Annotated in this window: 222 protein-coding genes (1 of these 222 only partly in view); 110 read left to right on the forward strand and 112 right to left on the reverse strand. The window is 62.9% G+C overall.

Features of this window, described 5'->3' with window-relative positions; translation table 11 throughout:
- On the reverse strand, nt 1-497 hold the start of the coding sequence (locus AT302_RS12640) for an asparaginase (RefSeq protein ID WP_058378752.1). It extends 514 nt beyond the left edge of the window; only the first 497 of its 1,011 coding nucleotides appear in the window; its start codon is at nt 495-497; its stop codon lies off the left edge, out of view.
- A gap of 127 nt (nt 498-624) precedes the next feature.
- Between AT302_RS12640 and AT302_RS12645 the strand changes: the two genes are divergently transcribed.
- Both AT302_RS12645 and AT302_RS12650 read left to right on the forward strand, forming a co-directional pair.
- Nucleotides 625-1,980, forward strand: coding sequence for an MFS transporter (locus tag AT302_RS12645; protein ID WP_058378753.1), 1,356 nt, complete (start codon nt 625-627; stop codon nt 1,978-1,980).
- A 193-nt stretch (nt 1,981-2,173) separates the two neighbouring features.
- On the forward strand, nt 2,174-2,431 hold the full coding sequence (locus tag AT302_RS12650; RefSeq protein ID WP_058378754.1) for a hypothetical protein: 258 nt from the start codon (nt 2,174-2,176) through the stop codon (nt 2,429-2,431).
- A gap of 23 nt (nt 2,432-2,454) precedes the next feature.
- Here AT302_RS12650 and AT302_RS12655 read toward each other — a convergent pair whose 3' ends face one another.
- On the reverse strand, nt 2,455-3,426 hold the full coding sequence (locus tag AT302_RS12655) for a LysR family transcriptional regulator (RefSeq protein WP_058378755.1): 972 nt from the start codon (nt 3,424-3,426) through the stop codon (nt 2,455-2,457).
- Between the two features lie 128 nt (nt 3,427-3,554).
- Between AT302_RS12655 and AT302_RS12660 the strand changes: the two genes are divergently transcribed.
- From AT302_RS12660 to AT302_RS12670, 3 genes are all read left to right on the forward strand, one after another.
- Nucleotides 3,555-4,301 carry an SDR family oxidoreductase gene (locus AT302_RS12660; protein WP_058378756.1) on the forward strand — a complete coding sequence of 249 codons (747 nt, stop codon included), beginning with the start codon at nt 3,555-3,557 and terminating at the stop codon, nt 4,299-4,301.
- Between the two features lie 261 nt (nt 4,302-4,562).
- On the forward strand, nt 4,563-4,844 hold the full coding sequence (locus AT302_RS12665; protein ID WP_058378757.1) for a hypothetical protein: 282 nt from the start codon (nt 4,563-4,565) through the stop codon (nt 4,842-4,844).
- 43 nt (nt 4,845-4,887) lie between these two features.
- On the forward strand, nt 4,888-5,076 hold the full coding sequence (locus AT302_RS12670; protein ID WP_058378758.1) for a hypothetical protein: 189 nt from the start codon (nt 4,888-4,890) through the stop codon (nt 5,074-5,076).
- A 117-nt stretch (nt 5,077-5,193) separates the two neighbouring features.
- Here AT302_RS12670 and AT302_RS27605 read toward each other — a convergent pair whose 3' ends face one another.
- The 18 genes from AT302_RS27605 to AT302_RS12750 form a co-directional block, all read right to left on the reverse strand.
- A complete protein-coding gene (locus tag AT302_RS27605) occupies nt 5,194-5,340 on the reverse strand; it encodes a hypothetical protein (RefSeq protein WP_157125779.1) in 147 nt (48 codons plus the stop codon).
- Between the two features lie 15 nt (nt 5,341-5,355).
- Nucleotides 5,356-5,514 carry a hypothetical protein gene (locus AT302_RS27865; RefSeq protein WP_167365763.1) on the reverse strand — a complete coding sequence of 53 codons (159 nt, stop codon included), beginning with the start codon at nt 5,512-5,514 and terminating at the stop codon, nt 5,356-5,358.
- A gap of 19 nt (nt 5,515-5,533) precedes the next feature.
- On the reverse strand, nt 5,534-5,905 hold the full coding sequence (locus tag AT302_RS12675; RefSeq protein WP_058378759.1) for a hypothetical protein: 372 nt from the start codon (nt 5,903-5,905) through the stop codon (nt 5,534-5,536).
- Between the two features lies 1 nt (nt 5,906).
- Nucleotides 5,907-6,359, reverse strand: a complete 453-nt coding sequence (locus AT302_RS12680) for a hypothetical protein (protein WP_157125780.1) — start codon at nt 6,357-6,359, stop codon at nt 5,907-5,909.
- The gene (locus AT302_RS28140; protein WP_237172145.1) at nt 6,352-6,984 is read right to left on the reverse strand and encodes a glycoside hydrolase family 24 protein; all 633 of its coding nucleotides are present in this window, start codon (nt 6,982-6,984) and stop codon (nt 6,352-6,354) included. Before AT302_RS28140 ends, AT302_RS12680 begins: the two co-directional genes overlap by 8 nt.
- Before the next feature lie 2 nt (nt 6,985-6,986).
- The gene (locus AT302_RS12690; RefSeq protein WP_058378761.1) at nt 6,987-7,724 is read right to left on the reverse strand and encodes a hypothetical protein; all 738 of its coding nucleotides are present in this window, start codon (nt 7,722-7,724) and stop codon (nt 6,987-6,989) included.
- A complete protein-coding gene (locus AT302_RS12695) occupies nt 7,721-8,215 on the reverse strand; it encodes a hypothetical protein (RefSeq protein ID WP_157125781.1) in 495 nt (164 codons plus the stop codon). Before AT302_RS12695 ends, AT302_RS12690 begins: the two co-directional genes overlap by 4 nt.
- Before the next feature lie 26 nt (nt 8,216-8,241).
- Nucleotides 8,242-8,658, reverse strand: coding sequence for a hypothetical protein (locus AT302_RS12700; RefSeq protein WP_058378763.1), 417 nt, complete (start codon nt 8,656-8,658; stop codon nt 8,242-8,244).
- Entirely contained in the window at nt 8,643-8,897 is a 255-nt protein-coding gene (locus AT302_RS12705) for a hypothetical protein (RefSeq protein WP_058378764.1), read from the reverse strand. The genes AT302_RS12700 and AT302_RS12705 overlap by 16 nt, the downstream gene beginning before the upstream one ends.
- Before the next feature lie 8 nt (nt 8,898-8,905).
- The gene (locus AT302_RS12710; RefSeq protein WP_058378765.1) at nt 8,906-9,250 is read right to left on the reverse strand and encodes a hypothetical protein; all 345 of its coding nucleotides are present in this window, start codon (nt 9,248-9,250) and stop codon (nt 8,906-8,908) included.
- Between the two features lie 15 nt (nt 9,251-9,265).
- Nucleotides 9,266-10,087: a major capsid protein P2 gene (locus tag AT302_RS12715; RefSeq protein ID WP_058378766.1), complete on the reverse strand. Its 822-nt coding sequence runs from the start codon at nt 10,085-10,087 to the stop codon at nt 9,266-9,268.
- Between the two features lie 10 nt (nt 10,088-10,097).
- Nucleotides 10,098-10,223: a hypothetical protein gene (locus AT302_RS28265; RefSeq protein ID WP_257786047.1), complete on the reverse strand. Its 126-nt coding sequence runs from the start codon at nt 10,221-10,223 to the stop codon at nt 10,098-10,100.
- 220 nt (nt 10,224-10,443) lie between these two features.
- Entirely contained in the window at nt 10,444-11,064 is a 621-nt protein-coding gene (locus tag AT302_RS12720; protein WP_058378767.1) for a hypothetical protein, read from the reverse strand.
- Nucleotides 11,061-11,534, reverse strand: a complete 474-nt coding sequence (locus AT302_RS12725) for a hypothetical protein (protein ID WP_058378768.1) — start codon at nt 11,532-11,534, stop codon at nt 11,061-11,063. The genes AT302_RS12720 and AT302_RS12725 overlap by 4 nt, the downstream gene beginning before the upstream one ends.
- Before the next feature lie 259 nt (nt 11,535-11,793).
- Nucleotides 11,794-12,066 (reverse strand): hypothetical protein, encoded by a 273-nt coding sequence (locus tag AT302_RS12735; RefSeq protein ID WP_058378770.1) that lies wholly within the window; start codon nt 12,064-12,066, stop codon nt 11,794-11,796.
- The gene (locus tag AT302_RS12740) at nt 12,059-12,244 is read right to left on the reverse strand and encodes a hypothetical protein (RefSeq protein ID WP_058378771.1); all 186 of its coding nucleotides are present in this window, start codon (nt 12,242-12,244) and stop codon (nt 12,059-12,061) included. Before AT302_RS12740 ends, AT302_RS12735 begins: the two co-directional genes overlap by 8 nt.
- A gap of 9 nt (nt 12,245-12,253) precedes the next feature.
- Complete coding sequence (locus tag AT302_RS12745; protein WP_058378772.1) at nt 12,254-14,065, reverse strand: replication endonuclease; 1,812 nt, start codon at nt 14,063-14,065, stop codon at nt 12,254-12,256.
- A complete protein-coding gene (locus AT302_RS12750; protein WP_058378773.1) occupies nt 14,065-14,280 on the reverse strand; it encodes a hypothetical protein in 216 nt (71 codons plus the stop codon). Before AT302_RS12750 ends, AT302_RS12745 begins: the two co-directional genes overlap by 1 nt.
- A 231-nt stretch (nt 14,281-14,511) precedes the next feature.
- On the opposite strand from AT302_RS12750, the gene AT302_RS12755 reads away from it, so the two are divergent.
- Nucleotides 14,512-14,841 carry a hypothetical protein gene (locus AT302_RS12755; protein ID WP_058378774.1) on the forward strand — a complete coding sequence of 110 codons (330 nt, stop codon included), beginning with the start codon at nt 14,512-14,514 and terminating at the stop codon, nt 14,839-14,841.
- A gap of 456 nt (nt 14,842-15,297) precedes the next feature.
- Nucleotides 15,298-16,149: a class I SAM-dependent methyltransferase gene (locus AT302_RS12765; RefSeq protein WP_058378776.1), complete on the forward strand. Its 852-nt coding sequence runs from the start codon at nt 15,298-15,300 to the stop codon at nt 16,147-16,149.
- 99 nt (nt 16,150-16,248) lie between these two features.
- On the opposite strand, the gene maiA is transcribed toward AT302_RS12765, so the two are convergent.
- Complete coding sequence (gene maiA / locus AT302_RS12770) at nt 16,249-16,902, reverse strand: maleylacetoacetate isomerase (protein ID WP_058378777.1); 654 nt, start codon at nt 16,900-16,902, stop codon at nt 16,249-16,251.
- A gap of 183 nt (nt 16,903-17,085) precedes the next feature.
- Between maiA and AT302_RS12775 the strand changes: the two genes are divergently transcribed.
- Both AT302_RS12775 and AT302_RS12780 read left to right on the forward strand, forming a co-directional pair.
- Nucleotides 17,086-17,523 (forward strand): MarR family winged helix-turn-helix transcriptional regulator, encoded by a 438-nt coding sequence (locus tag AT302_RS12775; protein ID WP_058378778.1) that lies wholly within the window; start codon nt 17,086-17,088, stop codon nt 17,521-17,523.
- A gap of 30 nt (nt 17,524-17,553) precedes the next feature.
- Nucleotides 17,554-19,152 (forward strand): DHA2 family efflux MFS transporter permease subunit, encoded by a 1,599-nt coding sequence (locus tag AT302_RS12780; protein ID WP_084656203.1) that lies wholly within the window; start codon nt 17,554-17,556, stop codon nt 19,150-19,152.
- A 42-nt stretch (nt 19,153-19,194) separates the two neighbouring features.
- Here AT302_RS12780 and AT302_RS12785 read toward each other — a convergent pair whose 3' ends face one another.
- Nucleotides 19,195-20,091, reverse strand: a complete 897-nt coding sequence (locus tag AT302_RS12785; RefSeq protein ID WP_058378779.1) for a LysR substrate-binding domain-containing protein — start codon at nt 20,089-20,091, stop codon at nt 19,195-19,197.
- 99 nt (nt 20,092-20,190) lie between these two features.
- Between AT302_RS12785 and argH the strand changes: the two genes are divergently transcribed.
- From argH to arsH, 5 genes are all read left to right on the forward strand, one after another.
- Entirely contained in the window at nt 20,191-21,720 is a 1,530-nt protein-coding gene (argH, locus tag AT302_RS12790; protein ID WP_058378780.1) for an argininosuccinate lyase, read from the forward strand.
- Between the two features lie 62 nt (nt 21,721-21,782).
- Entirely contained in the window at nt 21,783-22,118 is a 336-nt protein-coding gene (locus tag AT302_RS12795; protein WP_058378781.1) for an ArsR/SmtB family transcription factor, read from the forward strand.
- Nucleotides 22,115-23,185: an ACR3 family arsenite efflux transporter gene (arsB, locus tag AT302_RS12800; protein WP_058378782.1), complete on the forward strand. Its 1,071-nt coding sequence runs from the start codon at nt 22,115-22,117 to the stop codon at nt 23,183-23,185. The genes AT302_RS12795 and arsB overlap by 4 nt, the downstream gene beginning before the upstream one ends.
- A gap of 69 nt (nt 23,186-23,254) precedes the next feature.
- Entirely contained in the window at nt 23,255-23,677 is a 423-nt protein-coding gene (arsC, locus tag AT302_RS12805) for an arsenate reductase (glutaredoxin) (RefSeq protein ID WP_058378783.1), read from the forward strand.
- The gene (arsH, locus tag AT302_RS12810) at nt 23,674-24,405 is read left to right on the forward strand and encodes an arsenical resistance protein ArsH (RefSeq protein ID WP_058378784.1); all 732 of its coding nucleotides are present in this window, start codon (nt 23,674-23,676) and stop codon (nt 24,403-24,405) included. Before arsC ends, arsH begins: the two co-directional genes overlap by 4 nt.
- 81 nt (nt 24,406-24,486) lie before the next feature.
- On the opposite strand, the gene AT302_RS12815 is transcribed toward arsH, so the two are convergent.
- Complete coding sequence (locus AT302_RS12815) at nt 24,487-25,323, reverse strand: hypothetical protein (RefSeq protein WP_157125783.1); 837 nt, start codon at nt 25,321-25,323, stop codon at nt 24,487-24,489.
- Nucleotides 25,324-25,669: 346 nt separating this feature from the next.
- Between AT302_RS12815 and atzF the strand changes: the two genes are divergently transcribed.
- The 8 genes from atzF to AT302_RS12855 all read left to right on the forward strand — a co-directional run bounded on the left by atzF (nt 25,670) and on the right by AT302_RS12855 (nt 38,921).
- Nucleotides 25,670-27,493, forward strand: a complete 1,824-nt coding sequence (gene atzF, locus AT302_RS12820) for an allophanate hydrolase (protein ID WP_058378786.1) — start codon at nt 25,670-25,672, stop codon at nt 27,491-27,493.
- 14 nt (nt 27,494-27,507) lie between these two features.
- Complete coding sequence (gene uca / locus AT302_RS12825; protein WP_058378787.1) at nt 27,508-31,119, forward strand: urea carboxylase; 3,612 nt, start codon at nt 27,508-27,510, stop codon at nt 31,117-31,119.
- Between the two features lie 36 nt (nt 31,120-31,155).
- Nucleotides 31,156-31,878 carry a GntR family transcriptional regulator gene (locus AT302_RS12830; RefSeq protein WP_058378788.1) on the forward strand — a complete coding sequence of 241 codons (723 nt, stop codon included), beginning with the start codon at nt 31,156-31,158 and terminating at the stop codon, nt 31,876-31,878.
- Nucleotides 31,879-31,968: 90 nt separating this feature from the next.
- Nucleotides 31,969-32,346, forward strand: coding sequence for a hypothetical protein (locus AT302_RS12835; RefSeq protein ID WP_058378789.1), 378 nt, complete (start codon nt 31,969-31,971; stop codon nt 32,344-32,346).
- 98 nt (nt 32,347-32,444) lie between these two features.
- Nucleotides 32,445-33,767 (forward strand): TolC family protein, encoded by a 1,323-nt coding sequence (locus AT302_RS12840; RefSeq protein WP_058378790.1) that lies wholly within the window; start codon nt 32,445-32,447, stop codon nt 33,765-33,767.
- A gap of 11 nt (nt 33,768-33,778) precedes the next feature.
- A complete protein-coding gene (locus tag AT302_RS12845; RefSeq protein ID WP_058378791.1) occupies nt 33,779-35,329 on the forward strand; it encodes an efflux RND transporter periplasmic adaptor subunit in 1,551 nt (516 codons plus the stop codon).
- Nucleotides 35,326-38,541, forward strand: coding sequence for an efflux RND transporter permease subunit (locus tag AT302_RS12850; RefSeq protein ID WP_058378792.1), 3,216 nt, complete (start codon nt 35,326-35,328; stop codon nt 38,539-38,541). Before AT302_RS12845 ends, AT302_RS12850 begins: the two co-directional genes overlap by 4 nt.
- A complete protein-coding gene (locus tag AT302_RS12855) occupies nt 38,538-38,921 on the forward strand; it encodes a copper-binding protein (protein WP_058378793.1) in 384 nt (127 codons plus the stop codon). The genes AT302_RS12850 and AT302_RS12855 overlap by 4 nt, the downstream gene beginning before the upstream one ends.
- Nucleotides 38,922-38,999: 78 nt before the next feature.
- On the opposite strand, the gene epsC is transcribed toward AT302_RS12855, so the two are convergent.
- The 5 genes from epsC to AT302_RS12880 all read right to left on the reverse strand — a co-directional run bounded on the left by epsC (nt 39,000) and on the right by AT302_RS12880 (nt 43,974).
- On the reverse strand, nt 39,000-39,935 hold the full coding sequence (epsC, locus tag AT302_RS12860) for a serine O-acetyltransferase EpsC (protein WP_058378794.1): 936 nt from the start codon (nt 39,933-39,935) through the stop codon (nt 39,000-39,002).
- Nucleotides 39,936-40,028: 93 nt separating this feature from the next.
- The gene (locus AT302_RS12865) at nt 40,029-40,901 is read right to left on the reverse strand and encodes an ABC transporter permease (RefSeq protein WP_058380303.1); all 873 of its coding nucleotides are present in this window, start codon (nt 40,899-40,901) and stop codon (nt 40,029-40,031) included.
- 53 nt (nt 40,902-40,954) lie between these two features.
- Nucleotides 40,955-41,749 (reverse strand): ABC transporter ATP-binding protein, encoded by a 795-nt coding sequence (locus AT302_RS12870; RefSeq protein ID WP_058378795.1) that lies wholly within the window; start codon nt 41,747-41,749, stop codon nt 40,955-40,957.
- A gap of 1 nt (nt 41,750) precedes the next feature.
- Entirely contained in the window at nt 41,751-42,827 is a 1,077-nt protein-coding gene (locus AT302_RS12875; RefSeq protein WP_084656205.1) for an ABC transporter substrate-binding protein, read from the reverse strand.
- A 244-nt stretch (nt 42,828-43,071) separates the two neighbouring features.
- A complete protein-coding gene (locus AT302_RS12880; protein WP_058378796.1) occupies nt 43,072-43,974 on the reverse strand; it encodes a Crp/Fnr family transcriptional regulator in 903 nt (300 codons plus the stop codon).
- A gap of 169 nt (nt 43,975-44,143) precedes the next feature.
- Here AT302_RS12880 and AT302_RS12885 point away from each other — a divergent pair, with 169 nt between their 5' ends.
- From AT302_RS12885 to AT302_RS12895, 3 genes are read left to right on the forward strand one after another with little or no spacing between them, the layout of a single operon-like run.
- Nucleotides 44,144-45,802 carry an FAD-dependent oxidoreductase gene (locus AT302_RS12885; RefSeq protein ID WP_084656593.1) on the forward strand — a complete coding sequence of 553 codons (1,659 nt, stop codon included), beginning with the start codon at nt 44,144-44,146 and terminating at the stop codon, nt 45,800-45,802.
- Entirely contained in the window at nt 45,799-46,128 is a 330-nt protein-coding gene (locus AT302_RS12890; protein ID WP_058378797.1) for a 4Fe-4S dicluster domain-containing protein, read from the forward strand. The genes AT302_RS12885 and AT302_RS12890 overlap by 4 nt, the downstream gene beginning before the upstream one ends.
- Nucleotides 46,128-47,156, forward strand: a complete 1,029-nt coding sequence (locus tag AT302_RS12895) for an ABC transporter substrate-binding protein (protein ID WP_157125784.1) — start codon at nt 46,128-46,130, stop codon at nt 47,154-47,156. Before AT302_RS12890 ends, AT302_RS12895 begins: the two co-directional genes overlap by 1 nt.
- Nucleotides 47,157-47,184: 28 nt before the next feature.
- Here AT302_RS12895 and AT302_RS12900 read toward each other — a convergent pair whose 3' ends face one another.
- The 4 genes from AT302_RS12900 to AT302_RS12915 all read right to left on the reverse strand — a co-directional run bounded on the left by AT302_RS12900 (nt 47,185) and on the right by AT302_RS12915 (nt 50,746).
- On the reverse strand, nt 47,185-47,940 hold the full coding sequence (locus AT302_RS12900) for an anti-sigma factor (protein WP_058378798.1): 756 nt from the start codon (nt 47,938-47,940) through the stop codon (nt 47,185-47,187).
- Nucleotides 47,937-48,554: a sigma-70 family RNA polymerase sigma factor gene (locus AT302_RS12905; protein ID WP_058378799.1), complete on the reverse strand. Its 618-nt coding sequence runs from the start codon at nt 48,552-48,554 to the stop codon at nt 47,937-47,939. Before AT302_RS12905 ends, AT302_RS12900 begins: the two co-directional genes overlap by 4 nt.
- 189 nt (nt 48,555-48,743) lie before the next feature.
- Nucleotides 48,744-49,784, reverse strand: a complete 1,041-nt coding sequence (locus AT302_RS12910) for an alpha/beta fold hydrolase (RefSeq protein WP_058378800.1) — start codon at nt 49,782-49,784, stop codon at nt 48,744-48,746.
- Nucleotides 49,785-49,975: 191 nt separating this feature from the next.
- Complete coding sequence (locus AT302_RS12915; protein WP_058378801.1) at nt 49,976-50,746, reverse strand: alpha/beta fold hydrolase; 771 nt, start codon at nt 50,744-50,746, stop codon at nt 49,976-49,978.
- A 164-nt stretch (nt 50,747-50,910) separates the two neighbouring features.
- On the opposite strand from AT302_RS12915, the gene AT302_RS12920 reads away from it, so the two are divergent.
- The 3 genes from AT302_RS12920 to AT302_RS12930 all read left to right on the forward strand — a co-directional run bounded on the left by AT302_RS12920 (nt 50,911) and on the right by AT302_RS12930 (nt 54,499).
- A complete protein-coding gene (locus AT302_RS12920; protein ID WP_058378802.1) occupies nt 50,911-52,371 on the forward strand; it encodes an HD domain-containing phosphohydrolase in 1,461 nt (486 codons plus the stop codon).
- Nucleotides 52,372-52,452: 81 nt separating this feature from the next.
- Entirely contained in the window at nt 52,453-52,896 is a 444-nt protein-coding gene (locus AT302_RS12925) for a DUF2946 domain-containing protein (protein WP_084656206.1), read from the forward strand.
- Nucleotides 52,897-53,020: 124 nt separating this feature from the next.
- Nucleotides 53,021-54,499 (forward strand): PepSY-associated TM helix domain-containing protein, encoded by a 1,479-nt coding sequence (locus AT302_RS12930; protein WP_058378804.1) that lies wholly within the window; start codon nt 53,021-53,023, stop codon nt 54,497-54,499.
- A gap of 25 nt (nt 54,500-54,524) precedes the next feature.
- On the opposite strand, the gene AT302_RS12935 is transcribed toward AT302_RS12930, so the two are convergent.
- Nucleotides 54,525-55,721, reverse strand: a complete 1,197-nt coding sequence (locus tag AT302_RS12935) for a citrate synthase family protein (RefSeq protein ID WP_058378805.1) — start codon at nt 55,719-55,721, stop codon at nt 54,525-54,527.
- Nucleotides 55,722-55,996: 275 nt separating this feature from the next.
- Between AT302_RS12935 and AT302_RS12940 the strand changes: the two genes are divergently transcribed.
- The gene (locus tag AT302_RS12940) at nt 55,997-57,388 is read left to right on the forward strand and encodes a CoA transferase (protein WP_157125937.1); all 1,392 of its coding nucleotides are present in this window, start codon (nt 55,997-55,999) and stop codon (nt 57,386-57,388) included.
- Here AT302_RS12940 and AT302_RS12945 read toward each other — a convergent pair.
- Together AT302_RS12945 and AT302_RS12950 are read right to left on the reverse strand one after the other, a co-directional pair.
- A complete protein-coding gene (locus tag AT302_RS12945; RefSeq protein ID WP_058378806.1) occupies nt 57,385-59,169 on the reverse strand; it encodes a GGDEF domain-containing protein in 1,785 nt (594 codons plus the stop codon). The genes AT302_RS12940 and AT302_RS12945 overlap by 4 nt on opposite strands.
- A gap of 240 nt (nt 59,170-59,409) precedes the next feature.
- The gene (locus tag AT302_RS12950; protein WP_058378807.1) at nt 59,410-61,431 is read right to left on the reverse strand and encodes an NADPH-dependent 2,4-dienoyl-CoA reductase; all 2,022 of its coding nucleotides are present in this window, start codon (nt 61,429-61,431) and stop codon (nt 59,410-59,412) included.
- 174 nt (nt 61,432-61,605) lie between these two features.
- Between AT302_RS12950 and AT302_RS12955 the strand changes: the two genes are divergently transcribed.
- Nucleotides 61,606-62,166 carry a PadR family transcriptional regulator gene (locus tag AT302_RS12955; protein WP_058378808.1) on the forward strand — a complete coding sequence of 187 codons (561 nt, stop codon included), beginning with the start codon at nt 61,606-61,608 and terminating at the stop codon, nt 62,164-62,166.
- Here AT302_RS12955 and AT302_RS12960 read toward each other — a convergent pair.
- The 4 genes from AT302_RS12960 to AT302_RS12975 all read right to left on the reverse strand — a co-directional run bounded on the left by AT302_RS12960 (nt 62,153) and on the right by AT302_RS12975 (nt 65,642).
- Nucleotides 62,153-63,196: a nucleotidyl transferase AbiEii/AbiGii toxin family protein gene (locus AT302_RS12960; protein WP_058378809.1), complete on the reverse strand. Its 1,044-nt coding sequence runs from the start codon at nt 63,194-63,196 to the stop codon at nt 62,153-62,155. The genes AT302_RS12955 and AT302_RS12960 overlap by 14 nt on opposite strands.
- Complete coding sequence (locus AT302_RS12965) at nt 63,189-63,785, reverse strand: DUF6088 family protein (RefSeq protein ID WP_058378810.1); 597 nt, start codon at nt 63,783-63,785, stop codon at nt 63,189-63,191. Before AT302_RS12965 ends, AT302_RS12960 begins: the two co-directional genes overlap by 8 nt.
- A gap of 187 nt (nt 63,786-63,972) precedes the next feature.
- On the reverse strand, nt 63,973-65,244 hold the full coding sequence (locus tag AT302_RS12970) for a type II toxin-antitoxin system HipA family toxin (RefSeq protein WP_237172148.1): 1,272 nt from the start codon (nt 65,242-65,244) through the stop codon (nt 63,973-63,975).
- A gap of 23 nt (nt 65,245-65,267) precedes the next feature.
- Nucleotides 65,268-65,642: a helix-turn-helix domain-containing protein gene (locus AT302_RS12975; protein WP_237172149.1), complete on the reverse strand. Its 375-nt coding sequence runs from the start codon at nt 65,640-65,642 to the stop codon at nt 65,268-65,270.
- Between the two features lie 372 nt (nt 65,643-66,014).
- Here AT302_RS12975 and AT302_RS12980 point away from each other — a divergent pair, with 372 nt between their 5' ends.
- The 6 genes from AT302_RS12980 (at nt 66,015) to AT302_RS13005 (ending at nt 77,724) form a co-directional block, all read left to right on the forward strand.
- Nucleotides 66,015-66,998, forward strand: a complete 984-nt coding sequence (locus AT302_RS12980; protein WP_058380308.1) for a YVTN family beta-propeller repeat protein — start codon at nt 66,015-66,017, stop codon at nt 66,996-66,998.
- Between the two features lie 12 nt (nt 66,999-67,010).
- Entirely contained in the window at nt 67,011-68,015 is a 1,005-nt protein-coding gene (locus AT302_RS12985; protein ID WP_058378813.1) for a sterol desaturase family protein, read from the forward strand.
- A 345-nt stretch (nt 68,016-68,360) separates the two neighbouring features.
- On the forward strand, nt 68,361-69,692 hold the full coding sequence (locus AT302_RS12990; RefSeq protein ID WP_058378814.1) for an efflux RND transporter periplasmic adaptor subunit: 1,332 nt from the start codon (nt 68,361-68,363) through the stop codon (nt 69,690-69,692).
- A 45-nt stretch (nt 69,693-69,737) separates the two neighbouring features.
- Nucleotides 69,738-72,938, forward strand: coding sequence for an efflux RND transporter permease subunit (locus AT302_RS12995; protein ID WP_084656209.1), 3,201 nt, complete (start codon nt 69,738-69,740; stop codon nt 72,936-72,938).
- Nucleotides 72,935-76,222, forward strand: coding sequence for an efflux RND transporter permease subunit (locus AT302_RS13000; protein ID WP_058378815.1), 3,288 nt, complete (start codon nt 72,935-72,937; stop codon nt 76,220-76,222). The genes AT302_RS12995 and AT302_RS13000 overlap by 4 nt, the downstream gene beginning before the upstream one ends.
- Nucleotides 76,223-76,224: 2 nt before the next feature.
- The gene (locus AT302_RS13005; protein ID WP_407668838.1) at nt 76,225-77,724 is read left to right on the forward strand and encodes an efflux transporter outer membrane subunit; all 1,500 of its coding nucleotides are present in this window, start codon (nt 76,225-76,227) and stop codon (nt 77,722-77,724) included.
- Nucleotide 77,725: 1 nt separating this feature from the next.
- Here the strand turns inward: AT302_RS13005 and AT302_RS13010 are convergent, their stop codons facing one another.
- Complete coding sequence (locus AT302_RS13010; RefSeq protein ID WP_058378816.1) at nt 77,726-78,589, reverse strand: LysR substrate-binding domain-containing protein; 864 nt, start codon at nt 78,587-78,589, stop codon at nt 77,726-77,728.
- 187 nt (nt 78,590-78,776) lie between these two features.
- On the opposite strand from AT302_RS13010, the gene AT302_RS13015 reads away from it, so the two are divergent.
- The 3 genes from AT302_RS13015 (at nt 78,777) to AT302_RS13025 (ending at nt 82,953) form a co-directional block, all read left to right on the forward strand.
- Nucleotides 78,777-79,556, forward strand: coding sequence for a class I SAM-dependent methyltransferase (locus AT302_RS13015; RefSeq protein WP_058378817.1), 780 nt, complete (start codon nt 78,777-78,779; stop codon nt 79,554-79,556).
- A 116-nt stretch (nt 79,557-79,672) separates the two neighbouring features.
- Entirely contained in the window at nt 79,673-80,746 is a 1,074-nt protein-coding gene (locus AT302_RS13020; RefSeq protein WP_084656211.1) for an Lnb N-terminal periplasmic domain-containing protein, read from the forward strand.
- Nucleotides 80,743-82,953 (forward strand): esterase/lipase family protein, encoded by a 2,211-nt coding sequence (locus AT302_RS13025; protein WP_064675079.1) that lies wholly within the window; start codon nt 80,743-80,745, stop codon nt 82,951-82,953. The genes AT302_RS13020 and AT302_RS13025 overlap by 4 nt, the downstream gene beginning before the upstream one ends.
- A 28-nt stretch (nt 82,954-82,981) precedes the next feature.
- Here the strand turns inward: AT302_RS13025 and AT302_RS13030 are convergent, their stop codons facing one another.
- Nucleotides 82,982-83,572, reverse strand: a complete 591-nt coding sequence (locus AT302_RS13030) for a hypothetical protein (RefSeq protein WP_058378818.1) — start codon at nt 83,570-83,572, stop codon at nt 82,982-82,984.
- Between the two features lie 120 nt (nt 83,573-83,692).
- A complete protein-coding gene (locus AT302_RS13035) occupies nt 83,693-85,600 on the reverse strand; it encodes a sulfatase-like hydrolase/transferase (protein WP_084656212.1) in 1,908 nt (635 codons plus the stop codon).
- Nucleotides 85,601-85,853: 253 nt separating this feature from the next.
- Here AT302_RS13035 and AT302_RS13040 point away from each other — a divergent pair, with 253 nt between their 5' ends.
- Together AT302_RS13040 and metE are read left to right on the forward strand one after the other, a co-directional pair.
- Nucleotides 85,854-86,885, forward strand: coding sequence for a LysR family transcriptional regulator (locus tag AT302_RS13040; RefSeq protein ID WP_058378819.1), 1,032 nt, complete (start codon nt 85,854-85,856; stop codon nt 86,883-86,885).
- Between the two features lie 137 nt (nt 86,886-87,022).
- Nucleotides 87,023-89,311 (forward strand): 5-methyltetrahydropteroyltriglutamate--homocysteine S-methyltransferase, encoded by a 2,289-nt coding sequence (gene metE / locus AT302_RS13045; RefSeq protein ID WP_058378820.1) that lies wholly within the window; start codon nt 87,023-87,025, stop codon nt 89,309-89,311.
- An 88-nt stretch (nt 89,312-89,399) separates the two neighbouring features.
- On the opposite strand, the gene AT302_RS13050 is transcribed toward metE, so the two are convergent.
- Nucleotides 89,400-90,287: a hypothetical protein gene (locus AT302_RS13050; RefSeq protein ID WP_157125785.1), complete on the reverse strand. Its 888-nt coding sequence runs from the start codon at nt 90,285-90,287 to the stop codon at nt 89,400-89,402.
- Nucleotides 90,288-90,637: 350 nt separating this feature from the next.
- Between AT302_RS13050 and AT302_RS13055 the strand changes: the two genes are divergently transcribed.
- The 3 genes from AT302_RS13055 to AT302_RS13065 are packed head-to-tail and all read left to right on the forward strand — an operon-like array spanning nt 90,638 to nt 94,416.
- Entirely contained in the window at nt 90,638-91,297 is a 660-nt protein-coding gene (locus AT302_RS13055) for a response regulator transcription factor (RefSeq protein ID WP_058378822.1), read from the forward strand.
- Entirely contained in the window at nt 91,294-92,640 is a 1,347-nt protein-coding gene (locus AT302_RS13060) for a sensor histidine kinase (protein ID WP_084656213.1), read from the forward strand. Before AT302_RS13055 ends, AT302_RS13060 begins: the two co-directional genes overlap by 4 nt.
- A 42-nt stretch (nt 92,641-92,682) precedes the next feature.
- Nucleotides 92,683-94,416, forward strand: coding sequence for a glycosyltransferase family 39 protein (locus tag AT302_RS13065; RefSeq protein WP_058378824.1), 1,734 nt, complete (start codon nt 92,683-92,685; stop codon nt 94,414-94,416).
- A gap of 29 nt (nt 94,417-94,445) precedes the next feature.
- Here AT302_RS13065 and AT302_RS13070 read toward each other — a convergent pair whose 3' ends face one another.
- The 4 genes from AT302_RS13070 to AT302_RS13085 form a co-directional block, all read right to left on the reverse strand.
- A complete protein-coding gene (locus AT302_RS13070; protein WP_058378825.1) occupies nt 94,446-95,783 on the reverse strand; it encodes a type II toxin-antitoxin system HipA family toxin in 1,338 nt (445 codons plus the stop codon).
- Nucleotides 95,784-95,786: 3 nt separating this feature from the next.
- Entirely contained in the window at nt 95,787-96,035 is a 249-nt protein-coding gene (locus AT302_RS13075) for a helix-turn-helix domain-containing protein (protein ID WP_058378826.1), read from the reverse strand.
- A gap of 213 nt (nt 96,036-96,248) precedes the next feature.
- Nucleotides 96,249-97,076 (reverse strand): family 1 encapsulin nanocompartment shell protein, encoded by an 828-nt coding sequence (locus AT302_RS13080; protein WP_058378827.1) that lies wholly within the window; start codon nt 97,074-97,076, stop codon nt 96,249-96,251.
- The gene (locus AT302_RS13085; RefSeq protein ID WP_058378828.1) at nt 97,073-98,191 is read right to left on the reverse strand and encodes a Dyp-type peroxidase; all 1,119 of its coding nucleotides are present in this window, start codon (nt 98,189-98,191) and stop codon (nt 97,073-97,075) included. The genes AT302_RS13080 and AT302_RS13085 overlap by 4 nt, the downstream gene beginning before the upstream one ends.
- 413 nt (nt 98,192-98,604) lie before the next feature.
- On the opposite strand from AT302_RS13085, the gene AT302_RS13090 reads away from it, so the two are divergent.
- Genes AT302_RS13090 through AT302_RS13110 form a run of 5 tightly spaced genes read left to right on the forward strand, consistent with a single transcriptional unit; the run spans nt 98,605 to nt 106,797 of the window.
- A complete protein-coding gene (locus AT302_RS13090) occupies nt 98,605-101,760 on the forward strand; it encodes an efflux RND transporter permease subunit (RefSeq protein ID WP_058378829.1) in 3,156 nt (1,051 codons plus the stop codon).
- Nucleotides 101,761-101,773: 13 nt separating this feature from the next.
- On the forward strand, nt 101,774-103,063 hold the full coding sequence (locus tag AT302_RS13095) for an efflux RND transporter periplasmic adaptor subunit (protein WP_058378830.1): 1,290 nt from the start codon (nt 101,774-101,776) through the stop codon (nt 103,061-103,063).
- A 53-nt stretch (nt 103,064-103,116) separates the two neighbouring features.
- On the forward strand, nt 103,117-104,580 hold the full coding sequence (locus AT302_RS13100; RefSeq protein WP_058380312.1) for an efflux transporter outer membrane subunit: 1,464 nt from the start codon (nt 103,117-103,119) through the stop codon (nt 104,578-104,580).
- 9 nt (nt 104,581-104,589) lie between these two features.
- Entirely contained in the window at nt 104,590-105,264 is a 675-nt protein-coding gene (locus tag AT302_RS13105) for a heavy metal response regulator transcription factor (protein ID WP_058378831.1), read from the forward strand.
- 27 nt (nt 105,265-105,291) lie between these two features.
- Nucleotides 105,292-106,797 (forward strand): heavy metal sensor histidine kinase, encoded by a 1,506-nt coding sequence (locus AT302_RS13110; protein WP_084656214.1) that lies wholly within the window; start codon nt 105,292-105,294, stop codon nt 106,795-106,797.
- Here AT302_RS13110 and AT302_RS13115 read toward each other — a convergent pair.
- A complete protein-coding gene (locus tag AT302_RS13115) occupies nt 106,759-107,340 on the reverse strand; it encodes a hypothetical protein (protein ID WP_058378832.1) in 582 nt (193 codons plus the stop codon). The genes AT302_RS13110 and AT302_RS13115 overlap by 39 nt on opposite strands.
- A 103-nt stretch (nt 107,341-107,443) precedes the next feature.
- Nucleotides 107,444-108,061 (reverse strand): hypothetical protein, encoded by a 618-nt coding sequence (locus AT302_RS13120; protein WP_058378833.1) that lies wholly within the window; start codon nt 108,059-108,061, stop codon nt 107,444-107,446.
- A gap of 592 nt (nt 108,062-108,653) precedes the next feature.
- Between AT302_RS13120 and AT302_RS13125 the strand changes: the two genes are divergently transcribed.
- The 7 genes from AT302_RS13125 (at nt 108,654) to AT302_RS13150 (ending at nt 115,095) form a co-directional block, all read left to right on the forward strand.
- Nucleotides 108,654-109,583: a DUF2092 domain-containing protein gene (locus AT302_RS13125; RefSeq protein ID WP_058378834.1), complete on the forward strand. Its 930-nt coding sequence runs from the start codon at nt 108,654-108,656 to the stop codon at nt 109,581-109,583.
- Nucleotides 109,584-110,209: 626 nt separating this feature from the next.
- Nucleotides 110,210-110,395: a hypothetical protein gene (locus AT302_RS27610; RefSeq protein ID WP_150685537.1), complete on the forward strand. Its 186-nt coding sequence runs from the start codon at nt 110,210-110,212 to the stop codon at nt 110,393-110,395.
- Between the two features lie 183 nt (nt 110,396-110,578).
- Nucleotides 110,579-110,986, forward strand: a complete 408-nt coding sequence (gene arfB / locus AT302_RS13130) for an alternative ribosome rescue aminoacyl-tRNA hydrolase ArfB (protein ID WP_058378835.1) — start codon at nt 110,579-110,581, stop codon at nt 110,984-110,986.
- A 134-nt stretch (nt 110,987-111,120) separates the two neighbouring features.
- A complete protein-coding gene (locus tag AT302_RS13135; RefSeq protein ID WP_058378836.1) occupies nt 111,121-111,453 on the forward strand; it encodes a helix-turn-helix domain-containing protein in 333 nt (110 codons plus the stop codon).
- Entirely contained in the window at nt 111,450-112,745 is a 1,296-nt protein-coding gene (locus tag AT302_RS13140) for a type II toxin-antitoxin system HipA family toxin (protein ID WP_058378837.1), read from the forward strand. Before AT302_RS13135 ends, AT302_RS13140 begins: the two co-directional genes overlap by 4 nt.
- 115 nt (nt 112,746-112,860) lie before the next feature.
- Nucleotides 112,861-113,508, forward strand: a complete 648-nt coding sequence (locus tag AT302_RS13145; RefSeq protein ID WP_084656216.1) for a DUF2239 family protein — start codon at nt 112,861-112,863, stop codon at nt 113,506-113,508.
- 144 nt (nt 113,509-113,652) lie between these two features.
- A complete protein-coding gene (locus tag AT302_RS13150; protein WP_064675080.1) occupies nt 113,653-115,095 on the forward strand; it encodes an MATE family efflux transporter in 1,443 nt (480 codons plus the stop codon).
- Here the strand turns inward: AT302_RS13150 and AT302_RS13155 are convergent.
- The 8 genes from AT302_RS13155 to AT302_RS13185 form a co-directional block, all read right to left on the reverse strand.
- Entirely contained in the window at nt 114,993-116,207 is a 1,215-nt protein-coding gene (locus tag AT302_RS13155; RefSeq protein ID WP_058378838.1) for an MFS transporter, read from the reverse strand. The genes AT302_RS13150 and AT302_RS13155 overlap by 103 nt on opposite strands.
- Before the next feature lie 354 nt (nt 116,208-116,561).
- Nucleotides 116,562-116,717 carry a DUF3309 family protein gene (locus AT302_RS27290; RefSeq protein WP_084656217.1) on the reverse strand — a complete coding sequence of 52 codons (156 nt, stop codon included), beginning with the start codon at nt 116,715-116,717 and terminating at the stop codon, nt 116,562-116,564.
- Nucleotides 116,718-117,005: 288 nt separating this feature from the next.
- Nucleotides 117,006-117,437 (reverse strand): PRC-barrel domain-containing protein, encoded by a 432-nt coding sequence (locus AT302_RS13160; protein WP_058378839.1) that lies wholly within the window; start codon nt 117,435-117,437, stop codon nt 117,006-117,008.
- A 113-nt stretch (nt 117,438-117,550) separates the two neighbouring features.
- Nucleotides 117,551-117,913: a BON domain-containing protein gene (locus AT302_RS13165; protein WP_058378840.1), complete on the reverse strand. Its 363-nt coding sequence runs from the start codon at nt 117,911-117,913 to the stop codon at nt 117,551-117,553.
- Between the two features lie 155 nt (nt 117,914-118,068).
- Entirely contained in the window at nt 118,069-118,563 is a 495-nt protein-coding gene (locus AT302_RS13170; RefSeq protein WP_058378841.1) for a BON domain-containing protein, read from the reverse strand.
- 290 nt (nt 118,564-118,853) lie between these two features.
- Complete coding sequence (locus AT302_RS13175) at nt 118,854-120,380, reverse strand: GGDEF domain-containing protein (RefSeq protein ID WP_058378842.1); 1,527 nt, start codon at nt 120,378-120,380, stop codon at nt 118,854-118,856.
- A gap of 21 nt (nt 120,381-120,401) precedes the next feature.
- Entirely contained in the window at nt 120,402-121,940 is a 1,539-nt protein-coding gene (locus AT302_RS13180) for a DUF2252 domain-containing protein (protein ID WP_084656219.1), read from the reverse strand.
- Entirely contained in the window at nt 121,930-123,714 is a 1,785-nt protein-coding gene (locus AT302_RS13185; protein ID WP_058378843.1) for a mechanosensitive ion channel family protein, read from the reverse strand. Before AT302_RS13185 ends, AT302_RS13180 begins: the two co-directional genes overlap by 11 nt.
- Nucleotides 123,715-124,100: 386 nt before the next feature.
- Here AT302_RS13185 and AT302_RS13190 point away from each other — a divergent pair, with 386 nt between their 5' ends.
- On the forward strand, nt 124,101-126,212 hold the full coding sequence (locus AT302_RS13190) for a putative bifunctional diguanylate cyclase/phosphodiesterase (RefSeq protein WP_058378844.1): 2,112 nt from the start codon (nt 124,101-124,103) through the stop codon (nt 126,210-126,212).
- A 32-nt stretch (nt 126,213-126,244) separates the two neighbouring features.
- On the opposite strand, the gene AT302_RS13195 is transcribed toward AT302_RS13190, so the two are convergent.
- The 3 genes from AT302_RS13195 to AT302_RS13205 form a co-directional block, all read right to left on the reverse strand.
- Entirely contained in the window at nt 126,245-126,802 is a 558-nt protein-coding gene (locus AT302_RS13195; protein WP_058378845.1) for a winged helix-turn-helix transcriptional regulator, read from the reverse strand.
- 243 nt (nt 126,803-127,045) lie between these two features.
- Entirely contained in the window at nt 127,046-128,590 is a 1,545-nt protein-coding gene (locus AT302_RS13200) for a DHA2 family efflux MFS transporter permease subunit (RefSeq protein ID WP_058378846.1), read from the reverse strand.
- A 188-nt stretch (nt 128,591-128,778) separates the two neighbouring features.
- Nucleotides 128,779-129,936, reverse strand: a complete 1,158-nt coding sequence (locus tag AT302_RS13205) for an HlyD family secretion protein (RefSeq protein WP_058378847.1) — start codon at nt 129,934-129,936, stop codon at nt 128,779-128,781.
- Nucleotides 129,937-130,197: 261 nt separating this feature from the next.
- Between AT302_RS13205 and AT302_RS13210 the strand changes: the two genes are divergently transcribed.
- The gene (locus AT302_RS13210) at nt 130,198-131,679 is read left to right on the forward strand and encodes an efflux transporter outer membrane subunit (RefSeq protein WP_058380315.1); all 1,482 of its coding nucleotides are present in this window, start codon (nt 130,198-130,200) and stop codon (nt 131,677-131,679) included.
- An 80-nt stretch (nt 131,680-131,759) separates the two neighbouring features.
- Here the strand turns inward: AT302_RS13210 and AT302_RS13215 are convergent, their stop codons facing one another.
- A complete protein-coding gene (locus AT302_RS13215; RefSeq protein ID WP_058378848.1) occupies nt 131,760-132,803 on the reverse strand; it encodes a DNA-binding protein in 1,044 nt (347 codons plus the stop codon).
- 199 nt (nt 132,804-133,002) lie between these two features.
- On the opposite strand from AT302_RS13215, the gene AT302_RS13220 reads away from it, so the two are divergent.
- The 4 genes from AT302_RS13220 (at nt 133,003) to acuI (ending at nt 137,647) form a co-directional block, all read left to right on the forward strand.
- On the forward strand, nt 133,003-134,160 hold the full coding sequence (locus AT302_RS13220) for a site-specific integrase (protein WP_064675081.1): 1,158 nt from the start codon (nt 133,003-133,005) through the stop codon (nt 134,158-134,160).
- A gap of 192 nt (nt 134,161-134,352) precedes the next feature.
- Entirely contained in the window at nt 134,353-135,474 is a 1,122-nt protein-coding gene (locus AT302_RS13225; protein WP_058378850.1) for an NAD(P)H-dependent flavin oxidoreductase, read from the forward strand.
- 14 nt (nt 135,475-135,488) lie between these two features.
- Complete coding sequence (locus AT302_RS13230) at nt 135,489-136,592, forward strand: NAD(P)H-dependent flavin oxidoreductase (RefSeq protein ID WP_058378851.1); 1,104 nt, start codon at nt 135,489-135,491, stop codon at nt 136,590-136,592.
- Nucleotides 136,593-136,660: 68 nt separating this feature from the next.
- On the forward strand, nt 136,661-137,647 hold the full coding sequence (gene acuI / locus AT302_RS13235) for an acrylyl-CoA reductase (NADPH) (protein ID WP_058378852.1): 987 nt from the start codon (nt 136,661-136,663) through the stop codon (nt 137,645-137,647).
- Between the two features lie 90 nt (nt 137,648-137,737).
- Here acuI and AT302_RS13240 read toward each other — a convergent pair whose 3' ends face one another.
- The 8 genes from AT302_RS13240 to AT302_RS13275 all read right to left on the reverse strand — a co-directional run bounded on the left by AT302_RS13240 (nt 137,738) and on the right by AT302_RS13275 (nt 153,083).
- The gene (locus AT302_RS13240; protein ID WP_058378853.1) at nt 137,738-138,460 is read right to left on the reverse strand and encodes an ABC transporter ATP-binding protein; all 723 of its coding nucleotides are present in this window, start codon (nt 138,458-138,460) and stop codon (nt 137,738-137,740) included.
- Nucleotides 138,461-138,535: 75 nt separating this feature from the next.
- Complete coding sequence (locus AT302_RS13245) at nt 138,536-140,470, reverse strand: branched-chain amino acid ABC transporter ATP-binding protein/permease (protein WP_058380316.1); 1,935 nt, start codon at nt 140,468-140,470, stop codon at nt 138,536-138,538.
- A gap of 56 nt (nt 140,471-140,526) precedes the next feature.
- Nucleotides 140,527-141,405, reverse strand: coding sequence for a branched-chain amino acid ABC transporter permease (locus AT302_RS13250; protein WP_058378854.1), 879 nt, complete (start codon nt 141,403-141,405; stop codon nt 140,527-140,529).
- Nucleotides 141,406-141,632: 227 nt separating this feature from the next.
- Complete coding sequence (locus AT302_RS13255) at nt 141,633-142,859, reverse strand: ABC transporter substrate-binding protein (RefSeq protein ID WP_058378855.1); 1,227 nt, start codon at nt 142,857-142,859, stop codon at nt 141,633-141,635.
- A 520-nt stretch (nt 142,860-143,379) separates the two neighbouring features.
- Entirely contained in the window at nt 143,380-147,261 is a 3,882-nt protein-coding gene (locus AT302_RS13260) for a DNA translocase FtsK (RefSeq protein ID WP_237172150.1), read from the reverse strand.
- 265 nt (nt 147,262-147,526) lie between these two features.
- On the reverse strand, nt 147,527-148,549 hold the full coding sequence (locus tag AT302_RS13265) for a hypothetical protein (protein ID WP_058378856.1): 1,023 nt from the start codon (nt 148,547-148,549) through the stop codon (nt 147,527-147,529).
- 437 nt (nt 148,550-148,986) lie between these two features.
- Nucleotides 148,987-152,004, reverse strand: coding sequence for a putative bifunctional diguanylate cyclase/phosphodiesterase (locus AT302_RS13270; protein WP_058378857.1), 3,018 nt, complete (start codon nt 152,002-152,004; stop codon nt 148,987-148,989).
- 224 nt (nt 152,005-152,228) lie between these two features.
- Nucleotides 152,229-153,083, reverse strand: a complete 855-nt coding sequence (locus tag AT302_RS13275; RefSeq protein ID WP_058378858.1) for an N-acyl amino acid synthase FeeM domain-containing protein — start codon at nt 153,081-153,083, stop codon at nt 152,229-152,231.
- 345 nt (nt 153,084-153,428) lie between these two features.
- Between AT302_RS13275 and AT302_RS13280 the strand changes: the two genes are divergently transcribed.
- Together AT302_RS13280 and AT302_RS13285 are read left to right on the forward strand one after the other, a co-directional pair.
- Nucleotides 153,429-153,953, forward strand: a complete 525-nt coding sequence (locus AT302_RS13280) for a MarR family winged helix-turn-helix transcriptional regulator (RefSeq protein WP_058378859.1) — start codon at nt 153,429-153,431, stop codon at nt 153,951-153,953.
- Between the two features lie 236 nt (nt 153,954-154,189).
- On the forward strand, nt 154,190-155,665 hold the full coding sequence (locus tag AT302_RS13285) for an MDR family MFS transporter (protein ID WP_237172189.1): 1,476 nt from the start codon (nt 154,190-154,192) through the stop codon (nt 155,663-155,665).
- Nucleotides 155,666-155,709: 44 nt separating this feature from the next.
- Here AT302_RS13285 and AT302_RS13290 read toward each other — a convergent pair whose 3' ends face one another.
- Both AT302_RS13290 and AT302_RS13295 read right to left on the reverse strand, forming a co-directional pair.
- Nucleotides 155,710-156,285, reverse strand: a complete 576-nt coding sequence (locus AT302_RS13290; RefSeq protein WP_407668849.1) for a fasciclin domain-containing protein — start codon at nt 156,283-156,285, stop codon at nt 155,710-155,712.
- A gap of 133 nt (nt 156,286-156,418) precedes the next feature.
- Nucleotides 156,419-156,796: a hypothetical protein gene (locus AT302_RS13295; RefSeq protein WP_058378862.1), complete on the reverse strand. Its 378-nt coding sequence runs from the start codon at nt 156,794-156,796 to the stop codon at nt 156,419-156,421.
- Nucleotides 156,797-157,027: 231 nt separating this feature from the next.
- Between AT302_RS13295 and AT302_RS13305 the strand changes: the two genes are divergently transcribed.
- Together AT302_RS13305 and AT302_RS13310 are read left to right on the forward strand one after the other, a co-directional pair.
- Nucleotides 157,028-159,721 carry an autotransporter family protein gene (locus AT302_RS13305; protein ID WP_084656223.1) on the forward strand — a complete coding sequence of 898 codons (2,694 nt, stop codon included), beginning with the start codon at nt 157,028-157,030 and terminating at the stop codon, nt 159,719-159,721.
- 3 nt (nt 159,722-159,724) lie between these two features.
- A complete protein-coding gene (locus AT302_RS13310) occupies nt 159,725-160,123 on the forward strand; it encodes a nuclear transport factor 2 family protein (protein ID WP_058378865.1) in 399 nt (132 codons plus the stop codon).
- Between the two features lie 126 nt (nt 160,124-160,249).
- Here the strand turns inward: AT302_RS13310 and AT302_RS13315 are convergent, their stop codons facing one another.
- The 15 genes from AT302_RS13315 to AT302_RS13385 all read right to left on the reverse strand — a co-directional run bounded on the left by AT302_RS13315 (nt 160,250) and on the right by AT302_RS13385 (nt 169,449).
- Nucleotides 160,250-160,633, reverse strand: coding sequence for a Mor transcription activator family protein (locus AT302_RS13315; protein ID WP_058377617.1), 384 nt, complete (start codon nt 160,631-160,633; stop codon nt 160,250-160,252).
- Nucleotides 160,634-160,635: 2 nt separating this feature from the next.
- On the reverse strand, nt 160,636-161,214 hold the full coding sequence (locus tag AT302_RS13320) for a gp16 family protein (RefSeq protein ID WP_064675042.1): 579 nt from the start codon (nt 161,212-161,214) through the stop codon (nt 160,636-160,638).
- The gene (locus tag AT302_RS13325) at nt 161,211-161,918 is read right to left on the reverse strand and encodes a DUF2786 domain-containing protein (protein WP_058377616.1); all 708 of its coding nucleotides are present in this window, start codon (nt 161,916-161,918) and stop codon (nt 161,211-161,213) included. The genes AT302_RS13320 and AT302_RS13325 overlap by 4 nt, the downstream gene beginning before the upstream one ends.
- A 62-nt stretch (nt 161,919-161,980) precedes the next feature.
- Nucleotides 161,981-162,256, reverse strand: a complete 276-nt coding sequence (locus AT302_RS13330; protein ID WP_058377615.1) for an HU family DNA-binding protein — start codon at nt 162,254-162,256, stop codon at nt 161,981-161,983.
- A complete protein-coding gene (locus AT302_RS13335; protein ID WP_058377614.1) occupies nt 162,253-162,462 on the reverse strand; it encodes a hypothetical protein in 210 nt (69 codons plus the stop codon). The genes AT302_RS13330 and AT302_RS13335 overlap by 4 nt, the downstream gene beginning before the upstream one ends.
- Nucleotide 162,463: 1 nt before the next feature.
- Nucleotides 162,464-163,078, reverse strand: a complete 615-nt coding sequence (locus AT302_RS13340; RefSeq protein ID WP_058377613.1) for a DUF3164 family protein — start codon at nt 163,076-163,078, stop codon at nt 162,464-162,466.
- Nucleotides 163,079-163,546, reverse strand: coding sequence for a hypothetical protein (locus tag AT302_RS13345; protein ID WP_058377612.1), 468 nt, complete (start codon nt 163,544-163,546; stop codon nt 163,079-163,081).
- Entirely contained in the window at nt 163,539-164,021 is a 483-nt protein-coding gene (locus AT302_RS13350) for a hypothetical protein (RefSeq protein WP_058377611.1), read from the reverse strand. The genes AT302_RS13345 and AT302_RS13350 overlap by 8 nt, the downstream gene beginning before the upstream one ends.
- Complete coding sequence (locus tag AT302_RS13355; RefSeq protein ID WP_058377610.1) at nt 164,021-164,305, reverse strand: hypothetical protein; 285 nt, start codon at nt 164,303-164,305, stop codon at nt 164,021-164,023. The genes AT302_RS13350 and AT302_RS13355 overlap by 1 nt, the downstream gene beginning before the upstream one ends.
- The gene (locus tag AT302_RS27615) at nt 164,302-164,628 is read right to left on the reverse strand and encodes a hypothetical protein (protein ID WP_157125695.1); all 327 of its coding nucleotides are present in this window, start codon (nt 164,626-164,628) and stop codon (nt 164,302-164,304) included. Before AT302_RS27615 ends, AT302_RS13355 begins: the two co-directional genes overlap by 4 nt.
- 1 nt (nt 164,629) lies before the next feature.
- The gene (locus AT302_RS13365) at nt 164,630-165,919 is read right to left on the reverse strand and encodes an ExeA family protein (RefSeq protein WP_084656037.1); all 1,290 of its coding nucleotides are present in this window, start codon (nt 165,917-165,919) and stop codon (nt 164,630-164,632) included.
- On the reverse strand, nt 165,916-167,715 hold the full coding sequence (locus AT302_RS13370; protein ID WP_058377607.1) for a DDE-type integrase/transposase/recombinase: 1,800 nt from the start codon (nt 167,713-167,715) through the stop codon (nt 165,916-165,918). Before AT302_RS13370 ends, AT302_RS13365 begins: the two co-directional genes overlap by 4 nt.
- Before the next feature lie 3 nt (nt 167,716-167,718).
- On the reverse strand, nt 167,719-168,651 hold the full coding sequence (locus AT302_RS13375) for a hypothetical protein (RefSeq protein ID WP_058377606.1): 933 nt from the start codon (nt 168,649-168,651) through the stop codon (nt 167,719-167,721).
- Nucleotides 168,652-168,661: 10 nt separating this feature from the next.
- Nucleotides 168,662-168,970 carry a helix-turn-helix domain-containing protein gene (locus tag AT302_RS13380; RefSeq protein ID WP_058377605.1) on the reverse strand — a complete coding sequence of 103 codons (309 nt, stop codon included), beginning with the start codon at nt 168,968-168,970 and terminating at the stop codon, nt 168,662-168,664.
- A complete protein-coding gene (locus AT302_RS13385; RefSeq protein WP_058377604.1) occupies nt 168,967-169,449 on the reverse strand; it encodes a hypothetical protein in 483 nt (160 codons plus the stop codon). The genes AT302_RS13380 and AT302_RS13385 overlap by 4 nt, the downstream gene beginning before the upstream one ends.
- Here AT302_RS13385 and AT302_RS13390 point away from each other — a divergent pair.
- A complete protein-coding gene (locus tag AT302_RS13390) occupies nt 169,449-169,805 on the forward strand; it encodes a hypothetical protein (protein WP_157125694.1) in 357 nt (118 codons plus the stop codon). The genes AT302_RS13385 and AT302_RS13390 overlap by 1 nt on opposite strands.
- Before the next feature lie 32 nt (nt 169,806-169,837).
- On the opposite strand, the gene AT302_RS27295 is transcribed toward AT302_RS13390, so the two are convergent.
- Nucleotides 169,838-170,077: a DNA-binding protein gene (locus tag AT302_RS27295; protein WP_058377602.1), complete on the reverse strand. Its 240-nt coding sequence runs from the start codon at nt 170,075-170,077 to the stop codon at nt 169,838-169,840.
- A gap of 133 nt (nt 170,078-170,210) precedes the next feature.
- Between AT302_RS27295 and AT302_RS13400 the strand changes: the two genes are divergently transcribed.
- From AT302_RS13400 to AT302_RS13520, 26 genes are all read left to right on the forward strand, one after another.
- A complete protein-coding gene (locus AT302_RS13400; protein ID WP_058377601.1) occupies nt 170,211-170,660 on the forward strand; it encodes a helix-turn-helix transcriptional regulator in 450 nt (149 codons plus the stop codon).
- The gene (locus AT302_RS13405; protein ID WP_058377600.1) at nt 170,660-171,481 is read left to right on the forward strand and encodes a hypothetical protein; all 822 of its coding nucleotides are present in this window, start codon (nt 170,660-170,662) and stop codon (nt 171,479-171,481) included. The genes AT302_RS13400 and AT302_RS13405 overlap by 1 nt, the downstream gene beginning before the upstream one ends.
- Before the next feature lie 73 nt (nt 171,482-171,554).
- Nucleotides 171,555-171,887, forward strand: coding sequence for a hypothetical protein (locus tag AT302_RS13410; RefSeq protein ID WP_157125693.1), 333 nt, complete (start codon nt 171,555-171,557; stop codon nt 171,885-171,887).
- A 122-nt stretch (nt 171,888-172,009) separates the two neighbouring features.
- Nucleotides 172,010-172,753, forward strand: a complete 744-nt coding sequence (locus AT302_RS13415) for a hypothetical protein (protein WP_058377598.1) — start codon at nt 172,010-172,012, stop codon at nt 172,751-172,753.
- 157 nt (nt 172,754-172,910) lie between these two features.
- Nucleotides 172,911-173,258, forward strand: coding sequence for a putative holin (locus AT302_RS13420; RefSeq protein ID WP_058377597.1), 348 nt, complete (start codon nt 172,911-172,913; stop codon nt 173,256-173,258).
- A 1-nt stretch (nt 173,259) separates the two neighbouring features.
- On the forward strand, nt 173,260-173,985 hold the full coding sequence (locus AT302_RS13425; RefSeq protein ID WP_058377596.1) for a transglycosylase SLT domain-containing protein: 726 nt from the start codon (nt 173,260-173,262) through the stop codon (nt 173,983-173,985).
- The gene (locus tag AT302_RS27970; protein ID WP_218918960.1) at nt 173,982-174,389 is read left to right on the forward strand and encodes a hypothetical protein; all 408 of its coding nucleotides are present in this window, start codon (nt 173,982-173,984) and stop codon (nt 174,387-174,389) included. Before AT302_RS13425 ends, AT302_RS27970 begins: the two co-directional genes overlap by 4 nt.
- The gene (locus AT302_RS28475; RefSeq protein WP_456088861.1) at nt 174,316-174,495 is read left to right on the forward strand and encodes a hypothetical protein; all 180 of its coding nucleotides are present in this window, start codon (nt 174,316-174,318) and stop codon (nt 174,493-174,495) included. The genes AT302_RS27970 and AT302_RS28475 overlap by 74 nt, the downstream gene beginning before the upstream one ends.
- Before the next feature lie 28 nt (nt 174,496-174,523).
- On the forward strand, nt 174,524-174,868 hold the full coding sequence (locus AT302_RS13435) for a hypothetical protein (RefSeq protein ID WP_058377595.1): 345 nt from the start codon (nt 174,524-174,526) through the stop codon (nt 174,866-174,868).
- Nucleotides 174,861-175,172: a hypothetical protein gene (locus AT302_RS13440; protein WP_058378867.1), complete on the forward strand. Its 312-nt coding sequence runs from the start codon at nt 174,861-174,863 to the stop codon at nt 175,170-175,172. The genes AT302_RS13435 and AT302_RS13440 overlap by 8 nt, the downstream gene beginning before the upstream one ends.
- On the forward strand, nt 175,172-175,717 hold the full coding sequence (locus tag AT302_RS13445; protein ID WP_058378868.1) for a DUF3486 family protein: 546 nt from the start codon (nt 175,172-175,174) through the stop codon (nt 175,715-175,717). The genes AT302_RS13440 and AT302_RS13445 overlap by 1 nt, the downstream gene beginning before the upstream one ends.
- The gene (locus tag AT302_RS13450; protein WP_058378869.1) at nt 175,714-177,234 is read left to right on the forward strand and encodes a hypothetical protein; all 1,521 of its coding nucleotides are present in this window, start codon (nt 175,714-175,716) and stop codon (nt 177,232-177,234) included. Before AT302_RS13445 ends, AT302_RS13450 begins: the two co-directional genes overlap by 4 nt.
- Nucleotides 177,234-178,700 (forward strand): DUF935 domain-containing protein, encoded by a 1,467-nt coding sequence (locus AT302_RS13455; RefSeq protein ID WP_058378870.1) that lies wholly within the window; start codon nt 177,234-177,236, stop codon nt 178,698-178,700. Before AT302_RS13450 ends, AT302_RS13455 begins: the two co-directional genes overlap by 1 nt.
- Nucleotides 178,693-179,544 carry a phage head morphogenesis protein gene (locus AT302_RS13460; RefSeq protein WP_058378871.1) on the forward strand — a complete coding sequence of 284 codons (852 nt, stop codon included), beginning with the start codon at nt 178,693-178,695 and terminating at the stop codon, nt 179,542-179,544. The genes AT302_RS13455 and AT302_RS13460 overlap by 8 nt, the downstream gene beginning before the upstream one ends.
- A complete protein-coding gene (locus AT302_RS13465; RefSeq protein ID WP_058377593.1) occupies nt 179,541-180,059 on the forward strand; it encodes a phage virion morphogenesis protein in 519 nt (172 codons plus the stop codon). Before AT302_RS13460 ends, AT302_RS13465 begins: the two co-directional genes overlap by 4 nt.
- Nucleotides 180,060-180,249: 190 nt before the next feature.
- Nucleotides 180,250-181,431 carry a hypothetical protein gene (locus AT302_RS13470; RefSeq protein WP_058377592.1) on the forward strand — a complete coding sequence of 394 codons (1,182 nt, stop codon included), beginning with the start codon at nt 180,250-180,252 and terminating at the stop codon, nt 181,429-181,431.
- Between the two features lie 9 nt (nt 181,432-181,440).
- On the forward strand, nt 181,441-182,364 hold the full coding sequence (locus AT302_RS13475) for a major capsid protein (protein WP_058377591.1): 924 nt from the start codon (nt 181,441-181,443) through the stop codon (nt 182,362-182,364).
- 8 nt (nt 182,365-182,372) lie between these two features.
- On the forward strand, nt 182,373-182,702 hold the full coding sequence (locus AT302_RS13480; RefSeq protein ID WP_058378872.1) for a hypothetical protein: 330 nt from the start codon (nt 182,373-182,375) through the stop codon (nt 182,700-182,702).
- Entirely contained in the window at nt 182,699-183,031 is a 333-nt protein-coding gene (locus AT302_RS13485; RefSeq protein WP_058377589.1) for a DUF2190 family protein, read from the forward strand. The genes AT302_RS13480 and AT302_RS13485 overlap by 4 nt, the downstream gene beginning before the upstream one ends.
- 2 nt (nt 183,032-183,033) lie before the next feature.
- Nucleotides 183,034-183,330: an Acb2/Tad1 domain-containing protein gene (locus tag AT302_RS13490; protein ID WP_058377588.1), complete on the forward strand. Its 297-nt coding sequence runs from the start codon at nt 183,034-183,036 to the stop codon at nt 183,328-183,330.
- A 7-nt stretch (nt 183,331-183,337) separates the two neighbouring features.
- Nucleotides 183,338-183,784, forward strand: coding sequence for a gp436 family protein (locus tag AT302_RS13495; protein WP_058377587.1), 447 nt, complete (start codon nt 183,338-183,340; stop codon nt 183,782-183,784).
- Complete coding sequence (locus AT302_RS13500) at nt 183,784-184,248, forward strand: Gp37 family protein (RefSeq protein WP_058377586.1); 465 nt, start codon at nt 183,784-183,786, stop codon at nt 184,246-184,248. The genes AT302_RS13495 and AT302_RS13500 overlap by 1 nt, the downstream gene beginning before the upstream one ends.
- Nucleotides 184,245-184,469, forward strand: a complete 225-nt coding sequence (locus AT302_RS13505) for a hypothetical protein (protein WP_058377585.1) — start codon at nt 184,245-184,247, stop codon at nt 184,467-184,469. The genes AT302_RS13500 and AT302_RS13505 overlap by 4 nt, the downstream gene beginning before the upstream one ends.
- A gap of 3 nt (nt 184,470-184,472) precedes the next feature.
- Nucleotides 184,473-185,903 carry a phage tail sheath subtilisin-like domain-containing protein gene (locus AT302_RS13510; protein ID WP_058377584.1) on the forward strand — a complete coding sequence of 477 codons (1,431 nt, stop codon included), beginning with the start codon at nt 184,473-184,475 and terminating at the stop codon, nt 185,901-185,903.
- Nucleotides 185,904-185,905: 2 nt separating this feature from the next.
- Nucleotides 185,906-186,430: a phage major tail tube protein gene (locus AT302_RS13515; RefSeq protein ID WP_058377583.1), complete on the forward strand. Its 525-nt coding sequence runs from the start codon at nt 185,906-185,908 to the stop codon at nt 186,428-186,430.
- 172 nt (nt 186,431-186,602) lie between these two features.
- A complete protein-coding gene (locus AT302_RS13520; RefSeq protein WP_058377582.1) occupies nt 186,603-186,908 on the forward strand; it encodes a phage tail assembly protein in 306 nt (101 codons plus the stop codon).
- A gap of 59 nt (nt 186,909-186,967) precedes the next feature.
- Here AT302_RS13520 and AT302_RS13525 read toward each other — a convergent pair whose 3' ends face one another.
- Nucleotides 186,968-187,207, reverse strand: a complete 240-nt coding sequence (locus AT302_RS13525) for a hypothetical protein (protein ID WP_058377581.1) — start codon at nt 187,205-187,207, stop codon at nt 186,968-186,970.
- 28 nt (nt 187,208-187,235) lie between these two features.
- Here AT302_RS13525 and AT302_RS13530 point away from each other — a divergent pair, with 28 nt between their 5' ends.
- The 12 genes from AT302_RS13530 (at nt 187,236) to AT302_RS13585 (ending at nt 198,482) form a co-directional block, all read left to right on the forward strand.
- Nucleotides 187,236-189,731 carry a phage tail tape measure protein gene (locus AT302_RS13530; RefSeq protein WP_058377580.1) on the forward strand — a complete coding sequence of 832 codons (2,496 nt, stop codon included), beginning with the start codon at nt 187,236-187,238 and terminating at the stop codon, nt 189,729-189,731.
- Nucleotides 189,731-190,642 carry a phage tail protein gene (locus AT302_RS13535; protein WP_058377579.1) on the forward strand — a complete coding sequence of 304 codons (912 nt, stop codon included), beginning with the start codon at nt 189,731-189,733 and terminating at the stop codon, nt 190,640-190,642. Before AT302_RS13530 ends, AT302_RS13535 begins: the two co-directional genes overlap by 1 nt.
- A complete protein-coding gene (locus tag AT302_RS13540) occupies nt 190,642-190,848 on the forward strand; it encodes a tail protein X (RefSeq protein ID WP_058377578.1) in 207 nt (68 codons plus the stop codon). The genes AT302_RS13535 and AT302_RS13540 overlap by 1 nt, the downstream gene beginning before the upstream one ends.
- Entirely contained in the window at nt 190,845-192,029 is a 1,185-nt protein-coding gene (locus tag AT302_RS13545; protein ID WP_237172158.1) for a phage late control D family protein, read from the forward strand. The genes AT302_RS13540 and AT302_RS13545 overlap by 4 nt, the downstream gene beginning before the upstream one ends.
- Entirely contained in the window at nt 192,026-192,628 is a 603-nt protein-coding gene (locus AT302_RS13550; protein WP_058377576.1) for a phage baseplate assembly protein V, read from the forward strand. The genes AT302_RS13545 and AT302_RS13550 overlap by 4 nt, the downstream gene beginning before the upstream one ends.
- Nucleotides 192,629-192,691: 63 nt before the next feature.
- Complete coding sequence (locus AT302_RS13555; RefSeq protein ID WP_058377575.1) at nt 192,692-193,045, forward strand: GPW/gp25 family protein; 354 nt, start codon at nt 192,692-192,694, stop codon at nt 193,043-193,045.
- Nucleotides 193,042-194,148 carry a baseplate assembly protein gene (locus AT302_RS13560; protein WP_058377574.1) on the forward strand — a complete coding sequence of 369 codons (1,107 nt, stop codon included), beginning with the start codon at nt 193,042-193,044 and terminating at the stop codon, nt 194,146-194,148. The genes AT302_RS13555 and AT302_RS13560 overlap by 4 nt, the downstream gene beginning before the upstream one ends.
- On the forward strand, nt 194,141-194,776 hold the full coding sequence (locus tag AT302_RS13565; protein WP_058377573.1) for a phage tail protein I: 636 nt from the start codon (nt 194,141-194,143) through the stop codon (nt 194,774-194,776). Before AT302_RS13560 ends, AT302_RS13565 begins: the two co-directional genes overlap by 8 nt.
- Nucleotide 194,777: 1 nt before the next feature.
- Nucleotides 194,778-196,253 (forward strand): phage tail protein, encoded by a 1,476-nt coding sequence (locus AT302_RS13570; RefSeq protein ID WP_058377572.1) that lies wholly within the window; start codon nt 194,778-194,780, stop codon nt 196,251-196,253.
- Nucleotides 196,254-196,498: 245 nt separating this feature from the next.
- Nucleotides 196,499-196,867, forward strand: coding sequence for a hypothetical protein (locus AT302_RS13575; protein ID WP_058377571.1), 369 nt, complete (start codon nt 196,499-196,501; stop codon nt 196,865-196,867).
- Complete coding sequence (locus tag AT302_RS13580) at nt 196,864-197,541, forward strand: DUF7338 family protein (RefSeq protein WP_058377570.1); 678 nt, start codon at nt 196,864-196,866, stop codon at nt 197,539-197,541. Before AT302_RS13575 ends, AT302_RS13580 begins: the two co-directional genes overlap by 4 nt.
- A 149-nt stretch (nt 197,542-197,690) precedes the next feature.
- Nucleotides 197,691-198,482 (forward strand): DNA adenine methylase, encoded by a 792-nt coding sequence (locus AT302_RS13585; RefSeq protein WP_058380123.1) that lies wholly within the window; start codon nt 197,691-197,693, stop codon nt 198,480-198,482.
- Between the two features lie 192 nt (nt 198,483-198,674).
- Here the strand turns inward: AT302_RS13585 and AT302_RS13590 are convergent, their stop codons facing one another.
- Nucleotides 198,675-198,929: a hypothetical protein gene (locus AT302_RS13590; RefSeq protein WP_058378873.1), complete on the reverse strand. Its 255-nt coding sequence runs from the start codon at nt 198,927-198,929 to the stop codon at nt 198,675-198,677.
- Nucleotides 198,930-199,024: 95 nt separating this feature from the next.
- A complete protein-coding gene (locus AT302_RS13595; RefSeq protein WP_058378874.1) occupies nt 199,025-199,291 on the reverse strand; it encodes a hypothetical protein in 267 nt (88 codons plus the stop codon).
- Nucleotides 199,292-199,467: 176 nt separating this feature from the next.
- Between AT302_RS13595 and AT302_RS13600 the strand changes: the two genes are divergently transcribed.
- Nucleotides 199,468-199,659, forward strand: a complete 192-nt coding sequence (locus AT302_RS13600; RefSeq protein WP_058378875.1) for a hypothetical protein — start codon at nt 199,468-199,470, stop codon at nt 199,657-199,659.
- A 142-nt stretch (nt 199,660-199,801) separates the two neighbouring features.
- Here the strand turns inward: AT302_RS13600 and AT302_RS13605 are convergent, their stop codons facing one another.
- From AT302_RS13605 to AT302_RS13670, 15 genes are all read right to left on the reverse strand, one after another.
- A complete protein-coding gene (locus AT302_RS13605; protein WP_058378876.1) occupies nt 199,802-199,996 on the reverse strand; it encodes a hypothetical protein in 195 nt (64 codons plus the stop codon).
- A gap of 110 nt (nt 199,997-200,106) precedes the next feature.
- Nucleotides 200,107-200,229 carry a hypothetical protein gene (locus tag AT302_RS28270; RefSeq protein ID WP_257786041.1) on the reverse strand — a complete coding sequence of 41 codons (123 nt, stop codon included), beginning with the start codon at nt 200,227-200,229 and terminating at the stop codon, nt 200,107-200,109.
- A gap of 105 nt (nt 200,230-200,334) precedes the next feature.
- Nucleotides 200,335-200,616 carry a hypothetical protein gene (locus AT302_RS13610; protein WP_058378877.1) on the reverse strand — a complete coding sequence of 94 codons (282 nt, stop codon included), beginning with the start codon at nt 200,614-200,616 and terminating at the stop codon, nt 200,335-200,337.
- Between the two features lie 75 nt (nt 200,617-200,691).
- Nucleotides 200,692-200,904, reverse strand: a complete 213-nt coding sequence (locus AT302_RS13615) for a cold-shock protein (protein WP_058378878.1) — start codon at nt 200,902-200,904, stop codon at nt 200,692-200,694.
- A 188-nt stretch (nt 200,905-201,092) separates the two neighbouring features.
- Complete coding sequence (locus tag AT302_RS13620; RefSeq protein ID WP_058378879.1) at nt 201,093-202,319, reverse strand: GGDEF domain-containing protein; 1,227 nt, start codon at nt 202,317-202,319, stop codon at nt 201,093-201,095.
- 489 nt (nt 202,320-202,808) lie between these two features.
- The gene (locus AT302_RS13625; protein ID WP_058378880.1) at nt 202,809-203,648 is read right to left on the reverse strand and encodes an IclR family transcriptional regulator; all 840 of its coding nucleotides are present in this window, start codon (nt 203,646-203,648) and stop codon (nt 202,809-202,811) included.
- Between the two features lie 148 nt (nt 203,649-203,796).
- Nucleotides 203,797-205,434 (reverse strand): AMP-binding protein, encoded by a 1,638-nt coding sequence (locus AT302_RS13630; protein ID WP_084656224.1) that lies wholly within the window; start codon nt 205,432-205,434, stop codon nt 203,797-203,799.
- A 17-nt stretch (nt 205,435-205,451) separates the two neighbouring features.
- Nucleotides 205,452-207,206, reverse strand: coding sequence for an ABC transporter permease subunit (locus tag AT302_RS13635; RefSeq protein ID WP_058378882.1), 1,755 nt, complete (start codon nt 207,204-207,206; stop codon nt 205,452-205,454).
- Nucleotides 207,207-207,303: 97 nt separating this feature from the next.
- Nucleotides 207,304-208,377: an ABC transporter ATP-binding protein gene (locus tag AT302_RS13640; protein WP_058378883.1), complete on the reverse strand. Its 1,074-nt coding sequence runs from the start codon at nt 208,375-208,377 to the stop codon at nt 207,304-207,306.
- A gap of 90 nt (nt 208,378-208,467) precedes the next feature.
- Nucleotides 208,468-209,550, reverse strand: a complete 1,083-nt coding sequence (locus tag AT302_RS13645) for an ABC transporter substrate-binding protein (protein ID WP_058378884.1) — start codon at nt 209,548-209,550, stop codon at nt 208,468-208,470.
- 131 nt (nt 209,551-209,681) lie between these two features.
- Entirely contained in the window at nt 209,682-210,482 is an 801-nt protein-coding gene (locus AT302_RS13650; RefSeq protein WP_058378885.1) for an enoyl-CoA hydratase/isomerase family protein, read from the reverse strand.
- Between the two features lie 301 nt (nt 210,483-210,783).
- Nucleotides 210,784-211,209: a F0F1 ATP synthase subunit epsilon gene (locus tag AT302_RS13655; protein WP_058380317.1), complete on the reverse strand. Its 426-nt coding sequence runs from the start codon at nt 211,207-211,209 to the stop codon at nt 210,784-210,786.
- Nucleotides 211,210-211,314: 105 nt separating this feature from the next.
- Entirely contained in the window at nt 211,315-212,367 is a 1,053-nt protein-coding gene (locus tag AT302_RS13660) for an Ldh family oxidoreductase (protein ID WP_058378886.1), read from the reverse strand.
- 34 nt (nt 212,368-212,401) lie between these two features.
- Nucleotides 212,402-213,895 carry a DASS family sodium-coupled anion symporter gene (locus tag AT302_RS13665; protein WP_058378887.1) on the reverse strand — a complete coding sequence of 498 codons (1,494 nt, stop codon included), beginning with the start codon at nt 213,893-213,895 and terminating at the stop codon, nt 212,402-212,404.
- Nucleotides 213,896-214,226: 331 nt separating this feature from the next.
- A complete protein-coding gene (locus tag AT302_RS13670) occupies nt 214,227-214,745 on the reverse strand; it encodes a hypothetical protein (RefSeq protein WP_058378888.1) in 519 nt (172 codons plus the stop codon).
- A gap of 560 nt (nt 214,746-215,305) precedes the next feature.
- Between AT302_RS13670 and gor the strand changes: the two genes are divergently transcribed.
- Nucleotides 215,306-216,670, forward strand: coding sequence for a glutathione-disulfide reductase (gene gor, locus AT302_RS13675; RefSeq protein WP_058378889.1), 1,365 nt, complete (start codon nt 215,306-215,308; stop codon nt 216,668-216,670).
- Nucleotides 216,671-216,689: 19 nt separating this feature from the next.
- On the opposite strand, the gene AT302_RS13680 is transcribed toward gor, so the two are convergent.
- The 7 genes from AT302_RS13680 to AT302_RS13710 form a co-directional block, all read right to left on the reverse strand.
- On the reverse strand, nt 216,690-218,159 hold the full coding sequence (locus AT302_RS13680) for a sodium-dependent transporter (protein WP_237171924.1): 1,470 nt from the start codon (nt 218,157-218,159) through the stop codon (nt 216,690-216,692).
- A 281-nt stretch (nt 218,160-218,440) separates the two neighbouring features.
- The gene (locus AT302_RS13685; RefSeq protein ID WP_058378891.1) at nt 218,441-219,202 is read right to left on the reverse strand and encodes a phytanoyl-CoA dioxygenase family protein; all 762 of its coding nucleotides are present in this window, start codon (nt 219,200-219,202) and stop codon (nt 218,441-218,443) included.
- 117 nt (nt 219,203-219,319) lie between these two features.
- Nucleotides 219,320-219,691, reverse strand: a complete 372-nt coding sequence (locus tag AT302_RS13690) for a hypothetical protein (RefSeq protein WP_058378892.1) — start codon at nt 219,689-219,691, stop codon at nt 219,320-219,322.
- Between the two features lie 172 nt (nt 219,692-219,863).
- A complete protein-coding gene (locus AT302_RS13695; RefSeq protein ID WP_058378893.1) occupies nt 219,864-220,115 on the reverse strand; it encodes a hypothetical protein in 252 nt (83 codons plus the stop codon).
- 87 nt (nt 220,116-220,202) lie between these two features.
- Entirely contained in the window at nt 220,203-221,171 is a 969-nt protein-coding gene (gene fdhD, locus AT302_RS13700; RefSeq protein WP_084656225.1) for a formate dehydrogenase accessory sulfurtransferase FdhD, read from the reverse strand.
- 51 nt (nt 221,172-221,222) lie between these two features.
- Nucleotides 221,223-224,111 carry a formate dehydrogenase subunit alpha gene (gene fdhF, locus AT302_RS13705; RefSeq protein ID WP_157125787.1) on the reverse strand — a complete coding sequence of 963 codons (2,889 nt, stop codon included), beginning with the start codon at nt 224,109-224,111 and terminating at the stop codon, nt 221,223-221,225.
- 249 nt (nt 224,112-224,360) lie between these two features.
- Complete coding sequence (locus AT302_RS13710; protein WP_058378895.1) at nt 224,361-225,431, reverse strand: substrate-binding domain-containing protein; 1,071 nt, start codon at nt 225,429-225,431, stop codon at nt 224,361-224,363.
- A 423-nt stretch (nt 225,432-225,854) separates the two neighbouring features.
- On the opposite strand from AT302_RS13710, the gene AT302_RS13715 reads away from it, so the two are divergent.
- The 3 genes from AT302_RS13715 (at nt 225,855) to AT302_RS13725 (ending at nt 229,770) form a co-directional block, all read left to right on the forward strand.
- On the forward strand, nt 225,855-228,167 hold the full coding sequence (locus tag AT302_RS13715; RefSeq protein ID WP_058378896.1) for an FdhF/YdeP family oxidoreductase: 2,313 nt from the start codon (nt 225,855-225,857) through the stop codon (nt 228,165-228,167).
- The gene (locus AT302_RS13720) at nt 228,160-228,459 is read left to right on the forward strand and encodes a helix-turn-helix domain-containing protein (RefSeq protein ID WP_058378897.1); all 300 of its coding nucleotides are present in this window, start codon (nt 228,160-228,162) and stop codon (nt 228,457-228,459) included. Before AT302_RS13715 ends, AT302_RS13720 begins: the two co-directional genes overlap by 8 nt.
- A 291-nt stretch (nt 228,460-228,750) precedes the next feature.
- On the forward strand, nt 228,751-229,770 hold the full coding sequence (locus AT302_RS13725; RefSeq protein ID WP_058378898.1) for a fatty acid desaturase family protein: 1,020 nt from the start codon (nt 228,751-228,753) through the stop codon (nt 229,768-229,770).
- Nucleotides 229,771-229,773 lie beyond the last annotated feature (3 nt).

The following is a 229,773-nucleotide window of genomic DNA, read 5'->3' on the forward strand; positions in this document are numbered from 1 at the left end:
CCCTTGCTAACCCAACGCGCGTAGTGGGCGGTGTCGTTCATCAACACGAGTACGCCGCGACCCACGCTGTCGGGATGCGCCGCCGTGCGCACGGCGGCCAACAGATTCGCAGGACCGTCCGCGCCAGCGGCTTGCGGCGCGCGCATCGCCCCGGTCACGATCAGCGGCTGCGGCAACTTCCAGAACAAATCCAGCAGGAAAGCGGTTTCCTCAAGCGTATCGGTGCCTTGCGTGAGCACGACACCGCTGGCGCCGTCGGCGATCTGCTGCTCAGCCCAGGTGAGGGCGGCCATCAGGTCGCCATAACCCAGCGACGCGCTCGGTAGTTGGCGAAGTGATGTCGCCTTGATGGTCGCCACGTCGGACAGGCCGGGCACGGAGTTAGTCAGTTGCGCAGCGTCGAGCGTAGGAACGACGCCGCCGGCAGCGTCTGACGGCGTCATGCTGATCGTCCCGCCAAGGGAGGCGACGGCAACCACGGGAAGCGAGTTGGACATGGTGGAGGTGGGCAAGGTGGAGAGTTTATTGATTTCAGTTGAAGTGCATTGTGCATTATATATAATCGACAATCGTTTGCGAAGGGCATCGGGCGCTTCGCAGAGAAATCAACACCTAGGAGACGTCATGGAACCAACAACAGCAGGGCATCCCCCCGTCGCAGCGACGCGATATCGGTTCGCGATATTTGCGCTGATCGTGGTGATCGCCCTCGTGAACTACATCGACCGCGGCGCGATTTCGTACTCGGCGGCGCAAATCACGTCGGAATACGGATTTGATCGGGCGGGGTGGGGCGCCGTCCTTGGATATTTTGGCTACGGCTATATGTTCGGTGCGCTGTTCGGCGGGGCACTTGCCGATCGCGTCGGCGCCAAGACGGTGTGGGTGATCGCGGGCATCGCGTGGTCGGTGTTCGCCATCGCCATGATCTGGGCGGGCGACCTCGGGCTCGCCGTCTTTGGCGGCTCGGCACTGACCGGCTTCGCGGCGATCCGTGTGCTGTTCGGCTTCGCCGAAGGACCGGCGTACTCGATCATCAACAAGACGATGGCAGCGTGGGCGTCGCCGTCGGAGCGTGGTTTCGCGGTGTCCATCGGGCTGTTGAGCACGCCGCTCGGCGCGTTGCTCACGGCACCGGTCGCTGTCGGTTTGCTACTGCTCACCGATAGCTGGCGAACGATGTACGTCGTGCTCGGCCTGGCAGGTTTCGTGCTGATTGCCTTGTTCGCGCGCGTTTATACGAACCACCCGGAAGACAATCCGCGCGTGAACGCGGCCGAAGCCGCGCTGATTCGGGCAGGGCGCCCGGCGCAGAGTCCGTCGGCTGCCGCAGCGGCTAGCGATATGCCGTGGTGGAGCTTCTTCAAGAGCAAGACGTTGGTATTCAATTCGATCGGCTATTTCGCGTTCGTCTATGTGAACTTCATGCTGCTCACGTGGACGCCGAAGTACCTCGCCGACGAGTTTCACTTCACGCTGTCGTCGCTTTGGTACATCGGCATGATTCCGTGGACTGGCGCATGCGTGACGGTGCTGCTCGGCGGCCGCATTTCCGATTGGCTGTACCGCAAGACGGGCAAGCTGGTCATCGCACGTAGCTGGTTCGCGGCAGCGGCGCTGACGTGCACGACGTTGTGCTTCCTGATGGTGTCGCAGGCCACGAGCGTGTGGGCAGTGATTGCGTTGATGACACTGGGCAACGCGCTCAACGCGCTGCCGAACTCAGTGTATTGGGCGGTGGTGATCGACACGGCACCGACGCGCGTGGGGACGTTCAGCGGGTTGATGCACTTCATCGCGAACATCGCTGCCGTGCTCGCCCCGACACTGGCCGGCATTTTGTCGGCGAAGTACGGCTACTCGTCGATGTTTGTCGCGACCGCCGTGGCAACGGCAGTGGGCGTGTTTGCCATGCTGCAAGTGCGTCCGGGTGTTGGACCGAACAGCGGGCGGCAGGAGGGGAAGGCCGTATCGGCTTGATCGCACTCAATGGCTGAGGGGTCGGAGCAGACTGATCAGTTCGGACCGGCGAGCGGGGCTCGCCGGCAAAGTGGCATCACTGTGCCGACGCTTGAGCTGGTCTGCGAAGCTATCTTAATATTCGTCCCTTACGAGGTTAATGCGCACGGATAGCGTTCGCACCAGACCGGCGGGTTACACAGGAGAAATCACCATGCCAAAGCGGACCGATGAGCAAGTGCAAACCGAAATCGGCGCGTTGACGCAGTTGCAGCCCCAACTTCCTCAGCGCGCACGACAGGCGGTGGATGCTGCACTTCAGGTCCTGAGAGACAACCTGTCAAACGACGCGGTGTACGACAGATTTGAAGAGGGAACCGAGGAGTTTGAAGACGCGTTGACGGCGTGCATGTGGCGTGACGGCGTCTCCGGCTACCAAGCACTGTCGGCGCAGTACCGCGATCTGATTTAACGGGAATTGGTGCAATCGTCCTGTTATCGTCGGTGAAGCTTCTTACGTCCTTTTGCTTCTGCCGCGGTCAGTTCCTGAGCATCCAGGACATAGGTTGAAGCGTTGGCCAGTCGCTCTACGGTGAGGTCGATGAAGGCTCGGACGCGCGACGGCTGTGCCTCACGGCTTCCGTAATAGACGTAGACGTTCATGTGGTCGGTGACGTGGTGCGCGAGCAGTGGCACAAGACGTCCCGAACGAATCGGTGCCGCCGCCGACAGGCCCGACAGCAAACCGATCACGTGCCCCGACAGCACTGCTTGGGTTTCGAGTTCGGCGTCGTTGCTCGACAATGCAGGCGGCAGGTCCATGGAAATGACTTCGTCGCCGACCTTGAGAAGCCAGGGAAGCACGCGACCAGAGCCGGGATGCCGAAACACGCTGCATCGATGCGACGCCAGTTGTTCAATCGAGTTCGGTGCGCCGTGTGCCGCAATATAGGCCGGCGCCGCGCAAACGATCAGTTGCATCGCGAAAAGACGGCGAACGGCGACGCCGTCGTCTGGCGGATGGCCGATACGAAAGCCGACATCGGCGCGGTCTTCCACCCAGTTGCCGATACGGTCGTCGAGTTTCACGTCTGGCTCAACGTCAGGGTGACGGCGGCAGAACTCATCAATCAGCGGCCACAGCACCGGCAGGAACGAGTACTTCGGAGCGACGATCCGCAGCGGACCCGCGATCTCATCCTTCGCGGTGCGAACGCGATCAGCGGCACGCGTCAGCGCGGCTAGCGCGGGTTGGGCGGCCTCGAGGAATTGCTGCCCTTCGTGGGTGAGCGCCAGGCTACGCGTCGTGCGATGCAACAATCGCACGCCCAGCCGTTCTTCGAGGGCCACGAGCGCCTGACTCGCGGCCTGCGGACTCACACCTTGGGCCGCCGCCGCGCGCCGAATGCTGCCGAGTTCGATGGCCTTCATGAAGGTCTCGATTGCGCGAAGGTCGCTGATGGCCATGGGGATCTCCGAAATTGCGAGTCGACAGTATCAATTTCTACTTGCTACTGAGTCAATCAAAATCCCACTAATTAATTGATAATTGGCAACCTAAGCTCAGACCTCCACATCATCATCAGGAGAGTTTCATGAGCGAGAACATCAAGGACAAGGTCATCGTCATTACGGGGGCCAGCAGTGGTCTCGGCTTGGCAGCCGCACGCCTCTTGAGCGCGCAAGGTGCGCGAGTCGTGCTCGGCGCGCGGCGCATCGAACGCTTGCAGCAGCTGGCCGACGAGTTGAATCGCATGGAGACGCGGGCACTCGCGGTAGCGACCGATGTCACTGTGCCAGACGAGATGACGCACCTTGTCGACAGCGCGGTGCAGACCTTCGGGCGTATTGACGTGATGGTCAACAACGCCGGGCTCATGCCGCTTTCGGCACTCGAGCGGCTGAAGGTCGACGACTGGGACCGAACGGTCGACGTGAACCTCAAGGGAGTTCTGTACGGCATCGCTGCGGCCCTGCCGCACATGCAGCGCCAGATGTCCGGACATTTCATCAATGTATCGTCGGTGGCGGGCCACAAGGTCATGTTGAACGGCGCCGTTTATTCCGCGACCAAACATGCCGTGCGGGCTTTGTCCGAAGGCCTGCGGCAAGAGGTGAAGCCCTGGAACATTCGCACCACCATCGTGTCGCCTGGCGCGGTGGACACCGAACTCCCGGGCAGCATCACCGAACCGGACATGGCGCAAGGCATGCAGGGCTTCTATCAGGCGAATGCCATTCCGGCTGAGTCTTTCGCGCGTGCCGTCGCTTTCGCTATCAATCAGCCCGACGACATGGATGTTAATGAAATCGTGTTCCGGCCGACCCGTCAGGTCCCGTAAACGTAGAACAGCAGCGCGTTGTTATGCGATAGCGCTTGCAATGGACATTTGTGTCCGGTTACTTATATGCCGCCGCCGGATGGGTGGCTCCCGTCCAAAACACTATTTAACATAATGTACATTATGCGAATGGTCAGTGCTTGTAAGGATGTGAAAGAAACCCGGACAATGTGCCGGGTTTTTTCGCTTACACATCATAAAAAGAAAGAAATGAAATATCCGAACCAGCGATACGGGAATCCCGAGGCATTGCGACACTGGATGCTTCACTTCGGCGGCATCACGGGCACCGCCAAATACCTCAAACGCACCACACGCACACTGGCCAATTGGTTGAGCTACCGCGAGCGTATGCCTTGGTGGGTCCCCGAGATCCTCCGCCTCAAGGCATTCGAACACGCCGAGCAAATGCGCCATATGGGCATCCTCCGGCAGATGCGGCCGAATTTTGGGTTCGTGCCGATGGCGGCGCAGCACGCGGCGAACGATGACATTTACACGCCCATTCTGCAATTGGGGCTCTTCATGGCCGAAGCCCTATAATCGGCACCGGCGCCGCCCTGGCGCTCCACACACGAACGACGATATGAAAACAAAAATCGCAATCCTCGCCGCACTCGTACTATCCGCCTGCGGAACCGTGACCCAAGTCCCGCCGCAGTTCTACCGGGCGCAAGGCCAAGCCGACCAGCTCGCCATGTCAGATCGAACCGACGTGAAGTGCACCGTCTACGTCGCTGGCGAGCGCGCCGCAAACCTTGTGATGGTCCCCTGACGCAAAAAAAGGCCGGTTTCCCGGCCCTTTTTCACTTGCGTTTCTTGAAGCGCCCTTTCGAATCGCGCGGCGGCGTCTTGTGGTGCTTCTTGTGCTTGGTGTGTTTGCGTTTCGTCGTCATGACTGATCCTCCAAACCTAGTTTGCTTTCCATGCGCCACAGACGACGCTCAAGCCGCCAGAGATAACGCCCGATGCCGTACAGTGCAGGCAAGACCAGCACATTGACGGCCGACAGCGCGAACCCCGCAACCTCAAGCGTCATCCGGCCCCCCTTCCCTTATTGCGCCTTCTTTTCCGGCAGGAACACCGCCAGCGCCGACAGAATGCCCGCCACGGCTTGTGCCATGACGTTCACCTTGTCCGGGTTCGCACCCACTGCCACGGCCGCCGCTGCAATACCCGCCCACGTGGACGGCTCCCGAAGTCGTTGAATCACGTACATTTCTTTCCCCCGTTTAAGTACCACCGAACCACGCCGCACCGTCGGGCGGCAAACCTTTCGCCGCCGTCTGCCCGTAGGCGTTCGCGGCACTCGAAACTTGATGAGGCAACGCTACCCAATGGTCGAAGGCATTGCCGTTTGGATCAAACATGCCCAGCGGATCGAGAAGCCCGCCGAGCCAGTTGTTCACCTGCGTGAGCCCCAGACTGTCGTACGTCTGGACGCCCGTAGCTCGAGCGTCTTGCACGTAATTGAACGCGCCGCTGGTGAAGTTGTTCAGGGCCGACGTTGCCGCCGTTGTGGCACGCCTGCCGACGTAGACAACCGCAGCCACGGCAATACCCGCGACGGCCAGCTTGAATTTCATGTCGTCGGAAAGCGCCATATCAGCCGTAGTTCGCCGGGTTATCGAAGCCAGCAAGCAAATCGTTCGTCGGGTTCAACTGGTCGGGCAAGATGAACCGCGAATTTCCGCCCATGCTCCATTGATTCCAGTTGTACGGCACCAGCCAGCCAGCACCGGCCGCATAGTCGGCACTGATTTGCCCTTGCACCGCCGCCGTCGCGTTGTCCACTGCGCGGATGGTGTTGAATCCGTAGCTGCCACCGCTGTAGCCGCCTGTCTGCAACACGTCGCTCGAACCGGTTCCGAGCAATCCGCGCAGAATCGACCCCATCGGCATGCCACTTGCGCCGCTCGACTGAGCGTTGCCCACCGGGCGCGTTTGCACAGGTGCGGCCGTCGCTCGACGCGTCATCATGAAAGCCACCAACCCCACGGCGGCCAGCATCATGAAGTCTCCGCCACCGCCACCGCCGCCCACCACTGCCTTAGCCATAAACCACCCCGCCAGCGTTCTGATAGACCTGCTGCAAGGCGGACAGCGCGCGCTCCGGCTGGCCGTATCCGGCCCCCGGCAAACTCGCCCATACCTTGCGCACCTTTTGCACCGCGACCGCAAACCGGCCCGCATCAACGTCCGGCAGTGCGCCCCACTCTCGAATCAATTCGATTGCCCCCGCGTCTTGACTGGCGGGAGAGAAGTCCGGCAGGCTCAAGCGCGCTTTGAGCGAGTCCCACGTGCGCGCCAACATTTGATAAGCGCCCGCTGCGCTCGACGTAAGAGGCTTTCCCGCCACAGTCTTTGTTATGTACTGGCGCGGGTGATCCGCGTAGCCGTTGAATGTGCCACCACCAAACAACGTGTTATAGGTCGCGCCCTCGCTGTATCGGATCATCGCCAGAAAGGCGGCGCGGTTCGTCTGTGCCATATCCGTGTCCGTGCTTGTGTCGTCTGTCGGCGCGGCATCCAACAGGTATGCCGCATCGCTAAAAAATCCCATCGCCGTGTCCATCGCATCGGGTTCGATGGCCCCCGGCTCGTCTGCTCGCTGCTGCTCCCGCAGCCAGAAGTAGCCCCCCATCACCACCACAACGACGGCCGCGAACGTTGCGCGCTGCATCGTTACTGCTCGAAGAATTCGAACACGGCGCTCATGTCCTGCCCGATTGCACCGTTGATGGTCAGCCCGTTCCCCGGCGTAATTACGATTGGCTCGCGCAGGCTAAACACGAAATTCGCACCGGCTTGCAGCGCTCCACCACCCAACGACTGGCCGCCCACCAAGGCCGCCGATTGTTGCGTTCGCAGTTGCGCAGTGCTGCCAGCGGCGTTTATGTTTTTGGAGCCACCACCCCCGGCGCTCGTTGCGAGCGCCACGCTCGAAGGACGAATTTGCGCGTAGCCAACCGCAGCGGAATTCGCGTAAATTGTTTGCAGCACGACATTTTTCGCGTTGCCCGGAGGGTTCCATAACTGGACCTGCGAAAAATTCCCCGCGATCCCTGTCACCCCCGCCGCTCCGATAAACGTCGTGTTCGCCAAGCTCCGCGCGACACCGTTGTCGATGACGTTCACGTTGCCGAACATGCGGAAATTTCGGAATCCCGCGTCTGACAGAACGACAGTCCCCGATACCGGGCCGGTGCTGGCGTTGATAATCAGCCAGCTTTTGACGGGCGAACCTGCGTCGAACCCCTGCCCCAAGCGCAACGCCATGCCGCCCTGCTGCAAATCCGGGATGACCTTGATCGCACCGTTGGAGTCTGTGCAGTCAACAAAATCCAGAACCTGCGCGTTCGCGTCGATCATCATCGACGCGCCCGGTGCCTTCAAATTGAAGTCATACGACTGGATGTTCAAAGGATTTTCCCCTTCAACGCCGTTACCGCAACGATCCCGGCAATTACCAGTCCACCAGCCACGAGAAATTTTTGCCCGTTGCTGATTTCCTGCGCCGTGGAATACGCGCCCGCTACCGCCTGCGTCGCGGTCTGGTTCACTTCCTGCGCCGTCTTGGCGGTGTCCTTGGCAAAGTCGATGAGACCGCCAAGATTGTCAAAAAGCGATTTCGCGTTCGTCTTGAACAGATCCGCGTTAGTGTTGATCGCACCTTGTGCGAGGCCCACCGCCGATGTCATATCGTCGTGCGCGGTCTTGTTGGCCGTCGTCGCGAAGTCAAACGCCGCAGTGATTGCGCCAAGGTCACCGATATTCGCCACAACCTGATTGCTATTGCCGGACACGCCGATGCCGTGGTCGGTGACCACGCGTTTATCCTCGGCGCTGGTGCTGGCGCTCGACTCGCTCTCCGATCCACCATTCGCGGGAATCATCGGCAGGCCCAACCGCATCAACATGAGTTCTTGCGGGCGTCGAATCATAGTGTTTTCCGTAGCGTCACTGACGTGGTGCGATACCCCGCCGCGCGCAGTTTCTTGATGAGTCCCCGTCGCCGCGTTTCCATGCGCAGCGTCACGCATTCGTGACACTGGCGCTCGATCAACGGCAATACGTTCTCGACCAGATCGAACCCGGCGCGACCATGCGCCAACCGTACCGTGGCCACAATACCGCGAGCCTCCGAGTGGAAGCCAAGGACGTAGAACGCCACCGGCGTACCGTCGGCAGTCACGCGGAAGAAGTGGCCACCCTGTGCCACGTCCACCGCATCGACAACACCGTCGCTCGTGCTGGTTTTCTCTCGTGCCGCAGGCGCGTCGAACGCGTCAGCGATTTCCGCCAGCACAGCGGCCGTCATCGGCTCCGGCCGGCACTCGATTACCGTGCGCGCCATGCCATCACCATGATGACGAGCGCGACCAGCACGACCGGGTTTTGCAGCGTCGATTGCGCGGCGCTCGTGACGGTCGGCACGGCGCTCGCAGTCGAACCGCCGAGCGCCACCGTCCACCCCGAGTTGTTCATGCTCCCGTCGGTGATCGGGTTTGCCGACGACATTTTTGCGCCGCCGACCATGTTTCCCAACACGTTCGACGTTTGTTGCGCCGCGACCGCGAGCAAATACGGGTTCATGGTTCCGCTTACCCCTTATGTTCGGCAAACAGGAACAGCGCCCCCACGGCCAGCAGCAGCAACGTGCCGCCGCCAATCCCCGCACGGGCCACCGGCCCGTTGTAGCCGTACATCGTCCCCAACGGCTGCGTTACCACCATGGTGTTGGTCGGCTGCAATGCGTTGATGCTTGCCACGTCGATGGCGCGCATCAGCCCGTATTGGAGAATGTCCCCGACACGCTGGCCGAAAATGCCGTCGGTAACGCTGCTCGATTGCGGCGACACCGGGTTGCTGTAGTAGCTCCCCGGCTGCATGTTCATCGAGTCGTCAACCTGCACCAGATTGCCGTTCGAGTCGTAAGAAAATGACATCGCTGCCCCCTGCCTTTATGCGTTGTAGGGCGCGTCGAGCAGTTCGAGATACGCGTTGATCGTGTCACCCGCCGACAGGTACGCATTGAATTCGAGACTCTTTGCGTCCTGCGTGATGAGCATTGCCGACTGGTTGTTATCGACAATGAAGTCGACCGCGAAATGCCCCGCCTGCGGCACCTTCTTGTACTCGTTCTGCACGAAACGCCGGATGTGATCCGTCGTATCCATGACCACGATGCCGTTTTTCTTGACCTCGACGCGATTGATGTTGCCGTCGCCGTTGCCGACCCACGACGCACCCGCATAGAACAGGTGCACGCGCTTGATGAGCGCGCCCTGCGGGTTGAAGTTGATCATGAACTTGCCGCCGACCGTCGTACTCGTCGGGAAGTAAAGCAGCTTGTGCACGAGTGCACCGGCTTTACCTTGGCTGGCGGTCAGGAACGCGAACGCGTTGAGCGTCGGCGCAGTTGCGCCCGTGATCGTCACTTCGATGGAGACCTGATCCGGCAAGGCGGCCATGTCGTAACCGCCGATTTCCTTACCGTCGATCGACGGTGCGTCGCGCTCGGTAAAGTCGATGGTCAACTGATTGGGCGCGTCGTAAATGCCCTTGTACTTGTTGACGGTATCGAGCACCGCGCCGGTGCAGTTGTACGTCGTGCGCACGCCGATCTTGACCTTGATATCGGTAATCATGGCCTTGGTGAACGTCGTGCCGCCGAGATCCAGCACCACACGCGTGAGCGTGTTGTTCCACTTCGGGATGCGCAGCGTCGCGACACCGGTGGCCACGACGTTATTGAAGGGCGGGAGTTGTTGAACGATTGCCATTGCCGCGTCCTTACGAGTTGGTGTTGCCGTAAAGCGCGATGCCCACGAGTTGACTCGTGACCGGCAGTTGTCGCGCGATGAAGATGACCACCAGCACAAGTGCCGTTGTCTTGACTGCGTGTTTGATATCGCTCATACCGGCCGCCTTAGCTCAGCAGCGATTGCACGCTGGTGGGCAGGTACTTTTTGCCCTTGTTGATCAGCACCATGGCAACGGCGGTAATCAAAACCGTCTTGCCGATTTCCTTGATACTCATGTCGTTGCCCTCGCTCGACGTGTGAAATGGGATTTGCAGGTCGAACCCTAGGCAAGAAAACGGCCGCCGGGAAGTGGCGGCCGTTACGTTACGTTCGGCTCAAAACGTCAGCTTTCCGCTACGCACTTCGCCCGTACTCATGTTGCGCTCGATGTAAGCGAGGTTTTCCAACCCGCTGACTTGATCGACGGGCACGCGCAACGCGTTCGCCATGACCTTCACGTCGTTGTCGTAATTCAGGCGCCCGCAATGCACCAACGTGGCGTTGCCGATGAAGTCCTTGTCAATGTTGGCGGGGCGCTGTGCACCACCGAACAGCGTCAGCCCGTGGTGCCGCCCCTTGCGCGACAGGATCGACCAACCGTCCGGCGCGCGACTGGGTTCGGTTACGTCGCCGAGTTCGTCCACCACCACGCAGCAGTTTTCCGTTGCGTATGCGAGTTCGCAGAACAGGTCGAACTTTGCCCCGTATGTGCTAAATGCGTTTCCCGGCTGGTAGACGAGTGCCATGCCCTCCCCCGCTTCAACGGCACCCCGCACGGATGCCGTCAGTTCGCGCAGATCGGTGATCGGTCGGCCAAACGCCATGTATTCGTCCTGCGGGTCCCAAATCAGCAGCCGCGCGGGCGAACCGGTGCGCAACTGCTGCTTGATCCACGCCGATTTGCCCGACCCCGACGCCCCCATAACAGCGACGATGTTTGCTTTGTTGGTACTCATGCCGCGCGAAGCCTCCCGCCGTGGTCCTCAACCTTCGTCTGAGGCGCGGGCGGCCCGTGAGCCACGCGGCCGTTCTGTGCATCCATCTCAAGCGTGCGCGCCTTCTCCACCTCGGCGCGCCATTGCTTGTGCGCCGCAAACGTCATCGCTGCCAACGGCAACGCCGTCATGATCAACGTGAGTTCCGGTCCGCCGCGCACGCCGGACACGTCGATGCCGTACTTCTCTGCCACCGGCACGATGGCGGCGGCCAGTTGCTTGCACACGTCCGGCGTATAGATCGATGGCAGGTAGGGCAGGAGCGGCGACGCAACCGTAACGCCCAGAACGATCAGTTCTGCCAGTTCGTCCGCCGGGTTGATCGGCTCAGGCTCGCCCGGCAGCGGTGCCGCCGCCGCCGTCTCAATTTGCGACTCAAACGCGGCGGCCTTTCGTTCGAGCAGATCGAAAGCAATCACATCTCCGGCCATACGGCGAACCCTCCCCTGCCCTGTTCATTCGTTACGGGCGGCGCGGGCAACGCCTCCCCGTTCGTTACGTTACGTTCGTTGGCGGCGATAAACTGGTCTCGCATGAGTTCGTCTGCCTCATCACCCCGCGCGAACACCTGCACCCCGCAGGCGTTGCAGGTGATATGCACCCGCCCCGATTTCGTCATCACCCCCCACCTTGCCCGGTCGGTCTTGCAGATCGGGCACGTACAGGCGTTCCCCCCGGCCGCCGTCATGCTTACGTCGCTCCGCCGGTGTGGCCGAGTTCTGCCGCAATGGCGGCGATGGGAGCGGCCAGCGCGTCGACCTTCACGCCGAGTGCGGCCAATGCATCCTCCACGCCCTGCGCCGCAACGGTCGCAGGGTCAACCGGTGGCGGTGCCGTCTCAGCCTGCGCCGCAGCGGCGGCCAAATCGTTATGGATTTCCGCTAACAAGTTGGAGCCCGTGTCGTGCAAATGCGGTTGCAGTTCATCGAAGCGCGCCAGCAGCGCGCGGAGTGCTTCACTCATGATTACCTCGCTCGGGACTGGTTTGTGATGCAACTATCCGGCTGTCCCGTTGTGCCAGATGGTCGAGAATGTCGAGCAGCGCATCGAAGAACTTGCCGCCCTGCGCTCGGACGAGCGCGGGCAATGCCTTCGCTTCGCGGTGCACGTTTTCGAGCTTTTTTTGCGTAGTTGCGTCCATTTCTCCCCGCTATGTCGGCATCCATCCGGACGCCATTTCGTATGCTGAAATCCACTCATCATGCCTTTCACCATGCGGAAAGGCGGGCGCCTTACCGTCGGCGCCCCGCGTACAGTTATTGACACGAGTCCAAGCGCGGCCGATGGCCGCTTTCGAACCCTCGCGTGCGCGGCGCGACACGATTTCCCATGCGTGCCGGACGCTTCGGACCACGCATTGAATCGAGCGCTCGCGCATCACGATCCCGTCGCGGTAGGTCTCGACGCCGTTTGCGCGAACGCCACGCACGACGGCCGGCATGGCGTCGCCGTAACGGCCGGTGCGTTCGTCGTGTTCTTTGAAAAGTTGGATTTGCAGGGCATCGCGCGGCACGCCTACGCCGCCCTGCGCCTTGATGTAATTCGCCCATGACACGGACGCCTTGCCGTCACCCTCAACGGCCGCCGTCTTGTTCACGGCCAGATGCGCCCGCACGAGCGAATCGGGGGCGTCGTCCGGCAGGGCATCAACGCGACGCAGTTCGCGCCACACGCCGACCGGCGGGCCGCCGACCTGCTGAAACTGACGGATGCCCCACGTAGCCGCCCACGCCTCGACGCGGGCCGATGATTCGAGCGCCGGATTGCCGTACAGGTCATCGCCCACGGCATAACCGTCAATGTTCTTGCTGACGTACTTGGCGATGTAGCCAGCCGCCGTGCCCTTGTTCCAATCGATGGGCTCAAAGTCCGCACGGTGGCGCTTTGCGCCAAACTCGCCGGGGGAGTCCTTGAGCGCGTACCGGCGCACCGTCGCGCACACGCGCGGCAGGGCCGCACGTGCCGCCTGCCCCGGCCATTGCGCTTTGAAGAACACGAGGACGTGCCAATGGGGCGTACCGTCGTGATTCGGTTCAGCGATACGGAACCCGTACCAGTCCACGCCCTGCCGGTCTAGCTTGGCGCGCAAGCGGCTCCACATCTGGGATAGGTGCGCTTGCGCATCGCGCGGCGTGGTGCCGTCGTATCGTGGATTCAGCGATACGCCGCCCGCTTTGTGTTTGCGCCACTTGTGCATGCGGCTGGGGCACGTCACGGTGAAGAACAGGCCGACGTGCCCCAAGTCGCGCGCGATGCGCTCGAATCCGGAGATGCGCGTCATCAGTTCGGCGCGGCGGATCGACTTGTTGGCGACACTGCGCGCGGCCAGCGCGGCAAGCGTGAATTCGTCGCCGTCTTCGTTGCGCGCGATCGTGCCTTCGAGCATGTCGGCGTTGCGCTTGCGCTGCTGCCCCCGGCGCTCGAGACTTTCGTTCGAGACATACACATCGCGGCGCACGTTCACGTAGCCGAGTTCGATCGCCGCCGACTCAACGGCCTTGGCATGCATGCGCCGCAGCGCCCGACGCCACCACAGCGGGTCACTCATGCGCGCAATCGCGCCAGCGTCACGCACGCCGCGAATCTCACCGGTGCGCGGGTTGATCGCCTCCCCCGCCGGGGGCTGGCAGTGGTTCGCCAGAACTACGCGCTCCATCGCCATACGCAAGTGCTTCGGCTCATGCCACACGGACGCCAGCGACATGCATTCTGTCGCCAGCAGTGCCGCGCGCTCGCATACCTGCGCGTCCTGCGCCGCCAGCGGCAAGCGCACAGCGGCCAGCCGGTCGGTGATCGTGAGCAGTGCGAGATTCGCCGCGGCGCGCGCCGGGGCAGTGTCGGAAACGTCGCCGCGCCGGTCATCAAGCCAACGCGTGATAACGCGCCGCTGCCAGCGCGGCGGCAGGCCCGCCACCCGGGCGGCGGACCAATCGGCGTCGGTGGACAGGCGCGCGTACGGCATCAGGCGGCGGTGCGGACGTGACGGCGCGGCGCGCGCGCTCGCATCATGCGATAGATCGCAGCGAGCGCGGCATCAGCCAGTTCACGCGTGCGCTGGCCCGACACGTCAGGAAACTGCGCGGGGCGATGCGCGCCGCACGTGTTGTCGTTGACGCTACCCGGCAGGTAGTCCACGTCTTCGCTGTAGCGGGAAATTTGTAACGTTGTATTACGCATTGCCGAATCCCCTTACGCATTCCAATCCCTGCTATTCGACCGGATAAAACCGCGCACCGCCTTGCTCGGTGGCCTCCTCGCGCCTGCGGGATTGGATTGATTTGACAGGCTGGCGGTGCGCGCAATGCGAATATATGTCACGGGATCTTGACGCGTCAAGAGTTCGTGACGTTGCGGCCTGTTGACGTTCCGACTATCCTTCGCAGTGGATTGATTCAAAAGGGGTTTGGAATGAAAACTACCGTCGAATTTCTCGACGCCGTGAAAGCGCGGCGCGATTTGCCGTCCGATTACGCAGCGGCAAAGGTTCTCGGCGTCACCCGTGCTGCGGTGAGCCGCTATCGTTTGGGACAGGGATTTTTTGAGGACATCGTGGCGCTGCGCGTCGCGGAGATCCTTGAAGTGGACCCGATTACCGTTATCGCCGCCGTGAACTACGAACGTGCGCGAAACGAATCTGATCGCCGCACGTGGTCTGATTTTCTGGAAAAGATTTCCAAGGGTTTTCGCACGCTGGTGCTACCCGCTAACGCGCGCGGAGTCTTGTTCTCCGCCGCGTAGTACCAGCTAAAGTTAGCACTGACCTTTTGTACATTATGCGAATAATAAATACGTGTTTGAAGTGCTGACTCAACGCCCGCTCTGCTAGATTCCATTGAAACGAGAATCCAAATAATCACGGGGATTGGGCATGCGAGCTATAGAGGGGATTTTTTACATCGTATGCGTTGTTGGTCTGGCGTACATCTATCGACGCCAACAGCAACGACGAAGATTCGGTTTGTACATTCCCGTCCTGTCCGAGCGCGACGCAAGAAAGGAAAAACTGAAGGTCTGTCTCTACCTAGGCTCGCTCGCGGCCTTGCTGATTTCCCTGTACATCTTCTGAGCCCCCGTCATCGAGGCTTGAGCGACAAAACCCGCAAGAATTTGCCGCTCACACAGGCCCTCGCACTAATTTCGGTAAACTGTCGGTTTCCAGGACGCCTCGCGTCCCGCAGCTTACTTAGTCCGCACATGTCGAATACCCACGAAATCCGCCCCGGTCAGTCCATCGAGCTGCTCAAGGAACTCCATATCCTGACGCGTGACGGCAAGATGAATCAGGACAGCCGGCGCAAGCTCAAGCAGGTCTACCACCTGTTCCAGTTCATCGAACCCCTGCTGCAAGAAGTCAAAACCGAAAAAGGCCGCGTGACGCTCGCTGACCACGGCGCCGGCAAGTCGTACCTCGGCTTCATCCTCTACGACCTGTTCTTCAAAGCGCTCGCCGACGACTCGCACATCTACGGCATCGAAACCCGTGAGGAACTTGTCACGACCTCGCAAGCCCTGGCCGCACGGCTGGGCTTCTCGGGAATGTCGTTCCTCAACCTGTCAGTCGCTGATTCGATCACGTCACCCGCGCTGCCGTCGACCATCGACGTCGTTACCGCGCTGCACGCCTGCAATACCGCCACCGACGACGCCATCCGTTTCGCGCTGGCCAAGCAGGCACGCCACATCGTGCTCGTGCCGTGCTGTCAGGCCGAAGTCGCCGGTGTGCTGCGCAAGCACAAAGGCAAGCAACTGGCGGGCAACGCACTGACCGAAATCTGGCGCCACCCGCTGCATACGCGCGAGTTCGGCAGCCAGATCACCAATGTGCTGCGCTGCCTGCAACTGGAAGCCCATGGCTACCACGTCACGGTGACCGAATTGGTCGGCTGGGAACACTCGATGAAGAACGAGCTGATCATCGCCCAATACAAGAACCTGCCGCGCCGCCGTCCCGCCGAACGCCTCGAAGAAGTCCTCGCGTCGCTGGGTCTGGAAGAACTGCGCGAACGCTTCTCCACCGCACCGGCACCGGTGGCGCAGCTGGCATAGCAGCAATCCCCCCGACATAGCCAAAGTCATCAGCAATGGCCGCCGCGCAAAGGCGCGATGGCCGATAGGGGGCGGTGTCCCCTCAGGCACGCCCTGCCCTCAATTCCCCCGCCGCCGGTAGCCCGCTTGCTCGAACGGATGCGCCTGTGCAAACGCGGGCAGCTTGAAACACTGCTTCCCTAACGCAGACACCTTCGGAAACGCGACGAGGTCCATGTCGTACACATGGGCCAACGCGATCTGACTGGCGATGCCAATATCCGCGAGCGTCGGTGCGGTGCCCAGTGCAAACGGTTCTGCGGGACGTTGGCTCAATAGCCGCTCGTACGTCGCCAGCCCTTCCCTCACCCAGTGCCGGCACCACGCCTCAATGGCCGCGCCGTCAGCCCCAAACGTCTGCCCGAGATGCTTGCGAACACGCGGCACCGTCAACGGATGCGAGTCCGCAATCGACACGGACGCCAGTGCCCGCGCATACGCCCGGTCCTTCAAATCTTCCGGCAGCAATCGCGGCTCGGGGTACGCCTCATCGAGATACTCCATGATCGCCATCGACTGAAACACTCGATGGCCGTCATGGACCAACGTGGGCACCACGTGCTCCGCGTTGACCGCAGCGTACTCGGCGTCAAACTGACGCCCCGACAGAATGTCGACTTCAATTTCTTCAAACGGCAGGTGCTTGAGCGCAAGCGCCACCCGAACGCGGAACGCCGCATTCGATCGCCAAAAACCGTAGAGCTGGATTGTCATCAGATCGGTCCTCTTTCATTTTTTTATACGATTGCAATTGCAACTGACAGCATCATGCCACCCCACAATTGCAGTTGCAACTCACCAGATTCGACAGGATCGAAGCATCGCTTGGCGGACGCTTGACTTTACCTGACTTATCAAATACTGTTCAGGCAATTAAAATCTGAGTCCGGGTCTGGCGTGAATCACTACGACCGCAACAACTTCCAACTGACGCAGAGCGTTGGCTTCTACCTGAGCAAGGCCCGCAACCTGTTGGCCGCAGAAATGGATCAGGCACTGAAGCCTCTCGACCTCACCGGGCCGCAAATGGGCATCCTGCGCACATTGGGGGTTGGCGAGATCACCACTCCACTTGAAATGAGCAAGATGCTCGCGATGGATTCCGGCTCGACCACGCGGATGCTGGACAAGCTCGAAGCCAAAGGTCTCATCTCCCGCCATCGCAGTACCGAGGACCGCCGCGTCGTCAAATTGGCACTGACCCCTGCCGGAAAACGCGTCGACGACCAAATTCCCGATATTGCACCGCACGTCCTGAATCACCGGCTGAAGGACTTCTCCGCCGAAGAGTTCAAGCAGTTTCTCAACTTGCTCAAAAAATTCGTGGGCGACTGACCCACGTGTTTTTTTCGGAATTTATCTGACATGTCAGACATTGATAAGACAATAAGCTCCCATTCAGAACCGGCGCCAACGCCGCGCAAGCCCGCCGAACTGCCACCCCTCAAAGGCGGCAAGCTGGCCCTCGCCAGTTTCGCGGTGGCGTTAGCAACGTTCATGAACGTGCTGGATTCCTCGATCGCCAACGTGGCCATTCCGACCATCTCCGGAAATCTTGGGGTCTCGGTGGATGAAGGCACCTGGGTCATCACGCTGTTCGCGGCGGCCAACGCGGTGTCCATTCCGCTGACTGGCTGGTTGACACAGCGGGTCGGTCAGGTACGGCTGTTCGTGATCTCGATTCTGCTTTTCGTCTTGTCGTCGTGGCTGTGCGGCATTGCGCCGAACCTGCCGACATTGCTTGCCGCACGTGTACTGCAAGGGGCCGTCGCCGGTCCGATGACACCGCTCTCGCAAGCGATCCTGCTCGGCTCCTATCCAAAGCAGAAAAGCTCGACGGCGCTGGCGCTCTGGGCCATGACCGCCACTGTCGGCCCCATCGCAGGTCCAGCCCTCGGCGGCTGGATGACCGACAACTACTCGTGGTCGTGGATCTTCTATATCAACATCCCCGTCGGCCTGTTTGCCGCCGCCGTGACGTGGATGATCTACCGCGATCGTGAGTCCGAGCGCCGCAAGCTGCCGATCGACGTGGTCGGCTTGTCGTTGCTGGTGATGTGGGTCGCGGCGTTGCAGATCATGCTCGATAAGGGCAAGGATCTCGACTGGTTCCACTCGACAACCGTCGTGGTGCTCGGACTAGTCGCAGTGATCGGGTTCGCATTCTTCATCATCTGGGAATTCACCGATGCCCACCCGATTGTCGATTTGCGGCTGTTCAAAGGCCGCAACTTCCTCGCTGGCACGGTGGCCATTTCCGTGGCGTACGGCATCTTTTTCGCGAATCTGGTCGTGTTGCCGCAGTGGATGCAGCAGTACCTCGGCTATCCCGCCCTGCAAGCGGGTCTCGCCACCGCGCCGCTCGGGATCTTCGCCGTCCTGCTCACGCCAATGCTCGGACGCATCATCCCGAAAACCGACCTGCGCATACTCGCCACGCTGGCCTTCGTGGGCTTTGCCGGCGTGTTCTTTATGCGTGCGCAATTCACCACGGGTATCGACATGCGCTCGCTGGTGTTGCCCACGCTGTTGCAGGGCATACCGACCGCCCTATTCTTCGTCCCGCTGACAGCCATTCTCCTGTCCGGGCTTCCCCCTGAGAAGATCCCGGCGGCGGCTGGCCTGTCGAACTTTGTCCGCACGTTCTGCGGCGCGATGAGTACCTCGCTGACAGCCACCGCATGGAGCGACCGCACCATCCTCCACCATGCCCGCCTCACCGAACAGATCGTTGTCGGCAGTCCATCGGTTCAGTCATCCATCAACACCTTACAGACCGTGAACGGGTTCTCGTACGCGCAGGCGCTGGCATTCATCGAGAACAGCCTGAATCTTCAGGCGGTCATGCTGGGACTGGATGATATTTTCTGGATTTCCGGCGTGATCTTCGTACTGATCATTCCCCTGATCTGGTTCACGAAGCCCGACAGGAACGCCGCAAGTGGTCCGGTGGCCGCGCATTGAAAACCCACCGCCTCTGGTGTCGAGCGCCGTCGGCCCGCGCGCTCATTCGCCGACGTACAGGCCAAGACACTCGCGAACGGTCTCACTGAAGGCATCAGCCAGTGGGTCCGGCACCGCCCGAAGCGCGCGCAGTTCGGCAAACGTGAACTCGATCGCCGGCTGAAACGGCCGAACGATACAACCGCACTGTTTCGCGACCTCGGCGGTGAACGGGTCGATGATGGCAACACCGAGGCCCTTGGCCACCATCGCGCTCACGGCAATCGACCAACTGGCCTCAACTTCTGTCTGCCGGCGGATGTTCTCCGACTTGAACAGACTGTCGACGGCAAGCCGTGTCGTGTTGCCCGAGGCGAAGGAAATAAAAGGCTCGTTTTCGAGGTCGCGCGCCGTCACGACGCGCTTTCTCGCCAGTCGATGACGCGGTGGCAGCAGGCAAACGCAATTCACGCGCCACGGCGTGCCGGCTCTCACCTTGTCGCGCTCGACCGGCGTCATCGAATAGCCGATATCGAACAACCCCGACGCCACCAGATTGGTCACTTCGCTCGAATTGTAGATTTCCAGCGACACGCCGACCTTAGGATGCTGCTGCCGGAACCGGGCAATCGCCGACTGCAACAAATCACTCGACAGTGCCGACATCGCCACGACGCGCAACTGCCCCTGATGCTGCTGCCGAATACGCTCGGCGGTCTGGGAGACCTGGTCGAGCCCCACGAATACCCGCTCGACCTGCGTGTACAGCGCTGTCGCGGCGGCCGTCGGCACCAGCCCGCCTTTTCGCCGGGAAAACAGCGCGAAGCCGACCTCTTCCTCGAACTCCCGCATGATCTTGCTCACAGCGGACTGTGTCACGAACAGCAGTTTCGCGGCCTCGGTCATGCTCCGGCCGAGCATGACGGCGCGAAAGGCCTCGATCTGTTTAAGCGTCATCATGGTATGAGTTTTCCGACTTTTCGAAGTCATTAATGTAACTTGACCGCATATGTCGCAACCAGCGTTAATGAGGTTGTGAACATCAACCAAGGAGCCGACATGGAATCGCTCGTCAGCGGCCTGTTACACGAACCGCTTTCCCAAGAAGTCCAGAACGCCATCTTTCTTCCGTGGATCGAGGGCGCCTTTGGCCCCATGCTGCCGCACCTGCGCCGGATCAACGAAGCACACGTCGTCATGCTGGCCGACACGGGTCTGCTGAGCGCAGACCATGCGGCAGCCCTGCTTGACGTGGTCGAGGCGCTGGCAAAGGAAGGTCCGGACGCTTTCACGCTGGATAGCTCGCTCGAAGACGTCTATTTCAACTACGAGGCGCAAGTCATCCAACGACTCGGGCAGGACGTAGGCGGACGTCTTCACATGGCCCGCAGCCGCAACGACCTTCAGTCCACGCTGGACCGCATGCGCGCCCGGCAAAGCGCTCGGGATCTGATGGGAGGCACGCTAGCGCTTCGCCGCGCCCTGATCGAGCGCGCCAAGACGTATGCCGATTGCGTGATGCCGGGCTACACCCATATGCAGCACGCGCAGCCGATCACCTACGGCTTCTATCTTCTCGGTATCGAAAACGGTTTGCAGCGCGACTTCACGAGAGGTGCGCAGGCCTACGCGCACCTGAATCAGTGTCCGTTAGGGGCAGGTGCCATGGCGGGTACAACGTTTGCGATCGATCGCGAACTGACTGCGGCGCTGCTCGGCTTCTCGGGCCCGATGCCGCACGCACTGGATGCCGTCGCCAGCAAGGACGCCATTCTGGAATTGCTCACAGCAGCGCTGTTCGTCTCGACGACCTTCGGGCGCATGGCGCAGGACTTCTACACCATGTCGACGTTCGAGTTCGGCACGCTGACGTTGCCCGATTCTCTGGCCATCACGTCGAGCATCATGCCGCAGAAGAAGAATCAGGCCGTTCTCGAGTTCGTGAAGGGGCGCCAGGCCCACTTGCTCGGCGCGATGGTGACGGCTTTCGGTGCGTTCCGCGCCGCGCCTTACTCCCACGTGCTCGACGCAAATGCCGACAGCCTGCATTGGGTCTGGCAAGCTCTCGACGAGCTCAATGGGCTGATGCCTGTCGTGCGTCAGATCGTCGAGCGCGCCGAACCCAACGTTGAACGCATGCTGGCCCTCGCGGGCGCAAACTTCGCGACGGCGACCGATCTTGCCGACCACCTCGTGCAATCCGCAGGACTCTCGTTCAAGGAGGCCCATCACATCACCGGCCGCGTAGTCCGGCTTGCCTTGGAAGCGCAGGTGCCGATCCGCGAGATCGGTCCCGAGCTGGTGTCGCGTGCGGCGCTGGAAGCGAGCGGCCGAGACCTTACGCTGACGGGCGACGAAATTTCCGACGCACTCGACCCGCGCAAGGCCGTGGCGCGCCGCTGTCACGGCGGCGGCCCGTCCGCACACGACATGGCGGAACTGCTTCTCCAGTCTGAGACGCGCCTCGCCGAAGACGAGGCCGCGCTGAAACGGCTCGTCGAGGCGCAACAGTCCGCCGACAGGACGCTTGATGACCGTGTGGACAAACTGCGGCAACGCGCCGGAACATCCGGCACCGCGAGTCGATAAGCCATCGCAAGCCGCCCAATCTCTCGCTTGAGATATTTCCATGTTTCGACTATATTCGAAACATGGAAACCAATAACGCCCTCGAAGCGCTGGCTGCGCTTGCTCATTCCGTCCGTCTATCGGTCTTCCGCTTGCTGGTGCAGGCGGGACCTGACGGCTTGCCCGCTGGCCGTATCGCCGAGTTGATGGACATGCCGGCGTCGTCGCTGTCCTTCCATCTCAAGGAACTGCACCGCGCCGAACTGCTAGCTAGCCGTCAAGACGGCCGCTCCATCATCTACATGGCTCGCTTCGAGACCATGAACGACCTGCTTGGCTATCTCACGGAAAACTGCTGTGGCGGTGTCCCGTGCCTGCCCGATACGGCTTGCACCGTCCCGATGAAGCCCAAGTCATGAGCACCACGCCGACATCCGCATCGCAAGCCTCGACGGCCTCGTCCAGTGCCATCGGTTTCTTCGAGCGCTATCTGACCGCGTGGGTCGCGCTGTGCATCGTCGCCGGCATTCTGCTGGGGCAATGGCTGCCGGGCATTTTCCGCGCAGTCGGCGCCATGGAAGTCGCGCAAGTCAATCTGCCGGTGGGCGTACTCATCTGGGTGATGATCATCCCGATGCTGATCAAGATCGACTTCAGCGCGATGGGGCAAGTGACCGGTCATTGGCGTGGCATCGGCGTCACGCTGTTCGTGAATTGGTTCGTCAAACCGTTCTCGATGGCGCTTTTGGGCTGGATCTTCGTACGTCATCTGTTTGCCGCGTGGCTGCCGTCCGATCAGATCGACAGCTACATCGCGGGTCTCATTTTGCTGGCCGCCGCGCCCTGCACCGCCATGGTCTTCGTCTGGTCGCAGCTTTGCAAAGGTGATCCGTACTTCACGCTGTCGCAGGTGGCGCTCAACGACGCGATCATGATCGTCGCCTTCGCCCCGGTGGTGGCGCTGCTCCTCGGGCTGTCATCGATCACCGTCCCGTGGGACACCTTGATGACCTCGGTCGGGTTGTACATCGTCATCCCCGTGGTGATCGCGCAGGTCCTGCGAAAGGCGCTGCTTGCCCGTGGCGAAGCGACGTATCAACGCGTCGTCAGCGCCTTGGGGCCGTACTCGATCACGGCACTGCTTGCCACGCTCGTGCTGTTGTTCGGCTTTCAGGGCAACGCCATCGTCCAGCAACCGCTGATCATCCTGCTGCTGGCGATCCCGATTCTCGTGCAGGTGCTGCTCAATTCCGGGCTGGCGTACTGGCTCAACCGCAAGCTGGGTGTGGCGCACTGTGTCGCGGGACCGTCCGCGTTGATCGGCGCGAGCAATTTCTTTGAGCTGGCCGTTGCTACGGCAATCAGTCTCTTCGGTTTTCAGTCAGGGGCGGCACTCGCCACGGTTGTCGGCGTGTTGATCGAAGTGCCCGTCATGCTCCTCGTGGTCACCGTCGTCAATCGCTCGCAACGCTGGTACGAAACGTAATAAGTCCATGCAATAAGTCCACGCAATAAGTCTGCGCAGCAAGGCGAAGCAAAGCACTAAGGAAACGTCATGTCCGTCACCATCTTTCACAATCCCGCGTGCGGCACGTCGCGCAACACGCTGGCCATGATTCGCAACGCGGGTATCGAGCCCGTGATCATCGAATACCTGAACACGCCACCCGACCGAAGCACCCTGCAAACCATGATTCGCGACGCAGGGCTCACCGTGCGCGAGGCCATTCGCGAGAAAGGCACGCCGTACGACGAGTTGGGTCTTGCTGACCCGTCGCTGAGCGATGACCAGTTGCTCGACGCCATGCTCGCGCACCCGGTCCTGATCAATCGCCCGTTCGTCATGACGGACTTGGGCACGCGACTCTGCCGCCCGTCCGAGCGCGTGCTCGAAATCCTGCCGTCGCCGCAACAAGGCGCGTTTACCAAAGAAGACGGTGAAGCCGTCATCGACGCCCAAGGCCGACGCATTCAATGAACATCGATATGCCCAACATCAACCACCCGGCCCTCGATGTGCCGGACCTTCGCAAGCTCGAACCCGCCAACGTCAGCGCTCATCCGCCTCGCATTCTTTTGCTCTACGGTTCGCTGCGCGAGACGTCTTACAGCCGTTTGCTGGTACAAGAAGCCGAACGCATCCTTCAGCACTTCGGGGCTGAGACCCGCATCTTCGATCCTCACGGGTTGCCGATGACAGACAGCGTCTCGGCCGATCATCCGAAGGTGGTCGAACTGCGAAAGCTCTCTGAGTGGTCGGAAGGTCAGGTGTGGTGCAGTCCGGAACGGCACGGCACCCTGAGCGCCGTCTTCAAGAATCAGATCGACTGGCTGCCGCTGGAAATGGGCGGTATCCGCCCGACGCAGGGCCGCACGCTCGCCGTGATGCAGGTCTGCGGCGGCTCGCAGTCGTTCAATTCGGTCAATGCGCTGCGTGTGCTCGGGCGCTGGATGCGCATGGTGACGATTCCGAACCAGTCGTCGGTGGCGAAGGCGTATCAGGAATTCGATGCGAATGGCCGCATGAAGCCGTCGCCCTATTACGACCGGGTTGTCGACGTCATGGAGGAGTTGTACAAGTTCACGCTGCTGGTACGCGACCGCTCCGACTACCTGACGGACCGATACAGCGAGCGCAAGGAGGCCGCACCGGCCACAGCAACGGCACTCGCCACGGCAGCCATGAGCCACGAGCAGGATAAATAAGCGCTGCACCATCAAAGAGAAAGCCAACGTGGCTGCCCACGTTGGCTTTCGTACTTCATCCGGTCGTCATCGCCGCCGCCACTATTTCCCGCAGACCTTCATATCAGCGGGCTTGCCTTGGCTCATGCAGCTTTTGGTCTCCGTTCCGCCTTTGTAGCTGACCGAGAGACCGTCGGGCGTGCCGTTGGCATCGGCATGATCGACGGCAATCAATGTCGTGCCGATGTAGAACGCCTTTTCAAGGCGCGGACCGCGCGCCGTCTTCACGGGCCGCTTCAGGAAGACTCTCGAACCGTCGCCCGTCACGAGAATGGTCGCGCTATTCATGAAGTCGCCCACCGGCGCTTCGGCACTACTGGCGACCGCCGTCGTCGGGATGGCGGTCCCGCCGCCGTCTTTCGAACCCTCGACCGATTTACGCAACTCCAGCCGATGCACCAGCTTGCCGTCTGCGATCTCTGCGACGATGCGCCCGGTCTGCTGAGAACTCCCGCGATAACTCGGCCCCCACGACTCGCGTACCGCTTCGTAGACCAACTCGACCTGCCCGTCCAGCTTGCCAGCTTTGCAGTTCGCCGATACCGGACGAACAACCACGTTGGTGTAGCGATGACCGTAACCCGTCGGGCCGTCGCCTGCCGAATAATCTGAGGTCCCCGTCAGCGACGTCAGTTGGGCCGCAGGTACCTGACAAGGCCAATCGCCTGACTTGGCGGTGTCGACGTAGAAGAACACGTTCTGCGCATCCGCATAAAGTTGGTACTGGGCGTCGGCTTCCCGCAACAACCGCGTTTGCGCCGCGTCCTTCACCGTTGGCAATTGCAACGGCTCGGCCTGCGCGCCAACGCTTGCCAACAGCAAGCCGGCAGCGAAAGCACTCAACACCTGTCTTGCCACATCGCGTTGTTGTACTGGCATCTCACACTCCCTGTGAATTGACATACACGACCTACGAGTTGCGGCCCTGCGTCCGGTTTGGTTTTCCGCCGTCTCCGCGCGATTCACCGAACCTGAGCACACATTACGGAACCGCAGTCACTCACGCAATACTCGCTTTCAAGGTAGTCGGTCTGGCTTTGGTGCAATACGGCTCGTTCGAGGTGCGCGCGCGTGCCCATGGTGCCCACGCGCACCAACACGAACAGAAACCGCCCGGCGACAGCGCACCAACTTCGCCCGCAAAACCGCCAAAGCCTTTACCGGCAAGCCTTGGCACGCTTCTTGTTAATACAAATGCAAACTTGTACACAAGAAGGAGTACCAAATGCGTGGATGGACCATCGGCGAGTGGCTTGAGGCGTATCACGGCGGGGCAACCCCGGAAGCGCTGCTCAATACGTTGCGTCAGACGCTGCTCTCACCAGACCCCGCATGGATCTCCGTGGTGTCGGAAAAAGCACTCGCCGCGCAACTCTCCCGCCTTGCCGACCGGTTAGCCGCTGCGGGTGGAGACCACGACAAGCTGCCGCTCTACGGCGTGCCGTTTGCCGCCAAGGACAACATCGACGCGCTCGGCTTCGACACGACGGCCGGCTGTCCGGCCTTTGCCTACACCCCGGATCGCGACGCGACGGTCATCGCGCGACTGGTCGACGCGGGCGCCATCGTCATCGGCAAGACCAACCTCGATCAGTTCGCCACCGGTCTCGTCGGCGTGCGCTCGCCGTATGGCATTCCGTCCAACGCGTTCGATGCCGACTACATCAGCGGCGGCTCAAGTTCAGGGTCCGCATCGGTAGTCGCGCGGGGTCTGGTCCCGTTCTCCCTCGGCACCGACACGGCAGGCTCTGGCCGCGTGCCGGCAGGGTTGAACAATATCGTCGGCCTCAAGCCCACGCGCGGTGCACTTAGCAACACGGGGGTAGTGCCCGCCTGCCGTACGCTCGACTGCGTGTCTGTTTTTGCGACGACGGTTGGCGATGCCACGCGGGTGTATGACGTCGCCGCTGCGCTCGATGTCACCGATGGCCTGTCACGTGAAGCGCCATCGGCGGCCTTGGGGTGGCGCGTGCCCGACGCGCCGCGGTTTGCCATTCCACAGCAGCCCGAATTCTTTGGCGACGCGTTGGCAGAACAAGCCTTCCGCGACGCCGTTGCCGCCATGCAGGCGCACGGCGCCACCTGTGTGCCGATCGACTTCTCGCTGTTCGACGAGGTCGCGGCATTGCTTTACGACGGCGCTTGGATCGCCGAACGATATGCCGCTGTGCGGGACTTCGCACAGTCGAACGAGGCCGACATTCATCCGGTGGTGCGCGACATCATCTTCAAGGCGACGCAGTTTTCCGCCGCCGATGCGTTCGACGGCGTCTATCGTCTTGCCGAACTCAAGCGGCGCGCCGACGCCCTCCTCGCGCAGTTCGACGCCCTGCTCGTGCCCACGGCCCCCACGCATTACCGAATCGCCGAGCTGCTTGACGACCCCGTTCGCCTGAACAGCAATCAGGGCAAGTACACCAACTTCGTCAATCTGCTCGATTGGAGCGCCATCTCGGTGCCCGCGAGCCTGCGAAGCGACGGCCTGCCATTCGGTATCACGCTGATCGCCGATGCCTGGCGCGAACGTGCGCTCGCCGCCTACGCCGCCAAGTGGCACCACCGCACCGAGTTGCCGCGCGGCGCGACCGGTCTGCCGCTGCCGAAGGACGCCTCGCTCCCCGCACGTGCCGAGGGTGCGGCAACCATTCGCGTGGCCGTCGTCGGCGCGCATCTGCGCGGCATGCCACTCAACCACGAGCTGACCTCGCGCAACGCTCGCTTCGTCGAAGCCACCACGACCAGCGCTAACTACCGGCTTTACGCGCTTGCCAACACGTCGCCGCCCAAGCCCGGGCTCGCCCGCGCGGACAGCGGCGCCCCGATTCGCGTCGAGTTGTGGGATGTCCCCGCCGACGCGTTCGGCACGTTTGTCGCAGGCATTCCGGCACCGCTGGGTATCGGCACGCTGGAACTCCTCGACGGGCGACGCGTGAAGGGATTCATCTGCGAGCCGTTTGCGCTCCGCGAAGCGAAAGACATCACCGAATTCGGCGGCTGGGCCGACTACCTGCAAGCGATGCGCAACATCGCCGCCGCGACCGCGCACTGACCCCGGAGCCCGCCATGTTTCATACCGTTCTGATCGCCAACCGTGGCGAGATCGCGTGTCGCATCGCCCGAACGCTGGCGCGCATGGGCATTCGCAGCGTGGCCGTCTATTCCGATGCCGACCGCAACAGCCTTCATGTCGGTGCTGCCGACATCGCCATACCACTCGGTGGTAACACGGCAGCTGAGAGCTATCTGCGCACCGACCTGATCCTTGCCGCCGCAAAGGCGAGCGGCGCGCAGGCCATCATCCCCGGTTACGGATTTCTCTCGGAGAACGCCGAATTTGCCGCCGAGTGCGAAGCACAAGGCATCGCATTCGTCGGGCCGACGCCCACACAGATGTCCCAGTTCGGTCTGAAGCACGCCGCCCGAGCGTTGGCAGAACAAGCTGGCGTGCCGCTGACGCCGGGATCAGGCCTGCTGGACGACATCGATGCCGCGCACGCAGCGGCCGAAGCTATCGGCTATCCCGTCATGCTCAAGAGCACCGCCGGGGGCGGCGGCATCGGTCTCACACGTTGCAACGACGCGGCGGAACTGACGGCAGCCTTCGCATCGGTGCAACGTCTGGGGCAATCGTTCTTCGCTAACGCGGGCGTTTTTGTCGAGCGCTTTGTCGACCGGGCCCGCCACGTGGAAGTGCAGATCTTCGGCGACGGGCAAGGTAACGTCATCACGCTAGGCGAGCGCGACTGCTCGTTGCAGCGGCGTAACCAGAAAGTCGTCGAAGAAACGCCCGCACCGAATCTGCCCGCCGAGGTACGAGCGCAGTTGCTGGCCGCTGCGCGCCGACTCGGTCAATCGGTCGATTACCGATCCGCTGGCACGGTGGAGTTCATATACGACGCTGAACAGGCGCAGTTCTACTTCCTCGAAGTCAACACACGGCTTCAGGTGGAACACGCGATTACTGAGGCCTTCACCGGCATCGATCTGGTGGAATGGATGATCCGGACGGCGGCCGGTGAGCCGCCATCGCTGACGCAGGACATCACCGGGCGTGGCGCCGCCATCGAAGTGCGCGTCTACGCCGAGAATCCACTGAAAAACTTCGCACCGAGTCCCGGCGTATTGACCGAAGCCGTCTTCCCGACGGACGTTCGCGTCGATGCATGGGTGTCGACCGGCACGGAAGTCTCGGCCCATTACGACCCGATGATCGCCAAGATCATCGCGTATGGCGACGACAGACCGGCCGCCATCGCCAACCTGCAACAGGCGTTGTCGCAAACGCGCCTCGGCGGCATCGCGACCAACCTTGATTACCTTCGCGCCGTCGTCGCCTCCGAGACCTTCTGCACCGGCCATGTTTCGACGCGCGCACTCGACACGTTTGCCTACGCGCCGAACGCCATCGAAGTCGTCGAACCGGGCACCTACACCACCGTGCAGGACTATCCGGGACGCGTCGGCTACTGGGACATCGGCGTGCCGCCGTCCGGCCCGATGGACGACTGGGCGTTTCGCGTGGGCAACACCATCGTGGGCAACGTGGCGCAGGCCGCGGGCATTGAGGCGACCGTCGTCGGCCCGACGCTGCGCTTCTGGCAAGACACTGTCATCGCGCTGACCGGCGCACCGACCGACGCCACGCTGGACGGCGAAACTGTCGCGTTCTGGACGCCGATTGCGGTCAAGTCGGGACAAACGCTGCGCATGGGCAAGGCACTCAGTGGCTGCCGAACTTATCTGGCCGTGCGCAACGGGCTCGACGTGCCGGTCTATCTGGGCAGCCGTGCCACGTTTGCGCTGGGGCAATTCGGTGGCCACGGCGGGCGTACCTTGCGTCCCTCCGACATCCTGCCGATTGCCGACCCAACGGCCCCGGCGACCACCGATCTCGCACCCCGGCATGCACCGGTTGCGCTTCCGCAAGCGTTGGTGCCGGTCTACGGCAAGACGTGGGACATCGGTGTGCTTTACGGCCCTCATGGCGCGCCGGACTTCTTTACACCCGCGTCGATCGCCGCCTTCTTCGAAGCCGAATGGGAAGTGCACTACAACTCGAACCGGCTGGGTATCCGGCTCAATGGCCCGTCACCCGAGTGGGCGCGTGCAGACGGCGGTGAAGCGGGCCTTCATCCGTCGAACATCCACGATTGCGAGTACGCCGTCGGCAGCATCAATTTCACGGGCGATATGCCGGTGATCCTTACCCGTGACGGCCCCAGCCTCGGCGGCTTCGTTTGCCCCGTCACCATCGCGAAAGCTGAGTTGTGGAAGGTCGGGCAGGTCAAACCGGGCGACAAGATACGCTTTCGACCGATGTCGTTTGACGACGCACTCGCGCTCGAACGCGCCCAAGACGCACTGCTCGAACACGGCTTCGACATGGCAGACACCGAGTCCGGCCTGCCCCCAAGCTTCACGTCACCGGGCACGTCGCCGATCCTGCATGAGACGGCCGCCCACGGCGAGCGCCCGAAGACCGTGATCCGCCAAGCCGGTGACAAGCACGTGCTCGTGGAATTCGGCGAGAACGTGCTCGACCTCAACCTGCGCTTTCGTATTCACGCGCTCATGACCTCGCTGCACGGGCAGGCGCATGACGGCATTCTCGAACTGTCGCCCGGCGTACGCTCGCTGCAAATTCGCTACGACAGCCGGGTGATCGATCAACGGGCGCTGGTACGTGTCGTCGCCGCGACCGATGACAGCCTGAGCGACATCCGGACGATGCGCGTACCCAGCCGCGTCGTGTACCTGCCGATGGCCTATGAAGATGCCGCCACGCTCGACGCCGTTGCCCGCTACCGGCAATCGGTGCGCGATACCGCACCGTGGCTGCCGAGCAATACCGAGTTCATTCGCCGCATCAACGGGCTCGCAACGCCAGACGACGTGCGCAACACTGTGTTCGAAGCCAGCTACATGGTGCTGGGGCTGGGCGACGTCTATCTCGGCGCCCCGTGTGCCGTGCCGGTCGACCCGCGCCATCGCCTGATGACGTCGAAATACAACCCTGCGCGCACCTACACCGCAGAAGGCACCGTGGGCATCGGAGGCGTGTACATGTGCATCTACGGGATGGATTCGCCGGGGGGTTATCAACTCATCGGCCGCACACTGCCGATATGGAACAAGTTTCTCAAGAACGACGTGTTCATTGACGGCAAGCCGTGGTTACTGCGCTTCTTCGATCAGGTGCGCTTCTATCCGGTCACGGAAGCCGAACTCGACACGCTTCGTCAGGACTTTCGCGAGGGCCGTCAAGGCGTGCGTATCGAAGACGAGACCTTCGATCTGGGCGAGTACAACGCGTTTCTCGAGCGCATCGCGCCCGAGTTGGCAACCTTCAAAGCTGCACAAAAGACCGCCTTCGACGCCGAGGTGCAGCGCTGGAACCAAGAATCGGCCCACGCACCCAAGTCCGCCGAACGTGGCGACCCGGCTGCCGAGATTCGCATCGACGGCTCGGTGGTCGCGGCCGATATCAGCGGCAGCGTGTGGAAGCTGGTCGCGCAACCGGGCGAGCGAGTGAGCGCAGGCGATCCGCTGCTGATTCTGGAGGCAATGAAAATGGAGTTTCATATTGCAGCGCCTCGCGACGGCATCGTCGACACGTTCCACTGCCGGCCCGGCATGATGATTCACGCGGGCGATCCGCTCGTCTCGCTTAGCTGATCTTTTTTTGCGGCCCCTTCACTACCTGCAATTGCCATGAACGAAAACAATGCCCTTCTGCCGGAAAAGCAAGGTCCGGCGAGCAGTGCCCACTCGATTGCGGCACAGGTCTATGCGTCGCTCAAAGCCGACATCTTCGACTTTCGCCTGCTGCCCGGCGACCGCTTCAGTGAAGGCGACGTCGCCACCCGCATGCAAATCAGCCGCACGCCTGTGCGGCAGGCGCTGTTCTGGTTGCAGCGCGAAGGGTACGTCGATGTCCATTTCAAAAGCGGGTGGCAGGTCCGCGCATTCGATTTCAAGTATTTCGAAGACCTGTACGAGATTCGCATCGTGATGGAGTCTTCCGCCATCGCCCGCATCATCGAAGGCGCGATGGTGCCGTCGCTTGCGGCCTTGCGCGCGATCTGGTGCGTCGCGCCGGAGCAGCGCGAGGCCGACCCGGCAACGGTGGCTTCGCTCGACGAAGCCTTTCACGCCGGACTGGTGGCGGCGACGGGCAACATCGAGATGTCGCGCATGCATCAGGACGTCACCGAGCGCATTCGCATCATCCGCCGCCTCGACTTCACGAAAGTGCCGCGCATTGCCGCAACCTACGAGGAGCACGCCGCCATTCTCGACGCCATTCAGGACGGCAACGTCGCGCTGGCGCAATCACGGATCAAGGCGCACATCGCCGAGAGTCAGGCGGAGGTGAAGCGCATCACGCTGTACATGCTGCAATCGGCCCGGCAGCGATATGCGGCTGATGAGTGAACGATTCAACCACGCGATGAGGCAGCGGCAACACACCGTGACCACCGAAATGCCCGACAACGCAGATAACGGACTGCTATACTCCGCACGATGAAATTCCTGCGGATTTGCTGCCTCTTTCTGCTTTGCGCCGTGCTGCCCATCAGTGGGCTGGCGGCCAGCGGCTTGACCGGCGCTTGTCCGATGCAGATGTCGCCGTCGGCGGACGATGGCGCCACGGTCGACATGGCCGCCATGGCAGCGGATATGGCCGGCTGCGATTCCATGAAAGCCCCCGACGGCGTCAAGCTCAAAGCGCCGTTCTGCAAAGCCACCACCCAGTGCCAACTGGGCAGCCTGTATCACCCGGTCGACCTGCCGTCGGCCACCCGCCCCTTCGGCCCCATGACAGCCGTCACGTTCGCCTACGCCGACACCCTCAGCGTGCGCGCCCCCGACGGCCCGTGGCGCCCGCCCACATCGCTCTGACCCCAGCTAGTTGTTAATCAAGGCTCGTCGCGCAGGCGGCGAAGTTGCTCCATACGGAGCGCGAATCCCTATGGGGTTCGTCGATTCGGGGTTCTACCATGCATCCGATTCCCGGTGCGTCCATTCGCTGGCGCACCCGAACGCACTCGTGCGTTCTCTTCATCACGCTCGCTCTCGTTGGCGCTAGTGCACCTAGTGCATTCGCACAAGAGAACAGCGCGACACAATCCGTCCCCTTCACGCTTGAAGCCGCGCTTCAGTCGGCGGTAACACGCTCTGCCAGCATGCAAGCGGCGCAGGCGTCCGTCCGGTCTAGTGCCGAGGCCGCGGTGAAAGCCGGGCAACTGCCTGACCCGATGCTCAAAGCGGGCATCGACAACTTGCCCATCAACGGCGACCAGCGCTTTACCGTCGGGCAGGACTTCATGACGATGCGCCGTATCGGCATCGAACAGGAGTGGGTCTCGTCGGAGAAACGGCAACTGCGCACCGCGCTGGGCAACCGCAGAGTCGACCGCGAGCGCGCGGCGTATCTCGCGCAAGTGGCCAATGTCCGGCAGCAGACCGCGACGGCGTGGCTCAATGCCGCGTATGCCAAACGGGCCCTCACGTTGCAGCAGGCGCTGGTCATGCACATGACCCACGAACTCGGTGCGACGCGGGCGTCGTATCGCGGGGCCAAGGCCTCAGCCGCCGACGTGGCGCAAGCGCAGGTGATGCTCGGTCAGGCGCAGGATCAACGCCTCAAGGCCCAGCAAACGCTCCAGTCCACCCTCATCGCCCTGTCTCGCTGGACAACCGCTACGGTCGGCGATGTGGTTGGCGACCCGCCTGCCACCGACTCGGTGGTGCCGTCGTTACCGCCGGAGCAGTTGGATCGGGTGCAACCCGCGCTGATTTCGGCCGAAGCCGATATCGCCGCCGCTGACGCTGATACCTCGGTCGCACGCAGCGACCGCACACCGAACTGGAGCTGGGAGCTCGCCTACCAGCAACGCGGCAGCCAGTACTCGAACATGGTGTCGGTCGGCGTGAGCATTCCTCTGCCCATCCACCGGGGCAGCCGTCAGGACCGCGATGTGGCGGAAAAGGCCGAGTTGGGCACTCGTGCGCGGCTGGTGTACGAGGACACGCAACGACAAGTGCAAGCCGACATCCACAACCTCGCCACTCTCATCGAGAACGGCCACCAGCGTCTGACCAATCTGAACGGCACGCTGCTGCCTGCCGCCGATCAGCGCGTGCAGTTAGCCACCGCTGCCTATCAGGCGGGCAACGGCGCACTGACCGACATCTTCGCGGCCAAGCGGGCGCAGTTGGAAGCGCAGTTGCAGGCGCTGGACGTACAGCGCGACACCTCGCTGGCATGGGCACAACTCGAATATCAAGTGGTCCCGCCCAGCATGGCGGCGGACCAATGAGGGAGACGAACATGAACAAAAAACCTCTGGTCATCGGTATTGCCGGATTATTTGCGGCCGCTGCGCTGCTCGGTGCGGGCTATGTTGCAGGCAAGCGCGAAGCGGCGCCGATGTCGACATCGCCGTCGGCAACCACAACGGCTGACGGCAAGGCCGACGCCGCGCCGACCGGCACCGCCGCGCGCAAGGTGCTGTACTGGCACGATCCGATGCAGCCGAATCAGCACTTCGACAAGCCCGGCAAATCGCCCTTCATGGACATGCAACTGGTGCCGGTCTATGCCGACGAAGCGGCCTCGAACGGCATCAAGATCAATGCTGATCTACAGCAGAATCTGGGCATCCGCTACGCGACGGTCCGTCGGCAGGCGGTCAGCGAAAGCTTCGAGGCGGTGGGCAGTACTCAATTCGACGAGTCGCAGGCGGACGTCGTCCAGTCGCGCGTGACCGGCTACATCGACCGCCTGTATGCGAGTGCGCCGATGCAACGGGTGAAGCAAGGCGCGCCGATTGCGTCGCTGTACGTGCCGGACTGGTTGCCGCCGCAAGAGGAGTACCTCGCGCTCAAACGCAGCCACATGGATGACGGCATGCTCGCCGCCGCGCGCGCCCGCATGCGCGCTTTGTCCATTCCCGATGGATTGATTTCGGCGTTGGATCGGACCGGCACGGTGCAAACGCACGTTGTGTTGCCGGCCCCGCGTGCCGGGGTGCTGACCGAGTTGAACGTGCGCAACGGGGCGATGGTCACGCCGGGGCAGACGCTGGCGAAAGTCGCCGGCCTCGCAAAGCTCTGGGTCATCGTCGACATTCCCGAGGCGATGGCCGCCCGCGTGCAGCCGGGCATGACCATCGACGCCACGTTGGCCACCGACGCGTCACAACACATCACCGGCCGGATTCGCGAAATTCTGCCGGGCATCAACCCGAACAGCCGCACACTGGCCGCCCGCCTTGAACTCGACAACGCCGATGGCAAGCTCACGCCCGGCATGTGGCTCCGCGTTCGCATCGTGGGCCAAGCGGTGGCCCCGCGCTTGCTCGTGCCTTCCAAGGCGATCATCGCCACCGGCAAACGCACGGTCGTCATCGTCCAGAACGGCGACGGCCGTCTGCAACCGGTCAACGTCACGGTCGGCGGCGACTTCGGCAACGACACAGAGATCCTGAGCGGACTGAGCGACGGCCAGCGCGTCGTGGCGTCGGGTCAATTCCTCATCGACTCGGAGGCCAGCCTGAAATCGGTGTTGCCTATCGCGGACGCCGTGTCGCCAACGGCACCCGACAAGCCCGCCAGCGCACCGGCGGCTGCCGGGTCGAGTGCATCGCCGACGTACGAAACGACGGGCAAGGTCGAATCGGTCACCCCCGAGGGAATCACGTTTTCGCATCAACCCGTACCGGCGCTCGGCTGGCCCGCGATGACGATGTCGTTCGGCAAATCGTCGCCCACGGCCTTTGCCGACGTGAAACCGGGCCAGACGCTGCACTTCGTGTTCCGGCAAACGGACGACGGCTACCAACTGACGAAGGTCGAGCCTGTCGGCGGAGGCCAGCGATGATTGCGCGCATCATTCATTGGTCGATTCACAACCGCTTTCTCGTGTTGCTGGCGACCCTACTCGTCGCGGCGTGGGGCGTGTATTCGCTTGCGCGAACGCCGCTCGATGCCCTCCCCGATCTGTCGGACACGCAGGTCATCATCAAGGCGTCGTATCCGGGCAAGGCACCGCAGGTCATCGAAGATCAGGTGACCTACCCGCTGACGACAACGTTGCTCGGCGTGCCGGGTGCCAAGACGATTCGCGCGTATTCGTCGTTCGGCGATGCCTTCATCTACGTGCTCTTCGACGACAAGACCGACCAGTACTGGGCGCGCTCGCGCGTGCTCGAGTACCTCAATCAGGTGCAAAGCCGCTTGCCGCAAGGCGCGACCGTAGCTCTTGGACCGGATGCCACGGGCGTGGGCTGGGTCTACGAGTACGCGCTCGTCGACCGCACCGGCAAACATGACTTGGGACAGTTGCGCGCGCTCAACGACTGGTTCATCAAGTTCGAGCTGAAGTCGGTGCCGGACGTTGCCGAGGTGGCGTCGCTTGGCGGGATGGTCCGGCAGTATCAGGTCGTCCTCGATCCGGACAAGCTGCGCGCCTACGGCATCACGCACAGTGCCGTGATCGACGCGTTGACGAAGGCCAATCAGGCCTCGGGCGGCTCGGTGGTGGAAATGGCCGAATCGGAATACATGGTCCGCTCCACCGGCTATCTTCAAACGCTCGACGATTTCCGCCACATCCCGCTGCGCAGCGACGACGCAGGCACGCCGGTACTGCTCGGCGATGTGGCACGCATCCAGATCGGCCCCGAAATGCGGCGTGGCATCGCTGAATTGAACGGCGAAGGTGAAGTTGCCGGCGGGGTCATCGTCATGCGCTCGGGCAAGAACGCGTTGACGACGATCGATGGCGTCAAGGCCCGGCTGGCTGACCTGAAGAAGTCGCTGCCGCCGGGTGTCGAGGTAGTCACGACGTACGACCGGTCGCAACTGATCGAGCGCGCGGTCGACAACCTCAAAGACAAGCTGATCGAAGAGTTCATCATCGTCGGGCTGGTCTGCGCGGTCTTTCTGTTCCATTTGCGCAGCGCGTTCGTTGCCATCTTGTCATTGCCGCTGGGCGTGCTGGCCGCCTTCATCGTCATGCGCTATCAGGGCGTGAACGCCAACCTGATGTCGTTGGGCGGTATCGCCATCGCCATTGGCGCGATGATCGACGCGGCCATCGTCATGATCGAGAACGCGCACAAGCATCTGGAAGCGTTCGAGCATGCGCACCCCGCCACGCCCCTCACCGGGGCGAAGCGATGGCAGTTGATCGCCGATTCGGCCGCCGAAGTCGGGCCAGCGTTGTTCTTCTCGCTGCTGATCATCACGCTGTCGTTCATCCCGGTGTTCTCACTCGAAGGACAGGAAGGCAAGCTGTTCTCGCCGCTCGCGTTCACCAAGACCTACACGATCGCAGCGGCGGCCGGGCTGTCGGTAACGCTCGTACCGGTGCTGATGGGCTACCTGATTCGCGGGCGCATTCCGCACGAGGCGTCCAATCCCATCAATCGGGTCTTGATCCGGCTCTACCGGCCATTGCTGGAGCGAACCCTGCGGCGTCCGTGGGTCACCATCGGCATCGCCGTCGTGGCGCTGATGCTGACGGCGATCCCTATTTCGCGGCTGGGCGGTGAGTTTCTGCCGCCGCTCGACGAAGGCGACTTGCTCTACATGCCGACCGCGTTGCCGGGCATTTCGGCAGCCAAAGCTACGGAATTGCTCCAGCAGACGGACCGCCTGATCAAGACTGTGCCGGAAGTTGCGACCGTCTTTGGCAAATCGGGGCGCGCGGATACAGCCACGGACCCGGCGCCGCTGGAAATGTTCGAGACCACGATTCAGTTCAAGCCGCGCAGCGAATGGCGGCCGGGCATGACGCCGGAGAAGCTGGTCGATGAACTGGACCGCACGGTCAAGGTGCCGGGGTTATCGAACGTCTGGGTGCCGCCCATCCGGAACCGGCTCGACATGCTGTCTACCGGCATCAAGACCCCCGTGGGCGTGAAGATCTCAGGGCCCGATCTCACGCAGATCGACAAGATCGCCACGCAAGTCGAGGCGGCGGTGAAGCCGGTGCCGGGTGTGACGTCGGCGCTTGCAGAGCGTCTGAACGGTGGCCGCTACATCGATGTGGACGTCAACCGGCAGGCGGCAGCCCGCTACAACCTGTCGGTGGCAGACGTGCAGTCGGTCGTGTCGTCAGCGATTGGCGGCGAGAACGTCGGCGAAGTGATCGCGGGCCGGGAGCGGTTTCCCATCAACGTGCGGTATCCCCGGGAAGTTCGCGATTCGCTTGAGTCGCTGCGGCAGTTGCCGGTCGTCACCGACCGGGGCGCGCAGATCCGGCTGGCCGATGTGGCCGATATCAAGCTCACCGACGGGCCGCCCATGATCCGCAGCGAAAATGCCCGGCTGGCCGGCTACGTCTACGTGGACATTCGGGACACCGATCTTCAGACGGCGGTCAAGGCCATGCAGCACGCGGTGGCACAGAAGGTCGTGCTGCCGCCGGGCTATTCCATCGCGTGGTCGGGTCAGTTCGAATATCTGGAACGTGCCGCCACGACACTGCGCACGGTGATTCCGATCACACTCGCAGTCATCTTTATCCTCCTGTTCCTCACATTCAACTCGGCGGCAGACGCCGCCCTGCTGATGTCGACGGTGCCCTTCGCACTGGTCGGCGGCTTCTGGCTCATCTGGATGCTGGGTCACGCCGTGTCGGTCGCCACGTCGGTCGGCTTCATCGCGCTGGCCGGTGTCGCGGCGGAATTCGGCGTCGTGATGCTGCTGTATCTGAAGGGCGCCCTCAACCGCCGGTTGGCCCTCGGCGAACCGTTGAGCGAAGCCATGCTCAGTGACGCCATTCGCGAAGGCGCCGTGCTGCGGGTGCGTCCGAAAGCCATGACGGTGGCCGTCGTGCTCGCCGGTCTTGTACCGATCATGGTCGGACATGGCACCGGTTCGGAAGTCATGCAGCGCATTGCCGCGCCGATGGTCGGCGGCATGGTCACGGCACCGTTGCTCTCAATGTTCGTTATCCCCGCCGCCTGGTTCTTACTCCAGCGTCGCCGCTTGCGACAAGCGCAGCGCGCTGGCCCCGATGCAACACCCCCGGTTGTTTCCTCTGGCACAGAAGTGCCTTCCATTACCTCTGGAGAAATGCAATGAAGATGACGTCAATGACGATGCTGGCGATGACAGTGCTTGCCGCGAGTTCGACCGCCGCCTTTGCGGCAGGCGATATGGGCAACATGAGCAACATGGGCAATATGAACGGCATGGCCATGTCGCCGTCGGCGCAAGGCACCAAGCCCGCCGCCGCAGGACAGCTCACGGATGCCGTGGTGCGCAAAACGGACACCGCCACGGGGATGGTCACCATCAAGCACGGGCCGCTGGAGAACGTCGGCATGCCGGCGATGACGATGGCGTTCAAGACCCGCGATGCCGCCATGGCCGCGCAGGTACATGAGGGCGACAAGGTCAAGGTGCGCGTGGAGAACGTGAACGGCACCATGACCATCGTCAGGATGGAAAAGCAGAACTAAGGCGATGAACCCGGGGCGACGTGCTGCAACGGTGCGCCGTCGCCCGGTTCCATCGATTGATGCGCTACAAGGAACGAATCAAAGCCGGTCGTTCTCGTCCCGCGACGACGCGCCAGCTTCGCTGCGCGACTTGGCCTGCGTGATGTTGCTGTACGACGGCACGTCTTGCGTGAGCCAGACGTTCCCGCCAATGACCGAACCCTGACCGATGGTGACGCGACCGAGAATCGTCGCGCCCGCGTAGATGACGACGTTGTCTTCCACAATCGGATGGCGCGCGAGGCCCTTGCGCGGATTGCCGTCGTCGTCCGCCGGGAAGCGTTTGGCGCCGAGCGTCACCGCCTGATACACCCGTACGCGCTGGCCCAGAATGGCCGTCTCGCCAATCACCACACCCGTGCCGTGATCGATGAAGAAACCCGCACCGATCTGTGCGCCGGGATGAATATCGATGCCTGTTTCCGAGTGCGCCTGTTCGGCAATGATGCGGGCGAGCAGCGGCAGCTCGAGCCGGTACAGTTCATGCGCGAGACGATGGTGAATCATCGCGTGAATGCCCGGATAGCACAGCAGCACCTCATCCACGCTGCCTGCTGCCGGGTCGCCCTGATAGGCCGCCAGCACGTCGCAATCGAGCAGTTCGCGAATCTGCGGCAGGCGCCGTGCAAACTCCTGAACCGCCACGTGGGCGCGCTCTTCCACCAGCGTCGCGTCGATGTCGGTGTCGTGCCGGTCTTTGTATCGCCACTCAAGCCGCACCTGTTCCGCCAAGCCGTTCAGTGCACTGGCAAGCGCATGGCCGACGTAGTAGTTTTCGCCCTGCTGGTGGAGTTCGAGCGGGCCGAGCCGCATCGGAAACAGTACGCCCTTGAGCAACCCGACAACGTCGGCGAGTCGCTCGCGTGACGGCAGGTCGCGCCCGCCGGGTTCGAGAAAACGCCGTTGCCGTTCGCGCCAGCGAACGCGCGCGGCGTGCAATGAGGTAACGACGTCGTCAATATCAAACGCTGCCACGAGTGATGCTCCTGCTTTTGAAATTGCCTCGGCGGCAATGAAATGTCGAAATGAGGCGCGTGCCGCTACCGGTCGCTAGGCCTGGCGTTCGCTTCACGCCGTCTGCATGCCCCAGCGCCGCACGGTCACGCGCGCCAGCGTGTCGAAGACCAGATGCTCGACGATGAGCCCGATCACGATCACCGTCAGCAAACCGGCAAACACGCGATCGGTATAAAGCTCGTTGCGGTTCTGGTAGATGTACCACCCCAGCCCGCCGCCGCCCGTATTCGCACCGAACACCAGTTCTGCGGCGATCAACGTGCGCCACGCAAACGCCCAGCCGACCCGCAGCCCCGACAGTACCGAAGGCAGTGCCGCCGGGGTGAGAATCCACGCCACCTGCCGCAATCCGGAGAGTCCGTAGTTGCGCCCGATCATGCGCAGCGTCGGCGAAACCGCCTCAAAACCGGTGTAGATGCTCAACGCCAGCGGCCATAGTACCGCGTGTACGAGAACGAAGAGCAAGCTGCCCGTGCCCAGCCCGAACCACAGCAGTGCCAACGGTAGCAACGCGATGGAGGGCAACGGGTTGAACATGCCGGTCAGTAGCGCCAGCAGATCCCGCCCGGTTGCACTGGCCATCGCGAGCGACGTCAGCGCGAAGGCACAGAGCACCCCCAGCGCGTAGCCACGCAGCAACACCCACAGCGACGCGGCGGTACGGCTCAGTAACTCGCCGCTGACCCATCCGTCCCACCAAGCACGGGCCGTGGCGCCCGCCCCCGGCAGGAGCAGATCGTTATCGACCAGGCGTGCTGCGACTTCCCACAGCACGATCAGCACGATGCCAATGGCAAGCTTGCGCCAGACGGTGACGGGGATCGCCCATCGGTTCGGCTGAGTATCGACGGATACGTTTGACTCGGCTTCGGCCTCGACGACCTCTGCGCGCGTGGTGGCACGGCGCGGCGTACGCGGATAAATGCGCTCCTGACGCTGCGCAGGCCGCAGCCGGACGACTTCGGACGGCAACTGGCTCACAACGCCTCCTTGCCGTATTGGCGCGGCACCGGCTCATCCTCGCCGAACAACAGATCATGAATGCGGGTTGCGGCTCGCTGAAACGCGGGTGTACCCACGTCGTCGAGCGAGAACGCACCTGCATCGAGTTCTGCACGCAGACGGCCGGGCTGGGCGTCGAGCAAGACAATGCGGTTGCCCACAATCAGGGCCTCTTCAATGGAATGGGTCACGAAGATGAGCGTCACACGCGTGTCGTCCCACAGTCGCAGAAGCTCCTCCTGCATACGGGAGCGGGTCAGCGCATCGAGCGCGGCGAACGGCTCGTCCATGAGCAGCACACGCGGGCGCACCGCGAGCGCGCGGGCAATCGCCACACGCTGCTTCATGCCGCCAGACAGCGTGTGCGGAAAGGCGTTGGCATAGCGCGAGAGTCCGACCTTATCCAAAGTCTCCAACGCTCGCTCACGCGCTTCCTGCCGGGAAAGCCTCAACGCCGCACGCAACGGAAACATGACGTTCTGCACAACCGTCTTCCACGGCGCTAGTTGATCGAACTCCTGAAACACGACCATGCGATCGATGCCGGGCTTGTCGATGCGTTGCCCATCGAGCCGAATCTCGCCACGCGTCGGGTTCACAAACCCGGCAATGGTCTTGAGCAAGGTCGATTTGCCGCAGCCGGACGGCCCGAGCAGCACGAAGCGATCGCCGTCATGAACATCGAACGACACCTCGCTCACCGCCTGTACACGCCGCCCATGGCTGCGAAACTCGATATCGAGGCCGCTGACCTCCAGCACCACCGCCATCTCAGCTCCCCTGCCCCAGCGCGGGTTCTGCGAAGAAGTAGTCGCGCCACGACACCGGTTTGTGGCGCACGGCACCCACGCGCTGCATGAACTGCGCCAGTCCGAGCGTGTTTTGCGGCGTAATCGAAAAGTCGACCTTCGGGTCTTTGATGATGCTCACCAGCAGCTTCTTGTCTGTCTTCGCCTGATTCACCCGGATGTAGATATCGGCGGCGGCCTCCGGCTGGTGCTTGACGAAGTCGGCCGCCCGGGCGAGCGCGAGCACGAAGGCGCGATACGTCTTGGGGTTGTCGTTGCGGTATTTCTCGGTCGTGTAGAGCACCGTGGCCGAACTCGGGCCGCCGAGCACCTCGTACGAATCGAGCACGATGTGGGCGTTCGGGTTGGCGGCCAACTCCTGCTCCTGAAACGGCGGCGTGCCGAAATGGCCCGTGATCTCGGTGCCGCCCGCAATGATCGCGGCGGCAGCGTCCGGATGCGCCATGGTCTGTGTGAGCTTGTCGAGCCGGTCGAATGATCCGTCGCCCCATTGTTTGGCCGCCGCGTATTGGAGCACGCGCGACTGAACCGAGACGCTCACGGCGGGCAACGCAATGCGGTCCTTCTCAGTGAAGTCGGCAATCGTGCGCACCTTCGGATTGTTGCTGATGAGGTAGTACGGCAGGCTGCCCAGCGACGCCACGCCCTTCACGTTCTGGCGGCCATACGTCCGGTCCCAGACCGTGATGAGCGGCCCGACCCCCGCCCCGGCGATATCGATCGCACCCGAGAGCAAAGCATCGTTGATGGCGGCCCCGCCCGAGAGCTTCGCCCAGTCGACCTTGACGTCCACGCCAAGCTTGCGGCCCTCCTGCTCGATCAGTTGCTGATCGCGTACCACGTTGAGCAGCAAATAGACGATGCCAAATTGCTCGGCAATGCGAATGCGGCCTTCCGCATGCGCCGCCGGCACGGCAGTGGTTAGCGACAGGCCGATCAGCAGGATACGCAGCACGTGTCGACGAATGCCGGGCAGTTTGAAGCGTTGGGTTAGATGCGAAGGCGCGAGATTGTACTGAAGGGAATTGGCAAAACGCATGGCGGAGGGCGTCCTCAAGGGCGTGCGGGATATGTGCAGAGAAGCCCGAAAGTAGCGGCGCCGCGCCGTCGCGGTCAACGAAGCAAATCAGACAAGGTTATGGCGCTCAGGCATAAGCCGTCGGGCCTTTGCCCACACCGTTCGGCCGCCCCGGCCCATTGGCCGCTCACGGTCTTGCCAAAGTCACCTCAGTGATTTGCGTAGCAGAAATCACGCGAAGGACTGTCGGCTTGGTGACAGATCGTTACGCATCGTCACTCCCAGAATGACCCTCATCGACGCCTTCACTGATGGCGCGCAGTTGCGCCAGATCAAGCAGCGTGATGCGCCCGTACCGAATACGCACGATGTGCCGGTCCAGAAACCAGCGGAATTCGCGATTGAGGTACTGGCGCGAGGCCATCAGCAGCGCCGCGAGGTCTTCCTGCGACAACCGCAGGCTAAGCGCGATACCGCCAGCCGCGCCGTGGGTTTCAGAGGTTTCAGCGGTTTCAGGCACGCCGTAACGCTTGGCCAGCGCGAGCAACTGATAAGCGAGGCGCGCTCGGAACGGGGTCAGGCTATGGCGCCCCAGACGGTCGTGCAGCCCGCGCGCACGGCCAGCAATCAGGCGCAACAACGTCGCCGTGAGCGTCGGGTGGTGCGTCAACTGCGCATTGAGCGCATGGGCAGGGATATGAAACAGCCGCGTAAGACCCCGCGCGCGCTGATTGTGTACGGAGGTTTCGCCGGTCAATACCGCAATGAAGTTGGCGACTTCGCCCGGCGGGATGAAGTCTTCGACGGCACGTCCGCCCTCGGGGCTCGACCACTCCCATTCGAGCACGCCCGAGAGGATGACGTGGATGTCCGGGCAGGCCTCGCCCGCGCCGTAGATGAGCGTGCCGTCGGGATAGGTCCGCAGATGACCTGCACCGACAAGCGCTTCGAGCACGTCGTCGGGCCAGTTGCGCAAGCCGGCGTTGTTGCGAAACGCGGCCCAGACGATGTCACGCTGCTGCGCCGTCAGGTCGCGGCCGCTCGACTGCAACGGCAAATGGCTTGCCGCCTGAAGGGCGATCCGTTGCCCCGGATTGGCGTAGGCCGGTGCGGTGTGAGCGTCGATCGAAGGGGCGGTATCAAGTACGTCGGGTGCGGGTGCTTCCATGTCGCCACTGGCTGATAGGGGGAGGAATCGAGCGAAATGCGGTGATGCGGGGAATTGACCACATTACCCGGTTTCGCGCACCCGCCAAGTGACGAATCGGCATATGGAAATTCATGCGGGGCGGGTGCCGTTCCGCGTTTCGGATAGTGACCATCAGGAGGTGGTGCCAATGAGTGAAACCAATGCACAGGTGAGAAAACCGGCAAACGCGGTATCGGATGCCTTCGTCGGCAAGCGGCTCGATGCCGACGTGCTGGTGATCGGCGGCGGCCCCGCCGGGACGTGGGCCGCCATCAGCGCGGCGGCCAACGGGGCGCGCGTGGTGCTGGCCGACAAGGGCTATTGCGGCACGTCCGGCGCGACGGCACCGTCAGGGACCGCCGTCTGGTATGTGCCACCGACCGGTGACGCCCGCGAACGGGCCAAGGCCAGCCGCTTCGAGATGGGCGGGCAATTGGCCGAACACGTCTGGATGGACCGTGTGCTCGAACAGACTTGGACCAATGTTCAGCAACTGGCGCAATGGGGCTATCCGTTCCCCGTCGATGAGTTCGGCGACGAGCAGCGCACCTCGGTACAGGGGCCGGAGTACATGCGCCTGATGCGCAAACGCGTGAAGGAAGCCGGTGCGCGCATTCTCGACCACAGCCCTGCCCTAGAACTGCTTGTGAACGATGACGGTGCCGTCGCGGGCGCGGCGGGCGTGAACCGGCAGACTGGCGAGACATGGCTCGTTCGCGCAGGCGCCGTGGTCATCGCGACTGGCGGCTGTGCATTCCTGAGCCGGGCGCTGGGCTGCAACGTGCTCACCGGCGACGGCCAGTTGATGGCTGCCGAAGCCGGCGCTGAACTCTCCGGCATGGAATTCTCCAACGCTTACGGGCTGGGACCGGCGTTCGCGTCGGTCACCAAGTCGATGTTCTACAAGTGGGCGACGTTCTACGACGAAGACGGCGTGAAGATCGACGGCGCAGGCTCGGCACGCGGGCGCGGCGTCATTGCGCGCGAACTCCAGTCGCGCAAGGTGTTCGGTTGCCTCGATCTTGCCGATGAACAGATTCGAGCGTGGATGCGCACTGCCCAGCCCAACTTCTTCCTGCCGTTCGACCGGCTGGGCATCGATCCCTTCACGCAACACTTTCCGGTGACCTTGCGACTGGAAGGCACCGTGCGTGGCACGGGTGGCCTGAACGTCACGGGCAATGACTGCGCCACCTCCGTGGCCGGGCTCTACGCCGCAGGCGATGCGGCCACGCGCGAACTGATTTGCGGCGGCTTCACCGGCGGCGGCAGTCACAACGCGGCATGGGCGATGTCGTCGGGCTTCTGGGCGGGGGCCGGTGCTGCCGGTCACGCGCGCGCCAATCGAGATGCGACGACGGGCACGCTGTATCACACGGGCACGGTTGCGCTTCAAACCACATCGGCGCACGCCCGCATCGACAGCGAGCACATCGTGAAAGCGGTGCAGGACGAAGTGTTTCCGTATGACCGCAACTGGTGGCGCAGTGCCGACGGGCTCGAAGACTCGCTCGGCCGGCTCGACACGCTGTGGGCACATCTGCGCGCCAGTGCGCCCGCGCAAACGGCGGCCGAAGCCGTGCGCGCCCGCGAGGCCGCAGCCATGGTGGCGACGGCGCGCTGGATGTACCGCTCGGCACAGCAACGCACCGAGACGCGCGGCATGCATCGCCGCGTCGACTATGCCGCCACCGACGACGGCCAGCATCACCGCCTCATTAGCGGCGGTCTCGATGACATCTGGGTGCGCCGGCAAGCGGTGAAGTCAGCCGTTCTCACCCCGGAAAACGACGGAGTTTTCGCATGATCGAAATCGTGAACGAAGCGCGCTGCACAGGCTGCAACATCTGCGTGCGCGCCTGCCCGACAAACGTGTTCGACGCGGTGAAGGACGGTATTCCGCAAATCGCCCGGCCCGACGACTGCCAGACCTGCTTCATGTGCGAACTCTATTGCCCGGAAGACGCCCTGTTTGTCGCCGCCCATGCCGACCGGCACACCACGGCCGACGAGGCGAGCGTGCTGAAGGAGTCGCTGTGGGGCAGCTACCGCGATGCGGTCGGTTGGGGGCCGGGGCGGCGCTCCACGGCAGCGCTCGACGCTAGTTATGTTCTGTTGACGAAGGCACATTGATGACTCAAAACAAGCTCTCCCCGGTCTCGCTGACGGACTCGCAAACCGATGACCTGACCGCCCATGAGGCGGTCTCCAGCACGCGTCGCACCTTGCTCAGAGGCGCGCTCGCCAGTGGCCTGCTCCTCGCTGGCGGTGCCGCACGCGCTGCCACCAACAACGGCAAGACGCTGCGCTTCGGCGTAATCGGTCCGGCACGAGCCCCGGCGGCACCTACCGGGTATGCGCTCTCTCGCGGCTACTTGCTGCGTGAACTGGCCCCGCTCGGCTTTACAGAAGTGCGCTTCGATATGTTCCAGAACGGCCCCGATCTCAACGAAGCGTTCTTCTCCGGCACGCTCGACGTGGGTATCTACGGCGATACGCCTGCGGTCGTCGCACGCTCGCAAGGGCTCAAGGGACGCCTGATCGGCTTTGAGGAAATCGGGCTGGCTAGTTGGTTGCTGACACCGCGCGGCGGCGTCAAGAGCATCAAGGAACTGGAGGGCAAATCGGTTGGCGTACCGCTGGGCTCGTACATCCACCGGTATCTGCTCGGTGTGCTCGATGGCGCAGGCCTCACAGGGCGCACGCGCGTGGTTCACATGCTTGGCCGAGATGCCGGTGCGGCGCTGGAACACGGTTCACTGGGGGCGTACGCGGCGCAATCGGATCTGGGGCCGACGCTGGCCGCAGCAGGCTATCCCGTGATCGACCGCGCCAACGACCACCCGGAGTTGCTGGGGTCATCAGTCATCGTGGCATCGAACGACGTGCTGGCTCGCGCACCACAGTTGCCCGCCGCGTGGAACCGCGCCCGGCGTGCCGCACTGGCCGATATCGATCGCGACCCGCAGGCGTATTTCAACTTCCACAAGCAAACGAGCGGCATCGCGGAGGACGCGATCCGGATCTCGCACCCGATCTCCAACTATCCGGCCGATCCCCTGCCCGCCTCGGGGATTCAGATTCTCGACGGGGTCAAACGCTTCCTGCTGAACGGCAAACTCATTCGCAACGATTTCGCGTTGCAGCAGTGGCAAACCTGACGGCAGCCACCGGTGGCACCCTCCGGCATCAGGCCGGATGGATCGCCCCGGTTGCCACCACCGGACCGGTCGGCTGGCCGGTCGGTGATCCGCCCGGCGGCTCGATCGAGACGGCAAAGACTGCCTTCGTGTCGATCTGCGCGAGGATGGCCGGCGGCAGTGCCATCGACGCCGGTTGATCGGACGCGAAGACGCCCAGCGGAATCGGTTTCGCGTTTGGCGGAATCAGCCAGAGTTCGGTCGCGCGGTCGGCGGCAATGCTCGGCTTGTCGGCCGGCACCACCACCATGCGGGCGTTCTGCACATCGACGGTCGCCGTCCAGTGCGCCACGCCATCGGCACGCGCGAGCGTCGCCACCATATAGGTACTGGCGACGCTCGCGCTCGGGGCTTGCGGGCCGACATGGGTCGTCAGATTTACGGCCAGCAATGCCAGTGCCGCAACGCTCGCCCCGGCACCCACCCAGCGCCAGAGCGCCAGATTGTTCCACCAGCTTTCGGTGGACGGACGATTAGCGCTTTGATTACCGGTCTGATTGGCGGCCTGATCGATGCGGAAGCCCAGATCGCTCCGGATACGCAGCCAGACACGCGGCGGCACCGCTTGCGGCGGCAAGTCTTCGACGAGGGGGGCAAAGTACTGCTGCCAGCGCTCCAGCACCGCTTGCAACTGCGGGTCGGCGTTTGCGGCCTGCTCCAGCGCACGGCGCTCGTCCAGGTCGAGGACACCCAGCGCGTACTCCGCGCAGCGCACTTCGTCATCGCGGTTGATCGGCGTATTCATTGTTCGAGGCACACTTTCAACTGCATCAGACTGCGGCGAATCCAGCTTTTCAACGTGCCGAGCGGAACGCTCAGATGCGCCGCCAGTTCGCTATACGTTGCACCGCTGAAAAAGGCCTCGCGCACGGCGGCGCGTTGCTTGCCTTCGAGCTTTTCCATGCACGCCTCCAGCCGCTGGCGATCTTCGCTCGCTTCGGCAAGGGCTGCGGGGCTGGGGTTGTCGTCGGGAATGTCGAGGGCCTGCTCGTCATCGAGCGCGGCCTCGCGGTGCTGGCGAAGGCGGTCGATCGTCCGGTTGCGCGCCAAGGCAATCAGCCACGTCATGGCGTTGCCACGGGTCGCGTCGTACGCGTCGGCACGTCGCCAGACAGTGACAAACACGTCCTGGAGCATGTCTTCGGCTTCTGCCTGCTCGCGAACCATGCGCAGGATCACGCCGAACAGGTGGGACGACGTCAGCTTGTACAACTCGCCGAACGCCTCCTGACTGCCCTGCCCGACCTGTAACAGCGTCTGGTTCAGGTGCTCGCGCCGCACATCCTGTGGGTCAGACGCCCCGGCGCGGGGCGTCTCGACATCGCCTGGCCGTCCAGTGGTACCTGGTATGTCAGTCATGTCGTGAGGGCGAATGGAATCGCCGTGACGTGTTGGTTTCCGGAAATATAGCACCTTCGCGTCGGACTGCCGCCGCCGGGATCGACTGGAGAGTTGGAGATCGGGCATGGTCGTCGGGGCATGGTGTGGATGCCCATACATACGTGCCGGATCCCCATTCGGATGCAACCACCGGTCACATCGCGCCAATCATAGCGTCACGACCTCCAGAATGGCGTCGGCAAAGGCTTTGGGCGCTTCCTGCGGCAGATTGTGGCCTACACCATTGCCAATATCGCGGTGCCGGTACTTACCGGTGAACTTCTTGGCGTAAGCGGCGGGCGGCGGATGCGGTGCGCCATTGGCCTCGCCTTCCAGCGTGATCGTCGGCACGGTGATGACCGGGGCGCCTGCCAGACGCTGCTCAAGCGCATCGAAACGCGCCTCGCCCTTCGCCAGCCCCAGACGCCACCGGTAGTTGTGGATCACGATGGCGACGTGGTCGGGGTTGCGGAACGACGCCGCCGAACGCGCATAGGTCGCATCATCGAAATGCCACTGCGGCGATGCCGTCTGCCAGATCAGCTTGTTGAATGCGTCGGTGTTCTCCGCATAGCCCTTGGCGCCGCGCTCAGTGGCGAAGTAGTACTGGTACCACCATTGCAGTTCGGCCTGCGGCGGCAACGGCTGGCGATTGGCCTCCTGACTGCCGATCAGATAGCCGCTCACGGACACCAGCGCTTTCACACGCTCCGGCCAGATTGCGGCAACGATGTTGGCGGTGCGCGCGCCCCAATCGTAGCCGCCAAGCACGGCCTGATCGATCTTGAGGGCGTCCATGAGGGCGATGACGTCTGCCGCGACGACCGCCTGCTGGCCATTGCGCGGCGCCGCCGACGACAGCAGGCGCGTGGAGCCGTAACCCCGCAGGTACGGCACGATCACGCGATAGCCGGCCGCCGCCAGCAACGGGGCAACGTCCACGTAGCTGTAGATGTCGTACGGCCAGCCGTGCAGCAGAATCACCACCTTGCCGTCCTTCGGACCGGCTTCGGCATAGCCGACGTTCAGGTCGCCGGCGTCGATCTGGCGAATGGCTTCGAACGAGGTGTGCCCGCCCGCCAGCGAACCGGAAAGCGATGACGGCGTTTGCGCGCGGGCCAGATTGCTGAGACCGAGGTCGGCGAGCGTCATGCCCGCGAGGGTGGTACCGAGAATGCGACGACGGCGAAGGTTGACCGGATTCGACATGACTGATGTCCTCTCTGAGTTAGGTGTCGGAGGCGTCCGGCGCATCGTTCGGGAGAGCCCCCGGAGGGGCCATCGGGATGCGTCCCGGACGCCTGATCAGCGTTATATCCGGCCCCGCCGGGCCCTTTATGTCCGAATGTATCTGCCGTTACCGACGACACATACGAATTCAAAAAAGCCCGTCTGACGGCTTACTTCACGCTGGCCACGGCATCGAGAATGACCTTGGCCACATCGGCCGGACGTGATTGCTGCGGCACGTGACTGGACGGCACCTCCGTGACCTTCGCCCCAATGCGCTTGGCCATCGCGCGCTGCGCGTCGGGCGCGATCATGCGATCGTTCTGGCTGATGACGAACCACGACGGCTTCTGATGCCACGACGCAACGCTCACCTTTTCACCGAACGCCGTCGCCTTGATCGGCCCCTGCGTGGCCGCCATGACGTTCGCCTGTTTGATCGGCACGTCCTGCGCGAAGTATTGCGCCACGTCCGCCGGGGGCAAGCTGAGCCAGCCGCTGGCATCGGCCGTGATGTGGTCGGTGCCCGGCGCCTTGGGCAGCGTCTCGCCCAGCGTGGCGACCGACTCACCGGCGTCCGGTGCGAATGCCGCGACGTAGACGAGGCTTGCCACCTTGGCGTCTTTGCCTGCCTCGGTAATCACGGCGCCGCCCCACGAATGTCCCACCAACACGACTTTGCCCGGCTGATTGTCGATGGCGCGCGTGGCAGCGGCGACGTCGCCCGCCAGCGAGTCGAGGGGGTTCTGTACGGCGGTGACCTTGACGCCCTTGTCCTGCAAGAGGGCGACGACCTTGGCCCAGTCCGAACCGTCGGCGAATGCACCGTGCACGATCACGACAGACGGTTGGGTCTCGGCGGCGCTGGCCGGGGCGACGACACCTGCGAGGCCAATCAGGCCGGTGCTCAGCAAGAGGGCTGCGATAGAATGGCGCTTCATCGAAAACTCCTTTGATCAGGGGAACGAACCACGACGTTGGCTCGACTGGTTGCCAGTGTCGTCGCGCGGCGGTCCGCCCGGTATCGGACGATTGTCCGATGCGAGCCAATTCACCGTGCCCCTGCCTTCGCCCCCGCCACCTCGCCTGCCCTTACCCACCGATCATGTCTTCGAGCACCGCGGGACTCACCGATGCCGTTCTCGCGCTCGCCTTCATCGGCGACCTGAGCATGGGCCGTTCGACGGACCATTCGCGCCGCGCCGCGTGCCTGTCAGGCTGGCTTGCCGCCGCCTCGGGCGACGCGACGGCGGCACAGAACGACGCACGGGCCACAGCGCTGCTGCGCTGGTCCGGCTGCACGGCCAACGCCAGCGGGTTTGCCGAACTGCTCGGCGACGATGTCGCGTCGCGCGAAGCGATGATGGCCCAGACGCTGCCGCCGCTCAGTGCCCACACGCAATCGCTCATCGTGCCGTTGGCACTGATCCATTGCGAGATTTCGGGCGACGTGGCGGTAACTCTCGGGATGCCGGTGCCGGTCGTCGACGCCTTACGCCAGATATTCGAACGCTTCGACGGCAAGGGCATGCCGGCCGGGCGCCTTGGCAACGCCATCCCGTCTACCGTCTTCATCGTCAACGTTGCCAGCGATCTGGAAATCCTCTCGCGGGCGCATGGTCGCGATCACGCTTACGCGTTTTTGCGCAGTCAAGCCGATGCAAAGTATCCCGGCAAGCTGGTGGATCTGGCACTGCACCACGCCGATCAGTGGCTCGATGCACTGGATGCCGCCGAACCCGATACCGCCGCATGGCAACTCGCCGCCCCGGCATCGACCGCCCGCGTGCCGCTAAGCCTGCTCGCCGACGTCACCGAACTCAAATTGCCGTGGATGGCGGGTTTCTCCCGCCGCGTGGCCGGGCTCGCGACACGCACCGCGCAGTGCCTCGGCATGAGCGTCGAGGTGCAGGCGCAACTCGATGCTGCCGCCTTGTTGCACGGTATCGGGCGCGCCGCCCTGCCCAACCGGCTTTGGGACACACCGGGCAAACTCTCGGCCGATCAGTGGGAAAAGGTGCGTCTGGTGCCATACTGGAGCGCACGGGCGGCCAAGCAGATCGAGGGCTTGCGAACGGCGGCCGATCTCGCGTCACGCGCCTACGAGCGTCTGGACGGGAATGGTTACTTCCGAGGGGTGTCCGGCGATGCGTTGAGCGCACCGGCCCGCGTGCTCGCCACGACTGTTGCCTTCGAAGCGCTGTGCGCCGCGCGCCCATGGCGTCCCGCCTATTCGGTCGACGACGCCGCACGCCTGCTCACAGCCGACGCCAGCGCGGGCAAGTTTGACGCGGCGGTGGCGGAAGCGGTCATCGCCGTGGCGCAAGGTAAGCAAGGTCAGGCGGCGTTACGGCCTGCGCCGTCGACTACCGGTTCGCTGCTCTCGCCACGCGAAGTCGACGTGCTGCGCCAAATCAGTACCGGTATGAGCAACAAGGAGGCCGCGCGCGCGTTGGCGTTAAGCCCGAGCACCGTGCGCACACACGTGGAAAGCATCTTTCGCAAGCTCGATTGCTCGACGCGCGCTGCCGCCACGCTCAAGGCGCTGACCGCAGGTTTGCTATGAGTACCGTGATAGCATTCACGCTTCTTGCGGCCCCCGGAGTCGGGCGCCGCGCAATACCCCTCTAGCCCCTGACAGAGTTCGATGATCCGCACCTCACGCAGACGCTTATGCGCATGGCTCGGCCTCGCCGCCATGTGGCTCGCTATCTGCGTGCCGGCGATCAGTCAGGTGCTAGCGGCACATCGCGCCGCCACTGAGCGGCCCATCGATGCGGCGTTCTGTACGGTCGACGGCAAGACGCAAAGCGTCGTGCTGCTCTCGCGTTCGCAGACGACGGATGACGCGTCCGGCACGGCGCATCACGACTCGGCCAATCACGCGGCGCATACCACACACGCCGATCAGGGCGATGTTTGCGGCTACTGCTCGTTGCTCGCGAATCATCCGCCGCTCACGCTGCCAGCCCTGACGGGGGCACTGTCGTTCGCGTGGATCGCACGCGCCGGCCCCGCTGTCGTCGTCACGCCCTCCGCCTCCCGCCTCGCCTTTGCGCCGCCTGCGCGCGCCCCGCCCGTCCTTTCCTGAGATTGCCTCACGAACGACCCTTCACCGATGACGGTGGCGGTGCGTCGTTCCCTTGCTTCGCCCGGTGTCGCCGTATGGCGCGACAGACCGGCGTTGGCTCACACAATCGTCTCGGAATCGACTCATGCAAGTTCCCTACACCCCGGCGCGCGAAGCCCAATCGGCCGGCGCGGCCGGTCAATACCGCACGCTCTGGCGCTGGCATTTCTACGCTGGCCTGTTTGTCATGCCATGGCTCATGGTGCTGGCGATCACCGGCACGCTGTACGTTTTTCAGCCGCAAATCGAGTCGTGGATTTACCACGACCGCTTGATCGTCACCGCACAGAACACCCCGCGACTGGCTGAACAAACGCTGATGGATCGTGCCGCCGCGTCGCTCCCCACAGGTGCGCAAATCAGTTCGGTCGAGGTCAATCGCGACCCGGCACGCAGTGCCGAATTCATTTTCCGGCTGCCCGGCGGCGAGCGCGAAAACGTCTACGTCAACCCCTATACGGGTACGGTGCTCGGCACGCTCAGCGTGCAGAACCGGCTGATGGCGCAAGTGCGTCAATTGCATCGATCGCTCATGCTGGGCAAGCCGGGCGAGTTGCTCATGGAGCTCGCCGGTTGCTGGACGCTCGTGATGTTGGCGACCGGCGTTGCCCTTTGGTGGCCGCGCGGCGGCACGTCATGGGCCAATGCGTTGCGTCCTCGCTTGCAGTTGCGCGGTCGCCCGCTGCTGCGGAATCTGCATGGTGTTGCGGGCTTGTGGCTCGCGGCGGGTGGTCTGGCGTTCGTGCTGACGGGGCTGCCGTGGTCGGGCTCGTGGGGCAAGCAATTCAAGGCGCTGGCGACGCAAGCGGGCATGGGCTCGCCACCCGGTGCGTGGGGCGAAGCGCCAGTGCGCTCGCAGATTCCCACCCGGCCGATGAAGATGGACGATCTTCCGCTCGCGCAAATGCCGTGGGCAGTCGGCGATACGAACGTGCCGACGTCTGCGCCCACGGGCCATGAAAGCCACGCTGGGCACGAAGGTCATGCGGGCCACGAAGGCATGGGCGCTATGGGCATGTCGCCGACACAATTGCGTGCCGAGGGCGCGCTGCCGATCGATCGCGTTATCGATATCGCCGCACGCAACGGTGTCGCCAGCGGCTACAGCCTCGTCGTGCCGTCACGCCCCGATGGGGTCTATACGGTGTCGTACTTCCCTGCCGACCCGCGCGTGGAGCGCACGCTGCACATCGATCAGTACAGCGGCAAGGTGCTTAACGACATCGATTACGACGCTTACGGCGGCGTCGCTCAGGCGATCTCGTATGGCACATCGCTGCACATGGGACGTTACTTCGGTGCGGCCAATCAGTGGCTGTGTGCGCTGATCTCGATGGGGCTCTTTGCGATGGCCGCAACGGGCGCTGCGATGTGGTGGATCCGGCGGCCCGCGCGCACGCTGGGGGCGCCGTCACGCAGTCAGACGCGTCCGCCGATGCGCGGCTGGACCATCAGCATGTGGGTGCTAGGGTGCGTGTTCCCGCTGATGGGTGCGACGATGGCACTCGTCTGGGCCGTCGATCGTGTGATCGTCAAGCGCCAGCGCACGCCCGTGCCGCTGTGATTTCGGTGCTGCCGATCGTGCGGCATCAGTCGTCTTGCGATGGCGGCACGCCGACGTAGGCGGCACGAGGTCGAATCAGGCGCGTGCTATCGCGTTGCTCAAGGGCGTGGGCAATCCAGCCGATCGTGCGGCCCAACGCGAACAAGCCGAACGCTGCGCCCAGCGGCAGTTGCAGATGGCGCCGAACCGCCACGAGTGCGAAATCGAGCGATGGCCGCTGGCCCAGCAGCGCGTCGGCAGTATCGATGATGGTTTGCCACGCCGGATGCGCGGGCAGCACGCGCGCAAGCATCGCACTCGCGCGCACGTCGCCTGCCGGATACAGGTGATGGCCGAAGCCGGGCAACTTCTCGCCGCGCGCCAGTCGCGCGCCCATGCGTGCCGCGATATCGACTTCGCCGACCTCCTCCCACATCGCCTCGTTGCGCGCCGTGGTGCCACCGTGACGCGTACCGGTGAGCGCCGCGAGTCCGGCGATCACCGATGCGCGCAGGCTGGCGCCGGTCGAAGCCACACATCGCGCCGTGAAGCTCGACGCATTCAACTCGTGATCGGCACACAGCACGAGCGCCATGCGAATCAGATCAGCACCCTCGGCATCGTCGATACCCCAAGCGCTTGCGCACTGTTCGTGAATTGACGCAGTGCTTGGCGCAGTACCCAGCAAGCACGCCGTCATCAAACGCAACAGCGCGCCACTGCCCTGTGCAACGCGAATGGGGTCGCGCTGCCAAATCGCCGTCGACGCATCGTCACTGGCAACGGTAAAGCATGGCAGCAGCGCGGCTTCGGCGCGTTGGCTACGGTAGCTCTCCAGCGTCAACACGGGCCAATCCGACGCTCTCGGCAAGCCGCCATCACCAAACGCCGTCGCCTCGTCGCATTGCCAGAGCCACCCTGCTGTCGCTTCGACCGACGCCGTTTGGGCCATCGTCAATGCATCGCGCCCCCGGTAGTAGCAGCGACCGTCTTCAATCAACGTGATCGCCGATTCGAGTACCGGTGTGCCCCAATCCAAGGCCGCCTTGGCGACCTCTTTCGGTTTCCGGCCCCGCGTGCGCTGTACCGCCAGCCGCTCAACGTCCACGACGCGGTAGCGCCGTTCGCGATGCGTCTTGCCCGGTTCGGCGTGCAATAGCCCCCGGCTCACATAGGCGTAAAGCGTTTGCAACGACACGCCCAAGTGCTCGGCAGCCTGCTTTGCAGTGAAATAATTTGTCATGACATCAATGGTTTAGCGGTGCTTTTGAAGACATCACTCTATGCATGAATTCGCAATAGATTGACTAAGTTAATCAATATTGACAATAAAATCCATCGGCATAAGCTTCAATGCGCCGGCAGTCTCGCATCGCGACTCATTGCGATGTTTCCATCGATTCATTCGAGGACTTCCTCATGCGTGTTACCGAATCCAGCGGACTTGGCGCCACCCGGCGCCCCGATGCCGTATCGCTCGCCGAAGATTCCACCTTTGTCGACAACTACTTGCGCGAGATGCTTCGTGCAGTCGATCACGACACCTCGTCGCATTCGATCGACACCACGTCGCTCACGCTGAGTGGCCATGGCGCGTTGCCTTGCGCGTTTCCGTTCACCGATTTCGCGACCGCGGCCATCGCCACGGCGAGTCTCGCGGTTGCAGCCCTCGGCACGGGTGAAGCGGGCAACTACGGTCTTGCGAGCGACGTCGCACTGCCTGCTGTGAATGTCGACCGGCGTCTTGCCTCGTTCTGGTTTCAGACATCGTTCCGCGCGCAGGGCTGGACGTCGTCGCCTCTGTGGGACCCGATCGCGGGCGATTACCGAACCGCCGATGGCTGGATCCGGTTGCACACCAACGCGCCGCATCACCGTGCTGCCGCGCTCGCCGTACTCGGCGTGCCGGGAGAACGCGACGCCGTGACGCAGGCCGTGTCTACATGGCAGGCCGATGCGCTGGAAGCGCAAATCGTCGCCAACGGTGGCTGCGCTGCCGCCATGCGAACGCTCGCGCAATGGGAGGCGCACCCGCAAGGTTTGGCCGTGGCGGCAGAACCGCTGCTGCACTGGCAAACGTTTGACGCGGGAGCAACGACGACGCGCACCGGCGCATGGCGACCGTTTGCAGGCCGTCCGCTCTCCGGCATTCGCGTACTGGATCTCACACGCATTCTGGCCGGGCCAACGGCGACACGTTTTCTCGCGGGTTTCGGCGGGCAAGTGCTGCGCATCGATCCGTTCGGCTGGGATGAACCGGGCACGGTGCCGGAAGTCGTTCTGGGAAAACGTTGCGCGCGTCTGGATCTGAAACAGGCGGACGGTCGAGCCACGCTGGAGGCGTTGCTGCGCGATGCCGACATCGTCGTCCACGGCTATCGGCCCGATGCGCTGGAAAATCTCGGACTGGGTGCCGAGCGCCGGCGTGAGCTCAACCCGGGCCTGATCGACGTCTCGCTCGATGCCTACGGCTGGCAGGGACCGTGGCACGCGCGCCGGGGCTACGACAGTCTGTTGCAGATGAGTGCGGGGATCGCGGATGCGGGCATGAAGGCCGCCAACGCGGCGCGTCCGGTGCCCCTGCCCGGGCAAGGGATCGACTATGCGACGGGATATCTGATGGCGGCCGCCGCCGTGCGCGCGCTGGCGTTGCGTCAGACACAAGGGCTCGGGGCGACGATTCGCGGGTCGCTGGCCCGTACCGCGCGCCTGCTGGTGACCCACCGTACGCAGACACCTCCTCCGCCGCCACTCGCTGAGGAGACCGCCGACGACTTGTCGACACGAATCGAAGATACGTCATGGGGCCCGGTACGTCGGGTGGCAACACCGATGACGATTGCCGGGACGCCGGTCGATTGGGCGCTGCCCGCGATGGCGCTGGGCACGGCAACGCCTGAGTGGCCCTAAGCGCCCGTCCCTGCCAGCCGGGCCGCACGCAGTTGGCGTTCGGCCTGACTGAGCAAGGCGGAAATATCCGCCACGGCCGACGATACGACGGCACGCTCGCCAACGGGATCGATATCGTCGGTCACCGGTTCCGCCATCGCGATACCGAAGCTCGCCGAGACGGTTAGTACCTCGCCATCGCCCAGCGGCAATGTGCTGGCTTCGATGCGTCCGCGCAGCAGTTCGGCGAATTGCTGCGCGCGCGATTCATCCAGCACGCGTGCCAGCACGACAAAGGCGTCGGCGCCCAGTCGCCCCACGACATCGCCCGGCTGGCAGGTATTCAGACACACCGCACTCACGCGGCGCAACACGTCGTCACCGACATGGTGTCCCCACGTGGCGTTGATTTGGGTGAAGTTGTCGATATCGAACTGGATCAGCGCCACGCGCCCCGGCGCGGGCATGGCGCATAGCGCACGCGCATGCCGCTCGAAAGCGCGCCAGTTCAGCAATCGTGTGAGGGGATCGGTGTCGGAGAGCATTTCCAGTTCGCCGACCAGCCGTGCGCGCTCGCGACGCAGTTGCATCAGTTCGATGCCGCTGAGTTGCAGGATGCGCAGCGCCTTGAACATCGTGCGCACTTCCGGGCGATGCATCGAGAGTTCTTCACCGACCACCGCCAGATGCGGATCGCCCTTGGCCAGCGCGTCGATGACGCCAGCGGCCGTCTCCAGCGGATAAACGACATTGCGCCGGAAGTTGCGCATGACCAGATAGATCATCAGCACCACGGCGATCTCAGCCACGGCGGTCGCGATCAGCAAGTGCAACGCCGAGGTGCGCCGGGCGTCGACCTTCTCCTGCGCCAGCGTCAGCATGGCATCGCGAAAGTCGGTGATCGAGCGCATCGTCGGGACGTATTGGCGAGCAAACGTTGCCGTCGAAAACGGCGCGGGTTTCGGCTGACTCGCTAGTGTCCGTACCGTCGCCACGTAATGCAGGCCGGCACCAAAGTACTGGGTATTGAGCGCCGAGACGATCCCTGCGGGCAGCTCTGACGGGTCGGACAAGCGCGACGTGATCATCTCGCGCAGTTGTTCGATACGGCCGAGAATCCGCTCCATGGCGCGTTGATCAGCCTCTGTGAGCGTCTGACCGGTAGTGAGCGACGCGGTGAATTGGGAGCCGAGTTGTCCAGCGTATTCGCGCAGATCGGCCGCCAGACGGGCAAGAATGATGTAGTGCAGCGCCTCGGGAGCGCCGCGCGCGATGATGTCGATGCGGGTGGAGGCGACCGGCGTGAAATCGGCGATCACGCGAATCATGCGATCGACGGCGTCTCGCACGGCGGCATCGCTGCGCATTTCGCGCGGGCGCTGCACCAGCAGGTCGACGTTGGCGCTGGCCGCCGCAAGATCCAGCCGCGCTTTCTCCACCGCACGCAAACTGGCGCCGCAGCGCTCGCAGTGGTCGGACGAGAGCACGTAAAGGAGTCGATCGAGTTGGGAGTTCGTGGCCTCTCGCGCGGTTCTCAGGGCGGTGACGGCCTCCTGCGGCAACGGCAGGTCGGCACCCAGCACGGCATTGGCGGGTCCGCGCTCGGCGGATGCCTTCTCCATCGCCAGAAGCGTGGCGCGCAACGCGTCGAACCCCTGAGCAGCATCGCTGGCACGTTGATACGACCGCCAGGCTAAGGTCAGCAATCCGGCGCAAAGCACGATAACGACAAAGACGATGGCCAGATTCTGCAACCGCAGACGGCCCGTCAGTGGCGAGGCAGACGGTAAATTACGCTTCATTCACGATCACACCGTCGGCCAAACGGTACGTACTCCCCTTGTAACTGTCACCGGCGGCAAGCCGGGACAGCGGCCAAACGGCTGACGGCGACAATGCACGCCCGGCACACGGCGTTCACGCGTTGACGCCGCGAACGCCCCGGAACGGGGCATTCAGCGAGACGGCGCATTGTCTCATAGTGCGTTTCACCGACGAGGAGACATCCCAAATTACCGGACGCCCGCATCGCCTGTCACAGATCACAGATCCACGGCCAGTTCGGTCCCCTGCTTGATCGCACGCTTAGCGTCGAGCTCTGCGGCCACGTCGGCGCCGCCAATCACGTGAACCCGGGCACCTGCCGCCTTCAGACCCGCTTCGAGCTCGCGCAGCGGCTCCTGCCCGGTGCACAGCACGACGTTGTCGACCGGCAGCACGTGCGGCAGCCCGTCCAGCGTCACATGCAGGCCTTCGTCGTCGATGCGCTGGTAGGTCACGGCGGGAATCATTTCCACGCCGCGGTGCTTGAGCGACGTGCGGTGAATCCAGCCGGTCGTCTTGCCCAGACCGTCACCTACCTTGGATGTCTTACGTTGCATGAGATAGACCTTGCGCGGCGAGGCTTCCAGCGCAGGGGCGCGCAGACCGCCCGCGTGGGCGTACGTCGGGTCGATACCCCATTCTGCGTAGAACTTCTCCGGTACCAGCGTGGCGCTTTCGCCGGCTTGCGTCAGAAACTCCGCCACGTCGAAGCCGATACCGCCGGCGCCGAGCACGGCCACCGTCTTACCGACCGACGCGCCGCCGCGCAGCACGTCGATATAGCTGAGCACTTTCGGATGGTCGATGCCTTCGATCTTCGGGGTGCGCGGCACGACGCCGGTGGCCAGCACGACGTCGTCGTAGCCGCCAGCGGTAAGCGAATCGACGCTGGCGCGGGTGTTCAACTGGACCTTGACGCCGGTCGCCGCCAGTTCGTGGCGGAAGTAGCGCAGCGTCTCGTAGAACTCTTCCTTGCCGGGGACGCGTTTGGCCATGTTGAACTGGCCGCCGATCTCGGCATCGGACTCGATGAGCGTCACGTCATGCCCCCGGCGGGCGGCCACCGTCGCGGCGGCAAGCCCGGCCGGACCGGCACCGACGACGGCAACGCGACGCGCGCGGCCTGCCGGTTCGATGCGCAATTCCGTCTCGTGGCAGGCACGCGGATTGACCAGACACGATGTGATCTTGCCGCTGAATGTGTGATCCAGACACGCCTGATTACAGCCGATACAGGTGTTGATGGCGTCGGCCTGCCCGGCAGCGGCCTTGTTCACGAACTCGGGGTCGGCGAGCAATGGACGCGCCATCGACACCATGTCCGCCTCGCCCGCCGAGAGAATGCGCTCGGCCACATCGGGCATGTTGATGCGGTTGGTCGTAATGAGCGGAATGCCGACGTGGCCCTTGAGCTTGCCGGTCACCCACGCAAACGCCGCACGCGGCACGCTGGTGGCGATGGTCGGAATACGGGCTTCATGCCAGCCGATGCCGGTATTGATCAGCGTGGCGCCTGCGGCCTCGACCGCTTTGGCCAGTCGTGCGACCTCGTCGAACGTGGAGCCGCCCTCGACCAGATCGAGCATCGACAAGCGGTAGATGATGATGAACTCGCGGCCTACGCGTTCACGCACACGACGCACGATTTCCACGGGGAAACGGATACGGTTCTCGTAGCTGCCGCCCCATTCGTCCGTGCGGTGATTGGTGCGTGCGGCGATGAATTCGTTGATCAGATACCCTTCCGATCCCATGATTTCGACGCCGTCATAGCCTGCGCGCTGCGCCAGCGCGGCGCAGTTGACGAAATCGTCGATGGTGGCTTCAACGTCGGCGCTCGACAATTCGCGGGGCTTGGCGGGGGTAATCGGCGCCTGCAATGCGCTCGGTGCGACGAGATCCGGATGGTAGGCGTAACGGCCGAAATGCAGGATCTGCAAGGCAATCTTGCCACCCGCAGCGTGCACGGCCTCGGTCACGACGCGATGCTTGTCCGACTCGTCTTCCGTGCTGAGCTTGGCGCCGCCGGCATAGGGGCGGCCCGCGTCGTTCGGCGCAATTCCGCCGGTAACCATCAGGGCCACACCGCCGCGTGCGCGTTCGGCATAGAACTCGGCCATCCGGGCGAAACCGTTGCGCGCTTCTTCCAGCCCGACGTGCATCGAGCCCATCAGCACACGGTTACGCAAGGTGGTGAAGCCCAGATCAAGGGGTTGCAACAGGTGGGGATAGCCGCTCATCGCTGTCTCTCTCGCTTTTCGGCAGGTTTTGGGGGTGCATCCGGGAAGCATAGGACACGTCGCTGCGTATCTCGGTTATGCAACCAGTTGCATAGTTTGATGGCGATTCTAAGGCGACAGCGGCCACTATGCAACGGGTTGCATAGGTGGAATAGAGTGCCTACACTGCCGGGCATGCCGCTCGCCCACGCCTTGATGACCTCGCTGCTGGAGAAATCCTCTTCGGGGTACGACCTTGCCCGCCGTTTCGACAAATCGATCGGCTTCTTCTGGCACGCCACGCATCAGCAAATCTATCGGGAACTGGCCCGCATGGAGGCCGCCGGGTGGATCGTCTCGACGGCCGCCCCGGACGGGGGGCGAACACGCAAGCGCGTCTATCGGGTGGTGGATGGCGGACGGGACGAGTTGCTGGCGTGGGCGGCAACACCGACGGAGCCGTCGGATTTGCGCGACGACCTGATGGTGCGTCTGCGCGCCGATGCCGCGATGGGGACGTTGGGGCTACAACCGGAATTGCGTCGGCGTGCAGGATTGCATGCGCAAAAACTCGCGGCCTACCGGGCGATCGAAGCCCGCGACTTCCCCGCAGGGGTTGAACTTTCGCGGGAGCGGGCGTTGCAGCGCCACATCCTCATGCTGGGCGTGAGGTATGAGCAAGGCTGGCTGGACTGGACGCGCGAGGCGCTGGCGTTGCTGGAACAGTGGGATGGGGTGGAAGTCAAGCCGGACTGACATCCGCCATGCGGGCGTTCACCATGTCTTGAATGCGCTGGCATCTGGCCATCAATTCGTCGAACGCAACGTCGCCGCTGATCAGAACGCTGTCATCGATCATGGCGAGGTAGTCGCTCGCAAGTGAATCGCGCGCCTCATCCTTCGGCACTAGGCACAAACCACCCGCCACCGCCGGGCCGTAATCGATGCCCCGCCCATCACCATCCTTTTCGGGATAGAACCACGCCTTATGTTGCGCGACCAGGGATGCGACGCCAACATCAGCGAGAACCGAATCAAACCCGGCGCTGTTGGCAATCGACATCAGATCGTGCCAGTGGCGCGAGTAACGCTCGCCCCGAACTCTCCCTTGCGCGCAATAGACGTGTACTGCTGTCGCCTTCTCCCAGAAGGTGCGAGCCAGACTCATAACGACAGGCGTTGCCCGTGGAAATGAGATGCCATCAAGGCGCCCGTCCATATCGCACTGCACGGCCATTGCCGTGTGAGGCTCCCCCGTGGCTCGCCCGCCAAACTCGAGTCTCACGGCCGGCGCAACGTAGCCCGTGCCACCCCCAGTCAGGGCAGGATAAGTCAGCAAAACGGTGTCCAAGTCCTTTCCGGTCAACGCCAGTGTCACTCCCTCCAAGCCATCCTCGGCGAGGCTTTTCTCGATCACCGGAATCACATTGGCGGTGATCCAGTGCGGAAGCGCGCGTCGGACTGCCGCCGACCACTTATTGGACTGGCTTCGGCTGGGTGGCAGAAATCCGCCATCGGGAATCAACTCTGGGATCAGTTTGCGAATGTCGTAGGTCAGATCGATGTCTTCCGAAAACCGGTCGATGACCCGGTACGCCTTGGAGAGCGATGTACCGCCCTTGAAGGTCAAATCGTCAGCCAGTTGCGAGGCAAAAAGCGCCCGAAGCGTCCAGACCACCCAGACATCCTTCTCCAACAGGTGCGCCGGGCGTCCGATCTGTTCGCGCGAAAATTCAGAGGCTTCGTACTGTTCGTTCTTGCTCAGATCAAAGAAATACTCAGCCACGCAACGACTCCTGCCCAATCGCCTTTGCCATCCATGAGGGCAACGCAGCGCGGGCCGCGATCAAAGTCCCCCAGTCAGCTTTGGACAAGCTTCGATGGAGTGCGTCCAGCGACTCGCTCACGTGCGATTGGCCCATCCATGCCAAGGCGCGCACCGCGTCGCCCGCAGGACTGCTGCCCAAGACAAGCATCCATTGGGGGGCATGCTTGATCGTCACCATGGATCGGCCGAGTGTCAGGTTTCTCGTCCGCCCGGAGGACAGGAAGACCTCACGCGTCGGCACCTGTTGCGTCAACCCGAGCGCATTCGCCGAATTCGCACCGTGAGGCACCAGCGTTTCGCCCGACTGTTCCGCGACTGCCTGCGCGACCTTCTCGGGCGACGGCGAGCGTTTGCCGAACCGGCTCAATACCGGGGCAACGTAGATCCCGCGCGATACACGCAATAGCTCCCCCGATTTCGTCAGACGCGAAAACGCCTGATCGATCGCCGCCCGGCTTCCCAGATGCAGAAATTCCTTGGGCGAGAGAACGCCTCCTTCAGGAAGGCCGTGGGCGTGCATACGGATGGATTCGGGCAACTTGGTCATTGAGACACCTCACTTTGTCAGAAAGTATATATTAGTTTCTGACATTCTTAATGCGCACTCACAAAATTCGGATGACGCCCCCTCCCTAGATGCGCACAAAAGGCGCTGACGCTGCTAGAACAAACGTGGCGCGGCCATCGATCACATTTCGCCGGCAAAGCACCGATAGAGACGTTCGCCTGCCACGCTAGCCGACCAGCGCGATTGCAGCGCGCATCTGCGCGTTGTCAAACGCCGGCGCGAAGGCCTCGACATCCAACGGCCCCATGCCGACGACAGACGAGACGGCAATCTCTCGCCACTGTCGCACCGCAGCGACGATTTCCGTGAGAATCTGCCGCGCCTCGCCTGCCGAAAGATGAAATATGCCAGCGCGATCCAAAGTCGCGTCAACGGCATCGACCGGTCCGTAGTCCTCGTCAAGCCAAAGCTTCAACTCGGGATCCTTGTCCGGAAACGGATTAATGTCGAACGCGGGGGACAGGCGCCACTGACCGTGTCCGACATGCAGAAATCCATGGTTCTGCACGTGATCATCAACATTGGTGATCAGCAGACTGAACACCATGCGACGCCACAGTTCTGCAAGATCCTTTCGGGGTTCCGCGCCGTTAGCCAAAATACACTCCGCGATCTGGCTGTAAGCGTAATCGCCATCACGCGAAGCCTGAAGCATCGAACCCGCTGACAAGTAAGGAATACGGCCTCCCAACGCACGATCGAAGCGTCGAATCACGGCGACGGGAATGTCCTCGGACATGACAATCCGGGCATCGGCCACCGTAATGCCCGCAGCGCGAGCCAGTCGTAATGCCAGCACCTCACCGCGCGTTACGCTCCTGTCGTCGCCGACACTGGGGAACTTGCCTATCGCAAGATGCCCATCGTCGTCGAGCACAGAACACTTCGGACGCATCCCCCCTAACGATGTCCCTCTCCCTCGCAAATATCGCAAATCGGCTTCCGTCTCCTGATGCAATTCAACGGCGCGCGACGCACCCATCAGGTGAGCCAGTTCCAGCAGCGGTGGTGTGGCGCGCTCGCCGTCGTGTGTCGCCCGCAAAAAATTGCCGTGCTCGTCGACGAGTCGTAACGCGCCAATTCGGCTCGTGTCGTCAACACCCAGCAGGTAGTCGATTTCCGAAAGCTTCGCGCTTGGCACCTCATCGCCTGCATTCCCACTGCGCAAGGCTCGCTGGCGGCGTTTGACATGATCGCGAGCGATGACACGGCAGCCCCAGCCATCGGGCTCGGTATCCGCGAAGGCGAAGTGAAAGACGGAATCGTGTCGCGTGGGTGCCTTGCGGAATTGAGGTTGCGCAACGAGCGGCAAATCCGGTGATACGGGAAACCTGTCGGCAAACGACAGCCAAGCATCCTCGTAGGCGAAATACGAGAACTCGCGCCGACCATCAAGCTGATAGGTCAACCGCCCGACTGGAATGGCGGCTTCTCCCAACGCAACCCGGACTGACGTCTGGCTCACAACGCCCCCGAATCTGGTTTCACGCGTTTGACGCGGACGCGCTTAGGCACTTGTTCGTTCATGAGTCCCAATCCAATATCGTCGCTTGCCGTGTCCAGCAGATGCGTCAGCTTATCCACTTCGCCAAGTACAAAAAACGCCTGAGCGATGAGCCCGATCGGAATCCGCGGGTCGCCACGCTCCATTCGACGTAATGTGGCAACAGACGTCTGAATGCGTTCTGCCATCGAAGCCTGCGTCAAGCGCCTGCGCCGCCGTGCCAGTGCAAGGTCAGTGCCAAGCTTGGCTAAGGCCCGGTTGATGGGCGCGGGCATCGTTCGATTCGTTTCGTCTCGACCGGCGTTACCGCTTACCAGTGAGCGATTATTCATGTTTATGCTTCCCATATGAGCGCTTAACGTAAGTGACTGTTGCGCCGATTATCATTTTCCGGGTCATCGCGCGTCAATCAAAAATCAAATAAGCGCTTACATGTGCTGCTTTATATTGAATAAACGCTTACAAATGAGCGTTTATATACAATCGCCGGCCAATTTTTTACTCCTAGGGCGAACCGCTCATCTCACACATATTTCGGACACCCCTCTCCCTTTCGTCCCATTTTCTTGTCAACGGGCCGGCCCGGTGGTGCGTTTACCTCTCAAGTCGGCGGTCCGCATCCCGGCGGAGCGTCACCGTTGTCGGCTTCATATTGGTCTTACCCTACGGCATTCATGGTGTTTTCTTCCAAGCTTTTCGGCCGCATGCGCGCTCTGGCGTCCATCTCGGCCCTGGTTGTGGGTGGTGTCCACCTCTCGCCTGCCTTCGCCAGCACGGTCATCGTGCTCGACTCCGGCGCTGCCCAACTATCTCTGATCGATCAGGCCACGCATAAGGTCATCGGCACCATGCCCACCGGCAAGGAGCCGCACCACCTGATGATCACCCCCGACAAACGCTCGCTCATCGTCGCCAACTCGGTCTCGAACAGCCTCATGTTCCTCGACCCGTCCAGCGGCAAGCTCCAGCGTCAGGTCGCAGACATCGACGATCCGTACCAGCTCGGCTTCTCGCCCGATCGCAAATGGTTCGTGACCGCCGCGCTGCGCCTCGACCGGGTAGACCTCTATCACTACGACGGTGAAAACGTCACGGTCGCCAAGCGCATTCCGCTGGCCAAGACGCCCAGCCACATGACCTTCTCGTCCGATAGCAAGACGGTCTTCGTCACCTTGCAGGACTCGGGCGAACTCGTCGCCATCGATCTGCCCACGCAGACCGTCAAATGGCGCATGAACGTCGGCAAGACCCCCGCCGGCCTGTGGATGACGCCGGGCGACAAATATCTGCTCGTCGGCATGACCGGTGAAGACGATGTCGCGGTGGTCGACTGGCGCACGCAGAAGGTGATCAAGCGCATCCAGACCGGACGCGGCGCGCACAACTTCCGCTCGCTCTCCGATGGCCGCCACATTGCCGTGAGTAACCGCGTCGAGAGCACCATCAGCATTCTCGATTACGAATCGCTCACTAAAGTCGCCGACATCACCGGCCTGATGCCCGGCCCGGACGATATGGAACTTTCCGCCGACAAACGCTATCTTTGGGTAACGTTCCGCTTTGCCCGCCACGTCGGCGTGATCGATCTGACCACGCGCCAACTGGTCGACCGCATCGCGGTGAACCGATCGCCGCACGGCATTTTCTTTGCCGACCGAGCCCCCGTACTCTCCCCGAATCCGGACTGACGAGGCCACCCGATGATTCAGGAAGCCATCAATTTCGTCGATAGCGGCATCTCCGCCGTGCAGACGCTCATCTACGTGGATGTGATCCAGCCGCTGCTGTTTCACTTCAACTTCATGGGCTATGACGACGATATTTACGACGCGCTCTACTTCGTCCTCATCGGCGTGCTGCAAATCGGCGTGTCGTACGCGCTGCTGCGCCCGCTTGAAGCCCTGCGCCCCGTTGAGAAGTGGCAGGATCGCCGCCAGGTGCGCGCCGACGTGATCTACACATGGATCGCCAAGCTCGGCATCCTGAATCTGCTGTTCTTCGTGGTGCTCCAGCCGGTCTTCAACGAACTGCAAAGCCAGATGGTGATCCACGGCCTGCCGAGCATCGATCTCGACGGCCTGTACCCCGGTGTCACCGATCAGCCGCTCGCCTCGTTCCTGATCTACCTGATCGTGCTCGACTTTGCCGGCTACTGGTATCACCGCTGGCAACACCGTTTCGGTGTCTGGTGGGAGCTGCACGCCGTCCACCACAGCCAGCAACAGATGTCGCTGTGGTCGGATGACCGTAACCACTTCCTCGACGACGTACTCCAAGCCGCATTCTTCGCAGGCATCGCCCTCTTCATCGGCGTGCAACCGGCGCAGTACGTGGTGCTGGTGGCCGTGAGCAACTTCCTGCAAAGCGTGCAGCACGTGAATGCCCGTCTGCCGTATGGCCGGGTGCTGGAACGCCTGATCGTGAGCCCGACGTTCCATCGCCGCCACCACGCCATTGGCTACGGCCACGAGGGCACGCGCTACGGCTGCAACTTCGGTGTGCTGTTCCCATGGTGGGACATGGTGTTTCGCACCGCCTCGTGGGAACACGCCGTCGAGCCGACCGGCATTCGCGACCAGTTGCCCGCACCGGAAGGCCGTTCGCGCCGGTACGGCATGGGGGTGATTGCACAGCAAGTCCGTGCGTTCGGCCGCATCGCCCGCCGTCTCATGCCCGGTCGCACCGCAGGCCGCCCGACGGCATAACGAGCACCAGTCAGCACAAGGGTGCTGAAAGCCCGCCCGGCTATCTTGCGCCGGATTATTTTCAGCACCCCTCAGTAACACGATGTAACAGGGGGCCTGTCACTGGCACCCCGCCCGCAAGGCCCCTTCCCGCCCCCTGATTTCCCTGCAATTTCCCCTGTCGTTACGGGCGTTTACGTCCCCTCGCGCCATGCCTGAGAACGCGTGCGGAGGTAAGATGCCGTAACTTCCAGCGCCTGTTCGGCCCGCCAAAACGGGCACCCCCGTCGCTAGACTGCTAAGCGTGGCAACCCGGGCCTCTCCCGGGTGCATGGGCGGCACATGTGCGTCGCGCTGGAGGCAGATATGGAAGCAGCACCGGATACCGGATCGCAACCGCCCAAGAAGCGGCGGCGTACCGCCCTATGGATTGGCATCGTCGTGCTCGTGCTAGTGGCATGGGTTGCCTGGCACCTCGCACATCGGCCCAATACCAAACGCGGTGCACAGCCGCAAATCGTCTCGGTGGCGCAGGCGGCCTACGGCGAAATGCCGGTGACGATCACCTCGCTGGGCACGGTCACGCCCGAAGCCACGGTGACGGTACTGCCGCAGTTGAGCGGCTACCTCACGCAGGTCGGCTATCAGGAAGGTCAGGAAGTCACCAAGGGCCAGTTCCTCGCGCAGATCGACCCTCGCCAGTACGAAATCAGCAAGGAACAGGCGCAGGCCCAACTCGCCAAAGACCGCGCCGCGCTCGCGCAAGCCAAGGCCGATCTCGCTCGCTATACCCAACTGCATCAGCAGAAGTCGATTGCCGAGCAAACCTTCGCCGATCAGCAATTCCTCGTGGCGCAGGACGAAGCCGCCGTCAAAGCCGATCTGGCCAACATCGCTCAGTTCGAGCTCGATCTGACCTACTGCCGCATCACCGCGCCGGTCGCTGGCCGCGTGGGTCTGCGACTCGTTGACGCCGGCAACTATGTGACATCGACGAGCACGACCGGCATCGCCGTCATCACCAGCGTCAAGCCGACGACGGTCGAATTCACCGTGGCCCAGAACGCGCTGCCGGCCGTGATGAAGCAGTACCGCACCGGCAAACCACTCGCCGTCACCGCATTTTCCAGCGACAACAAGGAAAAACTCGCCACCGGCGCGCTGTACGCCGTGAGCAACCAGATGGCTACGTCCACGGGCACGGTCACGTTGCGCGCACGCTTCGCCAATGACGACGAAGTGCTGTTTCCGCAGGAATTCGTCAATGTGACGCTGCTCGTCGACACGCTCCAGCACGTGGTGCTGGTGCCGACACCTGCCGTCCAGAGCGGTGCGCCGGGCGAGTTCGTCTACGTCGCCACACAGAACAATACGGCCTCGCTGCGCAAAGTCACCATCGGGCCGAGCGACGGCAAACACACGGTCATCACAGCCGGTCTGAATGCGGGCGAAACCGTGGTGACGGACGGCATGGACCGGCTGAGCGACGGCGCACACATTGCCCTGCCGAGCGCGACGACCCCAGCCAGCGGTGCGGCAGCGGCCAGCGAGACCGGTTCCGCCGCACAGGCGTCGGGCGCAGGACGCCACGGCGGACATCGCGGCGCATCGGCACCGGCGGCAGCGGGTGAAGCTTCGGGAGCATCAGGCGCATCGGCCCCGTCCGCAGCCCCGGCCTCCGCCGCTGGCACCCAATAACGCCATGTCCGTCCGACCGAGACCCCGCACCCCCGGCGCCCGCTCATGAATTTCTCTCGCATCTTCATCCTGCGCCCGGTCGCGACCTGGCTGCTGATGATCGCGCTCGTGCTCGTCGGCTTGGTGGCCGTGCGCGTGCTGCCAGTCTCATCGCTGCCCAGCGTCGATTACCCGACCATTCAGGTGCAGACGTTCTACCCGGGGGCCAGCCCTTCAGTGATGGCCACCACCGTGACCGCGCCGCTCGAAGTACAGCTCGGCCAGATTCCCGGCTTGCAGCAGATGATTTCGTACAGCGCTGAAGGCTCGTCGGTCATCACGCTGCAATTCGATCTCGCGTTGAATCTCGACGTCGCGCAGCAAAACGTCCAACAGGCTATCAACGCCGCGACCAGCCTGCTGCCGAGCGGCCTGCCCGCGCCGCCGACGTACGCCAAGGTGAACCCCGCCGACCAGCCGATCATGACGCTGGCGGTCACCTCGAAGACGCTCTCGCTCACACAGTTGCAAGACGCCGCCAACAACCGCCTCGCCGCGAAGATCTCTCAGGTGGCCGGTGTGGGTGTGGTCACGCTCGCAGGCGGTAACGTGCCGGCCGTGCGCGTGGAAGCCGATCCGCAAAAGCTCGCCGCTTACGGCCTCAATCTCGACGACCTGCGCACGCTGCTCGCCAACGTCAACGTCAGCCAGCCGAAGGGCAATTTCGACGGCCCCGAGCTTGACTACACGCTCGACGCCAACGATCAGATCTCCGATCCGCAGGACTATCTCGACACCGTCATTGCCTACCAGAACGGCTCGCCCGTGTATCTGCGCGATGTCGCCCACGTGTCGAAAGCCGCACAGGACGTGGAGCGCGGCGCCTGGTTCAACAAAACCCCGGCCATCGTGCTCAACGTGCAACGCCAGCCCGGCGCCAACGTGATTGCCACGGTCGACCAGATTAAGCGCGCATTACCGCAGCTCGAAGCCACGCTGCCTGCCGGTATGGAAGTGAGCGTGGTGTCCGACAGCACGGGCGTGATCCGCTCGTCGGTGAGCGACGCCGCGTTCGAGCTCGTGCTCGCTGTGGTGCTCGTGGTGGCCGTGATCTTCGTGTTCCTGCGCAACGTGCCGGCCACCATCATTCCGAGCATCTCGGTACCGGTCTCGCTGATCGCCACGCTCGCGGTGATGTACGAACTCGGCTACTCGATCGACAACCTGTCGCTCATGGCGCTGATCATCGCCACCGGCTTCGTGGTGGACGACTCGATCGTCATGATCGAAAACGTGGTGCGCTATCTCGAACAGGGCATGCCGCCGCTGGAAGCGGCACTGGCCGGTGCTGGGCAGATTGGCTTCACGATCATGTCGCTGACGATCTCGCTGATCGCCGTGCTGATTCCGCTGCTCTTCATGGGCGGCGTGATCGGGCGGCTGTTCGGCGAGTTCGCCGTCACGCTCGCCGTCACCATCGTGATATCGGCCATTGTGTCGCTCACGGTGGTGCCGATGCTGTGCGCACGGATACTGCGGGCGCAGGAAGACCGCCATCCGAGCCGCTTCGAACGCGTGAGCGAGCGGTTGTTCGACAAGACGCTCGCCGCCTATGAGCGCGGCCTGCGCTGGGTGCTCGATCACCAGTTGCTCACGCTGATCGTGGCGCTGATCACGGTGGCACTGACCGTCGTGCTCTACGTCGTCATTCCGAAGGGGCTCTTCCCGGTGCAGGACGTGGGCGTGCTGCAAGGCATTACCGTGGCCGACAACTCAGTCTCGTACTCGGCGATGGTGAAGCGCCAGACGGCACTGGCCGAAGAGGTGCTGAAAGACCCTGATGTGACCTCGATCACCTCGTACGTCGGCATCGACGGCATCAACACCACGCTCAACAACGGCCGGTTCCTCATCAACCTGAAAGCGCGTGACGACCGTTCGGAGACGGCGGCCGAGATCGGGCGCCGGATACAAACGGCGACCGCCGGGGTGCCGGGCATCAAACTGTATGTGCAGCCTGCACAGGATCTGACGTTGGACACCACGGTGTCGCCGAACCAGTACAAGTTCGTACTGCGCGGCCCCGATCAGGCGACGCTCGCCAAATACGTGCCGCCGTTGATTGCCCGCATGAAGAAGATATCGTCGATCACCGACGTGGCGAGCGATCTGGATACCAGCGGCCTGTCGATTCAGGTGGAAGTGAACCGGCAACTGGCAGCCCGCTACGGCATTACGCCCGCGACCATCGACAACGCGCTGTACGACGCCCTCGGTCAGCGCATCGTGTCGACGATCTTCCAGCAATCGGCCCAGTACCGGGTGATTCTGGTGGCCAAGCCCGAAAGCCTGAACACGATCAACTCGCTGGGCGCGATCTATCTGCCGAGCCAGACGAGTTCAAGCGGTCAGGTGCCGCTCTCCGCCATCGCCACCTTGAAGATCATCAGCACGCCGCTCGCGATCAGTCATTTGCAGCAATTCCCGGCAGTGACGGTGTCCTTCAATCTGGCAAGCGACGCGTCTCTCTCTAGCGCCGTGAAGGAGATTCGCGCGGCTCAACAGGCCGTGAACCTGCCGCCCTCGATCGCCTCGTCGTTCCAAGGGGCTGCACAAGCGTTCGAAGACTCACTCTCCAGCGAGGTCTATCTGCTGATTGCGGCGCTCGTCGCGGTGTATATCGTGCTGGGCGTGCTGTATGAGAGCTTCATCCACCCGGTGACGATTCTCTCGACACTGCCGTCGGCCGGCATCGGCGCGTTGCTGGCGTTGATGATCACCGGCAGCGACCTCGACGTGATCGGCATCATCGGGATCGTGCTGCTCATCGGGATCGTCAAGAAGAACGCCATCATGATGGTCGACTTCGCGCTCGACGCCGAGCGCAACCACCACAAGCCGCCGCGCGAGGCCATCTTCGAGGCGTCGCTGCTGCGCTTCCGGCCGATTCTGATGACGACGCTCGCGGCCATGCTCGGCGCGCTGCCGATGCTGCTTGGCACGGGCACCGGCTCGGAGCTGCGCCGTCCGCTCGGTCTGGCGATCATCGGCGGGCTGATGCTCAGCCAGTTGCTCACGCTGTTCACCACGCCGGTCATCTATCTGTACTTCGACCGCATGGCCGAGCGGGTGCGCGAGCGCCGGGCAGCGCGACGTGCTGCACGCGGGGGCACCCCGCCGCCGCAAGGCCCCGACCAGACCGACGGATCGAGCGGACCGACCTCACCGAAGGCGCCGGATGAGCCGCCCGCAGGAGATGCGCCGTGAACATGTCGGCGCTCTTCATCAAGCGCCCGGTCGCCACCACGTTGCTGGCGATCGCGGTGCTGCTCTCCGGCACTCTCGCGTATCTGCGGCTGCCGGTGGCGCCACTGCCTAACGTGTCGTTCCCTGTCATTGCCGTGCAGGCGAGCATGGCCGGCGCCAGCCCGGAGATCATGGCCGCGACCGTGGCCGAACCGCTGGAGCGCCGGCTGGGCGTGATTGCCGACGTGAGCGAACTGACGTCTACCAGCACTGTCGGCTCGGTCTCGATCCCGGTGGTATTCGGCCTAAACCGCGATATCGAAGGTGCCGCGCGCGACGTCGAAGCCGCCATTCAGGCCGCCCGGGCCGACCTGCCGACCACCTTGCGCAGCAACCCGAGCTACCGCAAGTTCAACCCGGCCGACACGCCGGTGATGGTGATTGCGCTCACGTCGGCCACGCTGACCACGGCGCAACTCTACGACTCGGCAGACTCGATCATCCTGCAACAACTCTCGCAGGTGGATGGTGTCGGCCAGATCACGGTCGGCGGTGGCGCCCTGCCGTCGGTGCGCGTGGAACTGGAGCCGGGCAAGCTCAACAGCTACGGCATCGGGCTGGAAGACGTGCGTGCGGCGATTGCGGCGGCCAACGCCAACAGCGCCAAAGGCCATCTGGATCAAGGCGACCAGCGCTTCGAAGTCACGTCCAACGACCAGATCAGCAAGGCGGCCGGTTACCGCGACCTCGTGGTGGCCTACCGCAACGGCGCGCCGGTGATGCTGCACGACGTGGCGCTCGTGCGCGACAGCAACGAAAACATTCGCAACGCCGGGCTGTTCAACAACAAGCCGTCGGTGCTCGTGATCGTCTACCCATCGCCGGGCAGCAACGTGGTCAAGACGGTCGCACAGATCCGCAAGATTCTGCCGCTGGTTGAAGCCACGCTGCCCAGCGACATCAAGGTGAACGTGGCGCTCGACCGCTCGGTCTCGGTCGAAGCGTCGCTGGGGGACACCGAGCGCACGCTGATGCTGGCCGTACTGCTGGTGATCGGCGTGGTGTTCGTGTTCCTGCGCTCGCCGCGCTCGACCCTGATCCCTGCGGTGGTCCTGCCGCTGTCGATCATCGGCACGTTCGGGCCGATGTATCTGCTCGGCTACAGCCTCGACAACCTCTCGCTCATGGCGCTGACCATCGGCACCGGCTTCGTGGTGGACGATGCCGTGGTCGTGATGGAAAACATCGTGCGTCATCTGGAATTGGGCGTGCCGCCCAAGGAGGCGGCGTTGCAGGGCTCGGCGGAAGTCGGCTTTACGGTGCTCTCGATGAGCCTGTCGCTGATCGCCGTGTTCCTGCCCATTCTGCTGATGCCGGGCATCGTCGGCCTGCTGTTCCACGAGTTCGCCGTCACGCTCTCGATCGCCATCCTGTTGTCGCTGGTGATCTCGCTGACAGTCACGCCAACCTTGTGCGCCTACGTGCTCACCCGCGAATCGGCCACGTCGGAGGCCCGTTGGTCAGTCTGGGTCGGCCGCCAGTTCGACCGGTTCCGCGACGCCTATTCACGCTCGCTTACGGCGGTGCTCGATCACGCCGGGCTGGTCGGGCTGGTCATGCTGGCGCTGCTGGTCGGCAACGTGTTCCTGTTCCGTTTGCTGCCAGCCACGTTCTTCCCCGAGCAGGACACGGGCATTCTGATCGGCCAGATCATGGCCGATCAGAGCATCTCGTTCCCGGCCATGCGCAAGAAGCTCGAACAGTTGCAGACCATCGTGCAGACCGACCCGGCCGTCGCCTCGGTCGCGGGCTTCACCGGTGGCCGCTCGCTCAACTCGGCGACCGTCTTCGTGCAGTTGAAGCCACTGGCCGAGCGGCACCTCTCGGCCGACGCCGTCGTCAACCGGCTGCGGCCCAAGCTCAACGCGGTCTCAGGTGCGCGGTTGTTCCTTCAGGCGCAGCAGGATCTACGCATCGGGGGCCGTTCGTCGGCGGCCGAATACCAGTACACGCTGACCAGTGACGATGCGGATGCCCTCTACAAATGGGTGCCCAAACTCGTCGCCGAACTCAACAAGCACCGGGCCACGATGCTCGACGTGAATACCGATCTGCAACAGAACGGTTTGCAGATGTACGTGGATATCCATCGTGCGACGGCGGCTCGCTTCAATCTGCAACCGAACCAGATCGATAACGTGCTCTACGATGCCTTTGGGCAGCGCACCGTGTCGACCATCTACAACCCGATCAACCAGTATTTCGTGGTGATGGAGGTCGCGCCGCAGTATTGGCAATACCCGAATTCGCTCGACCAGATCTATTTGAGTACGGCGGCGGGGAACGCGAACGGGTCGGCGCAGACGCAGATGTCGAGCAAGACAGTCAGTGGCGTCACGGCCAAGACCGCTGCATCGAGCACCAACCCGCTCAATGCCAACGCGGTCGCCAATCAGCAGAACAACGCCATCGCGAACAACCGGGGCGGCAGTTCCAGCGGCAGCGCAGACAGTACGGCGGCGGAGACGATGGTGCCGCTCTCGGCCCTCGCCAGCTTCTACCCGCGCCATACCGCCACGCAGGTCAACCATCAGGGCGGCATGGTGGCGGCAACAGTCTCGTTCAATCTGCCGGCGGGCGGCTCGCTGAGTCAGGCGCAGGTCGCCATCGACGATGCCGCGCGGGCCATCGGTATGCCGGCGTCGATTCACGGCGCGTTTGCGGGCGCGGCACAGGCGTTTTCGCAATCGATGGGCACCGTGCCGTTGCTGATTCTTGCGGCGCTGGGCGTGGTGTACATCGTGCTGGGGGTGCTGTACGAAAACACGATTCACCCGCTCACCATTCTCTCTACGCTGCCGTCGGCGGGGATCGGCGCAACCCTCGCCTTGCTGATCTTCGGGACGCCGTTCTCGGTGATCGCAATGATCGGCATGATTCTGCTGATCGGGATCGTCAAGAAGAACGGGATCATGATGGTGGACGTCGCGATCCAGTTACAGCGCAATCAGGGGCTCGACGCCAAGCGCGCCATTCACGAAGCGGCCGTCGTGCGGCTGCGTCCGATCATGATGACGACCGCGGCTGCCGTGCTGGGTGCCGTGCCGCTGGCCATCGCACTGGGGCAAGGCGCATCGCTGCGTCAGCCGTTGGGCGTGACGGTCATGGGCGGGCTGCTGCTCAGCCAGATCTTCACGCTGTACACGACCCCTGTCATTTATCTGTATCTCGACCGGCTGCGCGAGCGCGTCGCGCGCTGGTCGAAACACCTGCCCTGGAACCGTCGCCAAGGCACGGAGGCATGACCATGAAACCGATGACACTTCCCTCGCAAGCCTCCCCGCCCGCCCGCCGCTGGCCGCGTCTAACCTTCGCCTGCCTCGCCAGTCTGATGCTGCTGAGTGCTTGCGCGGTCGGCCCGGATTACCAACGCCCGGCGGTCGCGATGCCGACGCAATTCACCGAACTGGAAGGCTGGACGCAGGCCCGGCCCGATGCGGAAGGCCCGAAAGGCGAATGGTGGAAAGGCTTTCACGATCCGCTGCTCGACGAGTTGATGCCGCAGGTGGAAATCTCGAATCAGACCGTGCGCCAGAGCTACGCCAACTATCAGCAGGCATTGGCGGAAGTGCGTGTGGCGCGCGCCGGTCTGTTCCCGACGGTCGGTATCGACGGCTCGGCCACGCGCTCGCGCGGCAGCAGTGGCGGCGCGAGCACCAGCGCGGCACTGGCGTCGCATTCCGGTGCGAATATCGTCAACGCGGCCGCCGCCGAAGGCACCGTGAGTTGGGCGCCTGACATCTGGGGACAGGTGCGCCGCACCATCGAGCAAAGCAGCACGACGGCGCAGGCCAGTGCGGCAACGCTGGCCAACGCGACGCTGTCCGCACAGATTTCACTGGCGAACGCCGTGATTGACCTGCGCATCACCGACGCCAATATCGCCCTGCTCAAGCAGACCGTCGATGCGTACACCGCGTACCTGCGTGTGGTGGCCGATCAGGACCGCGCGGGCACTGTGCCGCCGTCGGACCTGATCACGGCACGCACGCAACTCGAGAATGCGCGGTCGAGCCTGATTGCGTTGGGTGTGTCGCGAGCGCAGTACGCGCATGCGATTGCGGTGCTGGTCGGGCGCAATCCCGAGTCGTTGACGATTGCGCCGAACAACGCGTTGCCGACACTTCCCGATGTACCGATCGGCCTGCCGTCCACCCTGCTGCAACGCCGGCCGGACGTCGCGGTGGCCGAACGTCAGATGGCATCGCAGAACGCAGCGATTGGCATTGCCGTCGCCGCGTACTACCCGAATATCACGCTGTCGCTCTCGGATGGCTTCTCGGCGGCTCCGGTCGCCGGGCTGTTCAAGATTGCGAACTACGTCTGGTCGTTGGGGGCGAGTGCGAGCGAAACGATTTTCGACGCCGGGCAGCGCAGCGCCAAGGTGGACGCCGCAAAGGCAGGTTACGACGCCGCCGTTGCCAACTATCGCGGCACGGTGCTCACGGCATTGCAGGGCGTGGAGAACGATCTGGCATCACTGCGCATTCTGGAACAGCAGTCGCAGGTACTGGACTCTGCCGTGAAGGACGCGACGGACGGCGCACGCATCGCCCTCAATGAATATCAGGCGGGCACCGTCGACTACACGACCGTCGTCACGGCAACGACCACGCAACTCAACACGCAGCAAAATGCCCTGACCGTGCACGAGTCCCGCCTGCTGGCTGCAACCGCGCTGATCGGCGATCTCGGCGGAGGCTGGTCGGATACCACGCTTTCGGAGAACGATCCGGTGAAGAAGTGAACTACGCCGCCTCGCCTGCCAGCCGCTCACGCAGCCAGCGCAGAAAATTGTCGAAGTCGGGGGGCTGTGCGCCGTCTCCCGGCAGCGCCATCAGGCCGAACGGCAGTTCCGCAAATCCCCAAGGGGCCACCAACTGCCCTTCGCTGAGTTCCTTTCGCACCAAACGCCGTTCGACGAGCGCGACGCCCAACCCTGACAGTGCCGCTTCGATGCACAGATGGGTGTGTGGAAAGGCAATCTCCCCGCCCGCGCCGATTTTGCCCGCGGACTGTCCGTCCCAGTAGGTCCAAGCGCTCGAGGTGAAGTCGTGCGTGATGCGCGTGCCCGTGGCCGCCCGGCGTTGGTAGCCGGGCGCACATACTGGCCCGAAGGCCACCGGCGCCAAACGAATCGCACGCTGGCGATCGGCTTCCGGGTACGAGGTCAGATCCCACGCAATCACCAGATCCGCGCCCTCGCTGCGAATCTCCCGGGCGGAGGTCATCGACAGCCGAATACCCACATCGGGGTACTGCCGATAGAAGTCGGCCAGATTCGGCACCAGCCACCGCATCGCGAACGTCGCGCTGCATGCCACGTGCAGCCCCGAGCGCTTGACCTGCGTGCGAAGGCGCGTGTAGCCCTGCTCCAGTTGCTCGAACACCGACGTGACAAGTGCAAACAAGCCCTGTCCGTGGGCGTTGAGCTTCAACCCCGTCCCGTCCTTGTCGAACAGCGGCGCCCCAACGTGCTCCTGAAGCAACTTCAACTGGCGGCTAACGGCGCCGTGCGTGCGAAACAGCTCCTCGGCGGCCCTCGTCACCGACTGGTGCCGGGCCGTCGCTTCGAATGCGCGCAGCAGGGATAGCGGCGGCAAGTCTCGCATTTCGCCCTCTTTCGTCAAATAAACTATCGAATCCGACGAAAAAATTCGATTTTCGACGTGTACCGAAAACCCTATTCTTTCATCGCATACACGGTTGAATATCGTCACATTACGGCAAAACTGGGTCGTTACGATGACGGCATGGACCGATAGCGATTCTCACACAACATCAGAAAGGGCCGTTTCAATGGATAAGCGATTTAACGATGGGAGCGCTGGCGACGCGAACTACGGCACGATCGGCGTCGGCTATACCCAGTACCGTCAGCCCGAACCCCATATCGAGGGATTTATCCGCCAAGCCTTGGGCGACGCGCATTCGGTGCTCAACGTCGGTGCAGGCGCAGGCTCCTACGAGCCGGTCGAGCGCAGCGTCGTCGCGGTAGAACCGTCGGCGTCCATGCGCGCCCAGCGTCCGGCGCACCTGCCGGTCGCCATCGATGGCGTGGCACAAAGTCTGCCGTTTGCCGATGCCTCGTTCGACGCCAGCATGGCGACGTTCTCGGTTCACCAGTGGCCCGATCTCGCCGCCGGATTGCGCGAAATGCGCCGCGTGACGCGCGGCCCGGTCCTGATCCTGACCTGCGCCCCTGCCCGCCTGCCTATGTCGTGGCTGGCGGATTACGCGCCGGAGATGATTGCTGTCGAAGCGCGGCGATACCCTTCGATTTCCGCCATCGAAGAAGGACTGGGCGGACGCGTGGAAGTACATCCGGTGGAGATTCCGCTTGCGTGTACGGACGGCTTCAGCGAAGCGTATTACGGCCGCCCGGAGCGTCTGCTCGAACCGGGCGCACGCCGCGCCAATTCCGCATGGAGCTTTGTCGAACCCCGCGTGGAAGACAACTTTGTCGAACGCCTGCGCCGCGACCTCGACAACGGGACCTGGGACGAGAAATACGGCGCGCTGCGCACACAACCGTTCTTCGACGGGTCGCTGCGATTGATCGTCGGGCATCCGGTCTGACGACGGAAACACCAGATCTGCTGGTATTCTTCGGGGCAAACTCGAGAAATGGGTCGTACGCCGTGCCGGCTGCGCCGCGCGCCCGGCAGGACAGTCAGGTTCCAGATCAGCAAAACATGGTGCAACTGCAATCCCACGCCGGCGACGCGCTCGCCGGCCATCACATCGCGTGGTACGTCTACGTGCTGCGCACCTTCATCGCCCTCATCGTGCTGGGCGCCTGCGCTTGGGGCGCGATGGCGCTCGCTTACCAGTGTCCGGGCCCCGCACCCGTGCGCTATGCCCTCATCGCCCTCTGGGTCGCGCTTGGCGTCGCCGCCATCGTGGCGCTGCTGCGCGTGCGGGCCGGTGCGTCCCTGCGCGGCTGGCCGCTCGCGTTCCTGATCGCGGCGATTCTGGTGATCGCCTGGTGGCAGACGCTGCGGCCTTCCAATGAACGTGACTGGGCGCCCGACGTCGCGCAACTGCTCGACCCGCATTGGAACGGCGCACAGGTCACGCTGGGCAACGTGCGCAACTTCGAATGGCGCACCGAAACCGACTTCACCCCGCGCTGGGAAACGCGCCACTACGATCTCGACAAGCTCGTCAGCGCCGATCTCGCGCTGTCCTACTGGATGGGGCCGGCCATCGCGCACACGCTGGTGTCCTTCGGTTTCTCAGACGGGCAACGCGTGGTGTTCTCCATCGAGATTCGCAAGAAGCGCGGGCAGGCCTTTTCGGCCGTCGGCGGTTTCTTCAAAGACTTCGAAGCCACGCTGGTCGCCGCCGACGAGCGCGACATTCTGCGCGTGCGCAGTAATGTGCGTGGCGAAGACGTGCATCTCTATCGTCTGAATATTCCTGCCGCCGAATTGCGCAAGGTCTTCATCGGCTATCTGGAGCGCGCCCGCGACCTGCAACGCACGCCCGAGTGGTACAACACGCTCACGAGCAATTGCACCACCATCGTGTTCGAACTGGCCCGCATCATTGCCCCCGGCCTGCCGCTCGATTACCGCCTGCTGCTGTCCGGCTACTTCGCCGAATACGCCTACGATCAGGGCGGCCTCACGCCCGGCTTCACTTACGAGCAATTGCAGACACGCGGCGACTTCGTCAAACGCGCGCTGGCGGCCGGCGATTCGCCCGACTTCTCGACGCTCATCCGGCAAGGTGTGCCCGGCGACGACCCGAAGGTGACGCCGTGATCGTCGTGACGCGTGCCCCCGCAATACCCGCCTCGAACTCGCCCAAACACGCCGTCTGGCGGCGTATCTTGCGCTATGCGGCGCTCGTAGCGAGCGCGGTATGGCTCAGCGGCTGCGCCATGGTGGAGGTGCGCTCGCTCGGCCCGGATCAGTACATCGCGATGAAACGCGGTGACATCCTGTCCACGGGCAAGCTCAGCGCGGCCACCGACGAGACGATTCGTGTGGCAGGACTGGACGAGACGATCTGCGCCAAGCCGTCGCTCGACTGTATCGATGCGCTCGGCCGCGCGAAGGAAATCGACATCGACCGGCGGCTGGCCGCCATGGCCGAAATGTCGATGCAACTGGCCATCGCGCAAACACCGACCGGCGATACCCTCTGGAACGACTCGCAGTTCGACCTGTGGCTGCGCTCGGCGCGTTACGCGTACGCCTACCTCTTTTATGGCGACCGCCCTTCCAGTGAGCGCGCCTTCGAAGACCGCCAGACGCAGGTTCGCGACTATTACAACTACGCGGTGCAGATGTTCTCGGTGGCGCTGTTCCGCCGCGTACAGCGCACCGGCAGCGACAAGATCGCCGGCTGGACGCTGCCGGTCGACGCCAGCAGCGTGCGGTTTGCCAACAACCGCACCCAGCCACGCGAAGTGCTACCCGCGTCGACACTGCGCTTTGCAGGCCTGCGCAGCCCGTATCGCCGCGACGGTTTCGGTGCCGAGCTGGTGGCCGTGCTCGATGACAAATCGGCCGCCGATGCCGTCGTTGCCACGGGCCGCACGCCGGCTCCACGCGGCGACGCCTCGACCGGCCCAGACAACGACAACGTTTATTCACAGAACACGAATGACCGGCAAGGGGGCAGCAGTCGTGCCCGCACGAGTCAGGAAAGCCTCGCGTCGCGCGATTTTCACCGGGCGACCGATCCGAACGCCGGCCCAGAGTTCAGCGAAATGTCGTCGCCGTCGCTCACGCTGCTGTTGCGCTTCAACGGCAACACGCTCGACGAAATTCTGACCACCCAGGTCGCCACGCTCGTCGTGTACGACCCCTATCGTCAGACCTCGATCGAGTTGCATGGCCAGACCGTGCCGCTGGCGGGTAACTTCACGGCGGGTTACGGCCTGTGGCTCGCCCGCTCGGGCTTTGCCGAGCAGTCGTTGCGCACCCTGTTCGGGCGTGACCGTGGGATCGTGCGGCCGCACATCTATCTGATGCAGCCGTTCGACCCCAGCCGCCGGGTGATCCTGATGCTGCACGGCCTCGCCAGCAGCCCGGAGGCCTGGGTGAATCTGGCCAATGAAATTCAGGGCGACGCCGCGCTGCGCGAGCATTTCCAGATCTGGCAGGTGTACTACCCGACCAACGCGCCGCTGCTCGTGAACGCCATGGCGATCCGAAACGCCTTCGATGCGACGCTCAAGCACTTTGACCCGGACGGTCAATCGGCCGCCTCGCACGACGCCGTGGTCATCGGCCACAGCATGGGCGGTGTGATCGCGCGGCTGATGGTGTCGAGTGCCGACGACCAGCTCTGGAATGCGTTTCAGGAGGACTACCACCTCGATGGCGATCAACTGACGCGCGCCCGCGACCGGCTCGACCCGCTCTTCCACTTCGCACCGATGCCGCAGTTCGAGCGGGCGATCTTCATCGCGGCCCCGCATCGCGGCACCCCGTTCGCGCGCAACCGGCTGGGCCGTTGGATCTCCAACCTCATCAAACTGCCGGTCACGCTGCTCTCGGGCATCGACGATGTGCTGCACTACGCCACCGGCTCGGAAGACAACCCCTCGGAAGGCAAGACGCGCTACGTGCCCAACAGCATCGACCAGTTGCGCGACAACGATCCTTATGTGGTGGCGGCGGCCGGACTCGGCATCTCGCCGAAGGTGCAATATCACTCGATCATTGCGCGCCGCAATGCCGCGGGCCCGCTTCAGGAATCGAGTGACGGCGTGGTGCCGTATGCGAGTGCCCATCTGGATGGCGCGCAGTCCGAGCGCGTGATTGTCTCGGGCCACAGCGTGCAGGAGACGCCGCAGGCGATTCTCGAAATTCGCCGCATCCTGCATGAGGATGTCGACGAACTCGATCCGGTGAAGTCGCTCAAGGGCGTGCGGGCGTTCCAGAGCATCGATCCGCCGCCGCGCGTCGCCCCGCCGAAGGTCGCCAAGCCAAACGCTGCGACGCCCCCCGCGAAGTAACGCCGGGGGCATTGCTGCATTGCGATGCTCAGGAAATCGCGTTCACCTGAATGTGATACACGCCCCACGGGCACAGCGTGAACTGCTCCTTGAGCGGTTTGCCCGCGAGGGCCGGGATGGCGGCCGGATCGTAGACGGCCCAGAGCGGACCGAGGCCGCCCAGCGCGAGCGGCTTGTCGTCGATGTGCGTGGCTAGCAGGAATTGATAGTCGCGTAACTGACCCAGCGTCGTCGCCACCACGTAGCCGTCGATCGCACGCAACAGCACCTGCGTGGCCGGGTTAGTCGGCATGCCCGTCTGCGCGAGCACCTCGGCGAGACGCGGGCCGCGCAATGTGTGCGGCTTCGCGTCGTATTCCAGCGTCGGGCGAATCGTTTGCGCCGGCAGACGCGCCAGCGCGCCAAAATCGAACGCATAGGCCGCGTCGAACTGCACCAACTGTTTGTGGAAGAGCTGATCGAGCGCCGGATCGACCGGGCCACGATTGTGGCGCTGAATGCCGCCGCTGACCGTGACGAGCGGCGTCGTCGCCGAGGCCACGGGGGCCTGCGGCTTTGCCAGCACAGGTGCCGAGACGCCGAGCGCCACGGCGCTGGCCAGAAATTCACGTTTCTTCATGCGAGGTCGTGACGAGAGGTGAAAGGTGCGAAGCAACGAGCGGCGGCGCACGCGAAGACGATCTCCGCCCACCCCGCCGCAAAGTCGCCCGAGCTTATCACGCAGACGTCACGACATCGCTCACCGTGAAGATGAGGCAGCCGCCTTCTGGAACGTGAACTGCACGCGTCCGTCGCGAATCGGCAGGATGTCTGGCCGGTCTTCACCGACTTCGGCATCGAGCCGCTCGTTCAGGCGCGTGTTCATCGCCATCAACAGTTCGCCATTACCTCGCGCGTCGAGTGCCAGATTGCGCGACTCGGTCGGGTCGGCGTGCAGATCGTAGAGCTCGACATCGTTGTTCGCGAACAGCGCCTCCAGCGACGTGGGCCGGTTGAACTGCGTCGGCGAGAAATAGCGCGAGAACCGGTAGCGCCCGTCGAACACGCTCCGAATCATGCCGCGATGACGGAAGTCCGGTTGACGCGCCATCACCCGCCGATGAATCTCCTCAATTGGCACACCCTTCTCACGCAACGTGGCGTATTCCTGCGCGAGCCATTCGCTGTCGTAGAACAGCAGCATCGCGTAGTTGAACAAGGCCGCCGGGCGCACCGCATCGACGCCTTGCCGCTCCGGCGCGCGCAGCAACGGCGTCAAGTTGTGACCGTGCGCGCCATCGCCCGCGATGCGCGCAATACCCGCCGAGTCCAGTCCGGTGAGCCCCAGCAGCGTCGGCGTGATATCGACGTGCGAACTCAGCGCCGCGCACTGCTTGCCGCCCGGGTACGCCGGATGCCGGATCACCAACGGCACGTTGTTCTGTTCGCGATAGGTGGTCGGCCCTTTGCCTACCAGCTTGTGCGCACCCACGTGATCGCCATGGTCGGCGCTCATCACGACGATGGTGTTCTTGTCGATGCCCAGTTCGCGCAGCGTGTCGAGCAACGTCACCACGTGCGTGTCGCAATCGCGAATGCAGTTGAAGTAATAGTCCTGATAGACGCGAAGCCGGGCGTCGTCGATCGGATAGTCGCCCACCAGCACACCTTCCGCCGCGTTGTACACCCCATGCGCTGCCGGCCGTCCCGGCGCGTCGTAGGCTTGCTTGCGCGTGGCGGCCAGCGGCACGTTCCAATGCGCGTCATACAAGGCGTCGCGCGGCGGACGCGCATTGCCGAGCGTCGGCCGGTTGGCGTTCTGCTGATCGACGCCGGCCGGATCGGTGTTCAGGAACATCGCATCGTGCGGATTGACCAGATTCACCGCCATGAACCACGGTTTGTTATCGCTGCCCAGCTGCGCGCCGCGCCCACGCAGCCACGACACGGCCGACGAGGTGGTGAGACCGTCGTAGGTATAGCCGCCGCGCACCCGGCCAATCAGATCGCCTACGCCGAAGTAGTCGTCGAAACCGTATGACTTGATCAGCTCGTTGTATTCCTGCGTCGGGGTGTCGTACGGCGTGTGGTTGTGATGCAGCTTGCCGCTCAGATGCCACTTGCCGAGATACGCCGCGTAGTAGCCCGCGTCTCGCATCATGTCGCCGATGGTGCGAATGTCGGGCGACATATCGGGTTGCCATGGAATGCCGCAGTTATCGAACACACGCGTGTGCTGGATGTGCTGACCGGTGTAGACCGTCGAGCGCGACGGCGAGCACACGCACGATGCAATCTGGTGATTGACGAACGTCACCCCTTCGCGGCGCAGGCGCTCACGCCCCGGCACCGGGAACGGCCACTGGTCGAAGTGCCGCTCCTGATCCGTGAGGATGAACAGGATGTTGTAACCCTTGGGCGGCACGGGCGGTGCCTCGGCGGGCACGACGTAGCCATCGTCCGGTGATGGCGCAGCGCGCGGCGCGGCGGCGGACGCTGCCACGGCCGACGAGGCCAATCCGGCGGACGCCACGGCCGCACCAGCCTGCTTCAGAAAGTGGCGGCGCGACGGTTGTGTGGCGGCGGCCGAAGCCCCCGCATCGGATACCTCGTTGGGGTGAACCGGATCGACGGGCGCAGTCGTCGGTGGCTGTTCGCGCTCGGGCATGTCTCTCGCTCCTGTGGGGCGTCGGCGTCGCTTTTGTGATTTGCGCCGATGGCCGGGATTGACGTTTGATTGACGTTTGATTGACGTTGCTCACCTCGATGCGTTGGCGTGATGTCACGCATTGGGCGGCAACGGAATCCCATTATTTGGCAAGATTCAGCACCCATCGATGAAAAGTGACGCTATATTCATTACCTAAATGACATCAATGATGCGGTAACTCGTCTACGCAGAGCCGCCTACGCCGATCCCCATGAACACTCGTTCTACGACCTCGCCACAAGTCGGCCCGTCCAGTGACAATGCGCACGTCGACGACCCGGTCCGGCTTGCCCGTCAGATTCCCGCCGTGCTTCGCAAGCTGCGCATTCGCGATCTGGAAACGCTGCGCTGGCTCGGCCGCACGCGCAGCTTTGCGCGCACGGCCGAGGCAGCGGCAATTACGCAGCCGGCATTGTCGAAGTGGTTACGAGAGATAGAGCAAGCGCTGGGGGTCTCATTGTTCGAGCGCACCACGCGGCGCGTGAGTCCCACGCCCTACGGTGACGCCCTGCTGGAGCGCGCCGAGCGCATGCTGACCGATCTGGCCGGCGTCGCGCCAGCCGTGCAAGCGCTGCGCGACGGACTCGGACTGCCCGTGAATGTCGGCATTCTGCCGGGTATGGCCAGCGTGCTGATGCCGCAGGCGCTCGCCCGAATTGAACAAACCGGCCCCGCGCTGCGCATCAACCTGTTTGAAGAAACGCTGGATCGGTTGTTACCCCGTGCCCACTGGCACGAAATCGATCTGCTGGTCTGCCGGCTCGACGCCGCCGCCATGAACGCCGGGTTTGGCGTGGTCCCCTTGTATGACGACGATGTGCGGGTATTCGGGGCGCATAACCACCCCCTGACGCGGCATGCAGCACCGACATGGGCGGACGCCGCCCGCTACCCGTGGATCGTGCCGCCGCCCGGCACGCCGATGCGTCGCGCCATCGATACCGAGTTCGCACATCAGGGGCTGCCCGCCCCGCGCGTCATCATGGAATCGACCACGCTCATGACCAACGCCAGCACCGCGCAAGCGATGCCATGCCTGTTTCTTGCATCGACACTCGGCGTCGCGCGCTCGCCGCTGGGCGGCAGTCTGCACGACTTCGGCCTGCGTTTCGCTCACGTGGCGCCCACCGTCGGTGTACTGCACGGTCAAGCCCCGAACGCCGCAGCGCTGGCGCTCATCGACGTGTTACGTGACGTTGCCCGCACGCTGACACCGCCGTCATACGGTCGATCCGAGCGCTAACGCAAACCTCTCTCGCGCGTCGAACCATGAATGGAATTAATGCGACCATAAAATATGACCATTTTCATTCATTGATCGAATTCTCTATGATCGTCGTCACTGCTCCACTCATCTGGCGGCGACGTCACTAGAGAACCATGGCAAAGACACACAATCTGGGATTCCCGCGCATCGGCGCGAAGCGCGAACTGAAGTTCGGTCTGGAAGCGTATTGGAAAGGCCAATCGTCGCGTGACGAACTGAAGTCGCTGGGCGCGTCGCTGCGCCAGCGCCACTGGCAAGATCAGGCAGGCCTCGATCTGGCCCCGGTCGGCGACTTCGCCTTCTACGATCAAGTGCTCGACATGAGCTTCACGCTGGGCAACTTGCCCGAGCGCGTGCAGAACTTCCATGGCGATGCGCTGGACAACTACTTCCGTGTCGCGCGCGGCCGCTCGGCCCAGAGCGCCGAGGACCACACGGCCTGCTGCGGTGGCGTCGCCGCCGGTGAAATGACCAAGTGGTTCGATACGAACTATCACTACATCGTCCCGGAATTCTCGGCCGCCACGCAGTTCTCGCTCGACGCCTCGCGCCTGATCGACCAACTCGCCGAAGCCCGTGCTGCGGGCGTCAAGGCCAAACCAGTCATCGTCGGCCCGGTCACCTACCTGTGGCTCGGCAAGGCCAAGGACGACAGCGACAAGCTCGCCCTGTTGCCGCGTCTGTTGCCGGTCTACGTGAAACTGCTTGAAACCCTCGCCGCACAAGGCGTGGAATGGGTGCAGATCGACGAACCGATTCTCGTGACCGAACTGGGCGCCGAATGGCAAAAAGCTTTCGAGACGGCCTATGCTGCCCTCGCCCATGCGCCGGTCAAGCGTCTGCTCGCCACGTACTTCGGTGAGCTCATCGAAAATCTGCCGCTGGCTTGCCGCCTGCCGGTCGATGGGCTGCACCTCGACGCCGTCAACGCCAAAGGTGAAGTCGCCAAGGCCCTCGCCGCGCTGCCCGCTGACAAGGTGGTCTCGCTGGGCGTGATCAACGGCCGCAACATCTGGAAATCGGATCTGGCCGCCGTTCTTGAATGGCTGGAGCCCATCGCCAGACAACTCGGCGACCGCCTGTGGATTGCGCCGTCGTGCTCGCTGCTGCACGTGCCCGTCGATCTGGAAAGCGAACAGAAGCTGGACGGTGAAATCCGTGCGTGGCTCGCCTTCGCCAAGCAAAAGCTGGCAGAGCTCAGCGTGCTGGCGCGTGCCATCAACGAAGGCCGAGACGCCGTGTCCGCCGAGCTGAATGCGAATGCCGGTGCCATCGCCAGCCGCCGCGCGTCGCCGCGCGTGCACAACCCGGCGGTCAAGGCTGCCGTCGCGAAGATCGAGGCCTCGCTGGGCCGCCGTCAGCGTCCGTATATCGAGCGGGCCCCGAAGCAGGCCGCCAAGCTGAAACTGCCGCTGTTCCCGACCACCACCATCGGCTCGTTTCCGCAAACGGCCGAGATCCGCACCGCCCGCAGTCAGTACAAGGCTGGCGAACTGGATCAGGCAGGTTACGTCGCCGCCATGCGCGCCGAGATCGAGCGCAGCGTGCGCGAACAGGAAGCGCTGGGGCTAGACGTGCTGGTGCACGGCGAAGCCGAGCGCAACGACATGGTCGAGTACTTCGGCGAGCAGTTGGAGGGCTACGCGTTCAGCCAGTTCGGCTGGGTACAGTCGTACGGTTCACGCTGCGTGAAGCCGCCCATCATGTTCGGCGACATCCGCCGCCCGAAGGCGATGACCGTCGAGTGGATCCAGTATGCGCAGTCGCTGACCGACAAGCCGATGAAAGGCATGCTGACCGGCCCGGTCACAATCCTGAACTGGTCGTTCGTGCGTGACGATCAACCGCGCTCGGTCTCGTGCTTCCAGTTGGCGCTGGCGATTCGCGAAGAGGTGCTGGATCTTGAGAAAGCCGGTGTGCGCGTGATCCAGATCGACGAGGCCGCCCTGCGCGAAGGCCTCCCGCTGCGCCGTGCGCAATGGCAGACGTATCTGGACTGGGCGGTCGAATCGTTCCGCATCACGGCGAACGGTGTGCAGGACGACACGCAGATCCATACGCACATGTGCTACTCAGAGTTTAACGACATCATTGCGGCGATTGCCGACATGGACGCCGACGTGATCACCATCGAGACTTCGCGCTCGGATATGGAACTGCTCGACGCGTTCGACTCGTTCCAGTACCCGAACGAGATCGGCCCGGGGGTGTACGACATTCACTCGCCGAACATCCCGACCCAAGAGCACATCGTGATGCTGATGCAAAAGGCGGCTGAGCGCATTCCGGCACAACGTCTGTGGGTCAACCCGGACTGTGGGCTGAAGACGCGTCAGTGGGCCGAAGTCATCCCGGCACTGCAAAACATGGTGGCGGCTGCGCAGACGCTGCGTTCGCTGTAGGCGTCCGATTTCCTGCCGGTAGCGGGCAGCGGGATCTTCAACGCCGTTGGTTTTCGACGTTGAAGATCCCGACGCCACCGAAGTCGAACTACGGGTTGCTGGGGTAACAAGTGTCGAGCCAATGGGTAGTCGGTGCCAGCGCGAGTTCTCTCGATCCGGCAACGCTCAGCGCGCGCTGCATGGCCGCCGACGAGCCACCGATCTGAGGGACCTGCCCAGCGGGCGGGTTTGTCCGCTCGGACTGGGCTGCCGTTATCAGCGCGCGCCGCTCGTCGTCAATGCCTCGACCGGGACCTGCACCGGAGCCTGCCCAGCGAAAATGCATCAACGCGCCACTCATATAACGAACAAACCTCTGCAACAGCTCCTCGAACCACGCGTCGTCCAGGAAATTCCAGGCTTCGGACTCTGGATCGCTGAACGCGTCTTCGACCTCCGGACCAAATACGTCGCCGCCAAAATTGTGCCACCCCTCCGTTTCAGGCCGGGATCCCGGGCGACTGGCCTCCACCGCTGCCACATACCGACGCTCCCCTATTGCCGCAAGGCCGTCTGCCAGCCACATCAGTTCGGGATCTAGCCGTGTCCGAACCTGCTCTTGCCCGAGGCGCGTTAGCGTTCTGGCAGCGAGCCGCTCCGTCATCGGGATCGATGGATCGACCAGGTTAAGGCCCAGGGAGTCCTCCACCTCGCGTAACAAGTGCGAACGGTCAGCTTCAGACATCTCGGTTGGCGTGACCACCTCATTGCCAATCACAGAACCCAGGTTATCGAAGCGCATTAGCGCGCCCAGAACCTGAGAACATATTGCGTTGAACGTCTGCTCGGATCGACGCAACGGTTCCTCCGGCAGGGTTTGCGTCTGAGCATCCGCTGTTTGGGCAGACGGTTCGACGGCCGATGGGTTCTCGCGCGGCGGCATCATCCGTTGCCAGTTCGATGCCGCTCCCGCCACGCCTTGCGTACCAGTTATCAAATCGACCTCCTCATTAGTTGTTTAAATGGGTGAGGCGTCAGTATTCTGCGCACATTCAACCAGTCACTTTCACAATTCGCTGGGCACGTGCCCGTTGCTCGTGACACGCGTCACGTTTGTGAAGTCACCTAAGCGGGCCCTATCGCCCGCTCAGCGCAATCGACATAAAAAAGATCGTCTAAGTGTTTGTTTAATCGTGTCATTTCATGGCATAGTCGCGCCGGCACGTGTCGATCTTTACTAAGTTTCTCCTAAGTTTCGCGCGCTATCGTGCTCCCCAGCCGTCGCCATACGGGACGGCCAGTGAATTGGCGCTTTCCACAGTCGCGCCGTGAACATTTCAGAGAACCATGCGGATATTGCTCGTAGAAGACGACGAGATGATCGGTGAGGCCATGATGCAGGCGCTCAAGGACGCCTCGTATGCCGCCGACTGGTGTCGCGACGGCGAGTCGGCCCTCTCGGCGCTGGCCGCCCATACCTACGACCTGATGCTGCTCGACCTCGGCCTGCCCGGGCGCGACGGCTGGGACGTGCTGCGCGCCCATCGCGGTGCGGGTGGCCGCACGCCCATCATCGTCGTGACCGCACGCGACGGCGCCGAAGACATCATTCAAGGCCTCGATCTCGGGGCGGACGACTTTGTCGTCAAGCCCTTCGAAGTGGGTGAACTGCTCGCTCGCATGCGCGCGGTCATTCGCCGCAACGCCGGCGTGGCTGTCCCCGTACTCACCAACGGGGCGCTGTCACTCGACCCGGCCACGCACGAAGCGACTTACGGCGACAACAAATGTGTGCTCTCCGCCCGTGAATACGCGCTGCTGCATGCCCTGATGCTGCGGCCCGGCACGATCCTCTCGCGCGACGCGCTGGAGCATCGCCTTTACGGCTGGGGCGAGGAGATCGAGAGCAACATGATCGATTTCCTGATTCACTCGATTCGCAAGAAACTCGGCGCGGATGTCATCCGCAACATTCGCGGCGCCGGCTGGCTGGTGCCCAAGGCATGACGATGCGCTCGTTGCAGTCGCGACTGGTCGTCACGCTCTCCGCCTGTGCGGTGGGGCTGGGCATCGTCGCCGGTCTGGTCTCGTATGCGGCCGCCTTTAGCGAGGCGTATCGCTTTCAGGACGACCAGCTGCTGCAACTCGCCGCGCTCGTCGATACCCGCAACCTGTCCAGTGCCGACGACGCCGTGCACGGCCTGCCGATCAAGGATCACGATTACCGGCTCACCGTACAGAAACTCGGCGGCACGTTTCCGGTCACGCTGACCGACGGCTTCCACACCGTCGAAGGGACGGCACGGGGCGACCACACGTGGCGCGCCTTTGTCCGCACCATCACGCCGGATCTGCGCATCGTGGTGGCACAGCCGACCGAAGGCCGCAATGAGATTGCCCGCAATAGCGGTCTGCGCACCGCGCTGCCGTTTGTGGTCTTCGTGCCGCTGCTGATCGGGGCGATCGTGCTGACCGTTCGGCGAGCCTTCCGCCCACTGCAACGGCTGGCCGATGGCGTGGATGCGCGACGCGAGACCGATCTGCACGCACTCGATACCGCGAGTGCGCCCAAGGAGATCGAACCGTTCATCGTGTCGATCAACCGGCTGCTGGCCCGTCTGGCGAAGGCGCTCGACGAGCAGCGCCGCTTTGTCGCGGACGCCGCGCACGAACTGCGCTCGCCGGTCACCGCGCTGGTGATTCAATCGGAAAACCTCGACCGGGCCCTCGCGCCGGTGGAACTCGAGACCGAGACGCGAGCGCGCCTCACCAAACTCAAGAGCGGCTTGCAGCGCACGCGCGGGCTGCTGGAACAACTGCTGACCCTCGCCCGTGCCCAGAGTGCACCGACGGCCGAGGCCACACCGCTGGCGCTGCTGCCGGCGGTACACGAGGCACTGGAAGACGTATTCGTGCTGGCAGACCGCAAGATGATCGTGCTCGACCTGATCGACACCGCGCCGGGGTTGCGGGTGGCAAGCAGCAAACGCGATATTGTCACGCTGCTGAGTAATCTTGTCGGCAACGCCGTGCGGTACACCCCGGGCGGCGGCACGGTATCGGTGCGGTTGTCCGCAACGGGTGCCGACGCTGCGATCGACGTCATCGACTCCGGCCCGGGCATCGACGCCGACAAACGCGAGCGCGTATTCGACGCGTTTTACCGCGCAACCGAGGTACGCGATTCTCATGTGCCCGGGCTGGGCACGGAAGGTACCGGCCTGGGGCTGGCCATCGTGCGGGCCATTGTCGACCGCCTCGGCGGTCAGGTGCATCTGAAGGACGCCAGCCCGGCACCGCCACGCGGACTCCATGTGCGCGTGACGCTGCCGAACCCAGATGTTTCGTAACACCCGTTCCATTCATCCAACAAGACCGGAAGTTTCGCATTCATGTCCACTCGCCCTCAACGTGACGCCGGGTTAGAACCCTGGCCGATCTCTCCCGCTGCCCTCCTCTGGCTGCTGGCCGCGTTCGCGCTGGTCTGGTTCGGCCTGCTGAACTGGCGGCACCTGATCTCCAGCGACGAAGGCCGCTATGCGGAGATGGCTCGCGAAATGCTGGCCACCGGCGATTGGGTCACGCCGCGCTACAACGGCTATCTCTATTTCGAGAAACCGCCGCTGCAAACGTGGATGAACGCGCTCACGTTCATGGTGTTCGGTCTGGGTGACTGGCAAGCGCGCCTGTGGACGGCACTCACCGGCTTTGGCGGTGTGCTGCTGGTCGGCTATACGGGGCGCCGGATCTTCGGCGCCCGTGCGGGCCTGTTCGCGGCCATCGCACTGGCGAGCGCGCCGTTGTGGGCCCTGCTGGGTCACTTCAACGTGCTGGACATGGGCCTGTCGTTCATGATGGCCGTCGTGCTGTGCGCCCTGTTGCTGGCGCAACGCCCGGGACTCACGGACACGCAGACACGCAACTGGATGTGGCTGTGCTGGGCCGCCATGGGCCTGTCGATTCTGAGCAAGGGGCTGATCGGCATCGTGCTGCCCGGTGCCGTGCTGGTGGTCTACACGCTGGTCGCGCGCGACTGGGCGTTGTGGAAGCGTCTGTATATCGTCAGCGGATTGATCGTGCTGCTGGCGGTCACAGTGCCGTGGTTCGCTGCCGTGATGGCGCGCAACCCGTCGTTCTTCGACTTTTTCTTCGTGAACGAGCACTTCAACCGCTTTCTGAAACCGGATCACCATCGCAACGGGCCGCTGTACTACTTTGTGCCGGTGTTTATCGTCGGCTTCCTGCCGTGGTTGTCGATGCTGCCGCGTGCGATTTCGGCCTCGCGCGCGACGCCGCCTCAGGCTAACGGCTTCCGACCGGTGACGATGCTGTGGGTCTGGGCGATCCTGATTTTCTGTTTCTTCTCGGTCTCGCATTCGAAGCTGATTTCGTATGTGCTGCCGATTGCACCGGCCGTCGCCATGCTCATCGGCCTGGGGCTGGCCGGGATGACGCGCGAGAGCCTGCGCAAGCATCTGATCGTGTCGGTGGTGTTCTTCGTGGCGACGATCGTGACGTGTCTGGTGTTCCTGTCGCATCACTCGGACAGCCGCAACCCGGTCGAGGCCTATCGCGCGTTCTCGTATTACCTGTACGCAGCCAGTTTCGTCGGTCTGATCGGCATCGGCATTACCCGTTGGCTGGCCAAGCGCAGCACGAAGCAGGCGCTGATCGCGTTTGCCGGCACGTGGCTGGCCTTTGTGATGATCGGTGGCTCGGGCCATGAAGCGTTCGGACGGAGCAGCTCGGGCATCGATCTGGTGCCGGCCGTGCGCGCGGAGATGCAGCGTCTCGGCCCGGATACGCCGTTCTACTCGGTGGGCACGCTCGATCACACGATGCCCTACTACCTGCAACAGCCCATGATCATGGTCGCGGTGCAGGACGAACTGGAGTTCGGTATCTCGCAAGCGCCGGATAGCTGGATTCCGACACTCGCCAAGTTCGCCGACGTCTGGATGGCAGCCCCCAAGGCGCTCGCGCTGGTCGACCCGGAGAAGTTCACGGTGCTCGAAACGCTCGGCCTGCCGATGAAGATCATCGCCCGCGACAACCGTCGCGTGATGATCGAAAAGCCGATGGCGGGCGATGCGCCGGCACCGGCATCTGCCCCTGCGGCGAACTGACGACGGCACGGTATCGCCTTCAGGGCATATCAGGGGGATGCACACGCTGCCAAGTGATCGGCGGAATGCTGCATCCCCTTGAAAATGCCTTCGGCCACCGCTTCCGGAAAGCCGCGTGGCAACCGGCCCGCAACGCCGGCGATTGCTTGAGGGACTTTCGCGAGCAACGCGTCGACGATAGGCGAAGCGCTCGCGCCGAGGTAACACTTCGTCGCCATCTCATCGAAATGCCTGCGCTGAATTTCGCGGAGCCGATAGTGGCGGCGCTTGCCAGCCACTGCCATGGCAAGCTTGGCGCGCTGCCATGGCACCTGATTCGGCCCGTCGCCCATGATGGGCCACATCGACAGCACATCGTAAAGCGGGGTGAGCCGGTAGCGCCCGCCCGGCAACAGGTGAATGCTGAAATTCTTGGCGTGACCGTCAGTTGCCGCCAGCATCCAGAACACGATTTGCGCGCGAAACACCGTTTCGAGGTCTTCGCCCGACGTCTGCGACTGGCGCAAGGTCGCCGCCAGATCGGCAATGCCGGGACCACCGTCTGCCTCGTACTTGAGATGCGGAGGCAGGCCGAATACCTGACAGAAATCTTCCTGCGGCAAGCGCATGATCCATGTACCGCTGGCGTGCAGTTGACGGTCGAAACGCGTCACCGACAACACTTTCTGATCGCCGAACGTCAACATCTCGCAAGACGCGGTCGGCAAACCCAGTTCAGCGCATAACTGCATGCAAAGCCACTCGTTTTCGACGGACGTTGACAGATCGGCACGCCGGTTGCCGACGAGCCCCAGCGGCAACTTGAGGATGTGAGTCGTCGGCGTGGCGCCGTGCGGCAAACACCAACGCCCGTTGTGATGCAGCAGTGCTGTCTTCTCCTGCGCCCCCGCAATCGAGAGCCGCAAGTCGTCATGCGACGGGTGGCCCGGCATCGCACCGCCGGAAGCATCACGCAGACGCTCGGCAATCTCCTCGTCAGACAACGCACTCGCTTCGATGCTTTGCACACTGCCGGGCGACTCGTCTTCGCCAAGTAACTGAATGGCGCCGACACAATCGCGTCCGATGGCCTCTAGCAGATTGAAACCATCTGTCGATTGCGCGCCATAACGCCCCGCGAGGCGGCGCCGAATCACATCGCTGTCCGGCAGAAGATTATCGAAATAGTGACGGACCCGATCACCGGTCAGCGGTGTCGAGTCGATGCCGAACGGCAGCGAGAGCGAAAGCGGCCGCCCCGCAGCAGATTCTCGCCACGCGTCGTCGTACTGCAATGCCATGCGGTCTTGCGACGACATCCGCCACGTACCGACGCGTTGATTGTTTGCCCAGATGGACAATGCCCGGCTATGCGATCTGCGCCCCATCGACTACCACTCCGTATTGGAAGTAACCGAGGCAACATCGCGTGATTCGACCACGAGATCAAGGCGGTAAAGGCCCATTAGCGCCAATAACTGCTCGACCGAGATGATTTTCGGATCCAGCTCCAGCGCGGACAGACGACTCTGGCTCAATCCCAGACGCGCGGCGGCTTCACTTTGCGTCAGTCCGGCCGCCCGACGGGCCGAGCGCAAGATTTCGCCAAGCTGCGTCGGCGAGGTGACGAGGCGATTCATAGCAATTTACCTCATATACAGGTATTTTTATTTTAGCTGGTATACGGGTAAAGATGAAATAGCTGAATAGCAGCTATTTTGTGTTTTACTTGCTATTCAGGTAAATATGACAAACCGAGGGGATGGGGTGAGCGGCTCAGGCAAGGTCGGCGGAAATGCCGGGCCTTGCCTGACGTTAGCTCGGCGCGGCGATTTCCGCCGTGGTTCGACGCCTTACTTGGCCTTTGCCGTCTTGGCCGGTGCGCCCGGGGCGACCGACACGCTGGCTTCCGCTGTCAGCATCAGGAACGTGAACGTTTCTTCCAGATACAGACGGACCGTCTCGGCGGTGTGGTCGAGATAGCCAATCGACACGTCCTGACCGATGTGCATCTCGTAGTCGCCGCCGCGCGTCGAGACGATGGCGCCGCCGTCGATCGCCGGGGCCCAGATGATCTCGCCGCTCACGATGTGACCGATGTGCTCGAGAATCGGGTAACCCTGATCGTTGGCTTCGGCTACGGCCGTGTAGGCATCCGCACCCAGCAACACGCTGTACGGACCGTCGACACCCTCGAGGCGCAGTTGCTCCAGTGCCTTGGCGATGACGGTCGGGTAGTCGGCGATGCTCTTCGGCAACGGCAGCACGGGGTTCGATGTGCCTTCACGCACGCCCGTGATCTGCGCAGCCTTGTAGCCGTCGAAAATGGCGCGGTCTTCGGCGTACGCGAGCTTGATGGCGGCGTCCTTCGCCGGCTGCCAGTCCGAGTCGTTGGCGCCACGCTCGACGTCGTCGATCGCTTCACGCGAGAGCTCGAACGGCACGCGCAATACCACCAGCGGCAACACGGTACGTTGACGCGCATCCACGCCCTTGAGCGGCGACGCGATCGACTTCTGATGCCCCGTGCCTACGCCAGCCAGCGCCAGACCGCCCGGCCCCTTGACGTCGACTACGCGGCGAGCCGCGACGGTGCGCTTGAACGTGCGGGCCACTTCTTCTTCGATCTGCTCCCATGCGGCGTTCGAAATGGGGGCCAGTTCGCGATGCAGGTTATTCATGCCTGAGAAACTCCTTTGAGCGATCCGATATTCAGCGAACCCGCCACCGGGGCGGTGCTCGCATTGGTGAGAGAGGAAACGGTCGCGTCGACCACAGCCGTGTTGCGCGAGTCGCGCGGCGGCGCGTCGATCAGCGTCTTGACGACCGGTGACTCGATGGCTTCTGCCACCGGTTCGCGATCGGCCAATTCTTCCAGCAACGCGGCCGACGGAACGAAGAACAACCCGCCCGTCACTGCCGTGCTGAAGTCAAGCAGGCGGTCATAGTTGCCCGGCGGCTTGCCGACGAACATGTTTTCCAGCATCTGCTCGATGGGCGCCGGCGAGCGCGCATAGCCAATGAAGAAGGTGCCGAACTCGGCCGAACCGGGCCGGCCGAACGGCATGTTGTCGCGCAGGATCTTGATTTCCTTGCCGTTTTCTTCCAGCGTGGTCAGCGCGCTGTGTGAATTGCTGGGCTTCACGGCTTCATCGAGCTCGACATCCGAGAGCTTGGTGCGCCCGATGATGCGCTCCTGCACTTCCACCGGCAGCGCATTCCAGCCGGTCATGTCGTGCAGATACTTCTGCACCAGCACATAGCTGCCGCCGGCGAACTCGGGGTCTTCGTCGCCCATGACGGTGAAGTCGATGGCTTCCTGACCCGTCGGGTTCTCGGTGCCGTCGACAAAGCCGACCATGCTGCGCATATCGAAGTAACGGAAACCGTGCACTTCATCGACCACGGTGACGGCATCGCCGAGCTTATTCAGCATCAGCGTTGCGAGATCGAAGCAGAGATCCATCTGGTCGGCGCGAATGTGCAGCAGCACATCGCCGGGCGTCGCCGGTGCGTGCCGCTTGCCTGCACCGAACTCGCGGAACGGATGCAGCTCGGCCGGGGCCGGGTCGCCGAACAGGCGGTCCCACGCGTTGTCGCTGAAACCGACAACGCACGAGAGATTGCCCGACGGCACGCGCTTGCCCACGGCACGCACGTACGCGGCAGCATCGGCGCACCACGCACGCACGGCCGCATGCGCAGCCGCGTCGTCACGAACGGTGGCGACGAGAAAAATGGCACTACGGGTGACGGTGCCGGAGACCGGCTGTGGTTCAGGGGGACGTTCAGTCATTGCGTTCCTGCTTGGGGCTGGGGTTCTCGACTGCGTCGCGCCAGCATAGAGACAGTCATGACCGGTGAAGGCACGCTGAACGCTATCGGGCGGCGACTTTTGGTGTGCCTGATTTATAACGCAACACACCGTAATATGCCACTCCCTTCGCACGCTCCCCACGCAAAGCCTTACCGGACGGGCCTCAACGGGTCGTTCGCTGCAATATGGCAATTCCGCCATTTTGGCGTCATTTTGGCGTTGGCAGTGCGCCACTACCATGGCGTCGTCCCGGGGCCTCGCCCGGTGCGCCACCGTGCGCGCCGGCAGACAACAAGGCCCTAGCCCGGACCGACGCTGCGCGCCTACAGGCTAACAGCCGTCGACCGGCCCTTGACCGTACGTCTGCGACTGCGCCCGAGCGCGTCTGAACCATGTGGATTGTTAACGTTGCGCTCAAACGGCCTTACACGTTCATCGTGATGGCCATCATGATTCTGCTCGCCACGCCGCTGACGCTCATGCGCACGCCCGTGGACGTGCTGCCGGAAATCAACATCCCGGTCATCAGCGTGATCTGGACGTATACCGGGTTGTCCGCCCAAGACATTGCCGACCGGATGATCTCCGGCAACGAGCGTGGCCTGACAACCACGGTCAACAACATCGAGCATATCGAGTCGCAGTCGCTGCCCGGTATCGGCATCATCAAGATCTTCCTGCAACCGACGGCCAACGTGCAGACGGCCATCGCACAGGTGGTGGCCGTGGAGCAGGCGCAAGTCAAGCAGATGCCGCCCGGGGCCACGCCGCCGCTGGTAATCAGCTACTCGGCCTCGTCGATTCCGGTGATGCAGCTCGGCCTGTCGAGCCCGAGCCTGTCGGAACCCGCCCTCAACGATACGGCGCTCAACTTCCTGCGTCCGCAACTGGTGACGATCCCCGGCGCGGCGGTGCCGTATCCGTACGGCGGCAAGACGCGCCTGATCTCCGTCGACATCGACTCGCGCGCGCTGCTCGCCAAGGGGCTGACGGCGCAAGACGTGGTCGCAGCAGTCAACGCCCAGAACCTGATTCTGCCGACCGGCACGGCGAAGATCGGGCCGCGCGAATACAACGTGGACATGAACGGGTCGCCGCCGACGGTCGAAGGCCTGAACAATATTCCGGTGCGCACGGTGGGCGGTGCCACGACCTATCTGCGCGAAGTCGCTCACGTGCGCACGGGCTTCTCGCCGCAAACCAATATCGTGCGTCAGAACGGCCAGCGCGGCGTGCTGATGTCGATCATGAAGACAGGCGATGCCTCGACGCTGTCGGTGGTCGATTCGCTCAAGGCACTGCTGCCGGAAGCCCGCGCCGCCCTGCCCTCCGATCTGAAGATCTCGGCGCTGTTCGACCAGTCGGTGTTCGTGAAGGCCGCCGTGCAGGGCGTGATTCACGAAGCGTTGATCGCGGCAGCCCTCACGGCCGCGATGATTCTGCTGTTCCTCGGCAACTGGCGCAGCACCTGCATCATCGCCATCTCCATTCCGCTGTCGATTCTGTCGTCGTTGCTGGCCCTGCATGCACTCGGTCAGACGATCAACATCATGACGTTGGGCGGGCTGGCGCTGGCGGTGGGTATTCTGGTGGACGACGCGACGGTGACGATCGAGAACATCGAGCGGCACTTGCATATGGGCACCCCATTACACGAGGCGATTCTGGAGGGCGCGGGCGAGATTGCCGTGCCTGCGCTGGTCTCGACGCTGTGTATCTGTATCGTGTTCGTGCCGATGTTCTTCCTGACCGGCGTGGCGCGTTACCTGTTCGTGCCGCTGGCCGAAGCCGTGGTGTTCGCCATGCTCGCGTCGTACGTGCTCTCGCGTACGCTCGTGCCCACGCTCGCCATGCTGTTGATGGGCAATGCCCACCACCCTGACCCGAACGCGAAGCCCGGTATGTTCCGCCGCATCTACCTGCGGTTCGACGCCGGTTTCGAGCGTATGCGCGGTGCCTACATCGTGGTGCTGTCCAACTTGCTGGTCCGCCGCCGCATGTTCGCGCTGAGCTTTCTGGCGTTCTGCATACTGTCGATGGGGCTCGTGTTTGCCCTCGGTGCCGACTTCTTCCCGACGGTCGATGCGGGTGACATCCGCATGCACATGCGCGCGCCGACCGGCACCCGTATCGAAGAAACGGCGCGACTGGCCGACGAAGTGGAAAAGGTCGTGCGCGAAGTCGTGCCCCCGAAGGAACTCGAGACGATTCTCGACAACCTCGGGCTGCCGTATAGCGGTATCAACCTCTCGTACAGCAACGCCGGCACGATCGGCACGCTCGACGGTGAAATCCAGATCGCCCTCAGCCCCGACCATCAGCCGACCGCCGGTTACATCGACAAGCTGCGCGCAATCCTGCCGCAACGCTTCCCCGGCGTGGAATTCTTCTTCCAGCCGGCCGACATCGTCACGCAGATTCTCAACTTCGGTCTGCCCGCCGCCATCGACATCCAGATCAGCGGCAATCAGCAACTGGCCAACTTCGACATCGCGACGAAGCTGCTCAAGCAGGTACGGCAAGTGCCGGGCACAGTGGACACCCATATTCAGCAACGGGTGAACGCGCCGACGCTGCATCTCGATATGGACCGCACGCGCCTTCAGCAACTGAACCTGAACGCGAACGCGGTCGCGCAGAACGTGCTGATCTCGCTCTCCGGCAGTTCGCAAACATCGCCGGGCTTCTGGTTCAACAGTCAGAACGGCGTGGAGTACAGCCTGTCGGTGCAAGCGCCGCAGTACCGGGTCAGTTCGATCGACGACCTGTTGCGCACGCCCGTGGCCGGCACGGCCAATAACGGTCAGCCGCAGTTGCTCGCCAACTTTGTGAAGGTGGTGCCGACCGAGCAGTTCGCGGTGGTCAGCCACTACAACATCCGGCCAGTGATCGACTTGTACGTGAGCGTGGAAGGCCGTGACCTCGGCAGCGTGGCGGGCGACATCAACAAACTCGTGGCCAAGGCCCGTCAGGACCTGCCGCGCGGCAGTCAGATCGTGGTGCGCGGTCAGGTCAGCACGATGCAAAGCTCGTATCTCGGGCTGGGCGTCGGCGTGGCGATGGCCATCGTGCTGGTCTATCTGCTGATCGTGGTGAATTTCCAGTCGTGGGTCGACCCGCTCATCATCGTGAGCGCCCTGCCCGCCGCCCTCGCCGGCATTGTCTGGATGCTGTTCCTGACCGGCACGCGGCTGTCGGTGCCGGCCCTCACGGGCGCGATCATGACCATGGGTGTGGCCACCGCCAACAGTATTCTCGTGGTCGCCTTTGCCCGGCAGCGCATGGAATCGGGCATGGCGCCGCTCAAGGCGGCGCTGGAGGCCGGTGCGGGCCGTATCCGGCCGGTGCTGATGACCGCGCTCGCCATGATCATCGGCATGGTGCCCATGGCGCTGGGTCTCGGCGAAGGCGCAGAGCAAAACGCGCCGCTGGGACGCGCCGTGATCGGCGGCCTGATGTTCGCTACGGTTTCGACACTGTTCTTCGTGCCGCTCGTGTTTGCCGGGATTCACACCCGCCTCGCGCGTCGCAAAAAAATTGCTTCTTGATGGGTTGACTGACATGACCGAGAAACATCACGCCGAACTGGCCCTTCCCGAGCACGACCCGGCCGACGGACGGCAATTGCCGCCGCGCAAGGGCGAATTCCGCCGCGCCAAGATCGCACTGATCGTCGTGGCCGTGCTGCTGATCGCCGGTGCCGCCCGCACCACCGTGTCGAACGCCCTGCAACGGCGCGACGTCGCCAACGTGACGGTGGAGAACGCCAAGCAGTATGTGAGTGTGGTCACGCCGGAGACGACCTCGGCCAGCGAAACCCTGCTGCCCGCCACGTTGCGCGGCGCGGTCGAATCGCCGATCTACGCCCGCGCGACCGGTTATTTGCTGCGTCGCTACGTCGACATCGGTGCCCGTGTGAAACAAGGTCAGTTGCTGGCCGACCTCGACACGCCGGAAATCGATCAGGAACTCGCACAGGCCATCGCCCAGCGCAACCAGATCAACGCGAGCCTCGGGCTGGCGAAGTCGTCGCTCGACCGGTGGCAGCAGCTGCGCCAGCGCGATGCCGTCTCGCAGCAGGAACTCGACGAACGGCAAAGCACCTACACGCAAGGCATCGCCAATCTGGCGGCTGCCGACGCCAATGTGAAGCGCCTGCAACAACTCGAATCGTTCAAGCGCATCGTGGCGCCGTTCGACGGCGTGATTACCCAACGCAATGTGGATGTTGGCGACCTGATCGATGCGGGTAGCGGCACCAGCCGCGCGCTGTTCTCGCTCGCACAGACCGACCCGTTGCGCGTCTACGTGCAGGTGCCGCAGGCCTATGCGCAAGGCGTGAGCGTGGGTCAACCCGTGGTGGTGACGCAGGCCGAACTGCCCGGCGAGCACTTCCAGGGCAAGATCACGCACGTGTCCGGGGCCATCGACGTGGCCACGCGCTCGCTGCAAATCGAGGCGTCGCTGCCCAACCCGGACGGCAAGCTGCGCCCCGGTGCTTACGTACAACTGGCGCTGCCGAGCGCGGCGCAAGCCCATCTGAGTGTGCCGTCCAACGCGCTGCTGTTCCGCGCGGAAGGCCCCCGCGTGGCCGTGGTGGACGATCAGGGCGTGGTGCATCTGCACAAGATCGTGATCGCTCAGGATCTGGGGCAGTCGCTGGAATTGGCCGACGGCGTCGCACCGACGGACCGCGTCATCATCAACCCGAGCGACTCCATCGACGACGGCGACCACGTGCAGGCCAAGGCGCTGGCGGTGAAGGCTGCACCGGGCGGCAAAGCCGGTAACAAGCCCGCCGATAAGTCGGAAGACGCGGCCAACGGTAAGGCGCAAGGAGCGCAATCGTGATCGCCAGCGAACACGTGGGTCCGACGTCAGCCGTACGGCAGCGCGCGCCTCGCATGACGTATGGCCGCGGTCTCCGGCTCGGTGCCATGGTGTTGGGCGTCGCCACGCTGCTCAGCGCCTGCGCCGTCGGCCCGGACTATCAGCGCCCCGAAGTCTCCACGCCGCCCGACTGGAAAACCGACAGTTACTGGCGGCTGGCCCAGCCGTCTCACGCGCCGTTGCAGCCCGACTGGTGGACCTCGTTCCACGAGCCCGCGCTCGACGACCTCGAGAAACAGGCACTGGCGCAGAGCCAGACGCTTGCGGCCGCCGTCGCCCATTACGAACAGGCTCAGGCAACGCTTGCCGGCACCTCGGCACAACGTCTGCCTGAAGTCGACGCGTCGTTCGGGTTGGCACGTCAGCGCATCTCGGCCAACCGCCCGCTCACGAGTTATTCGTCGTCGATGATGTCGACGGTGCAGAACAACGTTCAGCTCGGGCTCGGCGTGAACTACGACACCGACCTGTTCGGGCGCATCCGCCGTCAGGTCGAAGGCGCGCAGGCGTCGGCCGAGCAAGCCGGCGACGATCTCGCCAACGCCCGGCTGGTGCTCACCACCCAACTCGCTACGGCCTACTTTCAGTTGCGCGCGCTCGACGCCGAGATCCACGTGCTCGACGAGTCGGTCAAGTTGCAGCAGAAGGCGCTCGACTATGTCAGCGCACAACACGATCTGGGCGCCGTCTCCGGGCTCGATGTGCTGCAACAGCAGTCGGAACTCGACACCACGCGCGTGCAAGCCAGGCTGCTGCATCAGCAGCGCGACCAGTACGAACATGCGATTGCCGCGCTCGTCGGCGTGCCCGCCCCGGCATTCTCGGTACCGGTCGGCACGCTGACCGACTCGCTGCCGGGCATTCCGCTGGGGGTGCCAAGTGACGTGCTACAACGGCGCCCCGACATCGCGTCGGCCGAGCGGGCCATGGCGGCGGCCAACGCCCAGATCGGCGTCGCCAAGGCGGCCTTCTTCCCGAGCCTGATGCTCAACCCGTCCATCGGCTGGCAAGCGACGGACTTTGCCAACCTGCTCTCCGCGCCCAGCCTGCTCTGGACGCTGGGCACGGCGGCCTCGCAAGTCATCTTCGACGGCGGACGCCGGCGGGCCGGTGTGGATTACGCGAGCGCCGGTTATCGCGCCGTTGAAGCCAACTACCGCCAGACGGTACTCACCGCCTTCCAGCAGGTGCAGGACGGTGTGACCGGCTTGTCGGTGCTTGACGGCGCGGCGCACGAATCACATGCGGCAGTGGTCGATGCACAGCGCTTGCTGAGCCTCGCCAACGACCGCTACTCGGGGGGGCTGACCGCCTATCTGAGCGTGATTACCGCGCAGCAGAGCCTGCTCGCCAGCGAGCGTCAGGATGTGCAGATTCGCGGGCAGCAACTGGTGTTGTCGGTTGCGTTGGTCAAGGCGTTAGGCGGCGGATGGCTGCCGTCGGATTCATCCACTGACTCGTATAATGCGCAAAGGTGAGGTGACGACATGAAAGTACTGATCGTTGAAGACGAACATAAGGTAGTGGACTATCTGCGCTCGGGGCTGACCGAGCAAGGCTGGGTGGTCGACGTCGCGCTCGATGGCGAAGAAGGCACCCATCTCGCGCTGGAGTTCGACTACGACGTGATCGTGCTCGATGTCATGCTCCCCAAGCGCGACGGCTTTGCCGTGCTCGGCTCGTTGCGTGAACGCAAGTCGACGCCCGTCATCATGTTGACGGCACGCGATCACGTGAACGACCGCGTGCGCGGCCTGCGCGAAGGGGCCGACGACTACCTGACCAAGCCGTTCTCGTTCATCGAGCTGGTCGAGCGCCTGCATGCACTCGCGCGCCGCACCCGCGTGCAGGAATCGACACTGATTTCGGTCGGCGACCTGTACGTCGACCTGATCGGACGCCGCGCCACGCGCGACGGCCAACGTCTGGATCTCACCGCCAAAGAATTTCAGTTGCTCTCCGTACTCGCCCGTCGTCAGGGCGACATTCTGTCGAAGACGGCCATCACCGAACTGGTCTGGGACGTCAATTTCGACAGCCACACGAACGTGGTGGAGACGGCGATCAAACGCTTGCGCGCCAAGCTGGACGGCCCTTTCCACAACAAGCTGCTGCACACCGTGCGCGGCATGGGTTACGTGCTGGAGGTGCGCGAGGCGTAAGCCGAGCGCACTGCCGCCGCGCTCACCATGGTCAGACACTCGATCTCCCGCCGCCTCGCCGCGATGTTCGCGGTGGTGGCGCTATCGGTGTTCGCGCTGGTGGGTACCGCGCTATATATGATGCTGCGCGTGCAGTTGGAACGGCACCTGCGCGAGTCGCTCGACGATCGCGCGCAGATCGCGCACATCATCGTCTATCACGGCGGGACGCCCGAGAAGTGGCAGATCGTGCGTGAAAAGCTAAGTGACATGACCCCACGCGACGGCACGACGACCTACGCCGTCTCAAGCGACGACCCACGGTTTACCTTCGGCACGCCCGTGGGCGGCATGTTCGTGAAGCGATTGTCCAACGGCTACGTGCGTCTGCGCCCCGACGGCGGTGGCGACGATATGCTGACCACTCGCGAAATCTTGCCGCCGTACGGCTCGCGCCCGGCTGTGACGCTTCAGGTGTCGGCCAGCTATTCGCCCAACGAGCGCACGCTGCGCGCCTTCGGCCTCGGACTCGCGGCGCTGTCGGCGCTCGGCAGTCTGGGCGTGCTGCTGCTCAGCTACTCGGTCACGCGGCTCGGGCTTTCGCCGCTGACCCGCCTCACCCGCGAAGCCTCGCAAATCAGTCCGGACAACCGCTCCCAGCGACTGGATACCCGTTCGCTACCGGTCGAACTCGACGATCTCGCACACTCGTTCAACGGTGCCCTCGCCCGGCTTGACGGCGCGTACGAGCGGCTGGAATCGTTCAACGCCGACGTCGCGCACGAGTTGCGCACACCGGTGACCATCCTGATCGGGCAGACCGAGGTGGCGCTCACGCGCGACCGGCCGGTCGAAGACCTGCGCGCCCTGCTGCAATCGAATCTCGAAGAGCTGGGCCGCATGCGCACGATCATCAACGACATGCTGTTCCTCTCACGGGCTGATCAGGGCGAGCGCGCAACCGGCCTGACGGGCCTGTCGATTGCGAGCGAAGCCGCACACACGTTGGAGTTTCTGGAAATTCCGCTTGAAGAGGCGCAAGTGGCGGCACGGCTGCATGGCAGCGCCTTCGCTCATGTGAACAAGGCCCTCGTCGGGCGCGCCGTCGCGAATCTGGTGATGAACGCCATTGAGCATTGCGCGCCGGGCGCCACCATCGACGTACGGATATCGCAACCGGCCAAGTCGGCACACGACGCCGATCAGGTGCGCATTGAAGTCGCCAATCCGGGCGCGCCGATTCCGCCCGACGTGCTGCGGCATTTGTTCGATCGTTTCTACCGCGCCGAGCCGTCGCGCACCAACAGCCGTGAGAATCACGGGCTGGGGCTGGCCATCGTCAAGGCCATTGCCGAAATGCACGGCGGCACCGTGTGGGCGCACAGCGCGGGCGGCCTCAATACGTTTGGCTTCTCGGTATCGAAAGGGCCGGCAGCGCTTGCCGACCCGATGGGGACAGGCCCAATGGGACAACCGGGCCCGGCAGGTCCGGCAGGTCCGGCAGTCGCCAGTTCGTCAGAGGCCTTGCCGACCGTGGTTGCCCGCTCGCGATAACCCTTGCGGCGCAAAGCCGGTCAACGTTTCTCCCAGCGCCTCGCGCGCATAGGCGGCTGCGACAGTCATCTGTGCGAGCCGCGCCCGCAACTCCAGATTCTCCCGCTCCAGATGTTGTACGCGCCGCATGGCATCGGCCACGTCGGCACTCGCATGCCCGTGGGAGAGTTGTCCTTCAGGCAGGGCATCGAGCAATGTCATGGCCCTCGCCAGGTTTTGCTCAAGCTGCTGCGCCCAGACCGCGTGGGCATTGACGGGCAACGATGCCGATGTCGGCACCGCCGGCATTTCGTAGGCGGCACGCGCACGCACAATGGCCTTTTGCACGGTACCGGCACTGGGTCGTCGTGCCACGCCCGCCAATCCCATCAACTTCAGATACGTCTGCGCACCGTAAATGCGATGCGCGGCAGACCAGGCGTCGTGCAGGAAAGCGTCGAGAAAGGCGGGATTGTTATGGGGGTTAGCCGTGTCCGCGTCGCGGGCGGCGGCGAGCAATGCGGCGTATGTCGCATCGTCGAATTTAAGAGCGGACCGTGCCATGGCGACCTCCGGTCGTGGGCGCTTGCCGTTTGGGGGGATCGGGCGCCGGTCGTGGTGTCACCGGCGCCCAATGGTCAAACCGACGAATAGTCCGCCGCGTGCATTACGGCTTGGGAGCCGGGGGCGGCGGCGGCGGTGTCCACTTGCGCTTGGCATCCGGGTCTTGCGTCACCGCCACAGCAATCGCTTCGGTGTAATCCACGTTGACGGAATCGCCCACCTTCACGCCATTGAGCAGCGAGGGGTCCTGCACGGCGATATCGACGGTGCGCTTCGGACCGCGCAGCGTAATGACGTTGGCCGTGCGGTCGATCTTCTGCACGGTCGCCACGACCTTGATGTTGCGCGCCGCATCGGCGGCCGGACGATTGCCCGGCGTGGCACGGTTCGCTTCTTCAGTGACGACGCTGCTGCGAATGCCGCCGCCCGGTGCCACCGAGATGGCAATCGCCCGCTCATACGCCACCACCACCTTGTCGCCCTTGCGCATCTGCTCGAAGTTTCTCACTTCGGGTCCGACCACGAAGGTCACCGGCTTGCCGTGATCGTCGGCGACCTGAATGGTGCGGTTCTTGGCGTCGACACCCAGCAGCGTCGTACGGAACTCGACGACGCCGCCACGCACGATCGGTGCGGGCGGGGGGGCGGCCTGCGTTTGTGCATAGGCGGCCTGCCCCAGCGACAACAGACCGGCCAGAATCATCGCTTGCGTGAGCTTCATGGTGTGTCCTTTTTGTTATCACCGAATGAGAATCCGTCATTCGAATTCGGCAAATAGTTAATTATCCGAAACAAATTTCCAGTGACCGGTGACATGCACCAATTACCGAATGTTTCCCGGCGATAGTAACAAAATAATTCATTTCGGCAAGATAATTTTGTTTTGCATACCAAATACCGTTAGCCGTCGAATAATTAAAATTACCCACCCCCAGCCTCGCCAAGCCCACAGGCCTTTAGGCGTGGAATCACCCTTGAATTTCATTGATGAAAATCAATAACCCATTCATGCATGGACGATAAGTACATACCTATTTCCAATCAAAGCAGAAACAACTTGTTACAAAGTCATTCATTGAAGTTACGTAATTCTTAATCCGTTCGGATGATGCATTTCGTCTTGACAGTTTGCAATCCGAATCACTAATCTTGTTCCTACCCGACCCGATGGTCACACGGCCCCGTCGGTTTATTTGTGCGGGTCAACGATTGGTGACCCGCCCTGCCTCCCTTGCGCCGATATGCGGCGCCCCAGCACGTTGTTGTCGTCCCGTTCACACCCGCCCTTTGAATGAGGTCACACAGTGCCATCCATGTCTTCCCGACGAACGCGTCCCCATCGCCCCAATCACCCTGATCGCAGGCTGACGCGTACGCTGATTCGTCCACTGATTCGTCCCCTGATTCGTCCGCTGATTCGCACGCTCGCATTCGGTGCAGCCGCCGCCATTGCGCTGGCGTCGTACTCGGCGTCGGCACAGGCCCCCGCATCGGACAGCACGCTCCCGGTGCAGGGCATGCCGGAGAAGCAGCAAGGTGCGGTCGACGCGCTGACGAAAATGAGTCGTTATCTGAGAACCTTGCAGCGCTTTCACGTGGCGGCAGATTCGGTCACCGACGCCGTATTGAGCACCGGGCAGAACGTGGGCTTTCTGCATCACACCGACATGTCGGTGCAGCGCCCCGACAAGGTCCGCGCAGTGGTCACCGGCCAAGCGCGCAATCGCGGCATTGTCTATAACGGCAAAACGTTCACGCTCTACGACGAGTCACAGGGCAAGCGCTTCTACAGCCGGGTCGACGCGCCGCCGACCATCGATGCGCTGGCGCGGGATATCGATCAGAAGTACGGCATCGGACTCCCGCTGGCGGATCTGTTTTATTGGGGCATGGACCCCGACGATGCCACCCAATTGCGCTCGGCGCTCTTCATCGGACTCGATCGCGTGAATGGTGAATGGTGCAATCACTACGCGTATCAGCAACCCGATGTCGATTGGGAATTGTGGATTCGGGCAGGTTCGCGGCCCCTGCCTTGCCGGTTCGTCATTACCGATACGTCGCAACCGTCGCGGCCGCAGCATGCCGTGAATTACCGCTGGAACGTCAATCCGGCGTTCGCGGCGGGAACGTTCACCTATCAGGTACCCGCCGGGGCGCAGCGTATCGAGATGCGTCCGCCCGGGCCCCTGCAAGACGGTCCGGGAGGACTGACTGGCCAACCGCAGGGAGGTCGGCAATGACCCGGATGACTTCCTTGCCCACAAGTACGCCGTCGCCGGCGATCCACCACAAGCCCGGCAGCAGCCCCGCGATGCGAGTGATCTGCCTGACGGTCGCGGCCACCTTCGCCGTCGTCTCGACTAACAGTTTCGGATTCGGATTCCGTGGCGGCGCACGGACCAGCCTGCATGGCGGTGGTGGCGGTTTCCACGGCGGCGGCATGGCACACGGTGCCGGGCCGAATGCCGGTGCTGCTGGCGCTGGTGGCATGCAACGTGGCGGCGCATCAGGTGGCAACACCCCCATGCACGCCAACGCGGGCGAGCCTTCCGGTGGACCGCCCCATGGCGGCGGCCAGCCGCCCGGACCGGCCCCTGGTCCGAACCCATCGCCGCAGCCGGGGCCCGGGCCACATCCCGCACCTCCCGGCCCGGGGCCGGGCCCCCATCCACCGGGCCCAGGTCCCGGCCCCGGACCGGGGCCCGGACCTGAACCGCATCCGCCACCACCGCCTCCCGGTCCCGGACCGGGCCCCGGTCCGCATCCCCCGCCGCCTCCGCCGGGGCCCGGACCCGGGCCGGGGCCGCATCCGCCGCCACCACCGCCTCCGCCCCCACCGTATTGGGGAGGCGGCTGGTACGATCCGGTGGCTGCGGCGGTCACGATCGGCGTGTCGGCGGCGATCATCGGCTCGACCGTGGCCAGCTTGCCCCCAAGCTGCGTAAGTACTGTGGTGGGCACTGTGGCGTATCAGCATTGCGGCTCCACTTGGTATCAGCCCGTGTACTCGGGCACAGTCGTCCAGTTCGTGGTGGTGTCGCCGCCACGTTGATCACATCGGCACGCATCGTGCCCGCGTCCATGCCGACGATCTCGCGTCTCGCGATGCGACGTCGTCGGCATGCGCTTATTGATCCCTTATTGATCCCTTATTGATCGCGGCCCGATCACGGGCTTTGCCGTTTATGTGCCCGCCCGCTTGTGAGCCGCATGGCCGGGACGTTATGCTTGCCCCATGAACCGTCGCATTCTCATCGCCCCCGAAGACGTCGAACTCACTGCCATGCGCGCCCAAGGCGCTGGCGGGCAGAACGTCAACAAAGTCTCAAGTGCCATCCATCTCCGCTTCGACGTCATGCGCTCGTCGCTCCCCGATGACGTCAAAGCTCGCCTGCTTTCCCGTCTCGATCAACGCATCACCCAAGATGGCGTCATCGTGCTCAAAGCACAGCAGCACCGCTCTCAGGAACTCAATCGCGCCGATGCACTGGCACGCTTGCAGGCACTGGTCGATGCCGCCGCCATTCCGCCGCGTCGCCGCATTCCCACGCGTCCAACGCTCGGCAGTCAGATGCGGCGCCGGGATGCCAAGCAAGTGCGTTCGCGGGTCAAAGCGACGCGGGGCAAATTCCACGACGAATGAGACGCTTCAATTGCCCAAAAAAGATAACGTTTATTATCTTTTTAATTAATAAGATACTTTTCATTATCTTTTCCAGCGAAACTGCGTGCGTGATGCTAAGATAAAGCATCATTTCTTTGAAAAAGCACATCAAGATGAGCTTTCTCGACACGTTGATCGCTGCACGCAAAGAGGCGGGACTCACGCAATCCGATCTTGGAGAACGCGCCGGCCTGTCGCGCATGACCGTCCAGAAGGCCGAGTCAGGGGCGCTGGACCCACGGATGTCGACGGTGCTGGAGATGGCGCGTGCGCTGGATCTCGAACCGATGCTCGTCCCGGCGAGCCTGCGTCAGGAAGTCGAAGCGTTTCTGCGCTCAGGTGGCAAGTATCTGGGCCAGCCCAGCGGTGTATCCGCCCCGCCATCCATCGTTGAAACGCTGGCCTCGACCGGCACGACACCGCGTCCCACGCCCTCCCGCTCATGAACATCAAGTACCTGCGCGCCTATCTGCATATGCCCGACGGAAGCCGTCGCCCCGTCGGCTATCTGTCGCAATACGGTGACATTCTGCGCATGTCGTTCGACGAGGATTACATCGCCGACGCGCGCCGCCCTACGCTCTCGCTCGCCTATCGCGGCGCCAGCGAAAACGCCACCCGCGACATTCTCAAGTCCCCGCAAGACGCCCGGCTGGTGCGCACGGACGGCCGTTGGCCTGTGTATTTCGAGAATCTGCTGCCCGAAGGCCACAATCGCGAGCGCCTTGCCGCCGAACGGCGTTGCAGCCCCGATGATGAATTCGAGCTGCTCGCCGCGGCGGGCCACGACCTGATGGGTGCGCTCGAAGTCGAACCCGTGCCGCCGCGCGAAGGCGTGCCCGACGTCGTGCATCGCTGGCACACGGCACTCGGGCTCGAAATGATCGAACCCGGTTTTGTCGACACGCCGGTGGAAGACGCCGCGTCACTGCCCGGCGTCGTCACCAAGTTCTCGGCGGTGCGCGATGGCCGCCGCTATGTCGTCAAGCGTCAAGGCCGCGCCGGGTCGGTCATTCTCAAGTTACCCACGACGCGTCACCCCGATCTGGTCGAAAACGAATTCACCGGCTATCGGCTGTGCGAAGCGTTGGGACTCGACTGCGCCAAGGCAGAGATCATCTCGCGCCGCGACGCCGATCTGCCCGAGCAGGTCCCGTTCGAACACATTCTGGCCGTGCCGCGTTTCGACCGGTTACCCGACGGGCGGCGCGTTCATATGGAAGAGTTTGCGCAAGTCCTTCAGTACCCGCCGCGCAGCAAATACGGGCGCGGGCTGGACATCGACTACACGACGATGCTGCGTGTGCTCGACCAACTCTCGGCGCAGCCCGTGCAGGATGTGCGGGAATTCATGCGGCGTCTGATTGCCTTCATCCTGCTGGGCAATACCGATGCGCATCTGAAGAACTGGGCGCTGACCTACCCTGACGCCCACACACCGCAACTTGCACCGGTCTATGACCCGGTATGCGTGGCGGCGTTTTTCCACGACGTGCCCGCGTCGCACTACGGCGTGAATCGCGCTATCGACAAGACACTGCGTGCGTTCGGATGGCCAGCTCTCGAAGCGCTGTTGAAGGGCGCCGGGTTGTTGCGCGTCTCACGGATGATGACGATTGCCCGCGAAACCGTCGCCGAAGCACAGGCCGCATGGCCCAAGCTGCTGGACGACGCCCCTGCCGCCGTGCGCGCCACCGTGCTCGAACGGCTCTCGGGCGGCGTGGCATTGACCGCCTGACACGCGACCGCTTTCCGCCAAGACGACCATTAAAATTATTACCCGGGTAATATTGCAATTCAAATAACACCCGGGTAATATTCGCCGGTACCTGATTCATTACCGGAGATTCGCCGTGTCTGTCACGCCCGCTGCCGTCCCCACCTATACCGTCTTTCGCGGCATGCGCCGCATTGCCATCGGCTCGTTGGCCGACGCCGCTATCGCCTTCCAGCAGGCGTCCCTCATCGACACGCACTTGCCGGTGCTGATCTTCGACGACCTGACCGGCGACACGCGTGATGTCGATGTGCGTGGCACCGCTGCCGACATTCGAGAACGCTATCGTCCCGTGGCGGCGCCTGTCGCTGCGAGTGACGCAATGCTCACGCAACCCATTGCCGACGCCTCCGAAGCCCCCGCCAAAAGCCGGGGCCGTCCGAAGCTCGGCGTCGTCGCGCGCGAAGTCACGCTGCTCCCGCGTCATTGGGACTGGCTGGCGGAGCAGCCCGGTGGTGCGTCCGTCGTCTTGCGCAAGCTGGTCGAAGAAGCCCGCCGCAAGTTCGCCAGTCGTGACCTGACGCGCCGAGCGCAGGAGCGCGCCTATCGCTTCATGTCGACCATGGCGGGCGATCTGCCTGAATTCGAAGAAGCCTCGCGCGCGCTGTTTGCCAACGACTTCGACGCCCTCGGCAAGCGCATCGCCGGCTGGCCGGACGATGTGCGCGAGTATCTGCTGCGCCTGACGTCGACCGACGATCTCGCCGAACGCTTGACCGACTAACCCGTCGGGCGCGCAAGCCGCACAGGCCACTCGCGCGCCCGTCTCCCTTCGCTTTCCCGCTCACCGGTCGGACCGCCGCACCGGAGGGCCCCGCTTTGCCCGAAATTCCCCGGAATTTCCCGGCGAGCTTGCCTTGAGAAAACCATGACAACCGAAATCAAAGCACCACCGCCCCCTTCCCCGGCAGCACCCCGCCCGCTCTGGCGGACGTGGCTTCTCATCGCCGTGCCGATGATGCTGACCAACGCGCTGCAATCGATCGCGGGCACCGTCGACGGCATCTATCTCGGCCACCTGATCGGCACGCAGGCGATTGCCGCAGTGTCGGCGTTCTTCCCGGTGTTCTTCTTTCTGCTCGCCATCGTCATTGGCCTGTCGGCCGGTGCCACCGTGATGATCGGGCAGGCATGGGGGGCACGGGATCTGGCCCGCGTTAGAAACATCGCGGCGACGGCGCTGCTGATGATGCTCGTCGCGGGCGTCGTCACCAGCGTGCTCGGCGGATGGCTCGCCGCGCCGCTCATGCACGCCCTCGGCACGCCACTGGAAGTGATCGACGACGCCACACGTTATGCGCAATGGATGCTCATCGGCATGCCCATCGTGTATCTGCTCTGGCTGACGACGTCGATGAGCCGCGGCACGGGCGACGCGGTCTCGCCGCTCTTCACCCTGCTGATTGCGACCGTGCTGGCGTTGTGCCTCACGCCCGCCTTCATTGATGGATGGGGGCCGCTCCCGAAGCTGGGCGTGGCGAGCGCCGCCGCGTCGACCCTGATCGCGTTTACCGTCGCCCTGCTCTGGATGGCGATGTACTGGCGACGCAAGGCGCACGCCCTCGCACCGGGTGCCGGTCTGTGGCGTAACGTCCAGTTTCGGCCCGACCTTGCCCGGGGCATCCTGCGCATCGGCGTGCCTGCCGCGATGCAGATGCTGACGATGGCTATCGCAGAAATGGCGTTGCTCGGCATGGTGAATCGCCACGGCGCAAACGCTACCGCCGCGTACGGTGCCGTCACGCAAGTGATGAGCTGGCTGCAACTGCCCATCATGACGTTCGGCATCACCGCCTCGATCCTGTGTGCGCATGCCATCGGCGCAGGCCGAGGCGATCGCATCGATGCGATCGTGCGGACGGGTTTCCTGTGCAATCTGGGAATGACGGGCGCGCTGACGGCGCTGGTCTGTCTCGGGGCGCCGCTGATCATGCGCGGTTTTCTGACCGACCCGGAAGTCTTGGTACTCGCGACGCACCTGCTTTACGTCACGGCGTGGAGTGTGCCGGTGATGGGCCTGACAGCGGTCATGACGGGCGCCATGCGCGCTGGCGGCAAGGTGTGGGTGCCGATGGTGCTTGGGATGATCGGGCTGCTCGGCATCGAAGTGCCGGCCGCCCTGATCTTCGAGCGGATGGCCGGACTGACCGGCATCTGGTGGGCGTATCCGCTCGCTTTCGTTGCGATGTTCGTGATGCAGGGGCTGTGTTACCGGGCCTTCCGGCGCGCGTCGTGGCGAGCCCAGAAGAACATCAGCATGCCCGCGCAAGACAACAAGGCGCCGACCCAACCGGTGGAAGTCCAGCCATAACCGGCCGTAATTGCCACGCCGCCGAGCCATGCGCCGGCGGCGTTGGCCATATTGAAGGCGGAATGATTGAGCGCCGCCGCCAGCGTCTGTGCTTCACCGGCCACATCCATCAGCCGGATCTGCAAAGCAGGCCCGATGATGATGATCGTGCCGATGGCGAGCACATTGATACCAGCAAGCCACGGACTGGCGGCGGTAAATGTGAACGCACCAAGCAGCAGCGCCGACCAGATCAACGTGCCGCCGATGGCACGCATCAGCGAGGTGGCCCCGACAAGCCGCGGCCCGATGATCGTGCCGCCGACCATACCGACACCGAACAACGCGAGATAGAACGGCACCCACGCTTCGGGCACGCCCGCCACTTGCATGAGCGTCGGTTTGATGTAGCTGAACACGGCAAACATGCCGCCAAAACCAATCGCCCCGATGCCCAGTGTGAGCCAGACCTGCGAGCTGCGCAGCGCCGCCAGTTCACGCAACGGGCTGGCGCCATGCGGCGCCGGCACATTCGGCACCCAGCGCCAAACCAGTACCGCCGTGAGCGTACCGATGGCACCCACGAGGACGAAGGCCGCACGCCAGCCCAGCCATTGGCCGAGCCCAGCGGCGAGTGGCACACCGAACAGTGTCGCCAGTGTCAGACCGAGCATGACCTGACCGACGGCATGCACCCGCCGGTGCGGCGGCACGAGGGATGCACCGACCAGCGCCGCCACACCGAAATAGGTGCCGTGCGGCAGACCGCTCAGAAAGCGCAGACCGATGAGCGAGAGATAGCCCGGGGCGAGCGCACTGGCAAAATTGCCGATCGCAAACATCGCCATCAGCGCGATCAGGAAGAGGCGCCGGGGCAAACGCACGCCGAGCACGGCAAGCAACGGTGCGCCGATCACCACGCCCAGCGCGTAAGTGCTGATGGCATGACCGGCTTGCGGAATCGTGATGTTCAGACCACGGGCGACATCGGGCAGCAGGCCCATGATGACAAACTCGCCCGTCCCGATCGCGAACCCGCCCATCGCAAGTGCGACGAACGAGAGCCAGACGGGAATGGACGACGGGGGCAGCGCTTCGGCTGCATCGACGGGAAGGACTTGGGGGGAACTCATAGGGTGCGATTTTACGGCAATCCGCATCATCTTGCCGGACGTGCGCTGCAATGCAGCAACCCCGAAACTTCATGAATCCGGGCAACGGCAGGCTTACCGCCGCGATTTGCCTTGCAACGCAAAATGACGCCACGACCACCACGACGGTGACACGCCAACCCGCGCACGCAACTTCAACGCCCCAAAAAAAGACCGGCCTCTAGGGCCGGAAAAGTGCGATTGCTCATCGGCTGCGGGGGCCGGACCAATCGCATTGGGGGGCGGTATTCGACCTGTACGCGCCCCATCACGCGAGCCCATGCATTGGCGGGCTTACGCGACAGGGTTCGGTCGATCCGTCAGACGGGCTGGCCGTCAGATGTGTCCCATCAGGACGAGTATCAGCACGATGAGAACGATGAGACCGATACCGCCGGACGGGTAGTACCCCCATCCACGGCTATGCGGCCAGGCCGGCACCGCACCGATCAACATCAGAATCAGAACAATCAACAAGATGGTGCCAAGCATGACTTTTCTCCCTTGCCGGTCTGGCGTTGGTCGACGAAGCCCCCTTCACTGATGCTGGCGACGTATTTGCCGGGCGGCCGCAGCGGCGGCTCTTCCACAGGCGGATCAAGCGGTCGGTCAGGCGGGGGCATCGGCGTCGGCTCGTCCTTGTCCGGAGGAGACTGCGGCGGCGGTGTCCCGGGCGGTTTGCGCGGATCAAAAGGTTCGGGCAAATGCGCGTACAGACGAGGGGCCTGCGTCAGCCGGCGTGTTGTGGATGTGCGCGGCATGAGCAAGTGACCTCCGGGCTCAATGCCAGTAAGGGTCGACGGTGTAATACGTGTGGACCTGTTCGGCCCAATGCAGATCGCCCATGGTCGGCCAGTGGTCCTTGTCGAATCCGGGGGCCTTCTTGAGCACTTCCTTATCGACGTTGAGGATGAAACGCTTGTTTTCCACGTCGAGTTGCAGGGCATGCCACGGAATGGCGAACAGCTTGTCGCCCATGCCGAGGAAGCCGCCGAACGACAACACGGCGTAAGCCACGGTGCCGCGCTGCACGTCGAGCATGATGTGCTTGACCTTGCCGAGGCTATCGCCTGCGGGGTTCACGACGTCTTCCGCGTCGAGTGTGTCGGCGGCCATCACCGACGGGCCCGGACCATCGGGCAGTTGGGTCGTCGAGCCTACGATGCGCGCGCCTGAATGGGGCGCAGGGCCCCGGCCGGTTTGCATAGTCATGATGTATCTCCTTGTCTTCCTGTGGGTTCGCAACGGGCCGGAGGGCCGCGTTGCGAAACGTCTGTCACGGATGTCACGGATTTACTGCGAATTGACTGCGGGGGAATGGCGGGTTACTGCGCCATCACCTTGATGTCGTCCTTCACGTCCACCACGCCATCGACACCCTTGACGGTATCCACGACGAGCGTCTTCTGGGCCGATTGCGGCACCGACCCCGTGAGGTGAACCACACCGTGACGGGTGGTCACGTGCACCTTCGTCGAAGGCACGTCCTTCTTGGCGAGCAACTCGGCCTTGACCTTGGCGGTCAGCGCCGAGTCATCGATCTTGCGGCCCGTGTCGCTCATGGCACCGCTGGCGCTGGCATTGTCGGCAATCTTGATGATCCCGCCTTGATCCAGCGCGTGTGCTGCGATACCGGTGGTGGCAAGTGCGCCCGCAATGATGAGCTTGAACAGATTGGCTTGTTTCATTTGTTGACCTCCCAAAAGAGTCTCTTGTGATTCCCCTCGCCCGGGGGACATGCCTTGGTGTTGCTTAAGTGTTGCTTAAGTGCTGCTTCAGACCTGACGCACCGCCGCGTGCATTGAGCGCGACGCTACGTCTGGAATTCGTTGATCTATCGATCTCAAATCTTGTGGCCTTCCTGACTTTCGCCCGGACGGCTCATCGTCTTGCCGCGCCGCTCATGCAACCGGTTGTCGACACCGGTCACGCCCGCCACCTTCGCGACGACAGTCTGGGCGACGTGCTGCATCCAGCGCTCGGGCACGTAGCCCGTGAGGATCACCAACCCCGAGGTCACGGTCACATCGGCGTTCGTCACGTCGAGATCCCGCGCTTCGGTCAGCGCCCGGCGCACCGCATCACGCAACGCCGTGTCGTCCGTCGACGGGCCTCGCGAGCGGGCATGTACTGTGCGACCCGCCGTCTCTTGCGGCTCGCCCGGCACGTTGTGCACACCCGCTCGCGGATGGGTGTCCGCGTCTTTGCGCGGCTCGTTTCCACCCCGGCTGCCCCGGCTCCCTGATGCCTGATCGGCGTCGCCTGCTGTCTTTTCCGTCGCCACGATGGATAACTCCTTGAACGGCTGCCCGGCGACGGCTTTGGACTTGGCTTTCACCGCTGTCTGCTGTTGCGTCTGTCACCGGACTTGTTGAAACCGATTGTAGATAGCCGGTTTCGCCGGACGAATCGGCGGAGTCTGAAAGACGTGTAGGCGAATGCTGGCAAAGCGGGACGCGGCGGGCGAATGCAGCCAGAATCGACAAAAAAGACGTGCAAATTCAGCAGGTTAAAAAACCAACTGAAAGTGACATGAGATGAAGAAAATTCTGAAGAAAATCGAGAGATCGCTGCCCGGCATCGGAGAATTCCTACGAAACCGGGCAAACCACGGGGCGATGTGACGGGCTATTCGTCAGTCGGCGCGAGCGTGACGCGGTTGCGTCCGCTGGATTTGGCCTGATAGAGGGCGTCGTCGGCGGCCTTCACCAGTGCGTCGACCATCTCGCGTCCGCGCGGGCGGCGCGAGGCCACACCGACGCTGACACTCACACGGCCAAGATCACTGGCGGCATGTTCGAGATTGAGTTGCTCCACCCGCAGACGAATCGACTCCGCCACGCGCTGTGCGCCAGCTTCGTCCGTATCGGGCATCACGGCAATGAACTCCTCGCCGCCATATCGCCCCGCACTGTCCGACGGCCGTTGCAGCGCCGCCCCGATGGCCCCCGCCACGGCTGCCAGCGCCGCATCGCCGGCCTGATGGCCGTGCGTATCGTTGTAACGCTTGAACCAGTCGATATCGACAAACGCCACGGACATCGGCCGCCCGATGCGCCGCATGCGTCGCCACTCGCTGGCGAGTGTCTTGTCGAGAGACCGCCGGTTCGATAGCCCTGTCAACCCATCGGTACGCGCCAACAACCGCAGCTCGCGCTCGGCCCGCAGGCGACGCCGTAACTGGGCCGCCAGCAGAAACGACGTGCCGACAAACCCCGTAATCAGCACACCGAACAGGCCGCCGAACGCATAGACACGCTTGCGCCACGGGGCCAGCGCATCGTCGCTCGACGTCACGACAATCAAGGTGATCGGGGCATTGTCCAGAAACTGCTGCGTCATCAGACTCGGCCGCCCTTCGAAGCGGATCGAATAGATCTTTCGCTCGTCATGCTCCGGCGGCGGCATCGCTTCATAGCGCCCGGTCTGTGCCATGGTCTTGCCGATGACCGACGCGTCGTAAGGCTTGCGCATCAGGATGGCGCCGTCCTTGCCCAGCAACAGAATCACGCCCTGCCGCCCCACTTCGATGTGTTCGAACAACTGGCGGAAGTATTCGGTGTCGACCGCGAGCGACACAATGCCGCCAAACGAACCATCCGGCAGGGAGATGCGGCGGCTCAGCACCATCGTCGGTACGTTGTTGCGCAAGCGCGAGTGCATGAAGCCGCTCACATAAAGCCCGGCATCGGGATGATCGCGATGCACGGTGAAGTAGTCCCGGTCGCCGAGATTCGTCGCACGCGGGATTTCACTGGCGGCATCGATCACCACGTCCCCATGCGTATCGAGCACCACCAGCGAACCGATATGCCGAGACGCCCCCGCCCGCTCGAAAATCAGTTCCCGGCGTAGCGCAGGCGACAACGCGTCAATATCGGGGCGTGCCAACACCTGCACGACGGCGTCGAGCGAGGCTTCATAAAGCTGGAAGTTGAGCTCAAGATCACGCTCGAGCACCAGCGCGATGTTGCGCTGGTTGTCGGCCGCACGGGCGAGCACCAGCAGGCGCCCCTCGTAAAGCAAGGCCGCCGCCACCGCAGTCAGCAGCACGGAGATGGCGACCCCGCTCCAGACAATCAACGTCGGTGTGCGCGACACCCATCGCGCCAACTTGCGAACCGCGAGCACGGTGCGTGCCCATAAACGTTGCATCGGCATGCTCAAACAGCGTCCTCAAGCGGCAAAATCGGCAGCCATATCGGCGTCGGTTCGTGCTTCGAGCCGCCCGTCGCGGCAAGCCTTACGGAACACCTCGTAATCGCGCTCGACCTGATCGGCGTAGTCGGTGGCGTAATGGATCAACGCTTCGCCCAAGCGAATCCCCTTGCCCACGTAACCCAGTTGCTCTGCCGCACAGCCCCCGGCCTTCGCATGCGCACGGGCGAGCACCCAGCCGCACAGGCCCGCGTATTCACGGAAGCCTTCGGCGCGGAACAATTCGAACTGCGCGGAAATCTTCATATCCCGCAACTGCCGGCCGTAGATACACCGCCCGAACGGCCCGCTGCCCCAGCCGAGAAAGGCGTCCGAGGCCGCCTGCATCAGGCGCTGGCCCTCGACCACACGGCGGCCGTCGTGCTTGGGTGTCACGTTCTTGAAGAACCGTGACACCACCGACTTCGAGGCTTCCTTGAACTGGAGGAATAGCGGCTGCTCGTGCGCGTCCATCATCAGCAGCACCAGACAGCGCGTGCCGACACTGCCCACGCCCACCACCTTGAACGCCAGATCCTGCTGCGTGTAGTTGGCGAGCATGCGCGCGCGGTCGGGCGGAAGCGAACTCACGTAACTCTTATAGACGGGGTCGAACAGCGTGCGCCAGTCGCCCGTGCCGAGCCAGTCGTCTTCTGGGCCGAACAACGTGGTCGCGCCGTGCACGTGGAAGACCGTCGGCGGCGTGTCGCGAATCTGCCAGTGGTCGCCGACCTGCTGGGCAAACTTGGGCAGCACGTTCTCGTGGGTGCGTCCGGTCGCACGGGCAATGCCCCGTTTGACGCCTTCGCGCACCCGGTCGGTCTCGGCCAGACTCAACATGCGCTCGAACGTGATCTGTTCGTGCCAGAGCGCGATGGTCGACATCCGCGCGTATTCGTCCAGACGACGGGCATAGCTATCGACGGCGGTACGCACCATCTCGACGCCCAGCGTGTCCCCAAACCCGAATTGCCGTGCGGCCAGCACCAGACTGACCACGAGTCGCTTGAGATCCCACTCCCACGGGCCCGGTGCCGTTTCGTCAAAATCGTTCAGGTCGAAGATCAACGCGCGCTCCGGCGTGGCAAACCCACCGAAGTTGGCCAGATGGCAGTCGCCGCAGATCTGCATCGTGAGCCCCGAGTTCGGGGTACCGGCGAGATCGTGCGCCTGCACGATGGCGCTGCCACGGTAGAACGCGAATGGCGACGCAAGCATGCGGCCATAGCGCAACGGCACCAGCGAGGCCACGCGCCCTTCACTGCTGATGCGCAGCAACTCGACGACATCGCGGTCGGTATTGCCGAGATGCGACTGGCTGCTGCGCGGCGTCTTTTCGCGCAGCTTGCGACCGGCGGCAACACGCGTCTCGAACGGAATCACCGGCGTCACGGGTGTCACGGGCGCGGTCGAGGCCGTCTCGGACGCCGCGGCCGCAGGGGCATTAGCGCTGACAGACGCTGCCGGGCGGGCTGCCGACGAAGTTGAGGAAGACGAGGGGCTGGATTTAGCGGCCATGAGCTTCTCCTTGTTCTTGTGGTGCGGGCGGTGCCGCGCGCGCTGGTGCGGCGCTCGGGGCCGGCGCCGGCGCGGGGTGCCAATGTTCCGGGCGAATGACGAGCGGCGACTCGGGCTGCTCTTCGAAGTGCGGCGACATGATCTGCACGCCGTACCGATTGAATACGTCCTGAATGTTCTCGTGCAACGCAGAAACGGCGGCGAAACGTGTCGACGGGTCACGCAGCGTCGCAAAGACCTCGTACTCGGCGTAGAAGTCGGAGAGCGCGCGCTGCAACACATACGGCTCGGGATGCGCAGCGACTTGCGGCGTCTCGCGGGCGGCCTCTAGCAACATGGCGTGAACTTGCCGCCACGGCGCGTCGTAGCCGATGGTGAGTGTGGTGCTGATGGCCACGCCCTGCTGGCGCCCTTGTGCGGAGTAGTTGCGCACGGTGGACGCGACGACCACCGCGTTGGGAATGGTCAGCTCTTCGCGCGCCTGATTGAGAATCTTGACGGACAACGCATCCACACCCAGCACGACCCCGGTGGCGTCGCCGATCGACACCAGATCGCCCTTCTTGAGCGCCCGGCTGTAGATCACCACCATGCCGCTCATCAACTGGTTGACGATGCCGCTCGATCCGATCGTGACCATCAGGCCCAGCAACACCGACAGTCCTTTGAACACATCGCTCTGCGCGCCCGGCATGTACGGATAGGCAAACGTGATCGCCAGCACCCACACGCCGACCGAGACCACGCGCCGGGTCGCCCCGGCCGTCTCGGGATGCATGCCGGGAATGGTCAGGCGGCCGGTCTGCACGGCGTCGAAGATGTTGTTGATCAGGCTTTGCAGCGCACGCGTGAGCAGGAAGATCACGATGACGGTCATGACGCCCGGGATCGCGCTGGCCACGCCCAGCCCGAAACGGTCGACGAGCGACCACAAGAAGTCGGACAGCCGGCCGGCCAGCGGCTGACTGGCCGGAAATTGCAGCAGGACGAAGATCAGATAGAGATAGGCAAAGGCGAGCGCCAGACACACGGCGCCGATCTGCACGATCTGGTGCACCAGGTGCACGGCCGAGCCGGTCCAGTCGAAGGTACGGGCGGTGCGCTGCAAGACGCGCTTCTCGAGCATCTCCTGCAACTTCTTCTCCAACCGGGCACGCATGCGCCCGACGCCCAGCACCAGCAGGGCCAGCACGCCGGTCGCCAGCGCGCTGAGCGCCACGCCGCGCAGAATGGTCGGCCAATGGAGTTGCTCACGACGCGCGGCAAAAGCCACTTGCAGCCGGGCGCGCACGTCGGCGGCGGCCGCGTCGAGCGAGCGGGCGTCGCCCGGCGCCAGATCGTCGGGCGTGAGAGCAAAGAGAATGCGGTCCTGCAAGCGGAAGGCAATGCCGGATACGCCGCCGAGCGAGCCGCGCAACAGGTCGACCGGTGCGTCGAATGCGCCGGGCGGCAGGCTTTCCAACACGGCTTGCGCGCGGGCAGCCCGCACGGCAGGCGTCGCCCCGGCCACCGTGCCATGGAAGGTCACGATGGGCCGGTCCATGAAGCGCAGCGCCACGCCGTCCGGCGTGGTGACCGCCGACGTGTCCGGACTGGGCGCCACATCGCCTTGTGTGTCTGTGGCCCCTGCCGCGTCGACCGGCGACGCGCCCGACTGGCTGGCCGCACTGACCGAGGCACCCGCCTCGGGCCCTGCTGCGGCCACCGGCATTGCCGTCGCGACCGTTATTCCACACACCCACAGCACTTGCAACAGCCCCATGCGAATGCGCATATCACGGCTCCGGCGGGCAAGTTGGCCATCAAGATTGAATGCAGTGCGAGGAAATCCCGCGGAAATCAGGCAAAATCGAGGGCTGTCGAATTCTGCGCCCTGTTTTGCAGCCCGGCACATCCAGGACCGCGCATGAATCCGATTGCGGTCACGGCGGCTGTCTCCCCCGAAAACCACGGGCGGGGGCGGGTATGAACGGATTATTCACTATGGCATGGGTACTGTCGAGATCGGCGCAGGCCGCCGCGCTTCGGCCGATCCCTTGGCGCCCGTCGACCTGGCACGGACGGTAGGTGCCGTGTCAGAAAATTTCTGACGCGCGACCCTCAACTATCGGTCAACGTTGCCGATAACCAGATAAGCGGGACTTTTCGGTCGGTTTTCTTATGTCGAGTTCGTACAGTGGTTGGCTCGTTGCGTTATCGCTCGCGGTTGCCGTACTGGCGTCGTTCACAGCGCTCGATCTCTCGGGGCGCATCTATCTCCTGACCCATCGTGGCATGCGCCACGCGTGGCTGGCCGTCGGTGCGACCGCCATGGGCATCGGCATCTGGTCGATGCATTTCATCGGCATGCTGGCGCTCTCGCTGTCGCCCTCTTGGTCGCCGCTGACGTCGCACGCGTCGATTCCGCTGGGGTACGACCCCTTCATCACGGCCGGGTCGCTCGGCATCGCCATTCTCATCTCGTGGGCCGCGCTCTGGCTGGTCGCCAGCGAGCGTTTTACCGCCTGGCGACTGGCCGGTGCGGGCACCACACTCGGTGTCGGCATCGCCGCCATGCACTACGCCGGCATGGCCGCGATGCGCATGGAGCCGGGCATCGACTACGATCCGGTGCTCTTCTGCGCTTCGATCCTCATCGCCATTGCCGCCGCGACGGCCGCCCTGTGGATCGCCCAGACACTGCGCGACGGCAGCCTGCGCTACGTGATGGCCAAGCGCGTTGGCGCGGCGGTGGTCATGGGGCTGGCGATCACCGCCATGCACTACACCGGCATGGCCGCGGCCAGCTTCGCCCCGGGTGCGGTGTGCGGCGCGGCCTCGTCGGTCAGCTCGCCATGGCTCGTCACGACGGTGAGCCTGTTCACCTTCCTGATTCTGGCCACCACCCTGCTCGTCTCCCGCCTTGACGCACGCACCAGCTTCCTGGCCAATTCGGTGCTGCAACTGAACACGCAGATCGCCCGCATGGCGACATACGACGCGCTGACCGACCTGCCCAACCGCCGCGCGCTGCACGACGCGGCCGCACGCATGCTGATCAACTCGCGCCGCGATCAACGCCGCTTCGCCGTGTTGTTCATGGATCTGGATGGCTTCAAGACCATCAACGATTCACTCGGCCATAACGTGGGCGACGACGTGCTACGGGCGTTTGCCAAGCGCCTGCGCAAGAACGTGAATGGCGACGACGTGGTGGCCCGGCTCGGCGGCGACGAATTCGTGGTGCTGCTGGGCTCGTTGTCTTCCTCGGACGTTGCCGGGCGTGTAGCCCAGCGGTTGCTCGACGACATGCGCGACGGTCTGCGCGTAGGCAACCAGTCGCTGCACGTCATGCCGAGTATCGGCGTCGCGGTCTACCCCGACGACGGCGAAAGCATCGACGTCCTGCTCAAGCATGCCGATACGGCCATGTACGAAGCCAAGCGCGCCGGGCGCGGCATCTTCCGTTATTTCGAGCCGCGCATGAACGCTGCCGCCCAGCGCACCTGGGAGATCCAGCAGGCCCTGCATGACGCGGAAAACGAACAGTATTTCTCGCTGCACTTCCAGCCGAAGTATCGCGGCGACACCGAAGCACTGGCCGGGGCTGAAGCGCTGCTGCGCCTGACGCACCCGCAGTTCGGTGAATTGCAGCCGGTGGATTTCATCCCGGTGGCCGAGCGTACCGGGCAGATCGTGCAGATCGGTTACTGGGTGGTGCGCGCGACCTGTGAACACATTCGGGGCTGGGACGCCGCCGGCCTGCCGCGCGTGAAGGTTGCCATCAACCTGTCGCCGCGCCAGTTGGCGCAGTCGCAGCTCGTCGAGAATATTGTGGCGATCGTGGAAGGCGCCGGCATCGAGTGCGACCGGCTGATGTTCGAGATTACCGAGACGGTGGCGATGTTTGATGCGCAGCACACCATCGACGTGATCCGGTCGTTTCAGGATCGCGGCTTCGAAGTCGCCATCGATGACTTCGGTACCGGCTATTCGAGTCTGGCCTATCTGCAACGCTTCCGGGTGAAGCAGTTGAAGATGGACCGCTTCTTCACCAACGGACTGGATACGCACGGGCGCGAAGGCAGTGCCGTCGTGTCGGCCATCATCGCACTGGCCCACTCGCTGGATATGGATGTGGTGGCCGAAGGCGTGGAGACCGACTCGCAGCGTGCCGCGCTCAAGACCCTGGCATGCGACGAGATGCAGGGCTTCCTGCTGGGCAAACCGCTGACCAGTGACGCGTTCGCCCGCTTGCTCGCCTCACCGCCCAGCGCCCCGGCAATGGCCTGAAAGCGCGACGGGAGGCCCGGCTGAACGGCGGATTACGGCTGGGCGGTATCCATCTCGTCGGCCGCTTCACGATTCGCGACCTCCGGTAACGGCTGGCCGGTGGCAAATGCCGCCGCACGCGCAAGCCTCGCCCGCATCCCTTCATTCGCCACCGGCCCGGCGGCCGGGATATGGCGCTTCGGATCCAGCCGCACGCCAGTCTTGGCGTCTACCACCACCGGCTCAACCACCTCGCCGGTCTCCTGATCGACCAGTTGCGCAGCAATGCCTTCCGGTGCGAAATGCCGATTGCCCCATGCGAGCAACGCCCACAGGACCGGGCGGAAATCACGGCCCGCATCCGTCAGCACATATTCGAAGCGTGGCGGCCGATCGCAATACTGACGGCGCTCCAGCAGCCCTTCTTCAACCAATGCATTCAGTCGGCGCGTCAGCATATTCGGCGCGATATCGAGCCGGCGCTGGAAGTCGTCGAAGCGCGTCGTCCCGTAACCGGCTTCACGCAGAATCAGAATGCTCCACCATTCGCCGACGCGCTCCAGGCTGCGGGCGATGGGACATTGCATGTCGCGGAAAGTCTTTCGTTGCATAAGGGGGTCCTCGCGAGTTCTTGACATCGGGCGCGTCCGGCATGACTGACACTGGCCGACGCTGCCTATTACCATGCAAGTGAGCATAAGCGCGTCGACGCCGGCGGGCAAGCCGGCCGGCGTCTCCATGCTTCACTGCGACGAGAATCAACGTCGGCCAGAAGATTCCCGCCAACAACAAATCAATCACTTATCGAACATTTTCGATGTCAATTGTTTAAAGTGAATTCCAATGCACTGTACTCAATGGGCATCCGCGCTAGGCGCTTTCGGAGGCGCCACCTTGCGCATCAGCGGCACCATCAACGTCACGGCGAAGAACATCAGACTCATGCCGCCGTAGATATCGCCGAACGTGATCGTTTGGGCTTCTCTCAAGGTCAGCAGCCAAAGTTGGCGAAGCGCCGCCGTCTGCGCATCCACCGCGTCGAGCCCGGAGGCACTCATGCGCGCGCCCACGCCCGCGAGCCACGCACCGACCGCCGGACTCCCCTCACCCAGTTGCTCGGCGAGCCGGAAGAAGTGCAGGTTCGTGCGGTCGTTGAGCACCGTAGTGCACACCGCAATGCCGATGGCCCCGCCGAGATTTCGCATCAGATTGAACAACCCCGACGCGAGCCGCAGCCGCGCTGGCGGCAGGCTACCCAACGTCAACGTGACAATCGGCGCCACGGCGAACTGCTGCCCCGCCCCGCGCAACGCTTGCGGCAGCATCAGTTGCGCTGCGCCCCAGTCATGCGTGATCGGTGCGAACTGCCACATCGATAACGCGAACGCACCAATCCCGCCCATCATCAGAATGCGCAGATCCACCCGGTTGGCGAGCATCGCGTACAGCGGAATCGACATCAGCTGGAAGACACCGGTGGAGAACACCGCCATGCCAATCTCAAATGCCGAGAACCCGCGCACGCGCCCAAGGAACACCGGCGTCAGGTAAATCGTCGCGAAAATGCCGATGCCAGTTGCAAACGAGAAGAAGCAGCCAAGTGCGAAGTTGCGCTCCTTGAGCGCCCGCAAATCCACCAGCGGCTGCGCGTACGTAAGACTTCTCCAGAGGAACGCTACCCCGCACAGCCCCGCCAGCCACGCCGTTGTACGAATGGTGGCGTCGCCAAACCAGTCCCAGCGTGGCCCTTCTTCCAGCGTGTACTCAAGGCAGCCGAGAAACACCGCCATCAACACCATGCCCAGATAATCGGCACCCCGCAGCAGCGACCAGTTGGGGCGATCGATGCGCACCAGCAGCGGCACGGTAATCGTCACGAAAATGCCCGGCACCAGATTGACGAAGAACAGCCAGTGCCACGAGTAGTTGTCGGTAATCCACCCGCCGATGGTCGGCCCGAGGGTCGGGGCCAGCGACGACAACCCGCCGACCACTGCCGCCGCCAGCACGCGCTGCGGTCCGCTGAAGAACGCAAACGCCGTCGTGAACACCAGCGGAATCATCGAGCCGCCGAGAAACCCTTGCAGCGCGCGGAACGCGATCATGCTCTGGATATTCCACGCGGCACCGCAAAGCAGGCTCGCGATGGTGAAACCGGCCGCCGAGGCGGCAAAGATCCACCGCGTCGACATCACGCGCGACAGCCAGCCCGAGAGCGGAATCACGATGATTTCCGCGATCAGGTAGCTGGTCTGCACCCACGCGGTTTCATCGGCACCTGCCGACAGACCACCGCCGATGTCCTTGAGCGACGCCGACACGATCTGGATGTCGAGCAGCGCGATGAACATGCCCACCACCATCGTCATGAAGGCGATGACCTTGGCTTGCGTCGACATCGAATCGACGGAAAACCCACCCCCTGTGCCCGGTGGCGCGCTGCCAGCGACCACATGAGGCGCGGGCCGGGAGTCGTTCGCGGGCTGGCCGGGCCTGGGTAAATCACCGGCATTGCCAGAATTGCTGCCCCCCGGCGGCGCCGGCTGCGGCAGCCCGGCAGGCACGGCCGCACCGGTATGCGCGGCGCTCATCGTGCCGCCACCTTGGCAGCGCCCGGCGCGACGACAGCATCGTCACCGGCACGGGCATCGACTTCCGCCGTCACCGACAGCCCCGGGCGTAACGTGCCCAGACGGCCGTCAGCCTCGTCGAGCAACACGCGAACCGGCACGCGCTGCACGATCTTCGTGAAGTTGCCCGTCGCATTCTCGGGGGGCAACACGCTGAACTGCGCTCCCGTCGCGGGCGCCAGACTCGCCACATGACCGTGGAACACCCGCCCCGGCAGCACGTCGGCTTCAATCTTCACGGGCATGCCCGGGCGCAACCGCGCCAGTTGCCCTTCCTTGAAGTTGGCGTCGACCCAAAGGCCGTGGGCCGGCACGATGGCGAGCAGTTGCGTGCCCGTCGACGCATAGGCGCCCGGCCGTGCCCGTCGATTGCCGACCGTGCCGTCGACCGGCGCCCGCACAACGGTGTCTTCCAGATTGAGTTTTGCGATATCGCGCTCTGCCACTGCCTGAGCCAAGGCCGCTTGCGCCTGTTGCTTCTGGGTGGCGATCACGTCGATCTGGCGTTCCGCTGCTACCGCCCCCGCCTCTGCGCGGTCACGGTTGGCGGCGAGTTGCTTGTAATCCGCATCCGCCTTTTGTGCGCTTTGCACCGAGACGGCCGCCTTGGCCACGAGGTCCTGATAGCGCACCTGATCGTCGTGCGCGCGGCGCGCATCGGCCGCCACCGCCACCACACTCGCCCGCGCCTGCGCAATCACGGCGGTTTGCAGTCGCGCGGTGGCATCGAGGTTGGCGAGCAACGCCTGCTGGGCGGCCACCGCACCTTCCGCCTTCGCGAGCGCGGCGCGGTAATCGCGATCATCGAGTCGCACTAGCACGTCGCCCGCATGCACCGGCTGGTTGTCGGTCACGAGCACCTGCGCGATGTAACCCGGGACTTTCGGGCCGAGCACGGTGACGTCGCCGCCGACATAAGCGTCGTCGGTCGACTCGAAGAACCGCGCCGTCGTCCACCAATGCACCCCGTAGCCCAGTGCGGCAATGGCCGCCACGACCACCGCGCCTCGCAGCGCGAAGCGGCGACGCGCACCGCTGGACGGAGATACCGAAGGTTGCTGATTGGCCGGTGTGGCTTGCGGGGCGGCTGTGCTCGGGGAAGTCATGGAGGTCAATCCTTCTTCATTCAGGTGGTGTTAGCGGTCTTTGAGGCGTGAGAGACGTCAACGTGACATCGGCAACGAGGGGTTGCTTTCACAATGAAAGTGAGTATAGAGTTGCAACTATCATCTTGCAAGTAACTCGTAATTCAACGCACCCGATCCCTCGCCGCCATGAACACCTTCTCGCCAACGCGCTCGAAAATGCCCCTCCCGACTTGGTCGACTTGGTCGACGTTACCGACTTTGCTGACTTTTCGAACAGCGTTGCTGGCGATGTCCGTCAGCGCGCTGGCGGGCTGCGCGGTTGGCCCCGATTACGCCCCTCCCGCCGCCGATCTGCCCGCGCATTTCGCCAGCAGCGCCCTGCTGACCCAACGCGACGCCGATCGCAAAACGGCGGACGGCACCACCGGGGCCGCCGTTGCGCCGGCGCTCGACGCGTGGTGGACAGGCTTTCATGACCCGGTGCTGACCGGCATCGTGCAGCAGGCACTGGCACAGAATCTCGACTTGCAGGCGGCATTGGCACGCGTGGAACAGGCGCGCGCCCAAGCGCGGCAAGCCGGGGCACAGCGACTGCCGTCGCTCTCGCTCGACGGCAGCGTCACGCGCGAGCATCAGTCGCTCGACGGACCGCTCGGCACCGTGGCGCGCACGATTCCGGGCTACAACCGGAACATGACGATCTACGACATTGGCGTGGGCGCCAGTTGGGAGGTGGATCTGTTTGGCGGCCTGCAGCGCTCGGCGCAAGCGGCCGGGGCGCTGGCACAGGCAGCCGAGGCCCAGCGTGACGGCGTGCGGGTGAGCATCGTTGCCGAAGCTGCCGACGCCTACTTTCGCGTGCGTGCGGCGCAGCGCCGCTTGGCCATTGCGCAAGACCAGATCGAGACGGATGCCCGGCTCGTGGAGATCGTGCGTTTGCGTCTGAAAGACGGGTTGGCGACCGCACGTGAAATGGCGCAATCGGAAGCCTTGCTGGCGCAGGCACGCACGACGTTGCCGCCGCTGCGCATCGAGCGCGAGACGCAACTCAACCGGCTGGATGTCTTAATGGGGGCCGCGCCCGGTACGTACGCGCGACGGATGAGTGCCGCCACGCAGGACGACGATCTGCATGCCCGGCCGATTGTCATCCCGGCGATTGGCGATGCGAGTGCGCCGGCCGACCTGCTGCGCCGCCGACCCGATGTCATCGCCGCCGAGCGGCAACTGGCGGCGTCCAATGAACGCGTCGGCGCATCGCTCGCGGAGTACTACCCGAAGCTTTCGCTATCTGGCGTGCTCGGGTTCGATACGCTCGCTGGCGGACGCGTCCCCAGCGTAGCGACGTTCCAGCCGCTGGCCGCGCTCGGGCTGCGCTGGCGGTTGTTCGACTTCGGCCGTATCGATGCCGAGGTAGCGCAGGCGCGTGGGGCGAACGCGCAGGCGCTCGCGCAATATCGGTTGTCGATGTTGCATGCCACGGAAGATGTAGAAAACGCCGTCGTCACACTGGTCGAACTGGAACAGCAACGCAAAGATCTGGCGAGTGCCGTCGAGGCGCAGACGCGGGCACGCGATAGTGCGCAAGATGCGTATACCGGCGGGACGGTGAGTCTCTATGAAGTGCTGGACGCCGACCGCCAGTTGCTGACGGTGCGCGATGCCGACGCCCGCGTGCAAGCGGACAACGCGCGTGCGGCCGTGGCAACCTTCCGCGCGTTGGGCGGTGGATGGGAAGCGCCCGCACCGACGGTGGCGCTAGCGAAGTGAGGAGTGAGATGTGGAATGGCGCGGCGGGCGTGATGCGCCTGCCGAGCACATTCCTCATGTGCTAACGGCCATACCCATGGTTAGGCCGCCCTGCGCCCACGTCGAAGCACCGACGTGGCAGGTGCGGCCACATGACTCGCACGACGTTTTCTCGCGACGGAAACACCCGGAGACGAGAGATTCGCACTCGTTGCGGGCACGGCGGCCAGCGTCGTCTGATACATCGCGACCAGCGCCTCCTGCGCACTGACCTGCTCACGCAACCGGGCGATCAACGAATCCTGTACCGCCTTGGACGACCGCAACTCGTGTTGCGCGTCGGTGAGTGTCGCAAGCTCGCTTTCGGTGTCCTGCAACTGCCGCTGATTCTGTTTGCGTTCTTGCTGAAGCGCCTTGATCGACTCTCGCGCCGTATCCAGTTCCAGCAGAAGACGACGCTCGTTAGCTTCGGCCCGTTCGTTGAGACGCTGACGCTCGACATCCCACTCCGCACGCTGCTCGGCGTGCGCGTCGAGCGTAGCCTGCGCGGCGACTCGCGCGTCCGCTACCGCCTGACGAGACGTGACGGCATCAGCTTGCGCATCGATCAACAACGCCTCGGCACGACGTGCCTGTGCCTGCGCTTCGTCGCGCGCTTGCCGCGCATCGGCCGCCGCCACCTCGGCAGAGGCGACACGTTCATGCAGCACGGCGCGCGCTTGCTCCAACGCCTCCCGGTCGGCGGCAAGCGCCGCTTCACGAGCATCCAGCACCGCGCGGCGCGACGCCGCCTCTTCCGCTAACGCGTCACGCCCTTCCGTCAGCGCCAGCGCCCACAGATCCATGGCTGCGCGCGCCACCACCTCCGGCATTGCAACGCCGTCGGGCAATCCGGCCATACCTGACGCACCGGGCGCCCCCTTCAACCGCGCGCCGAGCCCGGCAAACCAAGCGTCGAGATACGGACTGACCGTATTCGGCGAGCCCCGCCCCAATTGCTGCCGAATGCGCTCGATGGTGGGCCGCTGGCCAGCCATCAGCAAAGTATCGGCGGCGGACCAGACGTCGAGCTCCGAGATGCCGCGCCCGGCCGAGCGCGGCGCCGGTGCGGGTATGGCGGCGTCTTGCGTTCGCGATGCATTCATAAGGAGCTCCTTCATTGGTTTGGGCCGGTAATTCAACGGCATTGCCAAATAACCCACGATAAGGGAACATTATCGCTAGTTATTTCTTAGATACGTTATATTTACTACATATTACATATGAAATCATATGTCCGGTAGAAAAATTACATCTCACACCCCATCCGATGGCGCACCACCGTCGAAATCGAGTCGCCACGACGTGTCTGTGACGGCGGCAGCCTCTCGCCTGCCCGCGCCGCTCGATCCGGCCAAACTTGATGCCGATGCCCGCGATGCGGTCCGCGCCCTCGTCCGGGAAGGCGATTCGCCGAACACGCGGCAAAGCTATCAATCGGCCATGCGGTACTGGTTGAGTTGGTATCGGCTGCGCTATGGGGCCGCTGGCGATGCAGAAACAGCCTCGCAATCGCTTGAGATGTCACTGCCGCTATCACCCGCCGTCATCGTGCAATTCGTCGTCGATCACGCCCTGCATCAAGGCAAACAAGGGCTGACGACTGAAATGCCCGCCGCACTGGACGCCGCGCTCGTCGCCGAAGGCGTCAAGGCACGCCCCGGGCCACCTGCGCTGGCGACAGTGCTGCACAGGGTGAGCGTCATCGCCAAACTCCACACCTCGCGCGAATTGCCCAACCCCTGCGCGGACCCTGCGGTACGTGAACTGCTCGCCAAAACGCGTCGTGCCTATGCCAAACGCGGTGCGCGCACGACGAAGAAAGACGCCCTCACGCGCGAGCCGTTGCGCGCCCTGCTGGCAACGTGCGACGACTCGTTGCGCGGCAAACGCGATCGCGCACTGCTGCTCTTCGCTTGGGCCAGCGGCGGCCGCCGGCGCTCGGAAGTCGTACGCGCGAGTTGCGAGAACTTGCGACGCACCGGACCGGAAAGTTACGTGTTCACACTCGCATGGTCGAAGACCAATCAGCACGGCGCCGATCTCGCGGAAAACGACAAACCCGTGACGGGTGCCGCCGCCGCCGCGATGACGGATTGGCTGACGGCCAGCGGTATTACCGAGGGCGCCATATTCCGGCGGGTGCGACGCGGCGGCCATGTCGGCGAGCCACTCTCGGAAGCCGCCGTACGCGATATCGTGCGCGAGCGTTGCCAACTCGCAGGCCTTGAAGGGGACTTCTCCGCGCACTCCCTGCGCTCCGGGTTTGTCACCGAAGCGGCACACCAGCAAGTGCCGTTGGCCGAGACCATGGCGATGACCGGGCACACCAGCGTGGCGACCGTCGTCGGCTACTTCCGCCGGGCCGACATGGCACGTTCACGGGCTGCCGACTTGATGGGAGCCCCCGATACGGCGAACGATGCAGCGGATAACAACGCCGACGATTCGCGCAACGCCTGACACCAATCGCCACTGCCCGCCACCCCGTTATTTCAGACGGGTCGCTGGCACAAAGATGCATTTCAGTGGTATCTTTATTGCGTTGGACGTATGCCATAGTGGACATACTCCCTGCTTTGTCGGCTCGACCCCGGCGGCTTCACGGCTGCCGCCCCCAACGACCCCACCGACCATTGAAAGGTGCAGATCGCCATGCGTAGCTCCCTCGCTTCTCACCCGCTCACCGAACGTCTCGGCTTGCTCACCCCGATCATTCAGGCACCCATGGCCGGCACCTCGACGCCCGCACTGGCCGCTGCCGTCTCGAACGCTGGCGGACTCGGTTCGCTGGGTGTCGCGTCGGGGAACGCCGAAACCGCGCGCAAAGCCATTCATGACACGCGCGCCCTCACGCGCAAGCCGTTCAACGTCAACCTCTTCTGTCACGCCCCCGCCAAGCTCGACACGTCGCGCGACGCGGCGTGGCTAGCCTATCTCGCTCCCGAATTCGCCCGCTTCGACGCCACACCGCCCGCCACGCTCAGCGAGATCTACCTGAGCTTTGTCGCCGACGACGCCATGTTCGAGATGCTGCTCGAAGAGCGCCCGGCCGTCGTCAGCTTCCACTTCGGCTTGCCCTCGCAAGCCAAGATCGATGCGCTGCACGCCGCAGGCATCACGTTGTTCGCCACGGCAACCAATCTGGCCGAAGCGCGCGCGGTGGAAGCCGCCGGCATCGACGCGGTCGTCGCGCAAGGTTATGAAGCCGGCGGTCATCGTGGACGCTTCGAGGATCTTGGCGATCGCGTGCCGACGGATGACGAACAACTGGGCACGCTGGCATTGGTGCGTCTGCTCGTGACGCACACGTCGCTGCCGGTGATTGCGGCCGGTGGCATCATGGACGGCGCAGGTATCGCAGCCGTTCTGGCCCTTGGCGCACAGGCGGCGCAACTTGGCACGGCCTTTGTGGGCTGCCCCGAGTCAGCCGCCGACGCGGCGTATCGCGAACGATTGACCGGTGGTCATCCGCCGCGCACCGCGATGATTCGTGCGATCTCCGGCCGTCCGGCGCGCGGCTTCGCCAACCGCCTGTACGAACTCGAAGAAGCGACCGAGCGTCCGCTGCTTCCCGCCTATCCGGTGACGTACGACGCGGGCAAGGCACTCAATGCCGCGGCCAAAGCCAAGGGCAACAGCGATTACGCCGCCCAGTGGGCCGGTCAAGCCGCCCCGTTGGCCCGATCAATGCCTGCGGCAGAACTCGTGGGCGTGTTGCGCGCCGAGCTGCATGAAACGTTCGACGCCCTGCGCGAACTGGCCGACACGCTTTGAGCGCGGAGTAACCCATGACAACGACGCTTCGCCTCACTGAACGCCTTGGCCTGACCACACCGATCATTCAGGCACCGATGGCGGTGGCTTCCACACCGGCACTTGCGGCTGCCGTCTCCAACGCCGGTGGCCTTGGCTCTCTGGCCGTCGGTAATATTGACGCCACGGCGGCACGCAACATCATCCGCCAGACGCGCGCACTGACCGACCGACCGTTTAACGTCAACGTCTTCACGCACGTGCCGGCCAAGGCCGACGCGGCGCGCGAAGCCGCATGGCTCGACTATCTGGCGCCGGAGTTCGCACGATTCGACGCGAAGCCGCCCGCGTCGCTGCGCGAAATCTATCTGAGCTTCGTGGAAGACGTGGCGATGTACGAGATGTTTCTCGAAGAACGCCCGGCCGTCATCAGCTTCCACTTCGGTTTGCCCCCGCAAGACTGGATCGATGCGTTGCAAGCAGCGGGCATCGTACTGTTCGCCAGCGCCACGAACGAAGAAGAGGCTGCCGCCATCGAGGCGGCCGGCATCGATGCCATCGTCGCGCAAGGCTGGGAAGCGGGCGGGCATCGCGGACGCTTCAACGACGAAGGCGACCGTCAACGCACGCAAGACGAACAGTTGGGCACCTTCGCACTGGTGCGGCGGCTCGTCTCGCTGACGTCGCTACCGGTGATCGCGACGGGCGGCATCATGGACGGCGCAGGCATTGCCGCCGTCCTCGCACTTGGCGCACAGGCTGCGCAATTGGGCACGGCGTTCTTGCTTTGCCCGGAGTCCAGCGCGGATGCCGCCTATCGCGAAGCGCTCACGCGCAGTGAACCGCCCCGCACCGCGCTGATTCGCGCCATCTCGGGCCGCCCGGCACGCGGGTTCGTGAATCGCTTATGGGAACTCGAACAGGCGGCAGGACGCCCGGCGATCCCTGACTATCCGATCACGTACGACGCCGGCAAATCGCTCAACGCCGCCGCAAAGGCGCACAAGGACAGCGGCTATGCGGCACAATGGGCCGGGCAAGCGGCACCGCTCGCCCGCGTGTTGCCCGCAGCAGAATTGCTCGGCGTACTGACGCGAGAAACCCGCGAAGCCATCACGGCGGCGATGCGCGTGTCATGAAACGTCGACAGCAGTAGCCGGCACCCGCAAGACAGGTAAGTCCCCTTTAGCTTCGGAGACGTCACGGCATGTTCAACGCGATTTTGCTGACGCAATCCGACGGTGCCACGCAGGCCGCCGTCACCGCACTGGAAGACGATGCACTCCCCACCGATGGCGATGTGCTCGTCGCCATCGACTACTCCACCATCAATTACAAGGACGGTCTGGCGATCACCGGCCGCGCACCCGTCGTGCGCCACTGGCCGATGGTCGCGGGCATCGATGGCGCCGGTACGGTCCTCGAATCGTCGCATCCCGCGTGGCACAAGGGCGATCGGTTCGTGCTCAACGGCTACGGCGTCGGCGAGACGCACTGGGGATGTCTGGCACAGAAGGCCCGTCTCAAGGGTGACTGGCTGGTGCGCCTGCCCGGGCGCCTGACGCCGCGCGATGCGATGGCGATCGGCACCGCCGGCTATACGGCGATGCTGTCGGTGATGGCACTGGAGCGCAGCGGCGTGTCCCCACGGCATGGCGACGTGCTGGTGACGGGGGCCTCCGGCGGTGTGGGCTCGGTGGCCATCGCGCTACTCAGTTCGCTCGGTTATCGCGTGGTGGCCTCGACCGGCAAGCTCCACGAAGCGGACTATCTGAAGACGCTCGGCGCTGCGGAAGTCATCGACCGCAATCTGCTCTCAGACCCCGGCAAACCGCTTCAGAAAGAGCGCTGGGCTGCCGTGGTCGACTCGGTGGGATCGCACACGCTCGTGAATGCCTGCGCCCAGTTGCGTTATGACGGCGTGGCAACGGCGTGCGGTCTCGCGCAAGGCATGGACTTCCCGGCCAACATGGCGCCGTTCATCCTGCGCGGCATTACGCTGCACGGGATCGATAGCGTGATGGCCCCGCACGCGCTGCGCGAACAAGCTTGGCAGCGTCTGGCGCGCGATCTCGAACCGCAAAAACTCGGGGGCATTTCGCACGACGTTAGCCTGCACGACGCCATCGGCATCGGGCAACGCATCGTGAAGGGGGAAATTCACGGCCGGGTGGTGGTGGACGTGAATCGCTGAAGCGGGGTGCTGGGAAGCCAACGACGCAACGCAGAAACAACCGAAAGCGCGAACCAAGCGGGCGGCCCTCACAGGCCGCCCGTTTTTCGTTCAGTGACCGCCGCCGAGATACGCGGCACGCACGGCGTCGTCGTTGCGCAGACGCTCTGCCGGACCGTGCACCGAGATGCGGCCGTTTTCCAGCACGTAGCCGTAGTCGGCCACGGCCAGCGCCGCTGCCGCGAACTGTTCGACGAGCAACATCGTCACGCCCTCTGACTTCAGGTTGCCGATGATGCGAAACACTTCGTCGACCAGAATCGGCGCGAGCCCCATCGACGGCTCATCGAGCAGCACGATGTCCGGGCGCAGCATCACCGCGCGGGCCATCGCGAGCATCTGCTGCTCGCCGCCCGAAAGCGTACCGGCCAACTGGTTGCGGCGTTCCTTCAGCCGTGGAAACAGATCCATCGCGCGGTCGAGGTCAGCCGCCACGTCGCCGCGCGGACGGCTGCCGGTCAAGCGCGGAAACGCGCCGAGGCGCAGATTGTCGGTTACCGACATGGTGGCGAAAACACGTCGCCCTTCCGGCGAGTGCGCGAGGCCGAGCTTGGCGATGCGATGCGAATCGAGCCCGTCGATGCGCTTCTCACCGAGGGTAATTTCACCCGAGGTCGGCTTGATCATGCCCGACACGGCGCGCATGGTGGTGGTCTTGCCGGCCCCGTTCGAGCCGATCAGCGTAATGACCTGACCGCCCGGCACATCGATATCGATGCCGTGCAGTACCTGCACTTTGCCGTAGCCGGCTTGCAGATTACGAATGGAAAGCATAGGAGTTCCGTGAGTTCGTGGCTGCCTGATACGTCACGGGCACCGATCAAGCTGGTCCCCGTGACATGGCGCGCGTCAGTGAGTCGTCGTTGCGCCGCCCAGATAGGCTTCGATCACCTTCGGATCGGCCTGAATCTGTGCCGGCAGCCCTTCCGCGATCTTCTGCCCGAAGTCGAGCACGGACACCGTCTGGCACGTGCTCATGACCACGTCCATGTGGTGCTCGATCAGGATGACCGTAATGCCGTGGTCGCGGATCTTGCGAATGATCGTGAGCAACTCGCGAATATCGGGTGCCGTGAGGCCCGCCGCGGGCTCGTCGAGCAACAGCAAGCGCGGGTCGAGCGCGAGTGCCCGTGCGATCTCCAGCAGACGCTGTTTGCCATACGGCAGATTGCGCGCCTCCTCGTCGGCCAGTGGCGCCAGCCCCACAAACTCCAGCAGCCGCATCGCCCGTGCACGGGCCCCGCCTTCTTCGCGCTTGTAACGCGGTAGTCGCAACGACACATCGACCAGCGTCGAGCCGAACGTGTGATGCAACCCCACGAGCACGTTTTCGAGCGCCGTCATTTCGCCGAACAACTGCACGTTCTGGAAAGTCCGTGCCACGCCGGAGAGCGCGATGTCTGCCGACGTACGCCCGGCCAGCGATTGCCCGGCGAATTCGATGCTGCCCGCCGTGGGCACGTAAATGCCCGTGAGCACGTTCATCATCGTGCTCTTGCCCGAGCCGTTGGGGCCGATCAACCCGTGAATCGTGCCGCGCTTGACCGTCAGGTCCACCTGATTGAGCGCCTTGAGACCGTCGAACTGCATGAGCAGCTGGCGCACCTTGAGCAACTCCTCCGGGCCGCTGGCAGCCGCTGCCAGTACCGGGTCGGTGGTGCTCGCCGCGCCCTCGTCGATCTGTGCCGCCGACACGGTGTGCGCCCGGCGGCGGTTCATGACCTTGGCACGCAGGAAGCCGACGATGCCATCGGGCAGGTAGTACACGACAAACAGAATCATCAGACCGAAAATCGTCAGACGCCAGTCGGTGATGTTGTCGCGCCACCACGTCACGCTAGCCAGCGCAATCGTGCCGACAATCGGCACCGCGGCTTTGGCGAGGCTCGTGCGTCCGCGTGCGATGGCGGTGACGGCAACACCCGTGGTCACCACGGCGATGGCGGTCGCCACGATACGGAAGGTGGCGATGTCATCGAGCAATTGCGGCAACAGCACGATGATGGCCGCCCCCAGCAGCGAGCCGCTGCGCGTCTTGCGACCGCCCATGATCACGGCGAGCAGGAACAGAATCGTCAACTCGAAGTTGTACGTGTTCGGCGAAATGTATTGCTCGGAGTAGGCGTAGAGACTGCCCGCGAGCCCGGCAAAACCGGCGCTGATCACGAACGCATACACCTTGTAGCGATACACCGACACGCCCATACAGTCCGACGCCACCGGCGAATCGCGCAGTGCCTCGAAGGCACGGCCAAGGTGCGACTTCAGAATGCGATGCGCCACCAGCATGCTCAGCAGCAGCAATACCGCCACCAGCCAGTAGTACTCGACTTCATCGATCGGATGCCCGCCGATGAGCGGCTTGGTGAGCTTGATGCCGAGTGGCCCCGAGGTGAGGAAGTCCATCTCGTTGATAAGAATCTGGATGATGGTGCCGAACGCCAGCGTCACCATGGCCAGATACGGTCCGATCACTCGCAGTGCAGGCAATGCGAGAATCGCGCCGAACGCAGCCGTGACCAGAATGGCCGCCGGCAGCGCCAGCCAGAGCGAGAGCCCGAGCTTGGCGAAGAACACGCCCGCCACATAGGCGCCGATACCGAACAGGCCGGCGTGGCCCAGCGATACCTGCCCCGTGTAGCCCACGACGATATCCAGCCCGAAGAGCAGGATCGCGTAGATCATGATCGTCTCGATCATGTGGATGTAATACGGATTGCCGACGGCAAGCGGAAAGCCGAACAGCGCGAGAATGCCGACGATGCCCGCAAGCTTGGCGGTCATGCGCAGGCCGCCGAGATCGCCGGCCTCGCGGGAGGTGGTGGTCTGTGCGGTCATGGTTACACCTTCTTGATCGCGGTCTTGCCGAACAGGCCCGCCGGCTTCACGGCCAGAACGAGCAACAGCAGCACGAGGCCCGGCACATCTTTGTACCCGGTCGACACATAAAACGCCGTGGTCGTCTCGGCGATGCCGAGAATCAAACCGCCGACGAGCACGCCCATCCCGCTCGAGAGCCCGCCGATGATCGCCACCGCGAACGCCTTCAGGCCGAGGACCGCGCCCATCGTGGCACCGGTAAGCGTGAGCGGCGCGACGAGCACGCCCGCAAACGCAGCGGCCATCGACGACAGCGCATACGAGAACGTAATGACGAGACTCGTGTTGATCCCCATCAGGCCGGCCGCGTCGCGGTCGTTCGCCGTGGCCACCACGGCCTTGCCGTAGATCGAGCGGCGGTTGAACAACTCGACGGCCGCCATCATCAGCAGTGCGCCGACGACGACCAGCATTTCCATGGGCAGCACATTGGCGCCCAGCACGCTGACGGGGGCTTCGGGCAACGGCGACGGGAATTTCAGATCGTCACGGCCCCAGACGTTTTCCGCCACGTTGCGGAAGATGATGCCCAGCGCAATGGTGGACATGATCCAGCCGAATTCGGATTTGATGCGTAAGGCGGGTTTCACGCCGATGCGCTCGACGAACGCGCCCTGCACGAGGCCGAACAGGCACACGATCGGGATCATCAGCCAGTAATTGAGACCGAGGGTGTCGACCAGGGTAAGGCCGACCAGTGCGCCGAGCATCAGCGCTTCGCCCTGGCCGAAGTTCAGGGTGCCGGACGTCGCAAACGTCAGTTGGTAACCGAAGGCGATCACGGCGTAGATCATCCCCAGCGCGATGCCGCTGAAGATGAGTTGAATCAGGATGGTCATGCGGTCCTCTCTCGCGAGTGCGAGCCTACGAGTGATGCACGGGAGGCGTACGGATCACGAGCCTCACGCCGGTCCCGAGTGCCGGCGGCAGGCCGCGGGTGTGGCAACGGCGCGCGCGCCAGACCGTTTGCCCGAGTTTTCCCCGTGGGCTTGGGTCGTGGACAGCGCGCGCCGTGGGTCACCCGTCAGGGCTGCATCTGGGTGCAGCCTGTCGAGCACAGGCAGGCTTACTTGCCAGCCACCTTCTCGCGGACCTTGCTGCCGGCCTTCAGGTCGGTGTCGTAGGCATACACGACGCGGCCGCCCTTCACTTCGCCGAACACCGGAATGTTGGCCGTGATGGCGTCGTGGTCGTCATGCGAGAACGGACGGTCGTAGGTCGTGACCACGCCTTCCACCGGTGCCTTCAGGTCTTCCAGTGCGGCACGCACCTTCGGGCCATCGGTGCCGCCGGCTTGCTTGATGGCAGCGGCCAGCAGGTAGACCGAGTCGTAGCCTTGCGCTGCCGAGACCGCCGAGTCGATGCGGTTGTTCTTCGGCTTGAACATGGCCAGATAGGCGTCGATGAAGGCCTTACGCTTAGGCGTGTTCGGCTCCTGAATGAACGTCTGCGGCATACGGGCGCCTTCGCCGTTCGCACCGGAGTTGTCGATGTAGTTCGCCATCGCGAGCGTCCAGCTGCCGATGATCGGCAGCTTCCAGCCGAGCTTGGCCATGCCGTTGGCGATCTGCGCCAGTTCCGGGCCAATGCCGTAGGTCAGGATCACATCGGCGCCGGCCTGTTTGGCCTTGAGCAACTGCGCCGTCATGTCGACGTCCTTGATGTTGAACTTCTCGACCGCGACCGGTTTGATGCCCTTGGTGGAGAGTGCCTTTTCCAGATCCTCACGACCGAGCTGACCGTAGTTGGTCGAGTCCGCCAGAATGGCCGGCTTCTTGAAACCACGGCGCGTGATCGCTTCTTCCACGATCATCGGGGCCTGAATGCTGTCCTTGGCGGCGTTACGGAAGACGTAGTTGTCGGGATACTGCGGGGCCTTGAACTGGTCGGTGATCACCGTGCCCGTGGCCACGTTGTTGAACACCGGAATTTTGGCGTCCTGATAAAAACGCTGCGAGGCGAGTGCCACGCCGGTGTTGATGTAACCGACGGTGGCGACAACCTTTTCCTTGTTGATGAGCTCTTGGGCGATTTGCACGCCGCGCTCGTTCTTGGCTTCGTCGTCGCGCTCGACCAGCACGATCTGGCGGCCCAGCACACCGCCCGACTTGTTGATTTCGGCAGCCGCCAGGCGCACGCCGTCACGCATGGACACGCCCATCGACGACGAGCCGCCCGTGAACGGCCCGGACACGCCGAGCTTGATCGGGTCGGCGGCGATGGCCAGCGATGCGGTGGTAGCGGAGATGGCGAACGCGACAGCGCCTGCCATGAGCTTGAATCGGAATTGCATAAGGGTCTCCTTCGGTGCGATGCGTTTCGATATGACGCTTTCTTTCGGCGCTTATCCATGTCGCAGGCCCTGCCGTGGGAGGCGCGATTCACGAGTTCGTTCTGACCCCGCCGCACCGCCCCGGTCTTGTAATTTCGTGTCAGGGCGATACCGTAAAGCACGCTTCGAACGACCAACCTAGCGGGCCGATTATGTGACCCCTGAGTTTTGCCCGCAAAGACGGGAATACCCCTACGGTGATGCGGGTTTGCGCGAAGCAAGTCCCATTTCATGCGGGTTTCGAAGGGGTTTTCTTTTGTACGCCATGTACGGCGCGTGTCCGCAAGTCAGAACGGAGTGCGAAAGAATTCGACTCGGATGACGGGTCGTAAGGGAGTTGTAAGCGACGGCGATTAGCAGCGTGCTTTCACGACGCGCGCGAACGCTTTTGCACCGTAGACGGGCACGAGGGTGAGGTGAGGGGAAGTGTGATGAAACAGATGCGCTCGCGCAGAGCGCATCTGTTGCAAGATCGGAAAGATCAGTCGGTGCCGCCCGGCGCGAGTACTTCGCGGGTGCCGTTGCGGCCCATCGGCGTGACGAGCCCAGCCGCTTCCATCTGCTCGATAAGACGTGCGGCACGGTTGTAGCCGATGCGCAATTGACGTTGAACCGCAGAGATCGACGCCCGGCGCGTGTTGAGGACAAAGGCCGCAGCTTCGTCGTACAGCGGGTCGGCCTCGGCGTCGGCAGAAGCCTCGCCGAACAGATCGGCCGAGGCGGCGTCTGCCGGATCGCCCGCCAGAATCGCTTCGTCGTATTCCGGTTCGCCGTATTGCTGCCAGTGCTGCACCACCCGATGCACTTCGTCGTCGGCCACGAACGCGCCGTGTACCCGCTGCGGGTAGCCGGTGCCCGGCGGCAGGAACAGCATGTCGCCCTGCCCCAGCAGCGATTCGGCGCCCATCTGGTCGAGAATGGTGCGGGAATCGATCTTCGACGACACCTGAAACGCGACCCGAGTGGGAATGTTGGCCTTGATCAGACCGGTGATGACATCCACCGAAGGACGCTGCGTCGCAAGAATCAGGTGAATACCGGCGGCGCGCGCCTTCTGTGCCAGACGCGCGATCAGCTCTTCGATCTTCTTGCCTGCGACCATCATCAGGTCGGCCAATTCGTCGATCACGACGACGATGAACGGCAGGCGATCGAGCGGTTCGGGCGCGTCCGGTGTGAGCGAGAACGGGTTGCTGACTTTTTGGCCCGCGGCGTGCGCGTTGGCGATCTTTTCGTTGTAACCGGCCAGATTGCGCACACCCAGTGCGGACATCAGACGGTAGCGTTTTTCCATCTCGCCGACGCACCAGTTCAGCGCGTGGGCGGCCTGCTTCATGTCGGTCACCACCGGTGCCAGCAGGTGCGGAATGCCACCGTAGACCGACAACTCCAGCATCTTCGGGTCGATCATGATGAGCCGCACGTCGTCCGGCGTCGCCTTGTATAGCAGCGAGAGGATCATGGCGTTGACCGCCACCGACTTGCCCGAACCGGTCGTGCCCGCCACCAGCAAGTGCGGCGCACGCGCCAGATCGGTCACGACGGGCTCACCCGTGATGTCCTTGCCCATCGCCAGCGCGAGACGCGACGGATGGGCGTCAAATACCGGCGCGGCCAGAATTTCGGACAGGCGGATTATCTGACGCTTGGCGTTGGGCAATTCGAGTCCCATGCACGTCTTGCCCGGAATCGTTTCGACGACACGAATCGACGTCACGCCCAATGCGCGCGCCAGATCCTTCATCAACCCGACCACCTGCGCACCGCGCACGCCCACGGCCGGTTCGACTTCGAAGCGCGTAATCACCGGGCCTGCCGAGGCGCCGACGACCGTCACCGGCACCTTGAATTCGGCCAGCCGTTGTTCGATCAACTGACTGACGGCGGCGAGTGCTTCTTCGGAGATTTCATGCGCCACATCGGTCACGGCAACCGCCGGGGTCAACTCGTCGAGCGATGGCAGATCGTAATCGACAGCCACGCGCGGTGGCGGAGCCTCGTATGGCGTGTCGTCCGTGAAATTGGCTCTGGGCGGCTCGGCGGGCGGCCGCGCTGCGAAATTCGCGAACGACGGGATGGCGGGTGCCGACGCGAAACTCGGCACCACCACCGGTGGAATCGTCGGCGACGATGCCGGATAAGGAGTATGGGTGACCTGCGGTAACGCTTGCCAGTGATCGGCAGCGGCGTCATCCGCTTCATCGATGTCAGGCGGTCCCACGTCGAACGGGGGCTCGCTATCTGCGTCGGCGGCATCCGTGCGTGCCCAAGTGCCGTCGGCGCGCAAGACGTAATGCGGCTTGTGCTGCGTGTCGGCCGGGTCTTCGTCATCGTGCGGCAGGGTGCTGTCCGGCGACGCGTCGTATCTGTCCGGCGACTGTGCAGTTATTGCCGTTTCTTCAGGCGCGTCAATCACCGTTGACGCGACGAGTGTCTCGACGGCACTCCCCTCCCCTTCGGGAACGGTGTCGTCGTAGATATCGGTGTCTGTGTCGGCATCAGCATCAGCAATGTCCGCAGCCGCTTCGATGGCCGTATTGACACCGGTACCGATGTCGCTTGCGCTGACGTCACCGTCGCGGCCATCGGTCATTCTGACGCTCGCCAATACGTCGGCAAATACGAACGGACGACGCGGTACTTCGGGCGTCGACACAGGACCAGCGATGTTGGGTGCCGGGATCGGGATCGCGTCGTGTGCCGGAGTCAGTTCGGGCGCCGGTATCGATGCCACTTGCATCGCCGGTGCAACGTACTCATAGGTCGCGGCCGGTGTTGCTGGCATTGCCGGCGCGTCAGACGCATGCACAACATCGGCGGGCGGCTGCGGAACGGCGTCCGGCACGCTCTGCGCAACCACTGCCGGGCCATCACCCGAGGACCACGAGCGCAAATCGCGCAGCAGCGCCTCGGCCTCTTCGCGCAAGACTGCCAATGCCTGCTGACGCGCCACTTCCGCGGCGCGGGCGGCGGCTTCGCGGGCGATCATTTCCGGCGTTGGGCCCGGCGGCACCTCGGGGACATCGGGGAGTTCGCTTGACGTGTCGGCCGACGCGATGCCGTCGGTATGTGAAAACGACGGCAGCGGTGAGAATTCGGAGAAGTCGGCGGAGATCGGTGTCGCCGCATGCGAGGCCGACCAAGACGCCGCACCCTGCATGGCGGCTGCGGCAGCGACCGGCGCAGCGGTGATTGCCTTCGACGGCGACGACACTGGCGTGGGCGCCGGTGCGGACATCGGTGCGGACATCGGTGCCGATACCGGTGTCGCCATGGGCGCCACAGGTGGCGAAGTCTCTGCTGCCATCGATCCCGGCAACGCGTTGCCGTGACTCACCGCAGGCGCCGGTTGGGCGCCGCGCGGCGGCATATCTTCAAGACCGAGTTGCGGCTTGCGGAAAGGACTGCGCACAATCGTGCCGCGCAAATGCGCCGGTGCCGTGCCAACCGGGCGGCGATACGCCGCTGTGCCGCCAATCGATGTGGAGTGCAGTGCCGCCTCGGTGGCGGCGACGGAAGATGCCGGCGTGACCGCAGCGGTCGCCGTGGTGGCTTTTGCCGTCGCCGCAGGCGAACGAGTCGCGCCGGGCAATGGTGCCGGACGGCCCTGTCCTTGCCCTTGCGCCTGCCCTTGCGTACCCGGTTCGGTGCGAACGAATTCGGTCATACGAAGCGTATCGCCCCGGCTCGTCCCGGCGGCATAGGCTCCGCGCGGCAATACCGCCCGGGTACCGCCAGCGGCGGTTGGCCGGAACGACGGCTCGGCGCGACCCGCACCACGCACCGTCGGAGGCGGCGGCTGCATGGCGTCAAGCCGTGCACGCTCTTCGTCGGAAAGTTTCCATGGCGGCTGCGCCGAGAGTCCACGGCGGCGCGGCACGAGTTCCTCGGTCAGGCTGCCAACGTTGTGATGGCCCTGCCCCACCGTCGGCGTGAAGCGCTCAGCGCGCTCGCTGCGATCACTACGCTCCGGCATGTCAAACGTCATCTGCGACAAACCGCGGGTCGGTTCGCTGCGTGTGCCGTAACCGCTCTCGTGACGCGTGTCCGACCGGGCGTCGCCGCCAAAACCAAAACGGCTGCCGAAACGCGTGCCCTGCGGGGCATCGCCTTCGTCATCGTCATCAACACTTCCCGAACCCGTGCGCGCAAACATGCCCCACCAAGTGGTGCCGAAGACAAGCGGGAGGGAGAACAACAGAACAAAGCCAGCGACGCCCATCGCGAGCGTGCCGCCAAGCGTGACTTGCAAACCGTGGGAAAAGGATTGGCCGATGCTGCCACCGGCGCTGGGATTGTCGCCGCCCGTCAGCGCGGCAAGCGTCGCACTCGACACCATCGCGAGCGGAACACCCAGGAGCATGCGCAGGGTGCCGGGGCCGAAGAGTCGTATCTCACCGCCAAGCAGACCCCGTACGCCAGGCCAGCACAACGCCAGCAACCAAAACGTCGACAGTCCGAACCAGCCAAACCCCATAATCGCTCATGCTTCAGGAAAACCCGGAGAGCGATTGTAGCAGGTAGACCGTGATGTGGCGGCCTTCTTGGCCCAATTGCGACACGATTATGTCACTGGAGTGACATGGCGGCGGTGCAGCGCGGGCGCGCCTGCACCGTACGCCATTTCGTCATTTGTGACCGTGCGTCCCGGTCGGACGGAACGTCGGCGTTGCCGGCACCCCCGCCACCTCGGTGAGCGCCGCCGGCACGACATCCCCCGGCACCACCAGACTGAGGTTGCGACGACGCAGCGAGCGCCAGTCGACCTTGGCGAAAATATCGTCGCCGAGTGCGCTCTCGCGCGACAGATTCTCCACACGAACGCCACGCGAGCGCAGCACGTTCGACGCCTGCCGGAACGACGGTTCGATCAGGTCGGCAAATTCCGCATCGAGACGTGTCGGTGCGCGCGACTGCATCGTTTCGTAGAAACGCGGGGTCTGTGCGGCATCGCGCAGGTCGACACCATGCAGATACAGTTCGGAGAAACCGAGCCACGTCGCCACTTGCAGCGCGAAGTAAGCCACCGTGCCGCCGTGGAAAAAGCCGTTGTCGATGTTGAAGCTGTAGCCCAGATGACCGTCGTCGCCGAAGAAGGCGGCACTGGCGGCCACGCGCGGGTCGGCGCGCAAGGCGGCAGGCGTGCGCACCGCTTCCATGCCGCGCTTGAAAATATCGTCGACCAGATAGAAGCGGCAGCCGAATGCCGACATCGGATAGGTTTCGAGCAGACGGGCCAACACCACCGGCGTGACGAACAGCACGAGATCGCGCGCCACGATGCGGCGTGCCAGATCCGGACGCTGGCGGACAAACCCCGCATCGAGCAGGCAGTAGTAATTGAATTTCACCGGTGCGCGGTCAACCAGCGCAATCGCCCCGTTCACGCCCATGACGTGATGCATCGGGAGTGCGTTGTAGTCGATGTCGGCCACCGACGGGCCGCTCGCGACGATGTGGCAAGGCAGCCGGCGCAGTTGCTGCAACTCGGCGCGGCGCGCCAGCGGCACGTTGCGGCCCCGCCAAGTGAAGCGCTCGATAACACCCGTCGCGTCGCGCACGATCTGCGCGTGCGGCCACAGGCGCTCGTTGTGCCGCCACTTTGCAGCATGGCTGTGACGGTACAGAAGTTTGAGCAGTGTCGAAATCATTGTCGTTTTTTTGGTTAGGTCTACTAGTCGCGCCGCACACATCTCGTGGATGTACACGGTCCTAACCCCGTTGCCCCTCGCGCGTCGATCGTGTCGCCAATCGCCGGTGCCGTCCCACTCTGCGCTCACCCCCGCCCGCAGAAACCGCCACCGATGAACCGGATTTGTCTCCAGTCGCGTCGATGAACAAATTCTGCCACCCGTTCTTTACGCGGGACAAGATTTATCCCAAGTGGAATTCTTACGACGAGTTACGTCCTGATGACGATATTGTGGAGGTCACTTGACAGCGCAAAGCCCCATTCTGCCGGGCTTGCGCGGAAATCGGCACGCTCTGAGAGGCGCCGAAATGAAACTTCGCGGAAATAAATCATTGCGCGGAATACGTGCAATCCGGCAGGCAGAAATACTTCATACGACCGTAGGGGGAACAGACCCTAGTGCAGCGCTGTGCTGCCACGCTCGCTCGGGTAGTAGGCCTGCCCCAGCTCGACGAGCAAGGCGGCCAGTTGCGGGTCGCGCACGAAACTCGCGGCCGATTCGGCGGCAAGTATCGCCTCAGGCGTCTGCGGACGTGCAATCAGGAAGCCCTGCACGTAGTCGACGCCCAGCTCGGAGAGCGCTTCGAGCGTGGCGGCATCTTCCACCCACTCGGCCACGCTGCGAATGCCGAGATTCTTGGCCAGCGCCACGATCGCCTCGACGATGGCCAGATTGGCCGGGTGAGCCGCCATGCTCTTGACGAAGGCACCGTCGATCTTGATCGCATCGACGGCCAGATCCTTGAGATACGAGAAAGAACTGAAGCCCGCACCAAAGTCGTCGAGCGCGATGCGCCCGCCCATCTGGTGGATGCGGTCGACAAAGCGACGCGTATTGTCCAGATCGTGGAGCGCCACAGTTTCGGTAATCTCGATGCACAACAGACCGACCGCGCGCTCATGCGCCGCAAGCGTCGCAAAAATGTCGCGAATGAAATGCTCGTCGTTGAGCGATGCACCAGAAAGGTTCACGCACACGAACTGCGTCTTCGACAACTGCTCACGGTGTGAGTCGATCCACGTGAGCGTGTTCGTGAGCACCCATTTGTCGATCATGCCGATCGTGCCGTTCTCTTCTGCCGCACTGATGATGCGCGACGCGGGCACGATATTGCCCTCGCCGTCACGCATGCGCAGCAGCACCTCGAAGTTGAGCGAGCCGCTGGGCGCGGCCATCTCCATGATCGGCTGCATTTCCAGGAAGAGCGTGTTGGGCGTGAGGCCCGCATCCAGGGCGTCGATGAGCCGCAATTCGGCCAACCGTTCGCGAAACGCCGCTGCGCCTCGCTCGTAGACGACCAGTTCACGCCGGCTCTTCTTGGCTTCGCGGCAAGCGCGATCTGCCGACGAGATCGCGTCGGGCACGCGCATGTCGGTGGTCAGCTCGATCACCCCTGCCGACGCACGCACCTGAAACGCCCGCTCGCCAATCTGGTACGGCTCGCCGGCGATCGCGTCGACCAACCGGCGCGCCACGGCAGCCGCTTCCTTGATGGTGGCATCGCGAAACACCACAATGAATTCGTCGCCGCCGGTACGCCCGACACTCTGGTCGGCCGACAGGCGCGAGCGCATGCGGTCACATGCCTGACGCAAGACTTCGTCGCCTGACGCATGGCCGAACAAATCGTTGACCAGCTTGAAGCGGTCCAGATCGAGATAGGCCAGCGCCGCAGGGCGAGCGTCGGAGAGCGTGCGAATCGCCTCGCCCAGCGACTTCTCGATGCCGCGCCGGTTCGAGACTCCGGTGAGCGGGTCGTTCTCGGCCAGATACCGCAACTGCTCCATCGTCCGCGCGCGCTCGGTGATGTCCTGCAACGAGCCCTCGATACGGCCATCAGCGAAGATCGCCTTGACCAGATATCGACTCGTGCGGCCGTCATCGCGCGGCAACGACAGGATTTCCAGCTCCGACTCGTCGCTGTGCTGCGCAACGTCGAGCAGCATGCGCCAGGTGTTTTGTCCGAAGAACTGATCCCAGCGGTAAGTGCGGCCCTCGGTGCCCGGAATACCAAGCATCGTATGCAGCGCGGCATTGCCCCGCACGAACGTGCCCTGATCGTTCAGCGTGAAGAGACCGACCGGCGTCACGTCGTACGCATTGCGCAGTTCCGCCTGCGCTTCCAGCTTGCCCTGATGCTCGGCGCGCATCTGCTCCGCGATCGCCAGCGCCGCCATCAGACTCGAGAACAATGCCGCCGTCACGCTGTTGAGCGCGGTCGACAGTGCCCGCGCGTTGAACGCAGCGGCAATCACTTCGGAGAAAGTTGCAAAGAGCACGATGGCCAGCGACGCGCTGTACCAGATCGCGACTCGCGAGCGCGTGGCCACGAGAATGCGCACCAGCAGGAACAGCACGATCACGATACCGAGCGCCGCCACTGCCCACAGCACCGGGATGAAGTGCGCATACGGCAGCGCGATGGCCGCGCAGCAAAGCACAACGCCCGCCCACTGGAGAATCATCACGAGCCACTTCATGCCGACGCGGCGCAACTCTCGCTTGAAGAGTTGCGTGAAGAGCGAATACGTGAGGACGTAATAGATGGCGAACGTCGCCTTGCGCACCAGCGCGTCCCACTCGGTGGGGATGGCGCGCTCCAGCCATTGGGTGTCGGCCCCGAGCGAGTTCGCGGCAAGACGCAAGTTGCCGATCAGCCACGCCGCAAACAGGACGTACAGCCATTCCTTGTTGATGATGGCCGTGACGAGCACGAACGCCGAGAGCGTAAGCAAGCCGCCTTCGAGCAGCCCGTTACTGCGATGAAATTCCTTCTCGGAGATACGAAGTTCACTGGCTGGCCACGCGACGAGCGACAGATGGGCCGGACCGGAGAAGGTGCCTTCGCAAAGCAGCGTGACCGGCGCGGTCAGTGGCCCCAGATCGATGGCGAAACCGGCCTTCGACACACGAAATGCGCCGCTCACATCGCTGCGATCGGCGCGGCCGATGGCCGGGGCGTCCGGATTGCGCCAACAGGCCAGCGTCTGCGCGTGGCGCGAAGGGAATTCGATAACAGTGTGTTGCGCGTCGTCTACCGGTGGCACGGTGACGCGAAACCATACCGGCGTCTCCGACAGATGCGTGCTGTATTGATCGACGTTCGGTGTGCGCTCAAGTGCGCTCTGCACCATCGGTGGCGCCAACGTCGCGGGCAGATCGCCCAGTGCCTGAAAAGCGAGCGGCGTCGCGCCGCGCACAGCATATTGACTGTCCTGAAACAGCAACACGATGCCCGAGACCAGCATGATCGCGACGGGCACGGCATACAGGGAAACGGTGCGAAACAGTTCGTCGAGACGCGCCGTCACGCGCCAACGCCGCCGCGGGCTGCCAAAATTGGCCAGCTCGTCGGCAAGATCGTTCGCATTGTGGCCGTGATTGTCACGCTCGTTGCCGAGATCCCCCGCCATATGCCTTCTGTGCCCTTATTTCGTTAGTCGCCCCCGCGTGGTACGCCGGGCAAAGCGAACCCCAGAGGGGCCCGTCTTGCCGGCCGGGTGGGCCCCTGTCCCATGCCAAGCCCCGGATAGGGCTGGCACGGGCAGGCGTCTCACACCCGTACTGCTCGTCACCGCCGGCAGGTTCGACATCGCGTCGTTCGCACGCCGGGGCAACGTTAGTTGAAATAACGGCATTACACCGCCAGGCTGTAGCCTGCTGGTACGCATCCTACCGCGTCGGCACCAAAAGATAAATCCCGCAAATGCGCGCCAACACTGGCTTCGCCCGGTGCTGACCGGTCAAACGCGACCGATGCATCCATGGCAGGCATGCCCAGACGCAAGTCCGGATGATGCGTCAGGCACATATAGCCGAACAGCGGATGTCCTGCCGCTTGCCAGCGCGTGCGGGCATTTGCGACGTCCAATGCCAGTACACGGTGACCGATGCCGCCCACATGCGCCATCGGAATGAGCGCCTGCGACGGGAACACATCGACGAACATCAGCGCTTCATATTGACGATGCAACGGCGGACGCGCGGTGATCACCATCCAGTCGATACGCGAGAGCAGGCAGTACTGATAGAACGCCTTGAAGAGCGCAGTCTTCACGGCCCGGCCCACCGGGCCCGCCACCACGCCCAAGCGAGTGGCTTCGGCGAGTGCCGCATCGCCCAGCCATTCCGGCAACGGTGCCGAGTCTTCCAGATGCAGCGCCTGATAGCGGTTGGTCTGAATGCGCATCGTGCCGATGACCGCACCGTCCAGACGGGCACGGGCTACGAGCACGATGGAGCCGGGTTCGCGATCGCTCGCCTCGGGCTCGCTCAGCGTCGCGGCCAGATCGGGCAGATGGCGGCCATAAGCCGCCTGACGCATGGCGACGGCATCGCGCAGTCCGGTTTCGTCACTGGCGATGGTGACGATGAACGGCAGCGATTCTTCGCGCAAATCCGCCTGATTGGCGAAGTTCGCCGCCCCGCGGGCGGGGAAATTGTCGACTTCGGTGATCGAGAGGACATCGGAAGCTTGTGAAAGGTCAAACATGATTGACACTCCTTAGGGTCAAGAAAGGGCTAGGTGCCACGCTATGGCGGTCGCGCCTAACGCATCGCACCATTCCTTTCTTGTTCCGCCGAAGCAATGTGTCAAGTGCTTATTTTCCTTACACTTTTTACTTTTACTGCGGTTGAGCGCAACGCCCCACGGCAACCACCCCGGGAATGCCCGTCGCGCCGAGCAAAACCCGCCAGCCGTCCCCCGAACGGCCCCGCTGTCCTGCCCGCATGTCACCTATTTGCCACAGTTGCCGTCCTAAGAGAGACTCTGGCAAAATGATAAACCTGTTTACTAATTTGTCTGCCGGCGAGGCCATACCGGTAGGAGTCCGCCATGCCGAAAATCGATTGGTCGTCCCGCTTCGGCACGCTCGTCCATGACGTGGCCCGGGTGCACTCGCGTCTGTTCGACCGGCGCGCCCGAGGCAATTTCGATCTCACCCGTGCGCAATGCCGCGTGCTCGTGATGCTGCACCGCTACGGTGTACAGACCCAGGCCGAACTGGCCGAACGCATGGAGTTGACCCCCATGGCACTCGTCAGACTGCTCGACCGGCTCAGAGAGAAGGCGTTGGTGCGCCGTGAACGCGACCCCAACGACAAGCGCGCTCACCTGCTGTATCTGACCGAGGCGTCGGAAGCCAAGATCGACACGATCGTCGCCTTCGCGGGCATGGTCGAGCGCGACGCAATGGCCGACCTCACCCCGGCAGAACGCACCGAACTGTCTCGCTTGCTCGGCAAGGTGCTCACGAACCTGACGCGCGCGGAGGCGGCCTGCCCGCCGACATCGACCACGCCCAGATACACCGACCGCACCGACCGCACCGACCGCACCGACGACGAAACAACGGAATAAGGAATCTTTAAGGAGTTTTGAGAAACCCGTGAAGGAGACAGCGCGCCGATCGCCTGACATCGGCCCGCAAGCGCACCGCAGCCCTGCCGGTCCCGGCGAACACGCTTGGGACGACAGCCACGCGCGGTGCGACAACAACAATAGGTTCGAAGCATTCCACCCGAGGTAATACCGTGTCTTCCCCGCAAAGCGCCGGCGACGCCAACAAGCATCGCGCGCTGGTCAGTATTTCCGTCATGCTCGCGACGGTGCTGCAAACGCTCGACAGCACCATCGCCAACGTTGCCCTGCCCCACATGCAAGGCAGCCTTTCCGCCTCGCAGGACTCGATCACCTGGGTACTGACGTCGTATATCGTCGCCGCCGCCATTGCCACGCCGCTCACCGGTACGCTCTGTGCGCGCTTCGGCCGGCGCCGGGTGTTTCTGTGGTCGGTCGCCGGCTTCACCATCGCCTCCGCCCTATGCGGTATGGCGCATTCGCTCACGGAAATCGTGGCGGCGCGCCTGTTTCAGGGCATCTGTGGCGCGGCACTCGTGCCGCTATCGCAAGCGACCATGCTCGACATCAATCCGCCGCACAAGCATGGCTCGGCGATGGCGGTATTCGGCATGGGGGTGATGGTCGGACCGATTCTCGGGCCGTCGCTCGGCGGCTGGCTCACTGACAGCTACAACTGGCGCTGGGTGTTCTACATCAATCTGCCGATCGGGTTGATCGCGTTTCTCGGTATCGCCGCATATCTGAAAGAACCGCCCGAAGCGAAGGCCGGAAAATTCGATGCGCTGGGCTTCGTCACACTCGGGCTGGCGATCGGGCTACTGCAATTGCTGCTCGACCGGGGTGAGCAGCAAGACTGGCTGAATTCGACCGAGATCTGGCTGGAGATGCTCGGGGCGATCATCTGCTTCGCGTATTTCATCGTGCACACGTGGACCGCCGATGAGAACTCGTTCTTCAACCGGGCCTTGCTGCGCGATCGCAACTTCAACACCGGCATCATCTACATCTTCGTCGTCGGGATCATTCTTTACGCCACCCGCGCCTTGCTCCCGCCGATGCTGCAAAGCCTGTTCGGTTATCCGGCCATCCTGACCGGGCTGGTCACGGCGCCATCCGGGGCGGGCACGATGGCCGCGATGCTGATCGTCGGGCGCCTCGTGGGCAAAGTCGACGTGCGTTATCTGCTCGGGTTCGGCTTCGCGCTCACCGCCTATTCGCTTTACATGATGGCCGGGTACACGACGACGCTCAGTCCATCGGACATCGTCTGGCCGGGCGTTATTCAGGGCTTCGGGCTGGGGTTCGTGTTCGTGCCGCTCACCACCGTCACGTTCGCGACGCTACCGGGCGCACTGCGCGCCGACGGGGCGGCGATTTACAGTTTGTCGCGCAACATCGGCAGCAGTATCGGCATCTCGGTCGTGCAGACGCTGCTCACGCAGAACACGCAGGTCAATCACGCGGTGCTCTCCGAACACATCACGCCGTTCACACAGGGACTGGAATCGTACGCACAGACGTACGGATCGGCAGCTATCGCCGCCCTCAATGCCGAAGTCACCCGGCAGGCGGCGATGATCGCCTATCTGGATGACTTCAAGCTGATGATGATTCTCACGCTGCTGGTCATGCCGCTATTGCTGTTTATTCGCATGAAGAAGAAGCAGCCGGGCGAAGTCGAGGAAATGGTGCACGTGGCGGCAGATTGAGCGAAACCGCATCGATCACGTGCGTCCGCATTAGCGCGTCTACATTAGGGCATCAACACCTTGTCGACCACGTGAATGACGCCGTTCGATTGCATGACGTTGCCGATGGTGACATTGGCGACACCGCCTTTGTCATCGGTCACGGTCAGGTGATTGCCTTGTTGCATGACGGTGAGCGAATCGCCTTCCACCGTCTTGAGCGTCGCGCGGCCACCGCCGTCGCTCACGGCTTTCATCAGATCTTGTGCAGTAAGACGGCCGGCCACGACGTGATACGTGAGGACTTTGTCGAGCGTCGGTTTGTTTTCAGGCTTGAGCAGCGTGTCGACGGTGCCGGCGGGCAGTGCCGCGAAGGCTTCGTTGGTCGGTGCAAAGACCGTAAAGGGGCCGGGGCCGGAGAGCGTGTCGACCAGCCCGCCCGCCTTGACTGCGGCAACTAACGTCGTGTGATCTTTCGAATTGACGGCGTTCTGGATGATGTTCTTCGAGGGGTACATTGCCGCCCCGCCGACCATAACCGTCTTCTCGCCATCCATCGCCGCAGACGCCACAGACACCATGGCGGCCTGCCCGCCCATGACCACGGCGATCGCGAGCACAACTCCGGAAAATCCGGACATTTGACGTGTTTTCATTCTTTCACCCGATTCATGGCGCTTCGCAAGTTGGAAGCACTCAGACATACGAGTGGGAGTGAATGGCGGATGCGTCGTCCGAAAGAAAAGACTTGAGCGCGCCGGGGCGTGCCTGACGTTACGTCTTCTTTCTAGCCGAACGGCGTTTGCGCGGTTTGGGCTCGACGCCGATGCGAGCGTCGCCCGCCTGTACCAGCGCCGTCATCGTGTGCGCGACGGCTTCAAATGCCGGGTCCGACTGCGGCACGTACAACCATTTGCCCAACACCGGATGAGGTTGCAACGCGGGAATCTCTGCCATCAGCGACGCATGATGGTCCTGCGAGGTGCAGACCAGCAAGCCGTCCCACGGCGAATCGCGATCGGCGGCAATCAGACAGAGCAAACCTCCCACATAAGCGGCGTCGCTGCCGAACATCCGCTTGTGAATGAACGTTTCGTCGCGCTCGAAAGCATCGAATATCCAGAGCAACGAATTACGCACGGAAGATGGCATAAATATCGAACTCCTTATTTTTAAAAAAACAAAACTAAAAAATCAATTACAAAACAAAAACTTACCAAACAAGAATCATTCAATCGATAGCATTAATTTCTTAATATCAGACGATCGTAACAGTCGTATTTTTAAGATCACAAGGATTTGTAATTATTTGATTTACAAGCTAATTTGAAGGCGCCCGGATGTACTCACTGAATTAAAACTATTACCCGCAGGAGTACAGCCATGAGAAAGCCATTCCACGCAACCGGCGCGCTCGCCGGTTCGCATTGCCAACGCCCGCTCAGACCCGTGATATTGGCGATATCACTGTGTGTGGCCGGCAGTGCCCGAGCCGCCTGCGACAACGTCACCCCCGCCAGCGGCACCACGGTGACCTGCACCGGGACGGACGGTGTCGTCGCCGCCCAAGCAGGCAGCACCAACGTGAGCGTCAATGTCACGCAAGGCAGCACGATCTCATCGACGCGCACCACACCAAACGTTGCCACCATTACCGTCGATTCGTCGAGCACGATAACCAACGCCGGCACCGTCAGCATCGTTGGCACGACCAGCGCCGGGCGCGGCGCGGCCATGCTGGGTGCCCACGATTACAACACGCTGGTCAACACGTCGACCGGCGTCATCACAGCCAACGGTGCGCAAGACGACGGTATGGCCATCAATGGCAATCACGGAACACTTACGAACAACGGCAGCATCACCGTCTCTGGCCCAAATTCGGATGGCATGACCGTGGCCTGGGGGCAAGCCTCGGGCCTCGGTCTGTACAGCACCGTCATCAACACCGGCACGGTTACCGCCAACGGCAGCGGCAGCCGTGCCATGAGCGTCGTGGGCGGGCAAAGCACCGTGACCAACTCCGGCACGTTGCTCACCACTGGCGGCACGGCGTCGAATCGCTCGTTCACGGTGTTCATGCAAGGCAACAACAATCAACTCACCAACAGCGGCCGCATCGAAGCCCAAGGCATCAACAGCGACGCCGTCGTGTCGAACACCGCACTGGGATTCACCTCTTCGATCGTGAATCAGGCCGGTGGCCAGATCATCAGCCAGCAAGGTTACGGCATTCGCACGGTGAACGGCACGATCTCGATCACCAACGCCGGGCTGGTGCAAAGCAATGCCGGCACGGCCATCTACATGAACCCGGCGGCCAAATCGAACACACTGACGCTGCAAACCGGCTCGCAAATCATCGGTACGGCAGACGGCGGCACGAGCGCAGTCAGTACGTTGATTCTGCAAGGCACCGGCACCGCGAGTAACGCATTCGTCAATTTCGGAACCTTGCTCGCGCAAGGCAGCAACTGGACCTGGAGCGGCAGCGGCAACTTCAACACCGCTCAACTCCAGAGCGGCACGTTCAACCTGACGAGCACGTTAGGCGGCGCGGCCACCACGATCGCATCGGGCGCCACGCTGACCGGCACGGGCACCCTTACCGGCAACGTCACCAATGCAGGCACCGTACACCCCGGCGACGGCAGCGGTAATGGCACGCTCACCCTCGTGGGCAACTATACGGGCCAGAGCGGCACGCTCGCGATCGACACGGTATTGGGCGACGATAGTTCGCGCGTCGCCCCGCTCACGGTGAGCGGCGGCGTCATCGGCGGCAACACGTCGATCAATGTGAATAACCTGGGCGGGGGCGGCGGGCTCACGACAGGCAACGGTATTCCGATGGTGAGTGCGGTGGGCGGCGCGACCTCGTCGGCATCGGCGTTCGCGCTTGGCGCACCGGTCTCCGCGGGGGCTTACACGTACATGCTTTACAAGGGCGGCACGACGGCAGACAGCGCAAATAGTTGGTATCTGCGCACCACCGTGCCTGTGACCACCCTCGTCACGACGACCGATCCGGTCACCGGGGCTCAGGTCACCGAAGTCCTCGCGCCGGTGGCAGCCAGTCCGGGCGCCCCCGCCGCACTCCCGGCCGGAGACACGCCCGCACCGATCTATCGTGTTGAAGTGCCCGTTTATTCGGCCATGCCGGATCTCGCACGCACAGCCGGTTTCGCGCAAATGGCGACGTTCCACGAACGACAGGGTCAGCAAGGCCTGCTCGACGAGCGCGGATGGCTGACCGATGGCTGGGTGCGCGCGTGGGGACAAACGGAGCAACTGCGCGCCAAAGGCGACGTGACGCCGCAATTCGACGGCAACATCGGGGGCGTACAGATCGGCCACGATATCTTCGCGAGCCGGGCTGACAGCGGACACAGCGATCACGTCGGCGTGCTCGGTGGCTGGACGCGGGCAACAGGCGACGTGCAAGGGTTTGCGCTCGGCACGAACGACACTGCGGCGGGCTCTCTGTCGCTCGACATGTACAGCGCGGGGTTGTACTGGACGCACGTGATGCCCGGTGGCGCGTATACGGACGCCGTCGTGCTCGCATCAGCGCTGCAATATCAGACACGTCCGATCAGCGGATTGAATCGCGACGTGAACGGCAAGGCGCTTGCCGCGTCGCTCGAAGCTGGCTGGCCGATCCCGTTGACCTCGACACTCGCCCTCGAGCCCCAGGCGCAGATCATCTGGCAACATCAGTCGATCGACAATTTCAACGACAGCATCTCGAGCGTGGCATTCGACAACACGAACGCGTGGCTGGCGCGTATCGGCGCACGGCTTGAGGCCAATTACGACGGCGCGCGCGGGCTGCTTCGCCCTTACCTGCTGTTCAATCTCTTGCATACCTTCGGCAGCGACGGGCGAGTCGTCTTCGGCGGCACCACCCCGATCGTGACCAATGCCAACAGCACCTCGGCGCAATTCGGCATCGGTGTGGCCGGCCGTTTCAACAAATCGGCGAGCGTATACGGCACACTCGCCTACCTGACACAACTCGATAACACGCGGCAGCAAAGCGTCTCTGCGACGCTGGGGCTGCGCTGGACCTGGTAACTCATGTCGAAGACGGAAAGCCACGAAGATATTGCGGCCGTTGAACTCGCCGAACACGCGCTGGCACGCGCACATCTCGACTTGACAGCCGGACTCGACGTTATCGAGTCGCTGCTGCATCCCGATTACGTCATCATCCAACCGGGAGGTGTTATGGAGACGAAAGCCGATGTGCTGGCGTCGTATCGCACCGGCACACGGCATTGGGATACCGCGCAAGTCGATCAGCTTCGCTCGACCCAATACGGCGAGACGATCATCGTCGTCGGGCGCTGGTGTGCGAGCGGGCATCACGGGGCAACGTGGTTTGATTATCAGGCGAGGTTCGTGTCGGTTTGGATCAAGACCGTTCGCGGTTGGCAGAACATCACGTACCAGTCGACGGAAATTGAGAGACGTTGAGATATTTGACCAGGGGACGAAAGATAAATGGGACTAACCGGGATGATATGGGAAGAACCCGGACGGCCCCACAGAAAATGACTTGCAACGGGCGAAAATACAAACGGGCCACGATTGGCCCGTTTTTTACTCAGCGAACATATCCCCCTGACGCCGGGCCATCTCCTCCTGGCGGACCGTTTTCACGATCTTGTAGATCCACTGCAGGGAGACACCATACTTGCGAGCAAGCTCGCTGTGGTTTGCGCCATTGAAATCGTCATAGATCTGGCGATCTCGCTGCGAAAGCTTGTAGGACAGGCCCATCGGGAAATAGATGTTCTGACCACCCCAATGAGCCGCCATGCGGTCGGCAATTTCACGCGCGACCTGAACCGCCAACTCATCGGTCAGGCCACCACACTCCTTCAGCGCTTGTGTGCACTGATCTGCGAGGTCAATCAGCAGCTCCGGCCCCTTGCTTTTGAAATCGCCTTTAAGACGGCTATCGTGGAATGCACCATCAGCCATGTCTATCTCCCTTGCGTCAAAATGTCGTTCAGCCGCTCCCAGGCAGCCTGCATCGGGTCGAACGTTCCCGATGCGAATGCATGGCTGAGCGCGGTATTCAACTGCGCCCGCTCCACGTCAGTGATTTCGCCAACCTGCGGAACCATGTCTTTGACGGCTTGCGGCAGAAACCGCATTGCCCAACGCTTCATGGACTCGATCAGACGCTCGGCCTGTTCTCCGTCAATCCACTGCAAGGCGTCCACACCGGTGATGCGCTTGACGTAGGCGGCCAGCGCTTCCTCGGTCGGATTTCGGACTGCCTGCAGTTTGTGCAGGAACAACCACAGCGCGCGGATCTTTTTGCTCTGCCGATCCTGAGCCATCGCTCGGGACGGCTTCGCTTTGGAACGCACCTTAAACCCGCAACGTTTCAGGTGCTCCAACACGCGCTCCAGTTCTGGAATGGCAAGTTCGGCGCTGGAGGACCGCTTTCCAACGCGCAGCAGGATGTCACGATAGGTGTCGTCATCCATCGACAAATCATGCTTGGCGACGTGAATCAGCCGGATCAGGCGCTGGCGTTCGCCTGGCCGACTCATTGCGCGGACTCCAGTGCCAGAGGTTGAGCGCCCGCGCTGATGCCTCGGTGGAGTTTGGCGTCCTGGCCCGACAAGCGGCCGGCAACATAATCGCCATACTCATGATCCCGAAGGCGTCGGCCACCGTTGCGATCGCGTGGTTGCAGATTCTTGAGCGTCGGATAATGGACTTCCAAATAGGCACCGATAGCGGCGCTCTGTTCGGCTGTGCATGAAAATGCAGCGATGGCGCCGGCGACCACACGTACCCATCCCTCACTGAACAGATCTGCACGTCGAGTTTTGGTGGCCCCCTTGCAGCGACCAAGACGTTCGCGAATATGGTTTGCACGCGCCCGCTTTGCCTGGCTGCTCAGCACCGCGAACGCATACCCGGCGACTTCGGGCGCGGCTTGACACCCGATGAAACACCATTCTCCGGACACGGCCCAACCACTTCCGGAGAAGATGACCACACAATTGAAAGCGTCGCCGATGTTCTGCGCCAGCATGGTCTCCCACCGCGAGGGGCGGCTCCTTACCCCGGCTTTGGCGCGCCGCTCGTCGGCACCGGTCGCCTGGAGGTGTGTTTCGGTCAGGCCATGCGCCTCCATCAGCTTGCGTGCCTGGCGTAGTGCCGCTTCGGCCTCGTGCTCATTACAGCTGGCCGAGAGAGCAAGGCACTTCTTGATCTTGTCCAGAATTTTGCTGTGATCGCTCGTCATTGTGGTCTCCGTCAATCGTTTCCCGAAGCTGCCCGCGAGGGTGAGCAGCTTGAGGCAACGGTTTAACCTGCCGCAGCATCCTTGAGCGCCTTGGCCGGCGTGAATTTCGGCACCCGCTTTGCGGCGATCTGAATCGCTTCGCCGGTCTTCGGGTTACGGCCGATCTTCGCTGCTCGTTCCGCCAAGGTGAACTTGCCCAAGTCGGGGATCATCAACTGCTTTCCGACGCCAATGTGGTTCAGCACCGTGGCGCTGAGCGCGTTGAGTACCGCTTCCGCTTGCTTGTTGGTCACATCTGCGTTGTTCGCCAACTGCTTGATGAGTTCTTGCTTGTTCATTGCTTTTCCTTTCGTCTGGACTGCTGGTTGGTGGTAAATCCTTTCGATTGCGACGGCTTTCGCTCTGCGCCCCCGAGCGACGTCGTTGCACCGGCGACTTGTTGAACCATCGCTTCAAAGAGCACATTCGCTGCACTGCCCGTCGCTCGAATCGTGGTGCCGTTGCGACTACGCTTTACGATCACGGTTCCTGTGGTCTTGCTCATGTCACACCGCCGCGACGTCAAGACTGATCGGCTGATACTGATCGGTGTCACCGATCCGCTCGTAAATACGGACATAGGGCTTGCTCCCGGCCACCTGCACGCTGTCTGCAATCGCCTGCATAGCGCGCTGCCACTTCTCGTCGCTGATATTCAGGCGCTTCAGTCCGAGAACGCGGCCCGTATTGATCTTTCCTTCCTTGTTGACCTGGAACGCGTCATTGATGAGTGCCTTGATTTCGTCGCGGCTGCCTTGCGTCCAGGTCCGAATGCACTCATCGATCAACTGCTTTGCGGCCTGCAGGCGTTCGTCGAATACGAGGTGCTCCTGGATCTGGCGAACGATCTTGAAATGGCCGTCGAACGACAGCAGCGTGACGTTCCCTTTCACCCCGCCGAGCTTCACGCCATACTGTTCGCCCGACATCTCTACGAACGCGCCAATGTCACCGAATGCTTTCGCTTTGAAGTCCGCCAGGACCGTCGATGCGGACTTAGCGTGCCCGACCAGTTCGCGGACCAATGCGTCGCGTGCTTTGTCGATCGGCTTGACCATGTTTTCGGGAATCAGCCGTCCTTCCCCGTCGCGCCAGTACCCGGCCGGAATCGTGTCGCTCATCTATTGCTCCTTGCTTTCTGATTGCGTTGAGTTACTGCTGGCCAGGCGTTCGTGAAACACGCGAACCTTGGCGATGTTTTGTTGCCTCTGCAGCTCGGTTTGCTCGGCTGACTTACTTCGTGCCAACAGAGCCACGGCCTCTCGGATCCTTGCGCTGTTGCGTTGCCGCTCCTCTTTGGTCAGGTCCGGCGCTGGAAGCGCGCGCGGCGGATCCCGATTGCCGAGGTTGTCAAGAAACAACTTTGGCGCCGGCCAGCGATCACAGATGCGGTACAGCGTGCGAAACGCCCGTCGTACCCGGTGCTCGTCAGCTTGTTCACTCCAGGAGGACGCCAGATCCTCGATCGCGGCGAGCCAGATATCCAGCGTGAGAGTCACGCTGTCCTCGGCGGGAGCACCAGGCAGTCGAAGGGCAACTAACCCCTGCAGGCCGCGTGAGACTTCCCGCTCGAGCCACTTCTCAACCACGGGCGCGCTCCTCCAAGGCGGCGATTGCCGACAGTGTTTTGGATTGGCCCTTCGACGGCGTGACACGCGGTTCACCGGCTACGACCACCGCACCGGCTTGGGGACGCCAGTTGCTGATGACTTCATAGAGCCAACCATGGCTCTTCAGCGGCAGCGTCAGTCGGCCGGCATCACGAGCGGCGAGCGCCTGTTCTACCGCCCACACCCACGCTTCCAGTGGCGCGTCATATAACTGGCCGTTACGGGTGATGCGCTGCGCTTGCACGTCCGGAAGAAGATCACCGATGAGGCGAGCAACGCGATCCATCGTCAGCTCGCGCGATTCCGGACGGAACAATGCGACATACCGCACCAACGCTGAACCAATTTGGCCGGACAGCCTGAACGCGGCCGCAAGCGCTTCACGCGCGGCTTCGTGTGCTACCAGGGCATCGAGCGAAAGCGTCGTGCCGCAGCTCGGGCAGCGGGTGCGCATCAGTGGATCCCTCCCTGCTGCTTAGGCGTCACCTTGACGTGATTGGTGACAATCACGTCAAGCTCCTTCGCCACGGCGTCGTGGTGCCCACGCATGTGAAGGAAAACGACACGCGCAAGGCTTTGGGATACGCCCTGCAGGACGTGCCGCAACTCATGCGTTTCATCCGCCAGTTGCAAGAGATTGCCGTTGGCTCGATGCAGCTCTGCGCGAAGCTCGGGCACGCTGTCAATGACGTCGGGATTTGCCAGCGTCGGGCACATGGTGACGGTTGGTTTGCTCATGCGTCCTCCCAACTGACGGTCACGCCATGGAACACGGCATAGCCACGTCTCACACCGCCTTCGTTACGCCACCGACGCTCGCCGGCAGCGTCCAGCAGAGGGCTAATCGACGTTTGTCGATCACGGACAATGCGAAGCTCCGGTTTATCGCCACGCTCCGGATAGAGCACCTGATCGATGACCCGATAACCCATGTCACGCAGGGCACGTGCTGCACAGTTGGCGACTCCCAATCGATCGGTCAAGCCGGGGTTGAACACCCGGCAGACGCTCTCTTTGACTTGCGGTAACGTCGTCGGAACGACAGTCAGCGAGGCTCCCATCTCACACCCCCTTCACGACGTCTGCAGTCACGGTCGGCGAGCCGATTTCGGCAGCGAAGTTCATGCAGGCCGTCAGCAGATTGCCGATGGCAAGCGGGTACAACAGAGACACCGTCTCAGGACGATCGCGCCGGGTGCTCGTCATCGTCAGCTTGGCTCGCAGCGCGTCGACTCCGCTCGGGTCGATAACCTCACCGATCTGCTTGCCCAGGCGATCGAATTTGAACTTGAGGTACTCCTCCAGGCGGGTGCCGTCGAGCGGAGCCAGCTCGATCATTTCGCAACGCTGGACTACTTCACGCACATCCTGATTACGCTCGGAAAGCTTGGCCTTCAGTTCCGGCTGGCCAATCAGGATGATCGAGAGCAACTTCTTAAAGCCCATCTCCAACTCGAAGAAGCGCTTCAGGTGCTTGATCGTTGGGACAGGTAGCGCGTGAGCTTCGTCGATCACCAAGCAGTGCCGGTAACCGGCGGTATGGCTTTCGCGCAGCGCCTTATGCAACTGCGCAAAGCGCGCCTCAGGGCTGGATTTCGGCTTCTCAAGCGGAGCGACAGCCGCCATCAATGCTTCCGCGATGTGCGTCGACTTGAGGGTTTTCCCCTTTTGATCGTTGTCTTCCATCGCAAGCACATATGGTTTGATCAGCAAGATGGGCTGATTCTCACGGACGATGCGATCCTCAAGGTCGCGCATCAGCGTGGTCTTGCCAGCACCGCTTTCCGCCACGACGGCGAGCAAGCCTCCGTGTTTAGCCGTCTGGAACATTGCCTCGCGCACATAGCGGATGTCGGGGCTGACGTACATGTCGTCTGCGGCCTGGATATCGTCCTGGAACGGGTCGCGGAACAGGCTGAAATGCTTACGTGCCGCTGGATAAAGAGTTTGCTTGCGCAGTAACATAGATTCCTCCGGGTTGGACTCGATAGCGGATTTCGACTTGGTGACCGAGCGGGCCGCGTTGGCGCGCGGCTCGCTCACCTGTGCTTCAAGAACCTTGGGCAGCTCGGATGGATCGACCCCGATATCGGCGAGGAACGCGTGGACACGTTCGCGCACGTCGGTCTGATCAACCTCTTCAAAGGCACTCTCGAGTAAGTTCGGCGCAACGCCTTTCCCTTCGAGAAAATCCAGAATGCGCTCCTTGAGATCAAGCTCGTCGAGGCTCTTGGGCCATTCGCCGTGATTGACGATTTGCGCAACCGTGGCTTGCGAGACATTCAGAGATTTCGCCAAGTCGGCCTGTTTGCAGCTGGCTTGGGCCAGCAAGTTCTTCAGCTTCAGCATCATTCACCTCCAGCCGCTGCACGCAGCAGCTGCAGCGGTTTCTGATGGCCCGCTCTGGGGCCGGAAAGCTCGGCGACGATAGCGTCGAGCTGCTCTTGCGGAACACCTGCCGGATAGCGTTGCTGCAACCACTGGAAGCGTTCGGCAGTCCACTTCCCACCTGCGAATTCGACTCTCGGCTTGATCTGCTTGGCAGCGTCCACGTGAGAAAGCGGTGGCAACTCAATCGTCGGCGCAACAAGGTCGTGAGCGGTACCACGACGCGGCAGGTACGTCGGCAGCGTGGTGTTGTCAATGTGCTTGTACGGATCGAGTTGTCCGCCGAACGGCAGGGACTTCGCCTTGCGTGCAGCCTCTGCTGCAGCTGGACTTTCTGTGCCGGTGACCAGTTGTTCAATGTCTTTGAGGGCACTCTGGGCCGGTGTCTCAGCGTGACGCCGATAGCTCACGCCAATGACGGCGGAATCGTCGCTGAAGCCGAATTCCGTCTTCTTCACCTCGTTGATGACGTGGAACACCTCGTGACCGTCCTCGCCGATAAGCACCACTTGCGCAGCGTCATCGCGCCAGGGGTTACGGGTGACCATCACCTTCTCGCCGACCATCACGCCGGGCACCGTCGAGACGTCATATTCGCGGCCCTGGAACGGCACTCGCAACTTCGGCGTAACCTTCCGGCTCTCAGGTGTCGCCACGGCCAATTCGCGGCATACGTCAACGATAGGAGCCTTAATCAGCTGGTCGGCACGTATCGCCATCCACGCCTGGCTGCGTGTCTGTTTGTGGCGCCGATGGACAGCCGTCGCATTGAAGTGCATCCGCCACTTCCTTGCCAAGGTGTTCAGTTCGTCCAGACTGTTGACTGGCTGGAACTTGAGGCCCGGCTCGAACTTGCGCTCGATGATGTTGCGTGCGTTCTCCACCTGACCGGTGGCGCGTGCGTTGCCGACTTTGTGGACGATCATCTCGATGCCCAGCGATCGACACAGGTTTCGGGTCATGGATGCCGTGTTGGCTGAGCCGGCGTCCAGCATCAAAATGCGCGGCACGCCGTGGAGCAAGTCAGCCCCATCACGCTCTTGCATGGCGTTGATCAGCACCGAACAAAGGTTTTCCCCCGATTCAGCGCCCATCACATACTCCGTGTAGAGCCAGTCGCTGGTGTGATCCGTGATCTCGTAGCTCCACACCCGGTCGGCAGCAATGCGAGCGATGTTCTTCGGCTTGTTCTTATAGAACTCGGCGTGGTCCATGACGCGCAGACCATTCGCCCGAGCATCAGCGGAGGGCTTCAGGTAATACAGCACGCACAGGCTCGCGTCGATCTGCCAGACGTGATTCGGATGCAGGCTGGCCAACTCGGTGACGGGGGCCGGCGCGAGCAACTGGTCCGGATGCACTCCGTACATACGCAGTGTGCGGTGGATTGTGCTCTCCGACAGGGGGCGCAACTCGCCGGTCGCATCGTCGAGATACTCGGCTCGAATCATCTGATTGGCGCGCAGCGTTTCGACAGCATCGGCGACCGAGTAGAGCCGCTTGCCATTCTTTCGCGTCGATTCCATCAGAACGGCAGAGATCATCATCGCCTCATCTCTCGCCAACGCACTTTGCCCAGCGTCGGAGCGGCGCTTGCGTTGCGACACGACCGATACCTCCTTGAGCTTCTTGAGCAGCGTGGCGCGTGACATCCGCAGTTCGCGGCACGCTGCATCGTAAATCGCCCCTTTGGCGCCATGCCCGGCCTTTCGAGCAGCGTGAGCTACGGCCACCAATCGTTCGGTCAGGACGGCGTTCATGTGTTATGCCTCGGTGGTTTCGTCGCTGCGCAGCCAGGCCGGGATTTCTTCTCCGTCCGGGGTGTCCTTGACACCGAATTCGCCGCGCAATTGTTTGACCGACACCTCGACCTGGCACAACAGGCCCGCCATGAAATCGTCGTGGACCATGTCGTGCTTCTCGGCGTGTTCGGCGAGTGACTGAAAGGCCGCGCGCAGCTTGCCGCGAACTACCGATTCAGCTTCAAAGGCGAACTGGCTCGCCTCCTTGCGAATTTCCTGGCCCTCGACATCAGGCGGCGGCGTCTGCACGCGAGGCCTCTTTGTCGTGATCTTGGCGGCCAACTCGTCGATCTTGGCGTTCTTGTCGGCAAGCAGGCGGGACTGTGCCTCAGCGTTCTCGCGTGTTTCGCGCAGGGTGGCACGTAGCTCCTTGACGCTCATGGTGGCGATGTCGTCGAGCTTTAGCTCGCCGGTCTGGCCGGTCAGTTCCAGCTCCTCGATTTGCTCGTCGTCCAATACAAGCATCTCAAACAACTTGGACTGCCCCCCGACCGCCTTCAAAACGGGCGACGTCGCCCGGTTCGTAAACTTGACCGCCGACTGGATGAACCGGCGTGCGACGCGATCTTCTATGCCGAGAGCGTCTAGGCGAGCGGTAAATTGACCGTGTTCGCACGCCTCCTTGAGCACCCGCAGACCACGCCCGACTTCCAAGCAGGCTTCCACACTGCGGCGCATGTTGGCCGCGATGTCACGCTGGATAAGGTCGGGATCGGTGCAGTCCGCGGGCAACTGGTAGCCGAGTTGAGTTGCGACGGCGCGCACAGTGGCCTGACGCTCTTCGTGCATGACGGCGAGTTGGTTGGCAGCCTCACGCATCGCAGGCAGCGCCGGGGTATCGGCGTCGGTTACCACCACGGCGGTGTTTTCAGTCTGTAGCGGCTTTCGAGCCATCGAGCTCTCCTTAGATTTGAGTGGTCAGACGGTTGGTCATTTCATCGATTCGCTGTCGGGCAGAATCGAGCGAGCGCAGAATGCTTACTGCGTGCTGGGCGAGGCGCGATGAGGGGCGAATGCGGCCGGTCTCTGGGATGCGTTCGGCAAAGCCTTTCTCCTCGAGCGTCGCCACGTAGCGCGTGATTGCGCTAGGCTCCAGACCGGTTGCCTTCGACAGTTCCGTGGGCGTCAACCCGTGAGAAAAGTGCCCCAGGAGCACATTCAGAACCTCGAGCACCTTGCCGGCGGACTGTGCTGTTTTCGGAGTCTCTTTCATCGTAAGTCTCTGCAAAGGTCCAATTCAGGCTGCGCGTGCTTCTCGACATTCCCCCGGTGCCAGGCAAGACCCTCCATAGCCTTCTGAATGACGGCAAGCGTGTCGTTGGCGTCTGACTTTCCGTTGTAAAACTGCAGGAGGTGGCCAACCGCCGTGTTGAGCGTCTCTTGGAGCGCTTGGATGTCCGCCGCGTCAGCGGTGCGGCCGACGGGAATGTCGATGAGCAACTTTCCAGCGCTGGCGGTCTGCCAGCGAGTCACGAAGTCGATGCCGCAAGCATTCTCGAACGGCCGGACAAGGTTCAGCGGCATACGCCCGTTCTGAAACCACTTGTAGAGTGCCCAGTGATCAGCAAGCCCCATGCGCTCAGCGATGCGCTCCACCGAAAGGTTGCGACGCTCCTTTGCGTGGTCTTTGCACAGTTCCAGCGCCTGGCGTAGCGAGGTCGGCTGGATGTGTTTCCAATTGCGGCGGCTCATTGGAGTCCCTTCAAAAACACCACTTCCAAACAATGGCGGCTTTTGCAACTGTCGAAAGCCATTTGCAGGATGTAGGATTGACAGCAGATAATCCGAAGAGGAAAAGGCTCATGGGCGAAAGTCGACGCATTGAACAACTCGAAGGTCAAGTCAACGCACTCGCCTCCGCCTGGCTCACTCTTGTTGCGGCCCTGGAAACACAGGAGGGCTTTGATACGTCGCGTCTTCAGGCGTTTTTGCGCACGCGGCGCTGGCCACAGAATCACACGGTGAACTCTGAAGCACGGCCGACGTTGGCATGGCTGTGCGAGCAACTGGACGAGGCACGTGCTTCTCGCCTATCAGACGAGCACTAATGGGAAAGCCGAGGCAATCGTGCATAGCGGCCTCACGCAGCGCGACGATGGACAGATGCGAGGGCCTTCGCGGGGTCTGCGCAGATTTCACCGGCCTTGAGCCCAAGTTTGATAGCGATCTCGTGGGCTTGACCCCGGACGCATTTTTTGCGGCCGCCCAAGACCTCGAACACCAGATTCGGGGAAAAGCGGTTGGCGATGGCCCATTGGGTGATCGAGATGCCTTTGGACTGAAGCTCGGCGCGGGCTTCATCAGCAGTACGTAGTTTCATGGCTGGCTCCTAGCGAGAGGCGGCCGGCACTTTGCAGAGTGCCGATTAAGTTGCCGTTCGTTGTTGGACGGTGTGAATCAATTATTGTGAAGTTAGCTTCACAAGTCAAGTAATTTTTTGGGGTGTTTTCTTCATGATTGGCAATCGACTAAAGGAGGAGCGGAAGCGCTTGGGGTTTAACCAAGAGGGGTTCGCGGGCTTGGCAAGCGTTTCAAGGCGTGCCTATGCAGAATGGGAGGCCGGCAACACGTTTCCCACGGCGCAGCAACTTAGTGCGTTTGCGTCGGTAGGCGCAGACATCCAATACATCGTGACTGCGGAGCGTCGCGGCGGTGGGATTGGAGAGGCGGCAGTCCATCAGGCTGTACTTGATGCGGTCGCGCTGCTGTCTCTGGACAAAAAATTGGACGCGCAGCAGCTCGCTAAGGCCGTGGTGCAACTGTGCAGAAAGCCAGCGCCGATATCCGAATCACAGCAAGGGACCAGGTATGAAGGTTCAATGCAGGTGTTTCACCAAGCGCCGACGGGGGACATCGCTGGTCGAGACATCGTGAATAACGGCAAGGTGCGTAAAGGTAAGTAATGACACAAGAATTTCATGGCCAGGTCGGGGAAGTCGCGGGGCGTGACATCGTTAATCACCACCACTCGAAGGGGCGACCGCTAACAAAGGATGAGCGTCGTTCCTTAAACAACTACGTCAAACAGCTCGAAGACGAGTACGGGGAGTCGGGGAAGCAAACTTGGACGTCCATTCACCGGATTCTAGGAAACGACAATATTGAGGAGATGAGCATTGAGCAGATCAAGCCGACCGAGGCCATCCTCCAACTGCTGCTATCAAACGCTCAGCTCAAACGTCAGGCCGCCTCCGCCGGAAACGATCCGGACCTGACAGTCAAACTTAGACTTTTGGCAGACCAACTGTCTTCTGTCATCGCTGAGAGGGACAAGATAAAAACTCAGCTCGTCCAATATCATCAGGCATACACCAGCCTGGAAAAGCGCTTCAAGAGCCAGACTCGCGACCTGGAGGCGTCTGAGAACAAGTATTCGCGTTTAATGGATGCCGCAGACGAGGTCTCACAGATAAACGAGCGGAACAAGGCGGCTGTTAGCGCCTTGGCTAATGTGAGACACAGTGTGCGTCGCCTCAGGATTTTGGCGTTACTCGCTTTTGCTGCTGCGGCAACTGGTGGATACGGAACATACGCGTTTCGTGAAAAGGCACTTACGGCCCAATCGGCATTGAACGGCTGCGCATTCGATGGCAAACCCTACTCCGTCGGGAGCATTATCGATAATCCACAGGCACCTGACATTCAGTGTGTCGCAATGGGGAGCGGGCGTCGCCCGGAGTGGCAGCAAACCTCAAATAATCCGAAAGCTCGTAGCAAACATTAGGGGACACGGAGCAATGGGCAGGCAAGATTTCCATAACCAAGTAGGTCAGGTTGCGGGCCGGGACATAGTTAACATGGCATCTCAAAAGTTATGGGATTGCGAGACGCCCGCTCTTCACCAAGAGTTCAAACGATGTAAGAAAAAGCTTTGGCAGATGCGCAAGGACATCGTTTTGAATATCCCGAGTCTTTGGCTACTTGCAGGGATGGCGGGGTCTGTGTGGATGCTGCTGACCGGCACCTTATTTCAGATGGTCGGACTGGTTTGGTTAGTTGCGTGGATGGTAGGTGCCATGTTGGCGCCGATGTTGTGGTTGACGGCGATAAGGCAACGCAAAGGCAAGATGGTTGTGTACTACCGCACCCGAATTGAGATCATTGATTCCATTCTTCAAGATCGAAGCTAAGATATCCGGTCGGTAAAATCGGGCAAATCCACCGACCGCGAGTTGATTCACTTCAATTCAATTTTTGACAGCGAAGTAGCACGAAAAAATTTCCAACCCAGATCACAAAAAAGGGGCGTCTCATGTCATTTCTCGCAGGGTTGTTCGGGGTCTTGAGTTTCTTGTTTCTTGTGGTAACCCTCGTCGGCGTTATTGCACCTTCTCTATTCAAAGACAAGAAGTCTGGTGAAGTACCCAAGCGCCTTCACTTTCTCGTCGGTGGCGTGGCAGGATCTGTCATTGCGTTTGTGATTGCTGGCGCACTGGCGCCAGAAAAATCGCCCGATTCGACCTCGATTGCCAGTGCCGAGCATGTGGTGGCCGATGCCAAGGCAATTCCCTCTGCTGTGACCACCTCGAAGGATGTGCCTCAAACACCCGACAAATCGTTAGGAATGTCGCCTGAAGAGTTCAGGCAGGGATTTAACCGCATCGTGAGCAAGGTGAGCAGCGATTACAAGATGGCGGAGCTCGACATAGAGTCAGGAAATGTAAATGACGTGTTCAAGCGTTCTTTGGGGCCTGGCGTTGCCCTCATTGGTACAGTCAACAAAGCTGATGGGTCGCTTAGAGAGCTGATGGTGTTGATAGGTGGCGGCGCGAATACCGATCCGGCGAAGACCATTGCTGTCCTCATGGCTGCGACACAAGCAGCCAACCCCACTATTTCGGCAAAGGAGAATAGCTCCGAGGTTGTCGAGATGACGAAGGTCGCGGTGGACAATATAAAGACAGGCAAACCAGTTGAGCGGCAAGTGGGGCGGCTGGCATATACCGCCAGTGCCAGTGAGGCGACAGGTCTGATGTTCGCTATTGGCGCGCTTTGATCACTAGGCGCTGTTCAATGTATGTTTTCCAAACATTGACTATCTCGTGAACGGATGCTCCGGCGTAGCACCGCTAGCGACTCTCTCTAAACCTGATTAAAAGACCCCTCATGGAATGCCGCCGATCATGGCGGCATATTCATTTCAGGAGGGGCAAATGCCTTTCACCAAACGATTTCCCCGTATGCTCGGCTGGTTCGCCGCTGCCGTGCTACTCGTTGTCGCGATCGCGCTCGTCTCTCCACAGCAACTGCCCGTCGCGCTGTACAAGCTGAGCCTTATCAGTTTGGCCGCAGTCGTCGCGTACTGGCTGGATCGCGGTCTCTTTCCCTATGCGCGACCGGACGCCTACTTGCGGCGTGACTGGCGCCACGGTACCGACGAACCGTCGAACGAGGCTGACTATCCGGTTGTCGATGGTTATCAGCTCGTATTCGCGGCCGCCATGCTGCGTCGTGCAGCCATCGTCGCTGGTGTGGTGATCGGCGTCGCTCTGGGGCTCTGATATGAGCACGCTGCAGATCGTCTGGATTGCCGTGGCGCTGTTCTCGCTCGGCGTATGCGCCGCCAAGCACCGCGAGTCCTTGCAAGGAAGCGTCAATTTCTGGATCGCACTCCTTCGGTGGGCAGCCTTCGCTGGCCTGCTGTACTGGGGCGGGTTTTTCAGTCATCCGGCCACCGCTCAGGTTCCTGCCGCGGCAAGGCAGTATCGCGCCGACCTGACGCGCGCGGCGCGCGCCATCTGGGGCATCGACGCTCCCGTTGCAACGTTCGCCGGTCAGTTGCATCAGGAAAGTGGATGGCGTCCCGACGCCGTGTCGCACGTCGGCGCGCAGGGCATGGCGCAGTTCATGCCGGCGACTGCGACGTGGATCGCTCAGGTTTATCCCGCTCTTGCCGATCGGCAACCGTTCAATCCGGGCTGGAGCCTGCGCGCGCTTGTTACCTACGACCATCATCTGTGGCAGCGCGTAAGTGCCGGCACGCCATGCGAGCGCATGGCCAAAACGCTGTCTGCCTATAACGGCGGCCTGGGATGGGTCATCCGCGATGAAACTGCCACCGAACGGGCTGGCAAGGACGCGGGTCAATGGTTTGGCAGCGTCGAGACCGTCAACGCCGGACGGTCCGAAGCCAATTGGCGTGAGAACCGTGCGTACCCGCGTCGGATTCTGCGACTGCTTGAGCCGGTTTATATCCGGGCTGGCTGGGGCCATGGGAGTTGCACATGACGCGCGAGCGAGTGGCGTTGATCGCCCTGTGTGTGATGTTGTGCGCGGCCGTGGGTGGCTTCTTCTTCGGACGCCACTTCGAAGCGAATGCACAGCAAGCCCAGACCGCCGAAAAAACCATCCAGAACCTGTCGGGCCTGATAGACGCAAGCCAGCACCTGATCCAGGACAGCCAGGCGGCCAGCCGTGACATGCGCAATGCACTCGCGTTGCGTAACGCCCAGGACCAGAAATCCACGAAGGAACTACGCGATGTGCTCGCCAAGACTGCCGGTAGCCGTTCTGGTTGCCGTTTTGATGCTGACAGCATGTACCTCATCCACGCCGCCCGTGATCGCGCCGCAGCCGCCGCTTCCGGCGGAGTACTCGACGGCCTGCCCGCTGCCACCAGCTCCGGCAAGTGATGCTGCCGATGACGTGGCCCTCGCGCTGAAGGCGATGTACGACCTATATGGCGTGTGCGCGGGGCGGTTCATTGACCTGATCGACTGGGTCACAACGCGTCGATGATTTTTCAACAATACGGGGGAACCTGCGAATGACCGTACAGGTGGAGTTTTGGCAGATGCTTTCGCTGCTCGGGGCGTTCCTGGGCTTCATGTTCGGGGCGGGCAAGATGCTGCTCTCGCAGATTGAACGCCGGCAGGCCGAGCGTGACCTGAAACAGGAGGAGCAGATCAGAACGCTGCTCTCTCAGATCAGCAAGGAAGCCGAGACCGTTTCGCGCCTGGAGCGTGACTTTCTGCGCTTCCAGGCAGATCTGCCGCTGCAGTACGTTCGGCGTGAGGATTACGTCCGTGGGCAAACGGTGATCGAGGCCAAGCTGGACGCGCTCTATAACAAGCTTGAGGTCGTTCAAATGAAGGGAGCAAACCATGGTTGACCACATCAAAATCCGGCGTGAGTCGATGCGCTGGAATCTCATCAGTACGCTAGACAAGGCCCGTCCGCACACCAGCAACGAGCAGTTTCTGCTGGAGGTCATGCGCGCTATCTACCCCGATACGACGGCGCTCGAAGTCCGGCGTGAGCTCGACTACCTCGCTGATCGTCGCCTCGTCGATTTGAACAAGTCGCCGTCGGGTGCGTGGTTCGCCGACCTGACGCGTTACGGCGTAGACATCGCTGAGTACACGATCGACTGTGCGCCGGGTATCGCACGGCCGGAAAAGTACTGGAGCGAATAATGGTGCGCCGCTCGAGCATCGACGGCCTGCCGGACGACGTGCGGCGTTGGCTGGAGCGCGCCCTCGCAGAAAGCAACTTCAGCGGCTATCAGGCGCTGGAAGAGATCCTGCGCACGAAGGGTTACCAGATCAGCAAGTCGGCGATTCATCGCCATGGCCAGAAGATCGAACGGCGCTTTGCGGCCATCAAGGCCAGTACGGAAGCGGCGCGGTTTCTCACAGAGGGCGCGGCCGACGATCAGGACGCCCGTTCCGAGGCCGTCATCGCGCTGGTGCAAACGGAGTTGTTCGAGAGCATCGTGAATCTGCAGGAGGCCGGAGAAGACGATATAGATCCGGCTGAGCGGATCGGCCTGTTGTCCAGTGCAGCGAAGAACATTGCGACGCTTGCGCGGGCGTCCGTGAACCAGAAGAAATTCCGGCTTGAGATCCAGGCGCGTGCCGAGGCCGCCGCCGCGAACGTTGAGAAGATTGCTAAGAAAGGCGGCCTGTCGGCGGAGTCCGTTGATGCATTGCGCCGCGAGATTCTGGGGATCGCCGGATGAGCCCCATTCCCGCCCGCCTTCCCAACACGGCGACCGTCGACGCGCCACCGGTGCTGATGGCCTATCAGCAAAGCTGGGTCGCGGACAAATCCCCGCTGAAGGTGATCGAGAAGAGCCGCCGCACGGGCCTCACCTGGGGCGAAGCTGCCGACAACGTTCTGACGGCGGCGGCCAATCGCTCGGCCGGTGGTCAGAACGTGTATTACATCGCGTACAACCAGGACATGACCATCGAGTACATCCAGGCCTGTGCGATGTGGGCTCGAGCGTTTCACCACGCGGCGTCCGAAATTGAAGAGGGTTTCTGGGAAGACGACGACGCGGACAAGAACATCAAGACGTTCACGATCCGCTTTCCTGCGTCAGGTTTCCGGATTGTGGCGCTGACCAGCCGGCCGTCCAACCTGCGCGGTCGCCAAGGCACGATCGTGATCGACGAGGCTGCCTTCCACGACCAGCTGAGCGAGTTGCTTAAAGCGGCGCTGGCCATGTTGATCTGGGGCGGTCGGGTCCGCGTTATCTCGACGCACAACGGCACTGATAACGCCTTCAATGAGCTCGTGGAAGATATTCGGGCGAAGAAGCGTAAAGGCACGGTACATCGCATCACGTTCCAGGATGCCGTGGCCGATGGCCTGTACCGGCGCGTCTGCCTGCGCCTGGGCAAAGAGTGGTCCGCGTCGGATGAGGCGGCATGGATGGCTGACGTCTACGCGTTCTATGGCGACGGCGCACAGGAGGAACTGGACTGCGTGCCCGCCAACTCAGGCGGCGCCTGGTTGTCTCGGGCGTTGATCGAATCGCGCATGTCTGCGGATACGCCCGTGCTGCGCTGGAAGTGCCGATCCGGCTTCGAAGTGCTGCCGGACCACATCCGCGCCGCAGAATGCCGCGACTGGCAAGAGGCGCACATGGCCCCACTACTGGCAGCACTGCCGCCCGATGCCATCTCATTCAACGGCGAGGACTTCGGGCGCACGGGCGACCTGACCGTGCACGTTCCGCTCATTCAGGCGCAGAACCTGGTACGACGTGTGCCCTTCATAGTGGAGCTGCGCAACGTGCCGTTTCGCCAGCAAGAGCAGATCGCCTTTTACTTACTCGACCGCCTGCCTCGCTTCACGGGCGGCGCGTTCGATGCGCGCGGCAATGGCCAGTACCTGGCCGAGGTTGCCATGCAACGCTACGGCGCGAGCCGGATCCAGCAGGTGATGCTCTCAGAAGGCTGGTATCGCGAGCATATGCCACCGGTTAAAGCGGCGCTGGAAGATGGCACGCTCGATGGTCTGCCGCGCGACGCCGACATCCTGGCGGATCTGCGAGCCGTGCAGGTCATCAAGGGGGTGCCGCGCATTCCAGAGACTCGCACGACCGGTGAGGATAAGGGGAAGCGTCACGGCGACGCAGCCGTGGCAGTCGCGCTCGCCTACTTCGCCAGTCGCGAGATCAACCACGGGCCGGTAGCAGTGAAATCGCGGCGACGCCGCACCGGCGCCAGAATCACACAGGGGTATTGATGAAAGCCAAAGGCATGTGGGTCAGCCCCACCGAGTTTGTCCAGTTCGCCGAGCCGAGCACCTCACTGTCCGATCAGATCGCAACGCGTGGACGTAGCATCGATTTCTACGCGCTCGGCATGTACCTGCCGAACCCGGATCCCGTGCTCAAAGCCCTCGGCAAGGACTTGAAAGTCTATCGGGAACTACGTGCCGATCCACACGTTGGTGGCAGCATTCGCCGTCGTAAAGCCGCCGTGAAAGCACTTGAGTGGGGGCTTGACCGAGCAAAGGCCAAGAGTCGCGTGGCCAGATCGATCGAGTCCATCTTCGCCGATCTCGATCTGTCTCGCATCATCACCGAGATGCTGGATGCTGTCCTCTACGGGTATCAGCCGATGGAGGTGATGTGGGGCAAGGTCGGCAGCTACCTAGTGCCCGTTGATGTTGTTGGCAAACCTGCAGACTGGTTTGTGTACGACGAGGGGAACCAACTGTGCTTGCGCACCAAGCAAAGCCCGATCAAGGGCGAGGAATTGCCGCAGCGCAAGTTCCTTGTGCCCCGTCAGGATCCGAGCTACGACAATCCCTACGGCTTCGCGGATTTGTCCATGTGCTTCTGGCCGACCACGTTCAAGAAGGGTGGACTGAAATTCTGGGTGCAATTCACCGAGAAGTACGGCGCTCCCTGGGTGATCGGCAAACATCCACGCAGCGCGTCCGATAATGAGACTAACCAGTTGCTCGATCGCCTCGAGGACATGGTGCAGGACGCTGTCGCTGTCATTCCTGATGATTCCAGCGTGGAGATCAAGGAAGCGGCCAATGGCGCGAACAACGCCGACGTCTACGAACGCCTGCTGCACTTTTGCCGCTCCGAAGTGTCGATCGCGTTGCTGGGCCAGAATCAAACCACCGAGGCAAGCGCGAACCGTGCCTCGGCCCAGGCAGGTCTTGAGGTGACGCGCGACATTCGCGACGGTGACAAAGCCATTGTCGAAGAAGCCATGAACACCCTGATCCGTTGGGTGTGTGAGTTGAATTTCAACGATGGTGCGCGGCCTGCGTTTTCCTTGTGGGAGCAAGAAGAGGTCGACCAAATGCTGGCAGAGCGCGACGAGAAGCTGGTTCGGGCCGGCGCAAAGCTCACCCCGGCTTACTTCAAGCGCGCCTACGACCTCCAGGACGCAGATCTGGTAGAACCGTCTTCGCCCACGACGCAATCGGTAGCGTTTGCGGAATCCGATGACGCGCCCGATCAGGATGCCATCGATCTGGCACTGGATTCGCTCTCCGCTGATGCAATGAGCGCAGATGCCCAGGCGATGCTCGCGCCGCTCTTAAAGCGGGTTGCGAAAGGCGCGCAACCGGATGAGTTGCTGGGTATGCTCGCTGAGCTGTACCCGACAATGGATGCGGCCGGTCTGCAGCAACGCCTCGCGCGAGTCATCTTCACGGCAAAGGTTTGGGGGATGCTGCATGTCTGATGTCAATCTCGCCCACGCAATGAGTCTGCCGCCGCAGGATGCAATTGCCTACTTTCAGCGCAAAGGCTTTGCAATCACTTGGGACTGGCAAGAGCTATGGCAAGAGGCCCAGGCGCAGGCATTTACCGTTGCCAAAGTCACGCGCCTGGACATCCTGCAGGACATCCGCGACGCCTTGGAGAAAGTCCTGGCCGAAGGTAAGACGGCAGCATGGTTCGGGCAGCAGCTCACGCCAGTGCTTCAGGCCAAGGGCTGGTGGGGACGCAAAGAGCACGTCGACGAGCACACTGGCGAGATGAGTCAGGTTCAACTCGGCAGCCCATGGCGGCTGCAAACGATTTTTCGTGCAAACGTGCAAACGGCGTACATGGCCGGGCGATTCCAGCGCCAGCTTGAGAATGTCGACGACCGGCCCTACTGGAAGTACGTCGCCATCCTCGACAGCCGCACGCGTCCCAGTCACCGGGCATTGAATGGCAAGGTATTTCGGTATGACGATTCGTTTTGGTCGTCGTTCTATCCGCCCAACGGATGGGGATGCCGATGCCGTGTCGTTGCCCTGTCGGCCGACGATATCGAAGTGCGCGGAATCACTGTCGATTCGTCCGAAGGCAGGTTGGGAACCGCAATGCGCCTGCTCTCAGAAAAGACCGGCGAAATGCGCGAGGTCACGACCTACACCACTGCGCATCCTGACGATCCGTTCGGTAAGCGCAAAATTGTCATTTCGCCGGACGTCGGCTGGAGCTACAACCCTGGCGCGGCTGCGTGGGTGCCCGACATCAAACGCTATGTTGGCGATCTGGCCACCTTGGCCGAAAAGGAACTGGCGGGTGCCGTATGAGTGAATTTGTCCGAATCGATGTCGATGACACCCGGCTTCAGGTCGGGCTCAAACGCCTGGCATCGGCGGCGTCGGACATGACGCCTGCCATGCGGAAGATCGCCGCGACGCTTGAGAGCGTCGTGGAAGAGAATTTCGAGTCCGAGGGGCGCCCGCGTTGGACGCCGAGCGAACGGGCCAAGTCGGAGGGCGGCGTGACGCTGCAGAAGAGCGGCCGACTCGCGGCATCTGTCACCACCGATCACAATGCGCACACGGCGGTGATTGGCAGCAATGTGGTGTACGCGAGAATCCATCAGCTCGGCGGTAAGACCGCGCCGCATGTGATCCGTCCGCGTGCAAAGAAAGCACTGGCCTTCGGTGGTCGCGTCGTGGCATCCGTCAATCATCCCGGATCCGATATCCCGGCCAGACCTTTCCTGCCGGTGACGAGCGACGGCACGTTGCAACCTGAAGCAACGGACGCGGTTCTCGGAACAATCCTGCGGCACCTGAAAACGGCTGCGGGCGTTTAGCCCCGCTGACGGGTTTGTGTGTCACAGGGCACGCAACGATAGCCCGGTTACGCACGCGCCGCGCCCGAAGCTTTTATAAAGGCTTGCTGCGCACAACTCATCCCCATCTTCTCCGCCCAATTCGTCTCGTGTCGCAGAATTGTAAAGACGATTAAAAGACCGTCACCGTGACGCCGCCGAATATGGCGGTATGAACACGCCCAAACTCATCCATATCTTCCGGCCCGGCCGCCACGTGACCATGGCGGGCGATGTCATCGAGTTTTCTGAGGCCGACGTCGCCGCGACGGCCCGCGCCTACAACCCCGACCTGCACGAAGCCCCGCTGGTAATCGGGCATCCGACTACTGACGATCCAGCCCATGGCTGGGTGCAGTCGATCGTGGCTACTGATCGCGGCCTGTTCGCCGCGCCACGCGATGTAGAGGCGACGTTCGCTGAGCAGGTCGGGCAGCGCCGTTACGGCAAGGTTTCGTCCAAATTCTATTCCCCCGACTCACCGAGTAATCCCGTGCCCGGCGTTTGGTATCTCCGCCACGTCGGTTTCCTCGGCGCGCAGCCACCCGGCGTGAAGGGGCTGGACAACCCGTCTTTCGCTGATACGGAAGACGGCTGTGTCGCTTTCCAGGAGACCGTCGAGTTCGGTGACTGGGATGACCGCACGAACGCGGGTCTCTGGCGCAGCTTGCGCGACTGGTTCATCGGTAAGTTCGGCCAGGAAGATGCCGATCGGGCGTTGCCGGGCTGGAACGTGGACTCGCTTCAAGAATCCGCTGCTCTGCCTGCGTTGAGCCAAAGCACGTCCACCCCTGCGTTTGCAGATCCCGTTCCCAATGCGCCTGCGGTCGCGTCTACCGCCGTTTCCGAAAAGGAGAATGAATCCGTGACACCTGAAGATCAAGCCCGGCTCGAGGCCGAGAACGCGACGCTCAAGCGGCAGCTTGCCGAGCGTGACGCAAAGGACAAGCTGGCGCTGGCTGATAAGCGCCACCGTGAGAACGCAGAGTTTGCGGAGGGCCTTGTAGCGAAAGGCCTGCTGGCCCCCAAGCACAAGGATGCTGTTGTGTCAGCGCTGGACGTAGTTGCAACGCCGGGCGCCGATGGTAAGTCGGTCGAGTTCGGTGACGGCGACGACAAACAGCCTCTGGTGAGCGCGCTCAAGGGCTTCCTGAGTGAACTGCCCAAAGTCGTCGAGTTCGCTGAATCTGCCACCAAAGACAAGTCGGGTTCCGGCGGCAACGTCAACGTGGCCGAATTCGCCGAGAAGTCTACCGACCCCGAGCGCCTCACCCTGCATGTGCGCGCCACACAGCTGGCGGCTGAGAAGGGAATCCCCTACGAGCAGGCCGCGCGCCAGCTCATCACAAACTAAGGAGCCAACATGGTTGACCGTCTCCGTCAGCTCCGGGTAGTCGACCCGGTTTTGACCAACATCGCGCGCGGCTATCGCAACGCGCAGTACATCGGTGAAGCACTGTTCCCGATCGCACCGTCGAACAAAGAAGGGGCGATTGTGCCGCTGTTCGGTAAAGAGGCTTTCCGTCTGTGGGACACCGAGCGCGCAATCCGCGCCAAGTCCAACGTGATGACGCCCGACGATATCGATTCGCTCGATGTCGTGCTACGCGAACACGATCTGGCCTATCCGGTCGATTACCGCGAGCAGCAGGAATCGATGTTCGATGCCGAAGCGCGTGCTGCCAAGCGCGTCAAAGATGCGATTGATCTTCGTTGCGAGTGGGCCTGCGCTGCGCTGGCACAGAACGCCAGCACGTATCTGGCCGGCGGCAAGGTGGCACTGTCTGGTGCAAGCCAGTGGAGCAACAACGGCGGGGATCCTGTGGCCGCCGTTGAAACCGGCAAGGAAGTTGTGCGCAGCCGTATCGGCATTCGTCCCAACACGATCGTGATGGGGGCCTCGGTCTATCAATCGCTGAAGTTCCACACGAAGCTGCAGGCCGCGCTGGGCAGCAATGAACGCAAGCTCGTCGCGCTGGAGCATCTGCGAATGCTCTTCGGCATTAACGACATCTTCATCGGTGAAGCGCTCGCCGGCGACGTTGCAGCGGGTGATGTGTGGCGCGACAACATGATCCTCGCCTACGTCGCCAAGCCGAGCGCCGACCGTGTCGCCGACTATGAAGAGCCGTCCTTCGGCTACACGCTGCGCAAGAAAGGGATGCCGGAGACGGACAAGTACGACGCCGAGGGCGGCAAGGTGCGCTTCGTGCGCCACACCGACGTCTACAAACCCGTGGTGGTCGGCGCCGACGCCGGCTATCTGATCGCAGACACCAACGCGTGAGGCCAACGATGAACATCCAAACCTATCGCGTGCGTGGTATCGATCTGGAGCACGACGGCGAACGCTTCCCGGAGGGCAGCACGATTGAGCTCACCGCCGCGCAGGCTACCAAGCTGCGCCGCTTTCTTGAGCCGGTTGTGAGCCAGGGCGATGCAGCAAAGAAATCTGCGACCGAAAAGGCTGCCGCTGAAAAGGCTAACGCGGAAAAAGCGGCAGCCGAGAAAACCGAGGCGGAGAAAGCGGCAGCAAAGATTGTTGCAGATGAAAAAGCCGCTGCCGACAAGGCCTCGACCGAGGCGGCCAAGAAGGACAGTTCGTCGACCGGAGGTAAGCAATGAAAACGCAGCAAGTTGTACTGACCACTTCGGTCATCGCCGCGACGGATCTGACTCGTCGCCGTTTTGTTGCCTTCGATGGCAATGTGTGCACGGCCGGGGCCAAGGCGCTGGGTGTCGTCGAGGCTGACACCGAGGCAGGTGGCGTGGCGCCGGCCAACATCCTCGGCGCAATCCTCGTTGAGGCGGGCGGCGCGATCGCCGTAGGCGCGGAGGTCGAGTCCGACGCAAGCGGCCGAGCAATCACGAAAGCCGCCGGCACTGCCAACGGCTATGCCTGGGACAGTGCGGCCGCCGCTGGCGACCTCATTCGCATCGTGCGGAGCATCTGAGCATGGAGAACCAGCACAAGCGAATTACCGGCTATCGGGATCTGACGGAAGACGAAATTGCCCTGATGAACGAGGTGAAGACCAAGGCGATCGAGGTGGGCGCGCTCGTCGAAACGCTACGTGGTCGACTGCCGGCCTTCAAGATCGACGGCGAGCCGGTGCAGGTGGGCGATCAGACGTTGGTGGCGGTCAGCGACGAAGCTTACGAGACCGACCGCTGGCTCACGATCGGACAGGACCACCTGCAACAGGGCTTCATGGCCTTGGCACGTGCGGTGGCCCGTCCGGCAACGTTCTGAGGCGTCCATGCGCTATTGCTCGCTTGCCGATCTCCAGTTGGCGGTTCCGCTGCAGACGCTGATCTGGCTTTCGAACGACGATGAATCGGCCACCACCCTGAATTCGGTGGTGGTCGAGGAAGCGGTACGGCAGGCCGAGGAGCTGGTCGATGCCCATTTGCGCGGGCGCTACAACCTGCCGCTCGGTGGGCCAGATGCACCGGTTCCGTCTGTTGTGAAGGATATGACCGTCAATTTGGCCCGTCACTGGTTGTACGCGCGGCGCCCCGAAGGCGCTGACCTGCCCGATGCGGTCACGCGCACTTACAAATCAGTCCTGCAGATGCTTGAGGCCATCCGCGACGCCAAACTCACCATAGGTCTTCCCACCGGCGAAGCGGCGGCGGAACCTGGCGAGATGAAAACGCGGGCAAAACCTCGCCGCTTCAGCTCCGACATTTTGGATCGCTACTGATGGCCACAACCCTGCAGATCATCGACGCGGTCGTGCAGCGCCTGGCGGTGAAGCTCCCCCATTTAACGGCCGAGTACTTCCCGGATCGACCGCAGGACTATCGACTGAACCATCCCAAAGGCGCGCTGCTGGTGAGTTACCTCGGCAGTCAGTTCGACAAGACGGTCGACGTTAGCTACATCGCACAGCCGCGCACCGTGAAGCTGTCGGTCACGGTGATCTTGCGTCAGCTCAACGGCAAGGGCGGCGCCGTTGACGTGGTGGATCTCGTGCGCGCAGCGTTGGTGGGGTTCCGTCCGCCTGATTGCCGCAAAGTCTGGGCGGTGTCGGAGAAGTTCCTGGGAGAGACGGCAGGCTTGTGGCAGTACGCCGTGGACGTAGCCTCCGAAGCCATGCTGGTCGAGGACGCTGATATCAACACTGAGACACCTCTGACTGAGGTGACCTATGAGGAGGACTCATGAAATACCGCTACAGCGGGCCGACGAGCGGTGTGACGCTGCAAAATGGCGCAGAACACCAAGAGGTGATGCTTCACGCCGGCGAGGAAGTCGACTTGCCCGAAACCCACGAGTACACGCGGACTCTGTTGGCCTTGGGGCACTTGACCCCCGTCAAACAGGGCAGTAAGGCCGCAACGCGTGCGAATGTCAGCGCGGATGAATCCGCCGCGAAAGGAGAGTAAGCGATGGCAGCAAACTACTTGCATGGTGTGGAAACCATCGAGATCGAGAAAGGGCCGCGTCCGGTCCGTACCGTCAAATCTGCGGTGATCGGCCTAATCGGTACCGCGCCGGTCGGCCCGGTCAACGTGGTCACGCTGTCGCTGTCGGAAAAGGACGCGGCCGCGTTTGGTTCGCAGCTTGCTGGCTTCACCATTCCGCAGGCGCTCGATGCGATCTACGATCATGGCGCGGGCACCGTCATCGTCATCAACGTGCTGGATCCGTCGATTCATAAAACGGCTGTAGCCGCCGAAGCGATCGCTTTCGACCTGTCCACGGATCGGGTGAGCCTGGCTCACGGTGCCGTCGCAGCGCTCGTCATCAAAAGCAACGACGGAAACACAACCCACGTTCTGGACACCGACTATTCGGTCGACACGCTGACGGGGATGCTGACCCGCATCAAGGGAGGCGGCATTGCTGCAGGCGCCAGCCTGAAGGCCAGCTACGATTACGCCGACCCAACCAAGGTCACGGCTGCCGATATCATCGGCGCTGTCAATGCCGCTGGCGTGCGCACGGGTATCAAGGCGCTTAAGGACACGTATAACCTGTTCGGCTTCTTCGCCAAGATCCTGATCTCGCCGGCGTTCTGCACGCAGAATTCGGTTGCCACTGAACTGATCGCGATGGCCGACCAGTTGGACGCAGTGGCCTATATCGATGCGCCGATCGGTACCACCTATGCGCAAGCGATCGCTGGTCGCGGCCCGATGGGTGCCATCAACTTCAACACCTCGAGCGACCGGGTGCGCATTTGCTACCCGCACGTCAAGGTGTACGACGCCGCGACGAACGCGGAACGCCTCGAGCCGCTGTCCGCCCGAGCGGCAGGGCTGCGTGCAAAGATCGACCTGGAAAAGGGCTTCTGGTGGTCGAGCTCCAACCAAGAAATTGCAGGCGTGACGGGCGTGGAGCGTCAGCTTTCGGCAATGATCGACGACCCGCAGTCCGAGGTGAATCTGCTCAACGAGCAAGGGATCACCACCATCTTCTCGAGCTATGGTTCGGGCTTCCGCCTCTGGGGGAACCGTACCGCCGCCTGGCCGACCGTCACACACATGCGCAACTTCGAGAACGTCCGGCGCACGGGTGATGTGATCAACGAATCGCTGCGGTACTTCAGCCAGCAGTACATCGATATGCCGATCAATCAGGCCCTGATTGATGCCCTGGTCGAGTCGGTGAACGGGTACGGCCGCAAGCTCATCGGCGACGGTGCGTTGCTCGGCTTCAAAGCCTGGTTCGACCCGGCCCGCAACGAAGAAACCGAGCTGGCCAACGGGCACCTGCTCATCAACTACAAATACACGGTGCCGCCGCCGCTCGAGCGCCTCACGTTTGAGACCGAGATCACCTCGGAATACCTGCTGACCCTGAAGGGAGGTAACTGATCATGGCCGGCAAGATCGAAATCAACCGCATCACGAACGCCAACATCTACGTTGACGGGAACTCGCTGCTCGGCCGCGCAGAAGAGATCAAGCTGCCCGACATTTCGGCCATCATGCAGGAACACAAGGCGCTTGGCATGGTGGGCAAGATCGAGTTGCCGGCCGGCTTCGACAAGCTCGAGGGTGAAGTGAAGTGGAACTCGCTGTACAAGGACGTGGCCAAGACGGTGGCCAACCCCTTCAAGGCTGTGTCCCTTCAGTGCCGCTCCAGCATCGAGACTTACGGCGCGCAAGGGCGCATCCAGGAGGTCAGCCTGGTGACGTTCCTGACGGTCATGTTCAAGAAGAATCCGCTGGGCACCTTCAAGCAGCACGAGAACGCGGAATTCAGTTCGGCGTTCGGTGCGACCTACATCAAGCAGGTCATCGACGGCGAGGAGGTGCTCGAGCTGGACTACATGGCCAACATCTTCCGCGTCAACGGGGAAGACATGCTGGCCGACTACCGTAGCAATACCGGCACCTGACCCGCGCCATTCGGACTGAGCAGTTTGCGAAATTGCGCAATCTGGCGCTTTTCCTCACGGCCCACTTCGGTGGGCCTTTTCATTTGGTAAAGCAGATTAACTGACTGGAATCTTGGGCCGACTGAGAATCCTTCGTGTAGTTCGTTCATTCACCACACGCAAAGGAAATCTCATGGAGATCCAACTTCAGTACCCGTTCACGACGGCAGCCGGTCAGAAATTGAGCGCCGTCACCGTCCGCCGACTCAAAGTCAAGGATCTGAAGGCCATCGGCGAGCAAAGCGGCGGGAGCGAGGTGTCGCTCGAACTGAACGGCGTCGCACGTATGTGCAATCTCGTGCCGGAGGATCTGGACGAGATGGACGCCGCCGACTACCAAGCGGTGAAGGCCCGATTTCTGGAGTTTGTGGGTATCACCGGAAAACCTGCGGTCGGGGCAAAGCCTGCTAGCGAGGTGGTTCCGGATGCAGCCGAGTGAGATTGACCAGCTGAGCGTCGATGAATTCTGTGACTGGATTACCGACGCCAGCCAGCAAATCAAGCGCGAGCACGGCGATGGCTAACCAGCCACGCGGCTGCTTTGATGAGGGCCGCGACACAGAATGCCGCAACGGCGATAACCGGCCCCAGGAAAACCAACCCAAAAAACACGGCGACGCCGAACATCAACGGCGCGGCCCACAGGGGCAGCTCGATGAGCAGCCACACGCCAAGCGCCACTGAAAGCGTGGCAATCACAACGTAGGCGATGGTTTTGGCGAGGGTTTCGATGTCCATAGCCGCATCCTAATTCCGAGGTATCCACATGGCAAGTGAGTTTTACGTTGGTGTCAAGATCGGCGCGACGATGCTGGCCAGCTTCGGCACCGCGCTCGCCGGCGCCAAGACGACCATGTCGAACCTTGGCAGAGTGGCCGATGACCTGCAGGTCAAGCATGCCCGGCTTGGCGAGGTGATGTCGCGCGCGATGGCGCACCCGATGCGCAATGTCGGCGAGTTGCGCCACCAATATGAGCGGCTCGGCACGACGATGGACGCGTTGACGACCAAGCAGGCCGCTCTGGCAGGGCAACTGGCACGCGGCGAAGCGCTTCACAAGCAGCGTATGGGTCTCGGTGGCGAGATGGTTGGAACTTACCTTACTGCCAAAGCGACGGCCGCACCTCTCATCGGAGCGGTCAAGCAAGCCGCGACCTTCGAGGCTGGGCTGCGTGACATCGCCATCACCGGGAACCTGACCAAACAGGAGGAATTCAAGGTGGGCGAAGCCGTCCGCCAGGCTGCGCTGTCAACCAGTCAGGGACATGCTGCGATTCTTGAGGGCGTTGGCACCCTCGTTGCGGCGGGCATGGATGCCAATAAGGCAGGAGAGTATTCGGGCCTTCTGGGCAAGGTGGCCACCGCCACCAACGCGGACATGAAAGACCTTGCCGGCATGGTGTATTCGCTGTCGGAGACGCTCGGTATCAAGGGCGACACCGCCCTCAAGGAAGCATTCAACCGCGCTGCCTTCGGCGGCAAGCTCGGTCGATTCGAGCTCAAGGATATGGCCAAGGCGCTGCCGGAGATGACAGCGGCCTTCGCATCAAAGGGCATCAAGGGGCAGGACGCACTCACCCAGATTATCGCCAGTCTCGAGGTCGGTCGTGAAGGCGCAGGTTCCGGTGACGAAGCCGTGACCAACCTGCGCAACTGGCTCTCGCACATGAACGCCAAGCACACCATAGACGCCTATTCAAAAGCCGGCGTGGACTATCAGAAGTCGATGCAAAACCTCGTCTCCGATGGCTACTCCAGCTACGAAGCGTCTCTGCAAATCGCCCAGAAGTTCATCTCGTCACGAGGTGACGGGTTCATGAAGCAATGGAAGGACGCGGGCGCCAAGGGAGACGAAGAGGCTCAACGTCGTTTGATGGAAAGCTTTGGCCTGAACGAGGTGTTCCAGGACATCCAGACCATCAACCATTTGCTGGCCATGCGCCAGGGGTGGGACAAGTACCAGGACAACAAAAAGAAGATGGGTAGCCAAGAAGCAATGGGCACCATCGATGAGGACTATCGCAAGCGCGCCGAGCTCGCCACCAAGGCGTGGGAGCGTTTCAAGACGCGAGTGGCCGACGTCGGCATTACTGTGGGCAGTACGCTGATGCCCTCCCTGACCAAGCTGCTCGGCACGCTCACGCCAATGATCGACAAGATTGGCCAGTTCGCTGCTGCACACCCTGGTGTCATCCGCGCGGTCGCTGGCTTCGCCGTCAGCATCGTTGGCCTGAAGGTCGCCACCCTAGCCTTGGGTTGGGGATTGAATTTCTTTGTTAAATCGCCTCTGAACCTTCTCGGCACGGCATTCACGACGGTGTCCTCAAAATGGACATTGATGCGTGCGTTGCTGCTCGGAGGATCTTCGCGTCTCGCCACGGTATTCCAATTGTTTGGCGCGAGCACGCAGACGGCGACCAAGCTGGCGAGCGTTTTCGGCCGCCTCGGCGGCTGGATGCTATCGCTCGGTCGAGCGACGTTGCTCCTTGGGCGCTTTTTGTTACCCTTCGGTCAAGGCCTGCTGATGACCTTCGGTGGACCGTTGATGCTTGCCGCTCGCGGCAGCCTGTTTCTAGGGCGGCTGCTGGTGGGGAATCTGCTGCCCGGCTTACGTTTGGCTGGTCAGGCGGTGCTCTGGCTGGGCCGCGCCATGCTGATGAATCCGCTGGGCTTGGCAGTTACTGCCATCGGCGTTGCCGCCTATCTGGTGTGGAAAAACTGGGACAAGGTCAAATCAGCGATTCTGGTCGGCTGGAACTGGCTCAAGGGCCTGAAAGATCGGTTCTTCTCTGCGGGAGCGGATCTGATCAACGGGCTTGTCAGCGGCGTGACGTCCAAGATTTCGGCCGCGCGCGACAGCATCGTCTCGTTCGGCTCGGACATCAAAGGCTGGTTTGCCAATACGCTGGGCATCAGATCACCGTCCCGCGTGTTCATGGGCTTCGGCGACAACATTGCACAAGGCGCTGCTCTGGGCATCGGCCGATCGGCGGGGCTCGCCTCAAGGGCGGCTGCCGGCATGGCGTCGGATACGGCGGCGGCCGCCGCGACCCAACACATCGCCGCCGGTCGCCTCGGTTCATCGAGCGCCAGCGCCGGTACTTCGGGGATGACAGTTCAATTCAGTCCAACGATCCATGTCCAGGGTGGCTCGCCGGAAGCGGTTAAGGGCCAGGTCACAGACGCGCTCAACCTTTCGCTGCGCGAGCTGGAACAGATGATCAAACGCGTGACCGCCCAACAGGCGCGGAGGGCCTACTGATGTTCGCACTCCTGGGGGATGTCCAGTTCGACCTGATCACATATTTTGACGGATTCGAATCGGAGTTCGGCGCCGATTTCGCCGAACACCCGCTGATTGAAGGCAAGCCGCGCCTGCAGTTCATTGGCGACAAGCTCGACGAGGTCCGGATCCAACTCGCCTTTCATCAGTATTACTGTGATCCGGAAGCCGAGCTCGTGAAGCTCACAAAGGCACTCGGTGCACATCAAGCCATGGCTCTGGTGCTGGGCAACGGAGATTACAAAGGATGGTTCGTACTGACCAGCGTGCAGGCGACCAGCAAGCACACGGACAAATCGGGCACGCTGGTCGCGCTCGAGGCCGGTATTACCCTGCGCGAGTTTGTCGGTGACAAAAAAAACCCACTTAAGCCCCCCGCAGTCCAGCCGAATCCTGCGCCGGCCAACGCCAAGGCGCTGCCAGTTGACGATGCGGCAGCCAACGAACTGAAAAGCGTTGCGGCCACGGTACGCGAAGGCGTGCGTCAGGCCGTAACCTACGCCAACCAGGCGCAATCCGCGCTGCGCGTTGCAGTCGATGGCGCTCGACTTGCACAGAAGTTGGCGGATAACCCGCTTGCCGCGTTGGGGCGCGTGCCCGGCCTTTTGACAAGCGTTAAGCAGGTTGCCGGTCCATTGGAGAAGCTCTCTCCCACGTTAAGTGGATTGTCCGGCCAGCTTCCCGACGTCTCCAACATGCTGCGCGCCAGCGATAACGCGCTGAGTGCAGTCCGCAGCGCACAGGGGGCTCTGAGTTCGGTCAGCGCCACAACTATTGGCGGTCGAATTGACTATCTGAGCGGGCAACTGTCGACAGCGACGAGCGCCCTCCAGTCTGCGGCACCGAGCATGAGTCAGCTGGCAGCCAAGGTCATCGCGAGGGTCATCTGATGTACCTGACCCACATCACCACCGAAGGCGAGCGCTGGGACCAACTTGCCTACCGCTACTACGGCGATCCACTTGCCTATGAAGCGATCGTGGCGGCCAACCCGCACGTTCCGCTGACACCGACGCTGTCGAGTGGTCTGCGGCTCTCCATCCCTGTGATTGAACAAACAGATTTGTCAGAGGATCTCCCGCCGTGGATGCGATGAACGATCAGTCGGCCACGACCACGGCCAAGGTGCCACACCCGGTCTTTGTGCTCACCTACGAACAGAAGAACATCACCAACGACATCACGCCGTATGTCCGTTCTGTCACGTGCACGGATTACCTGGACGGTCAGTCCGACGAGTTGTCGGTCGAACTGGAGGATGCTGACGGCCGATGGATCGAGCAGTGGTACCCAGGGAAAGGCGACGCGCTATCGCTCAAAATTGGGTACAGCGACGAGCCGCTGCTGCCCTGTGGGACGTTTGAGATCGATGAAATCGAGTTTGGTCATCCGCCGGCGACAGTAACAATTCGGGCGTTGGCCACCGGGGTAAAGAAGTCTGTCCGCACTCGTGCCGGGCGAGCATATGAAGGCACTACGCTGGCTGCGATCGCGCAACGCATCGCCAAGCGCAACAAGCTCACCCTCGTAGGGAAGATCCGGGACATCCGAATTGATCGGGTCACGCAGTATCAGGAACGGGACGTGGAATTCCTCACGCGCCTGGCACGCGAGTTCGGGTATGCCTTCAAGATCGTCAGCACCAAGCTGGTTTTCACCGAATTGGCGGACCTGCGTGAGACGAACGCTGTCCTGACCATCACCAAGGGCGACCTACAGTCCATTCGGCTGCGCGACAAGATCAAGGAGGTCTACCAGGCCGCTAAGGGCAAGTATCACGATCCGAAGACGAAGAGGCTGGTGGTCTACGGTGTGAAGGGAGATAACGTCGCGGAGGTTGGCCAGACTACGGTGAGCACGAAAAAGCGTTCCGGCCAATCTGCGAGTGGCGATACGCTGAAATTCAGCGCGCGAGGGTCCAAGGCTGCCCTCCAGACGAAGACGCAAGCTGCTCTTGACGCGGCAAACCTCCAGCAAACCGCAGGCAACATCACGCTGCATGGCAATCCAAAACTTGTCGCCGGCACGACAGTCGAGCTTGCGAACTGCGGCAAGCTCTCAGGGAAATACCTTGTCGAGTCGGCTCATCACCGGCTTGAACGAGGGGCCGGCTATACCACCGAGTTGGAGATCAAGCGCGTGGCGCTGCCAATCAAGGTTGGTACGGGAAGCAGTACAGGTAAGACGACTTCCGGCAAGGCCCTCAAGGTGTACGGGACCACGACAGACGGTCAGGTGGGCGTGGTGGGTACGAGTACCGTGACCAAGAAGAAATGACAGAAACCACGGAAGAATTCGGCGCCACGCTGAAGTTCGGCACAGTGAGCGCGTCCCGTCCGGGCTTCGCGCGGGTGCGCCTGCCCGATCTCGATAACATGCGCACCATGTGGTTGCCGATCGCCTATCCGAAAACGCAGGATGATCAAGCCTGCTGGACCTACGATATCGGCGAACAGGTGGCCGTGTTGCTGGACGCACGTGGCGAGGATGGCGTCATTCTCGGCGCGATCTATTCTTCAGCCGACACGCCCCCGGTTACGGACCCGAACAAGTTTGCCATCCGGTTCAAGGACGGCGCTCTGCTCGAGTACGACCGAGCCACCGGCATTTTGACGGTCACGGGCGTTCGACGCGTCGAAGTGGAAGCGAGCGCGGAAATTGTTCTCAAATCTGGAACCAAAGTCCTGCTCGATGCGCCAGACGCGGAGTTGACAGGCAACTTGCTGGTGAAGGGTAAGCTGACGGGGCAAGGTGGCCTGGCAGTGTCCGGTGGGGCTGGTGCCCAGATCCAGGGCAACATGCAGATCGACGGCAATGTCTCTGCCACGGGCACCATCATGGATGCTGGCGGAAACTCGAACCACCATACCCACTAGCGATAGTCCAAGCCTTAAAGGCCTTTAATATCCGTCAGCCGGGCATGTCGGCATGATAGCCGCATGACCCGGCTATCCGAAATTTCCTCCGTTCACTGGCAGCCTGCTCTCAATAGCTTCGACGTTGTTGAGGCTGAAGCAGACATCGACCAGGCCATCCGCGTGATCCTCCGCACGCCGAAGGGTAGCGACCCGCATCGGCCTGACTTCGGCTCGAACGTACATCTCTATATCGATTACCCCATCGATCAGGCCGTGCCGCACCTGGTACGAGAAGCCGTCGATGCGATCCGACAATGGGAGCCGCGTTGCGAATTGCTCAAGGTCTCGCCGGTGATCGATCAGGCGCAGATGGCCCTGAAAGTGAGCTGGAAGCTGGCTGACGGCGTGAAGCGTGATACGGAGGTGCGCCTGTGAGCCTCCCCGAGCCGAGCTTCATCGAACGAGATCCGAAAACGATTACCGCCGAAATCGTCGCGCAATACGAGTCGCTCTCCGGCAAGACACTCTATCCCGCACAGGTGGAGCGACTGCTGATCGACGTTATCGCCTATCGGGAAACGCTGGTGCGCGTCGGCATTCAGGAAGCGGCAAAACAAAGCCTGGTGCATTACGCTCGAGCGCCGATGCTGGACTATCTGGGCGAACTCGTTGGCGTCACTCGCCTGCCGGCGCAATCGGCGATGACGCCGTTGCGCTTTGCTCTGAAGACGGTGCTGGCCAACGACCTACTGATCCCTGCAGGCACCCGCGTCGAAGGGGGCGACGGTGCGGTGACATTCGCGACCGACGGCGACGTGACGCTTGTGGCTGGGCAATTGTCGGTAGACACGGCGGCAACGTGTGAAGACCCAGGCGCTGCCGGCAATGGCTGGCAACCGGGGCAGATTAACAGCCTGATCGACGAGTTGGGCGACGTCGAAATCACGGTCGCCAATACCGCAGTCACCGCTGGCGGCGTCGAGGAAGAAGAAAACGACCACCTGCGGGAACGTATCAAGCTTGCTCCGGAAGCCTTCAGCACTGCCGGCAGCCGGTTGGCCTATGTATTCCACGCGAAGAGTGCGCATCAGAGCATCGTCGACGTGGCCGTGTTGTCCCCCACGCCTGGCGTGGTCAAGCTTTACCCGCTGCTTACCACTGGATTGCCAGACATCAACATGCTGGCGTTGGTCGAAGCGAAGTGTTCGGCCGACCGCGTGCGCCCGTTGACCGACCAGGTGCAGGCGCTCGCCCCAACGCCCGTCGACTACGCGATCGAGGCACAACTGGTGCTGTATAAGGACACCGATGTGGCCAGCGTGCTCGCGCAGGCGAATGCTGCAGCCCAAGCCTATATGGCAGATCGCGCGGCGGGGCTCGGCCGTGACATCGTGCCAGTGCAGGTGGATGTCGCCCTGAAGGTCACCGGTGTGTATGACATCGTGCGCACCTCTCCGGCCAAGCTCGTGCTCGCGGAGAACGAGTGGGCGCGGTGCACTGGAATCAATATCACCGTTTCGGGGACGGTCGATGGCTGATTCGCTGTTGCTCCCGCCGCCGCTGGCCAGCGACGAGCGCTTCCGAGTGCTCGGACAGCTGGCGGCTCGAATCAGCGACATCGACCTGTCGCCGCTCCTGGTCTATCTCGTGGACACCGTCAACGCGTCGGCGTTGCCGGTGCTCGCGGATCAGTTTCACATCCTTGGCGAAGGTTGGCAGTTTGCCCGCAACGACGACGAGCGTCGCCTGTTGCTCAAGCGGGCGATCGAACTGCACCGGTTCAAAGGCACGAAGTGGGCCATTCAACAAGTTTTAGAAACGCTGGCCCTCAAAGGTCAGATCGCCGAGTGGTTTGAGTACGGTGGCCAGTCGTATCACTTCCGTATCGACGTGGATCTGTCCGACCGCGGAATTGACGAGACAACCTACGACGCGCTCGTCGCCTTGGTCAACGAGTACAAAAACGTGCGCAGCCACCTCGAGGCGCTCACGTTGTACCTCACCGTACGAAGTCCCGTGCCCGTGATCGCGGCCGCGACGCTCGGCGGCGAGCTGACGACCATATATCCGTTGCAGTTGGACGGCGTCGAGCAACGCGGGGCCGTATTCATTGGCTACGGCCAGCAAACCATCGAGATCACCACGATTTACCCCTTGGAGAACTGACGTGGCTCAGGACTACTACACCATTCTGACCAACGCCGGGCTCGCATATGAGGCTCAGCAAAAGGCTCAGAACAAGCCCATCACATTGACAACGATGGCCATCGGCGACGGCAATGGAGCCGTCTACAACCCGGATCCGACTGCGACGACGCTGCGGCGCGAGGTCCATCGCCAGCCGATTAACGCGCTTTTGCAAGACCCCAACAACCCCAACTGGCTTGTCTGTGAAGGATGGCTGGCCGATGACGTAGGCGGCTGGACGATTCGAGAAGTCGGCATTATCACCGACACCGGAGTCCTCTACGCGATCTGCAAGTATCCCGAGTCTATCAAGCCGCTCCTGGCCAGCGGCAGCGGCAAGCAGTTCTACGTCCGGTCAATCTTTCAGACCAGCAACGCCGCCAACGTCACATTGCTCGTCGACAACTCCGTGGTGATGGCGCCGCGCGCGTACGTCATTGATTACGTCCGAGATGAACTGGCCAAGCTGGACAGCAAGCAATCGGTTCGGGTGGCCACGACGGGGCCGATCGTGCTTACGGGGCTGGGACCGGTGGATGACGTCGCGCTCACAGCAGGCGACCGTGTGCTAGTGAAGGACCAGGCGGCGGGCGCCGAGAACGGTATCTACGTGGCAGGAGCTGGCGCGTGGGCGCGCGCAGCGGACGCCAACAGCGCGGCGAAGCTCACATCTGGCGCAGTAGTTCCCGTGGAGTCCGGCTCGCTGAATGCCGACACCCTCTGGATGCTCAAGACGGACGGTGCCGTCACGCCGGGCACGACAGCACTCTCCTTTCAATGGGTGGGTGGTCTGAATGCGCCGGATCAGCCCCCCGGCGATAGCAGCCGCAAGATCGCCAATACGGCGTTTGTTGCTTCGGCGCTCGCCGTGCTCAGCGGTTACCCGAAGGTCTACTCGATTCTGTCCTTACCGACCAGTAATGTCGGCCCGATTATCGTCGCTGAAGTTGCAGAGGTTTGGGTTTGGTCGGCCAGCCAGTATTTCACCGGCTATCGCTCTCCGCTTTGCGGCCGTCCGTTGGACGGTCACACGGTCACGCCGCTGGCCAGTGAGATCGATGCCGTGGGCGGCACGTTAAGTAAGACGGCATACGCCGGGCTGTGGGGCTACGCACAAGAAAACAGCCTAGTTGTCGCGTCCGGCGCCTGGTCTGCCGGCATGCACAAGTTTGTCGACCTCGGCGGTGACAACTTCCGGTGTCCTGACCTGCGCAACCAATTCCGTCGATTTACTGGGACCGACGCTGACACTGCAAATGCACGGACGCTTGGGACGCGTCAGCTTGATGCATTCAAAGCCCACAGCCACTACGTCAACGGCATCACATCGAGCGTCGCGGGCGGAAACCAAGGCGCTCCTATCGAATCGGGAAACATCCCTTGGAAAACGACCGATGCCGGGGGGAGCGAAACTCGCCCAGTGAACACGGCGTATGCCCCGCGCATCCATGCCTGAAACTAGACATGGATGCGGGGTGCGTAGGCTGTATTGGTCGGACGGGTCTCTGCGCCTCCCGTGTCGTTCGTGGCACTGCTTGGAGAGTCGCCGGGGGTTTGCATGACGGCCGAGTAGCTCCCGGCCAGGAATACCGTGCTCGACGGAAACATGGTCAGCGCGTGGGAGTGCCGTTGAATCGCACTAGCCTGCTTCGTACCAAGCGTTCTTGCATTTGCAGTGAAAGTACCTTTAGGAGAGAAATAATGGAAAAAAAGACCGTTTATCAGACCGACGAGCACGGGTTCTTTCTGTATCCGGCCATCGCGCACGAGTTGTACCTGTCGCCAGGCGAATTCAACGTGCCCTACGGCGCGGTCGAAGTGCAACCGCCAGCCGTCGAAGGTGGCAAGGTGCAGATGTGGGATGGAGCGGCGTGGTCGGTCGTGGAAGACCATCGCACCACGAGGCTTTATGTCGCGGAGAGCGGTCGTGAATACCAGCTTGGCGCCACAGTGGAAATTGACGGTGACAGCGTCACCTATTATGGCGGTGGCCCCATTCCTTCGTGGCTGACAGAAACGGCTCCTGAGGTGCACATTGACGTTGCCGGAACGCTTGAGGAAGGGCAATGATCGCCTTCGTCCTTTCCGTTCTATGTGCAGCCATTGTGCTTGCTGCGAAATGCACGATCATTGCCGTTGCGATCTCCTTGCTCGATCGCTGCCTTACGGCCAGCTCGCCGCCCGACTCCGTTCCTCGCCGCCTGTTCGTGATCATCGCGGTCATCGGGTATCCCGCCTATGTCGTTGCGACCTGGGCTGTCGTCGTCTTTGCCGTGCTGTGCGTGAACTGGTGGGCAGTGCTGCTCGCCGATGACGACGGCAACCTGCCGAGTTGGCTGCGCTGGTTCCAGACGTTTGACGCATCGATCGATGCGGGGTGGAAGGACGGCTATTTTCCGGCCGAGTGGGGAGAGACGCCGCGAATGCGCTATTTGGCTCACGTGCTCTGGCTGCTACGCAACCCGGCATATGGACTGGACTACTGGCTCTTCGGTCTGACCTTTGACGCGCGAGGTTGGCGCATCCTGGCCAACATCGAGCGGGATGACCTGGTGCTGTTCTTTGCAGTGGGCAACGGCATGAATTTGTACTATCACGGGCCCCTCGGCGAAGCGAAGATTGGCTGGAAGGCCTGGAACTACTGGTTGGGGAACGCCTGGCGCGAAACGCCGTGGGGCCCGGCTTGGCAGATTCCTGTATGCGCCACATACAACCCGTTCAAGCGACGGGTTTCGGCCGCATAGTAATTTAGAAGAAAAGACGCGGCGACGCGGTCGGTGCGCTAACACCGGCCGCGTCCCGCCCTCGCAGATGAGTCCTGCAAGTTAGGCAAGGCCGCGTACCCCTGCAGAGGCGGCGTAAGCCTATCACATATGACGCACGATAAATGCACATCGCAACACCCATCATCCCGTGGCTCGGCGGCAAACGCCGTCTCGCGGACAAGCTGCTACCGCTCTTTCCGCCGCATGAGTGCTACGTGGAAGTGTTTTGTGGCGGGGCAGCTCTCTATTTTTTACGCCCGATTCCCGCTCACGTCGAGGTAATCAACGATATCAACGGTGAGCTGGTGAACCTATACCGGGTTGTGCAACACCACCTCGAAGAGTTTGTCCGCCAGTTCAAATGGGCGATTTCCAGTCGACAGGTATTTGAATGGCAAAAGATGACGTCGCCGGCGACGCTGACAGACATACAGCGCGCGGCGCGCTTCTACTACCTGCAACACCACGCGTTCGGTGGAAAGATCGACGGGCAGACATTTGGCACCGCGACGACTGCTCCGACGGTCAATCTTCTGCGCATTGAAGAACAGCTTTCGGCGGCCCACCTGCGCCTTGCTGGCACCACCGTAGAAAACCTGTCGTGGCACGACTGCATGCGCCGTTATGACCGCGCGCATACGTTCTTCTATCTTGACCCTCCCTATTGGCAGACGGAGGGGTACGGCGTGCCGTTTGAGTTTGGTGAGTATGAGCGCATGGCTACGATCATGCGGGAGTGTAGAGGCAAGGTGATGTTATCCATCAACGATCATCCCGACATCCGGGAAGCCTTCGCGGGACTCCAGATCGCGGAACTGGACATCCGGTACTCGGTTGCCAACGCACGCGGTACGCCTCAGACCAGTAAAGAGCTGGTCATCATGAATTGGGAGGCCGAGGTGTTTGGCGGCCTATTCTGATTCGAACAGGCGAAAATGAACGCGCAGGGCGTGAAATTCTCTTGCAGATGCTGGAAAATACATCACGTCCTGTTTATCGCGCGAAACGCGCTTGATTTGTCGCGCCGCGCTTCAGGAAATCACCGTTTAGCCCTTCCTGACCCTTCCCAACCCTTCCTAACTCCCGCCCCTTCGGGTGCCGCCTACCGTCCACTATCGCGACGACGTGGCGGCTTGCGCGCGATGCGCAGCAGCGATATAGGCCAAACCCGCCGCACTGAGCGCAACTTCTGCGACACCGCCCGGTGTGTGAATACGGATGAGATAGCCTCGCGCGTTAGCCTCTTCCCATATCGGCAAGCGCGGGCAAGACGTCCGCCACGCCTCCATGATCTCGGCATAAGGCTTTCCCGCCGGCCCGATCCACTCCAGCAGGTCGAGGATCAACGGTTCGATCGATGCGTCCATGGTCACCTCCGGAATCCCGGCGATAGGAAATGCCGGCGAAGTCAGTCGCGTGAGTGCAGCGTCTGGCAGGTGGGCGTTAATGCGAAAACCGCGTGCTACTTAAACACGCCGGCCCGGGCATCCTGCTCGAATTGGGTGGTCCACGTGGCCTCGCCGACCGATGAGCGGTAATGGCGAATTCGGCGCATGCCGCTCACATAAACATCGTGAATGGCCTGCGCAAGCGCGCCTTCGCCCGAATAGCTGGTTTCTACCGTTACGATCAGGCGCTTCACATTAATGCCACTGGCGAGACACGCGGCGAGAAACCGCTCGCGCTGCTCTTCAGGAAGCGCCTCGATCCCCTGGTTTTTCCGATCCATCCTGATCTCCCAGCGCTGTTAAGCATGCCGCGCGCATTGCGCCACACGATAAAGACGTTTCAAAACATTCTGATACCGAACCCTGTTGCTTGTTTAGCAATCGGCGTTAAAGATTTCGAGCAATGCGGCGTCATAGCGCGCATACTCGATAAAACGGCGGCATCAGGAGAAAAACCATGCTTTCGCTCACCAAACAAGCCATTGCGGCCGCGCTTCAGTTAATTGCGAAAGGAAGCGACACACCACCTGACGCCGTCATCGACGCGCTACTCGCCCGCGAACTGGTGCGCCGGGTTGGCAAACGCCTTGAAGTGACGCCGTACGGCAAATCCTACTGCCGATCCATGTACACCCCGGCGTGGCACTGAGCGCCTGCACCGAGCGCCTGAAATGCGTTTAGCGGGCACGCATGCCCGCTAAATGTCCTTCAGATGCCCACAACGTCACTGGCCGGTATTGCACCGCCAGTCGACCGGGAAAGTGTGCCCCGACGCCACGGGGCTAATCTGCTTAACGCCAGGCGGGCGCACGCTCCGAGCGGCAATATGACCGCCCAAATTGGGTGAGTTCCAGCCGTTCGCCCACGCGGCAAATCAGCTCTCGCGCAAGTAGCGCATTGATCACAGCTTCGGAAGGACGCGTCTGTCCGGTATCGGAAATGCGTTGAATGGCGGCCACAATGGCTTGCTTCGAAAGGGTCAGCATTCTTGAATCCTCAGCGGTCGGTCAATGACAATGATCGACGATCACGGATTGCTCGTTGTGCTCGTGCGATTTGGTACTGGCCGCAATCGATCACGCAGGATCGCGCAGCTTTACTGAATATTCACGGCATTCAAGGCCCACGCCTTTGCGGGGACCGGCAACCAGCTCGCCATGCGCGAGCGCTGCATCAGGTCGCTGGCAGCAACACGGTAGGCACGGTAGCGCAATCTCATGACAAACGTGATCGCGGCGACGGAAAAAAACCGGGTTCGGTCCGGAGGAAGGTAGTCCGCATACAAAAACCAGCTAGGTGACGCATGCATGTCGACCTCACAAGGTCATAGGGCTTTGGCGCCGCTCTCAACCAGATTATCCACCAGCCCCTGAGCGTAATTGTTGCCAGCGCGCCGCGCTTCTCCAATGGAGTCGAACGGAAGGCTCTGGAGTTTGTACGTCTTTGATTCCCCCGAATAGTCGAGATCCTCGAGCGTGGCGCGGGTAATCCTGACGGCAACAACGAAAGTCCGATCATGCTTTCGTTCTATCGAATCGGGGTGTTGACCGCGGAAAACCATCGTTTCCAGACGGAAACCCTTATAAAACGGAGTGACGTAGGCCATATTGCCCTCGACGACCGCCGCACTTTCCCCGGCGTCGAGTGCGCGCCCGGGCCAGCACAACGAAAGGAAATGAGATCAGGAGGGTCTGATATTGGAAGCCAGCAACCCCTTCGGACCGCGGGTGATGTCGAAGGACACCTTTTGATTCTCGCTAAGGGATCGGAATCCGCTAGCCTCATCGGATTTGATTTCCGAGAAGTGCGCGAAGAGGTCTTCCCCTCCCTCGTCCGGCGTGATGAATCCGAAACCCTTGCTGTCGTTAAACCACTTTACGGTACCGGTGCTCATGTGAACTCCCAGTTCTCCCGACGTGCTGCCATCGCAGTGCGCGCGGCTGGGCATCGGTGCCGGACAACCAAGAAATTCAGAGATCGGAAGTGTCTCGCAAAGATCGTAGGATCGACGCTCGATAAACGTCAGACTTGATGTTCGATCCATCACTTATACGCGGTTATCGGGGGCGCCGCAATGCTTTTCTACCCCGCTGCGCGCAAGGGCGTGCGCGCTTCCGTCATGTTTATTGACGTCTCTGGCGTATATCGCACACAGCGGTTTCGACCCGCCGCTTTGGCCTGATAAAGCGCGCGATCGGCACGCTGAACAAGCGACGACAACTCGCCGCGCGAGCGCTCGTCGCAGGCCACCCCGATACTCACCGTTGCCGACACCGCTTCGCCCTGCACCGTGCGTCCTGCGCGTTCGAACGCCTCGCGTACCCGCTCTGCAATGGTCAGCGCCTCCGTCACACCCACGCCCGGCAGAAACAGGGCGAATTCCTCGCCGCCGTATCGCCCGAAGATGTCGTCCGCCCGCAGTTGCTGCGCCGCCGTGCGTGCAAACAGCAGCAACACGGTGTCCCCAAACGGGTGACCGTAAGTGTCGTTGATTCGCTTGAAATGATCGAGATCGAGCAGCAGCAAGGCCACCGGCGTGCGCGCCGTCCCGTGGCGGCGCATCTGCTCGCGAGCGAGCCGGGTGAATTCGGGGCGATTGAACGCCTGCGTGAGTCCATCGCGCGTCGCCGCCCGGTGCAAGGCGATTTCAGACCGTTCTTTGCCGAGCGACACCATCAGGAAACTCGCCACGACGATCAGCACGAGCATCTCGGTTGTCGCCACCTGCGCGCCAAACCACGCCAGAAACCAAGTATCAGTTGGGCCGAGCCAGACCAGCGCCACCGCCCGTGCGGTGTAAAAGCTGCCGTGCAACACCGCCACCACCGCGAGCACGATGCTGCTCGGCAGCCGCATGCCCGATGCCTGCCAGAACTCCTTGGCGGCCATCAGGCTGTACATCGCAAGCAGGGAAAAGAACAAGGCGCCGCCGCTCCACGCGTCGAGCGGACGTGCAAACAGCCATGTCCCCCATAGCAACACCGCCGGACCGCCGAACACGGCCACCCACTGCACGCTGCGCCCGTAAAAGCGCCGCGCCCCGCTCCAGACCATGGCGAAGGCCAGTGTGGCAACTGCATTCCCCAGCGGATAAAGCACCGCCAGTCGACCGCTGCGCGCGGCCAGCAAATAGAGAACGGGAGAGAACGTCGCGAGCAGGAACGCCAGACTCCACCAGCGCGGAGACTCGGCCTCGTCGCGACGCAGGGCATCGAGCATGAACAGAATGCCCGTCGCGATACTCAGCAAGAAAGTGACGAATTGCAGCGTTGGCAAGTCCAACGCAGGCAACGACAACCCCAGAGCCATAGCTCCATTCCCCCGTGTGCGCTGCCCGCCGGGCAACTAGCCCAAGTGCGTATCAGTCGCGCGGATTGAAGGCGCGGGGGTGGCGGCAAGATGCTTTTGCACCGCCTGAGATTCGGATTGGTAAGTACCGCAGTCGCTTGCGCACCCCGTTTGGCGCACCGTCTGGCCGCCCCGGTTCGGCCATCGGTTTCTCTACAGATATTCCGTCGCCCCGGCCCAGCCGGCCGTGGCTTGACACGCACTTCCCTGAACACACCGTCAATGCGCGGCTGCGTGTTCTGCGCGGTATCTCGGAATCCTTGGAATTCAGCCCTGCTCCAACCCCATGCGGCGGGATTCTAGCACGCCATTTTGAGACTTCAACCGGGCGGGTGGCCGACCGGCTGAAGCGCAAGCCCAGCCGATCTCAGCGCGCCTTACATTGCCTGACAGGACGGCTTGGGGCTTGCTTGGGGTCTTTTACCCGACATCCGGGCGCGTGAACGTGCCTTAGTCCTGTCGCCGACGCGCCGACAACGCCCCGGCTGTCTGAATCACGAGGTCGGCGAAGCGGCGCTCATCGCGCCCGGCATTCCAGCGCACGCGCGGCACGGCAATATTGATGGCGCCGATCGCACGGCCGTCGAGATTGACCACCGCCGCCGAGGTCGAAATATCGCCCATGAAGTACTCGTCTTCGGTATGCGCGTAGCCCTGCTTGCGAATGCGCGCGAGCCGCTCCTTGATCTTGCGCGGCTGCCAGACCGTTGCGGGCGTGAATTCCACCAGATTCGTGCGGGCAAGAATATCGTCGATCTCGTCGTCTTCAAGTGTCGCCAACATGGCGAGACCGGGCGCCGTGCAATAGGCAGGCAGTCGCGAACCGACGATCACGTTCGCGTTGAACACGCTGCGGCTCACGATCCGCAGCACAAACACGATATCGGTGTCGAGACGCACGGTGAGGTTGGTCGCCTCCTCCGTCTCGGCGGCCAGTTGCTGAAGATACGGCGCGGCCCGGCTCACCAGTTCGTTGGAGACCAGATAGTGATAGGTGAAGTCGAGCAGCTTGGGCGAGAGCTCGTACTTCTTGCTCTGCGGGTCTTTGAGCAGATAGCCCAGCGCCGAGAGCGTGAAGGTGAAGCGCTGCGCCGCGCTGATGTCGAAACCGGTGGCCGCGGCGATCTCGGACAGCGAGAGATGACGCTTCGAACCATCGAAGGCCGTCAGCACCTTCATCGCCTTCTCGACGGACTGCACGTACAACGTCGATTCGCTCGAAGCCGCCGCCGGTGTGTCGTCGGCGGCCGCCGTTTTCGCGCGGGTACGGGGAGTTTTATTAGTGGCCACAATCGTGATGGAATAAGGCAGTCAGGCCCGAATTATCTCATAAAAATAAGAGTCTATTTTATATCGATAACTCTAAAATCCCCTTCCGAACGCACTATCGACGCAATACGAATGCAATACGAACGCGCAAACACCCCCGCTTGCCCACTTATTTCACCGCAGCGTGATCCCATGCCGGTGCCGTGTCGCGCGACAGCAGATGCTTGCGAATGCGTTCCGAAGGTGTGGTCTCGAAGCGCGCGGTTTCGCGATAGTAGCGCGGGCGTTGATAGCTGGCGAGTTTGTCGCCCGCCCATGCGGCGAGCGTCGTCCAGTCGATCGCCTGACCTTCGCGAAACTGCACGTAGAGCATGACGTCCTGCTCGCCGATCGCGCTCGCAACGCCGATCGCCGCGCACGCCGCCACCGCCGGATGCCGGGCAAACACGCGCTCGATCTCCCACGCCGACACGTTCTCCCCGCGCACACGCATGCTGTCCGTGCGGCGTCCGACGAACACCAGACTGCCGTCCGGGCTGCGGCGCGCGCTGTCGCCCGTGTATAGCTTGCCGTCGCGTAACGCCTTGGCACTGGCGTCGGGGTTATCAAGATAGCCCGGTAGGAACACCCCTTCGACATCGCTCGACAACACGATCTCACCGAGTTCGCCATCGGGCGCCGGACGCCCCTCGTCATCGAGCAATTCCAGCGTGAGCCACGGCAGCGCATGACCGATGGAACCCGGCGTATCGGTGTCGTTGAGCGTGGCGAAGCTGGAGCATTCCGTCATGCCATAGCACTCGCGCAAAGCACACTGCAAACGCTCGCGTGTCGCCTGCCATGCGCTGGCCGCCACCCCCGCCCCCCACGCCACGCGCAGACTGTTGCTCGCCGGTTGTGCCTCTCGCGGCAGTTGCATCAGGATGTCGAGAATGCCGCCAAGATAGTGCAGATGCGTGGCCTGCGCCGCCTCGCACTGCTGCCAGAAACGGCTCGCCGAGAAGCGCTCCACGACATGCATTTCCACGTCGGCCAGAAACGGCAGCAGCAACATCTGCGCGCCACCGATATGGCACAGGGGCTCCCACAGAAACAACCGGTCGCCGTTGCCGGCATCGGCCACCTGCATCGCGGCCTCGCTGGCGATGCGCATCATACGGTGCGTGAAGAGCACGCCCTTCGGCGCCCCTGTCGTGCCCGACGTATAGATGATGCACAGCACCGAGGCTGGGGTGACCGGCGCGGCCCGCAGCGTCGCGCCGTCGAATGCCGCCGCTTGGGCCTGCACATCGCTCAACCAGCACCGGACGACGCTCGGCCCGTGGTGACCGGGTTGCTGGGCGGCGAGCGCCAGCCCGGCATCGAGCACGTCACCGAACGCCGGCTCGGCGATCAGCAACGTGGGCTTGGCATGCCCCAGCAGATATTCAAGACCGTCGCCCTTGAGACGCGTATTGACCGGCACCCAGACGAGCCCCGAAAGCATCAGCGCGTAGATCAACGCGACCTGTGTGGCGCTATTGCCGAGCATGACGGCAACGCGGTCACCGGTCACGAGACCTTGCGCAGCAAACCACGCCTGCATGGCCGCCACGCGTTGCGCCATCTGTGCACGGTCGATGGCTTCGCCTTCATAGACGACGACCGGATGCGCCGCCGGTGACGCCCCGCTCCCGCCGGCAAGACCCGCCATCAGCAGCGGCACGACATCCAGTTGATCGCCCTCGGCGCGCTGGGGGAAATATCGGGTGTACGGGTGTGACGGCACATTCATCGGAACCACTCGGGCAGCATTGGACATGGACATACGAAAATCCGCAGAAATCAGTAGCTCTTACGTTTGAACATCGAAGACAACCAGACGCAAAACGCCATCAGGAACACCAGCGAGGTGGCCACGGCAGCGAGCGTCGGCGTGACGGCCAGTTGAATGTCGTCCCACATCTGCTTGGGCAGCGTGGTGTTGATCCCGCCGGACACAAAGATCGCAATCGTCAGATCGTCGAACGAGACGATGAAGGCGAACAGGAACGCCGAGCCAAGGCTCGCAGCCAGCAACGGCAGCAACACCGTGCGAACTCGCGTGAAGGCCGACGCGCCGAGCATCTTGGCGGCATCGTCCAGCCGCCAGTCAAAGCGCTTGAAGCTCGCCGAGAGCGTGACCACCACGTAAGGAATCGCCAGCACGGTGTGACCGATTACGAGCCCCGCGTTCGTGCCCGCCAGTTCCCAGCGCGCAAACAGATACAGCAGGCCGACGGCCACCACGATGCGCGGCACGATCAGCGGCGCGATGAACACGGCGAACAGCGGCTTGCGCCAGCGGCTCGGCAGGCGCACCAGCGCAAGACTCGCGCCGAAGCCGAGCACCAGCGCCAGCGCCGCCGTGGCGAAGCCCACACCCAGCGAGCGCAGCAGCGCCGATTGCCAGACGCTCGACTCCAAAAACGCAACGAACCACTTCAGCGTGAACAACTCCGGCGGGAATGCCACGAACGACTGCTTGGTGAACGCGAGCGGCACCACGAACGCAATCGGCAACACGAGTGCCAGCACGATCACCCACGCATAGGCTTTCAGGCCGATACCACGCCCGGGGCCACCCGAGCGCCCGGCGCTGGGAGTGAGCTTGCCCGCCACACGTCCGACGGCCAGCAGCACCGGCAACAACCGGCCGCCCTGCCCACCGGCGCGCTGCGGCGCCTCGCCGGCCAGCGACGACAGGCCGACCACACGGTCGTACACGTAGAACACGACGATGGAACACAGCAGCAAGACGGTCGACAACGCCCCGGCAAAGCGCAGATCGAACAACTCCAGCACCGACGAGATGACCAGTTGCGCCACCATCGATTCGCGCGGCGAACCGAGCAGCGCCGGTACGATGAAGAAGCCGAGACTCGAAATGAACACCAGCAACCCGGCCGCCGCCGCACCCGGCCCCGACAACGGCAGAAACACCGTGAAGAAGCCCGTCGCGCGGTCCGCACCGAGCGTCTCGGCAGCCTGCACCAGTTGCATGTTGATGCCGCGCATGATCGGCAGCATGGTCATCACAGCGAGCGGCAGCATCGCGTGGACCATGCCGATCAGCACGCCCGTGAGCGACGGTGCCAGCGTGCTGGCGTCGTCGATCAGGCCCAGATGCGTCGCGACGATGGTGAGCAGCCCGGTCTTGGAGAGCAACAACATCCACGCGTAGGTCTTGACGAGATAGCTCGTCCAGAACGGCAGCACGATCCACAACAGCCACCGTTCGCGGGAACGGCTCGACAGACGCGCAAGCAGATACGCCACCGGATAGCCGAGCACCACCGAAAGTGCCGCAGTGAGAAACGCGATCCAAAACGTCGAGCCAAGCACCTTCACATAGACGGCCGAATGCGTCATGCGCGCGAACTGGGCAATCGAGAGCACACCGTCGGCGTCGTACAGACCGCCTTGCAGAATCTCGACGACCGGCACGATGAAGAACACCGCGAGGAACAACAGCGCGGGCAAAGCGGGCAACCAGCCTTGCAAGCGCCGCGGCCAGGCAAAGCGGGGCCCCGCCTGGGGCAGGCGTTGAACAAGCCACATGGCAAAAAACTCCTTAGGCGCAAGCCTGACGGGATATCGAATAGCGCCTTAGCGCAGTGAGAGCGCTCAGCATGATTCGCGCGAAATGCCTGCGCGATCAGCGCGTGAGCAACGTGGCACGGCTGTCGTCCCACGAAAGACCAACCCGCTCGCCCACGCGCGGCGACAACTCACGCGGACAGCGCACCGTGAAGTCGGCCGCTTCGACACCGTCACCCTCTTGCCCCAGCGTCACGATGGCGCGCGTATCGGCGCCGAGGAACACTACTTCGCGAATCGTGCCCGCCAGTGCACCGTCGCCCGGCGGCGTGAGACGTGCCGCTTCCGGGCGCACCAGCAAGCTGGCCTCGCCTGCGGCAGGCAAATCCGGACTCGGCCCGATCGGCACCAGTGTGTTGCCCATGCGCAGCGCCACGCGGCCATCCGGCAGGCGCTCGACCACGCCATCGAGCAGATTCGAATGCCCGAGAAAGTCCGCTGCAAAGCGCGTCGCGGGACGGTCGTACAACTGCGCCGGCGTGCCGATCTGTTCGATACGCGCCTGATTCATCAGGCAAATACGGTCGGACAGCGTGAGCGCTTCGTCCTGATCGTGGGTCACGTAAATGAACGTCGCGCCCAACTCCTGATGCAAGCGGCGAATCTCCAACTGCATGTGCTCGCGCAACTTCTTGTCGAGCGCACCCAGCGGTTCGTCGAGCAGGATGATCGACGGACGGAAGGCAAAGCAGCGGGCAAGCGCAATGCGTTGCTGCTGCCCGCCCGAGAGTTCCGAGGGCAGCCGCTGCGCGAAGGCCTGCATCTTGACCATGGCCAGCGCGGCGTCCACCGCCGGGCCCAGCTCGGCCTTTGGCAGCTTGCGCATGCGCAAGCCGTAGGCCACGTTCTCCCACACGCTCATGTGCGGAAACAGCGCGTAGCTCTGGAAGACCATGCCGATGCCGCGTTTGCCGGGGGCGTCACGGGTGGCGTCGCGTCCGTCGATCAGCAACTGCCCCGACGTCGGCTCGACCAGCCCCGAAATCATCTGCAACAGCGTGGTCTTGCCGGAGCCGGACGGCCCGAGCAGCGTGAGAAATTCTCCTGCCGCGACCCGCAGGTCGGTGGGCAGCAGCGCGGGCGTCTCGCGATACGTCTTGGCAAGACCGACAGTTTCCAGTTTGGTACTCATGTTCGACTCTCATCCTGCAAGGTGCAGCTAACGGCAGACAACAACGGCGAATGGCCCGCGCCCGACAACGTCCGGCTTCCGACTGATGACTTACGACAGCAACCACGCGTTGAAGCGCTCGGTCGCCTTGGTACGGTTTTCCGCCCACCATTGCGGGCTTGGCAGACGCATGCCCTTGAGGTTGTCCGGTGCAGTCGGCAACAGCGGCGCGCGATCTTTCGGAATGGCGTCGAAGGCCTTGAGGTTGGTCGGCCCGTAAGCGAGGTCCTGCGTAATCAACGCCTGACGCTGCGCGTCGCCACAGAAGCGCACGAACTGGCGTGCAAATTCGGCGCGCGGCGTGCCCTTCGGAATGCCCCACCCTTCGATGGAATACAGCCCCTGATTCCAGACGATCTTCACCGGCGCCTTGTTGTCGATGGCGGCCTGTGCGCGGCCATTCCACGTCGACATCATGTCCACGTCGCCGCTCTGAATCGCCTGCATGGCTTGTGCACCCGACGTCCACCACAGATTGATGTGCGGTTTGATGCGGTCGAGCGACTTGAACGCCCGGTCGAGGTCGAGCGGATACAGCTTGTCGATGGGCACGCCGTCGGCCATGAGCGCCTGTTCGATCGTGTCGAGCGGGCTGCGGCGCAGCGAGCGGCGCCCCGGGAAACGCTTCACGTCCCAGAAATCGGCCCACGTTTGCGGGGTTTCCTTGGTGAACTTGTCGGTGCGGTAGGCCAGCACGGTCGAGTACACATCCACGCCCAGCCAATCGGGCGTGACCGCCTCGGGCATGATGCCGGGGAAGTCGGCCACCTTCATGCCGATGGGCTCAAGAAAGCCCTTCGATTCCAGATACGGAATGTCGGCAGAGAGCGTCAGCGTGGTCACGTCCCACACGAAGTTCTTCGTCTGCACCATCGCCGCGAACTGCGCCACCGGCTGCGAATCGCGCGCGACGCTCACCACCTTGATGCCGGTAGCCTTCTCGAACGGGTCGTAGAACGCGCGGCGGTACGCCGTGGTGTACGGACCGCCCGGGTCGGAGACGATCAACTGGCGCGCTTGGGCCTGCGCACCGCGCGAAGCGACGAGCGGCAAGGCGCTGGCGAGGGCAACGGTCCCGGCGGCTTGCAGCAGGCGGCGGCGCGAGGGGTTTTGCGGGTCGTGCGAGAAAGACATGAGTAACTCCGCTAACGTAGGGGCAGGCGCAGCGCGCATGCCGTGTGTGTGGCGTGTGCTGCCCCGCTTCGCGCGCGACGACCGAGTACGGTTCGTGTGGCGCGGCGGGGCTTGTGATGACAACCGTCCGCTCAGACCTTGGCGGCTTGTGCCTTGGCGGCACGCTTTTCGAAGAACGCGGCCATCATGCGTGCCGGCTCACCCGACTCGTACGACTCGCGCTGAATGCGCATGCCCGCTTCGATGGCGTCCTGGAAGGTGCCTTCGGTCATCTCACGGAAACGCTGCTTGTCGAGACGCATGGCCACCGGCGGCTTTTCGGCCAGTTCGGTCGCGATTTCCAGCGCCTTCTCGAACACCTTGTCTTCCGGCACCAGGTGATGAATCAGCCCCAGTCGATGGCTCTCGTCGGCGTCCATCAGGCGGCCGGTGAGCGTGAGCTCGATAGTGCGCGACAGGCCGAGCATGTGATTCATGATCCACGGGCCGGTCGTGCTGGCGATGCCCGCATTGATTTCCGGCTGGCCCATACGCACGCCCGGGTGACCGACGCGAATGTCGCCAAGCAGCGACACCTGAAACGCCGAGCCGGCGGCCGTGCCGTTCAAGGCCATGACCAACGGCTTTTTCAGGCTGCGGATCACGTCGTAGTAATGCTCCCAGCCCTTGATCCACTCGATGGCCGTGTCGCCGTCGAAGTGCTTCGCTTCGCCCAGATCCTGACCGGCCGAGAACGCACGCCCTGCCCCCGTCATGATCACGGCCGCCACGTTGTCGTCGGCATTGAAACGCTCGAGCGCCGCGATGATCAACTCACGCATGGCGATGGTCCAGGCGTTGAGCGCCTGCGGACGATTCAACGTAATCACGGCGACCTTGCCGACCTGCGTGAAAAGAACTTCCTGCTCCGGCTGCTTTGCTGTCTCGCTCATTTGAACTCCAAGGGCACGAACGTGTGCATTGAGATGGCGGTCATGCGAACATCGCATTTCTCGCTAAACAGTTATCTCACTGCAATAACTGTTATCTGAAAGCAATATAGTTATTTCAAAAAGATGGCGCAACCGGAATCGCCTCGGGGTTTACCTCAGGCGGTTGCACCCAAAAGAAAACCGCCACGGGCAAATGCCGGTGGCGGTTTGTTGGGGTGACGGCTATCGCGATGCGTGCAAGGTGCACGAGGCACGCGATAGCGTCGAGGCGGCTAGCCGATCGGCCTGCCGCCGAGGGGGGTTACTTCGATTGCTTCTGTTTGCGCATGCGTTTGATCGCATCGAGCTGCGCGACGGCTTCTGCCAACTCGGCGCGGGCCTTCGCGTAATCGATGTCACCCGATTGCGTTTCGATGAGCGCACGGGCTTCCTCGCGGGCACGTTCGGCACGTGCCTCATCGAGACTCTCGGCACGCATTGCCGTGTCGGCCAGAATCGTCACGCGATCAGGTTGAATCTCGACGAAACCGCCCGCGATGTAGAGATAGGTGTCTACCCCGTCCTCGGCTTCTATGCGCACGGTGCCGGGGCGCACCGGCGTGAGCAGCGGCGTATGCCCCGGCAGTACGCCCAGCTCGCCCATCTTGCCGGGCACCGCCACAAACCGCGCTTCGCCCGAATAGATCTCACGCTCGGTACTGACGACATCTACCTTGAGTAATGCCATGCGTTTCACTTCTCCCTGCGATGCCGGGCACATCGCCTTTTTCGTTTGTTACGTACTCAACACCGATCACGCCACAACATGCGCGGCCCGGTCACGCATCGGCGCTTATAACGTGCGCGGCGGTACCACGTTCAGTTCGGCGGCCATCTTCATCAACGACGCCCAGATCGGCGGCGTCAGGTCGATGTGATCGTGGTGCTTCTTGCGATTCTCCGCCTCGTACTCGCCCGGATACTGCACCCGATCGAAGCCGGGTTGCGGCGGGCAAGACGTCAGATAGTCGATGAACGCCTCGACCTCATGCGAGCGCCACGTGGCAGCGAAGTCGACCTGCGGGTTGAGCACGATGGCAAACATGTTGTTCGTGGCCACACCCGCACGCGGGTGTTCCGGCTGAATCGTACCGCCGCCCGAGAGCACACCCGCGAGCAACTCCGTCACGATACCGAGCGCATATCCCTTGTGTCCCCCGAACGGCAACAACGCGCCGAACGGTTCGGTGAAGAGCGCATTCGGATCGGTACTCGGGTTGCCGTTGCCGTCAATCAGCGAGCCCGGCGGCGCCTGCTTGCCTTCGGCGGCTAGCACGCGCGCCTTGTTAATGGCGATGGCACTGGTGGCCATATCCACCACGAGCGGCGGGCGGTTGTTCGGCAGCGGCCCGGCGAAGCACAGCGGGTTGGTGGTCAGGCGCGGCTCGCTGCCGCCGAACGGCGCCACCATCGGCTGACGATTCGTCACATTGGTGAACGCCATAAACACCAGGCCTTGCAACGCCACCATCTCGCCGTACTGACCCATGCGGCCCAGATGGTGACTGTTGCGCAGCGTCAGAATGCACACGCCCTTGTCGAACGCGCGGGCAATCGCATGTTCGACCACGAACTTGCCCACGTGCTGCCCGAAGCCGCGATTGCCTTCATACAGCAGCAGGTTGCCGTGGTCGGTCATGACGCTCGGACGGCCGGTCGGATTGACCTGACCGTCTTCGAGCACCTTGCGATAGGTCGGCAGAATCGAGAGCCCGTGGCTCGCATAACCCACACGGTCGGACTCGACCAGATGTTGCGCAACGTCGTACGCGATATCGTCCGGCACACCCTGCGCGAGAAGCAGTTGCTTGCCGAAGTCGATGGCGTCTTTGACTGGAATTCGCATGTTGACTCCTTTTGACCTCTTGCAATGATTCGCTTTACAACCAGCCCAGCCAGCGCCAGTAGGTCGCGGCAAACAGCATGAGCAATGCATAACCGACGATGGTGACGATGATCCCCACCTTGGCGAACTGCTTTGCCGTGAAGGTATCGGTGCCCAGACACACCATGTTTTGCGGCGCGTTGATCGGCAGGATGAAACCGAAGCTCACGGTAAAACCGAGCAGCATCGTCAGACCCAGCCGGTTGAAGTCGCCCGGCAGCGTTTGCAGCACGGCAATCAGAATCGGCAACATGGCCGAGGTCAACGCCGTCGCGCTTGCGAAGCCAAGGTGAATCAAGATCAGGAAGGCGGCGAGCACCGCGAAAACACCCAGCGTCGAGAGCGAGTCGAGACCCGTTGCCGCCACCACATGGTTGCCCAGCCATTGGCCGGCTTGCGTCGTCAGGAGCGCCGTACCGAGACTGATACCGACACCGAACACGATGACCGTGCCCCAAGGAATACGCGACTGAACTTCCTTCCACGTCATCACACCGAAGCGCGGCAGCATCAGCACGACCAGGCCCACGTAGGTGACCGACGTCGTGTCGAAGCGGTGCAACTTGCCTTCCGTCGCCCAGAACAGCAGCAGACCGATCGACACCGCAAGCAGGCGCTTTTGCGGGCTCGTCATCGGGCCCATGTCACGCAGTTGCGCTTCCACCGCTTCTTTGCCACCGGCGATGGCATCGGCTTCGGGCGGCATCAACTTGAGCACGAGCACGACGAGCACCACCGACATGATGATGGCCCACGGTGCCCCCGCGACCAGCCATTCGGCCCACGTGATGCGGTCGCCGAGCATCTTGTCCATGAAGCCCACGGTGAGCAGGTTCTGCGCCGCGGCCGTCTGGATACCGACGTTCCAGATACTGGTGGCCTGCGCCACGATGATCATGATGCCGGCGGCGATATTCGAGCGCTTGTCCACACCGAAGGCGGCGATCACGCCCATCATGATCGGCACCACACAGGCGCTACGCGCGGTGGCGCTCGGCACGACGAGCGAGAGCAGGATGGTCACGGCGATGGCACCGATCATCACGCGGCGCGTACTCGTACCGATTTTGGAAAGCGTGACGAGGGCGATGCGGCGATCGAGCCCGGTGAGCGTCATCGCGGCAGCGATGAACAACGCCCCGGCCACAAGCGCCAGCGCCGAGTTGGAGAAGCCCGCGAGCGCCATGCTGATGGCGCGCGACGTGCCGTATTCAACGCTCGGATCTTGAATCGTAGGCGCGGTGCCGACGAGGAAGGCCATCAGCGACGTGATGATGATGGCGCTGGCTTCGTAGGAGACGGCTTCGGTAATCCACACCACCACGGCAAACGCGAGAATCGCGAGCATGCGGTGGCCGGCGACCGGCAGGTCATCGGGCATGGGGATCAGGAGCACGGCAATCAGGACGACGATACCGGCGATCAGTCCTATGGGAACCGCTTTCTTCTGCTGGGGAGGGCTTTGCACAGAAACTTCAGGCGTGCTCATAAGGGGGCTCCAGAACGGAATGGCATGCCGGCAGTCGGCATGTCTTGAGAAACTGCCACGCGTGAACTGCGGGTTAATCCTAACCGCATTGATCTTGGCGAGGCAAGCGCGAGACAAAGGGAAAAGCAAAGAGAAAAGCAAAGGCCGATGCGCTCGAAACACATGAGTGGCGCGGACCTTGCGAAGCAGGACCTTGGCTGACATCGGGGGGCCGAGGGTAACGTAGGCATCGGGCACCGGATAGCCCGGTCAATGCTTCGGTGAATTCGGCAAGCGCGAGCGCTGGTGCGGGCAAGCGCACTGTCTCGACCTGCCGAACGTGTCGGGAGGATTAGAAATGCAGTCCGAAGTACTCGGGCGAGGCGACGAACATTTGCTGCGGGTTCTGTGCCGGCCCCGATAACGCGCGATGCCAGACGGTCTGATACAGCCCCGTCAGCCCGGCGCGCGGCCCGGTAATGACCGTGTCGACGTGTTGCGTCACCCCGGCGTTGGCAAGGTTGCCGCCCAGCGTCTTCCCACCCACGATGATCGGCTCGGCAGCCCACGCGCCCGCAGCCCCGAACACGTCGTTCCATGGCGGCGGTACGGCATCGACCAGTGCGGGAGGCGGTGCGCCCGGCGGTGAGTGCGTCGGTGCACGAGCCGAACTGCGGGCCACACGCTTCGATCGTGTGGCCCGCGTCGGCCGGGTACCGGCGTTCGCGCTGGCTGTGTTGCCCGCAGATACGACCGAATGGTTCGTCGTATCGGAGGGGGTGGCGGCATGTGCCGATGCCGACATCCCCACGAACAACATCAATGCCAGCGCCGCAGCGGCGCCCAAGGGGCGAGAGAGCGACTTCGTCATGACTTCCTCTTGTGCCGGCGGTCAGGTCCGCCTGTCTTGCAAGACATGACGCAACTTCCGGGCCATCGAGGACAACATATTGATTCTTATGCACTTCTAATTCCACCAGTCGCGTGATGCCGGCGCGTTTCGTCAGAAGTGTTTCATTTCAGAAACGTCCGGCAGCCGCGATTGCTTCATCGTTGAAACATTGAGCACCGCCTTGTGAGCAGGCGCCCTGCTTCAACCGTGAAGCATTCATCGACTTTCGACGCTTTCGATTGTCGTCCTGCGTTTCGTCTGGCGCATTGATGCAAATCAACATAAGTGCACGACCGTGCGAAAACCCGAATTGACGGATGACGCGTCATATGGCCGTTTCCAGTGGTCGCTGATCGTGGTATCGGACGACTCCGAAAGTGCGGCCCGGCTGCCGACGCGGGTATCGGGTCTCTGGCACAATCGCTCATCGCCAGACGCAATGGACACCGACGCAGCCGCCATCGGCTGGGTTTGCCGCCGTGTTTGCGAACGCGCCCGCAGGTATGCCCATGACGTCGCATGACAACAAGGAGTCAGCAATGCCCCAGTTCGATGTGGATTTGTTCGTGATCGGTGCCGGTTCCGGCGGTGTGCGTGCAGCACGCGTCGCGGCGCAATACGGTGCGCGCGTGAAGGTGGCCGAAGAGTTTCGCGTGGGCGGGACGTGCGTGATTCGCGGCTGCGTGCCGAAGAAGCTGCTCGTCTACGCGAGCCGCTTTGCGGACGAGTTCGAAGATGCTGCCGGCTTTGGCTGGAACGTCGGCACGCCCACATTCGACTGGACGACGCTCATTGCCCGCAAGGACAGCGAGATCGCACGGCTCGAGAACATCTATCGCACCAATCTGGAACGTGCGGGGGCCGAACTGATCGAGGCGCGCGCCGTGGTCGAAGGCCCGAACACCGTGGTGCTGCCCGCGACCGGCGAGCGCATCACGGCAAAACACATCCTGATCGCCACGGGCGGACGGCCTGCCGAACAACCGCATTTTGTCGGACGCGAGCATGCCATTTCGTCCAACGAGGTGTTCCATCTGGACAAGTTGCCCGAGCGCATCACGGTGATCGGCGGCGGGTATATCGCGGTGGAATTTGCAGGCGTATTCGCCGGACTCGGCTCGAAGGTCACGCTCATCCATCGCGGCCCTCACCTGTTGCGCGGTTTCGACGAGGACGTGCGGACGTCGCTTGAAGCAGCCTACCGCGAGCGTGGCATCGACGTCGTGCTCGACCGCACGGTGGAACGCGTGGACAAGACGCAAGACGGCTTGCGCATATCGCTGTCGGACGGCAGCACGCACGAGGCCGATGTGCTGCTCAGCGCGGCCGGGCGTGTGCCGTACACGCAGGGGCTTGGACTGGCGGCAAGTGGCGTGGCGCTCAACGACAAGGGCGCGGTGATTGTCGACGAGTTTTCACGCACCAACGTGCCGTCGATCTTCGCGGTCGGCGATGTCACCGATCGCGTCAATCTCACGCCGATGGCCATTCGTGAAGGTCAGGCCTTTGCCGATACGGTGTTCGGCGAGCGTACGACGCGCGTCGATCACAAGCTCATCCCGACGGCCGTGTTCAGCACGCCGGAAATCGGCGTGGTCGGACTCATCGAGAGCGAGGCCCGGGCGCAGTATCCGCAACTCAAGGTGTACAAGGCCATCTTCCGCCCGCTGAAAGCCACGCTCTCGGGGCGGCAGGAAAAGATTCTGATGAAGCTGCTGGTGGATGGCTCGACCGACCGGATCGTCGGCGCACACATGGTGGGCGACCACGCCGGCGAGCAAGTGCAGTTGCTCGGCGTTGCACTGTCGATGGGGGCGACGAAGGCAGACTTCGACCGCACCCTCGCCGTGCATCCGACAGCCGCCGAGGAGTGGGTCACGATGCGTACGCCGGTGGCTGGCTGAGTGCTGCGCCTCGCGCCGCCTAGACGCTCTGGTACCAGATACCGAGAATCGCGAGCGGCGTGAGCACCAGCAGAATCAGGCGCCATACCGGCAGGAACCATTGCGCACGCGTGCCTTCGAGCACTGTGCGCGCCTGCGGCCAGACGCGCGCGCCGACCAGAAACGCGACGCACAGGCCACCGGCGGGCATCAGCAGATTGATTGTCACGAAATCCATCAGATCGAAAATCGTTCGGCCGAACAGCAACACGTCGGACCACACGCCGAATGAGAGCGCTGCGGGTGCACCCAGCGAGAACGTAGCCACTAGTACGGCGACCACTGCCGGGCCGCGTCGCCACTGATACTCATCAATCAGAAACGCGGTGACCGGCTCGAACAACGACACGGCGGAAGTCAACGCGGCAAATAGCAGCAGCAGGAAGAAGGCAATCGCCACCAGATGGCCGAACGGCATCTGCGCGAAGATCGCGGGCATCGTGATGAACGTCAGCCCCGGGCCCGCATTGGGCGCAACGCCGAATGCAAACACCGCCGGCAGAATCATCAAGCCCGCCAGAATGCACGCGAGCGTCGCCAGCGTCGCCACCCACACCGCCGAGCCTGCCAGCTTTGCGTCCTTGGGCAGATACGAGCCGTAGACCACGATCATTCCCGCCCCCAGCGACAGGGAGAAAAACGCCAGCCCCAACGCTTCGAGCAATGTCTTGCCGCTGATCATCGAGAAGTCGGGCTTGAGGAACCACGCCACGCCTTCCATCGCACCGGGTAGCGTCAGCGCCCGTGCGATCACGGCGAGCATCAACAGGAACAGCGCCGGCATCAGCCACTTCCCCGCGCGCTCGATGCCCTTCTGCACACCGGCCGCGACGATCAGTGCCGCCAGCCCGAGAAACACAGCCATGTTCGTGAGCGATGCCCATGGGTCGGCAATGAACGCCCCGAATTCGGCTTCCAGCCGCATCGTGTCGGGGGCGAGCACCGAGCCTTTGAGCGCGCGCAGCAGATACGCGACCGTCCAGCCGCCGACCACCACATAGAACGACAGAATGGCAAACGCATTGAATGTGGCAATGCGCCCCACCCACGACCACCGGCGACCACCCAGTTCACGCATCGCTGTGGTGGCGGACTTGCCCGTCAGCCGTCCGATGGTCATCTCAGCGAGCAGCAAGGCGACGCCCAGCGTCAGCACGCACCCGAGATACACCACCAGAAACGCCCCGCCCCCATGCTGCCCCACGACGTACGGAAACTTCCACACCGCACCCAGCCCTACCGCAGAGCCGGCGGCCGCCAGTACAAAGCCCATGCGTGAGCCCCAAGTGCCACGCACGGAGAGGTTCGCATGATGGGCGTTGGTAGCATTGGTAGCGTTGCTGGAAGCGGTGGAATGGTTGGAAGCGGACGACGCGGAAGCCGTACTGGAAGCAACGGAGGCGGTCGCCGTAGATGGCGCCGCCGAGGGCGAGATGGGCAGATGGGACACGTGTCTCCTCCGGGTCTGGACGTGCACGTGCTGCGACATTCGCGTTGCTCGACAGCACGCCACGACAGTTGTCATGGGATGGCGTCAGGCAGGTTACGGGTGCAAAACAGGGTCACCGGTAAGCCCGGCGATACGTCAGTCGCGCGGGCGCGAGCCGACAGGCGACGCCATTAGGATGGTCGAGGAGTCTACGCGGGAAGAGGCTCTGCCCGGTTTAGGAAACAGCCCAAAACAGTGGTCTCGCCCGAGGGTTTGGGCGAGAACGGGTCAGTCGGGAGAGGTCAGTGCCCGAGCGCGACTTCACCCGCAGAGGCAGAGCGCGAGCCCGGCGTCGGCGGATTGCTCTCGCCACGATACGCAAACACCACCGAGAACTTCGTGGTATCGCCCTCGTTGCGCCCGGCGGCGTGGAACAACCCGCTATGAAACAGCACGACGTCGCCCTGAGCCAGTTCGACCTGACGGCCGCGCGAGACGAGTGGCTGATTGTCGGGTTCGTCAGGACGCAGGAAGTCCAGTGCGTCGAGCTGATGTTCGCCGAGTTGCTCTCGGTGCGAGCCCGGAATAAAGCGTAGTGCGCCGTTCGCGAGCGTCTCGGGACCGAGTGCCAGCCACACGGAGATCAGTGAATTCTGCGGGAACGACCAGTAGCGGATATCGCGATGCCAACCCGTCGCCGTACCGAAGTGCGGATGCTTCGTCATCACGCAGTTGTGATGCGCAAGCGTAAGCACCACGTCTTCGCCAAAGATTTGCGCCAGCGATTCGACTAGGTCCGGACGCGTCGCCCAACCCCGCAGCGCGTCGCCACGGTCATAAGCCTTGAGCAAACGCCGCACGGTTTGCCCGCCTTCAGCGTCACGCGATGTCGGTGCACCGGCGTAGCCCACATCCGCCTCGAATTCCAGCGGCAGGGTCGCGGCGGTCAACTGCGCTCGCGCGTCGGCCAGCATCGCCTCGCAATCGGCCTGCGACACATAACGCGGCAGGATCAGATAACCGTCTTCACGGAAAGCGTCGAGTTGCGATGCGGTGAGCGCCATGATGGTCAGCCGGACAGGCAGAAATCGGTGTTTTAGGGGAGAGTTCGGTGGCGTTGCAGGGTCATTCGGAGAGACTGGACGACGCTGGCCGTGAAGCTGCTACGGCGCGTCGCCGACTCAGGCGGCGCGTTTGCGTCGTCGGGGCGGGAGTTCGGCGGCGGGCTTGCGCTCGATCTTCGGTTCAGGCTGCGGCACGTCGGTGCCCGGCAGCGAGGGCTGCGGGTTGCCACCGGCCGGGCGCGGCGTGTCGACCACGCTGCGCAGACGATCGAGTTCGCGCGTGAGCTTCGCCAATTGGTATTCGAGCTGGCAGTTCTTGCGGTACAACGTCCGCATTTTCTGGCTGAGCGCCTGCGTCTGTGTCCAGTACTCCGGATACATGACGAAACGCCCATCCGGGCGCTCGACGACGCCCAACCCGCTCTGCCCCATCACGTCGATGGTTTCCAGCGCGTAGCGTCGAACTTTTTTTACCGTACCTGCCGCCATTTATTTCCTACAGTCCCAGCCTGAGAGAGTCAGGCGCGGCATTTTGCCATGAATTCGCCCCGGCCGGGCGGCAAACCCGCACCGCGACGGCGATTTATTTTCGCCCGGCGGCCCCGCCAGCCGGGGCTCTGCGCACAACACACCGCGATTGGCGTGCAACACCGCCGCATTGTTACGGCTTTGGCGTCTTACCGGTGTCGATCGAGACGGGGTCGCTTGCCGGAAAGGTCTCTTCGAGGCCCTCGTCCAGACGCTTTCCCGTCGACGGCTTGGGCTCAGGCGTACGCCGGGGTTGTGACGTATCGATAGACACGGGGTCGCTCGCCGGGAACGTTTCCTCAAGGGCTTCGTCGAGATCACGTTCGACGGCGTCCTCTTTGTGGGGCTGCTGTGGCTTGGGCTTGCGCGTGGGGGTATCGCTCATCAAGTCCTCCGCTTCGGGGGCCGCACCGGTGCGCGACCGTCACCGTTACTATACCGCGAGCTGCGTAGGCCCAGCGGCCATCAACTGTCACAAACTGTGACTGTCGAGCGTGGCCCCGCCGGTGTACACGACGCACTGCTCGCCTCGCACGAAGCCCACGAGCGTGATACCCGCCGCCGCCGCGGTACGTACGGCAAGCGCCGTGGCCGCCGACACCGCCGCCACCATCGGAATGCCGACTTGGGCCGCCTTTTGCACGATCTCGACGCTCGCGCGGCTGGTCATCAGCACGAAGCCCGCATCGAACGCCTGCCCCTCGCGCGCCAAAGCACCAATCAGCTTGTCGAGGGCGTTGTGACGCCCCACGTCTTCCCGCAGACACAGAATCTCGCCCGTCGCAGAACACCACGCGGCGCCATGCACCGCGCCGGTCACGGCATTGAGTGATTGGTGCTTCGCGAGCCCCGCGTGCGCGGCTGCCAGCGCCGCATGCGATACACGCAGAGTCGCGCCCGCAGCGGGCAACGGACGGAGGACCTGATCGAGGCTCTCGGTGCCGCACAACCCGCAGCCGGTGCGACCGGTCAGATTGCGGCGCCGCTCCTTGAGACCGGCGAACGCTCGAGACGATATCTCGACATGCGCCGTGACGCCCAGCGTCGTCGCCGACACATCCACGCCGTAACACTCGCCGCGCTGGCGGAGGATGCCTTCGGACAGCGCAAACCCGAGCGCGAAGTCTTCGATATCGGCCGGGGTGGCGAGCATCACGACATGCGAGATGCCGTTGAACTCAAGCGCAACGGGGACTTCTTCGGCCAGTTCGTCACTGGCCTGCTGCCAACCGCCGTGCCGGAACCGCCGCACGTCGAAGCTGGCGTGCGTGGCAACGCTTGCCGGGTCGATCGCCACCGGGGCGACGTCGCACACCGGGCCACCGTCGGCGGCGTCGCTCAGCGCGTCACGCACCGGCGTGCCGCCAACCTCCGTCGATGGGACAACTTCAGCCGCTTCGCCACCGGGCGTCGCTCGCCCGGGGCGCAGAGTTTCAGACATCGTCAAACGTTTGCTCCACTTGTGATTACTGCTAATCCCTACTCACTCGGCCTACTTCGCCGAAACGGGTTCCACAGGCTTTCGCGCCGCCTCAAGCAATTCAAGCTGCTCGCGGTTGAACGTCGAATACTTCGCCTGCCATGCCGATGGCTGCACCACCGGCAGCACTTGGACGGCGGTCACCTTGTACTCGGGGCAATTGGTCGCCCAGTCCGAGTTATCGGTTGTGATCACGTTGGCGCCCGACTCCGGGAAGTGGAACGTCGTGTACACCACGCCCGGCTGCATGCGCTCGCTGATGACGGCGCGCAACACCGTCTCGCCCGCGCGGCTGCGAATGCCGACCCAGTCGCTATCCTTGATGCCGCGCTCCTGCGCGTCGTGCGGATGGATCTCCAGCCGGTCTTCATCGTGCCAATGCACATTGGGCGTGCGGCGCGTCTGCGCTCCGACATTGTATTGCGAGAGTATCCGCCCGGTAGTGAGCAGCAACGGATAGCGCGGCGTCACCTTCTCGTCGGTCGGCACGTAACGCGTGATGATGAAGCGCCCCTTGCCGCGCACAAAGGTGTCGATGTGCATGATTGGCGTGCCGTCGGGGGCCTCGTCGTTGCAAGGCCATTGCAGGCTGCCGGCTTCGTCGAGCCGTGCGTAACTCACGCCGTGGAAGGTCGGTGTCAGCCGGGCAATCTCGTCCATGATTTCCGACGGATGCGCGTACGGCATCTCGTAACCGAGCCGCTTGGCCAACGCGATGGTCACTTCCCAGTCGGCCATGCCGGGCAGCGGTGCCATGACGCGCCGCACCCGCGAGATACGACGCTCGGCGTTGGTGAACGTGCCGTCTTTCTCGAGGAACGTGGTGCCCGGCAACAGCACATGGGCGTACTTGGCGGTTTCGTTCAGGAAAATATCCTGCACGACGATGCACTCCATCGCCTCCATCGCCGCAGACACGTGGTGCGTGTTGGGGTCGGACTGCACGATGTCTTCGCCCTGACAGTACAGCCCCTTGAAACTGCCGTGAATCGCCGCATCGAACATATTGGGGATGCGCAGCCCCGGCTCTTCCTGCAAGGTCACGCCCCACGCCGCTTCGAATTCCGCGCGCACGGTTGTGTCGGAGACGTGCCGATACCCGGGCAACTCATGCGGGAACGAACCCATGTCGCACGAGCCCTGCACGTTGTTCTGACCACGCAGCGGGTTCACGCCCACGCCCTCGCGGCCCACGTTGCCGGTTGCCATCGCCAGATTCGCAATGCCCATCACCGTCGTCGAGCCCTGCGAGTGCTCCGTCACGCCCAGCCCGTAATAGATGGCGGCATTGCCACCCGTAGCGTACAGACGCGCCGCGCCACGAATCGCGTCGGCCGGGACGCCGGTTGCGACCGATACCGCTTCGGGCGAATTCTCCGGCAGCGCCACGAACTCGCGCCACTGTGCAAACGCACGGTCTTCGCAGCGCTCGGCAATAAACGCCTCGGCGAGCAGCCCCTCGGTCACGATGACGTGCGCCAGCGCATTGACCATGGCAACGTTGGTGCCGGGGCGCAGCGGCAAGTGGAATGCCGCCTTGATGTGCGGTCCGTCGACGATGTCGATACGGCGCGGGTCGATCACGATCAGCTTCGCCCCCTCACGCACGCGACGCTTCAGCCGTGACGCGAACACCGGGTGCCCGTCGGTCGGATTCGCGCCCATCACGAGGATCACGTCGGCATGCTCGATGGACTTGAAAGTCTGCGTGCCGGCCGATTCGCCCAGCGTCTGCTTCAGTCCATAGCCCGTCGGCGAGTGGCACACGCGCGCGCACGTGTCGACGTTGTTGTTGCCGAATGCGGCGCGTACGAGCTTCTGCACCAAATAAGTCTCTTCGTTGGTGCAGCGTGACGACGTAATGCCACCAATGGCATCGCGACCGTACTTCGCCTGAATCCGCCGGAACTCGGACGCCGCGTAATCGAGTGCTTCGTCCCACGACACCTCACGCCACGGGTCGGTGATCTTGCTGCGAATCATCGGTTTCGTGATCCGCTCCTTGTGGGTCGCATAACCCCATGCGAAACGGCCCTTCACGCAGGCATGGCCTTCGTTGGCGCAGCCATCTTTGTACGGCGTCATCCGCACGATTTCACTGCCCTTCATCTCCGCCTTGAACGCACAGCCCACGCCGCAATAGGCGCAGGTCGTCACCACGGCGTGTTCCGGCTGGCCCATCTCGATGACGCTTTTCTCCTGCAACGTCGCCGTCGGGCACGCGCTCACGCACGCCCCGCACGACACGCATTCCGACTCCATGAACGGCTGGTCCTGCCCGGGTGACACACGGGATTCGAAACCGCGCCCTGAGATCGTCAACGCGAACGTGCCTTGCGTCTCTTCGCAGGCGCGCACGCAGCGATTGCAGACGATGCATTTTGACGAGTCGTAAGTGAAGTACGGGTTGGATTCGTCCTTGGCACTGGCCAGATGGTTATCGCCATCGAAGCCGTAGCGCACTTCGCGCAGGCCGGTGACGCCCGCCATGTCCTGAAGCTCGCAGTCGCCGTTGGCCGCGCAGGTCAGGCAGTCGAGCGGGTGATCGGAGATGTACAGCTCCATCACGTTGCGTCGCAGATCTTGCAACTTCGGCGACTGCGTGCGCACTTTCATGCCCGCTTCGACGGGCGTGGTGCATGACGCCGGAAAGCCGCGCCGCCCTTCGATTTCGACCAGACACAGACGACAGGAACCGAAAGGCTCCAACGAGTCGGTCGCGCATAACTTGGGGATGTTCACGTCGCTCATCGCGGCCGCCCGCATGATCGAGGTGCCGGCCGGCACACTCACACGCTGGCCGTCGATCTCCAGCGTCACACCTTGGCTTGCGATGCCAGATGCGGTGCGGTCCGGGGTGCCGAAATCGGGGCCGTGGCCCGGTTCAACCTGAAGAGGCATGGCGTCTCCTGTGGGGATCGGGCGTCGCCTTATATGTTCGTCAATTCATATGAACTGACGCGGCTTTTCAGACGTCCCGGCTTCGACAGTAGTCCATATTTCCCGTGACAGCAAAATTCGGGAAAACCTCACCGGCATAAATTAGCGGTCGCAGAGCGACCAGACCGTGGTCGAAAGCCGCTGCGAAATATAGGCATGCCGTTGCATATGAACATCGACAGTCTGACGAGCCCTTGCCGCGATGTAAGCTCAGCCCAGCGACGGAAACGCCTCCGACAGCGCCGCCACGCGCCCCGTGTGCGCTTCGGCGTAGCCGGGAATGTCGTGCACGACCTGCTTGTAGGGCGCGCTTTGCAGAATATCGAGCAGCGCCCGGACATAGCGATGATCGGCCGCTTCGTCGGGGAAGATGAGGCAGTAGCGCTCGGTGAGAATCGGCAGAAAATCCAGCCCGAACTGGGTCGCCGCCGCTTCGATGGCGAGCCCGGCGTCGGCGCGGCCGCTGGCGATATAGGCCGCGACGGCGGCATGCGTCAGCTCGATGTTCTCGGTGCCGTGAATCGTTTCTGGATCGAGCCGCGCCTGCTGCAAGAGCAGATCGAAGATCATCCGCGTGCCTGAGCCGCGCTCACGATTGGCGAATCGCGCACCGACACGCGGCAGATCGGCGATGGACTGGATATGCAGCGGATTGCCCCGCGCGACGAGCAACCCCAGTCGACGGGACGCCACGTCGGCCACGCGATAGGCCTTCCCCTTGAGCAACGGCGCGTACTGCGCCAGCACCGGCTCGGCGAGTGCACCCTCAGGCACATGGAAGCTGGCCATCTCGCACTCCTGCTTGGCAAGTGCGGAGACTGCCTCGATGCTGCCGCGATAGCTCACCTCCAGCGGCAACTCGGCTTTCGCCGCGAAGTCGACCAGCGCCGCCACCGCCAGCCCGTGACTGGCAAAGATGCGCAACTGATCGTTGTCTTCTCCGAGCAGATCGTCGAGCTCCGTCTGCAACTCCGAGGCCATCGTCTCAAGCAACGGCCCGAGACGTGCCTGCAATCGCTTCTGCCCCCAGAGCAGCCGGCGGGCGAGCGGCGTCAGAACAGCACCGCGTCCGCGCGCCATCGTGAGCAACGGCGCACCGAGCGCCGTCTCGGCCTCTTTCACATGCCCCCACGCCCCGCGATACGAGAGATTCAGCGCATGACTCGCCGCCTGCAAATTGCCTAGCGTGTCGACGTGCGCCAGCAGCGAAATCAGCTTGTCGAGCGGCACATCGCTGCCGTCGTGACGAAAGCGCAGTTGAGGGGCAATCGAGATCCGCATAGGGCTATCCATATGAGAGGGCATTCATAAACGCTTCGATTCGAAATCCCGCCGGTCTGGCATAACACGTTGAGGCATAAGCCTTCTGCACGCCTGCCACTTCCACCGCCGAGAATTTCTACGAAGCAATTATGCATATTTTTACCTATCTCTCATACGACAAATCGCGTTTTACACAACCATCACCCACCGGACAAGACGGAGACGCTTTCGTCAAGCTATCGCAATACCTTCATATGCTATTAATTGCATAATATGAATCATGAAAATTGCTGATAACATGCGGGCATTCGGCTTGATATCAGGAACTAGCAACATGAATTTCTGATCTCACACTGACAATTCGACGATTATTTATGCATTTATTTGCCTATTTACTGCGTTCGAATTCCCCCCTGAATCACGCGCACAGCGCACTGCAACATGACCACTCCGAAGATCTCCAACTACACGCGCCCCGCCGGCGGCTGGGGCGCCCTCAAGAACGTTGCCATCCAGCTCGTCTCGCAAGGCATCCCGCTCAAGGGCGCACGCACGCTGCTGAGCGCCAACCAGCCCAGCGGTTTCGACTGCCCGGGCTGCGCGTGGCCTGACCGCGAGCATGCGTCGACGTTCGAGTTCTGCGAGAACGGCGCCAAGGCCGTTGCCGCCGAGGCCACCAAACGCCGCGTGACGCCCGCCTTCTTCGCAGAACACACGGTCACCGATCTGCTGTCGCTCGACGACTACACGCTCGAAGGATATGGGCGCCTTACCCACCCGATGCGCTTCGATGCCGCCACCGACCGGTATGTGCCGATCGAATGGGACGCCGCCTTCGCGCTCATCGGCGAACACCTGCGCGCCCTGCCCGATGCCGATCAGGCCGCGTTCTATACGTCGGGCCGCACGAGCAACGAGGCCGCCTTCCTGTATCAGCTCTTCGTGCGCCAGTACGGCACGAACAATTTCCCCGACTGCTCGAACATGTGCCACGAACCCACGAGCGTGGGCCTGCCACCGGTCGTCGGCATCGGCAAGGGCACCGTGACGCTGGAAGACTTCGAGCACGCTGACACGCTGCTGCTGTTTGGGCAGAACCCGGGCACCAACCACCCGCGCATGCTCGGCGAACTGCGTGAAGCGGCCCGCCGTGGGGCAACCATCGTCTCGATCAACCTGCTGCATGAACGCGGTCTGGAGCGTTTTGCCGACCCGCAAAGCGCCGCCGAGATGCTGAGCATGGGCGGCACGGCGATCAGCGGCCACTACATCACCCCCGCGAGCGGCGGCGATTTCGCGTTCGTCAAAGGCGTGATCAAGCATGTGCTGGAACGCGATGCCGAGGCCCGCGCCAACGGCGACGCGCCGTTGCTCGACGACGCTTTCATTGCCGAACACACCCACGGCTTCGATGACTTCGCCGCCGACGTGCGCGCCGAGCGCTGGGACGATCTGGAGCGTGCTGCGGGCGTCTCGCAGGCCCAGATGTGTCAGATTGCCGACGTCTATTTGCGCGGCGAGCGTGTGATCGCCACGTGGGGCATGGGCATCACGCAGCACAAGCAGGCCGTGGCGACCATTCAAATGATCACCAACCTGATGCTCCTGCGCGGCAATATCGGCCGCCCCGGCGCTGGTCTGTGCCCCGTGCGCGGACACAGCAACGTGCAGGGTGACCGCACCGTCGGTATCAACGAGAAGCCCAGCGAGGCGTTTCTCGACCGGCTGGGCCAGGTGTTCGACTTCACCCCGCCGCGCCGCGAAGGGCTTGGCGTCGTGGACACGATCTCCGCAATGCTCGAGGGCCGCATCAAGGTCTTCATCGGGATGGGTGGCAACTTCGCGATGGCCACGCCCGACACGCCGCGCACGTGGGAAGGTCTGCGTCAATGCGACCTGACCGTGCACGTGGCGACGAAGCTCAACCGCAGCCATCTCGTGCACGGGCGCGACGCGCTCATTCTGCCTTGCCTCGGCCGCACCGAAATCGATATGCAGGCCGGTGCCGTGCAAGGCGTGACCGTCGAAGACTCAATGAGCATGGTGCACCTCTCGTACGGCATCAACGCCCCGGCGTCGGAACATCTGCGCTCGGAGCCGGCCATCGTGGCGGGCATCGCGCAGGCCACGATGGGCCGCGCCCTCGCCGGTCACGACGACTGGCACTGGTACATCGAAGACTACGACCGCATTCGCGATGCGATTGCGGCGACATTCGACGACTTCGAAGGCTTCAACCGCCGCGTGCGCCATCCGGGCGGCTTCCGTCTGGACGTACCGCCCGCCGAGCGCCGCTGGCTGACGGCGACGGGCCGCGCCAATTTCACGACGCACCCGCTGCCGCACGAATTGCCCATCGACACGGCCCGCCGTCAGGCGGGCGAGCGCGGCGCCGAAGTGCTGCAACTCGCGACGATTCGCTCGCACGATCAGTACAACACGACGATCTACGGCCTGAACGACCGTTATCGCGGCGTGTTCGGGCAACGTCGCGTCGTGTTTGCGAATGAGGAAGATCTCGACGCGCTGGGCATGCGCGCAGGCGAGCGCATCGATCTGGTCGGCGTGTGGAACGATGGCATTGCACGCCGCGCCGACGACTTCCTGCTCGTGGCCTACGACATTCCGCGCGGCAGCATCGCCGCCTATTACCCGGAAACCAATGGCCTCGTGCCGCTGGACGCGACCGCCGACGGCGCGGGCACCCCGACGTCCAAGTCGATCCCGGTGCTGATGGAGCGCCGCCATGCCTGATGGCGCTGCGGGCAGCCCGCTCCCCGCGCCTCCGGCCACGGACGAACTCTCGCAGGCCGAGCAGGATCTGGCGCGGTTGCTCTTCACGCTGGCACAGGGCCGTCATGAAGGGCGCGATGCGCTGTCGCTCGCACGGCTGGCAAAACGCAGCGCATTGCCGATGAGCGATCTGCTGCGTTATCTCGGCGTGCTGGGCGAGGCGGGCTGGGTCGAAGTGGAAGACAGTGAGCGCGGGCTGCGGCTCGCGCGGCTCACGGACACCGGGCTCGCGCAGTACGACAGCCTCATGTAAGGCGCTGGCAGGACACTGCCAAGGCGGCAATACGCCGGTAAGGTGCCCGCATGGCGCTGGTAAGGCGCTGGTGAGGCGCTGGTAAGGCGCTGGTAAGGCGCTGGTGAGGCGCTGGTAAGGCGCTGGTAAGGCGCTGGTAAGGCACTGATATGACCTTGCCACGCGACTGACATATTCCCGACCTGACGGACGACATACACTCTTGTCGCCACGGTGCCGGGCTGGTTGCGTACGGATTGGGTAAGATCGCGCTCTGACGCTCGAAATGGCACCCCATGTCACGGAGACCTTATGGAGCATGTCGTCGCACACCCGGCGCAGACCGACACCGACTCATCGCTTTCTTCTCTTGCATCGCCAGCCCTGTGGCGCCACGCGCGCCCCTCGCGCTGGAATCCGTGGCTGATCGCCCTGACCGGGCTTGCGGGGCTCTGGCAATGGTTCGGGCTCGGCCTGGCGCTGCGTCATTGGGGCGCGACGGCAGCGTTCACACTCCTGCCCGTGCTGCTGCTCACCCCCATGCACTGGGGGCTGATTCACGAATCGATTCATGGCCAGTTGCGGCTCAAGCCGCGCGATAACGAACGCACCGGCCGCCTGTTGTCGGTGCTGCTCGGCCTGCCGTTCGAGATCATGCGCTTCGGCCACTTGCTGCATCACCGCTTCACGCGGCAGCCGTTTGACCGCCCGGACATCTCCACCCTTACCGATAGCGCGCCGCGGCTGGCACGGCTGCGGGCGTGGTTCGGCTATCAGTCGCGGCTGCTCGGCGGCATGTGGCTCGCCGAAATCTTCGCGCCCGTCATTGCGTGGATTCCGCCGCGCCGTCTGCCCGCGCTAGCAGCAAATGCGCTCGGCACCGATGCGCAGGATGAAGACGTCCGCCGCCGCGTGGTGATGTTTGGCAGCGACCCGGTGCGCCGCCGCCGGATTCAGCGCGATTTCGTCATGACGCTGGTCGCACTGGTGCTGGCGATCTGGGCGTACGGCCCGTGGTGGCCGGTGTTCGTCGCGGCATTTGTCGCGCGGGGCATCTGGCTGTCGATTGCGGATAACTTGCCCCACTACGGCGTCGAAATGGACGAACCTGCACGCGCCCGCAACTTTCACGCGCCCGCGTTCGGTCGTGCACTGCTGCTCAATGCGAATCTGCATCGCGTGCACCACCTCTATCCGACCGCACCGTGGCATCTGCTGCCGGAGATCAATGCCGCTCAGCCGACCGCCGGTCCGCAAGTGCCCTACCTGCACGCCGCACTGCGTCAGTTCGGCGGTCCGTTACCGGCCAGCAAGACCATCGCCGGGCACTGATCG

The sequence above is a fragment of the Pandoraea norimbergensis genome, assembly GCF_001465545.3.
GTDB classification, from domain to species: domain Bacteria; phylum Pseudomonadota; class Gammaproteobacteria; order Burkholderiales; family Burkholderiaceae; genus Pandoraea; species Pandoraea norimbergensis.

Bases quoted from the DNA above. Each gene is read 5' to 3' on its own strand.
- AT302_RS12645 (WP_058378753.1), top strand. From the start codon at position 625: ATGGAACCAACAACAGCAGGGCATCCCCCCGTCGCAGCGACGCGATAT.
- AT302_RS12650 (WP_058378754.1), top strand. From the start codon at position 2,174: ATGCCAAAGCGGACCGATGAGCAAGTGCAAACCGAAATCGGCGCGTTG.
- AT302_RS12655 (WP_058378755.1), bottom strand. From the start codon at position 3,426: ATGGCCATCAGCGACCTTCGCGCAATCGAGACCTTCATGAAGGCCATC.
- AT302_RS12660 (WP_058378756.1), top strand. From the start codon at position 3,555: ATGAGCGAGAACATCAAGGACAAGGTCATCGTCATTACGGGGGCCAGC.
- AT302_RS12665 (WP_058378757.1), top strand. From the start codon at position 4,563: ATGCTTCACTTCGGCGGCATCACGGGCACCGCCAAATACCTCAAACGC.
- AT302_RS12670 (WP_058378758.1), top strand. From the start codon at position 4,888: ATGAAAACAAAAATCGCAATCCTCGCCGCACTCGTACTATCCGCCTGC.
- AT302_RS27605 (WP_157125779.1), bottom strand. From the start codon at position 5,340: ATGACGCTTGAGGTTGCGGGGTTCGCGCTGTCGGCCGTCAATGTGCTG.
- AT302_RS12675 (WP_058378759.1), bottom strand. From the start codon at position 5,905: ATGGCGCTTTCCGACGACATGAAATTCAAGCTGGCCGTCGCGGGTATT.
- AT302_RS12680 (WP_157125780.1), bottom strand. From the start codon at position 6,359: ATGGCTAAGGCAGTGGTGGGCGGCGGTGGCGGTGGCGGAGACTTCATG.
- AT302_RS28140 (WP_237172145.1), bottom strand. From the start codon at position 6,984: ATGCAGCGCGCAACGTTCGCGGCCGTCGTTGTGGTGGTGATGGGGGGC.
- AT302_RS12695 (WP_157125781.1), bottom strand. From the start codon at position 8,215: ATGCGGTTGGGCCTGCCGATGATTCCCGCGAATGGTGGATCGGAGAGC.
- AT302_RS12700 (WP_058378763.1), bottom strand. From the start codon at position 8,658: ATGGCGCGCACGGTAATCGAGTGCCGGCCGGAGCCGATGACGGCCGCT.
- AT302_RS12705 (WP_058378764.1), bottom strand. From the start codon at position 8,897: ATGAACCCGTATTTGCTCGCGGTCGCGGCGCAACAAACGTCGAACGTG.
- AT302_RS12710 (WP_058378765.1), bottom strand. From the start codon at position 9,250: ATGTCATTTTCTTACGACTCGAACGGCAATCTGGTGCAGGTTGACGAC.
- AT302_RS12715 (WP_058378766.1), bottom strand. From the start codon at position 10,087: ATGGCAATCGTTCAACAACTCCCGCCCTTCAATAACGTCGTGGCCACC.
- AT302_RS28265 (WP_257786047.1), bottom strand. From the start codon at position 10,223: ATGAGCGATATCAAACACGCAGTCAAGACAACGGCACTTGTGCTGGTG.
- AT302_RS12720 (WP_058378767.1), bottom strand. From the start codon at position 11,064: ATGAGTACCAACAAAGCAAACATCGTCGCTGTTATGGGGGCGTCGGGG.
- AT302_RS12725 (WP_058378768.1), bottom strand. From the start codon at position 11,534: ATGGCCGGAGATGTGATTGCTTTCGATCTGCTCGAACGAAAGGCCGCC.
- AT302_RS12735 (WP_058378770.1), bottom strand. From the start codon at position 12,066: ATGAGTGAAGCACTCCGCGCGCTGCTGGCGCGCTTCGATGAACTGCAA.
- AT302_RS12740 (WP_058378771.1), bottom strand. From the start codon at position 12,244: ATGGACGCAACTACGCAAAAAAAGCTCGAAAACGTGCACCGCGAAGCG.
- AT302_RS12745 (WP_058378772.1), bottom strand. From the start codon at position 14,065: ATGCCGTACGCGCGCCTGTCCACCGACGCCGATTGGTCCGCCGCCCGG.
- AT302_RS12750 (WP_058378773.1), bottom strand. From the start codon at position 14,280: ATGCGTAATACAACGTTACAAATTTCCCGCTACAGCGAAGACGTGGAC.
- AT302_RS12755 (WP_058378774.1), top strand. From the start codon at position 14,512: ATGAAAACTACCGTCGAATTTCTCGACGCCGTGAAAGCGCGGCGCGAT.
- AT302_RS12765 (WP_058378776.1), top strand. From the start codon at position 15,298: ATGTCGAATACCCACGAAATCCGCCCCGGTCAGTCCATCGAGCTGCTC.
- maiA (WP_058378777.1), bottom strand. From the start codon at position 16,902: ATGACAATCCAGCTCTACGGTTTTTGGCGATCGAATGCGGCGTTCCGC.
- AT302_RS12780 (WP_084656203.1), top strand. From the start codon at position 17,554: ATGTCAGACATTGATAAGACAATAAGCTCCCATTCAGAACCGGCGCCA.
- AT302_RS12785 (WP_058378779.1), bottom strand. From the start codon at position 20,091: ATGATGACGCTTAAACAGATCGAGGCCTTTCGCGCCGTCATGCTCGGC.
- argH (WP_058378780.1), top strand. From the start codon at position 20,191: ATGGAATCGCTCGTCAGCGGCCTGTTACACGAACCGCTTTCCCAAGAA.
- AT302_RS12795 (WP_058378781.1), top strand. From the start codon at position 21,783: ATGGAAACCAATAACGCCCTCGAAGCGCTGGCTGCGCTTGCTCATTCC.
- arsB (WP_058378782.1), top strand. From the start codon at position 22,115: ATGAGCACCACGCCGACATCCGCATCGCAAGCCTCGACGGCCTCGTCC.
- arsC (WP_058378783.1), top strand. From the start codon at position 23,255: ATGTCCGTCACCATCTTTCACAATCCCGCGTGCGGCACGTCGCGCAAC.
- arsH (WP_058378784.1), top strand. From the start codon at position 23,674: ATGAACATCGATATGCCCAACATCAACCACCCGGCCCTCGATGTGCCG.
- AT302_RS12815 (WP_157125783.1), bottom strand. From the start codon at position 25,323: ATGCCAGTACAACAACGCGATGTGGCAAGACAGGTGTTGAGTGCTTTC.
- atzF (WP_058378786.1), top strand. From the start codon at position 25,670: ATGCGTGGATGGACCATCGGCGAGTGGCTTGAGGCGTATCACGGCGGG.
- uca (WP_058378787.1), top strand. From the start codon at position 27,508: ATGTTTCATACCGTTCTGATCGCCAACCGTGGCGAGATCGCGTGTCGC.
- AT302_RS12830 (WP_058378788.1), top strand. From the start codon at position 31,156: ATGAACGAAAACAATGCCCTTCTGCCGGAAAAGCAAGGTCCGGCGAGC.
- AT302_RS12835 (WP_058378789.1), top strand. From the start codon at position 31,969: ATGAAATTCCTGCGGATTTGCTGCCTCTTTCTGCTTTGCGCCGTGCTG.
- AT302_RS12840 (WP_058378790.1), top strand. From the start codon at position 32,445: ATGCATCCGATTCCCGGTGCGTCCATTCGCTGGCGCACCCGAACGCAC.
- AT302_RS12845 (WP_058378791.1), top strand. From the start codon at position 33,779: ATGAACAAAAAACCTCTGGTCATCGGTATTGCCGGATTATTTGCGGCC.
- AT302_RS12850 (WP_058378792.1), top strand. From the start codon at position 35,326: ATGATTGCGCGCATCATTCATTGGTCGATTCACAACCGCTTTCTCGTG.
- AT302_RS12855 (WP_058378793.1), top strand. From the start codon at position 38,538: ATGAAGATGACGTCAATGACGATGCTGGCGATGACAGTGCTTGCCGCG.
- AT302_RS12870 (WP_058378795.1), bottom strand. From the start codon at position 41,749: ATGGCGGTGGTGCTGGAGGTCAGCGGCCTCGATATCGAGTTTCGCAGC.
- AT302_RS12875 (WP_084656205.1), bottom strand. From the start codon at position 42,827: ATGCGTTTTGCCAATTCCCTTCAGTACAATCTCGCGCCTTCGCATCTA.
- AT302_RS12880 (WP_058378796.1), bottom strand. From the start codon at position 43,974: ATGGAAGCACCCGCACCCGACGTACTTGATACCGCCCCTTCGATCGAC.
- AT302_RS12885 (WP_084656593.1), top strand. From the start codon at position 44,144: ATGAGTGAAACCAATGCACAGGTGAGAAAACCGGCAAACGCGGTATCG.
- AT302_RS12890 (WP_058378797.1), top strand. From the start codon at position 45,799: ATGATCGAAATCGTGAACGAAGCGCGCTGCACAGGCTGCAACATCTGC.
- AT302_RS12895 (WP_157125784.1), top strand. From the start codon at position 46,128: ATGACTCAAAACAAGCTCTCCCCGGTCTCGCTGACGGACTCGCAAACC.
- AT302_RS12900 (WP_058378798.1), bottom strand. From the start codon at position 47,940: ATGAATACGCCGATCAACCGCGATGACGAAGTGCGCTGCGCGGAGTAC.
- AT302_RS12905 (WP_058378799.1), bottom strand. From the start codon at position 48,554: ATGACTGACATACCAGGTACCACTGGACGGCCAGGCGATGTCGAGACG.
- AT302_RS12910 (WP_058378800.1), bottom strand. From the start codon at position 49,784: ATGTCGAATCCGGTCAACCTTCGCCGTCGTCGCATTCTCGGTACCACC.
- AT302_RS12915 (WP_058378801.1), bottom strand. From the start codon at position 50,746: ATGAAGCGCCATTCTATCGCAGCCCTCTTGCTGAGCACCGGCCTGATT.
- AT302_RS12920 (WP_058378802.1), top strand. From the start codon at position 50,911: ATGTCTTCGAGCACCGCGGGACTCACCGATGCCGTTCTCGCGCTCGCC.
- AT302_RS12925 (WP_084656206.1), top strand. From the start codon at position 52,453: ATGATCCGCACCTCACGCAGACGCTTATGCGCATGGCTCGGCCTCGCC.
- AT302_RS12930 (WP_058378804.1), top strand. From the start codon at position 53,021: ATGCAAGTTCCCTACACCCCGGCGCGCGAAGCCCAATCGGCCGGCGCG.
- AT302_RS12935 (WP_058378805.1), bottom strand. From the start codon at position 55,721: ATGACAAATTATTTCACTGCAAAGCAGGCTGCCGAGCACTTGGGCGTG.
- AT302_RS12940 (WP_157125937.1), top strand. From the start codon at position 55,997: ATGCTTCGTGCAGTCGATCACGACACCTCGTCGCATTCGATCGACACC.
- AT302_RS12945 (WP_058378806.1), bottom strand. From the start codon at position 59,169: ATGAAGCGTAATTTACCGTCTGCCTCGCCACTGACGGGCCGTCTGCGG.
- AT302_RS12950 (WP_058378807.1), bottom strand. From the start codon at position 61,431: ATGAGCGGCTATCCCCACCTGTTGCAACCCCTTGATCTGGGCTTCACC.
- AT302_RS12955 (WP_058378808.1), top strand. From the start codon at position 61,606: ATGCCGCTCGCCCACGCCTTGATGACCTCGCTGCTGGAGAAATCCTCT.
- AT302_RS12965 (WP_058378810.1), bottom strand. From the start codon at position 63,785: ATGACCAAGTTGCCCGAATCCATCCGTATGCACGCCCACGGCCTTCCT.
- AT302_RS12975 (WP_237172149.1), bottom strand. From the start codon at position 65,642: ATGAATAATCGCTCACTGGTAAGCGGTAACGCCGGTCGAGACGAAACG.
- AT302_RS12980 (WP_058380308.1), top strand. From the start codon at position 66,015: ATGCGCGCTCTGGCGTCCATCTCGGCCCTGGTTGTGGGTGGTGTCCAC.
- AT302_RS12985 (WP_058378813.1), top strand. From the start codon at position 67,011: ATGATTCAGGAAGCCATCAATTTCGTCGATAGCGGCATCTCCGCCGTG.
- AT302_RS12990 (WP_058378814.1), top strand. From the start codon at position 68,361: ATGGAAGCAGCACCGGATACCGGATCGCAACCGCCCAAGAAGCGGCGG.
- AT302_RS12995 (WP_084656209.1), top strand. From the start codon at position 69,738: ATGAATTTCTCTCGCATCTTCATCCTGCGCCCGGTCGCGACCTGGCTG.
- AT302_RS13005 (WP_407668838.1), top strand. From the start codon at position 76,225: ATGAAACCGATGACACTTCCCTCGCAAGCCTCCCCGCCCGCCCGCCGC.
- AT302_RS13010 (WP_058378816.1), bottom strand. From the start codon at position 78,589: ATGCGAGACTTGCCGCCGCTATCCCTGCTGCGCGCATTCGAAGCGACG.
- AT302_RS13015 (WP_058378817.1), top strand. From the start codon at position 78,777: ATGGATAAGCGATTTAACGATGGGAGCGCTGGCGACGCGAACTACGGC.
- AT302_RS13020 (WP_084656211.1), top strand. From the start codon at position 79,673: ATGGTGCAACTGCAATCCCACGCCGGCGACGCGCTCGCCGGCCATCAC.
- AT302_RS13030 (WP_058378818.1), bottom strand. From the start codon at position 83,572: ATGAAGAAACGTGAATTTCTGGCCAGCGCCGTGGCGCTCGGCGTCTCG.
- AT302_RS13035 (WP_084656212.1), bottom strand. From the start codon at position 85,600: ATGCCCGAGCGCGAACAGCCACCGACGACTGCGCCCGTCGATCCGGTT.
- AT302_RS13040 (WP_058378819.1), top strand. From the start codon at position 85,854: ATGAACACTCGTTCTACGACCTCGCCACAAGTCGGCCCGTCCAGTGAC.
- metE (WP_058378820.1), top strand. From the start codon at position 87,023: ATGGCAAAGACACACAATCTGGGATTCCCGCGCATCGGCGCGAAGCGC.
- AT302_RS13055 (WP_058378822.1), top strand. From the start codon at position 90,638: ATGCGGATATTGCTCGTAGAAGACGACGAGATGATCGGTGAGGCCATG.
- AT302_RS13060 (WP_084656213.1), top strand. From the start codon at position 91,294: ATGACGATGCGCTCGTTGCAGTCGCGACTGGTCGTCACGCTCTCCGCC.
- AT302_RS13065 (WP_058378824.1), top strand. From the start codon at position 92,683: ATGTCCACTCGCCCTCAACGTGACGCCGGGTTAGAACCCTGGCCGATC.
- AT302_RS13070 (WP_058378825.1), bottom strand. From the start codon at position 95,783: ATGGGGCGCAGATCGCATAGCCGGGCATTGTCCATCTGGGCAAACAAT.
- AT302_RS13075 (WP_058378826.1), bottom strand. From the start codon at position 96,035: ATGAATCGCCTCGTCACCTCGCCGACGCAGCTTGGCGAAATCTTGCGC.
- AT302_RS13080 (WP_058378827.1), bottom strand. From the start codon at position 97,076: ATGAATAACCTGCATCGCGAACTGGCCCCCATTTCGAACGCCGCATGG.
- AT302_RS13085 (WP_058378828.1), bottom strand. From the start codon at position 98,191: ATGACTGAACGTCCCCCTGAACCACAGCCGGTCTCCGGCACCGTCACC.
- AT302_RS13090 (WP_058378829.1), top strand. From the start codon at position 98,605: ATGTGGATTGTTAACGTTGCGCTCAAACGGCCTTACACGTTCATCGTG.
- AT302_RS13095 (WP_058378830.1), top strand. From the start codon at position 101,774: ATGACCGAGAAACATCACGCCGAACTGGCCCTTCCCGAGCACGACCCG.
- AT302_RS13100 (WP_058380312.1), top strand. From the start codon at position 103,117: ATGACGTATGGCCGCGGTCTCCGGCTCGGTGCCATGGTGTTGGGCGTC.
- AT302_RS13105 (WP_058378831.1), top strand. From the start codon at position 104,590: ATGAAAGTACTGATCGTTGAAGACGAACATAAGGTAGTGGACTATCTG.
- AT302_RS13110 (WP_084656214.1), top strand. From the start codon at position 105,292: ATGGTCAGACACTCGATCTCCCGCCGCCTCGCCGCGATGTTCGCGGTG.
- AT302_RS13115 (WP_058378832.1), bottom strand. From the start codon at position 107,340: ATGGCACGGTCCGCTCTTAAATTCGACGATGCGACATACGCCGCATTG.
- AT302_RS13120 (WP_058378833.1), bottom strand. From the start codon at position 108,061: ATGAAGCTCACGCAAGCGATGATTCTGGCCGGTCTGTTGTCGCTGGGG.
- AT302_RS13125 (WP_058378834.1), top strand. From the start codon at position 108,654: ATGTCTTCCCGACGAACGCGTCCCCATCGCCCCAATCACCCTGATCGC.
- arfB (WP_058378835.1), top strand. From the start codon at position 110,579: ATGAACCGTCGCATTCTCATCGCCCCCGAAGACGTCGAACTCACTGCC.
- AT302_RS13135 (WP_058378836.1), top strand. From the start codon at position 111,121: ATGAGCTTTCTCGACACGTTGATCGCTGCACGCAAAGAGGCGGGACTC.
- AT302_RS13140 (WP_058378837.1), top strand. From the start codon at position 111,450: ATGAACATCAAGTACCTGCGCGCCTATCTGCATATGCCCGACGGAAGC.
- AT302_RS13150 (WP_064675080.1), top strand. From the start codon at position 113,653: ATGACAACCGAAATCAAAGCACCACCGCCCCCTTCCCCGGCAGCACCC.
- AT302_RS13155 (WP_058378838.1), bottom strand. From the start codon at position 116,207: ATGAGTTCCCCCCAAGTCCTTCCCGTCGATGCAGCCGAAGCGCTGCCC.
- AT302_RS27290 (WP_084656217.1), bottom strand. From the start codon at position 116,717: ATGCTTGGCACCATCTTGTTGATTGTTCTGATTCTGATGTTGATCGGT.
- AT302_RS13160 (WP_058378839.1), bottom strand. From the start codon at position 117,437: ATGACTATGCAAACCGGCCGGGGCCCTGCGCCCCATTCAGGCGCGCGC.
- AT302_RS13165 (WP_058378840.1), bottom strand. From the start codon at position 117,913: ATGAAACAAGCCAATCTGTTCAAGCTCATCATTGCGGGCGCACTTGCC.
- AT302_RS13175 (WP_058378842.1), bottom strand. From the start codon at position 120,380: ATGCAACGTTTATGGGCACGCACCGTGCTCGCGGTTCGCAAGTTGGCG.
- AT302_RS13180 (WP_084656219.1), bottom strand. From the start codon at position 121,940: ATGGCCGCTAAATCCAGCCCCTCGTCTTCCTCAACTTCGTCGGCAGCC.
- AT302_RS13185 (WP_058378843.1), bottom strand. From the start codon at position 123,714: ATGCGCATTCGCATGGGGCTGTTGCAAGTGCTGTGGGTGTGTGGAATA.
- AT302_RS13190 (WP_058378844.1), top strand. From the start codon at position 124,101: ATGTCGAGTTCGTACAGTGGTTGGCTCGTTGCGTTATCGCTCGCGGTT.
- AT302_RS13195 (WP_058378845.1), bottom strand. From the start codon at position 126,802: ATGCAACGAAAGACTTTCCGCGACATGCAATGTCCCATCGCCCGCAGC.
- AT302_RS13200 (WP_058378846.1), bottom strand. From the start codon at position 128,590: ATGTCGACGCAAGCCAAGGTCATCGCCTTCATGACGATGGTGGTGGGC.
- AT302_RS13210 (WP_058380315.1), top strand. From the start codon at position 130,198: ATGTCCGTCAGCGCGCTGGCGGGCTGCGCGGTTGGCCCCGATTACGCC.
- AT302_RS13215 (WP_058378848.1), bottom strand. From the start codon at position 132,803: ATGAATGCATCGCGAACGCAAGACGCCGCCATACCCGCACCGGCGCCG.
- AT302_RS13225 (WP_058378850.1), top strand. From the start codon at position 134,353: ATGCGTAGCTCCCTCGCTTCTCACCCGCTCACCGAACGTCTCGGCTTG.
- AT302_RS13230 (WP_058378851.1), top strand. From the start codon at position 135,489: ATGACAACGACGCTTCGCCTCACTGAACGCCTTGGCCTGACCACACCG.
- acuI (WP_058378852.1), top strand. From the start codon at position 136,661: ATGTTCAACGCGATTTTGCTGACGCAATCCGACGGTGCCACGCAGGCC.
- AT302_RS13240 (WP_058378853.1), bottom strand. From the start codon at position 138,460: ATGCTTTCCATTCGTAATCTGCAAGCCGGCTACGGCAAAGTGCAGGTA.
- AT302_RS13245 (WP_058380316.1), bottom strand. From the start codon at position 140,470: ATGACCGCCAAGCTTGCGGGCATCGTCGGCATTCTCGCGCTGTTCGGC.
- AT302_RS13250 (WP_058378854.1), bottom strand. From the start codon at position 141,405: ATGACCATCCTGATTCAACTCATCTTCAGCGGCATCGCGCTGGGGATG.
- AT302_RS13255 (WP_058378855.1), bottom strand. From the start codon at position 142,859: ATGCAATTCCGATTCAAGCTCATGGCAGGCGCTGTCGCGTTCGCCATC.
- AT302_RS13260 (WP_237172150.1), bottom strand. From the start codon at position 147,261: ATGCTCCTGGGTGTTCCGCTCGCGATGGTGTCGAGTGCGACGCTTGCC.
- AT302_RS13265 (WP_058378856.1), bottom strand. From the start codon at position 148,549: ATGATTTCGACACTGCTCAAACTTCTGTACCGTCACAGCCATGCTGCA.
- AT302_RS13270 (WP_058378857.1), bottom strand. From the start codon at position 152,004: ATGGCGGGGGATCTCGGCAACGAGCGTGACAATCACGGCCACAATGCG.
- AT302_RS13275 (WP_058378858.1), bottom strand. From the start codon at position 153,083: ATGTTTGACCTTTCACAAGCTTCCGATGTCCTCTCGATCACCGAAGTC.
- AT302_RS13280 (WP_058378859.1), top strand. From the start codon at position 153,429: ATGCCGAAAATCGATTGGTCGTCCCGCTTCGGCACGCTCGTCCATGAC.
- AT302_RS13285 (WP_237172189.1), top strand. From the start codon at position 154,190: ATGCTCGCGACGGTGCTGCAAACGCTCGACAGCACCATCGCCAACGTT.
- AT302_RS13290 (WP_407668849.1), bottom strand. From the start codon at position 156,285: ATGTCCGGATTTTCCGGAGTTGTGCTCGCGATCGCCGTGGTCATGGGC.
- AT302_RS13295 (WP_058378862.1), bottom strand. From the start codon at position 156,796: ATGCCATCTTCCGTGCGTAATTCGTTGCTCTGGATATTCGATGCTTTC.
- AT302_RS13305 (WP_084656223.1), top strand. From the start codon at position 157,028: ATGAGAAAGCCATTCCACGCAACCGGCGCGCTCGCCGGTTCGCATTGC.
- AT302_RS13310 (WP_058378865.1), top strand. From the start codon at position 159,725: ATGTCGAAGACGGAAAGCCACGAAGATATTGCGGCCGTTGAACTCGCC.
- AT302_RS13315 (WP_058377617.1), bottom strand. From the start codon at position 160,633: ATGGCTGATGGTGCATTCCACGATAGCCGTCTTAAAGGCGATTTCAAA.
- AT302_RS13320 (WP_064675042.1), bottom strand. From the start codon at position 161,214: ATGAGTCGGCCAGGCGAACGCCAGCGCCTGATCCGGCTGATTCACGTC.
- AT302_RS13325 (WP_058377616.1), bottom strand. From the start codon at position 161,918: ATGACGAGCGATCACAGCAAAATTCTGGACAAGATCAAGAAGTGCCTT.
- AT302_RS13330 (WP_058377615.1), bottom strand. From the start codon at position 162,256: ATGAACAAGCAAGAACTCATCAAGCAGTTGGCGAACAACGCAGATGTG.
- AT302_RS13335 (WP_058377614.1), bottom strand. From the start codon at position 162,462: ATGAGCAAGACCACAGGAACCGTGATCGTAAAGCGTAGTCGCAACGGC.
- AT302_RS13340 (WP_058377613.1), bottom strand. From the start codon at position 163,078: ATGAGCGACACGATTCCGGCCGGGTACTGGCGCGACGGGGAAGGACGG.
- AT302_RS13350 (WP_058377611.1), bottom strand. From the start codon at position 164,021: ATGCGCACCCGCTGCCCGAGCTGCGGCACGACGCTTTCGCTCGATGCC.
- AT302_RS13355 (WP_058377610.1), bottom strand. From the start codon at position 164,305: ATGAGCAAACCAACCGTCACCATGTGCCCGACGCTGGCAAATCCCGAC.
- AT302_RS27615 (WP_157125695.1), bottom strand. From the start codon at position 164,628: ATGGGAGCCTCGCTGACTGTCGTTCCGACGACGTTACCGCAAGTCAAA.
- AT302_RS13365 (WP_084656037.1), bottom strand. From the start codon at position 165,919: ATGATGCTGAAGCTGAAGAACTTGCTGGCCCAAGCCAGCTGCAAACAG.
- AT302_RS13370 (WP_058377607.1), bottom strand. From the start codon at position 167,715: ATGAACGCCGTCCTGACCGAACGATTGGTGGCCGTAGCTCACGCTGCT.
- AT302_RS13375 (WP_058377606.1), bottom strand. From the start codon at position 168,651: ATGGCTCGAAAGCCGCTACAGACTGAAAACACCGCCGTGGTGGTAACC.
- AT302_RS13380 (WP_058377605.1), bottom strand. From the start codon at position 168,970: ATGAAAGAGACTCCGAAAACAGCACAGTCCGCCGGCAAGGTGCTCGAG.
- AT302_RS13385 (WP_058377604.1), bottom strand. From the start codon at position 169,449: ATGAGCCGCCGCAATTGGAAACACATCCAGCCGACCTCGCTACGCCAG.
- AT302_RS27295 (WP_058377602.1), bottom strand. From the start codon at position 170,077: ATGAAACTACGTACTGCTGATGAAGCCCGCGCCGAGCTTCAGTCCAAA.
- AT302_RS13400 (WP_058377601.1), top strand. From the start codon at position 170,211: ATGATTGGCAATCGACTAAAGGAGGAGCGGAAGCGCTTGGGGTTTAAC.
- AT302_RS13405 (WP_058377600.1), top strand. From the start codon at position 170,660: ATGACACAAGAATTTCATGGCCAGGTCGGGGAAGTCGCGGGGCGTGAC.
- AT302_RS13410 (WP_157125693.1), top strand. From the start codon at position 171,555: ATGGCATCTCAAAAGTTATGGGATTGCGAGACGCCCGCTCTTCACCAA.
- AT302_RS13415 (WP_058377598.1), top strand. From the start codon at position 172,010: ATGTCATTTCTCGCAGGGTTGTTCGGGGTCTTGAGTTTCTTGTTTCTT.
- AT302_RS13420 (WP_058377597.1), top strand. From the start codon at position 172,911: ATGCCTTTCACCAAACGATTTCCCCGTATGCTCGGCTGGTTCGCCGCT.
- AT302_RS13425 (WP_058377596.1), top strand. From the start codon at position 173,260: ATGAGCACGCTGCAGATCGTCTGGATTGCCGTGGCGCTGTTCTCGCTC.
- AT302_RS27970 (WP_218918960.1), top strand. From the start codon at position 173,982: ATGACGCGCGAGCGAGTGGCGTTGATCGCCCTGTGTGTGATGTTGTGC.
- AT302_RS13435 (WP_058377595.1), top strand. From the start codon at position 174,524: ATGACCGTACAGGTGGAGTTTTGGCAGATGCTTTCGCTGCTCGGGGCG.
- AT302_RS13440 (WP_058378867.1), top strand. From the start codon at position 174,861: ATGGTTGACCACATCAAAATCCGGCGTGAGTCGATGCGCTGGAATCTC.
- AT302_RS13445 (WP_058378868.1), top strand. From the start codon at position 175,172: ATGGTGCGCCGCTCGAGCATCGACGGCCTGCCGGACGACGTGCGGCGT.
- AT302_RS13450 (WP_058378869.1), top strand. From the start codon at position 175,714: ATGAGCCCCATTCCCGCCCGCCTTCCCAACACGGCGACCGTCGACGCG.
- AT302_RS13455 (WP_058378870.1), top strand. From the start codon at position 177,234: ATGAAAGCCAAAGGCATGTGGGTCAGCCCCACCGAGTTTGTCCAGTTC.
- AT302_RS13460 (WP_058378871.1), top strand. From the start codon at position 178,693: ATGTCTGATGTCAATCTCGCCCACGCAATGAGTCTGCCGCCGCAGGAT.
- AT302_RS13465 (WP_058377593.1), top strand. From the start codon at position 179,541: ATGAGTGAATTTGTCCGAATCGATGTCGATGACACCCGGCTTCAGGTC.
- AT302_RS13470 (WP_058377592.1), top strand. From the start codon at position 180,250: ATGAACACGCCCAAACTCATCCATATCTTCCGGCCCGGCCGCCACGTG.
- AT302_RS13475 (WP_058377591.1), top strand. From the start codon at position 181,441: ATGGTTGACCGTCTCCGTCAGCTCCGGGTAGTCGACCCGGTTTTGACC.
- AT302_RS13480 (WP_058378872.1), top strand. From the start codon at position 182,373: ATGAACATCCAAACCTATCGCGTGCGTGGTATCGATCTGGAGCACGAC.
- AT302_RS13485 (WP_058377589.1), top strand. From the start codon at position 182,699: ATGAAAACGCAGCAAGTTGTACTGACCACTTCGGTCATCGCCGCGACG.
- AT302_RS13490 (WP_058377588.1), top strand. From the start codon at position 183,034: ATGGAGAACCAGCACAAGCGAATTACCGGCTATCGGGATCTGACGGAA.
- AT302_RS13495 (WP_058377587.1), top strand. From the start codon at position 183,338: ATGCGCTATTGCTCGCTTGCCGATCTCCAGTTGGCGGTTCCGCTGCAG.
- AT302_RS13500 (WP_058377586.1), top strand. From the start codon at position 183,784: ATGGCCACAACCCTGCAGATCATCGACGCGGTCGTGCAGCGCCTGGCG.
- AT302_RS13505 (WP_058377585.1), top strand. From the start codon at position 184,245: ATGAAATACCGCTACAGCGGGCCGACGAGCGGTGTGACGCTGCAAAAT.
- AT302_RS13510 (WP_058377584.1), top strand. From the start codon at position 184,473: ATGGCAGCAAACTACTTGCATGGTGTGGAAACCATCGAGATCGAGAAA.
- AT302_RS13515 (WP_058377583.1), top strand. From the start codon at position 185,906: ATGGCCGGCAAGATCGAAATCAACCGCATCACGAACGCCAACATCTAC.
- AT302_RS13520 (WP_058377582.1), top strand. From the start codon at position 186,603: ATGGAGATCCAACTTCAGTACCCGTTCACGACGGCAGCCGGTCAGAAA.
- AT302_RS13525 (WP_058377581.1), bottom strand. From the start codon at position 187,207: ATGGACATCGAAACCCTCGCCAAAACCATCGCCTACGTTGTGATTGCC.
- AT302_RS13530 (WP_058377580.1), top strand. From the start codon at position 187,236: ATGGCAAGTGAGTTTTACGTTGGTGTCAAGATCGGCGCGACGATGCTG.
- AT302_RS13535 (WP_058377579.1), top strand. From the start codon at position 189,731: ATGTTCGCACTCCTGGGGGATGTCCAGTTCGACCTGATCACATATTTT.
- AT302_RS13540 (WP_058377578.1), top strand. From the start codon at position 190,642: ATGTACCTGACCCACATCACCACCGAAGGCGAGCGCTGGGACCAACTT.
- AT302_RS13545 (WP_237172158.1), top strand. From the start codon at position 190,845: ATGAACGATCAGTCGGCCACGACCACGGCCAAGGTGCCACACCCGGTC.
- AT302_RS13550 (WP_058377576.1), top strand. From the start codon at position 192,026: ATGACAGAAACCACGGAAGAATTCGGCGCCACGCTGAAGTTCGGCACA.
- AT302_RS13555 (WP_058377575.1), top strand. From the start codon at position 192,692: ATGACCCGGCTATCCGAAATTTCCTCCGTTCACTGGCAGCCTGCTCTC.
- AT302_RS13565 (WP_058377573.1), top strand. From the start codon at position 194,141: ATGGCTGATTCGCTGTTGCTCCCGCCGCCGCTGGCCAGCGACGAGCGC.
- AT302_RS13575 (WP_058377571.1), top strand. From the start codon at position 196,499: ATGGAAAAAAAGACCGTTTATCAGACCGACGAGCACGGGTTCTTTCTG.
- AT302_RS13580 (WP_058377570.1), top strand. From the start codon at position 196,864: ATGATCGCCTTCGTCCTTTCCGTTCTATGTGCAGCCATTGTGCTTGCT.
- AT302_RS13590 (WP_058378873.1), bottom strand. From the start codon at position 198,929: ATGGACGCATCGATCGAACCGTTGATCCTCGACCTGCTGGAGTGGATC.
- AT302_RS13595 (WP_058378874.1), bottom strand. From the start codon at position 199,291: ATGGATCGGAAAAACCAGGGGATCGAGGCGCTTCCTGAAGAGCAGCGC.
- AT302_RS13600 (WP_058378875.1), top strand. From the start codon at position 199,468: ATGCTTTCGCTCACCAAACAAGCCATTGCGGCCGCGCTTCAGTTAATT.
- AT302_RS13605 (WP_058378876.1), bottom strand. From the start codon at position 199,996: ATGCTGACCCTTTCGAAGCAAGCCATTGTGGCCGCCATTCAACGCATT.
- AT302_RS28270 (WP_257786041.1), bottom strand. From the start codon at position 200,229: ATGAGATTGCGCTACCGTGCCTACCGTGTTGCTGCCAGCGACCTGATG.
- AT302_RS13610 (WP_058378877.1), bottom strand. From the start codon at position 200,616: ATGGCCTACGTCACTCCGTTTTATAAGGGTTTCCGTCTGGAAACGATG.
- AT302_RS13615 (WP_058378878.1), bottom strand. From the start codon at position 200,904: ATGAGCACCGGTACCGTAAAGTGGTTTAACGACAGCAAGGGTTTCGGA.
- AT302_RS13620 (WP_058378879.1), bottom strand. From the start codon at position 202,319: ATGGCTCTGGGGTTGTCGTTGCCTGCGTTGGACTTGCCAACGCTGCAA.
- AT302_RS13630 (WP_084656224.1), bottom strand. From the start codon at position 205,434: ATGTCCATGTCCAATGCTGCCCGAGTGGTTCCGATGAATGTGCCGTCA.
- AT302_RS13635 (WP_058378882.1), bottom strand. From the start codon at position 207,206: ATGTGGCTTGTTCAACGCCTGCCCCAGGCGGGGCCCCGCTTTGCCTGG.
- AT302_RS13640 (WP_058378883.1), bottom strand. From the start codon at position 208,377: ATGAGTACCAAACTGGAAACTGTCGGTCTTGCCAAGACGTATCGCGAG.
- AT302_RS13645 (WP_058378884.1), bottom strand. From the start codon at position 209,550: ATGTCTTTCTCGCACGACCCGCAAAACCCCTCGCGCCGCCGCCTGCTG.
- AT302_RS13650 (WP_058378885.1), bottom strand. From the start codon at position 210,482: ATGAGCGAGACAGCAAAGCAGCCGGAGCAGGAAGTTCTTTTCACGCAG.
- AT302_RS13655 (WP_058380317.1), bottom strand. From the start codon at position 211,209: ATGGCATTACTCAAGGTAGATGTCGTCAGTACCGAGCGTGAGATCTAT.
- AT302_RS13660 (WP_058378886.1), bottom strand. From the start codon at position 212,367: ATGCGAATTCCAGTCAAAGACGCCATCGACTTCGGCAAGCAACTGCTT.
- AT302_RS13665 (WP_058378887.1), bottom strand. From the start codon at position 213,895: ATGAGCACGCCTGAAGTTTCTGTGCAAAGCCCTCCCCAGCAGAAGAAA.
- AT302_RS13670 (WP_058378888.1), bottom strand. From the start codon at position 214,745: ATGACGAAGTCGCTCTCTCGCCCCTTGGGCGCCGCTGCGGCGCTGGCA.
- gor (WP_058378889.1), top strand. From the start codon at position 215,306: ATGCCCCAGTTCGATGTGGATTTGTTCGTGATCGGTGCCGGTTCCGGC.
- AT302_RS13685 (WP_058378891.1), bottom strand. From the start codon at position 219,202: ATGGCGCTCACCGCATCGCAACTCGACGCTTTCCGTGAAGACGGTTAT.
- AT302_RS13690 (WP_058378892.1), bottom strand. From the start codon at position 219,691: ATGGCGGCAGGTACGGTAAAAAAAGTTCGACGCTACGCGCTGGAAACC.
- AT302_RS13695 (WP_058378893.1), bottom strand. From the start codon at position 220,115: ATGAGCGATACCCCCACGCGCAAGCCCAAGCCACAGCAGCCCCACAAA.
- fdhD (WP_084656225.1), bottom strand. From the start codon at position 221,171: ATGTCTGAAACTCTGCGCCCCGGGCGAGCGACGCCCGGTGGCGAAGCG.
- fdhF (WP_157125787.1), bottom strand. From the start codon at position 224,111: ATGCCTCTTCAGGTTGAACCGGGCCACGGCCCCGATTTCGGCACCCCG.
- AT302_RS13710 (WP_058378895.1), bottom strand. From the start codon at position 225,431: ATGCGGATCTCGATTGCCCCTCAACTGCGCTTTCGTCACGACGGCAGC.
- AT302_RS13715 (WP_058378896.1), top strand. From the start codon at position 225,855: ATGACCACTCCGAAGATCTCCAACTACACGCGCCCCGCCGGCGGCTGG.
- AT302_RS13720 (WP_058378897.1), top strand. From the start codon at position 228,160: ATGCCTGATGGCGCTGCGGGCAGCCCGCTCCCCGCGCCTCCGGCCACG.
- AT302_RS13725 (WP_058378898.1), top strand. From the start codon at position 228,751: ATGGAGCATGTCGTCGCACACCCGGCGCAGACCGACACCGACTCATCG.